This is a genomic window from Pantoea sp. E956-1 (assembly GCF_982223955.1).
The window spans coordinates 1025616-1256301 of the sequence record NZ_CEUYZP010000001.1 but is presented as its reverse complement, the minus strand read 5'-3'; the positions used below and the strand labels follow the sequence as shown (position 1 = coordinate 1256301).

Annotated in this window: 188 protein-coding genes, 2 tRNA genes and 2 pseudogenes (2 of these 192 only partly in view); 106 read left to right on the top strand and 86 right to left on the bottom strand. The window is 52.4% G+C overall.

The window, feature by feature from the left end; all coding sequences use genetic code 11:
• The 7 genes from AC0T7J_RS06000 to AC0T7J_RS05970 all read left to right on the top strand — a co-directional run.
• On the top strand, positions 1 to 63 hold the 3' portion of the coding sequence (locus tag AC0T7J_RS06000; RefSeq protein WP_473792807.1) for a hypothetical protein. 561 nt of this gene lie to the left of the window's left edge; only the last 63 of its 624 coding nucleotides appear in the window; the start codon falls outside the window, past its left edge; its stop codon occupies positions 61 to 63.
• A complete protein-coding gene (locus tag AC0T7J_RS05995) occupies positions 53 to 670 on the top strand; it encodes a uridine kinase family protein (protein ID WP_473792806.1) in 618 nt (205 codons plus the stop codon). The genes AC0T7J_RS06000 and AC0T7J_RS05995 overlap by 11 nt, the downstream gene beginning before the upstream one ends.
• The gene (locus AC0T7J_RS05990) at positions 664 to 1344 is read left to right on the top strand and encodes a hypothetical protein (RefSeq protein ID WP_473792805.1); all 681 of its coding nucleotides are present in this window, start codon (positions 664 to 666) and stop codon (positions 1342 to 1344) included. Before AC0T7J_RS05995 ends, AC0T7J_RS05990 begins: the two co-directional genes overlap by 7 nt.
• 14 nt (positions 1345 to 1358) lie before the next feature.
• Positions 1359 to 2453, top strand: coding sequence for a serine hydrolase domain-containing protein (locus tag AC0T7J_RS05985; protein ID WP_473792803.1), 1095 nt, complete (start codon positions 1359 to 1361; stop codon positions 2451 to 2453).
• A 6-nt stretch (positions 2454 to 2459) separates the two neighbouring features.
• A complete protein-coding gene (locus tag AC0T7J_RS05980; RefSeq protein ID WP_473792801.1) occupies positions 2460 to 3485 on the top strand; it encodes a formylglycine-generating enzyme family protein in 1026 nt (341 codons plus the stop codon).
• A gap of 1045 nt (positions 3486 to 4530) precedes the next feature.
• On the top strand, positions 4531 to 4974 hold the full coding sequence (locus AC0T7J_RS05975) for a hypothetical protein (protein WP_324700714.1): 444 nt from the start codon (positions 4531 to 4533) through the stop codon (positions 4972 to 4974).
• Complete coding sequence (locus AC0T7J_RS05970) at positions 4967 to 6265, top strand: DUF6575 domain-containing protein (protein ID WP_324700715.1); 1299 nt, start codon at positions 4967 to 4969, stop codon at positions 6263 to 6265. Before AC0T7J_RS05975 ends, AC0T7J_RS05970 begins: the two co-directional genes overlap by 8 nt.
• 70 nt (positions 6266 to 6335) lie before the next feature.
• On the opposite strand, the gene AC0T7J_RS05965 is transcribed toward AC0T7J_RS05970, so the two are convergent.
• The 3 genes from AC0T7J_RS05965 to AC0T7J_RS05955 form a co-directional block, all read right to left on the bottom strand.
• Positions 6336 to 6842: a hypothetical protein gene (locus tag AC0T7J_RS05965; RefSeq protein WP_324700716.1), complete on the bottom strand. Its 507-nt coding sequence runs from the start codon at positions 6840 to 6842 to the stop codon at positions 6336 to 6338.
• A 41-nt stretch (positions 6843 to 6883) separates the two neighbouring features.
• Entirely contained in the window at positions 6884 to 8050 is a 1167-nt protein-coding gene (locus AC0T7J_RS05960) for a restriction endonuclease (protein ID WP_473792799.1), read from the bottom strand.
• Between the two features lie 132 nt (positions 8051 to 8182).
• Complete coding sequence (locus AC0T7J_RS05955) at positions 8183 to 13705, bottom strand: DUF3320 domain-containing protein (RefSeq protein WP_473792797.1); 5523 nt, start codon at positions 13703 to 13705, stop codon at positions 8183 to 8185.
• Between the two features lie 359 nt (positions 13706 to 14064).
• Here AC0T7J_RS05955 and AC0T7J_RS05950 point away from each other — a divergent pair, with 359 nt between their 5' ends.
• Positions 14065 to 14898: a GIY-YIG nuclease family protein gene (locus AC0T7J_RS05950; RefSeq protein ID WP_473792795.1), complete on the top strand. Its 834-nt coding sequence runs from the start codon at positions 14065 to 14067 to the stop codon at positions 14896 to 14898.
• Positions 14899 to 15139: 241 nt separating this feature from the next.
• Here the strand turns inward: AC0T7J_RS05950 and AC0T7J_RS05945 are convergent, their stop codons facing one another.
• The gene (locus tag AC0T7J_RS05945) at positions 15140 to 15325 is read right to left on the bottom strand and encodes a hypothetical protein (RefSeq protein WP_473792793.1); all 186 of its coding nucleotides are present in this window, start codon (positions 15323 to 15325) and stop codon (positions 15140 to 15142) included.
• Between the two features lie 285 nt (positions 15326 to 15610).
• Between AC0T7J_RS05945 and AC0T7J_RS05940 the strand changes: the two genes are divergently transcribed.
• The gene (locus AC0T7J_RS05940; RefSeq protein WP_473792791.1) at positions 15611 to 16351 is read left to right on the top strand and encodes an LEM-3-like GIY-YIG domain-containing protein; all 741 of its coding nucleotides are present in this window, start codon (positions 15611 to 15613) and stop codon (positions 16349 to 16351) included.
• Positions 16352 to 16425: 74 nt separating this feature from the next.
• Positions 16426 to 17157 (top strand): hypothetical protein, encoded by a 732-nt coding sequence (locus AC0T7J_RS05935; RefSeq protein WP_473792789.1) that lies wholly within the window; start codon positions 16426 to 16428, stop codon positions 17155 to 17157.
• Between the two features lie 103 nt (positions 17158 to 17260).
• On the opposite strand, the gene AC0T7J_RS05930 is transcribed toward AC0T7J_RS05935, so the two are convergent.
• On the bottom strand, positions 17261 to 18679 hold the full coding sequence (locus AC0T7J_RS05930) for a sugar porter family MFS transporter (protein ID WP_473793191.1): 1419 nt from the start codon (positions 18677 to 18679) through the stop codon (positions 17261 to 17263).
• Between the two features lie 467 nt (positions 18680 to 19146).
• On the opposite strand from AC0T7J_RS05930, the gene AC0T7J_RS05925 reads away from it, so the two are divergent.
• Positions 19147 to 19548: a hypothetical protein gene (locus AC0T7J_RS05925; protein ID WP_473792787.1), complete on the top strand. Its 402-nt coding sequence runs from the start codon at positions 19147 to 19149 to the stop codon at positions 19546 to 19548.
• A gap of 418 nt (positions 19549 to 19966) precedes the next feature.
• Here the strand turns inward: AC0T7J_RS05925 and AC0T7J_RS05920 are convergent, their stop codons facing one another.
• The 3 genes from AC0T7J_RS05920 to AC0T7J_RS05910 all read right to left on the bottom strand — a co-directional run bounded on the left by AC0T7J_RS05920 (position 19967) and on the right by AC0T7J_RS05910 (position 22695).
• Complete coding sequence (locus AC0T7J_RS05920) at positions 19967 to 21220, bottom strand: tyrosine-type recombinase/integrase (RefSeq protein ID WP_473792785.1); 1254 nt, start codon at positions 21218 to 21220, stop codon at positions 19967 to 19969.
• 179 nt (positions 21221 to 21399) lie between these two features.
• Positions 21400 to 21474, bottom strand: a tRNA-Arg gene (locus AC0T7J_RS05915).
• A 285-nt stretch (positions 21475 to 21759) separates the two neighbouring features.
• On the bottom strand, positions 21760 to 22695 hold the full coding sequence (locus AC0T7J_RS05910) for a formate/nitrite transporter family protein (protein ID WP_473792783.1): 936 nt from the start codon (positions 22693 to 22695) through the stop codon (positions 21760 to 21762).
• A 242-nt stretch (positions 22696 to 22937) separates the two neighbouring features.
• Here AC0T7J_RS05910 and ccmA point away from each other — a divergent pair, with 242 nt between their 5' ends.
• The 10 genes from ccmA to mlaA all read left to right on the top strand — a co-directional run bounded on the left by ccmA (position 22938) and on the right by mlaA (position 30819).
• Positions 22938 to 23555 (top strand): cytochrome c biogenesis heme-transporting ATPase CcmA, encoded by a 618-nt coding sequence (gene ccmA, locus AC0T7J_RS05905; RefSeq protein ID WP_473792781.1) that lies wholly within the window; start codon positions 22938 to 22940, stop codon positions 23553 to 23555.
• The gene (ccmB, locus tag AC0T7J_RS05900; protein ID WP_010671428.1) at positions 23555 to 24214 is read left to right on the top strand and encodes a heme exporter protein CcmB; all 660 of its coding nucleotides are present in this window, start codon (positions 23555 to 23557) and stop codon (positions 24212 to 24214) included. Before ccmA ends, ccmB begins: the two co-directional genes overlap by 1 nt.
• 68 nt (positions 24215 to 24282) lie before the next feature.
• Entirely contained in the window at positions 24283 to 25023 is a 741-nt protein-coding gene (locus AC0T7J_RS05895) for a heme ABC transporter permease (protein WP_473792779.1), read from the top strand.
• The gene (gene ccmD, locus AC0T7J_RS05890; protein WP_010257916.1) at positions 25020 to 25253 is read left to right on the top strand and encodes a heme exporter protein CcmD; all 234 of its coding nucleotides are present in this window, start codon (positions 25020 to 25022) and stop codon (positions 25251 to 25253) included. Before AC0T7J_RS05895 ends, ccmD begins: the two co-directional genes overlap by 4 nt.
• Entirely contained in the window at positions 25250 to 25735 is a 486-nt protein-coding gene (ccmE, locus tag AC0T7J_RS05885) for a cytochrome c maturation protein CcmE (RefSeq protein WP_473792777.1), read from the top strand. Before ccmD ends, ccmE begins: the two co-directional genes overlap by 4 nt.
• Positions 25732 to 27690, top strand: a complete 1959-nt coding sequence (locus AC0T7J_RS05880) for a heme lyase CcmF/NrfE family subunit (protein WP_473792775.1) — start codon at positions 25732 to 25734, stop codon at positions 27688 to 27690. The genes ccmE and AC0T7J_RS05880 overlap by 4 nt, the downstream gene beginning before the upstream one ends.
• Positions 27687 to 28244 carry a DsbE family thiol:disulfide interchange protein gene (locus AC0T7J_RS05875; protein ID WP_010671431.1) on the top strand — a complete coding sequence of 186 codons (558 nt, stop codon included), beginning with the start codon at positions 27687 to 27689 and terminating at the stop codon, positions 28242 to 28244. Before AC0T7J_RS05880 ends, AC0T7J_RS05875 begins: the two co-directional genes overlap by 4 nt.
• Positions 28241 to 28693, top strand: a complete 453-nt coding sequence (locus AC0T7J_RS05870; protein ID WP_473792773.1) for a cytochrome c-type biogenesis protein — start codon at positions 28241 to 28243, stop codon at positions 28691 to 28693. Before AC0T7J_RS05875 ends, AC0T7J_RS05870 begins: the two co-directional genes overlap by 4 nt.
• The gene (ccmI, locus tag AC0T7J_RS05865; protein WP_473792771.1) at positions 28693 to 29904 is read left to right on the top strand and encodes a c-type cytochrome biogenesis protein CcmI; all 1212 of its coding nucleotides are present in this window, start codon (positions 28693 to 28695) and stop codon (positions 29902 to 29904) included. The genes AC0T7J_RS05870 and ccmI overlap by 1 nt, the downstream gene beginning before the upstream one ends.
• 150 nt (positions 29905 to 30054) lie before the next feature.
• On the top strand, positions 30055 to 30819 hold the full coding sequence (gene mlaA / locus AC0T7J_RS05860) for a phospholipid-binding lipoprotein MlaA (RefSeq protein WP_010257927.1): 765 nt from the start codon (positions 30055 to 30057) through the stop codon (positions 30817 to 30819).
• A 136-nt stretch (positions 30820 to 30955) separates the two neighbouring features.
• On the opposite strand, the gene fadL is transcribed toward mlaA, so the two are convergent.
• Positions 30956 to 32239 (bottom strand): long-chain fatty acid transporter FadL, encoded by a 1284-nt coding sequence (gene fadL, locus AC0T7J_RS05855; protein WP_473792769.1) that lies wholly within the window; start codon positions 32237 to 32239, stop codon positions 30956 to 30958.
• A 358-nt stretch (positions 32240 to 32597) separates the two neighbouring features.
• Between fadL and AC0T7J_RS05850 the strand changes: the two genes are divergently transcribed.
• The 4 genes from AC0T7J_RS05850 to sixA all read left to right on the top strand — a co-directional run bounded on the left by AC0T7J_RS05850 (position 32598) and on the right by sixA (position 37166).
• Complete coding sequence (locus AC0T7J_RS05850) at positions 32598 to 32894, top strand: YfcZ/YiiS family protein (protein ID WP_010671435.1); 297 nt, start codon at positions 32598 to 32600, stop codon at positions 32892 to 32894.
• A 158-nt stretch (positions 32895 to 33052) separates the two neighbouring features.
• Entirely contained in the window at positions 33053 to 34363 is a 1311-nt protein-coding gene (fadI, locus tag AC0T7J_RS05845) for an acetyl-CoA C-acyltransferase FadI (RefSeq protein WP_473792767.1), read from the top strand.
• Complete coding sequence (fadJ, locus tag AC0T7J_RS05840) at positions 34363 to 36459, top strand: fatty acid oxidation complex subunit alpha FadJ (protein WP_473792765.1); 2097 nt, start codon at positions 34363 to 34365, stop codon at positions 36457 to 36459. The genes fadI and fadJ overlap by 1 nt, the downstream gene beginning before the upstream one ends.
• A gap of 224 nt (positions 36460 to 36683) precedes the next feature.
• Positions 36684 to 37166 carry a phosphohistidine phosphatase SixA gene (sixA, locus tag AC0T7J_RS05835; RefSeq protein ID WP_010257941.1) on the top strand — a complete coding sequence of 161 codons (483 nt, stop codon included), beginning with the start codon at positions 36684 to 36686 and terminating at the stop codon, positions 37164 to 37166.
• 31 nt (positions 37167 to 37197) lie between these two features.
• Here sixA and smrB read toward each other — a convergent pair whose 3' ends face one another.
• Complete coding sequence (gene smrB / locus AC0T7J_RS05830; protein WP_031590577.1) at positions 37198 to 37746, bottom strand: endonuclease SmrB; 549 nt, start codon at positions 37744 to 37746, stop codon at positions 37198 to 37200.
• Positions 37747 to 37905: 159 nt separating this feature from the next.
• On the opposite strand from smrB, the gene prmB reads away from it, so the two are divergent.
• Genes prmB through AC0T7J_RS05800 form a run of 6 tightly spaced genes read left to right on the top strand, consistent with a single transcriptional unit; the run spans position 37906 to position 42492 of the window.
• Positions 37906 to 38838 (top strand): 50S ribosomal protein L3 N(5)-glutamine methyltransferase, encoded by a 933-nt coding sequence (gene prmB / locus AC0T7J_RS05825; RefSeq protein WP_039388414.1) that lies wholly within the window; start codon positions 37906 to 37908, stop codon positions 38836 to 38838.
• 45 nt (positions 38839 to 38883) lie between these two features.
• On the top strand, positions 38884 to 39969 hold the full coding sequence (aroC, locus tag AC0T7J_RS05820) for a chorismate synthase (RefSeq protein WP_473792762.1): 1086 nt from the start codon (positions 38884 to 38886) through the stop codon (positions 39967 to 39969).
• 4 nt (positions 39970 to 39973) lie between these two features.
• Positions 39974 to 40798, top strand: coding sequence for a penicillin-insensitive murein endopeptidase (gene mepA, locus AC0T7J_RS05815; protein ID WP_010257953.1), 825 nt, complete (start codon positions 39974 to 39976; stop codon positions 40796 to 40798).
• Positions 40799 to 40806: 8 nt separating this feature from the next.
• Positions 40807 to 41610, top strand: coding sequence for a sulfite exporter TauE/SafE family protein (locus tag AC0T7J_RS05810; protein ID WP_473792760.1), 804 nt, complete (start codon positions 40807 to 40809; stop codon positions 41608 to 41610).
• A gap of 19 nt (positions 41611 to 41629) precedes the next feature.
• On the top strand, positions 41630 to 42175 hold the full coding sequence (locus AC0T7J_RS05805; RefSeq protein ID WP_003854284.1) for an elongation factor P hydroxylase: 546 nt from the start codon (positions 41630 to 41632) through the stop codon (positions 42173 to 42175).
• Positions 42176 to 42207: 32 nt separating this feature from the next.
• Complete coding sequence (locus AC0T7J_RS05800) at positions 42208 to 42492, top strand: YfcL family protein (RefSeq protein ID WP_003854283.1); 285 nt, start codon at positions 42208 to 42210, stop codon at positions 42490 to 42492.
• 33 nt (positions 42493 to 42525) lie between these two features.
• Here AC0T7J_RS05800 and mnmC read toward each other — a convergent pair whose 3' ends face one another.
• Entirely contained in the window at positions 42526 to 44532 is a 2007-nt protein-coding gene (gene mnmC, locus AC0T7J_RS05795; RefSeq protein WP_473792758.1) for a bifunctional tRNA (5-methylaminomethyl-2-thiouridine)(34)-methyltransferase MnmC2/FAD-dependent 5-carboxymethylaminomethyl-2-thiouridine(34) oxidoreductase MnmC1, read from the bottom strand.
• 154 nt (positions 44533 to 44686) lie between these two features.
• Here mnmC and fabB point away from each other — a divergent pair, with 154 nt between their 5' ends.
• Positions 44687 to 45907, top strand: a complete 1221-nt coding sequence (gene fabB, locus AC0T7J_RS05790; RefSeq protein ID WP_010257968.1) for a beta-ketoacyl-ACP synthase I — start codon at positions 44687 to 44689, stop codon at positions 45905 to 45907.
• 289 nt (positions 45908 to 46196) lie between these two features.
• On the opposite strand, the gene pdxR is transcribed toward fabB, so the two are convergent.
• Positions 46197 to 47621: a MocR-like pyridoxine biosynthesis transcription factor PdxR gene (gene pdxR, locus AC0T7J_RS05785; RefSeq protein ID WP_473792756.1), complete on the bottom strand. Its 1425-nt coding sequence runs from the start codon at positions 47619 to 47621 to the stop codon at positions 46197 to 46199.
• A gap of 87 nt (positions 47622 to 47708) precedes the next feature.
• Between pdxR and AC0T7J_RS05780 the strand changes: the two genes are divergently transcribed.
• A complete protein-coding gene (locus AC0T7J_RS05780) occupies positions 47709 to 48152 on the top strand; it encodes a rhodanese-like domain-containing protein (protein ID WP_473792754.1) in 444 nt (147 codons plus the stop codon).
• Between the two features lies 1 nt (position 48153).
• Here AC0T7J_RS05780 and flk read toward each other — a convergent pair whose 3' ends face one another.
• The 4 genes from flk to AC0T7J_RS05760 form a co-directional block, all read right to left on the bottom strand.
• On the bottom strand, positions 48154 to 49203 hold the full coding sequence (gene flk / locus AC0T7J_RS05775; RefSeq protein ID WP_010671443.1) for a flagella biosynthesis regulator Flk: 1050 nt from the start codon (positions 49201 to 49203) through the stop codon (positions 48154 to 48156).
• A gap of 113 nt (positions 49204 to 49316) precedes the next feature.
• A complete protein-coding gene (locus AC0T7J_RS05770) occupies positions 49317 to 50822 on the bottom strand; it encodes a tripartite tricarboxylate transporter permease (protein WP_473792751.1) in 1506 nt (501 codons plus the stop codon).
• Positions 50823 to 50832: 10 nt separating this feature from the next.
• Positions 50833 to 51264 carry a tripartite tricarboxylate transporter TctB family protein gene (locus AC0T7J_RS05765; protein WP_473792749.1) on the bottom strand — a complete coding sequence of 144 codons (432 nt, stop codon included), beginning with the start codon at positions 51262 to 51264 and terminating at the stop codon, positions 50833 to 50835.
• 12 nt (positions 51265 to 51276) lie between these two features.
• Entirely contained in the window at positions 51277 to 52257 is a 981-nt protein-coding gene (locus tag AC0T7J_RS05760) for a Bug family tripartite tricarboxylate transporter substrate binding protein (protein ID WP_473792747.1), read from the bottom strand.
• Positions 52258 to 52377: 120 nt separating this feature from the next.
• Here AC0T7J_RS05760 and tctD point away from each other — a divergent pair, with 120 nt between their 5' ends.
• Together tctD and AC0T7J_RS05750 are read left to right on the top strand one after the other, a co-directional pair.
• Complete coding sequence (gene tctD, locus AC0T7J_RS05755; RefSeq protein ID WP_473792745.1) at positions 52378 to 53049, top strand: transcriptional regulator TctD; 672 nt, start codon at positions 52378 to 52380, stop codon at positions 53047 to 53049.
• Entirely contained in the window at positions 53040 to 54428 is a 1389-nt protein-coding gene (locus tag AC0T7J_RS05750) for a sensor histidine kinase (RefSeq protein ID WP_473792743.1), read from the top strand. The genes tctD and AC0T7J_RS05750 overlap by 10 nt, the downstream gene beginning before the upstream one ends.
• Here AC0T7J_RS05750 and AC0T7J_RS05745 read toward each other — a convergent pair.
• On the bottom strand, positions 54409 to 55308 hold the full coding sequence (locus AC0T7J_RS05745) for a DMT family transporter (protein WP_473792741.1): 900 nt from the start codon (positions 55306 to 55308) through the stop codon (positions 54409 to 54411). The genes AC0T7J_RS05750 and AC0T7J_RS05745 overlap by 20 nt on opposite strands.
• 107 nt (positions 55309 to 55415) lie before the next feature.
• On the opposite strand from AC0T7J_RS05745, the gene AC0T7J_RS05740 reads away from it, so the two are divergent.
• From AC0T7J_RS05740 to hisP, 15 genes are all read left to right on the top strand, one after another.
• Positions 55416 to 56195, top strand: coding sequence for an AraC family transcriptional regulator (locus AC0T7J_RS05740; RefSeq protein WP_473792739.1), 780 nt, complete (start codon positions 55416 to 55418; stop codon positions 56193 to 56195).
• Between the two features lie 55 nt (positions 56196 to 56250).
• Positions 56251 to 57384 carry a 4-phosphoerythronate dehydrogenase PdxB gene (gene pdxB / locus AC0T7J_RS05735; RefSeq protein WP_473792737.1) on the top strand — a complete coding sequence of 378 codons (1134 nt, stop codon included), beginning with the start codon at positions 56251 to 56253 and terminating at the stop codon, positions 57382 to 57384.
• A 302-nt stretch (positions 57385 to 57686) separates the two neighbouring features.
• Complete coding sequence (locus AC0T7J_RS05730) at positions 57687 to 58694, top strand: aspartate-semialdehyde dehydrogenase (protein ID WP_022625082.1); 1008 nt, start codon at positions 57687 to 57689, stop codon at positions 58692 to 58694.
• 2 nt (positions 58695 to 58696) lie between these two features.
• Positions 58697 to 59500, top strand: a complete 804-nt coding sequence (truA, locus tag AC0T7J_RS05725) for a tRNA pseudouridine(38-40) synthase TruA (protein WP_419138715.1) — start codon at positions 58697 to 58699, stop codon at positions 59498 to 59500.
• 29 nt (positions 59501 to 59529) lie between these two features.
• Positions 59530 to 60192, top strand: a complete 663-nt coding sequence (locus tag AC0T7J_RS05720; protein ID WP_473792734.1) for a DedA family protein — start codon at positions 59530 to 59532, stop codon at positions 60190 to 60192.
• A 144-nt stretch (positions 60193 to 60336) separates the two neighbouring features.
• On the top strand, positions 60337 to 61251 hold the full coding sequence (accD, locus tag AC0T7J_RS05715; RefSeq protein ID WP_008926479.1) for an acetyl-CoA carboxylase, carboxyltransferase subunit beta: 915 nt from the start codon (positions 60337 to 60339) through the stop codon (positions 61249 to 61251).
• Positions 61252 to 61345: 94 nt separating this feature from the next.
• Positions 61346 to 62614, top strand: a complete 1269-nt coding sequence (folC, locus tag AC0T7J_RS05710) for a bifunctional tetrahydrofolate synthase/dihydrofolate synthase (RefSeq protein WP_473792732.1) — start codon at positions 61346 to 61348, stop codon at positions 62612 to 62614.
• Entirely contained in the window at positions 62604 to 63386 is a 783-nt protein-coding gene (gene dedD, locus AC0T7J_RS05705) for a cell division protein DedD (RefSeq protein WP_473792730.1), read from the top strand. Before folC ends, dedD begins: the two co-directional genes overlap by 11 nt.
• A gap of 265 nt (positions 63387 to 63651) precedes the next feature.
• The gene (gene cvpA / locus AC0T7J_RS05700) at positions 63652 to 64137 is read left to right on the top strand and encodes a colicin V production protein (protein ID WP_003854265.1); all 486 of its coding nucleotides are present in this window, start codon (positions 63652 to 63654) and stop codon (positions 64135 to 64137) included.
• A gap of 37 nt (positions 64138 to 64174) precedes the next feature.
• The gene (gene purF, locus AC0T7J_RS05695; RefSeq protein WP_010258001.1) at positions 64175 to 65692 is read left to right on the top strand and encodes an amidophosphoribosyltransferase; all 1518 of its coding nucleotides are present in this window, start codon (positions 64175 to 64177) and stop codon (positions 65690 to 65692) included.
• Between the two features lie 112 nt (positions 65693 to 65804).
• On the top strand, positions 65805 to 66374 hold the full coding sequence (locus AC0T7J_RS05690) for a UbiX family flavin prenyltransferase (RefSeq protein WP_013358589.1): 570 nt from the start codon (positions 65805 to 65807) through the stop codon (positions 66372 to 66374).
• A gap of 259 nt (positions 66375 to 66633) precedes the next feature.
• Positions 66634 to 67416 carry a lysine/arginine/ornithine ABC transporter substrate-binding protein ArgT gene (gene argT / locus AC0T7J_RS05685; RefSeq protein ID WP_010258004.1) on the top strand — a complete coding sequence of 261 codons (783 nt, stop codon included), beginning with the start codon at positions 66634 to 66636 and terminating at the stop codon, positions 67414 to 67416.
• A gap of 179 nt (positions 67417 to 67595) precedes the next feature.
• Positions 67596 to 68285: a histidine ABC transporter permease HisQ gene (locus AC0T7J_RS05680; RefSeq protein WP_010258006.1), complete on the top strand. Its 690-nt coding sequence runs from the start codon at positions 67596 to 67598 to the stop codon at positions 68283 to 68285.
• On the top strand, positions 68278 to 68994 hold the full coding sequence (locus tag AC0T7J_RS05675) for an ABC transporter permease (protein ID WP_010258010.1): 717 nt from the start codon (positions 68278 to 68280) through the stop codon (positions 68992 to 68994). The genes AC0T7J_RS05680 and AC0T7J_RS05675 overlap by 8 nt, the downstream gene beginning before the upstream one ends.
• A gap of 8 nt (positions 68995 to 69002) precedes the next feature.
• On the top strand, positions 69003 to 69776 hold the full coding sequence (gene hisP, locus AC0T7J_RS05670; protein ID WP_064703765.1) for a histidine ABC transporter ATP-binding protein HisP: 774 nt from the start codon (positions 69003 to 69005) through the stop codon (positions 69774 to 69776).
• Between the two features lie 34 nt (positions 69777 to 69810).
• On the opposite strand, the gene AC0T7J_RS05665 is transcribed toward hisP, so the two are convergent.
• On the bottom strand, positions 69811 to 70710 hold the full coding sequence (locus AC0T7J_RS05665) for a TIGR01777 family oxidoreductase (protein WP_473792727.1): 900 nt from the start codon (positions 70708 to 70710) through the stop codon (positions 69811 to 69813).
• Positions 70711 to 70892: 182 nt separating this feature from the next.
• Between AC0T7J_RS05665 and yfcF the strand changes: the two genes are divergently transcribed.
• Positions 70893 to 71534 (top strand): glutathione transferase, encoded by a 642-nt coding sequence (yfcF, locus tag AC0T7J_RS05660; protein ID WP_010258032.1) that lies wholly within the window; start codon positions 70893 to 70895, stop codon positions 71532 to 71534.
• A 108-nt stretch (positions 71535 to 71642) separates the two neighbouring features.
• Positions 71643 to 72167 (top strand): NUDIX hydrolase YfcD, encoded by a 525-nt coding sequence (gene yfcD, locus AC0T7J_RS05655; protein WP_010258035.1) that lies wholly within the window; start codon positions 71643 to 71645, stop codon positions 72165 to 72167.
• Positions 72168 to 72276: 109 nt separating this feature from the next.
• On the opposite strand, the gene pta is transcribed toward yfcD, so the two are convergent.
• Both pta and ackA read right to left on the bottom strand, forming a co-directional pair.
• Positions 72277 to 74409, bottom strand: coding sequence for a phosphate acetyltransferase (gene pta / locus AC0T7J_RS05650; protein ID WP_473793189.1), 2133 nt, complete (start codon positions 74407 to 74409; stop codon positions 72277 to 72279).
• A gap of 85 nt (positions 74410 to 74494) precedes the next feature.
• Positions 74495 to 75697 (bottom strand): acetate kinase, encoded by a 1203-nt coding sequence (gene ackA / locus AC0T7J_RS05645; RefSeq protein ID WP_010258040.1) that lies wholly within the window; start codon positions 75695 to 75697, stop codon positions 74495 to 74497.
• A gap of 338 nt (positions 75698 to 76035) precedes the next feature.
• On the opposite strand from ackA, the gene yfbV reads away from it, so the two are divergent.
• The 3 genes from yfbV (at position 76036) to AC0T7J_RS05630 (ending at position 77801) form a co-directional block, all read left to right on the top strand.
• On the top strand, positions 76036 to 76488 hold the full coding sequence (gene yfbV, locus AC0T7J_RS05640; RefSeq protein ID WP_473792724.1) for a terminus macrodomain insulation protein YfbV: 453 nt from the start codon (positions 76036 to 76038) through the stop codon (positions 76486 to 76488).
• A gap of 145 nt (positions 76489 to 76633) precedes the next feature.
• On the top strand, positions 76634 to 77128 hold the full coding sequence (locus tag AC0T7J_RS05635) for a YfbU family protein (protein ID WP_061063005.1): 495 nt from the start codon (positions 76634 to 76636) through the stop codon (positions 77126 to 77128).
• A 13-nt stretch (positions 77129 to 77141) separates the two neighbouring features.
• Positions 77142 to 77801, top strand: coding sequence for a sugar phosphatase (locus tag AC0T7J_RS05630; protein WP_473792722.1), 660 nt, complete (start codon positions 77142 to 77144; stop codon positions 77799 to 77801).
• A 29-nt stretch (positions 77802 to 77830) separates the two neighbouring features.
• Here AC0T7J_RS05630 and yfbR read toward each other — a convergent pair whose 3' ends face one another.
• Complete coding sequence (yfbR, locus tag AC0T7J_RS05625; protein ID WP_010258048.1) at positions 77831 to 78430, bottom strand: 5'-deoxynucleotidase; 600 nt, start codon at positions 78428 to 78430, stop codon at positions 77831 to 77833.
• 75 nt (positions 78431 to 78505) lie between these two features.
• Positions 78506 to 79723 (bottom strand): pyridoxal phosphate-dependent aminotransferase, encoded by a 1218-nt coding sequence (locus tag AC0T7J_RS05620; protein WP_473792720.1) that lies wholly within the window; start codon positions 79721 to 79723, stop codon positions 78506 to 78508.
• A 962-nt stretch (positions 79724 to 80685) separates the two neighbouring features.
• Here AC0T7J_RS05620 and lrhA point away from each other — a divergent pair.
• From lrhA to AC0T7J_RS05545, 15 genes are all read left to right on the top strand, one after another.
• Positions 80686 to 81609 carry a transcriptional regulator LrhA gene (gene lrhA, locus AC0T7J_RS05615; protein ID WP_010258055.1) on the top strand — a complete coding sequence of 308 codons (924 nt, stop codon included), beginning with the start codon at positions 80686 to 80688 and terminating at the stop codon, positions 81607 to 81609.
• Positions 81610 to 82248: 639 nt separating this feature from the next.
• Complete coding sequence (locus AC0T7J_RS05610; protein ID WP_010258058.1) at positions 82249 to 82692, top strand: NADH-quinone oxidoreductase subunit A; 444 nt, start codon at positions 82249 to 82251, stop codon at positions 82690 to 82692.
• A gap of 15 nt (positions 82693 to 82707) precedes the next feature.
• A complete protein-coding gene (locus tag AC0T7J_RS05605) occupies positions 82708 to 83385 on the top strand; it encodes a NuoB/complex I 20 kDa subunit family protein (RefSeq protein ID WP_473792718.1) in 678 nt (225 codons plus the stop codon).
• Between the two features lie 113 nt (positions 83386 to 83498).
• Positions 83499 to 85298, top strand: a complete 1800-nt coding sequence (gene nuoC / locus AC0T7J_RS05600; RefSeq protein WP_187495768.1) for an NADH-quinone oxidoreductase subunit C/D — start codon at positions 83499 to 83501, stop codon at positions 85296 to 85298.
• A 2-nt stretch (positions 85299 to 85300) separates the two neighbouring features.
• Positions 85301 to 85816 carry an NADH-quinone oxidoreductase subunit NuoE gene (gene nuoE / locus AC0T7J_RS05595; protein WP_473792716.1) on the top strand — a complete coding sequence of 172 codons (516 nt, stop codon included), beginning with the start codon at positions 85301 to 85303 and terminating at the stop codon, positions 85814 to 85816.
• A gap of 2 nt (positions 85817 to 85818) precedes the next feature.
• Positions 85819 to 87159 (top strand): NADH-quinone oxidoreductase subunit NuoF, encoded by a 1341-nt coding sequence (gene nuoF, locus AC0T7J_RS05590; protein ID WP_473793187.1) that lies wholly within the window; start codon positions 85819 to 85821, stop codon positions 87157 to 87159.
• A 112-nt stretch (positions 87160 to 87271) separates the two neighbouring features.
• Entirely contained in the window at positions 87272 to 89995 is a 2724-nt protein-coding gene (gene nuoG, locus AC0T7J_RS05585; protein ID WP_473792715.1) for an NADH-quinone oxidoreductase subunit NuoG, read from the top strand.
• The gene (nuoH, locus tag AC0T7J_RS05580) at positions 89992 to 90969 is read left to right on the top strand and encodes an NADH-quinone oxidoreductase subunit NuoH (protein ID WP_003854240.1); all 978 of its coding nucleotides are present in this window, start codon (positions 89992 to 89994) and stop codon (positions 90967 to 90969) included. The genes nuoG and nuoH overlap by 4 nt, the downstream gene beginning before the upstream one ends.
• 11 nt (positions 90970 to 90980) lie before the next feature.
• Entirely contained in the window at positions 90981 to 91523 is a 543-nt protein-coding gene (gene nuoI / locus AC0T7J_RS05575) for an NADH-quinone oxidoreductase subunit NuoI (RefSeq protein ID WP_031590610.1), read from the top strand.
• A 10-nt stretch (positions 91524 to 91533) separates the two neighbouring features.
• Positions 91534 to 92085, top strand: coding sequence for an NADH-quinone oxidoreductase subunit J (nuoJ, locus tag AC0T7J_RS05570; protein ID WP_473792713.1), 552 nt, complete (start codon positions 91534 to 91536; stop codon positions 92083 to 92085).
• The gene (gene nuoK / locus AC0T7J_RS05565) at positions 92082 to 92384 is read left to right on the top strand and encodes an NADH-quinone oxidoreductase subunit NuoK (RefSeq protein ID WP_003854236.1); all 303 of its coding nucleotides are present in this window, start codon (positions 92082 to 92084) and stop codon (positions 92382 to 92384) included. Before nuoJ ends, nuoK begins: the two co-directional genes overlap by 4 nt.
• Positions 92381 to 94216 (top strand): NADH-quinone oxidoreductase subunit L, encoded by a 1836-nt coding sequence (gene nuoL / locus AC0T7J_RS05560; protein ID WP_473792712.1) that lies wholly within the window; start codon positions 92381 to 92383, stop codon positions 94214 to 94216. Before nuoK ends, nuoL begins: the two co-directional genes overlap by 4 nt.
• 210 nt (positions 94217 to 94426) lie before the next feature.
• Entirely contained in the window at positions 94427 to 95947 is a 1521-nt protein-coding gene (nuoM, locus tag AC0T7J_RS05555; protein WP_010258081.1) for an NADH-quinone oxidoreductase subunit M, read from the top strand.
• Positions 95948 to 95953: 6 nt separating this feature from the next.
• Complete coding sequence (gene nuoN, locus AC0T7J_RS05550; RefSeq protein ID WP_010258083.1) at positions 95954 to 97411, top strand: NADH-quinone oxidoreductase subunit NuoN; 1458 nt, start codon at positions 95954 to 95956, stop codon at positions 97409 to 97411.
• 123 nt (positions 97412 to 97534) lie between these two features.
• Positions 97535 to 97993, top strand: coding sequence for a GNAT family N-acetyltransferase (locus AC0T7J_RS05545; protein ID WP_473792709.1), 459 nt, complete (start codon positions 97535 to 97537; stop codon positions 97991 to 97993).
• 32 nt (positions 97994 to 98025) lie between these two features.
• Here the strand turns inward: AC0T7J_RS05545 and AC0T7J_RS05540 are convergent, their stop codons facing one another.
• Positions 98026 to 99684 (bottom strand): glucan biosynthesis protein D, encoded by a 1659-nt coding sequence (locus AC0T7J_RS05540; protein WP_473792707.1) that lies wholly within the window; start codon positions 99682 to 99684, stop codon positions 98026 to 98028.
• 335 nt (positions 99685 to 100019) lie between these two features.
• Between AC0T7J_RS05540 and elaB the strand changes: the two genes are divergently transcribed.
• Complete coding sequence (gene elaB / locus AC0T7J_RS05535; RefSeq protein ID WP_010258091.1) at positions 100020 to 100331, top strand: stress response protein ElaB; 312 nt, start codon at positions 100020 to 100022, stop codon at positions 100329 to 100331.
• A gap of 248 nt (positions 100332 to 100579) precedes the next feature.
• Positions 100580 to 101776 carry a nicotinamide mononucleotide deamidase-related protein YfaY gene (locus tag AC0T7J_RS05530; RefSeq protein WP_473792705.1) on the top strand — a complete coding sequence of 399 codons (1197 nt, stop codon included), beginning with the start codon at positions 100580 to 100582 and terminating at the stop codon, positions 101774 to 101776.
• A 335-nt stretch (positions 101777 to 102111) separates the two neighbouring features.
• Here the strand turns inward: AC0T7J_RS05530 and yfaE are convergent, their stop codons facing one another.
• The 5 genes from yfaE to ubiG all read right to left on the bottom strand — a co-directional run bounded on the left by yfaE (position 102112) and on the right by ubiG (position 109202).
• Positions 102112 to 102372: a class I ribonucleotide reductase maintenance protein YfaE gene (gene yfaE, locus AC0T7J_RS05525; RefSeq protein ID WP_010258095.1), complete on the bottom strand. Its 261-nt coding sequence runs from the start codon at positions 102370 to 102372 to the stop codon at positions 102112 to 102114.
• Positions 102373 to 102374: 2 nt separating this feature from the next.
• A complete protein-coding gene (gene nrdB / locus AC0T7J_RS05520; RefSeq protein ID WP_010258096.1) occupies positions 102375 to 103505 on the bottom strand; it encodes a class Ia ribonucleoside-diphosphate reductase subunit beta in 1131 nt (376 codons plus the stop codon).
• Between the two features lie 72 nt (positions 103506 to 103577).
• The gene (gene nrdA / locus AC0T7J_RS05515; protein WP_473792704.1) at positions 103578 to 105863 is read right to left on the bottom strand and encodes a class 1a ribonucleoside-diphosphate reductase subunit alpha; all 2286 of its coding nucleotides are present in this window, start codon (positions 105861 to 105863) and stop codon (positions 103578 to 103580) included.
• 537 nt (positions 105864 to 106400) lie between these two features.
• Positions 106401 to 107732, bottom strand: a complete 1332-nt coding sequence (locus AC0T7J_RS05510; protein ID WP_473792703.1) for a gluconate:H+ symporter — start codon at positions 107730 to 107732, stop codon at positions 106401 to 106403.
• A 744-nt stretch (positions 107733 to 108476) separates the two neighbouring features.
• Positions 108477 to 109202 (bottom strand): bifunctional 2-polyprenyl-6-hydroxyphenol methylase/3-demethylubiquinol 3-O-methyltransferase UbiG, encoded by a 726-nt coding sequence (ubiG, locus tag AC0T7J_RS05505; RefSeq protein ID WP_182500224.1) that lies wholly within the window; start codon positions 109200 to 109202, stop codon positions 108477 to 108479.
• A 177-nt stretch (positions 109203 to 109379) separates the two neighbouring features.
• Here ubiG and gyrA point away from each other — a divergent pair, with 177 nt between their 5' ends.
• Together gyrA and rcsC are read left to right on the top strand one after the other, a co-directional pair.
• Complete coding sequence (gyrA, locus tag AC0T7J_RS05500; RefSeq protein ID WP_473792701.1) at positions 109380 to 112052, top strand: DNA topoisomerase (ATP-hydrolyzing) subunit A; 2673 nt, start codon at positions 109380 to 109382, stop codon at positions 112050 to 112052.
• A gap of 568 nt (positions 112053 to 112620) precedes the next feature.
• Positions 112621 to 115473, top strand: a complete 2853-nt coding sequence (gene rcsC, locus AC0T7J_RS05495; protein ID WP_473792700.1) for a two-component system sensor histidine kinase RcsC — start codon at positions 112621 to 112623, stop codon at positions 115471 to 115473.
• Between the two features lie 53 nt (positions 115474 to 115526).
• Here rcsC and rcsB read toward each other — a convergent pair whose 3' ends face one another.
• The 3 genes from rcsB to AC0T7J_RS05480 are packed head-to-tail and all read right to left on the bottom strand — an operon-like array spanning position 115527 to position 120010.
• A complete protein-coding gene (rcsB, locus tag AC0T7J_RS05490; protein ID WP_003854204.1) occupies positions 115527 to 116177 on the bottom strand; it encodes a response regulator transcription factor RcsB in 651 nt (216 codons plus the stop codon).
• 1 nt (position 116178) lies between these two features.
• The gene (rcsD, locus tag AC0T7J_RS05485; protein WP_473792699.1) at positions 116179 to 118836 is read right to left on the bottom strand and encodes a phosphotransferase RcsD; all 2658 of its coding nucleotides are present in this window, start codon (positions 118834 to 118836) and stop codon (positions 116179 to 116181) included.
• 19 nt (positions 118837 to 118855) lie between these two features.
• Positions 118856 to 120010 carry an MFS transporter gene (locus AC0T7J_RS05480; protein ID WP_473792698.1) on the bottom strand — a complete coding sequence of 385 codons (1155 nt, stop codon included), beginning with the start codon at positions 120008 to 120010 and terminating at the stop codon, positions 118856 to 118858.
• A 738-nt stretch (positions 120011 to 120748) separates the two neighbouring features.
• Here AC0T7J_RS05480 and AC0T7J_RS05475 point away from each other — a divergent pair.
• The 6 genes from AC0T7J_RS05475 (at position 120749) to ompC (ending at position 147745) form a co-directional block, all read left to right on the top strand.
• Positions 120749 to 138754, top strand: coding sequence for an Ig-like domain-containing protein (locus AC0T7J_RS05475; protein WP_473792697.1), 18006 nt, complete (start codon positions 120749 to 120751; stop codon positions 138752 to 138754).
• Between the two features lie 347 nt (positions 138755 to 139101).
• On the top strand, positions 139102 to 141039 hold the full coding sequence (locus AC0T7J_RS05470) for an Ig-like domain-containing protein (protein WP_473792696.1): 1938 nt from the start codon (positions 139102 to 139104) through the stop codon (positions 141037 to 141039).
• 303 nt (positions 141040 to 141342) lie between these two features.
• The gene (locus AC0T7J_RS05465) at positions 141343 to 142698 is read left to right on the top strand and encodes a TolC family outer membrane protein (protein ID WP_473792694.1); all 1356 of its coding nucleotides are present in this window, start codon (positions 141343 to 141345) and stop codon (positions 142696 to 142698) included.
• 16 nt (positions 142699 to 142714) lie between these two features.
• Positions 142715 to 144862 (top strand): type I secretion system permease/ATPase, encoded by a 2148-nt coding sequence (locus tag AC0T7J_RS05460; protein ID WP_473792692.1) that lies wholly within the window; start codon positions 142715 to 142717, stop codon positions 144860 to 144862.
• A complete protein-coding gene (locus AC0T7J_RS05455; RefSeq protein WP_010248368.1) occupies positions 144859 to 146028 on the top strand; it encodes a beta-barrel domain-containing protein in 1170 nt (389 codons plus the stop codon). Before AC0T7J_RS05460 ends, AC0T7J_RS05455 begins: the two co-directional genes overlap by 4 nt.
• A gap of 598 nt (positions 146029 to 146626) precedes the next feature.
• Positions 146627 to 147745: a porin OmpC gene (gene ompC, locus AC0T7J_RS05450; RefSeq protein WP_010248366.1), complete on the top strand. Its 1119-nt coding sequence runs from the start codon at positions 146627 to 146629 to the stop codon at positions 147743 to 147745.
• A 17-nt stretch (positions 147746 to 147762) separates the two neighbouring features.
• Here the strand turns inward: ompC and AC0T7J_RS05445 are convergent, their stop codons facing one another.
• Positions 147763 to 147957: a hypothetical protein gene (locus tag AC0T7J_RS05445; RefSeq protein ID WP_010248364.1), complete on the bottom strand. Its 195-nt coding sequence runs from the start codon at positions 147955 to 147957 to the stop codon at positions 147763 to 147765.
• A gap of 149 nt (positions 147958 to 148106) precedes the next feature.
• Positions 148107 to 148217: a hypothetical protein gene (locus tag AC0T7J_RS05440; protein ID WP_010248361.1), complete on the bottom strand. Its 111-nt coding sequence runs from the start codon at positions 148215 to 148217 to the stop codon at positions 148107 to 148109.
• Between the two features lie 170 nt (positions 148218 to 148387).
• Between AC0T7J_RS05440 and apbE the strand changes: the two genes are divergently transcribed.
• The 3 genes from apbE (at position 148388) to AC0T7J_RS05425 (ending at position 151824) form a co-directional block, all read left to right on the top strand.
• Complete coding sequence (gene apbE / locus AC0T7J_RS05435) at positions 148388 to 149434, top strand: FAD:protein FMN transferase ApbE (protein WP_473792689.1); 1047 nt, start codon at positions 148388 to 148390, stop codon at positions 149432 to 149434.
• Positions 149434 to 150075 carry a DNA oxidative demethylase AlkB gene (gene alkB, locus AC0T7J_RS05430; protein ID WP_473792687.1) on the top strand — a complete coding sequence of 214 codons (642 nt, stop codon included), beginning with the start codon at positions 149434 to 149436 and terminating at the stop codon, positions 150073 to 150075. Before apbE ends, alkB begins: the two co-directional genes overlap by 1 nt.
• Before the next feature lie 96 nt (positions 150076 to 150171).
• Entirely contained in the window at positions 150172 to 151824 is a 1653-nt protein-coding gene (locus tag AC0T7J_RS05425; protein WP_473792686.1) for a multidrug ABC transporter permease/ATP-binding protein, read from the top strand.
• A 170-nt stretch (positions 151825 to 151994) separates the two neighbouring features.
• Here AC0T7J_RS05425 and AC0T7J_RS05420 read toward each other — a convergent pair whose 3' ends face one another.
• From AC0T7J_RS05420 to AC0T7J_RS05410, 3 genes are all read right to left on the bottom strand, one after another.
• Complete coding sequence (locus AC0T7J_RS05420; RefSeq protein ID WP_473792684.1) at positions 151995 to 152711, bottom strand: 4'-phosphopantetheinyl transferase family protein; 717 nt, start codon at positions 152709 to 152711, stop codon at positions 151995 to 151997.
• A 71-nt stretch (positions 152712 to 152782) separates the two neighbouring features.
• Positions 152783 to 152986 carry a hypothetical protein gene (locus AC0T7J_RS05415; protein WP_003854174.1) on the bottom strand — a complete coding sequence of 68 codons (204 nt, stop codon included), beginning with the start codon at positions 152984 to 152986 and terminating at the stop codon, positions 152783 to 152785.
• Between the two features lie 557 nt (positions 152987 to 153543).
• The gene (locus tag AC0T7J_RS05410; RefSeq protein WP_473792683.1) at positions 153544 to 154215 is read right to left on the bottom strand and encodes a hypothetical protein; all 672 of its coding nucleotides are present in this window, start codon (positions 154213 to 154215) and stop codon (positions 153544 to 153546) included.
• A gap of 216 nt (positions 154216 to 154431) precedes the next feature.
• On the opposite strand from AC0T7J_RS05410, the gene AC0T7J_RS05405 reads away from it, so the two are divergent.
• A protein-coding gene (locus AC0T7J_RS05405) for an IS3 family transposase (protein WP_473792682.1) occupies positions 154432 to 155600 on the top strand; the annotation gives its coding sequence in 2 pieces (ribosomal slippage) (positions 154432 to 154681 and positions 154681 to 155600; 1170 coding nt in all).
• Between the two features lie 332 nt (positions 155601 to 155932).
• Here the strand turns inward: AC0T7J_RS05405 and AC0T7J_RS05400 are convergent.
• From AC0T7J_RS05400 to AC0T7J_RS05390, 3 genes are all read right to left on the bottom strand, one after another.
• The gene (locus AC0T7J_RS05400) at positions 155933 to 157618 is read right to left on the bottom strand and encodes an ATP-binding protein (protein ID WP_473792680.1); all 1686 of its coding nucleotides are present in this window, start codon (positions 157616 to 157618) and stop codon (positions 155933 to 155935) included.
• A gap of 12 nt (positions 157619 to 157630) precedes the next feature.
• Positions 157631 to 158842, bottom strand: coding sequence for a DUF4297 family anti-phage-associated protein (locus tag AC0T7J_RS05395; protein WP_473792678.1), 1212 nt, complete (start codon positions 158840 to 158842; stop codon positions 157631 to 157633).
• Positions 158843 to 159003: 161 nt separating this feature from the next.
• Positions 159004 to 159486 carry an Hcp family type VI secretion system effector gene (locus tag AC0T7J_RS05390; RefSeq protein WP_473792676.1) on the bottom strand — a complete coding sequence of 161 codons (483 nt, stop codon included), beginning with the start codon at positions 159484 to 159486 and terminating at the stop codon, positions 159004 to 159006.
• Between the two features lie 82 nt (positions 159487 to 159568).
• On the opposite strand from AC0T7J_RS05390, the gene AC0T7J_RS05385 reads away from it, so the two are divergent.
• Complete coding sequence (locus AC0T7J_RS05385; protein WP_473792674.1) at positions 159569 to 160357, top strand: DUF4225 domain-containing protein; 789 nt, start codon at positions 159569 to 159571, stop codon at positions 160355 to 160357.
• 1 nt (position 160358) lies between these two features.
• Here the strand turns inward: AC0T7J_RS05385 and AC0T7J_RS05380 are convergent, their stop codons facing one another.
• The 7 genes from AC0T7J_RS05380 to AC0T7J_RS05350 all read right to left on the bottom strand — a co-directional run bounded on the left by AC0T7J_RS05380 (position 160359) and on the right by AC0T7J_RS05350 (position 167000).
• Complete coding sequence (locus AC0T7J_RS05380) at positions 160359 to 160673, bottom strand: hypothetical protein (protein ID WP_110957173.1); 315 nt, start codon at positions 160671 to 160673, stop codon at positions 160359 to 160361.
• Between the two features lie 289 nt (positions 160674 to 160962).
• Positions 160963 to 162072, bottom strand: a complete 1110-nt coding sequence (locus AC0T7J_RS05375; protein ID WP_473792673.1) for a DegT/DnrJ/EryC1/StrS family aminotransferase — start codon at positions 162070 to 162072, stop codon at positions 160963 to 160965.
• Positions 162065 to 162523, bottom strand: a complete 459-nt coding sequence (locus AC0T7J_RS05370; protein WP_473792671.1) for an NUDIX domain-containing protein — start codon at positions 162521 to 162523, stop codon at positions 162065 to 162067. The genes AC0T7J_RS05375 and AC0T7J_RS05370 overlap by 8 nt, the downstream gene beginning before the upstream one ends.
• Positions 162520 to 163371, bottom strand: coding sequence for a DMT family transporter (locus AC0T7J_RS05365; RefSeq protein WP_473792669.1), 852 nt, complete (start codon positions 163369 to 163371; stop codon positions 162520 to 162522). The genes AC0T7J_RS05370 and AC0T7J_RS05365 overlap by 4 nt, the downstream gene beginning before the upstream one ends.
• Before the next feature lie 3 nt (positions 163372 to 163374).
• Entirely contained in the window at positions 163375 to 164445 is a 1071-nt protein-coding gene (locus AC0T7J_RS05360) for a hypothetical protein (RefSeq protein ID WP_473792667.1), read from the bottom strand.
• A gap of 573 nt (positions 164446 to 165018) precedes the next feature.
• Complete coding sequence (locus AC0T7J_RS05355; protein ID WP_473792666.1) at positions 165019 to 166452, bottom strand: hypothetical protein; 1434 nt, start codon at positions 166450 to 166452, stop codon at positions 165019 to 165021.
• Positions 166453 to 166517: 65 nt separating this feature from the next.
• Entirely contained in the window at positions 166518 to 167000 is a 483-nt protein-coding gene (locus tag AC0T7J_RS05350; protein WP_473792664.1) for an Hcp family type VI secretion system effector, read from the bottom strand.
• 82 nt (positions 167001 to 167082) lie between these two features.
• Between AC0T7J_RS05350 and AC0T7J_RS05345 the strand changes: the two genes are divergently transcribed.
• Positions 167083 to 167874 (top strand): DUF4225 domain-containing protein, encoded by a 792-nt coding sequence (locus AC0T7J_RS05345; protein WP_473792663.1) that lies wholly within the window; start codon positions 167083 to 167085, stop codon positions 167872 to 167874.
• Here AC0T7J_RS05345 and AC0T7J_RS05340 read toward each other — a convergent pair.
• The 17 genes and pseudogenes from AC0T7J_RS05340 to AC0T7J_RS05260 all read right to left on the bottom strand — a co-directional run bounded on the left by AC0T7J_RS05340 (position 167862) and on the right by AC0T7J_RS05260 (position 184216).
• The gene (locus AC0T7J_RS05340; protein WP_148235575.1) at positions 167862 to 168188 is read right to left on the bottom strand and encodes a hypothetical protein; all 327 of its coding nucleotides are present in this window, start codon (positions 168186 to 168188) and stop codon (positions 167862 to 167864) included. The two genes, AC0T7J_RS05345 and AC0T7J_RS05340, sit on opposite strands and share 13 nt — an antisense overlap.
• Positions 168189 to 168381: 193 nt before the next feature.
• Positions 168382 to 168714 carry a hypothetical protein gene (locus AC0T7J_RS05335; RefSeq protein WP_473792661.1) on the bottom strand — a complete coding sequence of 111 codons (333 nt, stop codon included), beginning with the start codon at positions 168712 to 168714 and terminating at the stop codon, positions 168382 to 168384.
• A gap of 28 nt (positions 168715 to 168742) precedes the next feature.
• Positions 168743 to 169414 (bottom strand): DUF4755 domain-containing protein, encoded by a 672-nt coding sequence (locus AC0T7J_RS05330; protein WP_473792659.1) that lies wholly within the window; start codon positions 169412 to 169414, stop codon positions 168743 to 168745.
• A gap of 375 nt (positions 169415 to 169789) precedes the next feature.
• Positions 169790 to 170839 carry a relaxase/mobilization nuclease domain-containing protein gene (locus tag AC0T7J_RS05325; RefSeq protein ID WP_473792657.1) on the bottom strand — a complete coding sequence of 350 codons (1050 nt, stop codon included), beginning with the start codon at positions 170837 to 170839 and terminating at the stop codon, positions 169790 to 169792.
• The gene (locus AC0T7J_RS05320) at positions 170817 to 171203 is read right to left on the bottom strand and encodes a hypothetical protein (protein ID WP_473792655.1); all 387 of its coding nucleotides are present in this window, start codon (positions 171201 to 171203) and stop codon (positions 170817 to 170819) included. Before AC0T7J_RS05320 ends, AC0T7J_RS05325 begins: the two co-directional genes overlap by 23 nt.
• 185 nt (positions 171204 to 171388) lie before the next feature.
• Positions 171389 to 173518 carry an ATP-binding cassette domain-containing protein gene (locus tag AC0T7J_RS05315; protein WP_473792653.1) on the bottom strand — a complete coding sequence of 710 codons (2130 nt, stop codon included), beginning with the start codon at positions 173516 to 173518 and terminating at the stop codon, positions 171389 to 171391.
• 4 nt (positions 173519 to 173522) lie between these two features.
• Complete coding sequence (locus AC0T7J_RS05310; RefSeq protein ID WP_473792651.1) at positions 173523 to 174605, bottom strand: HesA/MoeB/ThiF family protein; 1083 nt, start codon at positions 174603 to 174605, stop codon at positions 173523 to 173525.
• Positions 174589 to 175725 carry a HesA/MoeB/ThiF family protein gene (locus tag AC0T7J_RS05305; protein ID WP_473792648.1) on the bottom strand — a complete coding sequence of 379 codons (1137 nt, stop codon included), beginning with the start codon at positions 175723 to 175725 and terminating at the stop codon, positions 174589 to 174591. Before AC0T7J_RS05305 ends, AC0T7J_RS05310 begins: the two co-directional genes overlap by 17 nt.
• 65 nt (positions 175726 to 175790) lie before the next feature.
• Complete coding sequence (locus AC0T7J_RS05300) at positions 175791 to 176006, bottom strand: hypothetical protein (RefSeq protein ID WP_071999622.1); 216 nt, start codon at positions 176004 to 176006, stop codon at positions 175791 to 175793.
• A gap of 1180 nt (positions 176007 to 177186) precedes the next feature.
• Positions 177187 to 177909: a hypothetical protein gene (locus AC0T7J_RS05295; protein ID WP_473792646.1), complete on the bottom strand. Its 723-nt coding sequence runs from the start codon at positions 177907 to 177909 to the stop codon at positions 177187 to 177189.
• A 142-nt stretch (positions 177910 to 178051) separates the two neighbouring features.
• Positions 178052 to 178385, bottom strand: a pseudogene (locus AC0T7J_RS05290) (hypothetical protein); the annotation flags it as partial.
• A gap of 94 nt (positions 178386 to 178479) precedes the next feature.
• Positions 178480 to 179190 (bottom strand): hypothetical protein, encoded by a 711-nt coding sequence (locus tag AC0T7J_RS05285; protein WP_473792644.1) that lies wholly within the window; start codon positions 179188 to 179190, stop codon positions 178480 to 178482.
• 119 nt (positions 179191 to 179309) lie between these two features.
• Positions 179310 to 180476, bottom strand: coding sequence for a restriction endonuclease (locus AC0T7J_RS05280; RefSeq protein ID WP_473792643.1), 1167 nt, complete (start codon positions 180474 to 180476; stop codon positions 179310 to 179312).
• 104 nt (positions 180477 to 180580) lie between these two features.
• Complete coding sequence (locus AC0T7J_RS05275; protein WP_473792642.1) at positions 180581 to 181846, bottom strand: integrase domain-containing protein; 1266 nt, start codon at positions 181844 to 181846, stop codon at positions 180581 to 180583.
• A gap of 215 nt (positions 181847 to 182061) precedes the next feature.
• Positions 182062 to 182138: transfer RNA gene (locus tag AC0T7J_RS05270), tRNA-Pro, on the bottom strand.
• Between the two features lie 73 nt (positions 182139 to 182211).
• Positions 182212 to 183966, bottom strand: a complete 1755-nt coding sequence (yejM, locus tag AC0T7J_RS05265) for an LPS biosynthesis-modulating metalloenzyme YejM (protein WP_473792640.1) — start codon at positions 183964 to 183966, stop codon at positions 182212 to 182214.
• Between the two features lie 22 nt (positions 183967 to 183988).
• Positions 183989 to 184216, bottom strand: a complete 228-nt coding sequence (locus AC0T7J_RS05260; protein WP_010248348.1) for a YejL family protein — start codon at positions 184214 to 184216, stop codon at positions 183989 to 183991.
• A gap of 158 nt (positions 184217 to 184374) precedes the next feature.
• Between AC0T7J_RS05260 and yejK the strand changes: the two genes are divergently transcribed.
• The gene (yejK, locus tag AC0T7J_RS05255) at positions 184375 to 185379 is read left to right on the top strand and encodes a nucleoid-associated protein YejK (protein ID WP_473792638.1); all 1005 of its coding nucleotides are present in this window, start codon (positions 184375 to 184377) and stop codon (positions 185377 to 185379) included.
• 119 nt (positions 185380 to 185498) lie between these two features.
• Here the strand turns inward: yejK and rplY are convergent, their stop codons facing one another.
• Together rplY and radD are read right to left on the bottom strand one after the other, a co-directional pair.
• On the bottom strand, positions 185499 to 185783 hold the full coding sequence (gene rplY, locus AC0T7J_RS05250) for a 50S ribosomal protein L25 (RefSeq protein WP_003854168.1): 285 nt from the start codon (positions 185781 to 185783) through the stop codon (positions 185499 to 185501).
• 176 nt (positions 185784 to 185959) lie between these two features.
• Complete coding sequence (gene radD / locus AC0T7J_RS05245; protein ID WP_010248344.1) at positions 185960 to 187714, bottom strand: DNA repair helicase RadD; 1755 nt, start codon at positions 187712 to 187714, stop codon at positions 185960 to 185962.
• A 155-nt stretch (positions 187715 to 187869) separates the two neighbouring features.
• Between radD and rsuA the strand changes: the two genes are divergently transcribed.
• The 3 genes from rsuA (at position 187870) to AC0T7J_RS05230 (ending at position 190447) form a co-directional block, all read left to right on the top strand.
• Positions 187870 to 188589 (top strand): 16S rRNA pseudouridine(516) synthase RsuA, encoded by a 720-nt coding sequence (gene rsuA / locus AC0T7J_RS05240; protein ID WP_473792635.1) that lies wholly within the window; start codon positions 187870 to 187872, stop codon positions 188587 to 188589.
• A 49-nt stretch (positions 188590 to 188638) separates the two neighbouring features.
• A complete protein-coding gene (locus AC0T7J_RS05235; protein WP_010248339.1) occupies positions 188639 to 189835 on the top strand; it encodes a Bcr/CflA family multidrug efflux MFS transporter in 1197 nt (398 codons plus the stop codon).
• Positions 189836 to 190126: 291 nt separating this feature from the next.
• On the top strand, positions 190127 to 190447 hold the full coding sequence (locus tag AC0T7J_RS05230) for a YejG family protein (protein WP_473792633.1): 321 nt from the start codon (positions 190127 to 190129) through the stop codon (positions 190445 to 190447).
• On the opposite strand, the gene yejF is transcribed toward AC0T7J_RS05230, so the two are convergent.
• The 9 genes from yejF to yeiP all read right to left on the bottom strand — a co-directional run bounded on the left by yejF (position 190434) and on the right by yeiP (position 201256).
• Entirely contained in the window at positions 190434 to 192038 is a 1605-nt protein-coding gene (gene yejF / locus AC0T7J_RS05225; RefSeq protein ID WP_473792631.1) for a microcin C ABC transporter ATP-binding protein YejF, read from the bottom strand. The two genes, AC0T7J_RS05230 and yejF, sit on opposite strands and share 14 nt — an antisense overlap.
• Positions 192039 to 193061: an ABC transporter permease gene (locus AC0T7J_RS05220; protein WP_473792630.1), complete on the bottom strand. Its 1023-nt coding sequence runs from the start codon at positions 193059 to 193061 to the stop codon at positions 192039 to 192041.
• Positions 193058 to 194152 carry a microcin C ABC transporter permease YejB gene (locus AC0T7J_RS05215; RefSeq protein WP_473792628.1) on the bottom strand — a complete coding sequence of 365 codons (1095 nt, stop codon included), beginning with the start codon at positions 194150 to 194152 and terminating at the stop codon, positions 193058 to 193060. Before AC0T7J_RS05215 ends, AC0T7J_RS05220 begins: the two co-directional genes overlap by 4 nt.
• An 11-nt stretch (positions 194153 to 194163) precedes the next feature.
• Positions 194164 to 195972: an extracellular solute-binding protein gene (locus AC0T7J_RS05210; RefSeq protein ID WP_473792626.1), complete on the bottom strand. Its 1809-nt coding sequence runs from the start codon at positions 195970 to 195972 to the stop codon at positions 194164 to 194166.
• Between the two features lie 43 nt (positions 195973 to 196015).
• Positions 196016 to 197578 carry a cyclic di-GMP phosphodiesterase gene (locus tag AC0T7J_RS05205; protein WP_473792624.1) on the bottom strand — a complete coding sequence of 521 codons (1563 nt, stop codon included), beginning with the start codon at positions 197576 to 197578 and terminating at the stop codon, positions 196016 to 196018.
• Positions 197579 to 197800: 222 nt separating this feature from the next.
• Positions 197801 to 198376, bottom strand: a complete 576-nt coding sequence (gene mepS, locus AC0T7J_RS05200; protein ID WP_031593348.1) for a bifunctional murein DD-endopeptidase/murein LD-carboxypeptidase — start codon at positions 198374 to 198376, stop codon at positions 197801 to 197803.
• A 511-nt stretch (positions 198377 to 198887) separates the two neighbouring features.
• Positions 198888 to 199595, bottom strand: coding sequence for a phosphatase PAP2 family protein (locus AC0T7J_RS05195; RefSeq protein ID WP_473792622.1), 708 nt, complete (start codon positions 199593 to 199595; stop codon positions 198888 to 198890).
• A 43-nt stretch (positions 199596 to 199638) separates the two neighbouring features.
• Positions 199639 to 200607 carry a CobW family GTP-binding protein gene (locus tag AC0T7J_RS05190; protein ID WP_473792620.1) on the bottom strand — a complete coding sequence of 323 codons (969 nt, stop codon included), beginning with the start codon at positions 200605 to 200607 and terminating at the stop codon, positions 199639 to 199641.
• Between the two features lie 76 nt (positions 200608 to 200683).
• The gene (gene yeiP / locus AC0T7J_RS05185; RefSeq protein WP_003854146.1) at positions 200684 to 201256 is read right to left on the bottom strand and encodes an elongation factor P-like protein YeiP; all 573 of its coding nucleotides are present in this window, start codon (positions 201254 to 201256) and stop codon (positions 200684 to 200686) included.
• Between the two features lie 344 nt (positions 201257 to 201600).
• Between yeiP and AC0T7J_RS05180 the strand changes: the two genes are divergently transcribed.
• On the top strand, positions 201601 to 201855 hold the full coding sequence (locus AC0T7J_RS05180) for a YkgJ family cysteine cluster protein (RefSeq protein ID WP_031292689.1): 255 nt from the start codon (positions 201601 to 201603) through the stop codon (positions 201853 to 201855).
• A gap of 38 nt (positions 201856 to 201893) precedes the next feature.
• On the opposite strand, the pseudogene AC0T7J_RS05175 reads toward AC0T7J_RS05180, so the two are convergent.
• Positions 201894 to 202124, bottom strand: a pseudogene (locus AC0T7J_RS05175) (PIN domain-containing protein); the annotation flags it as partial.
• A 318-nt stretch (positions 202125 to 202442) separates the two neighbouring features.
• Between AC0T7J_RS05175 and fruB the strand changes: the two are divergent.
• Genes fruB through fruA form a run of 3 tightly spaced genes read left to right on the top strand, consistent with a single transcriptional unit; the run spans position 202443 to position 206234 of the window.
• On the top strand, positions 202443 to 203573 hold the full coding sequence (fruB, locus tag AC0T7J_RS05170; RefSeq protein WP_033758445.1) for a fused PTS fructose transporter subunit IIA/HPr protein: 1131 nt from the start codon (positions 202443 to 202445) through the stop codon (positions 203571 to 203573).
• Entirely contained in the window at positions 203570 to 204508 is a 939-nt protein-coding gene (gene fruK, locus AC0T7J_RS05165; protein ID WP_090959394.1) for a 1-phosphofructokinase, read from the top strand. The genes fruB and fruK overlap by 4 nt, the downstream gene beginning before the upstream one ends.
• 16 nt (positions 204509 to 204524) lie before the next feature.
• Positions 204525 to 206234 carry a PTS fructose transporter subunit IIBC gene (gene fruA, locus AC0T7J_RS05160; protein ID WP_473792617.1) on the top strand — a complete coding sequence of 570 codons (1710 nt, stop codon included), beginning with the start codon at positions 204525 to 204527 and terminating at the stop codon, positions 206232 to 206234.
• A 60-nt stretch (positions 206235 to 206294) separates the two neighbouring features.
• Here the strand turns inward: fruA and nfo are convergent, their stop codons facing one another.
• Positions 206295 to 207140 (bottom strand): deoxyribonuclease IV, encoded by an 846-nt coding sequence (gene nfo, locus AC0T7J_RS05155; protein WP_473792616.1) that lies wholly within the window; start codon positions 207138 to 207140, stop codon positions 206295 to 206297.
• 51 nt (positions 207141 to 207191) lie between these two features.
• A complete protein-coding gene (locus AC0T7J_RS05150; protein WP_473792614.1) occupies positions 207192 to 208247 on the bottom strand; it encodes a YeiH family putative sulfate export transporter in 1056 nt (351 codons plus the stop codon).
• A gap of 106 nt (positions 208248 to 208353) precedes the next feature.
• On the opposite strand from AC0T7J_RS05150, the gene AC0T7J_RS05145 reads away from it, so the two are divergent.
• The 5 genes from AC0T7J_RS05145 to AC0T7J_RS05125 all read left to right on the top strand — a co-directional run bounded on the left by AC0T7J_RS05145 (position 208354) and on the right by AC0T7J_RS05125 (position 213260).
• Entirely contained in the window at positions 208354 to 208728 is a 375-nt protein-coding gene (locus AC0T7J_RS05145; RefSeq protein WP_473792612.1) for a YkvA family protein, read from the top strand.
• Between the two features lie 9 nt (positions 208729 to 208737).
• Complete coding sequence (yieE, locus tag AC0T7J_RS05140; RefSeq protein WP_473792610.1) at positions 208738 to 209604, top strand: DNA-binding transcriptional regulator YeiE; 867 nt, start codon at positions 208738 to 208740, stop codon at positions 209602 to 209604.
• Positions 209605 to 209721: 117 nt separating this feature from the next.
• Entirely contained in the window at positions 209722 to 211188 is a 1467-nt protein-coding gene (locus AC0T7J_RS05135; RefSeq protein WP_473792608.1) for an amino acid permease, read from the top strand.
• Positions 211189 to 211395: 207 nt separating this feature from the next.
• Positions 211396 to 212472, top strand: coding sequence for a FecCD family ABC transporter permease (locus tag AC0T7J_RS05130; protein ID WP_473792606.1), 1077 nt, complete (start codon positions 211396 to 211398; stop codon positions 212470 to 212472).
• On the top strand, positions 212472 to 213260 hold the full coding sequence (locus AC0T7J_RS05125; RefSeq protein WP_473793185.1) for an ABC transporter ATP-binding protein: 789 nt from the start codon (positions 212472 to 212474) through the stop codon (positions 213258 to 213260). The genes AC0T7J_RS05130 and AC0T7J_RS05125 overlap by 1 nt, the downstream gene beginning before the upstream one ends.
• A 150-nt stretch (positions 213261 to 213410) precedes the next feature.
• Here AC0T7J_RS05125 and fghA read toward each other — a convergent pair whose 3' ends face one another.
• The 3 genes from fghA to ptrR form a co-directional block, all read right to left on the bottom strand.
• Positions 213411 to 214253 (bottom strand): S-formylglutathione hydrolase, encoded by an 843-nt coding sequence (gene fghA / locus AC0T7J_RS05120; RefSeq protein ID WP_473792604.1) that lies wholly within the window; start codon positions 214251 to 214253, stop codon positions 213411 to 213413.
• Between the two features lie 12 nt (positions 214254 to 214265).
• Complete coding sequence (locus AC0T7J_RS05115; protein ID WP_010248270.1) at positions 214266 to 215390, bottom strand: S-(hydroxymethyl)glutathione dehydrogenase/class III alcohol dehydrogenase; 1125 nt, start codon at positions 215388 to 215390, stop codon at positions 214266 to 214268.
• A 100-nt stretch (positions 215391 to 215490) separates the two neighbouring features.
• Positions 215491 to 216402 (bottom strand): putrescine utilization regulator PtrR, encoded by a 912-nt coding sequence (ptrR, locus tag AC0T7J_RS05110; protein ID WP_473792602.1) that lies wholly within the window; start codon positions 216400 to 216402, stop codon positions 215491 to 215493.
• A 117-nt stretch (positions 216403 to 216519) separates the two neighbouring features.
• On the opposite strand from ptrR, the gene AC0T7J_RS05105 reads away from it, so the two are divergent.
• The 7 genes from AC0T7J_RS05105 (at position 216520) to mglC (ending at position 224763) form a co-directional block, all read left to right on the top strand.
• Positions 216520 to 217647, top strand: a complete 1128-nt coding sequence (locus AC0T7J_RS05105) for a YbfB/YjiJ family MFS transporter (protein WP_473792601.1) — start codon at positions 216520 to 216522, stop codon at positions 217645 to 217647.
• Positions 217648 to 217772: 125 nt separating this feature from the next.
• Positions 217773 to 218438, top strand: coding sequence for a GTP cyclohydrolase I FolE (gene folE, locus AC0T7J_RS05100; RefSeq protein ID WP_473792599.1), 666 nt, complete (start codon positions 217773 to 217775; stop codon positions 218436 to 218438).
• A gap of 50 nt (positions 218439 to 218488) precedes the next feature.
• Positions 218489 to 219649, top strand: a complete 1161-nt coding sequence (gene yeiB, locus AC0T7J_RS05095) for a DUF418 domain-containing protein YeiB (protein ID WP_473792597.1) — start codon at positions 218489 to 218491, stop codon at positions 219647 to 219649.
• A 147-nt stretch (positions 219650 to 219796) separates the two neighbouring features.
• On the top strand, positions 219797 to 220837 hold the full coding sequence (galS, locus tag AC0T7J_RS05090; RefSeq protein ID WP_473792595.1) for an HTH-type transcriptional regulator GalS: 1041 nt from the start codon (positions 219797 to 219799) through the stop codon (positions 220835 to 220837).
• Positions 220838 to 221148: 311 nt separating this feature from the next.
• On the top strand, positions 221149 to 222144 hold the full coding sequence (mglB, locus tag AC0T7J_RS05085) for a galactose/glucose ABC transporter substrate-binding protein MglB (protein WP_473792593.1): 996 nt from the start codon (positions 221149 to 221151) through the stop codon (positions 222142 to 222144).
• Between the two features lie 68 nt (positions 222145 to 222212).
• Positions 222213 to 223733 carry a galactose/methyl galactoside ABC transporter ATP-binding protein MglA gene (gene mglA, locus AC0T7J_RS05080; protein WP_473792591.1) on the top strand — a complete coding sequence of 507 codons (1521 nt, stop codon included), beginning with the start codon at positions 222213 to 222215 and terminating at the stop codon, positions 223731 to 223733.
• A gap of 19 nt (positions 223734 to 223752) precedes the next feature.
• Positions 223753 to 224763, top strand: coding sequence for a galactose/methyl galactoside ABC transporter permease MglC (mglC, locus tag AC0T7J_RS05075; protein ID WP_473792589.1), 1011 nt, complete (start codon positions 223753 to 223755; stop codon positions 224761 to 224763).
• A 654-nt stretch (positions 224764 to 225417) separates the two neighbouring features.
• Here mglC and sanA read toward each other — a convergent pair.
• The 6 genes from sanA to metG all read right to left on the bottom strand — a co-directional run.
• Positions 225418 to 226137 (bottom strand): outer membrane permeability protein SanA, encoded by a 720-nt coding sequence (gene sanA / locus AC0T7J_RS05070; protein ID WP_010248246.1) that lies wholly within the window; start codon positions 226135 to 226137, stop codon positions 225418 to 225420.
• A 135-nt stretch (positions 226138 to 226272) separates the two neighbouring features.
• Positions 226273 to 227970 (bottom strand): NAD-dependent malic enzyme, encoded by a 1698-nt coding sequence (locus AC0T7J_RS05065; RefSeq protein ID WP_473792587.1) that lies wholly within the window; start codon positions 227968 to 227970, stop codon positions 226273 to 226275.
• A gap of 269 nt (positions 227971 to 228239) precedes the next feature.
• Positions 228240 to 229130 (bottom strand): cytidine deaminase, encoded by an 891-nt coding sequence (gene cdd, locus AC0T7J_RS05060; RefSeq protein ID WP_473792586.1) that lies wholly within the window; start codon positions 229128 to 229130, stop codon positions 228240 to 228242.
• Between the two features lie 120 nt (positions 229131 to 229250).
• A complete protein-coding gene (locus tag AC0T7J_RS05055; protein ID WP_022625036.1) occupies positions 229251 to 229943 on the bottom strand; it encodes a CidB/LrgB family autolysis modulator in 693 nt (230 codons plus the stop codon).
• Complete coding sequence (locus AC0T7J_RS05050; protein WP_132500156.1) at positions 229936 to 230328, bottom strand: CidA/LrgA family protein; 393 nt, start codon at positions 230326 to 230328, stop codon at positions 229936 to 229938. The genes AC0T7J_RS05055 and AC0T7J_RS05050 overlap by 8 nt, the downstream gene beginning before the upstream one ends.
• A 233-nt stretch (positions 230329 to 230561) precedes the next feature.
• A protein-coding gene (gene metG / locus AC0T7J_RS05045) for a methionine--tRNA ligase (RefSeq protein ID WP_473792583.1) crosses the window boundary here: on the bottom strand, positions 230562 to 230686 show its 3' portion. 1909 nt of this gene lie beyond the right edge of the window; only the last 125 of its 2034 coding nucleotides appear in the window; its start codon lies beyond the right edge, outside the window; its stop codon occupies positions 230562 to 230564.

Below are 230686 nucleotides of genomic sequence, written 5' to 3'. Positions count from 1 at the left end.
AAGATTCAAGTCACTAAAATAATTGATGATTTAATCAAGGACTTAGGTGTTAATGATGTATAAATTGATAATTATTACTGGTCAGAGTGGGGCTGGAAAAACTGAACTAGCATTGAAATTTAAATCTTCTTTAGATGAATGGAGAATTGTAAGCCAAGATAACTTCTGTAATGATAGAAATAATTTATTAAATTCGAATGATTTTTTTTCATTAAATCATGAATTACCTAATATAATTAATCATGATAAAGCGTATCAAGCAATTATGATGCTTTTGAATGGATGTAGAGCTGATGTACCTAAATATATTCATAGGCTGCTAAGATCTGAGGGATTGACTAGTGTACCGGGCGGAAGCGTTTTATACGAAGGTTTACACGCTTTCTACGACAAAAGAATCAGGGACTTAAGTAGTTTAAATGTATTTTTAGACACTCCTTTTGAACTCGCATTAGAGCGTCGACTAAAAAGAGATCTCAATAATTCAATTGATAATGAATCAAAGATGATGAATTATATTAAAAATACAGTATATTCTAATTATTTAGAGTATGTGGAACCTCTCAAAATTCATGCTGATATCATCTTAGATGGTAGAATGACAGTTAATGAAACATGTGACTACCTAGTTAATTATTTCAATGATCATCAAGAGTTTTTAAAATGTTAGTAGCTATATCCGGCATAGATGGCTCAGGAAAAACCACTTTAGCTAATGCGATTGCCAATGAATTGAATTCTCGAGGTATAAATGCGTTATACTCCCGGCCTAAATATAAGGTTTGTAAGCAATTTGAACATAGTATTGGTTCTGTCTACGGCGACCCTACGTTATTTAGAAAGGAAGAAATTAATCAAAGCTATTTTCATGGTTTATTAATAGATTGGTTTGCGCATTATTCTGATTTTATTTGCAATATTAAAAATACTGTCGTAATAATGGATAGGTTCGTATTGGATTTACTGGCTCAAGGGATACATATAGGAGCTAATATTAATTCGGCCAATTGGCTATTAAAACTACTTCCAAAACCTCAGCTATCGTTCTTCCTAAATTATAGTTTTCAAGAATGTAGTCGGAGAATTATTTTGAGAGATGGAGGTAATAATAGGTTTTTCGAAACACCTAATGAACTCAAAAAACTAAGTACCATATATAATGAGCTCCTTTCAAAATTTGATGATTACAGGATTCTAAGTAACACACATACTCAAGATGATCTTTTTGTTATCGTTGAAGAAATTTCGGAAAATATAAAATTAACAGGTTTTAATAACGCTCATTTTCTGCCGAATACTGTTTGTGAATTATGTTCTAAATGCCATAGTTATCAGTATCCATGAAGGGAAAATTTTAGATGATCCTAAATAAAATAGATATAGTTGAAGTTTTTGAATCTCTTCACGAAAAAGGTGAGTGCTCGCAGCTTTCTATAATTAATGGAGATGAAGTTTTAGAAATTAACACACCTAATTTTGAAAGTGATTCATTAGTTAATGTTTACTCTTTAAGTAAAATGATGGTGAACCTCTGTTTGTATAAGTTACTGGCAGACTATCAGATATCTATTTTCACCCCATTAAATCAGTTGTGGCCATCTTTTGCAAAAAAAGGAAAAGATAATATATGCTTAAACCACATTTTATCACATAATTCAGGTATACCACATTTCAGTAATAAAATTGTTACTAAAGATCTTTATAAATGGGAAAGTATCATCGAGGTAATTGAAAATACTACGCCTCTACATTTACCAAGTGAGAATGTAGCATATCATGCCCGGAATTATGGATACATAATTGGTGAAATAATAAAGATTGTTTCTGGCGTCGATTTTAGCACTTACTTCCGAAATGAAATAGCAGTTAAGCTTGGTCTGGAATTTCACTTCGGTGTTTCTGAGGAAAAAGTGTTATCACGCGTAATCCCATTGTATCGTTCAAATAATGAGATTTCTTCTTCAGGATTGAGTCAACTTGATTCAATTAGCGAAAGTGTGGGGGAGTTGATTGATAAACGAAATATGGTTTATTCAGAGCAGGTTTTTATGAACCCTTATAATGACATTCTAAGTCCTAACGACGGCCAATGGCTTAAATCATGTATTCCATCTTCTGGTGGGGTTTCTAATGCTTTTAATATTAATAAAATTATGTTTTGGGCAATAAAGTATTTTAATGAGGTGTTCTCAAAAGTTAAGGTTCGCCAGCCACTAACTATGGATTTAGCTTTAGGATTTAATAATAGATGGTCTTTAGGGTTTGTGCAAAATAGCGGAGAATTTGGTATTTCTGCGAATAGGATTGGAATGAGAGCAATTGGTGGAGGCATTTATTTTTACGACTATGATTCCGACTTTCACTTTTGCTATACACCAGCTCGAATGATACCACAGGTTGGTCGTTTTCCCGCTCATGATCCTAGAGTTAAACCCTTATTAGACTTGTTATGAGGTTGTATGAAAACTGATTTTTCGAAACTTGAATGTTTTCTAAAAGATTTTAACAATAATCTTTCTCTTAATAAAGATATTAATTCTTCAACAGAACGAGAGGCGATGGGACTTCCGACTAAACTAGTTGATTTATATAGTGACTTGTTCAGTAAAATAGCAATCAATTTCAGAGGCTTTAATGAGAAGAGATTAATTGAAATTATAAAATCGAGTTCAAGTCATTATTGTGAAAGAATTGTTGCTTGTGATATAATGTCATTGCTACATTTAAATCGTATAGAAAAAATCCCTACTTTCAATAAGATTACGGGTGGTAAAACCACGATAGGAACTCCATCTTCTGAAGTTGATAAAATTTATAATAAATATAAGAGTATAGGTGTTAAGCGCAATTGGATAGAAAAAGAAATTCCATTACATAATACTTATGTTGAAGATTTCCATGCCGCAATTTTTCCAGTGACAAATAATCAGTATCGTTTTTTTTTACTTGATTCTAATTTTGATGAACTCCCTACATCATGGCGCTATGGCAGCTATCCATATCATCTGAGTGATCATCCTGTATATACCGTTTCCTTAAAAGCCGTTGATGCTTACTGTCGTTGGCTGAGTCAAAAAATAGGTCATGATGTCAGAATTCCTTCAGAGGTAGAATGGGAATATTTAGCAACTGGAGGCGCTTACAAACAATATACTTGGGGTAACGATTTTTCTCATTTTTATTCTAATACTAATGAGATTTTATTGCAAAATACCACCCCCGTTGGAGTTTTTCTTGAGAGTAAATCCAATTTTGGTATTTACGATTTAATAGGTAATGTAGAGGAATATGTTTCTAATGAGTATTTCCCTTATCCTGGTGGGGATTTCATTGAAGACGATCTTTACAAAAAACTTGGCAATTATAGAGTTGCTAAAGGTGGCGCTTTTAATCGTTTTTCTGACCTTGCAAGAATTCAGCGTAGACACGGAGCTTATCCGAGTTCTCTCTATGCGATTGGATTTAGAGTTTGTTTTTCATCCTGAAATCTTGCGCTTAAATATATGATTGGTGTTTTTAATAAAAAAAAGATGCTACTAAATAAAATTTTTTGGTTAGTTTCAATTTATAACTTATGCATTTCTTGTTAAGGATATTTTAGACATTCATTCTAGGACTATCCTTTTTAAACTGTAAGGCATAAAAAGCAAGGCTACTCAGCTTCGCTGAGTTAGCCCTTGCTTTTTATGTTGACTTTAATGAACAGTTGACAACCTTTACAAAATGGGTTTTATTAAAATTAAAAAAAGGTGTGAAATGATTAATGTGATAAAATTTTTCTTTAGGAATAAAACGATGTTAATACCATTGATGATTATTATTTATGGTATAGCTAAGTTGATAGCGTATGCTTTTCCTTTCTAAGGTTAACTATAAATATTGTATGTAGCTATGATGAAAACAACAGGTTATATGAATGAATTTTCGATTCGCTGTTCCATTCGTTAACAAAATAAATGACGTTAAGAATAAGAAGAATAATTAAAGCGCCGGTTAATAAAATTCTTATGGCATCGATATCGCCTAATTTCCTTGATATATAAAAATCATTAAACCAAGCGCGATAACAATAGAAAGATAATATTATAAGCAATGCTAATATTAACCAATGATCGAGGATGTAAATCTTAAAAACATAAAACAAAAAATTATCTTCTTTGTTAACTGCCACTATTTATCTCCTTAAAGTACGAGATGCAAGGTAAGTTTGAAACCTTCTAAGTTCTTGAGAGATTCATAAGATAGTCTACTACATTGTTAAGTTGTGTTAAAGTTTTTAGAGTAATCCAAATAACTGACTGATATTGCTGGTTATTTTTTCGATACTAATAAAGATAGTTAAAACATGAAGTTACATACGTGATGAACGATGCTTGACACTTAGTAAGTTACGTAGTGTTAGTTATAGATTGTAAAAAAAATGGATTATTAGTTTAAAACTTGGCAAAAATAGTGTAATTTTATCTATTTAATACCATTATAACTTCATTCTGCTAGTAGGTAGAAGACTTTGATAGGGAATCAATCACTATGCCTCGTAACCTAATCAATAACAATAGCAATAATCCTGGCTTAGGATATCCAAGTTATTTCCCTAGACATGTTCCGCCGTCAAAAGCAGTCGATGCAAACGGCACCTTCTTTAGAATTGTCAAGACTGATCCTCCTTCTTCTGAGTGCTTTAAAAATATGTATGAATCAGATTATGAAAGATTGAAGAAGTTTAAAGGGTTAGAGTTAAAGTGTTGTTATGGTGTTTCAGTATATCGGGATGAAGAACCAATAGTTAACGCTTTCGCTAAATTCCCAGAAGGTTCGGATTTTCAATATTTAGCTAAAGGTGAAGTTAAGCATACCGATGGCAAAATGTTGAAGACAGGAGAATCAAACCATAATCACTATACAGTATGGTTAGTAGAAGGTTGCGAGATATATAATCGTTTTAATTGCATCAGGAGCCTGATAGATGAGTAATATATTTCTTGAAGGTACTATTTTAGGGGATCTGCTCATGAAGAATATTTATGAGTACTTTGAAGGCCCCAAGTTTTTTTCTGTCACTAATGAAGTCGGAAGCGTTTTTCTCATTTACTGGATTGGTGATGAAGAAATATTTGATAAATGGTTAATAATTCCAGTTTCCCAAGAAAGGTTAGAAGATCTAGAACGTAAAAAAATTGATATAAATTCCGTTCTTTCGTTTCAGGAACAGAAAAAATACTATCAAGTAAATATATTTTATAATGAGAAATTAACACCTCAGTTTTCTGTTGAAGACTCATTAAAGATTCAAGAGAAAATAAAACTACCTAAACCTTCTCTTTTTATCAGTAGTGTAACACCTGTATTAAACACTGGGAAGCTAGGACGGTCTATAGAGTTTTCAACACACGAGATACATATTGAGAAAAGCTCAAAAGGAAGCAGACCATTAGTATTAAGCGGTGTGTCTAGAGTATTTGAATGTTTTAACGAATTATACAATTCTATATTAAATTACTCCAATACTAGCGATTTAATGACACCTGTTTCTGGAAGACCTGGATCCTTTGCATTATCTTTTCAAGCTGAAAAAATGGAACAGTTCGAACCACTATTCATTTCGTTAAATGAAGTTATAAATATTAAAGGAGACTTAGTTAATTTTTTAAGTGGAAAAGGAATTGATATTCAAGTTGTTAACGAACTATTTTTAAGCGTAGTTGATACAAGTACAGACTTTGAGTTAAAAAGCAAGTTCGATGAAAGATTGATCCTGAAAATTAGAAAAAGTGATGCTGATTTTTATGTAAGCTCATTATCTAGAGTAGCTACCCAATTAGTTAGTAGTATTCAGGTTCCTCAAGCTAACATAATTGAGAAAGTTTTTGAAGTAGTCGACCTGAAGTGGAACAATATAATTGTTTGTCCAGAGACAATTTCTCTTGAAGAACGTCATGTACTTTATTATATCCACGCAGCCAAGACATTAGGTTTTCTCAGTAATTCTGGTGCTATCACTGCGCTTGGTCAGCAAATTGCTATGGCAAAAAAAGATGAAAATAAACGGCTTAGAATTGCGGCAAGAGCTTTTGAGTCAAGTCATTGCGGCTGGGCTTGGGTTATGTGGAATAATGTCGATAATATCAAAGAAATCGATCCTGCTAGTGCAGAAAACTTCCTTATGGATAAATGTCATTCACTTAGTAAAAAGACAATAAAACGTCGTGCTTCAACATTACGTAAGTGGTGGGAGAAATTAGAAAACTATTACAGTCCTATTTAATTATGATGTATGTGTAGAGGGTCAGCTGTTTAAGATGCAGCTGACATCTATAATGAGTAACTAAGATATATTATTTCTGTGAGATATGGCTTGACATTTTTTGTAGTTTGGCAATAAAAATATCCCAATTATAAGAACAAATTGCGCCTAGTGAAATATAACCAATTTTTACCGTTGTTTCATCATGATTCCCTCCTGAGCCTCCATTTAATATAAGTAAACCACTATGTAAAAAACAAAATATTAATATTCCAATGATGATTGATAACATTGGTGTCATTAAATATCCCCATAAGTGATCAATATCTAGATTTTTCTTTACTCCAACATATCTGTGTAAAGATGTTATATTTAAGGTAAGTCCACCAAAAACAGAGCCAAATATTGTAAACAACATTAAACTAAAAAGAGGGTGAGAGTCTGCATAAGTTTCAAAATTATTTGGCAGGAATTTATAATCATCAATCCATGATTGAAAGAAAATCCATGTGAAATATAAGAAAAAAATTGATGTGTATAAAAAAATAAAAGCTGCTAATAAAAAACTGTTGGCATTACTATTTGTGATGTTTTTCATAAAGTCTCGATTTATTGGTTTTTTTAAAATTAAAGTTTGACTTATATAAAATCTTCAATTATTTTCTGATTGTAATCGTCTAAATAATTCTGCAGTTCGTTTCTATCAATTAAGCGAACCCCTGCTGATACTGCAAGTTCTTTTGCAGATTTCGTAAAGTATGAATTTGTAACCACCATTGCTTCGTCACATGAGTAAAAAGTTTTTGCAGAAATAGCTTGTTGTACTGCTGAGTTACCAACTGAGCCAGAATAGTTTTTTGCCTGTATAACAATGTTTTTATCGAAACGAGTGACGAATAAATCTGCACCCTGATCTTGGGTTCTCTTTGTTTCTTTAACATCATATCCGAGAGTCTGGAATATTTTGACTAAAAAGTCTTCAAATTCAAATCCATTCATCGAATCTACTGAGTACATATTAACATATTTATCGGGATTGAAGTGCTCAAGACGTGTAGCCAATCTTTCGACTAAAATATCAAAGTATATAGTTTCACAGATTGATATATATTGTCTAACATTATCAATCGTTATTAATGGTGTGCCTGGATTGTTTTGGGCATTCTCATTGAAATCTAATGCAGGGAAGGTTATTTTATTGTTCCAGGCAAAATATAGAAATAAAGATAGATCCGCTCTAAAGGTTGTTCCTGCTTCTTCAATCCATGATTTTAAAGATTCTGTGAATGTAGGTTTGATATGCCTTTTGATCTCATTCGCAAATCCACTATATAAAGCGTTGAATGATGTGGTAAGTAAAAGCTTGTCCAAAAGCATTGGCAGCTCTTCCAATTCATTAAAGCCCTTTCGAACAAGTACCTCACGAAACAATACAAAATCAGAATAAGTGCTTTTGTCTTCCGTTAAATCACTTTCTGACCGCTTATCATGTGAAAATTTTGTCGTGTAGATGAAATTGGTGAAGTAAGGATTCTTAAATGTTGCATATTTGTCTAGGACATTTTGCAGGAGACTATTGAGTTGAGATTGCTCTTTCTTTTTCCCGAACAGGTCTTTTATAACTCCTTTAGACTGATATTGAAATTCTGGATAAAAAGAAGGGTTAAGAGGTATCATTTCTTCCGAGGTTATGGGTGTGTATGTTTTTGTACCCCATGAATTTGTTGCCGTTGGAACTCCGCCAGAACACCATGGGCATATAATTTCGAAAGATGTCTTGCTGCATGAATAACATTGATAAATCATAAAGTGTTGTCCATTTTTTTAAAAAAGTAAGTCAAAGAGAGCTATTTATGAAGTGAGACACGAGAGTAATATTCTTGTGTCTCAAGTTTCTGCGCATTTAGCGGCCTTAGAGTGCAAACCATTAAATTAGTATCATATGATATAGTACATTGGTTCTTTAAAAACGATTTTATTATCACTTTCCATTTTTTGAATTATGGAAGTGATGATGCCTTTTAAAGTACCACTTGTAACTTTGAAGCCCATGGCCCTTGATACAGAATTGACCAACTCGTCTTGGGTAGCACCGAAGCTTTTATTGATAATCTCAATAATTCCTGCCTCCATTTCCTTATAGGATATGTTTTCCGACTTTCTTAAACCTGCTGATTTAACATTCGTTCTGTCTCTCAATGTGATGGAAAGACTATCGTTGTATAAAAAGTCATCTTCCAGGGAAAATGAAGAGTTTGAGGTTGTGATTTTTATTGCATCTTTAACAATGGCTTCAATACGAGCCCCTGCACGTTGTAGACCCCATGCTGACCTGACACGTGTAATCACTTCATTCACATGTATTGGGGCTTCCACAAGAACAATTTGCTCAACTACCTTGGCGAGCACGCCAACTGGGGTCTCATGAATTTGGAATCTTGTGTCAACGTCAGGAACCGCCTCAACATACGGCATGACTTCATTGAAACTGCCTTCAATTGCCTCTAGACCAATCTCTGTGACAGTCTCTCTTTCTACTGTCACTATCTCGACAGGTACAGCTCTTGACCGAGATAGAGAAGTTTCAGAACGATTCTCGAGCTCTTTCTTAGCCGCCTGAATAGCAGAGAGAGTTTTCTGTAGTTGCTCTTCGGGGCGCTGGAACCAATCTGTGCTCCAGATCCTGTGAATGATCCAACCGTGGTCCTCAAGCACTGCCTGACGTAGGCGATCTCTTTCTCTTGAGGAACGGGAAGAGTGGTAAGTCATACCATCGCATTCAATACCGATAAGGTAGCGGCCCGGCATATCAGGGTCAGCAATGGCTAAATCAATAAAGAAACCTGCAATGCCAACTTGAGGGTGGACCTGGAAGCCTTCTTTTTGCAGAGCATTTGCAACCTGTTCTTCGAAAACACTATCCATTGAACGGCCACTTTGTTCTGCAACTGACAAGCGTCCTGTTCTTGCATATTGCAGGAAAAGTTTAAAAGCGAAAACACCTCTACCCTTAGCCCTTTCAAGATCGATATCTTCGTCAGTGATTGAGGCATAAACTTCGCAACGCCTTTTGGCTCGACTGATGAGAACGTTCAGGCGTCTTTCACCACCCTCTGCTCCAAGAGGACCAAATCTCATTGCCATGTAGTTTTGTGGATTTCGGGCATATCCAACAGAAATGATAATGACGTCGCGTTCGTCACCCTGAATGTTTTCAAGGTTTTTAACAAAAAACGGTTCGCTTGGGTGCGCATAGAAAAAATCCTCGAACTCAGGATTCAGCCTGCGAAGCACTTCAACCTCATCCTGAATACGCTTTCTCTGGGTAACAGAAAAGGTAGCAACACCTAAAGATAAATGAGGGTGGCTTCTTGCATGTTCGAGAATTGCAGTTGCTACGCGTTTTGCTTCGTTTGCATTGCTTCCAGATTCGAATACGCCATCTTCAACTTTATGGAAACGTAGGCCCATACCTGCTTCTTGTGTATAGGGGCTGGGAACTATAAAAAGCTTGTTTTCATAAAACTGGCTATTCGACACAGCAATCAATGACTGGTGACGACTTCTGTAATGCCAGCGAAGCATTTTTTGAGGCAACCCTCTGGCAACAAAAAGTCCAAGTATGCTCTCAATGTCTGCCACTTGTGCTGACTCGTCGTCATCCTGCTCATCTGCTGAACCTGTCATTTTGGCGAAGAAAGAAGTTGGAGGTAACTGACGTTCGTCTCCGACAACGACCATCTGCTTACTTCGTGCAATTGCTCCTAATGCATCTACAGGTTGGATCTGACTGGCTTCATCCATTACCAGTAAATCAAACGACTGCTTACCTGGTACTAAAAACTGGGCAACTGACAGAGGGCTCATCATCATAACTGGCTTTAAGGCCTGAATAGCTGCACCAGCTTTTGTCATGAGCTGTCGAATCGCCATATGGCCACGTTTGCGTGCCATCTCACCCCGCAGTACACCCACAGGGCCTACGCCAACTTTAGAGGGAATTGCTCTATGGTGAGCTCTTACAACTTCAAAACTCGAAGCTTTAATTCTTCGCAGATCCATTTCAGCGAAGCTTGCTACTCTTCTTGAATGCAAATCACCATCAAAACGAGCCAGTTCTGGCTCATCTTCGACCATTAAAGACAGAATTGAGTCGAAATAAGTTCTGTCAAAAGTACCTAGTAAACGTTCGGAGGAAAGAACTCCACTACTCAAATCGGAGATTAATGGATAAATACCAAATTTTTTCGCCAGCTCTACACGGTTTTGCCAAGCAACCCATTTTGAAAGTTGTTCAGAATTATCTATCCAAAGAGTAATCTTGTCATAGACTAGATTAAATGGTATTTCATGAACATTTTCATTTTTGAAAATTGATTCATAGGAAGATTTAAGAGAAGTAATCACTGATGTGAGTTTGGCAAACTGCGCTTGAATAGACTCACTCAAACTTCTCGATTTATGAACTAAACCCTGTCTGTCATCTATTTTAGACGCTAAGATTCTTAAGTCGTCATTTGATTCAATCCAGGAATGAGATTGAAGTAACAGATCCCAGTCACTGTTTTCTTTCAACCATAATGGATACATGGTTGACTGAGCCAAATTATCGAAAGTATGAATGATATTCATTTTTTGCTGGGCGCTTGATAACAAACTCAACAATTCAATACGATCAGAAACAGAGGATTCATTTTTGACGAAAACATCTTTATACGCGGAGTCCATAGTGCTTAGCACATCAGACTTTACAAGGAGTGATTCCAGTGGAATGCTTTTAACGGAATAATAGTTATCAAAATACTCTTCTGGCGTAGCTCCCAATGAATCCCAAAGAATACGGCTTTCATCTAAAACTTCATGGGTGAGTTTTTTAAGCTGACTCACTTGATATGCTAAGGCGTCTTTGTTGGAGAGGCGACTTGCAATTATTCGGGCTTCAGAGTTAATACCACGTAAGGTACGCATCCATTCGACAAGTGATTTCAGCAATTCACTATCGCTATTCTCACCTCGCCAGTCTGAACCAAATGCAGACTGTCCGAACTCATTCAAATCAATGATGGATTTTCTCAACTTCTGTGCTTTTATCAACAGATCGAGGTACTCAACCTGCTGAGGGATCGTCAAACCTTTATCATTTATCAATGAAAGGGTAAGCTTTTTCGACTTTCGCCATTCGCTATTAAGGAATTTAAAAGCGCCAGTGTTGTTTTCAAGGCTATTCCGTGTGTTTTCTACATCTGTTTCCCATGCCTTTTCAACGAAGATAAGATTGATTTTTTGTTTATAAATACTAAGTTGTTTAATGTCTGCAACCAGACTTGCCGCTTTTTCAATACCACCTTCCCAGACAGTGGCGATGAATGCTTCTGGACTTACATTTGGAGCTTGAGTAATACTTTCTCCTAACTCAATAAGACTCTCAATCTCATTTAAATTAGAGAATCCTATTTTTGAACCCAACTCCTGTTGTAATCTTGAAGACTCTTTTAAGATCTTAGGTGTAAGTTTCTTCAGTTTATACGCAGCAGTAAAAGCATTTATATTAATATCTTTGGGTAGCTTTCGATAGCCTTCTGAAAGGCTGGCGACCTCAGTATTGAATTTATCTGCATGTAATTCTTTTTCAAGCTTGGTGTAAAGCTCTTTGAATGAGAATCCGGTTTCAATTAACGCTTTTGTCTCATCATTAGAAGTGGTCCATAACGGCGAGCTTAACGATTCAGGTGATAAATTAGGCGCTGAGTTGATTAATTCAGCTATTCGAATGAATTCCTGTAACTCTTTTAATGAGCCTATATGATAGACTTCATTTGTTAGTCTGGAAAGATTGATAGACTCTTCAATAGAATCTGAAAGTTCAGACTTTAGGTTCGTCAATGAAGCAGTGAGTCTTTCAACTTCACTGGGAAGTATTTCAGTTCTATCGATACCATTCCATGGGTGCGAATCAGGAATGCCAATATCACTTATCCTTTCAATTAATTCATCAATAAGTGCATGTCTTTTGGATAAATCGTCGTTACTCCAAGATTCATACCCGCTAAGCTTATAATCGTTAGGATCAAAACCTGATTGTCTGAGACGTACCAGTTGCGCCATAACCTTATATGGTGTTAACCCAGATGGCATGTACGTTTTATGAATTCTTGCGGGGTGATTGTTGAGGATATCTCTGCTTTCTGTGAGATTATTGACTAATGTATCTGGAAATTCTCCCCGAGGTGAACCAAGTTCCCAGACTCGCTTCAGTTCTTCAAGGAATGCTCTTTTGTTGGTTTTGTTGCTATGTAACTCCAAACAAGCATCTCCGACACCCGCCTGATCAAGTCTGCGCTTGACTACTTCAAGGGCCGCCATTTTTTCAGCTACAAACAATACTTTTTTACCGTCTGCGACAGCTGAAGCTATGATGTTTGCGATTGTCTGAGATTTACCAGTTCCTGGAGGACCCTGAATAACCAAGCTTTTACCATTACGTACTTCGTGAATGGCAAGAGTCTGTGAGCTATCACTGTCCAAAATATGAAGCATTTCTCTGGGGGGAATGACTGAGTCAATTACAATGTCGTCAGAGATTAACTCACCACCAGAGAAGCCTGTTTCTAAAAGACTCTTTATTGATTCCTGATCTGTGATTTTTGAATCTGAAGGCCAGTTATCAGGATCTAAATCAGTGTACATCATAAATTTAGCGTAAGAAAAAAGTCCTAAATTCACTTCATTGTCTAATACTTCCCAGCCTTCTTTCAATGAAATGGTTTTCTTGATTTCAGAAAAATAATCCGTTAAAGAAAACTCTTCATCAATATTTAGTGAGGGTAGAGTTATTTGGTGAACGCGGCTGAGGAATGTCTCAAGCGACAGGTTGCTAATGATGTCCTCATCCCTGACTTTAATTTTAAAGCGTTCTCCTGCTTTAGCTCGCATTAATTCTACTGGCAATAATAAAAGAGGAGCATAGCGTATGTTTGTTTTCTTATTAGGATCCACCCATTTAAGCGATCCTAGCGAAAGAAACAGGATGTTTACGCCTTGCTCTTCTTCAAGGGTTTTTGAATCATAATATAAATCTAATAACTTTTTTTGTAATGTCTTTGGCGTGAGCTTGGTCTGGAGTTTTGTATCATTGTGGTTGGTTTCGGAGTCATCTAAGAAAATAATATCTTCGGGCTCTGAGTCTGTCTCACTGTTCCCACTGTTCTCATCGCTTTCATCTGCTTTTTTATCTTCTCGACCATGAAGAAAAGTAAACGGCTTGCCTTCTTCAAAAAGCATCTTGAACAAAATGTCAGATCTTTCATTAACTACTTCCAAAAATTTTGTAGTCTTTGATTTTGGTATGTTAAGTAAACGATTTCTAGCTGTCAGATCGAGTAACTCTGCTCGCGACTTTTCAAGTTTCTGGCTGAGTGACAGATTGGAGTTTTTGTAAAGCGAGCCTTCAATTTCGTCCATTACGCATAACCTTGAATTGAAAATATATCAGTTAATCAGTGAGTTATGCTAATAGCTTTAAATCACTGCAATTTTTCTGTACATATTAGAATGTTTCAGCGTGAAAATTAAGAATTTTCTAATTAATCTTAATCTTATTTTATTTATCTATATAATTCAGTTAGTTGCATGACGGCACGGATTTTTCTTTCTAATTTTCAAGATTAACTATAAGTTAACATGATATTTTTGTATAAAAAATAGACTATTTTGGTTTGGTGCACCCTCAATTATTCTTTCCGTATGAAGTGGTCCGATAGTTTACGGTCGCGTGCAGTTGCGTTACTGAGATTTTGAAAAATTTGGCATGAGGAAACGAATTGAAGCTTTTTGATTATCTGATGATGACATTCCCAGATCTAACACCTGAATCTACGAAAGTCCATTTGGCACAAGTGAATGACTATAATGAGGATCCACTGATTAAATTTCGAGAAGAGACATTCGATGATTGGCAGTGCTGGCAGAAGAGACTTGAGTTCAATCGTAAATATGTTGTTTCACTAATCAGGATTGTAGGGTCTGAAACTTGGTTGTTTGCGGGCGCATTTCAACAAGTGGGCAATGCGGGAAAAAATGCCTATGCTAACCGGGAGGATATGTACTATCAGTACTATCTTAAAAAAATAGTTGAGACTGAAGAATATGCGGGACGTATGTATGTCACGTTTAAAAATCCTGCGAGAAGTTTTATCCGGGTTGGTGAAAGTATTCAAAACCAATTGTATGTAACTGCTATAACTCCAACGCGACTTAGTTTTGGAGAGTTTCCAGGTTACCGTAACATTATACTTGATTATAGCAGTATAGGGGCAATTCTTAGGCTTAATTTAAAATCTTGGCGAACCGCATTATCAATAGTTAAAGGAATTTATGTTTTAACTGATCAACTTGAAGGGAAGCTTTATGTTGGAAAGGCTGACGGCAGTGAAGGAATATGGGGACGATGGGAACATTATTTTGGTTCCGGGCATGGCGGTAATTTGGGGCTTAAGGAGGCTTTTGGTACAGGCGACGAAAGCCGTTTGCAACATATAACTTTTGCGATACTTGAAGTGATTGACAATAATGCCGAGGTGAATGAAATTAACCTCCGTGAAAAGCACTGGAAAACTATACTTCTCTCTAGAAAGTTTGGGTATAACAGAAATTAATCAATTGTTGAAGTTTAAAGATATCGTTAGGGTAAAATTAAGATGGCAGGTTCTGGTTTTAAAATTATTTAACAGTGATTTTTTCTGAAAACTTTTTAAAAGTTAGACTGCTTAAGTTTGTGAATGTCATTTTTAATAAAAATAAGTATGTTTGAAGGTTTTTTTGATCTATCTGAAAATTGCAGTAAGACCGCTATAGAAAATGCTTTAAGCGGTCTTTATTGATTATTTAAGGAGGTTGTTATTTATCTAACCCCTTAATATTATGAATTAAACTGGCGACATCACCATGTTTAGTATTTGCCGGTAGATTATCTTTGAGTAGTTTCCTGTTCACGGCTGTTTCTCTGTAGCCATGTTTACTGAGTAGGTCGTTGAGTTCGTATTCTTGAGAGGTATTAACATAGTCCCAATCTGACTTAGGCATTACTCTATCTCCATTTTTTTGTCTGTAAATGCACAGTAACTCTTGGCTAAAAAACAAACAAGAAGTGTTTTGTGTTTTGGTTAATTTTTTGATTCCGATCAAAAAGTTTAAGATAAGCATCGGTTCAATAAAAAAATATTTTTAAGGTTTTTAGCAAGATAAGTGGCGAAGTACAGTTTAACGGTGAAAATCTAAAATGTTGGACTCATATGCAGAATAATCGATTTTTTTAGTTTATTATGATTTCTACTAATAGATAGATATATGAAGTGCCGGGGAAAAAACTTGAATGATTTCATAAAGTATACTAAATCTTTGGATTTAGCTAAGTATTATGTTTATGCCTTTTATGACATAGATGATGGTTCAAAAAAACCCTTTTACATTGGGAAAGGGAGGTCTGGTCGTTGTCTTGATCACATAAAACGTCCTGATAGCTCTCAAAAATCTGAACGCATTAAAGAGCTACTTGCAAAAAATAAATTGGGTATTGATATTCTTCGTCATGGCATGGACGAGCCAACAGCGAAACTTGTAGAGGCAACTTGTATTGATCTCTTAGGTGTTGGAGAGTTAACAAACAAAGTACGTGGTAGCAGTTCAATGATGGGGCGTATTACTCTTAATGAGCTTCAACATTTGCTCCTAAATGAAGAGACTGAGGTTTTACCTGAGCATGCGGGACTCGCTTTTCTTCTCAACAGTACATATAAATCTGGTATGACTTCTCTGGAACTATATGAGGCTACACGTGGCATATGGGCTAACATTCCTAAAGATAAACAACTTAGATTTGCCTACGCAACATATGGCGGACTTATAATGGAAGTATACGAAATAGATTGTTGGATCAAAGCTGGTTCGCAACAGTATTTCACTCGCGATCTGAATATTGCTGATAATTCCAATCGTTTCGAATTCGTTGGACGTATTGCTTCTAAAGAAGTAAGGGATTTATATGTTGGGAAATTAATAAAAAAGCCGAGAAGCCATGGAAGTCCATTTGTTAGAGTTGGGTTAATATGATTTTTTTCTGGGCTCTAACGATATTCGTGAGTGATGCCACGAGTGTAAAATTAAAAAATATGAGTTAATAATTTATGATGTGCGATTTTTTATTTCATTTAAAAGTTTTTTTTATACACTTTCCATTTGAAGATGTTCTTGTTAATGCTATCGGTAGCTTTTTAGGTTGGGCTGCGCTTTTCTGGTTGGCAATAAGTAAACGTGGAGTCAGATTATTAAGACAAAAGTTCAATCGTCCAAGCTTAAGGATTGAACTGCGAAAAACTCCAGAAAATATTTTTTCGGGAATAGAGTTGGGTGCACCAGCACGATGGATTGAACAACAACTAGGGGCACCTACTAAGATAGGAAAAAAATGGTGGGGATATAGATTTTCTGACTCCATGGTATCGTTATGTTTTGATTCTAATGATTCAGTAGCTACTATCAGCGTAGCATTAATAAATAATAAAACAAATTTCAAATTTCCTGCTGAGCATTTTGATTGTCCTAATCTTGGTAAGTTAAGACTAAGCAATCTCTTAACCGTTCATGAACTCTCCCTTGAGTATAAGAGTTCCTATCGACACAGTGAACTACTAATAACTGGAAGGGAAGGGCCAAAAGGAGCCTGGCACTACATTGCTTTTGGTGCCTTATCGCCTCAAATCCCTGGTCCTCTTTTAGAGGTGGAGTTTACTTGGGATAGTGATCAAGATGTTCTCACCAGCCAACCTGTTAATACCAAAATTAATTGGGCTGCAATATCAAATACGTCTGAAATCGATACATTCCCTTGGGGTTTCGGAATAATATCTAAGTCATAGATTGTGAAATTTTTGAGGACCTATTCGATCAATGCACTGCAAGCAATAGTGCAATGCCAAAAAAGCCAGTCAATAGTGACTGGCTTTTATTAAAAAATGAAATTTATTGGCCTAAATCACGGAGCTTCTTACCAGACATCAGATTCTTTTCAATATGCTCAAGAGTGACCCCTTTGGTTTCAGGGATCAGAAGAAAAGTTATCACGATAAAGACCAGGTTGAAGCCGGTATACAGCCAGAATGTTCCTGCTGGCCCAATACTACCCAGAAGTGACAGGAAGGTTGCTCCGATAATCATGTTGGCAACCCAGTTTGTAGTTGTCGAACAGGTAATTCCGAAGTCCCGACATTTTAGAGGCTGAATCTCAGAACACAGTATCCAGACCACCGGAGCGGCGCTCATTGCATAGCCGCCTATGCACAACATTGTCATACCGACTGACACCCATGACAGACCAGTACTGATATCTCCCTGACCCGCTTTCATGAGACAGTAGCCCAAAACCATAGTGGCGAATGCCATTACACTAAATCCAATTTTAAGGATTGGCTTCCTTCCTGTTTTATCAACTGTGAAAACCGCAATGAAGGTAGCAAACATGAAGGTCAGGCCAACTACTATGGTTGCAACCATCTGCTCCTGTGTGCTCTTGAAACCGGCCATTTTGAAAATCTGAGGAGCGTAATACATGATGATGTTCATACCCGTGAACTGTTGCATGCCCTGAAGCAACATTCCAAGGTAGACGGCGCGTCTCACATTCCCGTTTTGCCTGAAAAGAGCAAACCCTCCCTGCTTCATACGAAGGCTTTCCCTTATCTCGTTAAGTTCCTGTCTGGCTTTCTCTGAGGTATCACGAAGCATTCGCAGAACTTCTTCGGCCTCAACGTGCAGACCCTTGGAAGCCAGCCAGCGGGGGCTGTTTGGCAGGAAAATGACCATGACGAAAAGTACCACCGCTGGTATAGCGAGAACACCCAGCATTGCCCGCCAGTTACCACTGTAACTGAACGCTGTATCCGACAGGAAAGCTAAGACAATACCAAAGGTGATCATGAGCTGGTAAAGACTAATCATTTTTCCACGAACATTCTCTGTTGCCATCTCTGACAGGTAGAGTGGGGCGGTATAAGAAGCAATACCAACGGCCAGTCCGAGCAGAACCCTGAATGTAAGCAGAACTTCAACACTTGTGGCAAAAGCCGATCCAAGGGAACCTACGATGAAGAGTATGGCTCCAGCCATAAGGCTGTACTTTCTTCCCAGCCGATGTGAAACCCAGCCGTTACAAATTGCTCCAATCGCGGCTCCCAGCATCATACTGCTGACAACCCATTCCTGTTCATGACTGGTTAACTGAAAGTGTTTTGTTATGAAAAGCAGGGCACCTGAGATAACCCCGATATCCAATCCGAACAGTAGCCCGGCTAGTGCAGCTGATATGGATACAAAGAGGTTCATTCTTCTGACTTTTGACTTATGGTCAATATCATACGTGACGGTCTGGTTTACATGAGACATCATTAAGCTCCGCTCATACAGCATGTAATAGTGCTTCAGCTTAAGCAGCGAATGCAGCCAGGATTAGAGCGCCTCTCTCTTAAGATATGGACTTTACAGCTAAATCTGTTGTTAATGTGATGAGGATCTCAAAGCTTATCCTCACCCTGATTAAAGCTAATTACGGTTAGATATTATTCAAAAGACTGTTCCAGTTATATGGAGAAAGTATCAGTTTTTTTTCCTCAATTTCACCATGCTTCATATCAGAATTCGAAAGGAAATGTTCCCTGATAAGCGGTGGCAGTTACATTGATTAAATGCCCCCCTCTAAAAATCTAGTTTTTAGATAGATTTAACCCTCATTGATTAATAATTAAAAAAACGCTTAACTAAATTAGTCGATTCTTATCTTTACATCGCAATTATGATGTTGACACACTTATGATTTGTGTTAAAAGAAGATAACAATTAAAAAGGAGAATCAAATGAAAGGTGAAAGTATATTAGGTGAGGAAGCTCTAGCTTTAAACGATGCTAAAGAATTCTTAGCTGAGGTTCATAGTAATTTACAAGCTTTTCTGGAGGATAGAAACATATTTGAAGATTATGAAATGTATCCATCTAAAGATGTTGTCTATATAATGTTTAGAGGTTTTTTTAATTCTAAAGAATGTTTAAAACTGTTAACTATTGTTCAAATTTTTGAATTGACCGATATTGCTGAATACCAAAGTTTAAACTGGTGGTTCTTATCTGGTTTGGTATTCGGTGCAGATGTGGATTTAGTGAAAGAAATTATTGATACAAAGATTGCTGAAGAGGAAAAGAGTAAAATTAGCCCACTCATTACTACTGGAGAAGATAAATATATTATAAAGAGAATCTGAAAACTAATCTGTATTGATATGATTTTAGAAGGGTGAATATTTAAAAGTTATTTTGAAGTAAGGGGCGTTATGATAAGTGTATTAAACTAGCTGGAGTAAATCATTCATGAATTTTTAACAAGAAATTCCTATTATCAAGATAAGAAAAAATGTTTATGTGGCACTGAATATGTGCATGAAAAATTTGAAGGCATTATGAACTATATCACTCATTTTTTGGTATTGACTCCTGCCTTAGTAACGTTGAAATGCGAAGGTACAAGCGAAATCGATTATGTTGAAACATCATTTTTATTTGCATAACCTTATGCTCACTCGTGGGGCGTTTATTTGAGTTAAGCATATTTTATTGCAATTTAAAAAATATAATAAAAAATATCATTGTATATGCATGGTAAAAATGACATCTAATTGACTTTTAAAGATTTTTTTTAGAAAAGCTATAAGGCGTCAACGTTCTCAGCTTACAGGCTTCCAGATAGTCAGCCCACCACTGCAGCATAAGTTTCCGTTCTTCTAAATGCTCGGCTTTATGGATGTATGCTGCCCTAACGCTGTTACGCTCTTGGTGGCTCATTTGTCTCTCTACGGCGTCTCTTGACCAAAGCCCGGATTCAATCAATGCACTGCAAGCCATAGTCCTGAAACCATGCCCACAAACTTCAGTTTGGGTATTGTATCCCATGGTTCTAAGGGCTTTGTTGACGGTGTTTTCACTGATCGGTTTGTCGTCATTACTAAATCCGATGAACATGAGGTCTTTGCCACCACTGATTGCATGTAGCTGTAACAACAATTTTTTAGCTTGTTTACTTAAAGGCACCAGATGAGGGCTTTTCATTTTTGCACCTCTTGCTGAATATCTAACCCCAGTGAGTGCTTCTCGCTCTGCGGGTATAGTCCATAGTGAGTTTTTGAAATCTACTTCTGACCAACGTGCAAATCTTAATTCACTCGAACGTACAAATGTCAGGAGTGTAAGCTGGGTCGCAATCTGTGTTATGCCTTTGCCTCTGTAAGCTTCAATGCGTTGCATGAGCTCTGGTAGCCGTTCTAAAGGAAGGGCAGGGCGGTGAATACTTTTTTTAGAAATTACAGCACCAGCGAGGTCATAGGCAGGATTTTGCTCAATCAATGCATTGTGGACAGCATATCTCATGATCGCAGTTATGCGTTGTTGAAGACGTGAAGCGAGTTCGAGGTGACCTGTTGCTTCAGCCCTTTTTAGTGGAATCAGTAAGTCACGGGTTTTGAGTTCTGTGATATTACGATTGCCAATAATAGGGAATAAATGACTTTCAAGACTGCTTAACACAGTAGTTCTGTGGTTTTCCGACCAGGTTCTGTTACTGGAATGCCAGTCTCGTGCAACCTTTTCAAATGTCAGCAGCCCTTTGATCTCGACCTTATCAGCTTTGCGTTTTTCACTTGGATCAACGCCATTTGCCACGAGTTGCCTGGCTTCGTCTCTTCTGCGCCGGGCTTCCGATAACGTGACCTCAGGATAAACACCGAGAGCAAGAATCTTTTGTTTGCTACCAAAGCGATACTGAAAACGCCAGTATTTGGAACCGTGTGGGGTAATCAAAAGATGCATACCATTACCGTCTGTCATTTTGACCGGCTTCACAGCAGCCTTAGCATTTCTTACCTTTAACTCAGTGAGCGGCATAGTAAAAATCCCCGGCTGATGGTATCTGCATTATCGAACCAAACATACCAACAATTGTACCAACATAACACTCTGGATTTTGTGAGCCCGCTGGAGACGCAGGTGGACTATAAAGATGAGTTAAGTGACTGAATGAAATGGGTAAAGTAGACTTTGAGATACGTTGAGAGACTGGCATTTGGTGTCCCCTGCAGGAATCGAACCTGCAACTAGCCCTTAGGAGGGGCTCGTTATATCCATTTAACTAAGAGGACAGCGGAGCGCAGTATAGCGCAAACAGGCCAGGAGATTCACTACGTCGCCGTCCGTTTGCTCATTCCGTCAGCAATCCCGGTATTCTGCGCGCGCTAACGTTACGTGCAGAAAGCGGAAACAGCTGTGCTGAAGTCCGGAATGTCATCCAGACTGAAGCGGCACCCCGACTCTAATATCTTCACAGCAGACACTTCAGGTAAACGTTTTTCAGACGCCCGCCTGGCAAATCGCCTTCAGCAAACAGACCAGAAAGGCAGACAGGGTATCCTGTCTGCCTTTGCCGTTTACTCAGCGCCTTCCTTCTCTTCACGCTGACGACGTTTCTCCTGCTTCTTCTTCTCAGCCTTCGCTTTAGCCACGGCCGCTTCACTCATGTCGTTGCGGATCTGCGCGTGGCTGATCAGGGCAAAAATCAGCGTGCCGCCGGTAATGTTGCCGAGCAGCGTCGGCAGGGCAAACGGCCAGAAGAATTCATGCCAGCTGATGCTGCCATTAAAGACCAGATAGAGTACTTCCACCGATCCCACCACGATATGCGCCAGATCACCCAGCGCAACCAGCCAGGTCATCATCACAATTACCAGCAGTTTGGCGCCGCCCGCCGAGGGGAACATCCAGACCATGGTGGCGATAATCCAGCCGGAGATCACCGCATTGGCAAACATCTCACCGGGCGTATTTTCCATCACCTTCATACTGATGTTGGTAAATGCCTGACGGGTAGCTTCGTCAAATATCGGCATCTCATTAAACGCCAGCGCACCCAGCGCCGTCCCGATCAGGTTACCCAGCAAGACGATGCCCCATAAACGTAATAGCAGAGCGCCATTACTCCAGGTCGGTTTGTGCATCACCGGCAGGACTGCCGTGACGGTATTTTCGGTAAACAGCTGCTGACGCGCCATGATGACGATAACGAAACCAAAGGTATAACCCAGGTTTTCAAGCAGGAACGCCCCTGGAACGCCATCCAGATGTACCTGAAATATCCCCTTCGCCATCAGCGAGGCGCCCATGGATAAGCCTGCCGCAATGGCTGACCAGAGCAGCGCCATACCATCGCGCTCCAGCTCCTTTTCCCCATCCTGGCGGATCTCTTCATGGATGGCGGCGGCGCGGGAGGGTAAAGCCTCCTCATCGACTTCGATGTCAGTGCCCTTATCCTTCTCTTCACTCTCTACGTCGTTAGGACCCTGTTCATTACCTGATGAAGGCTTCATATTTTCTCCTGGTGATAGTGCTGTCGCGTAATAAGCGTAGCCGTTTTTTATTTGCCGATAATGTAACGATCGATGCGAATAAGCGTAACAACGTTTTTCGGAACTGCATTTTTATTCAGACTGCGGGCGATACCGCACGAATAAACCCATAGCATCGAAACTGAGCGGTGGCTCACACTTCGGCCCACAGCAACATTGTGGTAATATCCCGGCCACTTTTAGCTGGTGCGATTCCCCCCTCGATGTTGGAAATCATTACACTCACTTGTGCATATGACGAACGTGCGCTGTTCCGGCAGCTCTCATTTCGCGTTTCTGCAGGCGACATTGTGCAGATTGAAGGCCCCAATGGTGCCGGTAAGACCTCACTCTTGCGCCTGCTGGCAGGCCTGAGCCGTCCTGAACAGGGTGAAATACGCTGGCAGCAGCAGCCAATCCTGCGGCAGCGCGAAGCCTGGCATCGGGCAATGCTCTATCTGGGCCATCATCCCGGTGTTAAAGGCGTGCTTACGCCGCTGGAAAACCTGCGTTTCTACCATCCTGATTGCAGTGATGTGCAGATCTTTGCTGCGCTGGAAAGTGTCGATCTCACGGGCGACGAAGAGGTGCCGGTTAGCCGGTTATCGGCGGGTCAGCAGCGTCGGGTAGCGCTGGCGCGGCTATGGCTCAGCCAGGCCCGCATATGGATTCTCGACGAGCCGCTGACCGCCATCGACAAAGTGGGTGTTAAAAAATTAATGGCGAAATTCGCCCGGCATGCCGATAACGGTGGCGCAGTGATCCTGACAACCCATCAGGATTTGCCCGCGGATGCTGCGCGGGTGCGTAAAATTCGCCTCGGCGACGGGGAGGCAGGCTGATGCTGTTTCGCCTCATCCAGCGTGAATTGCGCATCGCTTTTCGCGGCGGGGCGGATGTGGTCAATCCGCTCTGGTTTTTCCTGATTGTTATTACCCTGTTTCCGCTGGGCATCGGACCTGATCCGCAACAGCTGGCGCGCATTGCACCGGGCGTAGCCTGGGTTGCCGCGCTGCTGGCGTCGCTGCTGGCGCTGGAGCGGCTGTTTCGCGATGACTTCAGCGATGGTTCGCTGGAGCAACTGGTACTGCTACCGACGCCGCTCCCGGTAACGGTTATCGGCAAAGTAGTGGCGCACTGGCTGGTCACAGGCGTGCCGCTGATAATCCTGTCGCCGCTGGCCGCGCTGCTACTGTCACTGGATTTTAATGGCTGGCGGGCGATGGCCCTGACACTGCTGCTCGGCACGCCAACCCTGAGTTTTCTCGGTGCCATTGGTGTAGGTCTCACGGTGGGTTTACGGCGTGGGGGCGTACTGCTTAGCCTGCTGGTGCTGCCGCTGGCCATTCCGGTCTTGATCTTCGCCAGTGCGGCGATGGAGGCGGCCAGTCAGGGGTTGCCGATTAATGGCTATCTGGCGATTCTCGGCGCGATGCTGCTGGGCAGCGCCACGCTCTCCCCGTTTGCCACGGCGGCAGCGCTAAGAATTACTTTGCAATAACAGCCGTTGAAATAACCGCGCGTAAAAGACGCGGCAACACTCTTTTATCGTTAATGTGAGCATTTGATATGTGGAAAGCGTTACATCAGCTGGCCAGGCCCGAACGGCTCTATCAGTTTTCGGGGCGACTGGTGCCGTGGTTCGCCATCTCAGGGCTGGCGGCGTTGCTGCTGGGCTGGGCCTGGGGCTTTGGATTTGCTCCCGCTGACTATCAGCAGGGCGACAGTTTCCGCATCATGTACATTCATGTGCCCGCCGCGATGTGGTCGATGGGCATTTATGCCTCGATGGCCATCGCCGCCTTTATCGGCCTGGTGTGGCAGATGAAAATGGCCGATCTGGTTTCCGCCGCCATGGCACCGGTGGGCGCGGTCTTTACCTTTATTGCGCTGGTCACCGGATCCGCTTGGGGTAAGCCGATGTGGGGGACCTGGTGGATCTGGGATGCGCGCCTCACTTCGGAGTTGGTGCTGCTGTTCCTCTATATGGGCGTAATTGCGCTCTGGCACGCTTTTGATGACCGCCGCACCGCAGGGCGGGCCGCGGGTGTTCTCATTCTGGTCGGCGTAGTTAATCTGCCGATCATTCACTTCTCAGTGCAGTGGTGGAATACCCTGCATCAGGGTTCGTCGGGCATTCTCCAGCAGGCGATTGCGCCGGTGATGCGAACGCCGCTGCGCTGGGCAATCATCGGCTATCTGCTGGTGTTTATCACGCTGACCCTGATGCGGCTGCGCAACCTGATTCTGTTAACCGAACGTCATCGTCCCTGGGCGAGTGATGTGGCGAAGCGGGGAGAGCAGGCATGACACCCGCCTTTTCCTCCTGGCACGCCTTCTTTGAGATGGGAGGCTACGCCTTCTATGTCTGGCTGGCGGTTGCCTGCACGCTGATTCCGCTTGTCGGGCTGACGCTGCATACCCTGTTGCTGCGCCGCCGCCTGCTGGCTGAGATCCGCCAGCGCGACGCACGGGAACGCCGCATCCGGGCAGCGAAATCTAAAAAAGCCGCGGCTGAAGCGGCAGGAGAAACCTTGTGAATACCCGTCGACGCAACCGCCTCTATGCGGCAGTGGCGATTCTGCTCGGCCTCGGCCTGGCCACCGCGCTGGTGATGTATGCGCTGCGCTCAAACATCGATCTGTTCTATACCCCAGGTGAAATCCTCTACGGCAAAGGCGAGGCGCACGAAAAGCCCGAAGCGGGCCAGCGGCTGCGCGTCGGCGGCATAGTCATGCCCGGCAGTGTCCGGCGCGATCCGAATACGCTTGCCGTGTCGTTCAAACTTTATGATGCCCGCGGCGTGGTCAGCGTCAGTTTTGAAGGCATCCTGCCGGATCTGTTCCGTGAAGGGCAGGGCGTCGTCGCACAGGGTGTGCTGGCGGCGGGCAACCAGGTGATCGCCAAAGAAGTCCTGGCGAAACATGATGAGAAATATACGCCGCCGGAGATTGAAGACGCGATGAAGAGTAATCACACCGGCCCGCAGTCGCTGTATCAGGCGGGAAATAAATCATCATGATGCCCGAGATTGGTACTTTTCTGCTCTGCCTGGCGCTGGGGCTCTCCCTGCTGCTGAGCAGCTATCCGCTGTGGGGCGCAGTGTGCCAGGATGCCCGCCTGATGGCGATGGCACGTCCGCTGGCTTGCGGTCTGTTTATCTGCATCGCGGCGGCGTTTGCGCTGCTGGTCTGGGCCTTTATCAGCAACGATTTTACCGTTGCCTATGTCGTCACAAACTCCAACAGTCTGCTGCCGGTTTACTATCGTATCGCCGCCACCTGGGGCGCGCATGAAGGATCGCTGCTGCTGTGGGTGTTGCTGCTCAGCACCTGGACATTAGCGGTGGCAATATTCAGTCGCGGTATGCCGCAGGATGCGCTGGCACGCGTGCTGGCGGTCATGGGGATGATCAATCTCGGCTTCCTGCTGTTTATCCTGCTGACCTCGAATCCATTTGGCCGCACGCTGCCGGACTTTCCGATAGACGGACACGACCTGAATCCGATGCTGCAGGATATCGGCCTGATCTTCCATCCGCCGCTGCTCTATATGGGCTATGTCGGCTTTTCGGTGGCGTTTGCCTTTGCTATCGCCTCGCTGATGGCCGGACGGCTGGATACGGCCTGGGCGCGCTGGTCGCGTCCCTGGACCACGGCGGCCTGGGTCTTTCTGACGATTGGTATCGTCCTTGGCTCGGCCTGGGCCTATTACGAGCTGGGCTGGGGCGGCTGGTGGTTCTGGGACCCGGTTGAAAATGCGTCGTTTATGCCGTGGCTGGCAGGCACCGCTCTGATGCACTCGCTGGCGGTCACGGAAAAGCGAGGTACTTTTAAGGCCTGGACCGTGCTGCTGGCGATTACCGCGTTTTCGCTGAGCCTGCTGGGGACGTTCCTGGTGCGATCCGGGGTGCTGGTGTCGGTGCATTCCTTCGCCTCCGATCCGGCACGCGGGATGTTTATCCTCGCGTTTCTGGTGATTGTTATCGGCAGTTCGCTCCTGCTCTACGCGATTAAAGGCGGGCAGGTACGTGGCCGGGTGCAGAATGAAACCTGGTCGCGCGAATCGTTTTTGCTGGGTAATAACGTGCTGCTGATTGCCGCGATGCTGGTGGTTCTGCTCGGCACGCTGTTGCCGCTGGTGCACAAGCAACTGGGCCTGGGCAGCATTTCGGTCGGTGAGCCGTTCTTCAACACCATGTTCAGCTGGCTGATGGCGCCGTTTGCGCTGCTGATGGGGATCGGACCGCTGGTGCGCTGGCGTCGCGATGAGCCGCAGAAGCTGGCAAAACGGCTGGCGCTGGCGCTGATCGTGACCCTGGCCTGTTCTGTCATCATTCCCTGGTGGCTTCAGGATCGCATTGAGGCGATGACCGTGGTTGGCCTGCTGATGTCACTCTGGATTATTGTGCTGACGCTGCTGGAACTGCATGAACGCGCCACTCACCGCCATCCGTTCTTTGCCGGTTTACGTCACCTGTCGCGCAGTCACTGGGGCATGGTACTGGGCCATCTTGGTGTCGGTGTGACGGTGATTGGTATTGCATTCAGCACCCAGTACAGCGTGGAACGCGATGTGCGGATGAAGGCGGGTGATAGCATCGATATTCATCACTATCACTTTGTCTTCCGCGGCGTGCAGAATCTGCAGGGGCCTAACTACAGCGGCGGCATGGGCATCATCGATGTCACGCGCAACGGCAAACACGAAGCGACGCTGCAGGCAGAGAAACGCTTTTATACGGCCGCCCGCACCATGATGACCGAAGCGGCGATTGATGGGGGGTTCAGCCGCGATCTCTATGCGGCGCTGGGCGAAGAGCTGGAGGATGGCGGCTGGGCCGTGCGCATCTACTACAAACCCTTCGTTCGCTGGATCTGGTTCGGTGGCGCGCTGATGGCGCTGGGTGGGCTGTTCTGCCTGTTTGATCCCCGTTACCGTTCGCGCAAAAAAGCGGGAATTGAGGAGCGGACATGAACAAGAAAATCCTGTTTATTCCCCTGATGCTGTTTCTGTTGCTGGCGGCGGCGCTGCTGTGGCAGCTGACACGTAATGCCGATGGCGACGATCCGACCCGTCTCGAATCCGCTCTGATCGGCAAGCCGGTGCCGCTGTTCCGGCTGGAAGCACTCGATCAGCCAGGCAAAACCTACGACCAGCGCGTGCTGACAGATGGCAAACCGATATTGCTGAACGTCTGGGCGACCTGGTGTCCGACCTGTCGCGCCGAGCATCAGTATCTGAATACGCTGGCGGAGCAGGGCATTCGCGTCGTCGGGCTGAACTACAAAGACGATCGTCATAAGGCGGTTAACTGGCTGAATACGCTGGGCAATCCCTACGCGCTGAGCCTCTATGATGGCAACGGCATGCTGGGACTGGATCTCGGCGTCTATGGCGCGCCGGAAACCTTTCTGATCGACGGTAAAGGGATCATCCGTTATCGCCACGCGGGCGACCTCAATGCGCGCGTCTGGGATCAGGAAGTGAAACCCTTGTGGATGAAATACAGTGCGGAGGCGGGATCATGAGAACGCTGTTACTGCTCTGCGGCCTGCTGTTCAGCATCAACCTGTGGGCAAGCATCGACACGCTGCAATTTGACTCGGTGGTCCAGGAAGAACAATACCGCGACCTGACCGCTTCACTGCGCTGTCCGAAGTGCCAGAACAACAGCATCGCCGACTCTAACGCCATGATTGCCGCCGATATGCGGCTGAAAGTCTATCAGCTGATGAAGCAGGGCCAGAGTCGCCAGCAGATCATCGACTATATGGTGGCGCGTTACGGCAACTTCGTCAGCTATTCGCCACCGGTCACACCCTCAACCCTGGTTTTGTGGGCTGGTCCGGCGCTGTTTGCGCTGCTGGGTGGCGCGGTGATTATCCTGCGCAGCCGTCAGCGAAAAACCCGCAGTGAGCTGGATGAAGATGAGCAACAGCGTCTTAATGCGCTACTGAAGTCAGACAGGAAGCCGTAATGAGTGCATTTTGGATCACCCTTTTTCTGTTACTGCTGGCGGCCTGTACGCTGTTTATGGCGGCGGGCTGGCGGCAACGTCAGGCCAGCACAGGCGATCGCGATCGCCTTAATCAGCGCTTCTACCATCAGCGGATAGATGAGCTGGCACAGGATGAAGATCAGGGCGTCGTCGCTGAGCGTCCGCTGATGGAGCGGGAGTTACAGCAGACACTGCTGGCGGATATTCCACCGGCACAGACGATGACGTCACACAGCAGCAGTCGCTGGATTTTGCTGCCAGGGCTGATCGTGCTGATTGGGGTATCGCTGGGGACTTACCTGAAAACCGGTGGACTGGCACAGCTCACGGGCTGGAAGCAGGTGCAGCAGGCGTATCCTGAGCTGCGTGCCCGACTGATGGACCCTGGCGCTAAACCGCTGAGCATGGAGGAGCTGGCGCGTTTACAGCTCGGATTGCGTACCGCGTTGCAAACGGAACCGGATAATCTGGCCGACTGGACGATGCTGGGACGGCTCGGCATGGTGCTGAATAATGCCGATACGGCCAGCCAGGCATATGAGCATGCGCTACAGCTTGCGCCCAACGATCTGGCGCTAAAACAGGATTATGCCGAAGTCCTGACGCGATCTCCTGATCCGCAGGATAACCGTCAGGCGTCACTGCTGCTGCAGGCATTGCTAAAAGCGGATCCGCAAAACCTGCGTACGCTGAGCCTGCTGGCATTTAATGCTTACGGACAGCAGCAATATGATCAGGCTATCGACGCATGGCAGACCCTGCTGGGTCTGTTGCCGGCCGGTGATTCGCGACACGCGATGATCGCCCGCAGCATCGAAAAGGCCAGAAGTGCCGCCGGGCAACAGAGTCGTCAACTGGCGCTGACCGTGACGCTGGCACCGAAGGCAGAAAAAATGTTACCGCAGGACGGAGTGTTGTATATTTCGGTTTCTGACGGTGCTTCACCGGTGCCGGTGGCTGTTAAGCGGCTGCCGCTCAGCCACTTCCCGCTGTCGCTGACGCTGGATGACAGCAACGCCATGATGCCGGATCGCCTGCTTTCGGCGCAGCATCAGGTTGAGGTCCGGGTGCGAATCTCCCGCGACGGCAGTGCCAATCCCCGGCCGGGTGACTGGCTGGGTCTGAGCGCAGTGACGCCCTGGGATGGGCATCAGCCGATCGCGGTAGAGATTAATCAGCAGCTTCCCTGAACGCATCAACTGACCGCGTTCAGGATGATGCGTGCCATTGCCTGCTGCCTCTGGCACAAAGTCAGCTATGCTCATCGGGTAAGTCGATACGATACCGGGCTGTGACCTGAACGATGGGTAGACCTTTTTCATCCGCACAGGGAGATTGGAATGAATTATCGCCTGACCAGCCTGGCTGTCGCCAGCGTCCTTCTGGTAGGTTGTGCCAGTTCAAAGCCGGCGAATAGCGATCCTGCTCAGCGCAGCGATCCGTTCGAAGGCTTTAACCGCACGATGTTTAACTTTAACTACAACGTGCTGGATCCGTATGTATTGCGTCCGGTCGCTGTGGCCTGGCGTGATTATGTGCCGGTGCCGGCACGTACCGGCCTGAGCAATTTCCTCGGCAACCTGGAAGAACCTGCCAGCATGGTCAACGCCATCCTGATCGGTAACGGACGTGATGCAGGTATTCACTTCACCCGTTTCTTCCTGAACAGCGTGCTGGGACTGGGCGGCTTCATTGACGTTGCCGGTAAGGCGAACCCGGAACTGGCGCGTGAAGAGCCGCACCGTTTCGGTACCACGCTGGGTCACTATGGCGTCGGCTACGGGCCTTACGTTGAATTGCCTGCATACGGCAGCTTCACGGTGCGTCAGGATGGCGGCGACTACGTTGATACGCTTTATCCGATCCTTGGCTGGCTGACCTGGCCAATGTCGATTGGTAAATGGACGCTTGAAGGAATTGAGACCCGCGCGCAGCTGCTGGACTCTGATGCAATCCTGAAACAGCAGAGCGATCCGTACGCCTTTATCCGTAACGCTTACTTCCAGCGTCACGACTTCCTGGCGCGCGGCGGCAAGCTCAAGCCGGAAGATAATCCTAACGCAGCCGCGATTCAGGATGACCTGAAGGATATTGACGCCGAGTAATCGCCCGCGCTGCGCCGCCAGGGATGGCGGTTTATGCCTCTTTGGGCAGGGCGTATGCTCCCTGAGCCATTAAGCAATCCACGGCCACAAAAAAGGGCGACTCACCAGAGTCGCCCTTTTTGTTCGTACCAGCCAGTCAGAACTTATAGTTAAAGTTCGCGCCGTAGAGCCAGGCCTTGCCTTCAGAGGTAAAGGTATAAGGACCTTCTTTCACCGTGACTTTCTGTCCGTGCATATAAGAGATGCCTAAATCCACCGAGGCATCATCGTTAAAGGCGTAAGAAGTACCGGCACTCAGCCATAAACGATCCTGGTCCGGGATTGAGATAGAGCGCTTATCGGCCGGAACCGGGCTGTCATCAAATGCAATACCGGTACGGAACGTCCAGTTCTTGTCGTAGGAATAGGTTGTGCCCAGTGCAATACGGTAGGCGTCGTGGAAGCTTTCATCTTTATAGAACAGCGTCTGGCCGTTAGAGCCAGTGGCTTTCAGCTCCTGGAACTGGCTCCAGCTGGTGTACGCCATGCTGTAGTGAACTGCCCACTGCGGTGCCACTTTATGCCAGCCTGACACTTCCCACATCTCTGGCAGATTCAGCGTTAACGCGCCCGGAACGGTGGTGCCGTTGGTGCCAAAAGGTACGCCTGACACTTCCGGATTATTCACCGCATTCAGCCGGGATGAGAGATTACTTTTGTAATCGCCATCGAAATCAATTTTAACTTCTGAACGATAGGTAAAGCCGAAGCGGTTATTTTCATCCACTTCATACAGGATGCCGGCATTCCAGCCGTAGCCCCACTCATCGCCTTTCAGATGGGCAACCTGGGTATCAGCCGGAACCCCCAGCCTTGCGCCTGACTCACCGGCATAACGCTCAATTTTGGCTTTAGCGTAAACCGCATCAAAACCGATGCCTGCACTAAAATGTTCATTAAACCGATAAGCGGTGCTGAGATTTAAATTGCCGGTCATCAGGTCAGTTTTACCGCCGTAACCGCCAGCGGTGTAGCCATTATTAAATTCTGTTGCTAAGCCGTAGTTTGACGTTGCAGATGCGCCAATCCACCACTGATCGTTGATGGGCTGGACGTAATGAATATTAGGTACCCACTGATTAGGGGCAATATTATTGGCATCCAGGCTGCGGCCGCTGGGACTGCGACCACTGATATCCACATCCGGCGCAATATAAACCGCCCCGATTGAAAATTCCGGGCGATCCATTAACGCCATTGTCGCCGGGTTACGGCTGGCAGACGCCGCGGTATCACCCATTGCTCCTTCGCCTGAATATGCGCGACCTAAACCAATCGAAGAGAATTCATTTAACTGAAACCCAGCAGCGTAAACGTGGGAAGAAACAAGCGCCACTGCAGCCGCCACGGCTGACTTTGCAAACAGGTTTTTATGGTTCATGACCACAACCTCATGTGAATTATTATTTAACGCTATAACGTCGCGTAACAAAGGACGGCGGATTGTAGGGACTGATGTAAAGCGCACATATCAGACCAGTGCGGAGAGTATAGGTCCGACCTGTGTGCATGTTGCAATATTGTTTTTAAAATATTTCAGGTTTGATCGCTTAAAATTCGATCTGCATAACAAAAAGCCCCTGATCCTGGACAGCATACCCATTCCAGTTTGTTCTGGATCAATTTTTATTGTGATATTCGTCACTTAGCAACAGGTGCGTGGCGCATCTTTCAGCGAGCAGGTAAAATTTCGTCCATAAAATTGCTCAACCTATGCCATTGCTGGTCTGGAGAAAGAAATGACTGATGCCATTAAAAAATGCAGTGCGACCGAAACCGCAGCCTGTTGTTGTGTTGATGTCGGCACGGTAATGGATAACACCGATTGCACCGCCAGCTGGTCAGAATGGTTTGCTCAGCGTGCCGATGCGGAAGCGAAATTAGCGCAACTCACCGAACGTGCCCGCGAAGTTGAATCGGAACCCTGTCTGATTGAATCGCGCTTCAGCGAAGTGGATCAGGGAGTGCAGCTGGATATCGATTTCACCTTCAGCTGCCAGGCTGAAACCATGATTTTTCAGCTCGGTTTGCGTTAAGTATCATTACGCCGCGTCACTGCGGCGTTTTTCATTTTCGTGTTTCCCTTCGCACTTTTTCCCTTCCGATATTGGCGGCTCACCCGCTTGTGGTTAACACTGATCAGGTCAGACCTCTTCAGGCAATGATGCCACAGTCCCAGCCACAGGTGAGAACAATGAGCAAAGCGCAGCCGCTGCTGACGCGTGATGGTGAACGCATCGCAATAACCCACGGATTACGCACCCCTTTCTTACGCCAGGCGACCGGCTTCCATGGCATTCCCGCCATTGAGCTGGGACGCATGGTGGTCAACGAATTAATGGCGCGCAGTGAACTGCCGGCTGAGGTGATCGAGCAACTGGTCTTTGGGCAGGTGGTGCAGATGCCGGAAGCGCCGAATATTGCGCGTGAAATTGTTTTAAGCAGCGGGTTGAGTGTGGATACCGACGCCTACAGCGTCAGCCGTGCCTGCGCCACCAGCTTTCAGGCGGTAGCGAATGTGGCAGAAAGCCTGCTGGCGGGCACCATCTCTGCCGGTATCGCCGGAGGTGCAGACTCCTCGTCGGTGTTGCCGATTGGGGTCAGTAAAACGCTGGCCCGCGCGCTGGTGGATCTCAACAAAGCCCGCAGCGTCGGTCAAAAACTGCAAATCCTGCGGCGTCTGCGCCCGCGTGATCTGCTGCCGGTCCCGCCCGCCGTGGCGGAGTATTCGACCGGCCTGCGCATGGGCGACACCGCAGAGCAGATGGCTAAGAGTCACGGCATCACTCGCGAAGCACAGGATGCGCTGGCGCTGCGATCCCATCAGCATGCCGCCAGGGCCTGGCAATCCGGGGTACTGAATCAGGAAGTCATGGCTGCCTTTGTGCCACCGTGGAAAAGCGCCATCGATCAGGACAATAACGTGCGGATGAAAGCCAAAGCGGAGGATTACGCCCGGCTGCGTCCGGCATTTGATCGCCAGCACGGCAGCGTTACCGCAGCCAACAGCACGCCTCTCACCGACGGCGCGGCGGCAGTGATTCTGATGCGCGAGGGCCGCGCCCGCGAACTGGGCATCAGGCCGCTGGGCTATCTGCGCAGCTACGCCTTTACCGCCATTGGTGTGCAGCAGGATATGCTGCTGGGCCCGGCTTACGCTTCACCACTGGCACTGGATCGCGCCGGCATAACCCTTGCCGATCTGACGCTGATCGATATGCATGAAGCTTTTGCTGCCCAGACGCTGAGCAACCTGCACATGTTTCGCGACGAGCGCTTTGCTCGTGAGGTGCTGAATCGGCCACACGCGCTGGGCGACGTGAATGAAGAGCGCTTTAACGTGCTGGGCGGATCGATCGCCTATGGTCATCCTTTTGCCGCCACGGGCGCGCGCATGATCACCCAGACGCTGAATGAATTACGCCGTCGCGGTGGCGGATTAGGACTGGTCACGGCCTGTGCGGCAGGCGGCCTGGGTACGGCAATGGTTCTGGAGGCCGAATAATGGAGCAGAATGCGTTTCATCTGAAGATGCGACTGGATCACGTCGGCATCATTACAATCGATGTCCCTGGTGAGAAGATGAACACCCTGAAAGCGGAATTTGCCGGGCAGATCACCGCCATCATTGCGGAGGCGCGGCGCGATCCGCAACTGGCTGGCCTGGTGCTGATTTCCGGCAAAGCGGACAACTTCATCGCGGGCGCAGACATCAGCATGATTGACCGCTGTAAGAGCGCGCAGGAAGCCGAAGCGCTGGCAAAACAGGGCCAGGAAGTGATGGCTGCGCTTGACGCGCTGCCGTTCCCGGTGGTCGCGGCGATCCACGGCGCCTGCCTCGGCGGCGGACTGGAACTGGCCCTGGCCTGTGATGCCCGTATCTGCTCGCTGGATGATAAAACCCGCCTCGGTTTGCCGGAGGTGCAGCTCGGCTTACTGCCAGGCTCTGGCGGCACTCAGCGGCTGCCACGCTTAATCGGCGTGCAGCAGGCGCTGCCACTGATTCTGACCGGCAAAGCCCTGCGGGCGAAACAGGCTCGTAAGCTGGGCGTGGTCGATGACGCGGTGCCGCAGGCGATTCTGCTGGAGACCGCCATCGCCCGGGTGAAAAAGGGCAAGGTTAGCGGACGAATACTGCCGCTGCGTGACCGTCTGTTGCACGGACCTGTTGGCCGTCAGGCGCTGTTTGCACTGGCGACCCGACAGACCGCCGCCAAAACGCAGGGTAACTATCCGGCGGCAAAACGCATTATTGAGGTGGTGCGCATCGGGCTGGAGCAGGGCAGTCGGGCCGGGCATGAGGCTGAAGCACGCGCTTTTGGTGAGCTGGCGATGACGCCAGAATCTGTTGCGCTGCGCGGGATCTTTTTCGCGACTACGGCCATGAAAAAGGAGCGGGGCGGTGAAGCGGAACCCGGCACCGTTAAGCGTGTTGGTCTCCTCGGCGGCGGCCTGATGGGCGGCGGTATCGCCAGCGTCACCGCAATCAACGCCGGGTTGCCGGTACGCATTAAAGATATCAGCCTGGAAGGGGTTAACCATGCGCTGAAAACTAGCTGGGAACTGCTGAGCAAAAAAGTTAAACGACGCCAGCTCACTCCGGCACAGCGTCAGCAGCAGATGGCACGTATCACGGGCGGCATCGATTATCAGGGCTTCTCACAGCGCGACGTGGTGATTGAAGCCGTATTCGAAGATTTAGCCCTGAAGCAGCAGATGGTCAGCGAAGTAGAGGCACACTGTCAGCCCCACACGCTGTTTGCCTCAAATACCTCTTCGCTGCCGATTGAGGCGATCGCCGCCGGCGCCCAGCGTCCTGAGAACGTCATCGGGCTGCACTATTTCAGTCCGGTAGAGAAAATGCCGCTGGTGGAGGTGATTCCTCATCTGAATACCTCTACCGCGACGCTGGTGACGATTGTGGCGCTGGCGCGCAGCCAGGGTAAAACCCCGATTGTGGTGGCGGACAAGCCTGGCTTCTATGTTAACCGCATCCTGACGCCCTATATAAATGAAGCGATGCGCTGCCTGCTGGAGGGCGAACCGATTGACCATATTGATCGGGCGCTGGTGAAGTTTGGTTTCCCGGTCGGCCCGATTCAGTTGCTGGATGAGGTCGGTATCGACGTTGGCAGCAAAATCAGCCCCATCCTGCATCAGGCTTATGGTGAACGCTTTGCCGCACCAGCCGCTTTTGATGCGGTGCTGAAAGATGGCCGCAAGGGACGTAAAAACGGCAAGGGCTTTTATCGCTATGACCAGCCGCGCTGGCAGCGTAAAAAACCGGACGCCTCGCTGTATACGTTGCTGAACGTCTCACCGCAGATCAGGCAAAGTGACGCGCAGATTGCTGAACGCTGCGTGATGATGATGCTGAACGAAGCGGCCCGCTGTCTTGATGAGCAGGTGATTCGTTGCGCCCGCGATGGGGATATCGGTGCGGTGTTTGGCATCGGCTTCCCGCCTTTCTTAGGCGGCCCGTTCCACTACATGGACAAAGTGGGCGCGGCAGACGTGGTCAACAGATTAACCCGGCTTGCGCAGCAGCATGGCGAACGATTCACACCCTGTGAGGCGCTGATTCAGGCGGCTGCAAAATAGACGAAATTTTACATTTCTGCTGAAAATGGAATAACCAATCCGATTCAGCGGCTTAGAAAAGCGTCGCCAGAGTGTGCGGCGCAGCATGATTCTGAGAAGTGCTTATTTAATAAACAACCGGTTGACTATACTGAAGCCATTAGGGTAAAACACAGCGTTCATTCGCAGAGTGAAGAGTCAGGCGCTACGCGTCGGGCGATGTCGACAAACAACAGCGGTGCTTTATGCAAGTTTTTATCATGCGTCACGGCGATGCGGCTCTGGAAGCAGCCAGTGATTCAGTCAGGCCTTTAACCTTATGTGGCTGCAATGAATCACGTCAGATGGCCAACTGGCTTAACAGTCAGACGCCGGACATTGAGCGTGTCCTGGTGAGTCCCTATTTACGCGCGCAGCAAACGCTCGCGACCGTGCGTGAAGCCTTTCCCCTGCCGGAAAGCCAGGATGTTCTGCCGGAATTAACGCCGGGCGGCGATCCGGAGATGGTCGGGTGCTATCTGCAGGCCCTGGCGAATGAAGGCGTGAAATCGGCTCTGGTGATCTCACATTTACCGTTGGTGGGGTATTTAGTCTCTGAACTGTGCCCGCAGGAAGCACCGCCAATGTTTGCCACTTCCGCTATTGCCTGCGTGGAATTCGATCCCGCGGCGAGTGCCGGTAAACTGCTGTGGCAGGTCAGCCCCAAAAAGCTGGCGAAAGCAATCTGACGTCTGTGGGCCGATCATTCCGGCCCTTCTCTTATGGCAATTCAGGCGGTTGCCACTCCTCAATCTCAATCAATACCAGCAGCGCGGCGTCACCGCCGAACATTTTGGGTGCCTGATGAAAAGCCATCACCCACGGATGCTGGGCCAGCCACAGCGGCGTCTGCTGCTTCAGAATATGCTTTCCATGACCGGTCATGACGCTGGCGCAGAACAGATGTTCACGGCGGCAGGCGGCGATCAGTGCCCCCAGCTCCTGCTTGGCCTGCTGCTGCGTTAAGCCGTGCAGATCGAGGAAAATCTCTGGCGTATAGTCGCCGCGACGTAATTTTTTTAGCTCAAAATGGCTGACATCGGCGCGCACATACCGGGTGGCACCTTCCGTTGAGAGCAGCGGCTGAAACTCATCCGAAAAGTAATGACTGTTGTCCGCCTGCTCTGAAAGCAGACGCTTTACCGGGATCTGGCGGGTTTTAACCGGCGCTTTGTGGACAAACGTGTCCTGTTTTAACTGGCGCGTCCCCGTCATTAACTGGCGAAACAGCGCCTGGTCATCCGGGCTTAATGGTGTTTTTTTACTCATGGCAGGTCAGTCATTTCAGAAAAGGCTGTCACACAGCAGAGCCGATACCTTACCGTTAAGCGTCATTAAATGTCAGCTTTTTCACCTCGCTGCGCTGAATTCTCCCCGGCTTCATGGCACACTACTGGCCGATTTAGCAAAAGGCCTGCGGAGGGCTACGTGGACAAAATTTTCGTCGATGAGGCAGTGAACGAACTGCACACCATTCAGGACATGCTGCGCTGGGCGGTCAGCCGCTTTTCCGCTGCCGGAATCTGGTACGGACATGGCACAGACAATCCCTGGGACGAAGCCGTTCAACTGGTCCTGCCGTCACTCTGGCTGCCGCTGGATATTCCTGAAGATATGCGCAATGCGCGTCTGACCGCCAGCGAACGTCTTCTGATCGTCGAGCGCGTCATTCGTCGCGTCAACGAGCGCATTCCGGTCGCTTATCTGACCAATAAAGCCTGGTTCTGCGGCCACGAGTTCTTTGTTGATGAGCGCGTGCTGGTGCCGCGTTCACCGATTGGCGAACTGATTGAGAACCGCTTTGCCGGTCTGGTCAGCACACCACCCCATCATATTCTGGATATGTGTACCGGCAGCGGCTGTATCGCGATTGCCTGCGCCTATGCCTTCCCGGAAGCGGAAGTGGATGCGGTGGATATCTCCACCGGTGCGCTGGCGGTTGCCGAGCAGAACATTGAAGAACATGGCCTGATTCATCAGGTTACGCCGATTCGCGCTGACCTGTTCCGCGAATTGCCACCGCTGAAATATGATCTTATCGTCACCAATCCACCGTATGTTGATGCGGAAGATATGGATGATCTGCCGAACGAATATCGCCACGAACCAGAGCTGGGGCTGGCGGCAGGCAGCGACGGCCTGAAGCTGGTGCGTCGCATTCTGGCCTGTGCACCTGACTATCTCAGCGAGCAGGGCGTTCTGGTCTGCGAAGTGGGCAACAGCATGGTGCACATGATCGAGCAGTATCCCGATGTGCCCTTTACCTGGCTGGAGTTCGACAACGGCGGTGACGGCGTCTTTACGCTGACGCGCCAGCAGATTGTCGACGCACAACACCATTTCTCTTTTTACAAAGACTAAAAGTGGGGCGAAGCCTCGCCCGCCGAACCCTGAGAAGGAAACAGCATGGCCGGAAACAGCATCGGGCAATTTTTTCGAGTAACGACCTTTGGCGAGTCCCACGGGCTTGCGCTGGGCTGTATCGTTGACGGCGTGCCGCCAGGCATTCCGCTGACCGAAGCGGATATTCAGCATGACCTCGATCGCCGCCGTCCTGGCACATCGCGCTATACCACGCAGCGCCGCGAGCCGGATCAGGTGAAAATTTTGTCCGGTGTGTTTGAGGGTGTGACCACCGGCACCTCGATTGGCCTGCTGATTGAAAACACCGATCAGCGTTCGCAGGATTACGGCGCTATCAAAGATCTCTTCCGTCCGGGCCATGCTGATTACACCTACGAGCAGAAATATGGTCAGCGTGACTATCGTGGCGGTGGACGCTCGTCGGCGCGCGAAACCGCGATGCGCGTGGCAGCCGGTGCCATTGCCAAGAAATACCTGCAGATGAAACACGGTGTGGTGGTGCGTGGCTATCTGTCACAGATTGGTGACATCGCCTGTGAACTGAAAGACTGGAGCATCGTGGAAGAGAATCCGTTCTTCTGCCCGGATGCCGACAAGCTGGAGGCGCTGGATGAACTGATGCGCGGCCTGAAAAAAGAGGGCGACTCCATTGGCGCTAAAGTTACGGTCATGGCAGATAACGTGCCGCCAGGCCTGGGCGAGCCGGTCTTTGACCGACTGGATGCCGATCTGGCACATGCGCTGATGAGCATCAATGCCGTTAAAGGCGTTGAAATCGGTGACGGCTTTGCGGTGGTTAACCAGCGCGGCAGCCAGCACCGTGACGAGATCCGCCACGATGGTTTCCAGAGCAACCACGCCGGGGGCATTCTGGGCGGCATTAGCAGCGGCCAGACCATCAGCGCCAATCTGGCGATGAAACCGACCTCCAGCATCACCGTGCCGGGTAAAACCATTACCCGCGACGGCGAAGAAGTGGAGATGATCACTAAAGGCCGCCACGATCCCTGCGTCGGGATCCGCGCAGTGCCGATCGCCGAGGCGATGATGGCGATCGTCCTGATGGATCATCTGCTGCGCCAGCGGGCGCAGAACGGTGACGTTAACAGCTCCGTACCGCGCTGGTGATGCCATGAAGGCTCTTCTGCTTACTCTGAGTGCGCTGTTGATCAGCGCCTCCAGCCTGGCGGCGACGCCGTGGCAACGCATCCAGCAGCCGATCACCGGCGCACCGCAGTCAATCGGTGGCTTTGCCAACGGCTGTATTGTTGGCGCCGAGGCGCTGCCGCTGAATTCACCGCACTATCAGGTGATGCGTCAGGATCAGCGGCGCTACTTCGGTCATCCCGATCTGATTCAGTTTATTCAGCGGCTCAGTACGCAGGTGCATAACCTGCAACTGGGCAACGTGCTGATTGGCGACATGGGCATGGCAGCAGGCGGACGTTTCAGCAGCGGTCACGCCAGCCATCAGACCGGGCTGGATGTCGATATCTGGCTACAACTGCCGAAAACCCGCTGGAGCGCGCAGCAACTGCTGAAGCCGCAGCCGCTGGATCTGGTCGGGCCGGGTGACAAAAATGTGATTGCGCGTCACTGGCAGCCGGAAATTGATAGCCTGATTAAACTGGCCGCGAAAGATGATGATGTGACACGGATCTTCGTCAATCCGGCGATTAAAAAGCAGCTTTGTGCCGATGCAGGTAACGATCGTGACTGGCTGCGTAAAGTGCGCCCGTGGTTTGCTCACCGCGCGCATATGCATGTGCGCCTGCGCTGCCCGGCGGGCAGTATCGGCTGTGAAGATCAGCCTGCACCGCCTGCTGGCGATGGCTGTGGCGCAGAGTTGCAGAGCTGGTTCCTGCCGAAACAGCCTGGTTCGGGCGCGCCGGTGAAACGTGAGCCGCCGCCATTACCGCCTGCCTGTCAGGCCCTGCTGGATAAACATCTACTGTAAGGGATTCCATGGATTGGTTTGTGGTCAGCCCGCTGCTTGTCGGGCTACTGTTTTTAATCGCCATGCTTGCCGGTTTTATTGATTCAATCGCGGGTGGCGGGGGATTACTTACGGTACCTTCGCTGCTGGCGGCGGGCCTCTCTCCTGCACAGGCGCTGGCGACCAATAAACTGCAATCGGTGGGCGGCTCGTTTTCCGCCAGTCTCTACTTTGTCCGGCGTGGTGCGGTCAAGCTGAATGAACAGTGGCTGAACATCGCCATGACGCTGCTGGGTTCCGTGCTGGGCGCGATACTGATTCAGCGCCTGCAGGCGGATTTCCTGCGCCAGATGCTGCCGCTGTTTTTAATCGCTATCGGTCTGTGGTTCCTGCTGATGCCGCGCCTCGGCGAAGTGGATCAGGCGCGTCGCCTGCATGGTGTGGCCTATGCACTGGTCGGCGGCGGGGCGGTGGGATTCTATGACGGCTTTTTCGGGCCGGGCGCAGGATCTTTTTATGCGCTGGCTTTCGTCACGCTCTGCGGCTACAACCTTGCCAAAGCGACCGCCCATGCCAAGGTCCTCAATTTCACCTCGAACCTCGGCAGCCTGCTGTTCTTTATGTTCGGCGGCAAAGTGGTGTGGGGAACCGGCCTGATCATGATGCTCGGGGCTTTCTGCGGCGCGCGTCTGGGCGCACGACTGGTGCTGAGCCGCGGACAGAAGCTGATCCGCCCGATGGTGGTGATTGTGTCTGCCGTCATGAGCATTAAATTACTGTGGGACAGCCATGGCAGCGCCGTTATGACCTGGCTTGCCACGCTGCAATCGTAACCTGAAACCTGATACCGTCATGAACCCGACACATCATTATGAACAGCTGATCACGCTGTTTGATCGCTGTTTCAGCGATGAATTTCAGACCCGTCTAATTAAAGGCGATGATGAACCGATCTATCTTCCTGCTGATGCCGAATCGCCGTGGAATCGTGTGGTCTTTGCTCACGGCTTCTACGCCAGCGCCCTGCATGAGATCTCTCACTGGTGCATCGCCGGTGAAGCGCGCCGCAAACTGGTCGATTTTGGCTACTGGTACTGTCCGGATGGCCGCGATGCGCTTACCCAGAGTCAGTTTGAAGCGGTGGAAGTGAAGCCACAGGCGCTGGAATGGATGTTTTGTACGGCGGCAGGCTTTCCCTTCAACGTGAGTTGTGACAATCTCGACGGAGATTGTGAGCCGGATCGCATTGCGTTCCAGCGTAAAGTGCATGCTCAGGTCATGAGCTATCTGACGTCGGGCATTCCCGACCGTCCCGCGCGTTTTATTACCGCCCTGGCGGAATTTTATGGCAGGCCTTCATTAACCGCATCGCAGTTTCCCTGGCCGGACGATCTGTGATGCAGAAAGGCATTATTAAAAGAGGAATTGAGATGATCGCAGAATTTGAAGCGCGTATTCTGGCCCTGATTGACGACATGGTCGAGCATGCCAGTGACGATGAGCTGTTCGCCAGCGGTTATCTGCGCGGGCATCTGACACTGGCCGTCGCTGAAGTGGAGCAACTGGGCGAACATACGCCAGAAGCGCTGCAGATTCAGGTGAGCCGCAGTCTGCAAAATGCCATAGCTGCCGGAGAACTCTCGCCGCGCGATCAGGCATTAGTGGTCGGGATGTGGGATAACCTGTTTGTTCAGGCACGCCAGCTCTCCGCGTAATGGTGCAGGGCGGCATGCCGCCCTTAGCGTCCGCTAAACGGCTTTTCCCTTCAGTAATTTCCTTACCCAGTAACGATTCGGATTGAGTGCTGCCAGGGTACTGGCATCCAGAGGCTGAGGCTCGCCCGCCAGCTGAGCTGCCAGCACTTCGGCCGCCAGCGGCGCACTGCACAGGCCGCGCGATCCCAGCGCCCCAAACAGATACAAGCCCGCAAGATCGGGCGCGTCAGCGATATCGCCGCCTGCTGCCTGCTGTGCCGGCAAATCAGCATACTGCGCCAGCGTAGCAGCATAATCCGGCACGCCGCCCACCATCGGCAGGTGATCCCGGGTAGCGCAGCGCACCCCCATTCTTGCCTTTCCATCACTGACATCCACCGTTTCGGCCCAGCAGCTGTCAGGCAGGCAATGCAGCAGGCGGCTGCGGTTCTCCTGCTGATCCTCTTCCCGATACGCGGTTGCAGTATCGCCACGGTGATAGCTGGCCCCGATGCAGTGCGTACCAAACTGCGGGCTGACAGGCGTCAGATAGCCGTCGTAACAGAGCACCGTTTGCAGCGCGTTGAGGCCGGGCGTGGAGGGAACATGGCTTACCTGACCGGCCACCGGATAGGTCGGCAGTGGGGCGCTTTGCGCAAAGTCGGCAATCGCATGACCGTTTGCCAGTACGACGGTCGGATGACGCACCGCCGGACGATCGCTGAACGTCAGCGTCCAGTGATCCTCCTCCCGGGAAAGCGCGCTCACCCGGTGCAGCCACTGAATACGCAATCCCCGGGTCTCGCCATGCGCCAGCATCGCGGTGGTCAGCTCTGCCGGTGAGAGCCAGCCGCCTTGCGGATAGAAAATGCCGCCACAGCCATGTTCAACATTCGCCAGTTTCTCTGCCTCTGCCACATCAACACCACAGGCGATGGTTTCAGGCAGATCCATCGCCAGCATCTGATCGATCTTCTTACGGCTTTTCTCATCCCAGCCCAGCTGCAGCACCCCGCTCCAGTGATGCTCATAGGTGACGGTTAGTTGATCATAGAGCCGCCGGGCAAAGCTGAAGGCCGAGGGAAAAAAGGTGGCAAGCGCCGGGTCGTGCTGGTTGAGCAGCGGATAGAGTGCTCCCTGACGATTGCCGGACGCGCCCAGCGCGGGCGCCTCATCGGCGCAATAAAGCGTTACCCGCCAGCCGCGACGCAGCAGCGCCAGCGCCAGGGTGGCACTGGCGACGCCGCCGCCAATCAGGGCCACATCACGCTGCTCCGCAGCTTGACGATGATACCAGGGCTGTGCGGCGGGCAGCGGAGGCGCATCCTGCAACGGCCCGCATAGCATTTCGCGCTTCGGGCCAAATCCTTTGCGGCGGATGACCGCAAAGCCCGCCTGCTGCAGACCGCGCCGGACAATACCTGCAGCCGTAAAAGTCGCGAAGGTCCCCTGCGGCCGCGCCAGTTTTGCCATCATGCCGAACAGCTCCGGCGTCCACATATCCGGGTTCTTTGAGGGCGCGAATCCATCCAGGAACCAGGCATCAACCTGACGATTCAGGCTCTCATCCAGCTCACCCATCAGCAGGTTAATATCGCCCAGCCACAGGTCGAGCGTGATGCGGCCGCCATCAAACAGCAAACGCTGACAGCCGGGCAGGGCAGCGGGCCACTGCGCCTGCAGCGCCTCCGCCCAGGGGGCCAGTTCGGGCCAGTGCTGCTGCGCCGCGGTTAAATCTTCACGGGTTAACGGAAATTTCTCAAAGCTGATGAAATGCAGACGTTTTAAAGTGGCGTCGGGCTGTTCGCGCTGAAACGCATCGAACGCCTGCCACAGCGTCAGGAAATTAAGACCGGTACCAAAACCGCTCTCCGCCACGATCAGCAGATCGCGCGGATGCTCAGCGAAACGCTGGGGAAAACCGTTGCCGCCAAGGAAGACATAGCGTGTCTCTTCCAGACCGTTGTCATTAGAGAAATAGACATCGCCAAACGCTCGGGAAACAGGTGTACCCTGTTCATTCCAGTTTAGCTTTGCATGTTCAACCGGGGTCAATTTCACGGTAAAGGCTCGTTTTTCAGGCAGTGGCGCGATTCTAGCGACCCGCGTGACATGACGCAAATTTACAAAAGGAAATAGCTGATCGGACTTGTTCGGCGTACAAGTGTACGCTAGAGTGCATGCCAATTAAGAAGAAGTGGATGAGGAAGATTGAATGAAACGTGCTGTGATTACTGGCTTAGGGATCGTTTCCAGTATTGGTAATAACCAGCAGGAGGTGCTGTCATCTCTGCGTGAAGGACGCTCTGGCATCACCTTTTCTGAAGAGATGAAAGATTCCGGCATGCGTAGTCACGTCTGGGGTAACGTTAAATTAGATACCACCGGCCTCATCGATCGCAAAGTTGTGCGCTTTATGAGTGATGCGTCCATCTATGCTTATCTTTCCATGGAAGAAGCGATTAAAGATTCTGGCCTCAGCGCTGAAGCGTATCAGAGTAACCCACGTGTGGGTCTGATTGCGGGTTCAGGCGGCGGCTCCCCTCGTTTCCAGGTATTTGGTGCTGATGCAATGCGCAGCCCACGCGGCCTGAAAGCGGTTGGCCCTTATGTGGTCACCAAAGCGATGGCCTCTGGCGTCTCTGCCTGCCTCGCAACGCCATTCAAAATTCATGGCGTAAACTACTCGATTAGCTCCGCTTGTGCCACCTCTGCGCACTGTATCGGTAACGCCGTTGAGCAGATCCAGCTTGGCAAACAGGATATCGTTTTCGCAGGCGGCGGCGAAGAGCTGTGCTGGGAAATGGCCTGTGAGTTCGACGCCATGGGCGCACTCTCTACCCGTTATAACGACACGCCAGAAAAAGCGTCACGCACTTATGACAATGAGCGCGACGGCTTTGTTATCGCCGGTGGCGGTGGCATGGTCGTGGTTGAAGAGCTGGAGCATGCGCTGGCACGTGGTGCGCATATCTATGCCGAAATCGTCGGTTATGGTGCCACTTCAGACGGTGCAGACATGGTTGCTCCATCAGGTGAAGGCGCAGTGCGCTGCATGAAGATGGCGATGCACGGTGTCGATACACCTATCGACTATCTGAACAGCCACGGAACCTCTACCCCGGTGGGTGATGTGAAAGAGCTGGGTGCGATTCGTGAAGTGTTTGGCGATAACACGCCATACATCTCAGCAACGAAAGCGATGACCGGCCACTCTCTGGGTGCGGCTGGCGTGCAGGAAGCGATCTACTCGCTGCTGATGCTGGAGCATGGCTTTATCGCGCCAAGCATCAACATCACCTCGCTTGACGCGGCAGCAACCGGTATGAACATCGTCACTGAGCCGATGGAAAAAGAGCTGACTACCGTGATGTCTAACAGCTTTGGTTTTGGCGGCACCAACGCCACGCTGACCATGCGTAAATATCAGGCGTAATTATTACGTCAGCACTCTGAAGGGCCGGCTTGCCGGCCCTTTTGTTTTTTGTGAACATGCTTCGCTGCAACTCATGGTGTGCTCAGGGAACACGGGCAGATCGGAAAGACGCTAAAGCCAATCCCTGGCCGCTCGGCCCGCGCCGTCCATGGCGCGGGACGCTTTCCTCCTCTGCCCCTGTTCCCTGCGCGTTGTGCTACTGTGTGGCGGTAAGATACATCCTGAATGGGGTTGGTCAGTCGTCTGACGTTTTACAGCCCATCCGCTTTACCTCGTTAAAACCTCCGTTCTAGCCCTCCCGCTGCAGCAGCCGCAGCAATGTATCGCATCCTGCCACAATCTCGTCAGGCGTCAGTGCGGCAAAGCCCAGCATCCAGCCCTGCTGAGGCGAAGACCCGGCATAGAGCGGACTCAGACGCGGCAGCAGCAGACCCTGTTGAGCCGCCAGTGCGGTTAACCGTGCTTCATCCTGTTGCAGTCTGACAGTGACCTGTAACCCGCCGCCGCTGGCAATTGGCGTGAGCCACGGCGACAGTTGCTGAGCAATTAGCGTCAGCAGCAGATCGCGACGGCTGCGATAGAGCTGACGCATCAGCCGCAGATGGCTGGCGAAATGCCCCTGTTGCAGAAAGGCGGCGGTGACAGCCTGCGGCAGCAGGGCGCTGTGTCCATCCAGCACGCTGCGAGCCTGGCCTATGGGGGTAATCAGCGCGGGCGGGACCACCATCCAGGCCAGCCGCAGGGAGGGAAACAGCGACTTCGAAAAGGTGCCCAGCGTAATTACCCGCTGATGGCGATCCAGTCCCTGCAGCGCAGGGATAGGACGTTCGTCGTAGTGAAATTCGCTGTCATAATCGTCTTCGATCAGCCAGCACCGGTTGTACTGCGCCCAGTCCAGCCACGCCAGGCGTCGCGCCAGGCTCAGCGTCACGCCGCAAGGATAATGATGCGATGGCGTCAGATACATCAGCTTTGCACTGCCGCTGGCGGGGATGGCACCTTCGGCATCGACCCCAATCCCGCGCACCTGTGCGCCGGCAGCCAGAAAGGCGTTACGCGCACCAGGATAGCCCGGCTCCTCCATCCATACCTCATCACCGGGATCGACGAACATCATTGCCAGTAACTGCAGTGCCTGTTGTGAACTGGTCAGAATAATCACCTGTTCCGGCTGGCATACCACGCCCCGGGAAAGCGCCAGATAATCCGCGAGTGCGCTGCGTAACGGCAGGTAGCCGCAGGGATCGCCATATCCCATTGCAATGCTGCCCAGTGAACGCTGCACGCTGCTGCCGAGGCGTCGCCAGGTGTCGTGGGGAAAAGCGCGTAACTCCGGTGAACCGGCGGCGAACGCATGAGGAAAAGGGGGATCCTGACAGCCACCGGTTGCCAGTACCTGCTGGCCCCGCGCCGAGAAACGGACGGGCTGAGGCCGGGCAGGTAATGATGATGAGTGGGTGGGGATGATGATGGCAACAAAAGTACCGCGACCGGTCTCGCGTCGCAGATAGCCTTCACTCTCCAGCTGCCCGTAGGCCGCTTCCACCGTCACACGTGACAGATGCAGATCCTGCGCCAGCTGCCGACTGGACGGCAACTGCTGACCAGCATGCAGATGGTGCCGGTTGATCGCCAGTCGCAGGGTAGAGCAGAGCCGCTCTCGCACGCCACCGCTGGTCTGATGCTGGAAAAGTTGTAGTAACGGTGCAGACATATGGGTCTTATACCTGATGGAGAATGGGTATCAGTAAGCAGTCCACTTTGCCGTAAACTGCAGACTCACCACAACAGGAGAATCGCTATGTCATCGGTTTTACGCATTCCGGCCGCCACACCGCAGCTAAGCCTCGACTATTTGCAGGCAAAACTCGCTTTTTACACCGATGCCTGGGATCTGGCGGAAGATCTGGGGCGGCAAATCCCGGATATTGTGGTGATCGATGCTCGCGCGCCGGAGGCTTATCGCGCCGGGCATATTTGCGGCGCGATCAACTTTCCGCATCGCGAGATGGATGCCACTACGACGGCCCGGCTCGATCGCAGCAAAGTTTATGTCACGTATTGTGACGGCATTGGCTGTAACGGCTCGACGAAAGCGGCCTGGAAACTGGCCTCGCTGGGATTTCAGGTGAAGGAGTTGATTGGCGGGCTGGATTTCTGGAAACGTGACGGTCATCCGCTGACCTGGGGTGATGCTCCGGGTGAATGGCCAGTCGCCGCGCCCAAAGCATTCTGTGGCTGTTAACTCAGAGAACCAGCCAGAGTAAAAGGGTGATGACGACCAGTGCGACAAAGAAACCCAGCAGGGGGCGCTCTGCCAGAGGCTGAATCGCGGGCGGCAGTGACGCCACAAAGGGCGACCAGATCGGCTGCGGTTTAATCTCGCTGGCAGCCAGCGGCTGTTCGAGAAGTTTTTCTGCCCGGTCGGCGCGACGGCTGAACAGGAAGTTCAGCAGATCCTGGGTCTGCGTTACGGTAAGCACCGTCTGCGGCGTGGCCTGGAAACGCTGCTGGCTGTAGTCCTCCAGTTGCTGCCGCTCCTGCTGATCAAGCGGCTGTTTCAGGGAGGCTTCCAGCAATTGCAGCGTCGGTGCGCTGTGCTGACTCAGCGTCTGACGCACCTGCAGATACTGAGTCAGCAGCGGGAAGTGGCGCGACGGGATGGGATCACCGCTGGTCAGATTCACCAGTTTCAGCGCAGCCGTCCACAGCTTACCGGTGGATTCGCCAGTGGCAGCGGCCAGGCGTACCACCTGCTGATTCAGCGTATGGTGCTCGGCAGGCAGCAGCGTGCGATCGCTGACGCGAATCTGCTGCGGCTGAGGAATGGTCATCTGCCCGTTCTGCAGCATCGTCAGCACCTGGCGCAGCTGATCCTGGCTCAGCGCGCTCAGTACGGTCTGACCAAACTGCTGACGGATAAAATCGCTGACGGCCTGACGGTTATTGCCTTTCGGCAGCAGATCGGTGAGCTGGGTCATCAGCTGGCGTGTGGCATGCCCATTCTGCGTCTGCGTAAGGCGGCCATTAAGGTACTGTTCCGCTGCCGGAAAATGACGCGACTGCAACTCCGCTTCACTCTTTACGCCCACTTCATGGCGTACGCCCGCCCACAGTTCAGGCGCTTTAAGATTGCTGAGCGATGAGATACGCACGATCAGGCGCTCTAACGTCGTGCGCTGTGCTGGTGAGAGGGGCTGTTCACCGGCCACTGAACCGTGACGCGTTACGCCAGTTTGCGGATTGACAGATGAACGATCGCCGACCGGCACACCGGGGCCGCTGAGTGGTTGCATGGCGGATTCCTTGGGAAAACAGAACAGCGTGGGGTGCGCCGGAAAATGAATAGGCCATGATAGCAAAAGCCCCCGGGAAATCCCACGGGGGCGCACGCGTTTCGGCGGGAGATTTACTCTTCTGCCAGCTTCAGACGATGACGACGCCAGCGTTTCCAGATTGGCGGCACGACCAGCACGGCAATCGCCAGCACCAGCAGGACTTTGCAAATCAGGCTTTCCCACAGGATGACCATATTCCCGTTGCTGATCGACAGCGCACGACGCAGGTTCTGCTCCAGCATTTCACCCAGCACAAAGCCCAGAATCAATGGCGACATCGGAAAATCCATCTTACGCAGGATATAGCCGAAGATCCCCAGCCCGACCATCAGCAACAGATCGAAGGTGGTGCTGTGTACCGCGTAAACACCCACGGCCGAGATGGCGGCGATTGCCGGAACCAGGAACCAGAGTGGAATGGTCAGCATACGGGCGAAAACGTTGATCATCGGGATATTCATGATCAACAGCATCACGTTGCCGATTAACAGAGCGGCAATCAGACCCCAGACGATATCTGGCTGTTCAACAAACATCGCCGGTCCCGGCGTGATGTTATACAGCGTCAACGCGCCGACCATCACCGCAGTCGTGCCCGAGCCGGGGATCCCCAGCGTCAGCATCGGGATAAAGGAGCCGCAGGCCGAAGCGTTGTTTGCCGCTTCCGGCGCAGCCACACCGCGAATATCCCCTTTGCCAAACTGATCGCTGCCGCTGATCTTCTTCTCGGTCATATAGGCGATGGCGCTGGCAATGGTTGCACCGGCACCCGGCAGCACCCCAACGAAGAAACCAATGAAAGAGGAACGCAGCGTGGCGCCAGTCGCCATTGCCGCTTCTTTCATATTGAACATCATGCGTCCGCTGGCCCGAACCGCTTTCTGCCCGCCGCTGGTCGACTCCAGCATCAGCAGAATTTCGCTGACCGAGAACAGGCCAATCACCACGACCACAAACTGAATGCCGTCAGAAAGATGAACGCTGTCAAAGGTAAAGCGGTAGACGCCGGTATTGGCATCAACGCCCACCGTGGCCATTCCCAGCCCAATCAGTGCGGCGAGGAACGATTTCAGCGGATTGTGACTCATCATGCTGCCAAGGCAGGCGATAGCGAACACCATCAGGGCAAAATATTCCGCCGGACCAAAGGCCAGCGACCAGCTTGCCAGCAGCGGAGCGAACAGAATAATGCCGATAATGGCAATGGTAGAACCGATAAAGGAGCTGACCGCCGAAATCGACAGGGCGACGCCCGCCTTGCCCTGTTGCGCCATCGGATAGCCATCCAGCGCGGTCATGATCGCGCCGGCATCACCGGGTACGTTAAGCAGGATAGAGGAGATACGTCCGCCATATTCGCAACCGATATAGACCGTTGCCAGCAGAATCAGCGCCGATTCCGCTGGTAAGTGCAGCGCAAAGGCCAGCGGCATCAGAATCGCCACGCCATTAATCGGGCCAAGACCCGGCAGCAGGCCGACAATGGTGCCGATAAAGCAGCCAATCAGGGCAATGAGCAGGTTCTCTGGCGTCATGGCGACGGCAAAGCCCTGCATTAAAAAGGACCAGGTATCCATGATGCTCTCCTTAACTCAGCCAGCTGCCGACCGGAAGGGTCACTTCCAGCAGGCGATCAAAGGCATAAAACAGCGTACTGCCCATCACCAGCCCGGCCAGCGCCGCTGCCCACCAGCGCGCGCCAAACAGCAGACCGATGCCGAAAGTCAGCAGGGTGGTACAGATGGCAAAGCCCAGCGTTTCAAACAGCCAGCCATAGAGCATCATCATCAGCGCCAGCGCCACCAGTCGTTTCAGCGTGCTGCGTGAAGGCCAGTGAATGGTATCGGGTTTGCGAAACAGCATCAGCAGGGCACAGATCGCCATCAGGCCGAGGATCGCCATCGGGAAGGGCCGCGGCCCCACCGGTTCATAGCTGTATTCGCTCTGGATTTGCCAGGCCACTACCATGCCGCCAAGGCACAGCGCCAGCCACAGGCCTGCAAAAATACGATCGCTCATCATTCGCTCCTGTTATTTGGCCAGGCCAAATGATTTCGCCTGCTCACGGTAATCCGACACCTGCTTTTTCACGTAGCTGTCGAGCTCCTGGCCAAACATATTGAATTCGAACAGGCCACGCATATCACGCTGCTTTTTGAATTCCGGGGTATCCACCATTTTTTTGAACGCCTGCTCCCACCACTGGTAATCGGCGTCGCTGACTTTAGGGCCGAGGTAGTAACCGCGGATGACCGGCCAGACAATGTTGAAACCTTGCTCTTTGGCGGTAGGCACCTGCGCCAGCTGGCCCGGCAGGCGCTGATCGGACATCACCGCCAGTACCCGCATTTTGCCACTCTGCAGATGCGGCACCATTTCACTCATGTCGCCGGAGACCACCTGAATATGATTGCCTAGCAGTGCCGTCACCGGCTCGCCGCCGCCTTCAAAGGCGACATAGCGCATCTTGCGTGGATCGATCCCGGCTTCGCGCGCCAGAAGCGCGGTTTTCATCCAGTCCTGGCTGCCGATGGACGCTCCGGCTCCGACTACCACTTTGGTCGGATCCGCTTTCATCGCCGCCATCAGTTCGCCGAGGTTTTTCCACGGCGCATCGTCACGCACCGCCACCATGCCGTAATCCGTGCCCACCGCTGCCAGCCACTTCACATCGTCCACCGAGTAGCGGCCAAATTTGCCCTGCGACAGATTCAGCAGCGAGCCGCCCGAGAAGGCGACTACCGTGCCGGCTTCAGCCGGGCGCTGAGCAATAATTGCGTTGTAGGCCACCGCGCCGACGCCGCCGGGCATATAGGTGACGCGCATCGGTGTCTCAATCTGTTTGGTTTCCTGCAGCGAAACCTGCAACAACTTACAGGTGAGGTCAAAACCGCCACCCGGTTTGGCCGGTGCAATACATTCAGTACGGCCTGGACCGTCGGCGGCGGTTGCAGCAGGCACCATCAGTGCCAGCAGAGCGGTGGTCAGGGCGGTATGGATTATTTTTTTCATCGTAGGCTCCATTCATTCTTCCAGAGTGTGATTGCTGCCGAACTATTGGCGTTGCTGAATTGTTAAAACAATTACCTTTCATTTACCTTTCACTACCCGGATTTAATGACAGGATGTGATATGCGTCTCTTACTGGTGGAAGATACGGCTGACCTGGCGCGCTGGCTGCAGAAAGCGCTGACGCAAAAAGGCTTTGCCGTTGACTGGGTGGCAGAGGGTGTCGCCGCCGATCACGCCTTGCAGTGTGAAGCCTATGCGCTGGTGGTGCTGGACGTCTCACTGCCGCGCATCGACGGGCTGGAAGTGCTGACGCGGTTGCGGCGGCGCGGACAGAGCGTGCCCGTTTTGCTGCTGACGGCACGCAGTGCGCTGGACGATCGGGTTCGCGGCCTGAACCTCGGGGCGGATGACTACCTGACCAAACCTTTTGAACTGGATGAACTGGAAGCGCGGCTGCGGGCGCTGCTGCGGCGCAGCCAGAACCAGGCTGCGCAAACGCAGTCGCTGGGCCAGCTGGTGCTGGACGGCGAAGGCTATTTCATGCTGGGCGACCGGTCGCTGGCGCTGACGCCGCGTGAATCGAGCATTCTGACTACGCTGATGCAACGCCACGGCCGGCCGGTTTCCCGTCAGCATCTGTATGAACAGACGTTTAACCTGGCGGATGAGGCCAGCCCGGAGAGCATTGAGCTCTATGTCCATCGGGTACGGAAAAAACTGGCGGGCAGTGATGTCGCCATCGTGACGCTACGCGGACTCGGTTACAGCCTGGAAACGCTGCCGTGCGGTTGATCCATTCGCTGCGCGGCGAACTGCTCGCCTGGCTCGGCCTGCCGCTGCTGCTGCTGTGGGCGCTGTCGGTTTACACCCATTATCAAAGCGGGCTGGCGGCCGCTAATCAGGCGTACGATCGCTCGCTGCTGGCCTCGGCGCGCACCGTGGCAGAACGGCTGGTAGTGCGCCAGCATCATCTGGAGATCGATGTTCCCTGGGTGGTGCTGGACAGTTTCGAACGCAACATGAATGACCAGTTGTTTTATCAGGTGATCTCCCCACAGGGAAAGACGCTGTCCGGCTACGATGACCTGCCGCCGATTCCCCCCGCCAGTGAAATGTCGACCGCTTACCCGGCGCTGGTGCACTTTTATGACGGGCGTTATCACCAGCATCGCATTCGGGTAGCGGCACTGTGGCAACCGGTGAGCGAGGCGGGCGTTGACGGCATGGCGCTGGTACTGGTGGCGGAAACGGTCAATTCACGCCAGGAGTTTGCCCGCGGGCTGATGCGTACCGCGCTGATCAGCCAGAGCGGGCTGGTGCTGATGACGTTGCTGCTGGCCAGCCTGATGCTGCGTCGGGTGTTACGCCCGCTGCGGCGTCTGTCACGGATTGTATTACAGCGCGACGGCGGAGAATTAACGCCGTTGCCCTCGCTGCCGTGGTCTGAACTGCAACCACTGATCATCGCCTTTAACCGCTATCTGGAGCGTCTGCGCGGCCTGCTGGCGCGTCAGGATCGCTTCAGCGCAGACGCAGCACATCAGTTGCGCACACCGCTCACTATCCTCAAAACCCAGGTGAGCGTGGCGCTCAGCAGTGAACGCCCCGAGCAGTGGCAGGAGAGTCTTCATGGTATGCGTCATACACTGGATGAGACCATCTTACTCACCGATCGGCTGCTGCAGCTGGCGCGTATCAAGGCACGTCACGGTGAAGATAAGCCGATGATGCGGGTCGATCTGGCGGTCATCGTGCGTGAAGCCTGTCTCAGCCGTTACACGGCAGCGCGCACCCGGCAAATCGATCTTGGCTATGAGGGCGATGAGAGCAGTGAGGTGATCGGGGACAGCGTGCTGCTCGGCGAGCTGTGTGCCAACCTGCTGGACAACGCCATTAAATATACTCCGCATCACGGTATCGTTACCGCGCGGGTGGTGGCGGGAAAGCTGGAAATCGAGGACAACGGGCCAGGCATTTCCGGGGCAGAGCAGTTGAAGGCGTTACAGCCCTTTCAGCGGCTGGATAATGTCGGCGTGCAGCCGGGTGCCGGGATTGGGCTGGCGCTGGTACAGGATATCTGTGCCTGGCATGGTGCCCGTATGCAGCTGGATCGCAGCCCGCAACTGGGCGGGCTGCGCGTGACGATACGGTTTACAGCCGACGCAGGTTGACCGGTTTTGTTCGGGTGAGCGGTGTGCGCAGCCGCTGCGCCAGTATTACCCCGCTAAGCGTCAGACCGCCGCCAATCCAGTGGTAACTGTGTAGCTGCTCATGCAGGAAAATCACCGCGATCACCGCGGTAAAGACCGGGATCAGATTCATAAAGATACTGGTGGTGCTGGCACCCAGACGCTGTACGCCGTGGATCCACAGGAACGGCGCGATGATCGAAGCAAACAGACCGGCAAAGGCCACCAGCGGCAGGTTGTGCCGGTTAAGCGCCACCTCGGGAGCCAGCAGAAAACCAGGCAGCAGCAGCACGACACCGAATAATATCTGCACATACAGGCTTTGCCAGATCGGCAGCGGCAGCGCCCAGCGGCGTGTCAGCACGCCATACAACGCATAGGCGGCAGAGGCGGCCAGCATCAGCAGTTCACCTTTTCCCAGACCGTGATTCAGCAGCTGCATCACGTTGCCCTCACTGACCAGCCATACCAGACCGGTAAAGGAGATGATGCTGCCGAGCAGGATGCCGAGCGTCGGCGCAATCCGCAGGATTACCACGCTCAGCAGCACAGTGAGCAGCGGAATAAGGGCGCCGATAATGCCCATAAAGAGTGCGCTGACACTGTGTGCTGCGTAGTAGGCGAGACTCTGATAGAGCACCATGCCGAGCAGGCCAAGGATCGCCAGCCGCCAGAGGTGCGGTTTAATGACCTGACGCGTGCGCCAGACGCCGGGCAGCACAAAGGGCGTCAGCACCAGCAGCGCCAGTAACCAGCGGTAGAATGAGATCGCCGCCGGATCGATCGCATCCGCCGAGAGTTTGCTCACAATTGAGTTGATCGACCAGATTATTACCGCAAAGAGCGGGTACAGGAAAAACATGCTGACTCTCCACACGCCATAACACGCCATAATGAGGCGCAGTGTACGCTTGTCCGGATTTATTCAGATAGTTAATATCGGACAAAATTAGTTGTGGAGCGGACAGAATGACCCTGAAAGTGATCTACCAGCCGCCCCTGGACGCGCCGCAGTTGCGCTACTTTATGCGTTACGAACAGGCCAATGCCCGCACTGAATATCTGCCGCATGCGCATGCCTGGGGTCAGCTGATTATAGTGAAAAGCCACGTACTGGAGATGCAGGTCGAGGGGGAACGATTGCTGACGCCGGCCGATATTCCGGTCTGGATCCCTCCGGGCCAGCTTCACAGCAGCTATAACCATCGTCAGGCACAGTTCCGAACCTTTAATCTGGCGGCCCCGTTATGCGGCGATCTGCCGCAGCGCGCCTGCCTGATGCTGGTCGATCCGATAGCACACGCCATTATGGATGAGTTTGCTGAGCAGCAAATTGAGCAACCCGAAACGGAGGCGCAGTGGCGGCTGTGCGAGGTGCTGCGTGATCGCCTGCAGCTGGCGCAGGTTCAGGAGAGTTATCTGCCCACCTCTGACGATAAGTTTCTCGCGCCAGTGCTACATGCGCTGGAAGCGCATCCGGGCGATAACACCACGCTGGCGGGCTGGGCCGCGCGGGTCTTTACCACCGAACGGACGCTGGCGCGTCGCTGCCAGCAGCAGCTTCATATGACCTTTGGCGAGTGGCGGCAGCGGCTGCGGTTTCTGCGCGCCATTGTGCTGCTGGAGCAGGGGGAAAGCGTGCAGAGCATCGCCCATGAGCTGGGATACAGTTCAGCTTCGGCGCTGATTGTGATGTTCCAGCAACAGGCGGGAACCACGCCAGAACGCTACCGTGCACGGTTAGGCTAACGCGTCGCTTTGTGCCAGAATAATTGCCTGATATGTAACTGACAGGAAAGCCGTGGTGAAAATTCTGGTCGATGAAAATATGCCTTATGCCCGTGAGCTATTCAGCCGTACCGGCGACGTGGTCGCAGTGCCGGGGCGTCCGCTGCCAGTGGCTGAACTGGCCGATGCCGATGGCCTGATGGTGCGCTCAGTCACCCAGGTGAATGAGGCCCTGCTGGCAGGAAAGCCGGTGAAATTTGTCGGCACCGCCACGGCGGGCACCGATCATATCGACGAGAACTGGCTGCAGCAGGCGGGCATTGCGTTCTCTGCCGCACCCGGCTGTAACGCCATTGCGGTGGTGGAATATGTTTTCTCTGCGCTGCTGCTGCTGGCGGAACGCGATGGTTTCCAGCTGCGTGACCGCACTGTCGGTATTGTTGGCGTCGGTAACGTCGGTGGGCGACTGCAAAAGCGTCTTGAGGCCTGGGGCATTAAAACCCTGCTGTGCGATCCGCCGCGTGCCGATCGCGGTGACGAGGGCGACTTCCTGTCGCTGGAGGCGGTGACGGAGCAGGCTGATATTCTGACGTTCCATACGCCGCTGTTTAAAGACGGCCCGTATAAAAGCTGGCATCTGGCGGATGCGGCGCTGTTGATGGCGCTGAAGCCCAACACTATTTTGATCAATGCCTGTCGCGGCCCGGTGGTGGACAACAGCGCGCTGCTGGAGGTGCTGAAAATGCGGCACGATCTCAGCGTGGTGCTGGATGTCTGGGAGCCGGAGCCGGATCTCTCGCTGGCGCTGCTGGATAAGGTCGATATCGCCACCCCGCACATCGCGGGCTACACCCTGGAAGGCAAAGCGCGCGGCACCACTCAGGTATTTGAAGCCTGGTGCGACTTTATTGGTCAGCCGCAACAGGTGCCGCTCAGCACCTTACTGCCGGTGCCGGAATTCAGTGAAATTACCCTGAATGGCCCGCTGGATCAGCCAACGCTGAAACGCCTGGCGCATCTGGTGTATGATGTGCGCCGCGATGATGCCCCTCTGCGTAAAGTGGCGGCGAAACCCGGCGAGTTTGATCGCCTGCGCAAGCAGTATCAGGAGCGCCGCGAGTGGTCATCGCTGCAGGTGAACTGCGATGACGCCACAACCGCTGAGCTGCTGAACCAGCTGGGCTTTAACGCAATCATCTCCCCGGAATAGCGGGCGCTGCAGGTCAGGCGCCCTGGCGCGGTTTCCGCACTGAATTAATCAGTGAACGGAAGGTACGCGCTGCTGGCATGTCTGCATGACGGCGGGTTCTGGGGGGATATACCCAATGGATTTCGGGTTGCATTGAGGCGGCAAGAGAACGCATCCCGATGAGCTTACTCAGGTAAGTGATTCGGGTGAGTGAACGCAGCCAACAAAGATGCAACGTGAAAGACGACGGGGATAAATCTGAATCCCTGGGCGGTGAATATCACCGCCTTCTGTTTTTATGTCATTGTCTGGAGTAAACCAACATGTCTGACGGCTGGAATATTGCGCTACTTGGCGCGACAGGCGCAGTAGGGAACGCTGTACTGGAACTGCTGGCGGAACGCCAGTTCCCGGTTGGTGAATTATATTTGCTGGCCAGCGAAAACAGCGCGGGCGAAATCAAACGTTTCGAAGGCCGCTCGGTGCGGGTCGAAAATGCGGAGACGTTCGACTGGTCACAGGCGCAACTGGCCTTTTTCGTGGCGGGACGTGACGCCTCGGCGCGCTTTGCCGATGAAGCGGCCAATGCCGGTTGTCTGGTGATCGACAGCAGCGAGCTGTTTGCGCTGGAACCTGATGTGCCGTTGGTGGTGCCGGATGTGAATCCGCAGGTGCTGGCAGATTATCGCAATCGCAACATCATCAGCGTGGCGGACAACCTGGTGAGCCAGCTGCTGACCGCCATTAAACCACTGGTCGATGCGGCCGGATTGAGTCGTTTACAGGTGACTAACCTGATCTCGGTTTCCAGCTACGGCAAAGTGGCTGTTGATGCGCTGGCCGGGGAAAGTGCTCGCCTGCTGAACGGTATTCCGGCCGATGAACACCATTTTGGTCGTCAGCTGGCGTTTAACCTGATGCCACAACAGGCCGACGCAGAAGGCAGCGTGGAAAGTGAGCGTCGTCTGATTGATCAGGTGCGTAAGGTATTGCAGGACGAAGGCTTACCGATTGCGGTCAGCAGCGTACAGGCTCCGGTGTTCTACGGTAATGCGCAGATTGTGCATATCGAAAACCTGCGTCCGCTCTCTGCTGAAGAAGCGCGTGCCGAACTGGCGCTGGCGTCAGATATTCGTCTCAGCGAAGAGGATGAAGTGCCGACGCCGGTCACGGATGCCTCAGGTAACGGCGAACTGAGCATCGGCGCTGTGCGCAACGACTACGGTATCCCTGAGCTGCTGCAGTTCTGGTCAGTGGCGGACAACATTCGTTTTGGCGGCGCGCTGATGGCGGTGAAAACCGCTGAGAAACTGGTTCAGGAGTATCTGTAACCATGTCCGATGGTCAGACGCAAAAACTGGCGCTCGGCATCGAGTATGACGGCAGCCGTTACTACGGCTGGCAGCGTCAGAATGAAGTGCGCAGCGTGCAGGAAAAGGTAGAGCGCGCGCTGTCGAAAGTCGCCGATCATCCGGTCAGCATTTTTTGTGCTGGCCGCACCGATGCAGGCGTACACGGGACGGGGCAGGTGGTCCATTTCGAAACCACCTCGCAGCGGCCTGATGGGGCCTGGACGCTGGGCGTCAACGCCAATCTGCCGCCGGATATTGCGGTGCGCTGGGTGAAAGCGGTGCCGGATGAATTTCATGCTCGCTTCAGCGCCACGGCCCGACGCTATCGCTACCTGATTTACAACCAGCGTCTGCGTCCGGCGGTGCTGGCGCAGGGCGTGACGCACTTTTACCATCCACTGGATGCGGAGAAGATGCAGCGCGCCGGACAGTGTTTGTTAGGCGAGAATGATTTCACCTCATTCCGCGCGGTGCAGTGCCAGTCGCGTACACCGTGGCGCAACGTGATTCACCTCAACGTGACGCGTCAGGGTTCGTACGTGATTGTGGATATCAAAGCCAACGCCTTTGTGCATCACATGGTGCGCAATATCGTGGGCAGCCTGATGGAGATAGGCTGCGGCAATAAGCCGGAGTCATGGATGGCAACGCTGCTGGCGGCGAAGGATCGGACATTAGCCGCAGCCACAGCCCGGGCAGAAGGGTTGTATCTGGTGGCGGTGGATTACCCATCCCACTTTGCGTTACCACAGCCGTCGATGGGACCGTTGTTCCTCGCGGATTAATTCACTTTCAGGACTTAAAAGGGCGCGCCATGGAGTTTCTCCATTTTCTGGTTGATTTTATTCTGCACATTGATGTGCATCTTGCCGAACTGGTTGCACAGTACGGTGTCTGGATTTACGCTATTTTGTTCCTGATTTTGTTTTGCGAAACCGGTCTGGTGGTGACGCCCTTCCTGCCGGGTGACTCGTTGCTGTTTGTCGCGGGCGCACTGGCGGCGTTGCCGGGTAACGATCTTAATGTGCATGTGATGGTGGCATTATTAGTGGTGGCGGCGGTTCTGGGCGATGCAGTGAACTACACCATTGGCCGCCTGTTTGGCGAACGGTTGTTCAGTAACCCGAACTCGAAGATTTTCCGTCGCAGCCATCTGGATAAAACCCATGCGTTTTATGCCCGTCACGGCGGAAAAACCATTATCCTGGCGCGCTTTGTGCCGATCGTCCGTACGTTTGCGCCGTTTGTAGCGGGTATGGGCCATATGTCCTATCGCCACTTCGCGCTGTTCAATGTAACGGGTGCGCTGTTGTGGGTGCTGCTGTTCTCCTATGCCGGCTACCTGTTTGGCGATCTGCCTGTGGTGCAGGAAAACCTGAAGCTGCTGATTGTGGGCATTATCCTGGTCTCGATTCTGCCAGGTGTGATTGAAGTCTGGCGTCATCGCCGTCAGGCTAAGCAGCAGAAGCAGCCGTAAAGCTTCGCTCAGGGGTAAGACCAGATTTTTATCCACAGTCTGAACAGGTTGTGGTTTAATGAGCGACATTTACCGTCTGCTGAAGCGGTTTTCAGCAGTATCAAGACGACTGGACCAGGTCAGTTTTAAACAGAAAGGTCATCAATGAGCTGGATTGAACGCATTCTTAATAAAAGCACCGGAACGCCTGTGCGCAAAGCCAGTATCCCGGAAGGGGTCTGGACCAAGTGTGACAGCTGTGGTCAGGTTCTCTACCGCGCCGAGCTGGAGCGTAATCTTGAGGTCTGCCCGAAGTGTGACCATCACATGCGTATGCACGCCCGTGAGCGCCTCGGCAGTGTCCTCGATCAGGGCACGATGGTTGAGCTGGGCAGTGAACTTGAACCTAAAGATCTGCTCAAGTTCCGTGACTCCAAAAAGTATAAAGATCGTCTGGTAGCGGCCCAGAAAGACACCGGTGAGAAAGATGCGCTGGTGGTCATGAAAGGTCAGTTGCACAGCATGCCGGTAGTTGCGGCAGCCTTTGAATTTGCCTTTATGGGCGGTTCAATGGGCTCTGTAGTCGGTGCGCGCTTTGTGCGTGCGGTTGAGCAGGCGTTAGAAGATAACTGCCCGCTGATCTGCTTCTCCGCCAGCGGCGGGGCGCGTATGCAGGAAGCGCTGCAGTCGCTGATGCAGATGGCGAAAACCAGTGCGGCACTGGCCAAAATGCGGGAACGTGGTCTGCCTTACATTTCCGTGCTGACTGACCCGACCATGGGTGGCGTTTCGGCCAGTTTTGCGATGCTGGGTGACCTCAACATCGCGGAACCTAAAGCGCTGATCGGCTTTGCCGGCCCACGCGTGATTGAGCAGACCGTGCGTGAAAAACTGCCGCCGGGCTTCCAGCGCAGTGAGTTCCTGATTGAAAAGGGCGCGATTGATATGATCATTCGCCGTCCGGAAATGCGCTACAAACTGGCAAGCCTGCTGGCAAAAATGATGAACCTGCCGGCACCGCTGCATGACGGTGAACAGTCCGCTCCTGCGACGACTGAATCGGAAAGCAACGAGGCCTGACAGGAGATAGAGAGGCGCGGCCGCCGCGCCTCTTACCAATGCACCGTATACCGCAGCACCAGTCTGCCAGGTATAAATAAGCAAAACGGGACATATGGACAATCTTCACCTTCCCCAAGCCACGTCGCCTTTGGCCACGTGGCTTTATTATCTTGAGCACCTGCATACTCAGGCCATCGAACTGGGTCTGGACCGTATTCGTCAGGTTGCGCTTCGTCTTGACCTGCTGAAACCCGCTCCTTTTGTCTTTACCGTGGCCGGTACCAACGGTAAAGGCACCACCTGTCGCACCCTGGAAACACTGCTGATCGCTGCGGGCTATCGCGTTGGCGTGTACAGTTCACCGCATCTGGTGCGCTATACCGAGCGCGTTCGGGTTCAGGGAGAGGAGCTGAGTGAAGCACAGCACTGTGCCAGCTTTGCGGAGATTGAAGCCGGACGTGCCGATATTTCGCTGACCTATTTTGAATTTGGCACGCTCTCCGCGTTGAATCTGTTCCGCCAGGCGCAGCTGGATGTGGTGATCCTCGAAGTCGGCCTCGGCGGACGGCTGGATGCGACAAACATCGTGGATGCCGATGTCGCGGTGGTCACCAGCATTGCGCTCGATCACACCGACTGGCTTGGCCCGGATCGCGAAAGCATCGGGCGTGAGAAAGCCGGGGTGTTCCGGTCAGGGAAACCTGCGGTAGTGGGTGAACCGGATATGCCGCAGAGTATTGCCGTGGTCGCACAGGAAAAAGGTGCGCAGCTGTTGCAGCGCAACCGTGACTGGTCGTGGCATGCGCAGGCAGAAAGCTGGTCACTGCGTGATGCGACGGGTGAGCTGAACTATCTGCCGCTGCCACAGGTGCCGCTGCCTAACGCGGCGACCGCGCTGGTGGCGCTGCGGGTCTCAGGGCTTGAAGTCAGTGAGGCGCAGATTCGCGCCAGCCTGCCGCTGGCAATGCTGCCAGGCCGTTTTCAGACCCTCAGCGAATCACCACGCGTTATTCTGGATGTTGCCCATAACCCGCATGCGGCAGCCTATCTGGCGTCGCGGCTGGCGGCACTGCCGAAACGTGGCAAAGTGCATGCCGTGGTAGGCATGCTGCATGATAAAGATATCACCGGTACGCTGGCGGCGCTGGCCCCGGTGGTCGATGCCTGGTACTGCGCGCCCCTTGACGGACCGCGCGGGGCCAGTGCTGAGCAACTGCTGAACGCCCTGCCGCAGGGCGAGGCATTTAGTTCGGTTGCGCTCGCCTGGCAGCAGGCACGCCAGCGGGCAGCGCCACAGGACATTGTGCTGGTCTGTGGTTCATTCCACACTGTTGCACAGGTCATGGAATCGATTGAAACGGAGAAAGGACGTGGCAAGTAAGTTTCAGAACCGTTTAGTCGGCACCGTTATTCTGGTCGCCATTGGCGTGATTGTGCTGCCAGGGCTGCTGGATGGTCAGAAAAAGCATTACAAAGAGGAGTTCGCGGCCATTCCGCTGGTGCCAAAACCTGACGATCAGCAGGACAGCGAAATGGTGCCGCCGGTAACCCAGTCGCTGCCGGCACAGCCGCCGGAAGGTGCGGGCAATGCGGTCAGCAGCAGCAATGGCAATGGCAAAACCAACGTCACGGCGGAGCAGGGGCGGACTCAACCGGAAGACGAGAGCGATCCGGTAGTGGTTTCGCCGCCGCCGGTTCATCAGTCTGTGCCCGCACAGACGGTGACGAAGCCGAAGGTCGTTGAGCAGCAGAAACCGAAAGCGGCAGAGCAGCCTAAGCAGAAGCCGGTCGAACAGCCGAAGCCAAAAGCCGTCGTGCAGCCTAAACCTAAGCCGGTTGAACAGCCTAAAGTGGCCGAACAGCCGAAGCAGGAAGAGGCGCCAAAATCAGCAGAGACGACGGCACCGGCAGGACAGGCTTATGTAGTGCAGTTAGGTGCGCTGAAAAACGCCAGCAAAGTGAATGAGATTGTCGCGCAGCTGCGGCTGTCGGGCTACCGCGCCTTTACCGTGCCTTCAACGCCGGTACAGGGTCAGATCACCCGCATTTACGTTGGGCCGGATGCGTCGAAAACCAAAATGCAGAGTGCGGTTGGCGAGCTGAAAAGCATCTCCGGACTGGGCGGTGTCGTGAAGCCATACAGCGCCCGCTAAAACGGGCGATTGGCGCTGCCGATGGCAGTGACAGGCAGCATCTTTTGCCCCTCAGGCAGCGCGTTGGAAGCGCGCTGCCGCGCAAAATAATCACGATTATCAATGGCCTGTCCGGCTGAGAATCACACAGGCGATAGCGTTTTTTTTCATCGCCTTTTTTATGGATGCAGAAAAAGAAAACCGCTACGCAAACGTTTTCTTTTTCTGTTAGAATGCGCCCCGAACTGGATGCAGGGGTGCAATTGCACTGGCGCTGGAAGAGTTCATGATCTGGATTGATTACGTCATTATTGCGGTAGTTGGTTTTTCGGCTCTGGTCAGCCTGGTCCGTGGGTTTGTCCGGGAAGCCTTATCTCTTGTTACCTGGGGATGCGCGTTTTTTGTCGCCAGTCATTACTACGCCTACCTTGCAGTCTGGTTTACAGGTTTTGACGACGAACTGGTTCGTAACGGTATCGCCATCGGTGTGCTGTTTGTGGCGACCCTGATTGTGGGGGCCATTGTGAACTACGTTATCGGCACGCTGGTGGAAAAAACCGGCCTGTCGGGAACCGACCGGGTGTTGGGCGTCTGTTTCGGGGCGTTGCGTGGTGTGCTGATCGTAGCCGCTTTGCTGTTCTTCCTCGATACATTCACTGGCTTTTCCAAAAGTCCGGACTGGCAACAGTCTCAACTCATTCCCGAGTTCAGTTATATAATCAGGTGGTTTTTTGATTACCTGAAAAGCACGTCGAGTTTTTTACCCCGGTGATGTGACCGGGAGTGCGGCTTAATGAGGAAATGACAACATGTGCGGTATTGTCGGTATCACCGGTTTCATGCCGGTCAACCAGTCGATCTATGACGCGTTAACGGTGCTCCAGCACCGCGGGCAGGATGCCGCAGGCATTTGTACTATCGATGCGCTGAAATGTTTTCGCCTGCGAAAGGCAAACGGCCTGGTCAGCGACGTTTTCGAAGCACGCCACATGCAGCGTCTGCAGGGCAATATGGGGATCGGTCACGCACGTTATCCAACCGCGGGAAGCTCCAGTGCCTCTGAAGCGCAGCCATTCTATGTAAACTCCCCGTATGGCATCACCCTGGCGCACAACGGTAACCTGACCAACGCCCACGTGCTGCGTAAGCACCTGTTTGAAAAGGGCCGCCGTCACGTTAATACCACCTCAGATTCTGAAATCCTGCTGAACATCTTTGCGCAGGAATTAGATCGTTTTCAAAACGATCCGCTGACAGCCGACAACATCTTTGCTGCGGTTGCTGCCGTGCATCAGCAGGTGCGCGGTGCCTATGCGGTTGTGTCGATGATTATCGGCCACGGTATGGTCGCCTTCCGTGATCCTAACGGTATCCGTCCGCTGGTACTGGGCAAGCGCGTTATCGCTGATGGTCGCACCGAGTATATGGTCGCCTCCGAGAGCGTGGCGCTGGATACGCTGGGCTTTGAATTCATCCGTGACGTTGCACCGGGTGAAGCGGTTTATGTCACTGAAGCGGGCCAGCTGTCTACCCGCCAGTGCGCTGAAAATCCGAAAAGCAATCCGTGCCTGTTCGAGTATGTCTATTTTGCGCGTCCCGACTCCTTCCTCGACAAAATCTCGGTCTACAGTGCCCGTGTCCGCATGGGCACCAAGCTGGGTGAGAAAATTGCGCGCGAGTGGGAAGATCTCGATATCGACGTGGTGATTCCGATTCCTGAAACCTCCACCGATATCGCGCTGGAAATTGCACGTATTCTCGACAAACCCTATCGTCAGGGCTTTGTGAAGAACCGGTACGTTGGCCGTACTTTTATCATGCCGGGCCAGCAGTTACGTCGCAGCGCTGTGCGCCGCAAGCTCAACGCTAACCGCGCCGAATTCCGTGATAAAAATGTGCTGCTGGTGGATGACTCTATTGTTCGCGGTACCACCTCAGAGCAGATCATTGAGATGGCGCGTGAAGCGGGCGCAAAACGGGTTTATCTGGCGTCAGCGGCGCCGGAAATTCGTTTCCCGAACGTCTACGGTATCGATATGCCAAGCGCCACGGAACTGATTGCGCATGGCCGTGAAGTGGAAGAGATTCGCCAGCTGATTAAAGCCGATGCTCTGATCTTCCAGGATCTGGACGATCTGATCGAAGCGGTACGCGAAGAGAATCCGGACATTGCACAATTTGAGTGCTCAGTGTTCAACGGCATTTACGTGACGAAAGATGTCGATCAGCAATATCTGGAGTATCTTGAGTCGCTGCGTAATGATGATGCCAAAGCACTTCAGCGGCAGAACGAAGTCGAAAACCTCGAGCTGCACAACGAAGGCTGATATCTTCAGCAGGCGGGCAGCATAAAACAGGGCGGGAGCAATCCCGCCCTGTTTGTTTTCAGAAACCCGCAGGCCGCGTATGATGCCCCATTAGCTGACATAAGGTTGGAATATGAAACGACTCATCATTGGCATCTCTGGCGCAAGCGGGGTGATCTATGGCGTGCGCATGCTGCAGGTGTTGCAGCAGGTGGAAGAAGTAGAAACGCATCTGGTTATGAGTCAGGCGGCGCGTCAGACGCTGGGACTGGAGAGTGATTATTCGCTGCGTGACGTGCAGGCGCTGGCCGATGTGGTGCATGACGTGCGCGATATTGCAGCAAATATTTCGTCCGGCTCGTTTAAAACGCTGGGCATGGCGATTTTACCCTGCTCAATGAAAACGCTCTCTGGCATCGTCCACAGTTACAGTGACTCGTTGCTGACCCGTGCGGCTGACGTGGTGTTAAAAGAGCAGCGTAAGCTGGTATTGTGTGTGCGTGAAACCCCGCTGCATGTTGGCCACCTGCGAATGATGACCACTGCCGCAGAGCTGGGGGCCATTATCATGCCACCCGTGCCGGCATTTTATCATCGGCCTGAAACTATTGATCAGCTGATCGATCAGACCGTTAACCGGGTTATCGACCAGTTTGATATCGAATTACCGGAAGATCTCTTTATGCGCTGGCAGGGTGCATAAAGTTCCGCTGGCGCACTTATTTAGTGCATAAGCGCGCCTCGGATCACTCTTCGTGCATTTGACGCACCAAAAGTTAACAACGTCGCTTTTTCTCTTTTACTTCACTGCTATATTCCCCTCACAAACACAGCGTTTTCGCCTGTCTGACATCACGCTAACAGCGTGGTTAACTTGCAGAACTGGCATGAAACATGCAAATTACTTTGCGCAAACACATCACGAACCACATAACAAAAAGCACTTCACTTGAGGGTAATCTATGAAAAAGCGTGTTCTGGCTCTTTCCCTGATGCTGGGCTTATCCAGTGCTGCCAGCGTCTTCGCGGCGGTTCCGGGTTCAATCCGTATCGGCACAGATCCAACTTACCCACCGTTTGAGTCGAAAAACGCGCAAGGCAAGTTAGTGGGCTTCGATATCGACCTCGCTAACGAAATCTGTAAACGTATTCATACTCAATGTACCTATGTTGAGAGCGACTTTGATGCGCTGATCCCTTCACTGAAAGCGAAGAAAATTGATGCCATCATCTCCTCACTTTCCATCACCGCTAAACGTCAGGAAGAGATCGCCTTTTCAGAAAAACTCTACGCCGCTAACGCGCGTTTAGTCGCGCCGAAGGGATCGAAAATTGAGCCGACCATTGAGTCGCTGAAAGGCAAAAACATCGGTCTGCTGCAGGGCACCACGCAGGAAACTTACGCCAATCAGAACTGGCGGCCAAAAGGGGTGAACGTCACGCCTTATGCTAACCAGGATCTGGTCTATCAGGATCTGAATGCCGGTCGTATTGATGCTGCCTTCCAGGATGAAGTGCAGGCCAGCGAAGGATTCCTGAAGCAGCCGGTCGGTAAAAATTACGCCTTCGCCGGTCCGGCTGTGAAAGATGACAAGATTTTTGGCGTCGGTACCGGCATGGGACTGCGTAAAGATGACAGCGAACTGAAAGCCGCCATCGACAAAGCCTTTGCTGACATGCGTAAAGATGGCACCTACGACAAGATTGCGAAGAAATACTTCGATTTCAACGTGTACGGCGACTAACCATCCTGTCGCTTTACCCTCTGTATCCGTTTTGCCGGGTCTGAGCCGGTTCTGCCAGGTGCAGAATCGGATTCTTGTCCGCTGATGGCGGATGGCATCTGCAACAGAGAGGTAAAGCTAAACTGCCCGTCTCGCTTGCGGGCAGCGTTTCGTTTTCACCCCACGACAGGACCCTTTCGATGCTGTATGGCTATTCTGATGTAATTCTTCGGGGCACGCTGGTGACGCTGGAGCTGGCGCTCACTTCCGTCGTGCTGGCAGTGCTGCTGGGCCTGATTGGCGCAGGCGCGAAACTGTCGCGCAGCCGGCCACTGGCGATGATTTTTGAAGGCTACACCACGCTGATTCGTGGCGTGCCAGACCTCGTACTGATGCTGCTGATCTTCTACGGTCTGCAGATTGTCCTCAATCAGATAACCGATGCGCTGGGGATGGCGCAGTTTGATATCGACCCGATGGTCGCCGGTATCATCACGCTCGGCTTTATCTATGGTGCCTACTTCACCGAAACGTTCCGCGGTGCCTTTATGGCCGTGCCTCAGGGGCAGATTGAAGCAGCAACCGCGTTTGGCTTTACCGGCGCGCAGGTGTTCCGCCGCATTCTGTTTCCGGCCATGATGCGCTACGCGCTGCCAGGCATCGGCAACAACTGGCAGGTGATTCTGAAAGCCACCGCGCTGGTCTCGCTGCTGGGGCTGGAAGATGTGGTGAAGGCGACGCAGCTGGCAGGAAAAAGTACCTGGCAGCCGTTCTACTTCGCCATTGTAGCCGGTGTGATTTATCTGGTATTCACCACGCTATCAAACGGTGTGCTGTGGTGGCTCAACCGGCGCTATACGGTAGGTGTGAAGAGGGCGAGTTATGATTGATATTATTCAGGAATACTGGAAATCGCTGCTCTGGACTGACGGTTATCGTTTTACCGGTGTGGCTATCACCCTGTGGCTGCTGATCCTCTCGGTCACCATTGGTGGATGTCTGGCAATCCTGCTGGCGATAGCGCGGGTTTCCCCTAACCGGTTTATCAGCTTTCCGGTCTGGCTCTTCACCTATGTGTTTCGTGGCACGCCGCTCTATGTGCAGCTGCTGGTGTTCTACTCCGGCATGTACACGCTGGAGATTGTGAAAGGCACCGAACTGCTAAATGCATTTTTCCGCAGCGGTCTGAACTGTACGTTGCTCGCCTTCACCCTCAACACCTGCGCCTACACCACGGAAATTTTTGCCGGTGCGATTCGCTCGGTGCCACACGGTGAAATTGAGGCGGCACGGGCATACGGCTTCTCCACCTTTAAACTCTATCGCTGCATTATCCTGCCCTCGGCGCTGCGTACGGCACTGCCGGCCTACAGCAATGAAGTGATTCTGATGCTGCACTCCACGGCGCTGGCCTTCACCGCCACCGTACCGGATCTGCTGAAAATCGCGCGGGATATTAACTCGGCGACCTATCAGCCGTTTACCGCCTTTGGTCTGGCGGCTGTGTTGTACCTGATTATCTCTTACGTGTTGATCAGCCTGTTCCGCCTGGCGGAACGTCGCTGGCTGGCCCACGTGAAACCCTCTTCATCGCATTGAGTAGAACTATGGCTGACAATAAATTAAGCGTCACCGAATTGCATAAGCGTTACGGTGAACATGAAGTGCTGAAAGGGGTCTCGTTAACTGCTAAAGCGGGCGATGTGATCAGTATCATTGGATCGTCCGGCTCAGGGAAAAGTACCTTTTTACGCTGCATCAACTTCCTCGAAAAACCGAGTGAAGGCAGCATCATGGTGAATAACCAACAAATCACCTTAGTCCGTGACAAAGATGGTCAGCTCAAAGTGGCTGACAAAGAGCAGCTGCGCGCGTTACGTACCAGCCTGACCATGGTGTTCCAGCACTTTAATCTGTGGAGTCACATGACCGTGCTGGAAAACGTGATGGAAGCCCCGATTCAGGTGCTGGGGCTGACTAAAGCAGCAGCGCGTGAGCGTGCTATAAAATACCTCGATAAAGTCGGGATTGATGCGCGGGCGCAGGCAAAATATCCGGTTCACCTCTCCGGCGGTCAGCAGCAGCGTGTGTCGATTGCGCGCGCGCTGGCGATGGAGCCTGAGGTGCTGCTGTTTGACGAACCCACTTCAGCGCTTGATCCGGAGCTGGTCGGGGAAGTACTGCGTATCATGCAGAAGCTGGCGGAGGAGGGCAAAACCATGGTGGTCGTGACCCACGAGATGGAATTTGCCCGCCACGTCTCCAGCCATGTCATTTTCCTGCATCAGGGCAAAATCGAAGAGCAGGGGCCGCCTGCGGAGCTGTTCGGCAGCCCGAAAAGCCCGCGTTTACAGCAGTTCCTCAAGGGATCGCTGAAGTAATCCCGCGCCCGCGTCTCGCTGGCGCGGGCCAGGATTAATGCTTCACAACATCCTGCAGGGCTTCCTGCAAATCGTACCAGCGGAAGCCAAAGCCTGAGGCTTCCAGCCGCTTTGGCAGCACATGCTGTCCTCCCAGCACCAGTACCGACGATTCGCCCATCATCAGTTTAATGGCGCTGGCCGGCGTGCGCATAAAGGCCGGACGATGCATAACCCGGCCCAGGGTGGCGGCAAACTGCTCGTTACGCACCGCGTAGGGAGCGACCATATTGAACGGCCCCCGCAGATCGTCATGCTCCAGCAGCCAGATAATGGCGTTTAGCATGTCATCAATGTGAATCCACGGCATGTACTGTTTACCACTGCCAATCGGCCCGCCGATGCCGAGTTTAAAGGGCAGCTTCATTTTGCTGAGTGCGCCGCCCTCAGGCGCCAGCACCACGCCGGTTCGCAGCAGGCAGACGCGGGTGCGTTCGCTTTCAGCCGCGAGCGCCAGCTGCTCCCAACGGGCACAAAGCTGATGAGTAAACTCATCCTGACCCTGATCCTCTTCAGTCAGCACCAGATCGCCGGTATTGCCATAAAAGCCGGTTGCCGAACCTGAAATCAACACGGACGGTGGCGTGGCGCTGGCGTTGATCAGTGAGGCGATCTGCTCGGTTATCTGCCAGCGGCTTTCGCATAGCTGCTGTTTATGCGGCTCCGTCCAGCGTTTGTCGGCAATAGGTTCTCCCGCCAGATTAATCACCGCATCGATGGTATCCAGGTTCGACTGTTGCGCCAGCCCTGACCAGAGCGCGACCTCTTCGCCCAGTTTTTCACGCGCGCTGACCACGTCACGCGTCACCACGCTAATCTGATGCCCCAACTGTTGCAGGCGCGGAATCAGGTGACGGCCAATCAGTCCCGTACCACCGGTAATAAGAATATGCATGTTGCGGCTCCCTTGATGTTTTTGTTATTTGCACCTTTCAGCATAGAAGAGTCGAGCCACTCTATCGTGAGTCGCGTCGCGCTTTCTTATTCCGGAGGAAGAGATCGGATCAGCTCAGCGTTGCCTTCCCAAAAAAAAATCGGTAAACATGATGCAACCCGGACAGCCAATTGAGGTAACAGATGAATTATCCGTCCATCACCCTGTGGTCAGATTCATCATTTTTCAGTCCTTACGCCATGTCGGCCTATGTTGCTCTTACCGAAAAAGGGATCCCTTTCCAGCTGAAACGCGTCGATTTGTCGCAGAATCAGCAATACGCCGCGGCATACCGTGAGCTGTCGCTGACCTGCCGGGTACCGACCCTGCAGATTGATGCGTTCCTGTTAAGCGAATCTTCGGCGATTACCGAATATCTTGAAGAGCGTTTTCCGGCGCCCGAGTTTGAGCGGCTTTATCCCCGCGACCGCGAGAAGCGCGCCCGCGCCAGAGAGATTCAGGCATGGCTTCGCAGTGACTTCCTGTGGATCCGTCAGGAGCGTCCGACAGAGGTGTTGTTTGCCGGTGAACGCTTTGCGCCGCTGACTGCCTCAGCGCAGCAGGCGGTGGATAAACTCGTTATGGCCGTCGATCGCCTGCTGCCGGACGGGCAACAGAATCTGTTTGGTGAGTGGTCAATTGCGGATACCGACCTGGCGGTCATGCTTAACCGGCTGGTATTGCATGGCGATCCCTTGCCTGCACGTCTGCGGGATTATGCTGAGTTTCAGTGGCAGCGAGCCTCAGTACAGCTGTGGTTAGCAGAAAGTGGTAAAAATCGGTAACAGCCAGGGCTTGCTCAGGCTGGTGGAAGTGATTACCTTACGCCACATAAAAATAACGACGTGGCAAACTGCGTACCCAAGTGTACGCCAAACAGGAAAGGGTTACGGATGGTGGATCAAACTGCGGGTGACGGCATCGAGTGGGTCGATATCGTAAACGAAGAGAATGAAGTTGTTGCTCAGGCGACACGTGCGCAGATGCGCGCTGAGTGCCTGCGTCACCGCGCTACCTATATTGTGGTTCATGACGGTATGGGCAAGATTCTGGTGCAGCGTCGCACGGAGATAAAAGATTTTATGCCGGGCAAACTGGACGCAACCGCAGGCGGCGTGGTGCAGAGCGGTGAAGATATGCTGGAGTCTGCGCGACGTGAAGCGGAAGAGGAATTAGGCATTGCTGCGGTGCCGTTTGCTGAGCATGGCAAATTTTACTTCGAAGATCAGCACTGTCGCGTCTGGGGCGGACTGTTCAGTTGTGTGTCACACGGGCCATTCGCCATGCAGGAATCGGAAGTCGATGAGATTATCTGGATGACGCCCGATGAGATCACCGCACGTTGTGATGAGTTCACTGACGATTCGCTGAAAGCGCTCTCTCTGTGGATGAGCCGCAACGGCGATAACCGGGCCTGAAAACGGACGCTTTAACGTGTGTCAGTGATATGCGTTAAAGCCTCCGGCTCTGTTACCGGCGAAAAAAAGGCATGCCCTGGGGCATGCCTTTTTCGTTCTTACCTGACGCTTAGCCTTGTTCAGCCTGCTGAGACTGAATGGCGGTTAAGGCGATGGTATAGACGATGTCATCAACCAGCGCACCGCGCGACAGGTCGTTAACCGGCTTACGCATACCCTGCAGCATCGGCCCGATTGAGATCAGATCGGCTGAACGCTGTACCGCTTTATATGTGGTGTTACCGGTGTTCAGATCCGGGAAGATAAACACGGTGGCGCGACCGGCAACCTGTGAATCTGGCGCTTTCGACTTCGCCACATCTTCCATGATCGCGGCGTCATACTGCAGCGGACCATCGATGACCAGATCAGGACGTTTTTCCTGCGCGATACGTGTTGCTTCACGCACTTTTTCAACGTCGCTGCCTGCACCTGACGTGCCGGTCGAGTAGGAGATCATCGCAACACGTGGGTCGATACCAAAGGCTTTTGCAGAATCGGCTGACTGAATAGCGATCTCAGCCAGTTGCTCAGCGGTTGGATCCGGGTTAATCGCGCAGTCACCGTAAACCAGCACCTGCTCCGGCAGCAGCATAAAGAACACCGATGAAACCAGTGAGCTGTTAGGCGCAGTTTTGATCAGCTGCAGAGGCGGACGAATGGTATTGGCGGTGGTGTGAACCGCACCTGAAACCAGGCCATCCACTTCGCCGCTCTCCAGCATCATAGTGCCCAGCACCACGTTATCTTCCAGTTGTTCCTGAGCGACCACTTCGGTCATGCCTTTGCTTTTACGCAGCTCAACCAGACGCGGCACGTAGTTTTCACGCACCTGTTCCTGATCAACAATCTCAACCCCTTTGCCCAGTTCGACACCCTGGGCCGCAGCAACACGCTGAATCTCATCCGGGTTGCCTAACAGTACGCAGGTGGCGATACCGCGTTCAGCACAGATAGCGGCCGCTTTAACCGTACGCGGCTCATCACCCTCTGGCAGCACGACGCGTTTGCCCGCTTTACGTGCCAGCTCAGTCAACTGATAGCGGAAGGCCGGTGGCGACAGGCGACGGCTGCGCTCTGACGTGGCGGTCAGTGACTCAATCCAGTCAGCATTAATGTAGCTGGCAACATATTCCTGCACTTTCTCGATGCGCTGCGTATCGTCAGCGGGCACTTCAAGATTAAAGCTCTGCAGGCTCAGAGAGGTCTGCCAGGTATTGGTCTTCACCATAAACACCGGCAGGCCGGTCTGGAAGGCACGGTCGCAGAGACGCGCGATGCGATCGTCAATCTCGTAGTTACCGGTCAGCAGGATAGCGCCAATCTCAATGCCGTTCATGGCGGCCAGGCAGGCGGCGACCAGCACATCCGGGCGGTCTGCGGACGTCACCAGCAGTGAGCCTGGGCGGAAATGCTCCAGCATGTGCGGGATACTACGGGCGCAGAAGGTGACCGATTTAACCCGGCGGGTCTGAATCTCACCTTCGTTGATGATGCGCGCGTCCAGGTGGCGGCACATATCGATTGCGCGGGTGGCGATCAGATCAAAGCTCCACGGCACGCAGCCCAGTACCGGCAGCGGGCTGTCTGAGAACAGCTGCTTAGGATCGATATTGGCGATGCTGGCTTTTGACGAGTCATCAAAAATTTCTGACAGGTCAGGGCGGGTACGCCCCTGATCATCGACCGGCGCGTTGAGTTTATTGATGATCACGCCGGTGATATTTTTGTTCTTCTGACCGCCGAAGCTGCTCTGCGTCAGTTCAATGCGCTCTTTCAGCTGTGCCGGAGAGTCATTGCCCAGCGCCATCACGAAAACGATTTCCGCATTCAGGGTTTTCGCGATTTCATAGTTCAGCGCGTTGGCGAACTGGTGCTTACGGGTAGGGACCAGACCTTCAACCAGTACCACTTCAGCATTCTGCGTGTTGGCATGGTAACGGGAGATGATCTCTTCCATCAGCACATCCTGCTGATTCGATCCCAGCAGTGATTCAACACGTGACATCTGCAGCGGTTCAGCAGCAGGAATCGAGGAGTTCTTACGAATAATAGTGGTGGTTTGATCCGGCGTATCGCCGCCAGCACGCGGCTGAGCAATCGGCTTAAAGACGCTGAGTCGAACGCCTTTGCGCTCCATCGCGCGGATAACGCCGAGGCTGACGCTGGTCAGGCCGACGCTGGTGCCGGTCGGAATGAGCATAATTGTACGTGACACGTTTGAACCTCTCAGTAATGGCAGGGTGTCATAAACAACTCCGTCAGCCTGAGCTGACGGAGAGAAGTGTTTACGCAGTCAGACGCGCTGCGTCCTGGGCGATGACCAGCTCTTCGTTGGTCGGGATAACCAGCGCCGGGCGGGTGCCTTCTTTATTGATGTAACCAGACTTGCCGAAACGGGCCGCCAGGTTGCGATCGTGATCGACGTCAAAGCCCAGCAGCGCCAGTTTTTTCAGTGAGAGTTCACGAACCATCGCGGCGTTTTCACCGATGCCGCCAGTAAAGACCACGGCATCAAGGCGGCCATCCATCAGCGCGGTGTAGCTGCCGATATATTTCGCCAGGCGATGACAGAAGACATCCATTGCGCGCTTCGCATCTTCTTTGGTGGTGTAGTTATCTTCTACGTAGCGGCAGTCGCTGGTGACTTCGGTCAGGCCTAACAGGCCAGACTCTTTGGTCAGCAGTTTATTGATGGCATCAACGCTCATACCCAGCGTATCGTGCAGGAAGAAGATAATTGCCGGGTCGATGTCGCCACTGCGGGTACCCATCACCAGACCTTCCAGTGGGGTCAGGCCCATTGAGGTGTCCACACACTCGCCGTTGCGAATGGCAGAGACAGAGCCGCCGTTGCCGAGGTGGCAGGTAATAATGTTCAGTGATTCAAGCGGCTTGTTGAGCATTTTGGCCGCTTCGTGGGTCACATAGAAGTGGCTGGTGCCATGCGCGCCATAGCGACGAACGCCATGCTCTTTATACAATTTGTACGGCAGCGCATAGAGATAAGACTCTTCCGGCATTGTCTGATGGAAAGCGGTGTCAAATACCGCGACATTCTTATCTGACAGGTGAGGGAAGTTTTTCATCGCCTCATCAATACCGATCAGATGAGCCGGATTGTGTAGCGGTGCAAAAGAAGAGGCGTCTTTGATGCCCTGTACCACTTCCTCAGTAATGATGACTGACTGAGTCAGCTTCTCACCGCCATGAACGATACGATGGCCGATTGCAGCAATTTGTGCCGAAAGCTCAGGTTTTTGTGCCAGAATGGTTTTAACGATAAAGTTCAGCGCTTCACTATGCGCTGCGCCAGCACCCAGAGGCGCTTCCTGTTTTTCGCCTTCCAGTTTCCATTTAATGCGAGCTTCAGGAAGGTGGAAACATTCCGCCAGGCCAGACAGGAATTCTTCACCGCTGGCAGGATTGAGGATGGCAAACTTAAGGGAAGAGCTGCCACAGTTCAGAACCAGAACTAACTTACTCGACATGGAAGTACCTATTTTTTTTGAGAGTGGCTAAATAAAACGCAATCAGACTAACAGCGTAGCCCATGAAAGCTGGTAGATTAATGACAAACATCATGCGGTAGACAATATTCTGCATTCCCGCAAAAATTTTCGGTAATCTTACGCGAAAATTTGAAGATTGCCTTGTCAAACCTGGCTCAGGCCTCTTCCCAAAGGCGCATTCCGCTTCCGGAAAGGTGGTAAAACGGCGTCAGAATAGCTGGAGTGACCTGTAAAGACAAAAATAATTGAAGGATGTCACGTAAAGTTGTGTAGTTATAACTTTTTTTTAATTTTTACAGTATTAGTTGAGGTGAGCCATGGCGAATGAATCTGGCAGTACCAATTGGTTTCGGATGTTTCAGCGCGGCCAGCACTATATGAAGACCTGGCCCGCTGATAAGCGCCTGGCACCTGTGTTCCCGGAAAACCGTGTTTCATCGGCAACGCGCTTTGCCATTCGCTTTATGCCACCTTTGGCGATTTTTACGCTAACCTGGCAGATCGCGATGGGCGGTCAGTTAGGCCCGGCCGTGGCGACCGCGCTGTTTGCCTGTACCCTGCCGATGCAGGGATTATGGTGGCTGGGAAAGCGTTCAGTGACGCCGCTTCCGCCAACGCTGCTTAACTGGTTTCATGAAGTACGTGCCCGGCTGGAAGAAGCGGGGCAGGCGACAGCGCCAGTAGAAGGCAAGCCGACCTATCAGGCGCTGGCCGATCTGTTAAAGCGAGCGTTCAAACAACTCGATCGCACTTTCCTCGACGATCTCTGACCCATCCCAGGTTAGCGGTAAAATATTTACCGCTAACCTGCGGCTAAATCAAAGAATGGCGATACGGCGATTTCCGTGTCGCTAACGCTGTGCAATCATTTCTCCATTGTCGATTAACTGAGCGGTCTCTGACCGGGAGTGAATAATGGAAATGACCCATGCACAGCGTTTGATTCTCACCAACCAGTATAAAATGATGGCCATGCTTGAGCCGGAAAATGCGGAACGTTTTCGCCGTTACCAGACCATCATCGAGCGCGGCTATGCGCTGCAGATGCGTGAGCTGGACAAAGAGTTTGGCGAACTTAGCGAGGCGATCTGCCGGACGGTCATCGACATTATGGAAATGCATCACGCTCTCCACGTCTCCTGGTCGAACCTGAAAGATAAAGGTCAGCTTGAAGAACGCCGTCTTGCCTTTCTGGGCTTTGATGCGGCAACAGAAGCGCGCCTGCTGGGTTACGTCCGTTTCATGGTCAACACTGAAGGGCGTTATACCCACTTCGATTCCGGCACCCATGGTTTTAATGCGCAGACCCCGATGTGGGAAAAGTATCAACGGATGTTAGCTTTATGGCAGACTTGTCCGCGCCAGTACCATTTAAGTGCAAACGAAATTGCGCAAGTGATTAATGCCTGATGAGGAGGAGTGCGTGACCTACAGAGGTTTTCTATTTGATTTAGACGGCACGCTGGTGGATTCACTGCCAGCGGTTGAACGAGCCTGGAGCCAGTGGGGTGCCCGTCATGGCATCGCGGCTGATGAGATTCTGGATTTCATTCATGGCAAACAGGCGATTACCTCTCTGCGTCATTTCATGGCAGGCCAGTCGGAAGAGGCTATTCAGGCGGAGTTTGTCGCGCTGGAGCAGGCTGAGGCGGCGGACACCGACGGTGTGCAGGCGCTGCCAGGTGCTAACGCACTGTTAAACCGGCTGAATGAACTGCAGATTCCCTGGGCGATTGTCACTTCCGGTTCGGTGCCCGTCGCTCATGCACGTCATAAAGCCGCAGGATTACCGAAGCCCGCCGTGTTTATTACCGCTGAACAGGTGGCTAACGGCAAACCGGAGCCCGATCCCTACCTGCTTGGCGCGGAGAAGCTGGGATTAGCGGCGACATCGTGTGTGGTGGCAGAAGATGCCCCTGCCGGCATCTTATCCGGTCTGAATGCTGGCTGTGCGGTGATTGCCATCAATGCGCCGGCGGAGACACCCCGGCTGGATGAGGTGGCGCTGCAGCTCGAAACACTGGCGTCACTGGTGATAACCCGCGAGTCTGACGGCAGCTTTACCTTTCATCAGCAGGCTTAAGGGCTGGCCCGGCGGCCAGACCGCCGGGCTTAGAGTGGCGTATCCTGCGAGATTTCATCCAGTGACAGGCTGAAGCTCGGAATAAACACCTCAACGAAGTAATCCATCTCCGGCGAACGCCGAAGTGCCAGGGTCTTTTCCAGCCGCGCTTTGGCCAGTAAAAATTCGTTGTTCCCGGCAGACAACTCTTCAAGACATTTTACATATGCACAGAGCGCATCCGCCTGTTTCACAACCGCCTGCTCCTCTTCGCTGTGCAAATGCTCATCGATCAGCGGGCGATAGATCGCCTGAAACTCTTCAGGCAGCATCTCAATCAGCTTCTGCTGAGCAATCTTCTCGATTTTTTTATATTCGTGGGCGATCTGCGCATTGTAATACTTTACCGGGGTCGGTAAATCGCCGGTGAGCACTTCACTGGCATCGTGGTAAAGCGCCAGCATGGCGATGTGATCGGCATTAAGCGATCCGTTGAATTTAAGGTTTTTGATCACGGCCAGGGCATGCGCCACCATGGCGACCTGCAGACTGTGTTCGGAGACATTTTCGGTGCGCACATTGCGCATCAGCGGCCAGCGATTGATCAGCTTAAGACGGGAGAGATGAGCAAAGAAGTGGCTTTGTGTCATGAGCGTTCCTGTTGGCTGGCGGGGGAGAGACAGGTTCTGGCTCTCCCCAAATAGCGTCAGTATACGCGGGCCCGATTATTGACGATAGCCTTGCAGGAAGCGGCCAAATTTATTGATCGCCATCTCAAGATCATCCACACGAGGCAGCGTAACAATGCGCAGGTGATCGGGCCATGGCCAGTTAAAGGCACTGCCCTGAACCAGCAACACCTTCTCCTGTAACAGAAAATCCAGCACCATCTTCTGATCGTCGAAAATGTTGAATTTTTTGGCATCAATTTTCGGGAACATATAAAGCGCGCCCTGTGGCTTCACACAGCTGACGCCAGGGATATCGTTGATCAACTCCCAGGCGCGCTGCCGCTGCTCGTAGAGACGACCGCCCGGCATGATAAATTCGCTAATGCTCTGGTAGCCGCCCAGCGCCGTCTGAATCGCATGCTGCGCCGGTACGTTGGCACACAGGCGCATCGAGGCGAGCATTTCCAGTCCTTCTATATAGCCTTTAGCATGTTTCTTCGGCCCGTTCAGTACCATCCAGCCCTGACGGAAACCGGCCACGCGATAGGTTTTGGAGAGGCCATTAAAGGTGACAGTCAGCAGATCGGGTGCCAGCGCTGCGATGCAGTGATGCTGGGCATCGTCATAGAGGATCTTGTCGTAGATCTCATCGGCGAAAATAATCAGGTTATGCTGACGCGCAATTTCAACCACCTCTAACAGCAGCTCTTTGCTGTAGACCGCGCCAGTGGGGTTATTCGGGTTGATGATCACGATGCCGCGGGTACGAGGCGTTATCTTGCTGCGGATATCACCGAGGTCAGGGAACCAGCCTGCTGATTCGTCACAGAGATAGTGCACCGCTTTACCGCTGGAGAGGGAAACCGCAGCCGTCCATAACGGATAGTCGGGGGCCGGCACCAGCATTTCGTCACCGCTGTTCAGTAACGCCTGCATCGCCTGCACGATCAGTTCTGAAACACCGTTGCCAATGTAGATATCTTCTACCGTGACATCGCGCATGTCACGCGCCTGATAGTGCTGCATGATCGCTTTACGGGCGGAATAGAGACCCTTGGAGTCACAATAGCCCTGAGAGCTGGGAAGGTTACGAATAACATCGACCAGAATCTCATCCGGTGCTTCAAAACCAAACGGCGCCGGATTGCCGATGTTCAGCTTCAGAACTTTGTTACCTTCTTCTTCGAGGCGCTTAGCCTCTTTCAGTACCGGGCCACGGATGTCATAACAGACGTTATCGAGTTTTCCGGATTTATCAATTTGAAAAGTCATTGTTACCGCCTTAATGGGCAGAATCCTTTTGGCTGCCACAGAAATCGAACCAGCACAATGTACTCTCCTCACGGTCACAAAAGAAGGGTGCCGCCCCGTTTTGGCGGGTTCAACAACTTTTTGCAGAGTGGGCAGCGTAAAAAATATTTGTTGTCGATGAAAGTAGTTATTAAAACCATAAATTATGGTTAAAGCAGTATTTTAACTTGCCCAAAGCGCTGCTGAGCCAACATCTGGCTCTGACATTGTGAACGCTATCTGGAAGTTATCGAAATGGAACTTTTCTGTACTCCTGAAATATACACTTAGAGAAATAGTTAAAGGATATTTTATAAATGCTCATTTTATGGACGATTTTATCACGTGCGTAAAGATTTCGCCTTAACGCTGCTTAAGAGTGTCTTGTTTAAGGCCTTGTGATCGCCGGAAAAGTACCAAAAGAAGCGCTTCGTTTTGCATCCCGATCACAGGATAGTGAGCACCACTTAACACTTCTTCACTAAATTTCAGAACGTTGAAGGCTTAAAAAGTGATCAATAATGTGGCATAAGAGTCTGGAAATGCCTTTAGCACAAAATTTACAGCGCTTTTCACAAAATCATTTCCATTTTGAAGTCAAAAATGATTAAGTATAATTTATTATTTAGTGCACTTTGCCGCTTCGCCTTGATTGCCCGTAAAGTGCGCTTTCTATCCCGCACGATTCTTTCTGGTGGGAATAAGACAACTACGCAGCTTCCTGCATTTGCGCACCCAGCGCCATCGGTTCAGAAGTTGTATCTGTCTTGACGAGCACTGTGACCCTTTCAGGTGAGTCAACAGTGCAGGATCCACATAAACTTTTTTTTGTGTCAGTCTTCACACAGGACTGTCATTGAGCACCATTACTGCTTATCACTTTGATAAGCTTGTGATAACACCAGGGTAGTAGTTCGTAAAAATCTTATAAGTGAAGAAAAAACATGACTAATGCAAATCGTCCGATACTGAATCTCGACCTCGATCTGCTGAGAACCTTCGTTGCCGTTGCGGATTTGAATACCTTTGCAGCAGCCGCTGCAGCGGTCTGCAGAACCCAGTCAGCAGTCAGTCAGCAGATGCAGCGTCTGGAACAATTGGTAGGTAAAGAGCTGTTTGCCAGACATGGACGTAATAAGCTTCTGACAGAGCACGGTATCCAGCTTTTAGGCTATGCGAGAAAAATCCTTCGTTTTAACGACGAAGCCTGCACATCTCTGATGTACAGCAACATTCAGGGCGTGCTGACTATTGGTGCCTCTGATGACACCTCTGACACTATTCTGCCGTTCCTGCTAAACCGGGTGACCTCGGTTTATCCGAAACTGGCAATCGATGTGCGGGTTAAACGTAATCCGTTTATGATGGAGATGCTCAATCAGGGTGAAGTGGACCTGGTTGTGACGACCTCCAGCCCGGGCAATTTTACCTATCAGGTCCTGCGTACTTCACCAACTTTGTGGTACTGCGCAGCGGATTATATCTTCCAGCGTGGCGAAGCCATTCCATTGGTGTTGCTGGATGAACCAAGCCCTTATCGTGATATGGCCATCGATCATCTCAACGAAGCCGGTATTCCGTGGCGTATCTCTTATGTCGCTTCCACACTGGCTGCAGTGCGCGCTGCGGTGAAAGCGGGACTTGGCGTGACGGCACGTCCGGTTGAGATGATGAGCCCTGAACTGCGTGTTATGGGTGCGGCTGAAGGCCTGCCGGTGCTGCCGGATACGCAATATCTGCTGTGCCGTAATCCTGACAGCGATAATGAACTGGCGCTGGCTATCTTCAATGCCATGCAGTCCACCAATGATCCGTACAACCTGAGCAATAATCCCGACGGTTCACTGTTGCTGGATGACGAAGAGTAATTTCGCTAACGTGTTGTCCTCAATACTGGCGCGACTGCCTTAATGAACGCTTATAAATAAGCCTCTCTTTCCCTGAAAAGAACGAGAGGCTTTTTTATGTCTGACCCCCGCCTTATCTCCCTTACTGACTCATTTGCCTCTCCTTGTTCGCCTCAATAAATTTCACTGCTTATGAAAGTGAAACTTCCAGACCAAAAAACCGAACGATTTGTTCTGAATTGCCGGTTCATGTGGGGGAAATTAACGCAAAAAGGGCAAAAGTGTGTTCTGGATCAAAAAAATAGCCCTGGAAAGGGGAGGGAAAATCCAGTGATACCTGTCAAAATATGTTTGTTAAATGCACGATCCATGCATGTGAATACCCGCTACACTAAAATTAACCCTACAGACTGAAGCGATTTAGCTGGAAAGCGGGGCATCATTTGTTAATAATATGATGCAGGTGTGAAATAATGTTTGGATACTTTTGTCAAAGTTGACAAAAGGTTATAGAAAGGAGTAAAAAACCCCATAAAATAGCTGCTTATTACGTAATAACAGCGAAGTTTAAAAGGTTTTTATCCTTCCCTTGAATCGATGTGGTCAGTTTGCTGCGGGAAACGCGTGCAGGATGCCAGCGCCACTTTTGATGAGTAAGCAATGAGTATGTCAACTACCACCGAAATCATCGCTCAGCACTGGGCGTTTATCGTATTTATCGTTATTGCCTTTGGCCTGTGTGCTTTCATGCTGACCGGAGGATGGCTGCTAGGCGGCAGAGCACGCGCCCGCTACAAAGACACGCCATTCGAATCGGGCATTGAATCCGTTGGTGATACCCATATCCGCCTGTCGGCGAAATTTTATCTGGTTGCGATGTTTTTCGTCATCTTCGACGTCGAAGCCCTCTTTTTATACGCATGGGCGACTTCAATCCGTGAAAGCGGTTGGATCGGCTTTGTGGAAGCCGCAATTTTCATTTTGGTGCTCCTGGCGGGTCTGGTCTATCTGGTACGCATTGGCGCACTGGACTGGGCTCCAGCTCGCCGTCGCGTAGTGGTCAAAACCACTACGGTCAGCCACACCAATCCTCATAAGCAGTAAAAGAGAGGCAATAAGATGGACTATACGCTCACCCGCATAGACCCGAACGGTGGTGAGAACGACCGTTATCCTCTGCAAAAGCAGGAAATCGTCAGCGATCCGCTGGAGCAGCATGTTCATCGCAGCGTTTATATGGGCAAACTCGAAAATGCCCTGCATGACATGGTGAACTGGGGGCGTAAAAACTCCCTCTGGCCTTACAACTTTGGCCTGTCCTGTTGTTACGTTGAGATGACAACATCGTTCACCGCGGTCCACGACGTGGCACGTTTTGGTGCCGAAGTTATGCGCGCTTCGCCGCGTCAGGCCGATTTCATGGTTATTGCCGGTACGCCATTCACCAAAATGGCTCCGGTAATTCAGCGTTTGTACGATCAGATGCTGGAACCAAAATGGGTGATTTCCATGGGGGCCTGCGCCAACTCTGGCGGCATGTATGACATCTATTCCGTGGTGCAGGGTGTCGATAAATTCCTGCCGGTTGATGTCTATATTCCTGGCTGCCCACCACGTCCTGAAGCGTATATGCAGGCACTGCTGCTGTTGCAGGAGTCGATTGGCAAAGAGCGCCGTCCGCTCTCGTGGGTGGTTGGCGATCAGGGCGTTTATAGCGCCAACATGCCATCAGAGCGTGAAAGAAAACGCGGCGAGCGCATCGCAGTCACAAACCTGCGCAGCCCGGACGAAGTTTAAAACCGTATGGATGGAAAACAGCGCCTGCAGCAGAACATCACAATTTAATGCATGGCCCCATCCTGACGCCTTCATTTGAGTGCCTGAGACCAGGCCGGAATGGTGAGTAACGTATGACAGATTTGACCACGCAAGATCTCGCTCAGCCTTCATGGCAAACCCGTGATCACCTGGATGACCCGGTGATCGGCGAGTTGCGTAACCGTTTTGGGCCGGATGCCTTCACTGTTCAGCCAACCCGTACCGGTATTCCGGTGGTATGGGTGAAGCGTGAACAGATACTGGAAATTATCGAGTTCCTGCGTAAATTACCTAAGCCTTACGTCATGCTGTATGACCTGCATGGCGTGGATGAGCGTTTACGTACCCACCGTGCAGGCCTGCCTGCGGCGGATTTTTCCGTTTTCTACCACCTGCTGTCGATTGAACGCAACCGCGACATTATGCTCAAGGTGGCACTCTCTGAAAACGATATGCATCTGCCGACCATCACCCGTCTTTTCCCGAATGCCAACTGGTATGAGCGTGAAACCTGGGAGATGTTTGGTATCACCTTTGATGGTCACCCGCATCTGACGCGCATCATGATGCCGTCGACCTGGGAAGGCCATCCGCTGCGTAAAGATTACCCGGCGCGCGCCACCGAATTCGATCCGTTTACGCTGACCAAACAGAAAGAAGATCTGGAGATGGAAGCGCTGACCTTTAAGCCTGAAGACTGGGGGATGAAGCGCAGCACCACCAACGAAGACTTCATGTTTCTAAACCTCGGGCCTAACCACCCGTCGGCGCACGGTGCGTTCCGCATCATTCTGCAGCTGGATGGTGAAGAGATTGTCGACTGCGTGCCTGACATCGGGTATCACCATCGTGGTGCCGAAAAGATGGGCGAGCGTCAGTCGTGGCACAGCTACATTCCTTACACTGACCGCATCGAGTACCTCGGCGGCTGCGTAAATGAAATGCCGTACGTACTGGCGGTGGAAAAACTGGCCGGTATCGTGGTGCCCGATCGCGTTAATGTGATCCGCGTGATGCTCTCAGAGCTATTCCGCATTAACAGCCACCTGCTCTACATCTCCACTTTTATCCAGGACGTTGGTGCCATGACACCGGTGTTCTTTGCCTTTACCGATCGCCAGAAAATCTATGACGTGGTTGAAGCCATCACTGGTTTCCGTATGCACCCGGCGTGGTTCCGTATCGGTGGCGTTGCGCATGATCTGCCGCGAGGCTGGGAACGTCTGCTGCGTGACTTCCTCGACTGGATGCCAAAACGTCTTAAAGAGTATGACAAAGCGGCACTGCGCAACAGCGTACTGGTCGGTCGTTCCAAAGGCGTTGCCGCTTACAACATGGAAGAGGCGCTGGCGTGGGGCACCACCGGTGCCGGTCTGCGTGCCACCGGTCTTGACTTTGATGTGCGCAAATGGCGTCCATACTCTGGCTACGAAAACTTCGATTTCGAAATCCCGGTCGGCGACGGCATCAGCGATGCTTACAGCCGCGTCATGCTGAAAATGGAAGAGATGTGGCAGTCGCTGCGTATTCTTGAGCAGTGTCTCAACAATATGCCAGAGGGGCCGTTTAAAGCAGATCACCCGCTGACCACGCCGCCACCGAAAGAGCGCACGCTGCAGCACATTGAAACGCTGATCACGCACTTCCTGCAGGTATCGTGGGGCCCGGTGATGCCAGCTAATGAGTCGTTCCAGATGATTGAAGCGACGAAAGGGATCAACAGCTACTACCTGACCAGCGATGGCAGCACCATGAGCTACCGCACCCGCGTGCGTACGCCGAGCTTCCCGCATCTGCAGCAGATTCCTTCAGTAATCCGTGGCAGCCTGGTATCCGACCTGATCGTATATCTGGGTAGTATCGATTTTGTTATGTCAGACGTGGACCGCTAATTATGCACGATCAACACATTGCCATTAAAACGATCGACCCTAACGAGGTCTTCGTGCTGAGCGCGGAAGAGCATCACGCCATTGAGCACGAAAAACACCACTACGAAGATGCGCGTGCAGCCTCGATTGAAGCGCTGAAGATCGTGCAGAAACAGCGCGGATGGGTGCCGGACGGCGCCATCCATGCGATTGCCGAGGTACTGGGTATCCCGGCGAGTGATGTTGAAGGTGTGGCGACATTTTACAGCCAGATCTTCCGTCAGCCGGTTGGCCGTCATGTGATCCGTTACTGTGACAGCGTGGTCTGTCATATCACCGGTTATCAGGGCATCCAGTCAGCACTGGAACAGCAACTGAATATCAAACCGGGTCAGACCACTGCCGATGGCCGCTTCACACTGCTGCCAACCTGCTGTCTGGGTAACTGCGATAAGGGGCCAACGATGATGGTGGATGAAGACACGCATGTGCATCTGACGCCGGAAGGCATCCCTGGTTTGCTGGAGCAGTATCAATGACAATTAAACAGATCATTCGCACTGCAGAAACCCATCCGTTGACCTGGCGGATGCGTGATGACAAGCAACCTGTCTGGCTTGACGAATACCGCAGTAAAAACGGCTATGCCGGTGCGGAAAAAGCGCTGAAAAGCATGTCGCAGGATGAAATCGTCGCGGCAGTCAAAGATTCAGGCCTGAAAGGGCGCGGCGGTGCGGGCTTCTCCACCGGGCTGAAGTGGAGCCTGATGCCGAAAGATGAGTCGATGAACATCCGTTACCTGCTGTGTAACGCCGATGAGATGGAGCCGGGCACCTATAAAGACCGCCTGCTGATGGAGCAGATGCCTCACCAGCTGGTGGAAGGAATGCTGATCAGCGCCTTTGCGCTGAAGGCTTACCGTGGCTATATCTTCTTACGTGGTGAATACATTGAAGCCGCGGTGCATCTGCGTCGTGCGATTGCTGAAGCGACGGAAGCAGGCTATCTCGGTAAAAATATACTCGGTACCGGCTTCGACTTTGAGTTGATTGTCCACACCGGCGCAGGTCGTTATATCTGCGGCGAAGAGACGGCATTGATTAACTCACTGGAAGGCCGTCGTGCCAATCCGCGTTCGAAACCGCCATTCCCGGCGAGTGCGGGCGCGTGGGGCAAACCGACCTGCGTGAACAACGTGGAAACCCTCTCCAACGTTCCGGCGATTCTGGCCAACGGCGTGGAGTGGTACAAAAACATCTCTAAAAGCGACGATGCCGGTACCAAAATGATGGGCTTCTCCGGCCGGGTTAAAAATCCCGGCGTCTGGGAGCTGCCCTTTGGTATCACCGCACGTGAAATCCTTGAAGATTATGCGGGCGGTATGCGTGACGGACTGAAGTTCAAAGCCTGGCAGCCCGGCGGGGCAGGGACTGACTTCCTGACCGACCAGCACCTGGATCTGCCTATGGAATTTGCCAGCATCGGCAAAGCGGGCAGTCGTCTGGGTACGGCGCTGGCGATGGCGGTCGATCACGAGATCAACATGGTCTCGCTGGTGCGTAACCTGGAAGAGTTTTTTGCTCGTGAGTCGTGCGGCTGGTGTACACCGTGTCGCGATGGCCTGCCGTGGAGCGTAAAAATTCTGCGTGCGTTGGAGCAGAAGCAGGGTCAGCCAGGCGATATCGAAACTTTACTGCAACTCTGCCGTCAGCTTGGCCCGGGTAAAACCTTCTGTGCGCATGCGCCGGGTGCGGTTGAGCCACTGCAGAGTGCGATTAAATATTTCCGTGAAGAGTTTGAAGCTGGCATGGCACCGCAGGTGTTTGGTAATACCCGCGCCATTGGCGGGATCCAGCCAAACCTGCTGAAAGCGCGCTGGTAATTCGCCGAAGAACACGGAACAGGCCTGGTGCCGCCGCCCCGACAATGTCGTGCGTCGGGGCAAGAATATGATTAACGCTCGTCTCTGACGAGCCTTACGGAAGCATGTCACTATGGCTACAATTCATGTAGACGGTAAAGAGTATGATGTGAACGGAGCGGACAACCTGCTACAGGCATGTCTTTCTCTGGGCCTTGATATTCCTTACTTTTGCTGGCATCCGGCGCTGGGAAGCGTTGGGGCCTGCCGCCAGTGTGCGGTAAAGCAATTCCAGAATGCCGAAGATACCCGCGGCCGTCTTGTCATGTCCTGCATGACACCGGCCTCTGACGGCACATTCATCTCCATCGATGATGGCGAAGCGAAAGAGTTCCGCGAAAGCGTGGTGGAGTGGCTGATGACCAACCACCCGCACGACTGTCCGGTGTGTGAAGAGGGCGGTAACTGTCACCTGCAGGATATGACAGTGATGACCGGCCACAGCTTCCGCCGCTATCGTTTCACCAAACGTACCCACCGTAATCAGGATCTCGGCCCATTCATCTCCCACGAAATGAACCGCTGTATCGCCTGTTACCGCTGCGTGCGTTACTACAAAGATTATGCCGATGGCAAGGATCTGGGTGTCTACGGCGCACACGACAACGTCTACTTCGGTCGCCCGGAAGATGGCACGCTGGAGAGCGAATTCTCCGGTAACCTGGTTGAAATCTGCCCGACCGGCGTCTTCACCGATAAAACGCACTCCGAACGCTATAACCGTAAATGGGATATGCAGTTTGCGCCGAGCATCTGCCAGCAGTGCAGTGTGGGCTGTAACACCAGCCCGGGTGAGCGTTATGGTGAGTTACGCCGTATCGAAAACCGTTATAACGGCACCGTAAACCACTATTTCCTGTGTGACCGTGGCCGCTTTGGCTATGGCTACGTGAACCGCAAAGATCGCCCACGCCAGCCGATGCTGCTGCGCGGCAACGACTGGGTGACACTGAACGCAGAGCAGGCGGTCAATGCCGGTGCAGATTTGCTGCGTCAGGCGAAAAAAGTGATTGGTATCGGCTCGCCGCGCGCCAGCATTGAAAGTAACTTCGCGCTGCGTGAACTGGTCGGTGCAGAGAACTTCTCTACCGGCATGCCAGCGGGCGAGCAGGCCCGGCTTGAACTGATGCTGAAAATCCTGCGTGAGGGCGGTATCTATACGCCATCGCTGCGTGAAATTGAAAGCTACGATGCGGTGCTGGTGCTGGGCGAAGATCTGACCCAGGTTGGCGCACGCGTGGCGCTGTCAGTGCGTCAGGCTGTAAAAGGCAAAGCGCGCGATATGGCTGCCGCTCAGAAAGTGGCAGACTGGCAGATCGCCGCGATCCTGAACATCGGTCAGAATGCGAAACATCCGCTGTTTATCACCAACGTCGATGAAACCCGTCTGGATGATATCGCGGCATGGAGCTATCGCGCACCGGTTGAAGATCAGGCGCGTCTCGGTTTCGCTATCGCCAGTGCGCTGGATGAAACCGCCCCGGCGGTGACCGATTTCGACAGCAAACTGAACGGCAAGATGGATGTCATCGTGCAGGCGCTGGCCGGCGCGAAAAAACCGTTAATTATTTCCGGGACCCATTCCGGCAGCAGCGCGATGATCGAAGCGGCTGCCAACGTGGCCAAAGCGCTGAAAGCGCGCGGTGCCGACGTCGGGATTACGCTGCTGGCGGGACATGCTAACAGTGTGGGGCTTGGTCTGATGGGCGGCAATCCTCTGGAGAGCGCGCTGGAACAGCTGAGCAACGGTGAAGCCGATGCACTGGTGGTACTGGAAAATGACCTCTATCGCCACGCACCAAAAGCGCTGGTGGATGCGGCGCTGGCTCAGACCACTAACGTGATTGTGGTTGATCATCAGCGCACTGCGACGCTGGAGAAAGCGGGTCTGGTGTTATCAACCGCCAGCTTCGCCGAAAGTGATGGCACCTCGATCAACCACGAAGGCCGCGCACAACGCTTCTTCCAGGTTTACGATCCTTCTTACTATGACAACAACGTTGTGATGCTGGAGAGCTGGCGCTGGCTGCATTCGCTTCACAGCACGCTGGAAAGCCGTCACGTCGACTGGACGCAGCTGGACCACGTGATCGATGCGGTGGTGAGTGATCTGCCACAGCTGGCCGGAATCAAAGATGCGGCACCGGATGCCAGCTTCCGTATTCGCGGACAGAAACTGTCGCGTTCACCGCACCGTGCCAGTGGCCGTACCGCGGCGCGCGCCAATATCAGTGTGCACGAACCGCGTCAGCCGCAGGATCAGGACACCATGTTCGCCTTCTCAATGGAAGGGAACAACCAGCCAGGCGCACCGCGTTCGCAGATTCCGTTTGCCTGGGCTCCGGGCTGGAACTCACCGCAGGCGTGGAACAAGTTCCAGGTTGAAGTCGGCGGCAAACTGCGCAATGGCGATCCGGGTGTACGTCTGTTTGAAGCCAGCGCAGCCGATCTGCCCTGGTTCAGCAACGTTCCGGCGGCATTCGTCAGTGAAGCGCAGTGGCGCGTGGCCCCTCTCTACCAGCTGTTTGGCAGTGAAGAGATGTCACAGCGTTCACCGGTCTTCCAGCAGCGTATGGCACCGCCTGCACTGGTGATTAACCCGGAAGATGCAGCGAAGCTGGGCGTCAACAATGGCGCGGCGGTTGAGTTCATCTGTGCCGGTGAGACAGTGCGTCTGCCGGTCCGTTTCTCGGCGTCACTGCAGGCGGGACAGATTGGTCTGCCGCTGGGCATGCCGGGCGTTCCACCATTCCTGGCGAACGGTAAAATCGACACTCTGCAGGAGGCGGCGCAATGAGCTGGTTAACACCGGACGTTATCGACATTCTGCTGGCCATTGTTAAAGCCATCGTGATTCTGCTGGTGGTTGTGGCCTGCGGCGCGTTTATGAGCTTCGCCGAGCGTCGTCTGCTCGGCCTGTTCCAGAACCGTTACGGACCAAACCGCGTAGGCTGGGGCGGCTCGCTCCAGCTGGTAGCGGACATGATCAAAATGTTCTTTAAAGAGGACTGGGTCCCGCCGTTTACCGACCGCTTTATCTTTACCCTTGCGCCGGTTATCGCCTTTGTTTCACTGTTGCTGGCCTTTGCTATCGTGCCGGTTTCGCCAACCTGGATGGTGACAGACCTGAATATCGGTCTGCTGTTCTTCCTGATGATGGCGGGCCTTGCGGTCTACGCGGTGCTGTTTGCCGGCTGGTCGAGTAATAACAAATACTCGCTGCTGGGTGCGATGCGCGCCTCGGCGCAGACCCTGAGCTACGAAGTGTTCCTGGGGCTGTCGCTGATGGGTGTGGTGGCGCAGGCGGGCTCGTTCAACATGAACGATATCGTCAACAGCCAGACGCACCTGTGGAACATCATTCCGCAGTTCTTCGGTTTCGTGACCTTCTGTATTGCTGGCGTGGCGGTGTGTCACCGTCATCCATTTGACCAGCCAGAAGCGGAGCAGGAACTGGCGGACGGTTATCACATCGAATATGCCGGTATGAAGTTCGGCCTGTTCTTTGTCGGCGAATATGTGGCGATTACCACCGTTTCAGCGCTGATTGTGACGCTGTTCTTTGGTGGCTGGCACGGCCCATTCCTGCCGCCGTTCATCTGGTTCGCCCTGAAAACGGCGTTCTTTATGATGATGTTCATCCTGATTCGTGCTGCGCTTCCGCGTCCACGCTACGACCAGGTGCTGTCATTCGGCTGGAAAGTGTGTCTGCCGTTGACGCTGTTGAACCTGCTGGCGACTGCCGCAGTGATTCTCTACACAGCGCCGTAAGGGGTTAACAAATGACTTTGAAAGATATTGTCACAGGCTTTGGCACGACAGTTCGCAGTATCTGGCTGATCGGGCTGCACGCCTTCGCCAAACGTGAAACTCAGATGTATCCGGAAGAGCCGGTTTATCTGCCACCGCGCTATCGTGGCCGTATCGTGTTAACCCGCGATCCGGATGGTCAGGAGCGTTGCGTCGCCTGTAACCTGTGTGCGGTTGCCTGTCCGGTTGGCTGTATCTCGCTGCAGAAAGCTGAAACCAAAGATGGCCGCTGGTACCCGGAGTTCTTCCGTATCAACTTCTCACGCTGCATCTTCTGCGGCATGTGTGAGGAAGCCTGTCCGACCACGGCGATTCAGCTGACCCCCGATTTCGAACTGGGTGAGTTTAAGCGTCAGGATCTGGTGTATGAGAAGGACGATCTGCTGATTTCGGGGCCGGGTAAATATCCGGAGTACAACTTCTACCGCATGGCAGGTATGGCGATTGACGGTAAAGATAAGGGCGAAGCGGAAAACGAAGCGAAGCCTATCGACGTCAAAGGCTTATTACCTTAAGGAGCAAGGCATGGAATTTGCGTTTTATCTTTGCGGACTGGTGGCGGTGCTGACGACGTTGCGCGTCATTACCCACACTAATCCGGTACATGCGTTGCTGTACCTGATCGTTTCGCTGTTATCGATCGCGGGCGTCTTCTTTTCCATGGGTGCCTATTTTGCTGGTGCGCTGGAGATCATCGTCTACGCCGGTGCCATTATGGTGCTGTTCGTCTTCGTGGTCATGATGCTGAACTTAGGCAAACAGACCGAGAAGCAGGAGCGTGAGTGGCTCAGCCCGTCACTGTGGATTGGCCCGGGTATCGTCTCGTTGCTGCTGCTGGTCGTAATGGTCTATGCCATCCTGACCGCCAATGACCAGGGCATTAATGGCACCATCATCGACGCCAAAGCGGTCGGCATCAGTCTTTTTGGCCCTTACGTACTGGCGGTTGAACTGGCCTCAATGCTGCTGCTGGCGGGTCTGGTCGTGGCGTTCCATATCGGTCGTGAAGAGCGTCAGGGCGAAGTCCTGAGTAACCGTAATGCTGACGCCGCTCAGGTGAAAAAGGAGAACGCATGATCCCGTTACAACATGGATTGATTCTTGCTGCCGTGCTGTTTGTCCTTGGACTGACGTCGCTGGTAATACGCCGCAATCTGCTGTTTATGCTGATCGGCCTTGAAATCATGATCAACGCCGCCGCCTTAGCTCTGGTCGTTGCCGGAAGCTATTGGGGTCAGGCTGATGGACAGGTGATGTATATCCTGGCGATCAGCCTGGCGGCAGCGGAAGCCAGTATTGGTCTGGCACTGCTGCTTCAGCTCTATCGTCGTCGTCAGACGCTGAACATTGATACTGTGAGCGAGATGCGCGGATGAATCTTCTCTATTTAACTGTCTTGTTTCCGCTGATCGGCTTTCTGCTGTTAGCGTTTTCGCGCGGTCGCTGGTCAGAGAACCTGTCGGCCACGATTGGTATGGGATCCGTGGGTCTGGCGGCCCTGACGACGGCGATGGTCGGTTTTGACTTCTTCGCCAACGGCCAGCAAGCCTACACCCAGCCGCTCTGGACCTGGATGCATGTCGGCAACTTCGACATGAAGGTGAACCTGACGCTGGATGGCCTGTCGCTGACCATGCTGTCGGTTGTGACCGGTGTCGGCTTCTTCATTCATATGTTCGCCTCCTGGTATATGCGCGGAGAAGAGGGTTACTCCCGCTTCTTCGCCTATACCAACCTGTTTATCGCCAGCATGGTTGTTCTGGTGCTGGCCGATAACCTGATGCTGATGTATCTGGGCTGGGAAGGGGTAGGGCTCTGCTCTTATCTGCTGATCGGTTTCTACTACAGCAATCCGGAAAACGGCAAAGCGGCGATGAAAGCCTTCATCATCACCCGCGTAGGCGACGTCTTCCTGGCATTCGGCCTGTTCATTCTCTACAACGAGCTGGGCACGCTGAACTTCCGCGAGATGATGGAACTGGCACCTGCGCACTTTGCCGCAGATAACCATATGCTGCAGTGGGCAACGCTGATGCTGCTGGGTGGCGCGGTCGGTAAATCGGCCCAGCTGCCGTTACAGACCTGGCTGGCAGATGCGATGGCCGGTCCGACACCGGTTTCGGCATTGATCCACGCCGCGACCATGGTGACAGCAGGTGTCTACCTGATTGCCCGCAGCCACGGTCTCTTCCTGCTGACGCCGGAAGTGCTGCATCTGGTCGGAATCATCGGGGCGATTACCCTGGTGCTGGCAGGCTTTGCCGCGCTGGTGCAGACCGACATTAAACGTGTGCTCGCGTACTCCACCATGAGCCAGATTGGCTACATGTTCCTGGCGCTGGGTGTTCAGGCGTGGGATGCGGCGATTTTCCATCTGATGACGCACGCCTTCTTTAAAGCGTTGCTGTTCCTCTCCTCCGGTTCAGTGATTCTGGCCTGCCATCACGAGCAGAATATTTTCAAAATGGGTGGCCTGCGTAAGAGCATTCCGCTGGTCTACACCTGCTTCCTGGTGGGCGGCGCGGCGCTGGCGGCACTGCCGCTGATTACGGCGGGCTTCTACAGTAAAGATGAGATCCTGTTTGGCGCACTGGCTAACGGTCACATCAACCTGATGGTTGCAGGTCTGGTGGGGGCGTTCCTTACCTCTATCTATACCTTCCGCATGATCTTCATCGTGTTCCACGGCGAAGAGAAAATTCATGCGCACGCCGGTAAGGGTATTACCCATCATCTGCCGCTGATTGTGCTGCTGCTGCTCTCCACCTTTATTGGTGCGCTGATCACGCCGCCGCTGGCGGGCGTACTGCCAGCCAATGAGTTCGGTGAAGCGGGCAAAGTAGGACTGGAAATCACCTCGGGCGTTGTAGCAATCGTCGGCATTCTGATTGCTGCCGCGCTGTGGCTGGGCAAACGTGAGCTGGTTACCCGTATCGCAAACAGTGCACCAGGCCGTTTCTTCGGCACCTGGTGGTTTGCGGCCTGGGGCTTCGACTGGCTCTACGATAAAGTGTTCGTCAAACCTTATCTGGGTATTGCGTGGCTGCTGAAGCGCGACCCACTGAATGGCCTGATGAACCTGCCTGCGCTGCTGTCACGTATAGCCAACAAAGGTCTGGTCGTTAGTGAGAATGGCTACCTGCGCTGGTACGTTGCGTCGATGAGCCTGGGTGCCGTGCTGGTGCTGGCTCTGCTGCTGGTGATTTAAAGATTGATGAGCGGGGCAGGTTAGCTAATCTGCCCATTGAGAATGTCAAAAATTGTCCTGAGCAAGGGCGTTATCGTCGCGGCCAGTTTGGTTACCGCCAGCGCACAGCAACCGGAGCATACCGAGGTATGTGAGGATTGCGAGCACTGCCGGGAGCCAAAATGGCAAGTAAGATAGCCCGAACCAAGACAAAGAAAAGGGAAGTGTGCCGTGTTATTACCTTGGCTAATTATCATACCCTTCGTCGGTGGTCTGATCTGCTGGCTCACTGAGCGCCTCGGCGCAAAGGTGCCACGCTGGATCGCACTGATCACTATGGGGCTGACGTTGGCGCTTTCGCTGCAACTCTGGTTGCAGGGAGGCTATTCACTGACGCAGGCAGCGGGCATTCCGCAGTGGCAGTCAAGTTTCTCCGTTCCGTGGATCCCACGCTTCGGCATCAGCTTCCATTTAGCCATCGATGGCCTGTCGCTGCTGATGGTGGTGCTGACCGGCCTGCTGGGTCTGATGGCGGTGCTCTGTTCCTGGAATGAGATTTCAAAGTATCAGGGCTTCTTCCACCTGAACCTGATGTGGATCCTGGGCGGCGTGATCGGTGTGTTCCTCTCCATCGACCTGTTCCTGTTCTTCTTCTTCTGGGAAATGATGCTGGTGCCGATGTACTTCCTCATCGCGCTCTGGGGTCATAAAGCATCGGACGGCAAAACCCGTATTTCCGCCGCGACCAAATTCTTCATCTACACCCAGGCTTCAGGTCTGGTGATGCTGATTGCGATTCTGGGCCTGGTGTTTGTCCACTACAACGCCACTGGCGTCTGGACATTCAACTACGAACAGCTGCTGCAGACGCCAATGTCGAGCGGTGTTGAATATCTGCTGATGCTGGGCTTCTTTATCGCCTTTGCGGTGAAGATGCCGGTGGTACCGTTGCACGGCTGGCTGCCGGATGCGCACAGTCAGGCGCCAACTGCCGGTTCTGTCGACCTGGCGGGTATCCTGCTGAAAACGGCAGCTTACGGCTTGCTGCGTTTCAGCTTGCCGCTGTTCCCGAATGCGTCAGCCGAGTTTGCGCCGATTGCCATGTGGTTAGGCATCATCGGTATCTTCTACGGTGCCTGGATGGCCTTCTCGCAGACCGATATCAAACGTCTGATTGCTTACACCTCGATTTCGCACATGGGCTTTGTGCTGATTGCCATCTACACCGGCAGCCAGCTGGCGCTGCAGGGCGCGGTGATTCAGATGATTGCGCACGGTCTGTCCGCTGCAGCACTCTTCATTCTGTGTGGTCAGCTGTATGAGCGTCTGCATACCCGCGATATGCGTCAGATGGGTGGCCTGTGGTCGCGCATCAAATGGATTCCGGGTCTGTCGCTGTTCTTTGCTGTTGCCAACCTCGGTATGCCAGGCACCGGTAACTTCGTCGGCGAATTTATGATTCTGACCGGCAGCTTCCAGGTCGTGCCGATGATTATCATCATCGCGACCTTTGGTCTGGTGTTCGCCTCGATTTACTCGCTGGTGATGATGCAGCGCGCTTACTACGGCGAAGCGAAATCGAAAGATCCGCTGCCAGGCATGTCACCGCGTGAGTTCATGACCATCGGTGTTCTGGTGGTGCTGCTGGTGCTGCTGGGCGTCTATCCACAGCCGATTCTGGATACTTCGCACGCTGCCATGAGCAATATTCAGCAGTGGTTTACCGCTTCAATTTCAACTACAAGGCCGTAATTCGCCATGACAATAACTCCTCACCAATTGATTGCGTTGCTACCGCTGTTAATCGTCGGATTGACGGTGGTGGTTGTGATGCTGTCCATTGCCTGGCGACGCAACCACTTCGTTAACGCCACGCTAACGGTAGTTGGCCTGAACCTGGCGCTGCTCTCTCTATACTTTGTCGGTCAGGTCGGCGCGATGGATGTCACGCCGCTGCTGCGCGTCGATGGCTATTCGATGTTCTATACCGCGCTGGTCATGCTGGCGAGTCTGGCGACCTGCACCTTTGCTTATCCATGGCTGGCCGGCTTCCCGGACAACAAAGATGAGTTCTACCTGCTGGTGCTGATTGCGGCACTCGGTGGCATCGTGCTGGCCAGTGCTAATCATCTGGCCTCGCTGTTCATCGGTATTGAACTGCTGTCGCTGCCGCTGTTTGGTCTGATTGGCTACGCCTTCCGCCAGAAACGTTCGCTTGAAGCCGCGCTGAAGTACACCATTCTTTCGGCGGCGGCCTCGTCGTTCCTGCTGTTTGGTATTGCGCTGATTTACGCCGACTCCGGTAACCTGAGTTTTGTGGCGTTGGGCCAGAGCCTGACTGACAGCATGATCCACGAGCCACTGCTGCTGGTGGGTCTGGGTATGATGATCATCGGTCTGGGCTTTAAGCTCTCACTGGTTCCGTTCCACCTCTGGACCCCCGATGTTTATCAGGGTGCACCTGCGCCGGTTTCAACCTTCCTGGCTACCGCCAGCAAGATTGCTATCTTCGGTGTCATCATGCGTCTGTTTATGTATGCGCCGGTGACCGACAGCGAAGCGGTGCGCACAGTGCTGGCTATGATCGCCTTTGTGTCGATTCTGTTCGGTAACCTGATGGCGATTTCGCAGAGCAACATCAAGCGTCTGCTGGGTTACTCCTCTATCGCCCACCTCGGTTATCTGCTGGTGGCGCTGATTGCGGTAAAAGATCATCAGCTGTCGCTGGAAACCTCGGGTGTTTACCTGGCCGGTTATCTGTTCAGCAGCCTGGGTGCCTTTGGTGTGGTGAGTCTGATGTCCAGCCCGTATCGTGGCCCGGATGCTGACTCGCTCTACTCCTATCGCGGCCTGTTCTGGCATCGTCCGATCCTGTCAGCGGTAATGACGGTGATGATGCTGTCACTGGCCGGTATCCCGATGACGCTGGGCTTTATCGGTAAATTCTACGTTATCGCTTCAGGCGTCAGTGCGCACCTGTGGTGGCTGACCGGTGCTGTAGTCGCGGGTAGTGCGATTGGCCTCTACTACTATCTGCGCGTGACGGTGAGTCTCTACCTCAGCCCGCCGGAACTGCATACCCGTGATACCCCCGCTAACTGGGCATTTACGGCCGGTGGTGTGGTGGTACTGATCTCTGCCATTCTGGTGCTGCTGTTAGGGGTTTACCCGCAGCCGCTAATCAGACTGGTGCAGATGGCTCAGCCGCTGATGTAAGCGCGTTGCTGCGACTGACGAATCAGGCCTCCGGGCCTGATTTTTTTTGCCTGCAAGAGGATGTCACCAGCAGGTGCTGGCGACACCGCGCTGATGTAGAGTGTGTGGTTTAAAGGAGAAACCATGGACATTAACTGGCAGGATAAACATCATAGCGAACTGACGCCCTCACAGCTCTATGCACTGCTGGCGTTGCGCAGTGCCGTGTTTGTGGTGGAACAGCAGTGCGCTTACCTTGATGTGGATGGCAAAGATTTGCAGGCGGAAAACCGGCATCTGCTGGGAATGGCGGATGACCAGCTGGTGGCCTATGCGCGATTGCTCTCCCCGGCGGATGAGACCAGCCCGGTGAAAATCGGCCGGGTGATTGTTTCAGATCGGGTTCGTGGCGCGCGGCTGGGGAATCGTCTGATGGAGCAGGCGATCAGCAGTTGTCAGCAGCACTGGCCGGGCCGCGATCTGTTTCTCTCCGCGCAGGCGCATCTGGAAAGTTTCTATGGGCAGCATGGCTTTGTCGCGGTGGGGGAGAACTACCTGGAAGATGGGATCCCTCACGTCGATATGCTGAAGAACGCGCCATAAAAAAGGCGAGACCTGAGCCTCGCCTGTTTACATTAACCCACCGTCATCTGGCGGTCATCGACATATTTACGTTGATCCGGCGCAGGCGGGAAATATTGATAGAGCCAGGTTTCGCTCAGCGTCTCATCCTTGCTACGCAGGAACAGACGCATCTCTACCGGCTGGGTGGAGTCGCTGTTCGGATACCAGTCAAACAGGATGCGATAGCCCTTAAGCGGATCGACATACAGAATCTCAACCTGCTTCACGCTACCGGATGAAACGGTAATCACCGGCTCAATACCTTTCGGCGCAGCAGCCTGCAGATCACCACCGATAAAATCGATGGCGAAGCGGCGGCACCAGGTTTCCGGGAAGTGTTCGCCAGGCGCCCAGCCTTCCGGGAAGCCACCAATACCGGTACGGGTTGCATCCACGCGCGCCAGACCGCTACGCACCGGCGGCAGACCACTCCAGTAAAGCTTGTAGGAGAAGCTCAGCTCGCTGCCCGCTTTGACCGGCTCAGCCGGTTGCCAGAAGCAGACTACGTTATCCAGCGTTTCTCCCGTAGTCGGGATCTCCATCAGGTTGATCGCGCCTTTACCCCACTTGCCGACCGGCTCAACCCACAGGCTCGGACGTTTGTCATACCAGCCAATCACATCCTGATAATCTTTGAAGTCGTGATTAAGCTGCAGCAGGCCAAATCCACGCGGATTCTCATCTTCATAGGCGTTGAACTGCAGACGCTGAGGATTATTCAGCGGGCGGGCAATCCATTCGCCTTTACCGGTCCACATCGCCAGGCGATCGGAGTCATGGATCTGCGGATGGTAAGTGTTGCACATACGGCGTTCGTTGGTGCCACAGCTGAACATACTGGTCATTGGCGAGATGCCAATCTGACGGATCTCTTTACGGGCAAACAGGTGGTTTTCCACCTCCATCACCACACGTTTCTCTTCGCAATGGATGATGAATTTGTAAGCGCCGGTGAGGCTGGCGCCATCCAGCAGGGCATAGCAGGTAAAGGTGGTATCTTCCGCTTTTGGCGTTTCAAACCAGAAGGCGGTGAAATCGGGAAACTCCTCCTGGCCATTGCTGAAGGTGTTGATCGCTACGCCACGCGCCGAGAGGCCGTACTGGAAAGTATCGTCAACCGCACGGAAGTAGCTTGCGCCGAGGAAGGAGACGATGTCGCGACGGGCCAGTTCCGGTTTTTTAAAGGCGCGGAAACCGGCGAAGCCGAGGTCAGTTTTGCCCTCCAGCTGCTTCGTATCGACTTTGGCATCGTTGTAGTTGAACAATTCGGGACGGAAGTGAATTTCACGCGCTTCGCGACTCTCGCCGTCAACAGAGAACATGCGGATGCGCCGCTTGAAGCCCATACCGACATGGAAGAACTGAACGTCCAGTTGACGGTCGGGCAGGTTGTTCCAGAGTGAGTGGTTAGCGTCATACTGAATTTCGTTGTACGCCTGCGGGGTCAGTGTGGCCAGCGTCTCCGGCAGCGCGCCCGGTGCTCCGCCCCAGGGTTTTTTCGCCAGCGCAGCCGCGTTTTTCTTCAATACGTCGAAATCGAAGCGTACGGCGGTTCCGTCAGCAATGCCATCTTCTGCCCATGCGGATTGCGCAAACAGCGTTGACAGGCCGGTCATGCCGCTGACGGCGGAGAAGGCCATTGACGCTTTCATAAACATTCTTCGATTCATGCCAGAGATTATTCCTTAGCTGTTCGAGGGTGTCGTGACTGTCGTGCAAAATGCACTTTCATGGCCCGATAATCACAGGCAACAGAGGGGTACGACAGTAGGGTTACTGGAAAATTCAGTCACGACAAAATTTATCAGATTAATCAAAGAAGCGAAGCGAAATTCCGCGGTTGCCGGTGCGTCTTACACTTCTTTGCGTAGCGAAACGGCGCACAGCCTGCACTGAGCAACTTTAACAGATGAAAAATCAGGTGATTCCTGGAGCAGGAAATCAGCAGAGCGCCAGATTATGACTATAGTTAATGAACTGCTTTGCAATTCACACGGAGGAAACGATGGTAAATCAGACAAATCAATTCGAAACGGGCCTCGATGACGATATTGCGTTACTGACTGAAACGCTGGAAGAAGTCCTTAAGGCATCAGGTGATCCGGCCGATCAGAAGTACATTGAGCTTAAAAGCAAAGCCGAACAGGCGCTGAACGATGTGAAATCCCGTGTCAGCCAGGCGTCCGATAGCTACTACTATCGCGCTAAACAAGCGGCTTACCGTGCAGACGACTATGTACACGAAAAACCGTGGCAGGGTGTCGGTATCGGTGCAACAGCCGGTCTGGTACTCGGTCTGCTGCTGGCGCGTCGTTAATCGCGATTCGCTGACGCTGCTGTTGTAAACAATTGCAGTCACTAAACGGCGGGGCTAACCCGCCGTTTTTGTTGTTTTCTCAACGCTCTGAACATGCCCGCCTCAGCCATTCAACCCTGCTTCACCCTCGCTTTCGTTTATCCTCAACGTGCTGCCTTAGTCACCAGGGTCACAATCGCGGGTGATGCCGATTGTTTTTCGCGGGTGGACTTCATACAGTTTAGTAAACGTGAAAAGGAGAACTCAACGTGATTAGAGTAGAGATGCTGTCAACCGGGGATGAGGTGCTGCATGGCCAAATCGTCGATACCAACGCCGCCTGGCTGGCGGATATTCTGTTCCAGCAGGGTTTACCCATGACAAGCCGTACCACGGTAGGGGATTCCCTCGAATCGCTAATCGCCACGCTACAGGCGCGCAGCCATGAGGCAGATGTGCTGATAGTCAACGGCGGTCTGGGGCCGACCAGTGACGATCTCAGTGCGCTGGCAGCAGCACGGGCCTGTGGCGTTGAACTCAGGATGCAGCAGGAGTGGCTGGAACAGATGGAAGCCTGGTTCGCCAGTCGCGGACGCGTGATGGCGGCCAGTAATCGCAAGCAGGCGGAAATCCCGGCCAACGCGGAACTGATTGATAACCCGGTCGGCACTGCCTGTGGTTTTGCCCTGCAACTCAATCGCTGCTGGATGTTCTTCACGCCTGGTGTGCCGTCTGAATTTAAAGTGATGGTGGAGCAGCAGATCATTCCCCGTCTGAAAGCGAAATTTTCGCCGCCCGAGCCACCGATTTGTCTGCGGCTGACTACCTTCGGTCGTGGTGAAAGCGATATTGCCGCCGAACTGGAGCCGCTGGCGCTGCCGGAAGGCGTGGTTATGGGATATCGCTCGTCCATGCCGATTATCGAGATCAAGCTCACCGGCCCGGCCAGTCAGCGGGTGGCGATGGAGCAGGTGTGGCAGCAGGTGCGCCTGCAACTGGCGGAGTGCACCATTTTCGAAGGTACCGAAGGCTTACCGGCGCTGCTGGCACGTGAGCTGGAGCAGCGCGGTGAGCAGCTGGCAGTCAGTGAGCAATACACCGCCGGACTGCTCTACTGGCAGTTGGCTGGCGCCAGCGTGCCGCTGCGTGGCGCTGACATCCTGCCATCCGGGCAGGAGACGCTGGAGCAGCAGGTGACCCGCACCCGCGAACTTGCTGCACAGCAGCAGGCCGCGCTGGCGCTCTCTGTAGGCAGCCTGGAGCAGGAAGAGATTTCGGTGGCGCTGCATACGCCGGATGGCAGCTTTGGTCAGCGCGTGAAGTTCAGTACCGGTCGCCATAATCTGGAGACGCGGCAGAAGGTGGTGGCGATGATGGCGATGAACATGCTGCGCCGCTGGTTACACGGCAGCGAAGTGAGCACCGGTCACGGCTGGATTGACGTGGTCGAAACTGTCAGACAGTAATGTTAGTGAAAACGAAACGGGCGCCTGAGGCGCCCGTTTTATATGTGACTGCGAATTAACCCCATACAGCGTCATTCTCGCAGCAATAAATTAGCTCAAAGCGCAGGGAACAAGGGCAGAGGAGGAAAGCGTCCCGCGCCTGGGACAAAAACGCCGGGAGCGTTTTTGAACAACGCAACGCGTTGGCCCGGCTACGGGCGCACCTCAGGGATGAGGTGCGTAATCGCGCGGGCCGAGCTGTCAGGGATGACGCTTTTTGCGTCTTTCCGATCTGATCGTGTTCCCTAAGCTGACTCGATCTCACAGCAAATCAAGCCAGACTTATTCCACCTCAGTTATAACTCAAGCTCAATCTCGCCTTTGGCTTTGCAGCAGCAGGGCAGGATCTCATCCTGCTGCACAAAGGCCAGCGGCCGCTGTGGGTAATGCACTTCGCCTTTCAGCAGCCGCATCCGGCAGGAGCCGCAGTAACCTTCGCGGCACTGAAACTCCACGCAGAGATTGTTGGCTTCCAGCAGCGTCAGCAGATTGGTATGTTCGTCTGTGCATTCCAGCCGGGTGCCGGAACTGCGCAGAATAACAACGTCGCGGCTCATCATTAAAGCTGGAAGTCGTCGAAGTCGTTAGCGCCCACTTCAGAATCGATCTGACCCACCAGATAGGAGCTCACTTCCACTTCCTGCGGCGCAACCTGAACGTTGTCAGAGACCAGCCAGGAGTTAATCCATGGGATTGGGTTTGAGCGCGTCTGGAACGGCAAATCAAGGCCAACAGCCTGCATACGGATATTGGTGATGTACTCAATGTACTGGCAGAGTATATCTTTGTTCAGGCCGATCATTGAGCCGCCGCTGAACAGATATTCTGCCCACTCTTTCTCCTGCAGCGCTGCTTTCTTAAACAGCTCGAAGCACTCTTCACGGCACTCTGCCGCAATCTCTTTCATCTCCGGATCGTCTTCACCGCTGCGCAGCAGGTTCAGCATGTGCTGAGTGCCGGTCAGGTGCAGCGCTTCATCGCGGGCAATCAGCTTGATGATTTTGGCATTGCCTTCCATCAGCTCGCGCTCAGCGAACGCAAATGAACAGGCGAAGCTGACATAGAAACGAATCGCTTCCAGCGCATTGACGCTCATCAGACAGATATAGAGCTGCTTCTTCAGGGCGCGCAGGCTGACGACAACCGGTTTGCCATTGACCTGATGCGTGCCTTCACCCAGCTGATGCCAGTAGTTGGTCATCTCAATCAGATCGTCGTAATAGCGTGAGATATCCTGAGCACGCGCCAGAATCTGCTCATTGGTGACGATATCGTCAAACACCACCGCCGGATCGTTAACGATGTTACGGATGATGTGGGTGTAAGAACGGGAGTGAATCGTCTCTGAGAACGCCCAGGTTTCAATCCAGGTTTCCAGTTCAGGAATCGAAATCAGCGGCAGCAGCGCGACGTTCGGGCTGCGGCCCTGAATCGAATCCAGCAGCGTCTGATATTTCAGGTTGCTGATAAAGATATGTTTTTCGTGGTCCGGCAGCGCCTGGTAATCGATGCGATCGCGGGAAACGTCGACCTCTTCCGGACGCCAGAAGAAGGAGAGCTGCTTTTCGATCAGCTTTTCAAAGATGTCATATTTTTGCTGGTCGAAGCGCGCCACGTTTACGGACTGACCGAAAAACATCGGCTCTTTCAGCTGATCATTTTTGTTCTGTGAGAAAGTGGAGTAAGCCATAAAAGTTGTCCAAAAGTAGACGAAGCCAGGCCTCGTGAAATGAATGAGGCGGGAGATTCTCCCGCCTGACCATTAGATCTTACAGGCGCCGCTCTCGCAGCCATCATCCTGGATGGAAGGTGCCAGGTCATCCTGCGCATCTTCAGCACCGTCACGGGTGTTTTGATAGTAGAGCGTTTTCACGCCGAACTTATACGCCGTCAGCAGATCTTTCAGCAGCTGTTTCATCGGCACTTTACCGTTGGTGAAGCGCGACGGATCGTAGTTGGTGTTGGACGAAATCGCCTGGTCGATGAATTTCTGCATCAGACCCACCAGTTGCAGGTAGCCGTCGTTGTTCGGCATTTCCCACAGCAGCTCATACTGATCTTTCAGACGCTCATACTCCGGCACGACCTGACGCAGGATGCCATCTTTCGACGCTTTGATACTGATGTGGCCGCGTGGAGGCTCAATGCCGTTGGTGGCATTGGAGATCTGCGACGAGGTTTCAGACGGCATCAGCGCGGACAGGGTCGAGTTGCGCAGGCCGTGCGTTTTAATCTCTTCACGCAGGCTTTCCCAGTCGAGATGCAGCGGTTCATTACTGATCGCGTCCAGATCTTTCTTGTAGGTGTCGATCGGCAGAATGCCCTGCGCATAGGTGGTTTCATTGAACCACGGGCAGGCACCTTGCTCTTTCGCCAGCGCGTTTGAGGCTTTCAGCAGGTAATACTGAATGGCTTCAAAGGTTTTGTGTGTCAGGCCATTGGCGCTGCCATCGGAGTAGCGCACACCATGCTTCGCCAGATAGTAGGCGTAGTTAATGACGCCAATACCCAGGGTACGACGACCCATCGCGCCACGCTGGGCTGCCGGAATCGGGTAATCCTGATAGTCGAGCAGCGCATCAAGCGCACGTACTGCCAGGGTAGCCAGCTCTTCCAGATCGTCGAGGCTTTCGATGGCGCCGAGGTTGAACGCAGAGAGCGTACACAGGGCAATCTCACCGTTTTCGTCGTTCACATCTTCCAGCGGTTTGGTCGGCAGGGCGATTTCCAGGCAGAGGTTAGACTGGCGAACCGGCGCGATGCTCGGGTCAAACGGGCTGTGAGTGTTGCAGTGGTCGACGTTCTGAATGTAGATACGGCCAGTAGAGGCGCGTTCCTGCATCATCAGTGAGAAGAGATCGACCGCTTTGACACGCTGCTTACGGATGCTCTGATCCTGCTCATATTTGGTGTAGAGGCGTTCAAACTCATCCTGATCGGCAAAGAATGCGTCATACAGGCCAGGCACGTCAGACGGACTGAACAGAGTGATATCTTCGCCTTTCAGCAGGCGCTGATACATCAGCTTGTTGAGCTGTACGCCATAGTCCATGTGACGCACGCGGTTACCTTCAACACCACGGTTGTTCTTCAGCACCAGCAGGCTTTCGATTTCCAGATGCCACATCGGGTAGAACAGCGTGGCTGCGCCGCCACGAACGCCGCCCTGAGAACAGGATTTCACTGCGGTCTGGAAATGCTTGTAGAACGGGATACAGCCGGTATGGAACGCTTCACCGCCGCGAATCGGGCTGCCCAGCGCACGGATACGACCGGCGTTGATACCGATGCCGGCACGCTGAGAGACATATTTCACAATCGCGCTGGAGGTGGCGTTGATGGAGTCCAGGCTGTCGCCGCACTCAATCAGCACACAGGAGCTGAACTGACGCGTCGGGGTGCGTACGCCAGACATGATTGGTGTCGGCAGGGAGATTTTAAACGTCGAGATCGCATCATAGAAACGCTTGATGTAATCCATACGCGTGTCGCGCGGGTAGCCCGAGAAGAGGCAGGCGGCGACCAGAATGTAGAGGAACTGCGCGCTTTCGTAGATTTCACCCGAAACGCGGTTCTGCACCAGATATTTGCCTTCCAGCTGCTTCACAGCGGCATAGGAGAAGTTCATGTCACGCCAGTGGTCGAGGAACTCGTCCATCTGCGCAAACTCTTCCTGGCTGTAATCTTCCAGCAGGTGACGATCATATTTGCCCATGCCGACCATCTTAACGACCTGGTCATAGAGCTTCGGTGGCTCAAACTGACCATACGCTTTTTTGCGCAGGTGGAAAATTGCCAGGCGGGCAGCCAGGTACTGATAGTCAGGGGCATCGCGGGAGATGAGGTCTGCTGCGGCCTTAATAATGGTCTCATGAATGTCAGAGGTTCTGATGCCATCATAGAACTGAATGTGGGAACGCAGCTCAACCTGTGAAACTGAGACGTTGTTCAGCCCTTCAGCTGCCCAGTCCAGCACACGGTGAATTTTGTCGAGATCAATGCGCTCCTGGCGGCCATCGCGTTTAGTAACGAGCAGACTCTGGTTCATGTCGCGTATTTACCTTTGCGTGAGTATCCAAAAATTAAAAGAAATCCCGGTTTATACACAGCCTATTCATTGTGAATAATATGTGGATAAACACTACATCTAGGGGGTGATGAGAAAAGTCATAACTACATGGGGGCATATTTTAGTATTTTACGGCCGCTTAACAAGAGCAAAAAATGATGGCTGGAGGGGTTGTAATTCTTGCGAAATTTTTTAGCCCACGCCTTGTAAGGCCTGGCATCATGTCAACCAGATCACACTTTTTTTTCTTATTATGATCGGGCGCGTGTTTCTTATTCAATCCTCAGGATTCAGCAGGAAAAGGGATGAAAAATGGCTAAAAGCCGCTAGCGGGTTGCTGCGAGCGGGTCAGGCCATTGCCGCTGCTTCTGATGGCTCACCGCCAGAAACGCGTAACTCTCTGGCACATAACGGAATGCCTCCGTGTGCGCTCTCCTGCAGCAATCTCTCTTTGGCACGGAAGGGAGTAAAGTGAATTGCCTCTGACGTGAATCCTGTACGGCAGAGGCGGAAAAACTAAATAAGCTGGTTAATCAGGATGACCATGCCCAGACCCACGACCGAGTTGATCAACTCCAGCAGCCCCCAGGTTTTGAAGGTGTCTTTCATGGAGATACCAAAGGTCTCTTTGAACAGTAAAAAGCCACCGTCATACATCAGCGTGATGGTGTTGCTGCCGCAAGCTACGGCAAGCACCATCAGCGCCGGATTAAGATGAAAGGCTTCGATCATCGGGGCCACGATGCCCGCTGAGGTAATGGCGGCTACCGCGCCCTGGCCGGTAAGAATGCGGATCACTGCCGTGATTAACCAGGCAATGATAAAAGGTGAGAAGGGCACATGACTCATGAGCTGGACAATGCTGTCACCCACATCAGAATCGATGATCACCTGTTTAAGGATACCGCCGGCGCTGATGACAAACAGCACATTGGAAATTTGCGAAATCGAGTGGGTGACGTGCTCTGTTATGCCTTCGGAAGTCATCCCCCGTTTAACCCCCAGAAACCACATCGCAGCCAGCGTGGCGAACAGCATGCTGACCTCCGCGCTGCCCAGCAGTTTAAAGACGCGTGTCAGCTCAGCGCCATCACCGGCCAGGGGTTTGACCACTGACGCCATAATCATCAGCACTGCCGGGATCAGCGGGATCAGAATACTGATTCTGAAAGAAGGAAGATCTTCAGGTGCCAGCTCTTTTATCGGTTTGATCATTGAATTAAGCGGAATACGGCTGATTCCCGGCAGGAAACGAGGCAGTAAAACGCCCGCGCAAAACAGGGCAGGGATAATCACCACGACGCCGTAAAGATAGACCTGAACGATATCCGCGTTAAATGCGCTGATGAGGGCAACCGGCCCCGGCTGTGGCGGAAACAGGCTGTGTCCCATGGTGGCGCCGGCCACCGTCGGGATGACCAGCTTCATGTAAGGGATATCCGCTTTTTTAGCTATGTTCATCACCAGCGGCATGGCAATCAGAAAGGCGACCTCGTAGAACATCGCAATACCGAATATGACGCCGATAAACATCAGCCCGGTCGAGAGGAAGCGAGTGCCACAATGGCGGATGACCGTATCCGCTATCTGCTGGCTTGCACCCGATTCGGTCATGAACTTGCCAATAATCGCGCCAAATATGATGATCAGCGCAAGGTGACCCATGATGCTGCCGATCCCCATCTGGACTACGCCGACAATTTTATCTGACGGAATGCCCACCATGATGGCAACAAACATGCCCGCAATCAGCAGAGAGAAGACGTTGTGGAATTTATATTTCATATTGAGTACGACTAATATCGCGATACCTGCCAGTACCCAAAAAAGCGATAAAAAGGGCGTCATGATTATCCTTAACAGTGATGAAGTTAATCTTATCCAGGCATAAACGACTGCCCGTTATTATTCTGGCTGGTAACTTATTCAGCACCGTTTGCCCTGTTCAGAATTAAAATCGCTGTTTGTCTGGCCGGAGGCTTTCGCCTTAATCGCCATTTATAGCGCTCACTGTAGCGACGTTTACAGATTGATTGCCGGGCTATACAGGCTTCAGCCCTCTTTATCTAAGGCTTAAAAAGCAATGTCACTGAGTATCAGGCGATGCTACCATTCTAGTATATTGAGTTGCGGCTGGAAGTTTTTTGAAGCGTGTCACAGTGTGTTAAAACCATCACTTCAGAGCGATATGAGCGCATTGACAGGACAAGTTCTTTACCTGATGAATAATTAAATCTGGGGCTTTATCAACGTGATTTTTATTTTTTTATTTTTAATATCAATAAGTTTTAAAGGGCAGGGTTGAGTCAGTAATCCGGTTTAATGAATTTAAGCCAATCGGCTATTAAGGCCTGATTTTAATTATTCTCATGCACTGAACGTGGTTTTATTCAGTTTTGGTGAAGGTGTTATTTTAATGTGCCAGGGAAGATTATCAGGCAGGGATGGGCTATGAAAAGCGCGCCTCTATTTAGCGTGATTCGTAACTGAATACTGTAATGGTTACTGTTAATGCGCGGACAGTTTTATTTGAACTGTTAATGCAAGTCAGACTTCAATATTACCCGCCTGCTTTCAGGCGGGTAATATCACTCAGACAGCGCGGTGGGTATGCACCATATAATTCACGTCAGTACCGGGAGCCAGTTTGAAGCGGTTGGTCACCGGGTTGTAGTGCAGGCCAATGATGTGGCGTTCACGCAGGGCCGTTTCATCGACCCAGCCCAGCAGTTCGGAAGGACGGATAAATTTCTTCACGTCGTGGGTGCCGCGCGGCAGCATGCGCAACACATATTCCGCGCCAAATATCGCCAGCAGCCAGGCTTTTGGATTGCGGTTCAGCGTAGAGAAAAAGACTTCGCCGCCGGGTTTGACCAGCTTCGCACAGGCGTGAATCACTGAGCGCGGATCCGGCACGTGTTCCAGCATCTCCATGCAGGTCACCACATCATATTTTCCGGCGTGCTGCTCCGCATGCTCTTCTACGGTCTGCTGCACGTAGTCCAGCGTCACGCCGCTCTCCAGAGCATGCAGGCGCGCCACGGCCAGCGGTTCCGCGCCCATGTCCAGACCCGTGACCACGGCACCTTCGCGCGCCATGCTTTCGGCTAAGATGCCGCCGCCGCATCCGACGTCGAGCACGGTTTTACCGAACAGACCGTTGCTGTGCTGCGCGATATAGCCCAGGCGCAGCGGGTTAATGCGGTGCAACGGTTTAAATTCACCCTCCAGATCCCACCAGCGCGAGGCAACGGCCTCAAACTTGGCAATTTCCTGCGCATCGACGTTCTGCTGATGATTCTGCGGTTGTGCATTCATTGAATCGTAACTCCTGACAAAATGTGTCCACAGTATAAACGCTTAACCGCGGATGGCACACCTTTCAGGCGCAAGGAAAAGCGGGTGAAATCGGTGGTTAACGTTCACCAGAGCATTGCAGTGTGATATACTTTCGCACCTTTAAAATCCGGGATTAAGTAGAGGGATAGCGGCTCCATGAGCGACCTTGCGAGAGAAATTACACCGGTCAATATCGAAGAAGAATTAAAAAATTCTTACCTCGGTTACGCCATGTCGGTCATCGTTGGCCGAGCTTTACCCGATGTGCGTGATGGCCTGAAGCCGGTTCATCGCCGCGTACTTTTTGCGATGAGCGTACTGGGTAACGACTGGAACAAACCCTATAAAAAATCTGCCCGCGTCGTCGGTGACGTTATCGGTAAATATCACCCGCATGGTGATTCCGCCGTTTACGACACCATTGTACGTATGGCCCAGCCTTTCTCCCTGCGTTACATGCTGGTGGACGGACAAGGCAACTTCGGTTCCATCGACGGCGATTCTGCCGCGGCGATGCGTTATACCGAAATTCGCATGTCGAAAATCGCCCACGACCTGCTAGCTGACCTGGAAAAAGAGACCGTCGATTTCGTACCGAACTACGACGGCACTGAGCAGATCCCTGAAGTTCTGCCGACCAAAATTCCTAACCTGCTGGTGAACGGCTCTTCCGGTATCGCCGTGGGTATGGCAACCAACATTCCGCCGCATAACCTGCGTGAAGTGATTAACGGCTGCCTGGCTTATATTGAAAATGAAGACATCAGCATTGAAGAGCTGATGGAGCACATTCCGGGGCCTGATTTCCCGACCGCCGCTATTATCAATGGTCGCCGTGGCATCGAAGAAGCGTACCGCACCGGACGCGGTAAAATTTATATTCGTGCGCGTGGCGAAGTGGAAGCTGATGCTAAAACGGGCCGCGAGACCATCATCATTCATGAGCTGCCGTATCAGGTTAACAAGGCACGCCTGATTGAGAAGATTGCGGAGCTGGTGAAAGAGAAGCGTGTCGAAGGCATCAGCGCACTGCGCGATGAGTCTGATAAAGACGGCATGCGTATCGTGATTGAGATCAAGCGCGATGCGGTCGGCGAAGTCGTGCTGAATAATCTCTATTCACTGACTCAGTTGCAGACCTCGTTTGGTATCAACATGGTCGCCCTGCATCAGGGTCAGCCGAAGATCATGGCGCTGAAGGAAATTCTGGACGCCTTTGTTCGCCATCGTCGTGAAGTCGTAACGCGTCGTACTATCTTTGAACTGCGTAAAGCGCGCGATCGTGCGCATATCCTGGAAGGTCTGGCGATTGCGCTGGCGAATATCGATCCTATTATCGAGCTGATTCGTCGTGCACCAAACCCGGCAGAAGCGAAAGCGGGTCTGATTGCGCAGGCGTGGGATCTCGGTAACGTGTCAGCGATGCTGGAACGTGCTGGTGATGACGCCGCCCGTCCGGAGTGGCTGGATCCACAGTACGGTATCCGTGATGGTCAATACTATCTGACCGAGCAGCAGGCTCAGGCGATTCTGGATCTGCGTCTGCAGAAACTGACCGGCCTTGAGCACGAGAAGCTGCTGGATGAGTATAAATCACTGCTGGAGCAGATCGCTGAGTTGCTGCGCATTCTGTCAAACGCAGACCGTCTGATGGAAGTGATCCGCGAAGAGCTGGAGCTGATGCGTGATCAGTTTGGTGATGAGCGTCGCACAGAGATTACCGCCAACACGGCTGACATTAATATCGAAGACCTGATCAATCAGGAAGATGTTGTGGTGACATTGTCGCATCAGGGCTATGTGAAGTATCAGCCGCTGACCGACTATGAAGCGCAGCGTCGTGGTGGTAAGGGCAAGTCAGCCGCACGTATCAAAGAAGAGGACTTCATTGATCGTCTGCTGGTCGCCAATACGCATGACACGATTCTTTGCTTCTCAAGCCGTGGCCGTCTCTACTGGATGAAGGTTTATCAGTTGCCGGAAGCAAGCCGTGGCGCACGTGGACGTCCAATCGTCAACCTGCTGCCGCTGGAAGCCAACGAACGTATTACGGCGATTCTGCCGGTACGTGAGTATACCGAAGGCTTTAATATCTTTATGGCGACCGCGCTCGGTACCGTGAAGAAGACCGCCCTGAAAGAGTTCAGCCGCCCACGCAGCGCGGGCATTATTGCCGTGAATCTGCGTGACGACGATGAGCTGATCGGTGTGGCGCTGACCAACGGTAATGATGAAGCGATGCTGTTCTCAGCGGCCGGTAAAGTGGTGCGCTTTGCAGAAACCGCAGTCCGCGCGATGGGTCGTACCGCCTCTGGCGTACGCGGCATCAGGCTGGCTGAAGGCGATCGCGTTGTGTCATTGATTGTGCCGCGTGAAGAGGGTGCAATTATGACCGTGACGCAGAATGGTTACGGCAAGCGTACTGCCAACAGCGAATACCCGACCAAGTCGCGTGCGACTCAGGGTGTTATTTCAATCAAAGTGACCGAACGTAATGGTCCGGTGATTGGCGCCGTTCAGGTCGTTGATGGCGATCAGATTATGATGATCACCGATGCCGGTACGCTGGTGCGTACCCGCGTTTCAGAAGTCAGCGTCGTGGGGCGTAATACCCAGGGTGTGATTCTGATTCGTACCGCAGAGGATGAGAACGTCGTGGGTCTGCAGCGTGTTGCCGAGCCGGTTGAAGAAGAAGAGCTGGATTCAATCGACGGTAGCGTGGCGGAAGGCGAGGAAGATATCGCGCCGGAAGCAGAGCTCGACGATGAAGAGATTGCGCCGGAAGCGGATGCAGAAGACGAAGACGACGCGGCTGAAGACGAAGAGTAATTTGTCTGGCATGAGCTGAGGGTCGTTGCAGAAACGGCAGGTCAGGGGAAACCCGGCCTGCCGTTTTTTTATGTGTCTGGTTGGGATTTGGGTGTCGCTTTGAGGGGATGAGCGTGTTGTTTCAGGTGTGAGAGGCGGGTCGGGAAAGTGGCTGGCTGGTGACTGGTGACTGGTGGCTGGTGGCTGGTGGCTGGCGGCTGATGGCTGTGAGTCGGGAGCCGCCGAAAGGCCTGCTGTGCCCGATCGCAAAGGATTCCCGCATCCGTGCGGATCGGCCACGCCATCCCTGGCGTGGACGCTTTGCTCTTCGGGCACAGCAGGCCTTTCTTGTTGGGATTTGGATGTCGCTTTGAGGGGATGGGCGTGGTGTTTGAGGTGTAGAGGCAGGCCTTTCTTATTGGAATGGTGGAACCGCTTTGAGCAGATGCAGATGTTGCTTTGGCTGTCTTAAAAGATTCCCAAACCGCCCGCTAAGCCTGCGGCTGGCTGGCTTTTTACGCCCGATAAAGCTAGTGTATGGGCATTAAAAATCAATGATGCGACTAACCTTGCCAACTGCGAGTCACCTTTGAAATATCCTGTCTCTTTCCGCACTACGCTTCGCATCTCGCGCTATCTTTTCCGCGCGCTGGCGCTGCTAATCTGGACGCTGGGCGCCGTACTTACTGCGTTTTACATTATCAGCGTGCTGCACAATAAAGAGACGCAGGTTCGGCAGGAGTTTGCCAGTAACTACGGCACGATACAGTGGTATGTGCGCCATTCGGCGGACATGATGCGTGAGTTAAAATATATCACCGAGAACCGCTTAACCAATGCCAGCAGCGGTCTGGATGTGCTGACTGGCATGATGCCAGGCAAAACATCCCAGCCCCAGTTTACGCCGCTGTTTTCGGATGGCGACTGTACCTCGATGAGCAATACCTGGCGCAACTCGCTCGATTCACTCAGTTACTACATCAATTACTGGAAAAGTAACTTCGCCTCATCGTATGAGCTGAATCGGGTGTTCTTTATCGGTGGCGAGAGCCAGTGTCTGGCCGACTTCACGATTGGCAGCAGCAATGCTGACCGGGAACGCAGCCTGAAATCGCTGCGTGAGAATGTGCTGCGCTATCGCAATAGCAGCGAAGAGGATCGCCGCAATCCGATGTACTGGATTAACAGTAGTGCTCAGCCAGGCGTCGGAACCTTCTTTATGGTGGTGCCCGTCTACGTTGCTAATAAGTTACAGGCGCTGCTGGGCGTCGAACAGAATATCCGGCTGGATGAGTTTATTCAGCCGGGTAGCCTGCCGGTTATCGCCTCCATAACCGATGAAAATTATCGTCCACTGCTAAATTCGCGGCGCGGCGGGCTGGGCTTCTCGCTCGACAGTCTGCCCGATGATAAAACCTGGTTCGGATACCTGAATGGTTATCGTCAGCTGGTCCTGAAAAAGCCGCTGCCGCCCTCCGATCTTAACGTGGTGTGGTCGATATCTACCGATGTGATGGTGGATCAGCTCAAGCTGATGATCATTAATGCGCTGCTGCTCAATATTTTCAGCGGAGTTATTCTGTTTACCCTCGCCTGGCTGTTTGAGCGCCGGATGTTCCTGCCGGCGGAGGAGAATGCGCACCGGCTGGAAGAACATGAGCAGTTTAACCGTAAGATTGTCGCCTCTGCACCGGTCGGGATCTGTATTTTGCGCACCAGCGACGGCACCAATATTCTGAGTAACGAGCTGGCGCACAATTATCTGACGTTGCTGACGCAGGAAGATCGCCTGCGATTGAATGAGATTATTGGCGGGCAGCAGGTCAACTTTGTCGATGTACTCACCGGCAGCAATACCAACCTGCAAATCAGCTTTGTGCATTCGCGCTATCGTAATGAAAATGTGGCGATTTGCGTGCTGGTGGATGTCTCGGCGCGTGTGCGGATGGAGCAATCTCTGCAGGAGATGGCCCACGCGGCAGAGCAGGCGAGCCAGTCAAAATCGATGTTCCTTGCCACGGTCAGTCACGAACTGCGCACGCCGCTGTATGGCATTATCGGTAATCTCGATCTGCTGCAGACCAAAGAGCTGCCCAGCGGTATCGACTCGCTGGTGACGGCGATGAACAACTCTTCCAGCCTGCTGCTGAAAATCATCAGCGATATTCTCGACTTCTCAAAAATCGAATCAGAGCAGCTGAAAATTGAGCCGCGTCCGTTTGCTCCACGTGAAATCGTGACCCACATCGTCGGCAACTATCTGTCGCTGGTGGTGAAAAAGCGGCTTACGCTCTACTGCTTTATCGAACATGACGTTCCGCAGGTTCTTGACGGTGATCCGCTCCGCCTGCAGCAGGTGATCTCGAACCTGCTGAATAACGCGATTAAATTCACGCACACGGGCTGTATTATCCTCCACGCTTACGTTGCGCAGGGTTATCTGGCATTCCGCGTCCGTGATACTGGCGTCGGCATTCCGGCGAAAGAACTGCCACGCCTGTTTGATCCCTTCTTCCAGGTAGGAAATGGGGTGCAGCGCAATTTCCAGGGAACGGGGCTGGGGCTGGCGATCTGTGAAAAGCTGATCAATATGATGGACGGCGACATTGAGGTCGATTCAGAGCCAGGTATGGGCAGCCAGTTTATCGTGCGCATTCCGATCTACAAAGGCCAGAAGCCGTCACTGATGCTGCTGGAAGATTTACAGGATAAGAGAATCTGGCTGGCGATGCGTAATGAGTATCTCGCGGAATTTATCACGCGTCAGATTCAGCAGCAGGGTATTCAGGTCGCGGAATATAACGGTAAGCCTGGCCATGACGATGTGGTGATGACCGATTACGAACTGGAGATAGATGTCCCGCTGCGCGCGCTGGTCACTTTTGATGGATCGCATGTGGATATGCCGCGTGAACGTCAGCCCGGCCGCTGGATCCACTCTACCGCCACGCTGCACGAGGTTCCGGCACTGCTGGCGCGCATCTATCGGATCGCACTGGGCCACGACGCCGCAGATGCGCTGTTGCTGGCCGCGCCGGTAGAAGAGAAAGTGCATAACGATGACATTATGGTGTTGATTGTCGATGACCATCCGATTAACCGTATGCTGCTGTCAGAACAGCTCGGCACGCTGGGCTATCAGGTGAAAACTGCGCAGGATGGCGTTGATGCGCTTAACGTACTGAGTCGTAATGAGATCGACATTGTGCTCACGGACGTGAACATGCCGAACATGGATGGATATCGCCTGACGCAGCGACTGCGTCAGCTGGGTCATCTCTTCCCGGTCGTTGGCGTGACGGCGAATGCACTGGCAGAAGAAAAGCAGCGTTGTATGGATGCGGGCATGGATAACTGCCTGTCGAAACCGGTGACGTTAGATGTGCTGAAAGTGACGCTGGCAATCTATGCTGAGCGGGTGCGTAAAACGCGGAGGGGATAGGGCAGGAGAGGGCAGAGGCGAGGCGGTGCAGGCTGCACCGCCTCAGAAGTAACTTAGTCTCTTTCGACCTGACTCTGGCTGACAGACGACAGGTAGTTGAGCAGTGCGATATCATTATCCACGCCCAGTTTCATCATCGCTGATTTCTTCTGGCTACTGATGGTTTTGATACTGCGGTTCAGCTTCTTGGCGATTTCAGTCACCAGGAAACCTTCTGCAAACAGACGGAGCACTTCGCTCTCTTTCGGTGACAGGCGCTTGTCGCCATAACCACCCGCGCTGATCTTCTCCAGCAGTTTCGCAACGCTTTCCGGCGTATATTTCTTGCCTTTCTGCAGTGCAGCCAGCGCTTTTGGTAAATCGGTAGGCGCGCCCTGTTTCAGGACAATCCCTTCGATATCGAGATCAAGCACGGAACTCAGAATCGCCGGGTTATTGTTCATGGTCAGAACAATAATCGAGAGATCCGGATAGTGGCGCTTAATATATTTAATCAGCGTAATACCATCGCCATACTTCTCACCTGGCATAGAGAGGTCGGTGATCAGGACGTTGGCGTCAAGCTTGGACAGATTATTGATCAGTGCTGTTGAGTCTTCGAACTCACCTACAACGTTGACCCATTCAATTTGTTCCAGAGACTTTCGGATACCGAAAAGGACAATTGGATGGTCATCGGCAATAATTACGTTTAAGTTATTCATCTTATTGGTTACCTTGCTGCAGCAGTTGATTGACGTAAGCGTCAATATCACTGGTGGTATTTGTAATGTTTGAATCGTCACACGCTTTAATGTGGTGTTCTAACTCTTCACAAAGCTGTTTGCCGGGAGTCAGATTGAGCATGGCAAACACGCCCTTTAGGCGATGCGCTGTCTGAGCAAGCGAGGCGTAGTCCTTTTCCGCCGACTCAGTATACAGTCTCTTCACATCAACCGGTACTGTCTCCGTAAACAGCTGGAAATAGCCGCCGCTCATCAATGGCGTGGCCGCGTCGTCTTCCATGTCGTTATCCATCACATCATGTGACAGTTGCTTCTCTATCAGTGCCAGCAATGCATCCAGCAGCGCATTACTGAGATTGAAATTGACCCGATACTGCTGGTCGTTCAGTGCATGGTGCCCCAGTTCATCTTCCGCCAGCAGCAGTGCCCAGCCGCTAAGCTTCGAGGGATCGTCGGTCACCAGCACATCGTGATCCTGACCGGAAATGCGTTCGTCCGGTGTCAGACAACGCGCTCCCCAGTTTTCCAGATGGCGGCAGACAATTTTATGCACGTCCTCCACGGTGATCTCCACCAGCGCGGTAACGCCATCCAGAATTTTTTCCTCTTCTTCTTCGCGCTTCTGCTCCAGCACCAGCGGCAACTGCATGTTGTAGCGCGTGCCGATATCCGCTTTTGCCACGATATCGAGGCTGCCGCCCATCTGCTTGCAGAGCTGCTTACAGAGGAAGAACGCCATGCCAGAAGCCTGTCCGTAGCGATCCTGACTGGTATCGCCCAGGAACGGGAAGTCGACATTAGCCAGTTCATCCACCGTCAGGCCCGCACCGGTATCTACCAGTTCGATAATCAATCTATCGGCCTGCTTGTCCGCAGCCTTAACTTCCAGGGTAATTTTACCCCAGCGGGTGGTGGTCAGGGCATAGTGCATCAGCGTGATCAGCACTTTGCGCAGGGCGCGACGGTCGCCAAATCGCGTCTCATCATTAGCCAGGTGATTATTCACCACCAGCGACAGCCCTTTGCGGCGCATCAGCGGCAGGCTTTCCAGCGCGATCTCATCCAGCAGTTCCTGCAGGTTAAAGACGGTCGCATCGGGTGACCAGTCGTGCGCCTCAAGCCGGTTCAGCAGCACGATATCATCCACCAGCCGCGCTAGCCCCTGACTCTCATCGAGCAGGTCCAGCACGGTCTCATCGGCATCACGCTGACTGAGCTGAACCAGCTGCGTCACCATCTTCTCCAGTGGCTGATTCAGCGCATGGCCCAGATTGTGCAGCAGTTGCTGTCGCATCTGATGGTTGCGATCCAGCACCTGTTGCGCTTTTTGTAGCTTCTTATTCACCAGCAGCTCGCGATCCTGGTCACGCATCATAAACAGCTGCGTATGCGGCGACAGCACGCTGCGGGCGTGGCGAATCTCATATACTTCGTTATTGATGGTGGCCTGCAACACGCCCTGATGCTGGTCGGACATGTTAATGATCTTCTGCAGATTGAGGTGAGGCAAAAGATGTTCAGCAATCTTATTGCTCAGCAGAGTACGGTTGCTGGCAAAGTCATACACCAGCAGACCGACCGGCAGACTGGCCACAATCTCTTCATTCAATACCCGCAGCGAATCGAGTTCCGCGCTCTGGTTCTCGCTGGGACGCAGCGACTGCTGGCGCAGCAGCACGATACCCGCCAGTGAGAGCAGGAACAGCAGCAGATTAATCAGCAGTGGCCACAGCAGATTGTGCAGCGTGTCGATAATCAGACGGCTAACCGGCACCTGATAGACCAGCTGCAGCGAGGTGCTGGGCAGGGTAGCCGTAATCTCGACATTGGGATTAACCAGTGAAATGCGGGTATTTTCCACCTCCTGCTGTTCACTGCTGCTGGCAGGCATTGTGCTGTCCTGACGCAGCTGGAAGTTTTCCAGCGGCATGTTCTGCGGAACAATATCGTTAACCGGCAGATCAAAGGCGACCACCGTGGCCAGATGGCCTGGCTGGTTGAAGGTGGTACGCAGCGTGAAATAGTGATCGTTCTGGAAAGCGAGGTGGCGCAGCGGTGAGAAACTCTCACGCTCATCCAGCGCATTCGCCTGCTGTAACATCTCAGCACGACGTCCATCAACCATTGAACTGATGGCGCTCTCTTTATAACGCGTCGCCATATCTTTCAGCGGCAGGGTCGAGATCATAATCAGGCTATTGTCCTGACCATTTAAAAAGTACATCGACCAGGTGGGATTTTCCGCACCCCACAGCGTGTCGAGATAGTTCGACATCCGCATGGTCATGTCCAGCGTACTGCTGTCATGTGAGCCGAAAATCAGCGCTTCCGTTTTACGCCGGGTTTTTTCCAGGTAATAGACATCAGGACGCAGTCGCGTCTCCTGCAGGTTACTGCCGGGTGTTGCACCTGCCGCACTGGTGGAGAGATTTTCATAGATCTGCCAGGTGGCAAAGCGATAGGCATCGATACGCTTCTGCACGTCACGTGCCAGATCGTCCATGGCATAGCGTTTGGCGGTCAGCCAGGCATTGACCGAGTTATGCACCATAAAGCCCAGCGCCAGCAGGAGCACCAGATTGAAAACCACAAAAAAGCGGGTGACATTGCCGGAGGTCAGTGGAAACTTATACAACATAGCGTGTCAGGTACCTGAATTATCGCGCAACTTTTCGCGCACTGGCGGCTACCGCTAACAGCAACAGGGCGATCACTAAAAATGCGCCGCTGAGGCTGATCCATTGCGAAATGAATCCGATTAAAGCCGGACCTGAGAGAATACCCGCATATCCCAGCGTTGTCATGGCAGAAATCGCCAGGTTCGCAGGCATATCCTGTTGATTCCCGGCAGCATTGAACAACATCGGCACCGTGTTAGACAAACCAAAGCCGACCAGCAGGAAAGCGAGCAGGGCGATCTCCGGCCACGGCAGCCAGACGGCCAGACTCATGCCCGCGGCGGCGGTCAGCGCGCCGGTCAGCATCACCGGGTAGCGACCAAAACGCTGGATGATCTTATCGCCGCTAAAACGGCCCAGCGTCATAGCTATGGAAAAGACCGCATAGCCCAGCCCGGCCCAGGCGGGTGACATATCCGGGTTCTGCAGCAGCAACAGCGCGCCCCAGTCCAGCACGGCCCCTTCCGCCAGGAACAGGATAAAGCAGAGCAGGCCAAGAAACGCGACCCAGCCACGGGGGATTACCAGCCAGGGTTGATCGGGCTGATGCAGGCGTTCATTCATTAATACTGGCAGACGCCACAGCAACAGCATCACCATCACTGCCATCACCACCAGTATGGCGGCCAGAGGGGTAAAAGACTGGCTCAGCAACAGGCTGACCGTGCCCGCACCCAGAATCCCGCCAAGACTGAAGAAACCATGGAAGCCGGACATCATCGGTTTATCCGCCGCCTGCTCAACCTGAACCGCCTGATAATTCATCGCCACATCCAGCATGCCCAGCCCGGCGCCAAACAGCATCAGCGCTGCCGCCATGACCAGATGAGAATCAGCCGTGGCCAGCAGCGGCATCATCATCAGTACTAACAGGGTAGAGAAGCACATCACCCGACGGCAGCCAAATCGCGCCACCAGTGTGCCGGTCACCGGCATCGCGGCCAGCGAACCAATACCCAGACAGAGCAGTAACGCGCCCAGGGATGCGCCGCTGAGCTGCAGACGATCGCGCGCAAACGGCACCAGCGGAGCCCAGGCTGACATCCCTAAGCCATTGATCAAAAAGATGGTGCGCGTGCCCCAGTTCAGGCGGCTCTGATGTTTGTTTTGTTGTGCAGCGTCCAGTGCGGTCATAGGTCAGATTCATCAATGGTAAAGCGGAAAAGTGTAGCACTGGCCGAGAGTCAGTGGCCGTTGCGCCTCTGATAAGGAAGGGGGCAGCAACATGGCATAAATGACAAAACCGGGAGTTTACCGACTTTTGTCGCACTGCGAATTTTTTCCAGAACTTTCCTGGCATGACCGCCGCCTCGCAGAATGACTTAACTCAAATTTCACTGGCGGTTTTCAACGACTTGCTGCTGAAAAACCGGATCAGGACCACGCATAAATGATGGCTGAATCGCTTAATGAACAAATTTTTTTTAGCGCCCTAATGTTCCGGTAGTGGTGGTTATTTAACCTTTCCGCATCATTTTTGGAAATAGTCAGCAATAAATTGACATGTAAAAACAAAGGCAAAGCGGGTTTTATGATAGCCATACTTCAAGCATGGCTTATGTAATGAAGATTGAATCATAATGAAATCTGTACATTGAAATTGTTTTTTAACACGGCTACGCTAAACGTTAATCTGTCAGAAACGTTACATTCTGCGTGAGTCTGTACAATTAAAACTAACAATAATAGCGTCATTCTTCACTCTGATTAGGGGCGTGTGACCAGCTTTGGCTTTGCCGTTTCGACATACACCAGGTTAAGACATCTTCTGATCTTCAGAAGGTGAAATTATGTGTGAATGCTGTAAGCATAAAATAATTTTATGTTTATGGATTCAGTATATTAGCCAATCTGGTGGAGTAGAGGTTACAAATGGCAGAACTCACGCAAGCCCGTGTAGACATTATCTCGCGCGAAAACGGCACACTCATCTCGCAGTCCGTCGGCGGTTCGTCACAATCCATTAACCTCACAGAGCCCAGCGTCGTGCGCATCAGCGGCACCCGCGCCATGGTGACCCAGTATGAGCGCCAGGGTAACGATCTGGTGCTGCATATGCGTGACGGCAGCACTGTCCGCTATCAGAAATTCTTCCTCGACGACGCCGACGGCCAGCACAGCGAACTGGTGTTCGATGATGGCGTCAATCCACCGGAACACGCACTCTTCCCGCAGACTGCAGAAGGCGCTGAACTCGCTTCCACGTCGGTTACGCCAACCTATGAATCACTCGACAGCGTAGAGCCGCTGCTGCTGGCAGATAACGCCAACACCTCCATGGGTGTGATAACGGCGGGCGGTCTGGGTGTGCTCGGCTTAGCCGGCCTGGCCGTTGGCGTCGGCGGTGGTGGTGGTGGTGGCGGTGGGGGTAACGATGGCGGCAATGACGGTGGCACCGATCCCGGAACACCGGTCACACCGGGGACGCCTGCCATCACGCTCAATGCGTTCGCTGGCGATGATGTCCTGGATAACGCAGAAAAAAGCAGCGATCAGGTATTGAGCGGCACCACCAGCAATGTCGAAGCGGGTCAGATTGTCACTGTCACGCTGGGCGGCCAGACCTACAACGCCACCGTCGGTGCTGACGGCGGCTGGAGCGTCACGATCCCTGCTGCTGCGCTGGCGGGGCTCGCCGCAGGCACCACGTCCATCGACGTCAGCGTCACTAACGCGGCGGGCACGACGACCACCGGCAGCCTGCCCCTTACTGTCGCGGCCGCCGATCCCGGCACACCGGCTGCGCCGTCCATTAGCCTGAACCCGTTTGCGGGTGATAACCTGCTGGATAACAGCGAAAAAACCACGCCACAAACGTTTTCCGGCAGCACCAGCAATGTCGAAGCGGGCCAGCAGGTCAGCGTGACAGTGGGCGGACAGAGCTATAACGCCACTGTGGGGGCGGATGGCAGCTGGAGCGTCTCAATTCCGGCCGCCGCACTCTCGGCGCTGGCTGCAGGCAGCAGCACCATTTCGGTCAGTGTGACCAGCGCCGCGGGCACGGCGGCTTCCGCCAGCCTGGGTATCCAGGTGCAGGCACCTGACACCACCCCTGGCGTGCCAGCCCTGACGATCGCCCCGTTTACCGGCGACGACGTGCTGAGCAACGCAGAAAAAACCAGCGATCAGATTCTTAGCGGCAGCACCACCAACGTTGAAGCCGGGCAGATCGTCACGGTTACACTGGGCGGCCAGAGCTACAGCGGCAGCGTGGCAGGCGACGGTAGCTGGAGCATTACCGTGCCTGCTGATGCGCTGACCGCGCTGGCATCCGGCACCACCACGGTGACTGCCACCGTTGCTGACCAGGCAGGAACCGCCGCCAGCGGTAGCCTGACCGTAAACGTAGAGCCGCCACTGACTCAGCCGGGTACGCCTGTTATCACCATCGATCAGTTTGCCGGTGATGACATTCTCAGCAATGCCGAGAAAAGCAGCGATCAGGTTCTTAGCGGCACCACCACCAATGTGGAAGCGGGCCAGCTTGTCACTATCACGCTGGGCGATCAGACCTACAGCGCAGTAGTGGATGCGCAGGGCAACTGGAACTTCACGCTCTCGCCTGCGGCACTGAATGCGCTGGCAGCCGGTTCGGTGGCGATTTCCGCGGTCGTCACCAGCCAGGCTGGCATTGAAGCCAGTGAAAATCGCGCGATCAGCATCGATACGCCGGTCGTTCCGGGCCCGCCATCCGTCACGCTGGATGATTTTGCCGGGGACAACGTGTTGAGTAACGTGGAGAAAGCCACCGATCAGACACTCACCGGCAGCACCAGCAATGTTGAACCCGGTCAGCTCGTAACCGTCACCCTGGGCGGCCAGACTTACAGCGGCAGCGTTGATGCGCAGGGCAACTGGAGCGTTACTTTGCCATCGGCGGCTCTGAGCGCCCTGGCTGCAGGTGAAACGACGCTGACGGTTTCAGTCAGCAATGTGGCCGGAGATAACGTAACCGGCACGCTGCCCATCACCGTGGAAGCCCCTGTCACACTGCCGGGCGAACCCACAGTCACCATTGGTCAGTTTGCCGGGGATGACATCCTCAGCAACGATGAAAAAGGGACGGCCCAGACGCTCTCCGGCTCCACCACCAACATCGACGCGGGCCAGACGATCACCGTCACCTTTGGAGGCCAGACTTACCTCGGCATCGTCGATGGCAGTGGTAACTGGAGTGTAATTGTTCCGGCAGCCGCGCTGGGTAATCTGCCAGCGGGAGCCAATGCCATCAGCGTCACCGTCAACAATGCCGATGGCGTGAGCACGACCGAAATCCGCGATATTGCGGTTGAGACGCCAGTAACGGAACCGGGCGTGCCGGCTCTGACCCTGAATGATTTCGCCGGCGACAACCTTCTGAGCAACGACGAAAAAACGGTCGATCAGCTTGTCAGCGGTAGCACCAGTGATATCGAAACCGGCCAGATCGTGACGGTCATCCTGGGCGGTCAGACCTACAGTGCCAGCGTGCAGGGTGATGGCAGCTGGAGCGTCGCCGTGCCGTCAGGCGCGCTGAACACGCTGGCAGCAGGCACCACCACACTGACCGTCTCGGTCAGTAATGCGGCGGGCGACACAGTCACTGCAACGCAGCCAGTCACTGTCGAAGCTCCGGCAACGCAGCCGGGTGAAGCCACCGTAATCATCGACGCCTTTGCCGGTGATGACATCCTCAGCAACAGCGAGAAAGCCAGTGATCAGCTGCTGAGCGGCACCACCACCAACATCGGTGAAGGCCAGCAGGTCACTGTCACTCTGAACGGAGAGACTTTTACCGCCACGGTCGGCGCGGATGGCCGCTGGAGTGTGTCGATTCCTGCCAGTTCGCTGGCGGCGCTGACCGCCGGTAGCGCCGCCCTGAATGTGACAGTGACAGATCAGTTCGGCGCGCAGGTCACTGAAACGCGTGATTTCCTGGTGGAGTCCTCGGGCACCGGGCCAGGCATCCCGACGCTAACCCTCAATGCCTTTGCTGACGACAACATCCTGAGCAACGATGAGAAGCTGGACGCGCAGGCGGTTTCCGGGACCACCACCAACGTCGAGGCGGGCCAGATTGTCACGGTGACGCTCGGCGGCCAGAGCTACAGCGGAACGGTTGGCGCCGACGGCAGCTGGAACATTGCGATTCCGGCCGATGCACTCGGTGCGCTGGCAGCAGGTTCTGCCTCGCTGGTGGTCGCGGTCAGCAATGCGGCAGGCACCACCGTCAGCGAGACCCTGCCGATCACGGTAGAGCCGCCGATTACCGAGCCGGGCCAGCCCACTATCACGCTCGATCAGTTCGCCGTGGATGACGTGCTGAGCAACGATGAGAAAACCAGCGATCAGCTATTGAGCGGCAGCTCAACCAATGTCGAGGCGGGTCAGGTCGTGACCGTCACGCTGGGCGACCAGACCTATAGCGCCACGGTCGGCGCGGATGGCAGCTGGAGCCTGAGCGTCCCGGCCAGCGCGCTGGCGGCACTGACGGCGGGCAACGCGACTATCGCGGCCACAGTCACCAGTCAGGCGGGCGTAACAGTCAGCGAAGATCGGGTGATTGCGGTGGAAGCGCCAGCGGAACCGGGTACGCCGACAGTGACGATCGCCCTGTTTGCCGGTGACGATCTGCTGGATAACAGCGAAAAAGCGCTGGACCAGACGCTGTCCGGCAGCACCAGCAACGTGGAGCCGGGCCAGACGGTCACCCTTACCCTGGGCGGCCAAACTTACAATGCGCTGGTCAACGCGGATGGCAGCTGGAGCACGCAGATCCCCTCTGCGGCGCTCAGCGCACTGGCGGCGGGCAGCAGCACCATCGCGGTCAGCGTCACAACGGCGGCAGGCGCCTCAGCCACCGACACCCGCGATATTAACGTCGCCCCGGCGGCAGGCGAACCTGGCGTGGTCTCCATTAGTGAACCTGTCAGCCTTGATGGTTTCCTGAACCAGCAGGAGCTGAGCAGCGATCTGATCATCAGCGGCTCTGCGGTGGGCGTTAACCCGGGCCAGGCGGTGCAGGTTAACTTTAACGGCAGTAATTACAGCGCGGTGGTGAACAGCAATGGCTTCTGGAGCGTCACCGTTCCGGCAGGCGATCTCACCACTATCACCGACGGCGTAAAACTGATTTCAGTCACCACCACCGACGCCACCGGCGCACTGCTGACCGACTCAGCGCAGCTGAATGTGGTCGCGACCACATTGCCACAGGTCAGCCTGGAGCAGAGCGCGATCAGCGATGGCCTTCTCAACCAGGTTGATGCGGGCAGCGATCTGCTGATCGGCGGCAGCACCGGCAAAGCCGTGCCGGGCCAGCAGGTTGAACTGGAACTTAACGGTAAAACCTACAGCACCACGGTCAATACAGACGGCAACTGGAGCCTGGCGCTGCCGGCCGCCGACCTCGCCTTACTGCCGCAGGGCGCTAACAGCCTGATCATTACCGCGATTGATGAAGCGGGCAACCGCGTGGACGAGACGCTCAACTTCAGCGTCGACACGTTGCCACCGAATCTGATTGTGGCAGAGGTCGCAGGCGGCGATGGCATTCTCAACAGCAGCGACGTGGCTGCCGGTCTGCCGGTCAGCGGTTCAGGTGCGTTGCCGGGCGAAGTGGTGTCTGTCTCGCTGAACAACGGGATTTACAGCGCCACCGTAGATGGGCAGGGCAACTGGACGGTGGATCTGCCGCCAGCGGCGCTGCAGGCCCTGTCAGATGGCAGCAGCTATACGCTGGTGGTTACGCTGACCGATGCCAGCGGTAACATCACCACGCAGACGCAGCCCCTGACGGTCAGCACGCAGCCTCCGGTTGCGACCGTTACCGCACCGGGCGGTGATGGCGTCCTGACCAACAACGAACTGACTGTGCCGCTGCAAATCAGCGGAACCGGCACCCCGGGCGACAGCGTGACGGTGGAGTTAAATGGCAAGTCCTACACCGCCATTGTTGACGAAAACAGTAGCTGGAGTGCATCCGTCCCGGTGGCCGATCTCGGCACGCTGACCAATCAGATCTATCCGGTGACCGTCACCGTGACCGATCCGGCCGGTAACATCAGCACTGAGAATACGGAACTGCGGGTGGCTACCGCAGTGCCCGCTCTGACGCTCAACGATCTCAGCGATGATGGCGTGATCAACGTCAGCGACGCGCAGCAGCCGCTGATCGTCAGCGGAACCGGAGACGAAGGCGACACCATCCGCGTCACGCTGAATAACGTGGCCTACAGCGCCGTGGTGGCGCAGGGTGGCAGCTGGAGTGTCACCGTTCCGGCATCCGACCTGGCAAATGTGCCCAACGGTACCCAACCGGTATCGGTAGTGGCGACAGACGCCGATGGCAATACCACGCCAGCCAGCAGTTCACTGATTTTCGCCACCACACCGCCGCTGCTGGAAGTCTCCACGCCGGGCAGTGATGGTTATATCAATATCGCTGAACACACGCAGGATCTCACACTCGACGGACGCGGGGGGGCTCAGGGCGACACCGTCACGGTGAGTTTCAATGGCGAGACCTACACCGCCATCGTGGACACCGATGGCGCGTGGAGTGTTACGGTGCCCGCCGCGATTATCAGCCAGCTGGGCGACGCGATCTATCCGGTTGATGTGGTGCTCAGCGATGCTTATGGCAACAGCAGCACCGTACCGGCCAGCGTCACTGTGCTGGCGGCAACGTCGCCGGCGCTGACGATGAATCCCGTGACCGGTGATAATCAGGTCGACAGTGCTGAACAGCTCACCGACATTCTGGTCACCGGTAACGTCACCGGCGTACCGGCGGGTCAGCCGGTATTACTGACCATCAATGGCCAGTCTTACGATGGCGTAGTACAGGCGAACGGTAGCTGGAGTGTGTCGCTGCCAGCCGGATCGCTGGGCGGCGCAGGCGATAAAACCTTCACCGTGGCGATTACCGATGTGGCCGGTAACCCGGCGCTGCCTGCGGAAGGGCAGTTCAGCGTGGTGACTTCACCTGTACCGTCGCTGTCGATTGCCCCAGTCAGTGACGACAATGCGCTGAATGCTCTGGAGGCGCAGAGCGATCTTATCCTCAGCGGCGGTTCAGCGAACCTGCCGGCGAACAGCCCGATCAGCGTGACGCTGGTGACTGGCGGCACCGTCTACAGCACAACGACCGATGAAACCGGTGCGTGGACCCTGACCGTGCCGGCTGCCGACCTGGCGACGCTGCCGCAGGGCACGACCACCGTTACCGTCTCTTCGGGTGATGTGCAGAACAGCCTGCCGTTGCTGGTGGCGACCGCGCCGCTGGCAGATCCGCAAATCAACACGCCATTCACTGACAACATACTCAATACCGATGAAGCCAGCGCGGCGCAGACGCTGACCGGCACAGTCCTGCCAGGCCAGGCCGTCAGCGTGACCCTGGGCGGTATCAGCTATCCGGCCACTGTAGACGCGAATGGTGAATGGAGCGTGACGATACCCGCAGACAGGCTGCAGGCACTTGCGCAGGGCAGCAATCCGATTTCCGTGACGGTGAGTGATGAAGCGGGTAACAGCACCAGCATCAGCGAGCCGCTGACTGTTGATACCGGCATACCGGTGCTGACCGTTAACCCGATTGCCACCGATGGTGTGATCAATGCGGCCGAAGCCGCCACCGATCTGACCCTCAGCGGCACCGTTACGCCGGGCAGCAGCGTCAGCCTTGCGCTGAATGGCCAGACCTATGACGCAGTGGTTGCCGCCGATGGCAGCTGGACCGCCACCGTGCCTGCTGCGAATCTGCAACAGTTGCCAGATGGCCGTTACGATCTCAACGTGACCGTCACCACCGTCAGCGGCAACGTCGCCACTACGCCATTCCCGGTTACCGTGGATACCACGGCACCAGACTTCAGCATTGATAATCCGGCGGGTGATGGCGTGCTGAATATCGCTGAGCAGGCCGCAGGGTTCAGCTTCAGCGGCGCAGGCAGTGAAGGCGACCGCGTCAGTGTGACGCTGAATGGCGTGACCTACACCGGCACCGTTGATGGTGACGGAAACTGGGCGCTGGCTGTTCCGCCAGCGGCGCTTGCCGGTCTGACCAATGGCAGCAGCTATCCGGTGGTGGTCACCGTCACCGACGCGGCCGGTAACAGCAGCAGCCAGGACAGTGCCCTGACGGTTGCCACCACGCCGCCTCCGCTGGTCGTCGCGCCGGTCAGCGGTGATAACGCGCTGAACGTCGGAGAAGTGGCAGAGCCGCTGGTGGTGAGTGGCAGTGGTCAGAATGGCGACGTGGTCACGGTCCAGCTCAATGACCAGCTCTACAGCACCACCGTTGGCGTTAACGGCCAGTGGACGCTGCAAATCGCCCCTGAAGCGCTGGCGGTACTGCCTCCTGGCAGTAATCGGGTGACGGTGACGGAAACCAGTGCTAACGGGAATCAGAGCAGCCAGGTGGTTGATCTGAATGTGGCAACCGCGCCGGACGTGCAGCCTGTTCTGACCATTGACAGCAGCACCTTCGCCGGTGACGGCATCGTCACGGCAGCGGAGCAGCTGCAGCCGATAACGGTGCGCGGCAGCAGCACGAATGTCGAACCGGGCCAGCAGGTGATCATCTCCCTGAATGGCCTCGAATACAGCGGTGTGGTCGAGGCCAGCGGCAACTGGAGCATTATTCTGCCTGCGGGCGCCCTGGCTGAGCTGGGAGAAGGCAACCAGACGCTGAACGTCAGCGTGATCAACGCCGTGGGTAACACCGCCAGCAGCCCGCTTGACTTCAGTGTGGACAACACCCTGCCGTCGATCGCGCTGGCACCTGTCAGCGACGACAACTACCTCAATGCACAGGAATTGGGGGGCGCCGTCGTAGTCAGCGGCAGCACCAGCGGTCTGCCTGACGGCAGCATTGTCACCGTGCTGGCCAACGGCACCACGGTCAGCACCACCGTGACGGCAGATGGAAGCTGGAGCCTGACCTTACCGGCAGGCACCTTTACCGGAACGGCAGACGGCCCGCAGATCATCACCGCCACCGCCAGCGACGCTAACGGACAGCCGCTGGCGACCAGCGACGCTACCCTCACGGTGGTAGCCAGCGCATTGCCGGTGGCGACCCCGGGCGTGGCCTTTGATGATGGCATTCTGAGCGGCGAGGAAGCCGCCGCTGGTGGCACGATCACCGGTAATACGGGCGTGACCGGCGACGGTCAGACCGTCGTCGTGACGCTGGGCGGTAACAACTACAGCGGCACGGTCGATGCCGCAGGCAACTGGCAGGTCGCGGTTCCGGCCGATGTCTTGTCTGCGCTGCCGCAGGGCAATAGTGGCTACACCGTGCTCGTCAGTGATGTGGCGGGCAACAGCAGCCAGGCGGATGGCAACCTGGTGGTGGATACACTGCCTCCGGTGCTGAACTTCATTACGCCATCCGATGGCATCATTAACGCCGCTGAAAGTCAGCAGCCGCTGACGCTGACCGGCAGCAGCGAAGCTAACGCCCTGATTGTGGCCAGCTTCAACGGCACCACCCTGAGCACCACCGCTGACGTCAACGGCGTCTGGTCGCTGGAACTGCCCGCCACGGTTTACACCGGGCTGGGCAACGGCAGCTATCCGCTGACCGTGACCGCCAGCGATGCGGCCGGAAATGCCACCACCACCAGCCGCGACCTGGCGCTGAAAGTGGAGCCAGGCACACTGCCGACCCTGACGCTGGATGCCTTTGCCGGTAACAATGTGGTCGATGGCGCGGAGCGCCTCACCGATCAACGTCTCTCCGGCACCACCACCAACGTTGAAGCGGGGCAGCTGATCACACTCACCCTTGAAGGTACAGTTTACAGCGCCGCCGTGCAGGCGAGCGGGGCATGGAGCCTGATCGTGCCAGCCGGTGCGCTGGCCGCGATTAATGATGGCAGCGCCAGTTTTACCGTGGCGGTCAGCGATGTGGCGGGCAACACCTCCACCAGCAATCTCACCTTTGACGTCAACAGCAACGCCTCTGGCCTGGCGATGGATGCCATCAGCGAAGACAACTACCTGAATGCGCAGGAGCTGGGTCAGGCCCTGGTCGTCACCGGCACCTCAGTGAATGTGACAGAGGGCAGCACGGTCACGTTGCTGTTTAACAACATCAGCTACAGCGCGCAGGTCTCGGCCAGCGGCCGCTGGACAGTGATCGTTCCGGCTGAGGCACTGACGGCGCTCGCCGACGGGCCTTACGCCCTGACGGTCACCGCAACGGACAGCGGCGGGGCGACCCTCAGCAGCGAGGCAGCGCTCAGCGTGCTGGCGACGCTGCCAGCACCGCAGATCGTCTCGGCCTTTGGCGATGGCCTGCTCAACAGCAGCGAGATCACCTCGGCACAAACCCTGAGCGGCACCACCGGCATAACCGGTGACGGCCAGACGGTGAGCGTGCTGCTGAATGGCGAAACCTACAATGGCACCGTCGACGGCAACGGCAACTGGCTGGTCAGCGTGCCCGCCACGGCGCTGGTCGGCCTGCCGGAAGATCGCCTGAGCTATACCGTCACCGTCCAGGATGCGGCGGGTAACACCGGCAGCAGCCTGGGTAGCGTGACGGTGGATCTGACGCCACCGACCCTGACACTGAATACGGTTGCGGGCGATAACAGTATCAATATTGCCGAAAGCACCGCGCCGATTGTTCTCACCGGCAATAGCAATGCCGAAGCCGGACAGCAGGTCACCCTTACCCTGAACAACCAGACCTGGAGCACCACGGTTGACCAGAACGGCGAGTGGAATCTGACGCTGCCTGCGGGTTCGCTGGCCGGTATTCCGGCCGGGGCGTACATTCTGACCGTGACGGTCAGCGATGCGGCGGGTAACCCGGTAACCGAAACCCGTGAAATCACCGTGGCGACGGCGTCGCTGGCCGTCAGCATAGACACCCCGTTTGGCGATGGTTATCTGAACCTGGCGGAACAGGGGGTCGGTCAGACGCTGAGCGGCAGCACCGGGTTAGCGGGCAACGGCCAGACCGTCAGCGTGACGCTGGGCGGGAATGATTATTCCGCTACGGTGGATGCGCAGGGTAACTGGACGCTGACCTTAACAGCGGATCAGGTGCAGTCGCTGGGCGAGGGAGTCACGACGCTGGTGGTCAATGCCAGCGATGCCGCAGGTAACAGTGGTTCGCTGACCCGCGCCGTCACGGTCGATCTCACGCCGCCTGTGCTGAGCGTCAACCCCATCGGCGGTGACAACATCATCAATTCGGTGGAGGTGCTGGAGGCGCTCGCCATCAGCGGCACGGCGACGGAAGCGGATGCCGGACAGACAGTCACCGTCAGCTTCCAGAACGTCGATTACACCACCCAGGTGCTCTCTGATGGCACCTGGCAGGTGACACTGCCCGCCAGCATCGTGCAGGGGCTGGCAGACGGCAGCTACACCGTTGCTGTCTCGATGACCGATGTTGCGGGCAACCCGGCCACGGCCACTCAGACCCTGACACGTGATGCTGACAATCTGAACCTGCCGACCCTGACCATCGGGACCATCAGTGATGATAACTTCCTTAACCAGGCGGAGTCGTTGCAGGATCTGAGCATCGGCGGCACCAGTAACAATCTGGCGGAAGGCCAGCTGGTGACGGTGACGCTGAATAACATTCAGTACAGCGGCACGGTGGCAGCCGATGGCCGCTGGACGGTAACCGTTCCGGCCGCCGATCTGGGTAATCTGCCGGATGGCGATCAGCTGCTGGTCGTGGTCTCAGCGGATACGTCTGGCAATCCGGCCAGCGCCAGCACCAGCCTGGTCGTGCTGGCCAGCGCGCAGGCTCAGCCGACGCTGACCATGAACGTGGTAGCGGGCGATGATGTGATCAATGCCACCGAGGCCACAGCGGATGTCGCGGTCAGCGGCAGCAGCAACCTGCTGGCAGCGGGTACGCTGGTGACGGTGTCGTTTAACGGCACTGGCTACAGCACCACGATCGATGCTGACGGCAACTGGACGGTGAATGTGCCGTCAACGGCGTTTACCTCAGTGGATACGGGCAGCACGCAAACCTTTACCGTGACCGCCACTGATGTTGCAGGCAATCCGGCGAGCGCCACGCAGGAGGTCAGTTTCAATACCACACCGCCAGTGCTGACGAATATCACGGTTGACGCGGGTGATACCCTTAATCTGGCAGAGTCGCTGCAGGATCTCACTATCAGCGGCAGCACCTCTGACGCATTGCCGGTAACAGTGACGCTGAATAACGTCAGCTATACCACCACGGCAGATGAAAACGGTAACTGGTCACTTACCATTCCGACCACTGACCTGCAGCAGCTGGCTGACGGCCCCAATGCGATCACCGTTTCGGTCACCGATGCGGCGGGCAATACCATCACCGATAGCACCACATCACTGGACGTAGCGGTTAATACCCTGCCAGCGCTGACCCTGAATACGCCGTTTGGCGATGCGCTGGTCAGTGCGGCAGATGCTGAAGGGGCGTTAACGCTGAGTGGTGACAGTACCAATCTGCCGGAAGGCAGCGTGGTGAATATCTCTGTAGGCGGGCAGAACTTCAGCACCACCACCGATGCCAGCGGCAACTGGACGCTGAACCTGGCACCGGGCGCGCTGACAGGCCTGGCCGATGGACTGACACAGGTGGTGGTCAGCGCCGTGGATGGTGCCGGTAATCCGGCGCAGGTTACCACAGGTGTTGAGATCCTGCAGACTGCGCCTGTTTCAGCCGCCTTCGACACGACATTGTTCGGCGATAACATCATTAATATCAGCGAAGCAGGCTCCGCTCAGCTGGTGACCGGCACCTCCACCGTCTTGCCGGGCCAGACCCTGATCGTCACGGTGGGCAATGATAATATCCCACTGTCGGTGACGGTCGATGCCAATGGCAACTGGACTGCCAGCCTGCCCCCAGAGTACATCGCCAACCTGGGAACCGGTGAACACACGCTGACCCTGATCACCACCGATCGGGCCGGTAACAGCATAGAAACGACCAAAACGTTCGTCGCTGCGATTACGCCAATTGCTGATCCAACGCTGGATACGCCTTTTATTGATGGCCGTATCAATGCCGAAGAGGCCGCCGCAGGCGGATCCCTGACCGGTGCGGTGAACATTAATAACGCCGCGTCGGTCACGGTGACCGTTAATGGCACCCTCTATTCTGCGACGCTGACTGAGGGTGGTTCGCGCTGGTCACTGGATCTGCCGGCTGATGTATTGCAGTCACTGCCGGATGGCAACCTGCCTGTCAGCGTGACGGTTACCGACGCGAACGGCAACATCGGCAGCACCAGCGGCACGATACTGGTCGCCGTTAACGCGCGGCCGGATGTCACGCTGAATCTGCCGTTTGGAGACGGTGCGCTGAACGCAGCAGAGGCGGCCGGTGAACAGATCCTCAGTGGCACCACCGGCATTACCGGTGCCGGACAGACGGTTACGGTGCTGATCTCCGGCTTTAACAACGGTCAGCCGCTGGCAGCCACGGTTCAGACCGATGGCAGCTGGTCACTGGCCCTGTCGCCGGCGCAGTTAGCCACTTTCACCAGCGGCACCCACACCATTACCGTGACGGCGACCGATATCGCGGGTAACAGCGACGCGACGGCGCAGAGCGTGGTGACAGAGGTGGCGCTGCCCGTGCCGACCTTCAACCCAGGCGCATTTGGCGGCGACAACCTGCTGAACATCAGTGAAGCCGCTGCAGGGGTGACCCTGACCGGCACCACCGGCAGTGTCGGGGCGAACCAGGCGGTCAGCATTACCGTGGATGTCAACGGCAGCCTCTATTCTGGCACCGTGGCGAGCAACGGTAACTGGACTGTTAACATTCCTGCCAACGCCCTGAGTTCACTGGGTGACGGTGCGCAATCGCTGACGGTTAACGTCGTGGATGCGGCGGGCAACAGCGCGTCGGCGCAACTGCCGTTCACCGCGGATCTCAGCGCGCCGCAGCCTGCGGTCAATCCGGAATTCCTCGGCAGTTATGTGAATGGCGGCGATGTTACCGCGGGCGTGACGCTGAGCGGAACCACCGGTGAGGCGGGCGCGAATCAGACTGTGCAGCTTACGCTTGGCGGCACAACCTATTCTGCGACAGTGGATGCCAATGGGAACTGGACGGTGCCACTGACAACGGTGGAGCTTTCACAGCTGCCGGATGCCACCTATCCGGTTACCGTGACGGCAACCGATGCGGCGGGCAACAGCACCACCATTAATAGCTCGCTGGTGTTCGACACCACACCACCGGTGCTTAGCTTCACAGCCTTTACCGGTGACAATGCGCTGAACTACGCCGAGAGCATTCAGCCGCAGAGTCTCAGCGGCGCCGCGACTGGCGCAGAGACGGGCGACGTGGTTACGGTCTCGCTGAATAACACGACCCTCGGCACAGCCGTGGTTGACGGTAACGGCAACTGGAGTGTGACGCTGACGCCAGAACAGATGGCCACCTTTACACCATCAACAACGCTGACGCTGACAGTGACCGATCTGGCTGGCAATATCGCAACCGTACCGGTCGCGCTGACCGTGGATCTGACGCCACCGCCAGGGCCGCGGGTCACGCTGGGCACAGTCTCGGGCGACAACATTATCAGCACCCAGGATGTAGCGGGTGGTGTGGTAGTGAGTGGCACTTCCGCTAACCTCGGTGCGGGTGGGGTAGTGACGGTGTCGATCGGTGATCAGGAGTACGCGACTACGCTGGATGGGGCGGGCAACTGGTCAACGGCGGCATTGCCGGTCAGCGCCTTTGGCAATGCGGACGGCAGCGTCGCCATCACGGTGGATGCTACCGGCGGCACTAGCCCTGTAACCACCAGCGGTAACGTGCTGATCGACCTTACGCCACCGGCACTGACTCTCAATCCGTTTACCGGTGATAACCAGATCAATGGCAATGAAAGTGCCACCAGCCAGAGCATCAGCGGCACCGCCGATCTCAGCGAAGCAGGCCGCACGGTGGTGGTGACCTTCAATAATCAGACCTACAACGCCGTGGTACAGAGCAACGGCACCTGGTCCACAACCGTTCCTGCCAGCGCGATGCAGGCGCTTCCCGATGGCAGCTCGCCGGTGATCTCCGCGCAACTGGCGGATGTGGCCGGTAACGTGACGACGACTACCCAGACGGTGACGGTGGATACCGCCGCGCCGCTGGTCCAGGTCGACGCGTTCCTCGGCGACAACGTGATCAACGCCGCTGACCTGGTGCTAAGCCAGGTGCTGACCGGCAACGCGCAGGGAGCCGAAGGCCAGACCATCGGTCTCTATCTGGGCGATGCCGCGCCGATCGCCACCGCGACGGTGGGTGCTGACGGACGCTGGAGCATCGATCTCGCGCCGGATGTCCTGGCGAGCCTCACTGAAGGCGCGCTGGTGTTTGGCGTGCGGGTCAATGATGTAGCCGGGAACCAGACCGACGCCACGCTGACGGTCAACAAAGTGGTCAACAGTGCGCTGACGCTGGTGGTCGATTCGGTGTTCGGCGACGGCACGCTCAGCGCACTGGATACCACGGTGGCACAGACCATTTCCGGGGTTGCGACCTCGGCGGGTGTGGGTGCCACGGTATCGGTGGTGCTGGGCGGCACAACGCTCTCTGCGTCAGTGGGCCAGGAGGGTAAATGGGCCATCGTGGTGCCGCCTTCGGTGCTGGGCCTGTTAAGCGATGGCAATCTTGCGCTTGACGTCACCCTGACCGATGCCGCGGGCAACACCCGCACCGTCGGTGAAACCGTCACGGCGATTGTCGATGCGGTGCCGGTGGTTGGTGCGCTCACCGGGCTGTTTGGCGGTGATAACCTGCTGAACATTGCGGAAGCCGCTGCCGGACAGCTGGTCAGTGGCGTGATAGAAAATGCGGCAGTGGGTTCCCAGGTAACGGTCACCTTTGGCAGCAAGAGTTACAGCACGACGGTGCAGGCGGGTGGAGTGTGGAGCGTTAGCCTGCCGGGCAGCGATCTGACCTCTCTGCTGGATGGCAATCTGACGCTGGGCGTCAGCGTCAGAGACGTGGCGGGTAACGTCGCCTCCAGCAGCGCATCCATCGGCATCTTTACTCAGACGCCATCTATCTCGCTGACCTCACTGTTTGGTGATGGGGTGCTGAACCTGGCCGATATCGCCACCGGACAGGTGATCAGCGGGGTGGTGAACAACGTTGCGCAGGGCAGTGTGGTGACGCTCTCGGTTGGCAACAGCCAGGTGACCGCCACCGTGGGTGCGGGCGGGGCGTTCAGTGCCACGGTGACACCAGATATTCTGGGCACGCTGGCGCAGGGCAACCTGACGGTGGACGCGTCGGTAACGGATGCGGCGGGCAATACCGCCAGCACCAGCGCCGGTATCCGGGTCGATACGCTGCTGCCGACCATCACCGTGAATCCGCTGTTTGGCGACGGTCTGCTGAACGTGGCGGATGCGCTGGTCACCCAGGTGATCGGTGGGGTGATTGGCGGCGCGGAAGCGGGATCGCGCGTGGTGGTGTCGGTAGGTTCACAGCAGTTGGTGACGGCGACCGATGCCAATGGCAACTTTAACGTCTCGCTGACGCCAGCGCTGTTGCAGGGGATTGCAGATGGCAATCTGACCGTGGGCATCAGCGTCACCGACAGCGCGGGTAACACCAGCAGCATCACGGCCGGGGCACTGGTCGGTATTCACAACCTGCCGAAAGTCACCCTCAATCCGCTGTTTGGCGACGGCGTGCTGAACCTGGCGGAGTCACTGGTCACTCAGACCATCAGTGGTACCGTCTCCGGGCTGGCTGCGGGCAGCAGCGTCAGGCTGGCGATTGGCAACACCACCGTCAACGCGCAGGTCAACGCGGATGGCAGTTTCTCAACCGCCGTCTCGCCAGCGATTTTGTCAACGCTGCTGAACGGTAACTTCACCGTCAGCGCGGCCGTTACCGATCCGGTCGGTAACGTCAGCAGCACCAGCGCGGGCGTGTCACTGGGACTGTTCCAGCCGACGCTGTCGGTGAATACGGTGTTTGGCGATGGCGTGCTGAGCGCCGCGGATCTGGCCTCTAACCAGACCCTGAGCGGGACGTCCAGCCTCTCAGCCGGTTCAACCGTCAGCGCCACGCTGAATGGCCTGACCTACACCACCAAAGTGGTCAGCGGCGGCAACTGGAGTATTACCGTCCCGAAAGCGGATCTTGTTGCTATCACTGACGGCAGTAAAACCGTCACGGTCACCGGCACCGATGCCTATGGAAACGTGGCAAACAGCAGCGGAACGCTGAGCGTCATCAGTCAGTCGACGCCGGTGGTCGCCATTACCTCGCTGTTTGGTGACAGTGCGCTGAGTGCGGCAGATGTCAAAACGGCGCAGACTATCAGCGGTACCGCCAGCAACGCCGAGGGATCGGTCGTGCGCGTCACGCTGGGTGGTCAGACTTACAGCACGACGGTAAGCAGCAACGGCAACTGGAGCCTCTCTGTGCCGGCGGCTAACCTTGCTGCCATTACTGACGGCCTGCAGACCGTCACCGCCAGCGTTACCAACGGTGCGGGCAGCATTGGCAACACCTCGGCGTCGCTGGGTGTGGTCAGTCACACCACGCCGACGCTCAGCGTCAACAGCTTCTTTGGCGGCGATGGCTACCTCAACATTGCGGAAGCCAATAGTGCTGAAACCATCAGAGGGACCAGCACCAACGCGGCGGGCGGCACGGTGACGGTGAACGTGGCGGGCAATATCTTTACCACCACCATTGGTGCGAATGGCGCCTGGAGCATCAGCGTGCCGTCAGCGACGCTGAAAGGGATCGCTGATGGCAGCCATCCACTGACCGTCACGGTGGCGGACATTGGCGGCAACACCGCAACCAGTACCAGCAGCTTTACCGCGCTGTCGCACAATCAGCCGCTGGTCGGAGTCGATCCGGTGCTGAGCATCGTCGGTTCCTTACTGGCGGGTCTGGTGGTGCAGGGGGGATCGCTGAATGCCGCACAGGGCTCGAAAGTGAGCGTTACGCTGCTGCTCTCCAACGGCAACAACGGCCCGACGCTGAACACCACGACCGATGCGCTGGGGCGTTACGCGGTTAACTTCTCGCCTTCACTGCTGTCGGTGGGTGGCCTGCTGCTGTCGCTGGGAACGCGGGCGAAAGTCTCGATTACCGACGCGGCCGGTAACAGCTATTCCACCACCAATACCCTGTTACTGGGTTCGCTGCTGCCGGTCACGCTGGCGGCAAACGAATCGGTTGCGCTGTTCTCGGTGGCGGATGACAGCGCCACTGTCGCCAGCGCGGAGACGCAGCATAACAGCAGCACCAGCAGCGACGAGAGCAGTGCCCATGTGGCGGTGGCGTCCACGCTGATTACTGAAGCGGATACCGTGACGCCAGTCGGCAGCAGTGAAAACGCGGCGGCAAATGACGCCGCAATTGCAGCGGCACCGGCAGAGGAGGCGGGTTACACCATCGGCGGCGTCGTGATTACGCTGGCCGATGGCAGCACCATTGAGGGGGCTACAGTGACCGGCAGCAGCGGGGCGGATATCGTGACGGTCAGTGACCTTGACTTTACCCATATTGATGGCGGCGCAGGCACCGATACCCTGGTGCTGAACGGGGAGTATCTCAGTCTGGATCTCACCGCGCTGGGCCTGAAGGTCGAACACATTGAGGTGCTCGATTTGGGTAAAACCGGCACCAACTCCGTGAAGCTCGATCTCAATGAAGCACTCAATATCACGGATAAACAGAGTGACGATTTGCTGATCAAAGGCGCAGATGGCAGCCAGGTGACACTGGCTAACAGCAACGGCGGAATCTGGGAAGTGACCGGCGAGCGTACCGTTGAGGGCAGAGTGTTTGAGATCTACCACAACTCGGCGCTGACCAGTGATAACACCCTGGGCGATGTGCTGGTGCAGCAGAACCTGCAGGTCCATGTTGTGTAGTGACTGAAAGGTCAGTTCAGAAGATGAATAGAGCGGGTGCGAAAGCACCCGCTTTTTTTGTTTTAGTCACGTGATAATTCTATTTTCCAGATTATCGCCACTATTCATTAGCAGAATGAAAGATTAGGGTAGGCGCAACAAACGGCGTCACGCCGTAAAATCAGCATTCTGGCTCTATTTGTCGCTTTTATTAGCGTCCTGTTTATCAATCCTTGTTACCTGCGGGTAACCGGTTCCGACCAGCGGAAACGGGCAGCTTCAGCTGTCCCACTATCATGTCGTCAGGCTTAACGATCGGTTTATCCGATGGTTTTTGTCTGCGTTTCTGTTCTGAACTGAGGTTACCTATGACATCACGCGATACGCTTCGTACCATCCGGCTCGAATCCATTTTCCAGACGGCAGTCAGCGACTTTGCCGTTGCCGATAGTGCTGTGCCCGCCATTGCGCCAGCCGCCACGCAAAGTCTGAGCCTTCCCTTCGCCACGCCGGGTCAGAGCCTGCCTGACACCCTGCTCTCCACGGCCTCACTGCATAGCAGCCCGCTCAACGACAACACTCTGGCTACGGTGAAGAGTTCACCGCCCGCCGCGCTGCGGCCCTATGAAGCGATCGCCAGTGATGGTGTGATCGCCGGCTGGGAAGCGGAAAAACCGGTGCATCTGCGCGGCCGTGCGGAAGGAGAAGCGGGTTCCACCGTCACGCTGACCTTCAACGATCAAAGCTGGCACAGCACCGTTAATCAGTGGGGCTACTGGAATGCTTCTATGCCGGCCGACGCGCTGAAAGGCGTACCGGATGGCAATCACACGCTCACGCTGACCATTACCGATAAAGCAGGGCAAAGCACGGCAACGACCGTTGATTTTGGCCTCTATGTCGACCGCACGATCAAACCTACCCTGAGCGTGGACAAGGTCAGTGGCGATAACGCGGTGAGTATTGCTGAGAGCATTTATGGCGTTGAGATCAGCGGCAGCGCAACGCACTTGCCGGTGGGGTCGAAGCTGACACTGACGCTGGGGACGCAAACCACCACCGCCAGCATGGGAAACGACGGTAAGTGGTATGGCACATTTAATGAAAGCGATATGCAGGCGCTGAAAGACGGGGTCTACAGCCTGAAAGTCACGGCAACCGATCCCAATGGAAACAGCGCCACCGAATATCACGATCTGACGCTGATCACCCATCTGAGTAGCCTGCCAAAAATTACCTTCGACAAGGTCACTGCGGACGATGTGATAAACCTGGCAGAAAGCCAGCAGGATCTGCTACTGAGCGGCACGCTCTCCACCGTGATGCCGGGCCATCGGCTGGTGATCAACGGTGCCAATCAGAAAGATTATGCCACCACGATAGCCGAAGATGGACACTGGCAGGTGGTGATCCCGGCAGCGGATGTGCACGCTTTTATCAACGTTGGGGAAATCCGCGCCTGGTCGATCGACGGGGCCAACAACTACACCAACGTCACGCATGAGCTGAATATCCACACCGGTTTTATTCCGATCTACACTGAAATGGATATCGGCGGTGACATGACGCTTAACTATCAGGAGGCGCAGCACGATCTGAGCTTCTACGTTGAAGGCGCCAACACCCTGGAGATCAACGGTAAAACCTACCAGCCCGATGCCAAAGGTATGGTAACACTGACCTCCAGCGAGCTGCTGGCACTGCCGGATGGCCCGGTCGCCGCCACCTTTCACCGCTGGGATGAATATGGCAACAGCGACACCCAGACCAGTGATCAACTGTTTACCGTAGCCGTGCATCAGCGACCGACGCTGACCCTGGACACGGCTTTTGGTGATAACAAAATTGATGCTGCCGATGTCAACAGCTGGCATCTGATACAGGGCAGCTCCAGTCATCTGCAACCGGGCAGCCTTGTCGAATTAACGCTGGGCGATCAGCACTACAGCGCCAGTGTCAAAGCCGATGGCGGCTGGGCGCTGACCATTCTGGCCGGGCAACTGGCACCGCTGGACGATGGTGAGTACCAGATGACAGTCAGCGGCAAAGACAGCGCCGGTAATCTGGCCAGTGCCAGCCAGACGGTGCAGGTGGCATCACATACGGACAGTGCCACCCCGCTGGAGGGGCACACAGTGGATCAACTGCTGGAGACGGTCAGCCTGACACAGCAGGCCGAAACCGCGCACGTGGCGCAGGCATCCACTGCCGCCGCTACACCGCAGGAAAGCCATCTGTTCTCTGATAGTCCTTATACGCTTGCCGATCACCTGCTGCAGCATCCTGCAGCACATCCCCTGGTCTGACGCTGACACATTAGTAAACGTACTGCCTTCCGGACAGGTCTGTTAAGTCTGTCTGGATTGGCGTGGATACATTTAGTGTTTTTTTTTGTCCTCTCAGGAGAAATATTAACGATTTCATCTGTTTTTAGCAGGAATAAGCCCGGGATATGTTCTAATAATGTTAAAGGTCGTTTAGCGTCTCGCTTGCGAACCATAAATAAAATAATGCAATAAATGCGTCAGACGCTGAGTGGCACCCCTTTTTGCTCGCTTTGTTCACCAGGAAAAACACCATGATGATAAGAACCCCTGTTGGTATGGATAATGAACAAAGCGCGATTAACTTTTTTGTTGTGCGCCCTGAGTGGCGTTGCAGTACACGCGGCCTTTGCCGCCCCGTTACCTAAAGCCGAATTTAACTGGCGCGCCGCGCCCACCGAAGAGCAGATTGCCAGCTTAACGCTGCGCGACGCCATTCTTCGGGCCTTCGCCCGCAATCCGAAAATCTCGGAAGCGGCGGCACAGATCCACATCGGTGAGGGGGATCTTGATGCCGCCCGCAGTGCCTGGTATCCGCAGATCTCACTGCAGGGCGCCGCGGGACGCTCGCATCAGACTGACTCTGCCGGGAGCCTCAACAATAACGGCTCCGGTGGCATCACGCTCAGCCAGCTGCTCTACGACTTTGGTCGTACCGGCAGCGCCATCGATGAGCAGCACGCGCTGTCGGATGCTTATCGTTACAGCCTGTTCGACTCGATGACCACCGTGGCGGAAGATACGCTGCAGGCCTACCTCGAAGTCAAACGTTACCAGGCGCTGGCAGAAACGGCGCACACCAATATCGCCTCGCTGAAGCGCGTGCGGGATATCGCGAAGCTGCGCGCCGATGCCGGCCTTAATTCCCAGTCCGACGTGCTGCAGGCGGAAACCCGCATCGCCGCGATGCAGGCCACGCTGGAGCAATATCGCGCCCAGCACCGTTCCGCCACCGCGCAGCTGACCGTACTGACCGGCGTAGTTCCCGCCACGCTGCCAGAACTGCCACAGGCGCTGCTTAAACAGCAGATCACCCTCGACAAAATCGCCTATGAAAGCAGCGCGGCGGTGCGCAGCGCGCAGTCGAAACAGGAAGCCGCCCGGGAACGGGTGCGCCAGGCGGAGTCCGGACACTGGCCGACGATTAAAGTACAGGCGGGCCGGACACGCTATGAAAACGATCGTCAATCTTACTGGGATGATGAAGTGCAGTTGCAGGTGGAAGCGCCGCTGTACCAGGGCGGCCTGGTGAATGCGAAAACCCAGTCAGCGGAGGGCGATCGTGAAGCGGCGCAGGCCGCTATTCAGCAGGCCAAGCTCGCCATCAATCAAAACGCCTCTACCGCCTATGCCGACATGATTGGCGCGCAGCAGCGGCAGGCTGCCGGGGAAGTGCAGCTGGCCAGCGCCGACCATACCCGTCATGTCTACGCCGATGAATATCGCCTGAGTAAGCGCAGCCTGAACGATCTGCTTAGCGTGGAACAGGATGTGTTTCAGGCTGACAGCTCACGCATCACCGCGCTTTACGATGGCTGGGACGCCACCGTCCGTTATGCCGCCGCGGTAGACAATCTGCTCGATATCATGGGTATCGATCGCCAGCAAAGCAGCGGCGATCTCCTTCCTTCGCTGCAATAGCGATAAGGCATTAATAATGAGTACATCAACCCTGAATACCGATAACTGGATTGCCGCCATGCTGCGCGTGGCCGCGCGATTCGGTAAACCTGCCGATGGCAAAACCCTGCGTCAGCAGATGCGCTGGTTTGAACATCTGCCGGTGTCACAGCAGCTGGAACGGCTCTCCGGCCTGCTGGGACTGCATCTGACCATGGTGCCGCAAAACAAACTGCGCTGGCGTCAGGAGATCACCCCGGTGGTGCTGGTGCTGGAAAATGCCAGCGTGGCGGTGCTGGAGAGCATCGATTCAGACAACAGCGCGCGTTACTGGCTCAGTGAGGGCGGCGATGTGGTACGTGAAACCGCCCTGGCAGAACTGCTGGCACGCGCCCAGGGCGATGTCGGCGTGATTGGCGTAGCGGCGCGTGGTCGTGATGCGCGCATCGACGAATTCGTTCAGCCTTATGAGCCACACTGGTTCTGGAAAAATTTTCGCGGTATGGGCCGCCGTATCACGGAAATTTCGCTGGCCTCGGTGATCAGTAATGTGCTGGCACTGGCCGGTATTCTCTTTTCGATGCAGGTCTACGATCGGGTTATTCCGGCCCAGTCGCAGTCCACACTGTGGGTACTGTTTGTCGGCGTGCTGATCGCTGCGGCCATTGAGTATCTGATCCGGCTGATGCGGACCCAGGTGTCAGACCTCATGGGCAAACGCATCGACCTGAAAGTCTCGGCCATGCTGTTTGCCCGGGCGATGAGCATACGTAATGAGGCGCGTCCGAAATCGACCGGCTCGTTTATCTCGCAGCTGCGTGAAATCGACCAGGTGCGTGAGCTGCTCACCTCGACCACGGTAGGCGCAGCGGCCGATCTGCCATTTGTCATCCTGTTCCTGTTTATCATGTCGTTTGTTGGCGGCTGGCTGGTGCTAATTCCGCTGGCGGCGATCCCGCTGATCGTCATTCCCGGTCTGCTGGTGCAGATCCCGATGGCGCGGCTGGCCAAAGAGGGGCTGCGGGAAGGAGCGCTGCGCAATGCGGTGCTGGTGGAGACCATTGAAGGGATTGAGGATATTAAGGCGCTGCAGGCGGAACCCTATTTTCAGCGTCAGTGGGAGCAGACGCACGAAGTCAGCGCCTCAATCAGTAATCAGCAGCGGTTGTGGGGGGCGCGTCTCACCGGCTGGGCCGCGACTGTGCAGCAGCTCACCTATGCGGGCATGCTGGTATTTGGTGTCTATCTGGTGCTCGATTCGCAAATCACCACCGGTACGCTGGTTGCCTGCAGCCTGCTCTCATCACGTACCATCGCCCCGCTGATGCAGTTGACCATGGTCTTCTCGCGCTGGCAGCACGCCAAAATGGCGATGAAAGGGCTGGATGAGTTACTGAAAAAGCCGCTTGATCAGCCTGAAGCGACCACGCTGGCACACTGCCCGACGCTCACCGGCCAGTACGATCTGCGCAATGTGCATTACAGCTATGACGAAGAGAATGAGAAGAATGTGCTCAACGTTCAGCAACTGCAGATTAAGCCCGGCGAGAAGATTGCCATTCTGGGCAAAGTCGGGGCAGGGAAATCGACGCTGCTGAAGATCCTCGCCGGTCAGGCGCAGGCCAGTCAGGGCAAAGTGATTGTCGATGGCGTCGATATTGAGCGTATCGATCCCACCGATTTACGTCGTCAGCTCGGCTGGCTGTCGCACGACTCCCGCCTCTTTTTTGGCACGCTGCGGCAGAATCTGATGCTGGGCAATCCCCATGCCAGCGAACAGGAGATGCTGCAGGCGCTGCGCATCAGCGGCGCACTGTCGCTGGTGCAACAGGATGCCGCCAGTCTGGATCGCATTATTAACGAAGGCGGACGCGGACTTTCGGGCGGTCAGCGTCAGATGGTGATGCTGAGCCGCTTGATCCTGCGTCAGCCGCAGGTGGTGTTGCTGGATGAACCCACCGCGGCGATGGATGAACAGCTGGAGGAGCATGTGATCCGTCAGCTACAGGGCTGGATTAGCGGCCGGACGCTGGTGCTGGTGACGCACCGTCCGGCGCTGTTGAAGATGGTCGATCGTATTGTGGTGATGGATAACGGCCGGATTGTGGCCGATGGCCCGCGCGACGAGATCCTGCGCCGCGCGACGACACCCGCGCCATCGACTGGTAAAGGAGAGACCGCATGAGTCTGGTTATTGTTGATAAAGATCTTGCCCGTCATGAACGCCGGACATCGGCGATTATCTGGCTCTGCACCGCCGCGCTGGCGATATTTCTCATCTGGGCACACTTTGCCATTCTGGATGAGGTCACGGTCGGCACCGGTAAAGTCACCCCTTCCAGCCGCGCGCAGGTGATCGACAGCCTGGATGGCGGCATCGTCAAGCAGCTTAACGTGCATGAGGGCGACATTGTCGAAAAAGGGCAGGTGCTGGCGACCCTCGATCCGACGCGCTTCCAGTCGAACTTCGGCGAGGCGCAGGCCAAAGTGCGCACGCTGCGCGCCTCGTCCGAGCGGCTGGAGGCTGAACTGTCGGGCACGCCGCTGACATTCAGCGCCGAAACGCTGAAGGAGCCGAACCTGGTGACACGCGAACGGCAGCTCTACGAGTCGCGACGCCGTAATCTCACCGAAACCATCAGTAATCTGCAGCAGTCGCTGCGGCTGGTGCAGGATGAACTGCGGCTGACGGAACCGCTGGTTGCCAAAGGCGCGGCAGGGCAGGTTGAGGTGATTCGTCTGCGTCGTCAGGTCAGCGATCTGCGCGGCAAAATCGATGAGGCGCGCAATGACTATCTGGTGCGCGCCCACGAAGAGCAGGTGAAAAACAATGCCGAACTGGATGCGCAACTGCAGGTTGCCGCAGGCAAAGAGGATCAGCTGACGCGTGCCACACTCTATTCGCCGGTGCGCGGCATCGTTAAAGATATTCAGGTCACCACGGTCGGTGGCGTACTGGAGCCTGGCGGCAAACTGATGGAAATCGTCCCGCTGGAGGATCAACTGCTGATTGAGACGCGCATCAATCCTCGCGATATCGCCTATATCCGGCCCGGTCTGGCGGCTACTGTGAAAGTGACCGCTTACGACTCCTCCATCTATGGTGATCTGCACGGCGAAGTTGAAACGGTCTCGCCAGATACCCTGCAGGATGAGGTAAAACGTGATCAATATTACTATCGTGTTTATGTCCGAACCCAGAAAGCCGAGCTGACTAACCGCGCCGGACGGAAATTCCCGATTGTGCCTGGTATGGTGGCCAATGTAGAGATTAAAACCGGTCAGAAATCGGTCATGGATTATCTGATTAAGCCCCTGAATAAAGTCAAAGAATCGATGCGCGAGCGCTGAAAATCCGCACCAGCTAAAATATCTGCCTGCTTAATTACGGTGATAAATTAACATGGCGGATATTTGGGCTATCAGGGCGCAAAGCGTGCGTATTTTAACAATATGTGCGGAGACGGGCTGTAGTTAATTTAACCCGCTCAAGAAAGTTTACGAAGATATAACGGAACGGCAGACAGCAGGCAAAAAAATGCCGGACAAATTGTCCGGCGGGAAATAATAAGTTGTACATCTCATTCGGGGAGAATGAAGGTAATAATGGAATAAATGATGATAGCGGGGTCTATTCTATTACCAGACGTCGTAGAAGTTTTATCATTCAGTGCTTAGGAATGCTCTTATGTAACCTGTTGATAACAATGCCTCCAAAATGGGTTTATCTATTTGTGCGCCATTTTTTATCGATCTGTGCTGGTTATTAGTTCCCCGCAATTTACATTATGAAATAACTGTTTCGATGTATGAAACAGTTTTGGAAATTTAGTAGCATTTTCCTGGTGGATTATTACCCGTTATAAAACAACAATGGCCTGCCGGCTGAATTTTTAATCATTCAGTTAGCAGTGGCAAATAATAAAGGCACATAACAGAGGGTAATAAAATGAAACGTCGCGTTCTCTCCCTGATGATCCCTGCATTGCTGGTTGCAGCAGGATCAGCAAACGCAGCTGAAATCTACAACAAAGACGGCAACAAATTAGATCTGTTTGGTAAAGTTGACGGTCTGCACTACTTCTCTGATAACGATGGTTCTGATGGCGATCAGTCTTACGTTCGCTTCGGCTTTAAGGGCGAAACCGAAATCAGCAATGAGCTGACCGGTTACGGCCAGTGGGAATACCAGGCGGCGCTGAACAACGCCGAGTCTGAAGGTACGGCTGACAGCTACACCCGTGTGGGTTTTGCCGGTGTGAAATTTGGTGATGCAGGTTCGTTCGACTACGGTCGTAACTACGGCGTAGCCTACGATATCGGCGCATGGACCGACGTGCTGCCAGAGTTCGGCGGCGATACCTACGGCGCAGATAACTTTATGTATCAGCGCGGTAACGGCATGGCGACCTACCGTAACAATAACTTCTTCGGTCTGGTGGATGGCTGGAACTTTGCAGTCCAGTATCAGGGCAAGAATGGCAACAGCACAGAGTCTCCGAATGGCCGTGACGTACTGGGTCAGAATGGCGACGGCTGGGGTCTGAGCACAACTTACGATCTGGGTTCAGGCTTCGGCATTGGTGCGGCTGCTTTCCAGTCTGACCGTACCAACGACCAGAACAGCGCAACATCCGGCATCCTCGGGAGTGGCGATAAAGCGGAAGTCTATACTGGCGGTCTGAAATATGACGCGAACAATGTCTATCTGGCGGCTATGTACTCACGCTCGTACAATGCGACCCGCTTCGGCGACAGCACCAACGACTCTTCAGCTTATGGCTATGCGGATAAAGCGGACAACTGGGAACTGGTTGCGCAGTATCAGTTCGACTTTGGCCTGCGTCCATCCCTGGCGTACGTCACCTCACGCGGCACCGATGTTCAGAACTGGGGTAAACAGAATCTGAAAAAATATATCGATGTTGGCGCGACCTACTACTTCAACAAAAACATGTCCACCTACGTTGATTACCAGATCAACCTGCTGGACGACAACGCTTTCACCGACGCAGCCGGTATCAATACCGACGACGTGGTGGCACTGGGTCTGGTTTACCAGTTCTGAGTTGTACGGGAGCGCAGTTACCGCTGCGCTCCTGCGTCACCTTTCGGGCTGAGCGCTTCAGCCTTTCGCCACTTCGTGGCTTCCGGCGCGGTTGTCACTGATGACACCACGCTGCCGAATCGCGCGCCTTCAAATGCCACGCCTGCCAGGGTGAAGGCTGAAAAGCTCAGCCAGTGATGCCATGCTGACTGCCACTTCTGTGAATTTTTCATTCTGCACCTCTCAGATATAAACACTGTTTCAACAGTGCAGAATTCATGCCAGCTTTACCGCTCTCACAGCCACAGACCTCGCGCGCACTTTGGTACACTTGCCGCGCGCGTCAGGGCGATCTTGCCCCAATCAGGTGCAGTTAAGCCTGTTACTGGCGCGGGCGTGAGGGTGTCATGTGACGATGACGACGCTGGTGCAAAACTTTATAGCTACTGAAGATAAACAGCCCCAGGGCAATGACGAGAATCAGATAGATCATCTGCCGCTCCTTACTTTGATTAACGTTAGTCGCCTGATAAAAGGCGGATACAGGTAGATGACCGGTGAATACTGATAGGTTTCAGAGAAATATTCAACTCTCTTTAAACGTCTTTACCCGAAGTTTATGCTTTGTAGCAGAGCTGAATAAAGTGTTACAAGTGAGGAAAGATGCGTTCTCAGATTAATCTGCTGTTTATAGCGATGTTAACGTTAATGTTAACGGCCTGTGATAAGCCAGCGACCACATCCGCGCTGGTGCTGGAAGGAAAAACCATGGGAACCGTCTGGCGGGTGAGCCTGGCCGGTGTAGAGAGTGAGCGCAGAGCGGAACTGCAACAGCGTATTCAGCAGCAGCTGGACGCAGACGATGCGGAACTCTCTACCTGGAAGCCAGACTCCGCCTTATCGCGCTTCAACCAAAGCCGTGACCTGTCACCGCAGCCAGTGAGTGAAAACATGGCAGATATTGTCACCACCTCACTGCGGATTGGCCGTAAAACCGGCGGGGCGATGGATATTACCGTTGGGCCACTGGTCAACTTATGGGGCTTTGGCCCGACGAAACAGCCCGGCCATACGCCGGATGCGGCACAAATCGCCGCTGCCCGGGCGCAGACCGGATTGCAGCATCTGCGGGTGGTGCAGGGCGCAGACGGACAGTGGCTGCAGAAAGATCTGCCGGGTCTCTATGTCGATCTCTCGACGGTGGGCGAGGGCTTTGCCACCGATCATCTGGCGCGACTGATGGAGCAGCTTGGCATCAATAACTATCTGGTGTCAGTGGGCGGCGCCGTACTGAGCCGTGGCCTTAATGCGCAGCAGCAGCCGTGGCGGGTAGCGATTCAGAAACCGACCGATCGTGAGAATGCGGTTCAGGCGCGCGTTAGTCTGCAGGGACACGGCATCAGCACCTCCGGCAGCTATCGCAACTATTATGAACTGGACGGCAAACGCATTTCTCATGTGATCGATCCCGTTACCGGACGGCCAATTGAGCATAAACTGGTTTCCGCCACGGTGATCGCCACCACGGCGCTGGAAGCCGATGGCTGGGATACCGGACTGATGGTACTTGGCACAGAAAAAGCCCAGGCGCTGGCGATCGAACAGCATCTGGCGGTCTATCTGATCAGCAAGCAGGGCGATAAATTTGTCAGCTGGATGTCGCCGCAGTTCGCTGCTTTCCTGATCCCCGCTGAATCCGGAGAACCCTGATGTTAGATCTGTTTAGTGAAGAGCAACCCTGGCAGGAGACGCTGGCTGAGGGCGCGGTGATCCTGCGGCGTCGCGCACGTGAGGATGCAGAGGCGCTTTATCAGCAAATAATGGCCATTGCGGAGCAGAATCCGTTTGCCCATCGCATTACGCCCGGCGGCCATCGCATGTCGGTGGCGATGACTAACTGTGGCGATTTTGGCTGGTCGGTGGATTCACGCGGCTACCAGTATCAGCAGCAGGACAACCTGAACGGGCGCAAATGGCCGGCTATGCCGCCGCTGTTTCGTACTCTGGCGCAGCAGGCGGCGTCTGAGGCGGGATTCCCTGGCTTTAATCCGGATGCCTGCCTGCTTAATCGCTATGAGCCGGGCGCGAAGCTGACGCTGCATCAGGATAAAGATGAGAAAGATCTGCGTCAGCCTATCGTTTCGGTGTCGCTGGGTTTACCGGCGGTTTTTCAGTTTGGCGGCTTCGAACGGGGCGACACGACTCAGCGTGTGCTGCTGGAACATGGCGACATTGTGGTGTGGGGCGGGCCGTCGCGCCTGCGTTACCACGGCATCCTGCCACTTAAGGCAGGCGTTCATCCGCTGGCAGGTGCCTGGCGTTATAACCTGACGTTTCGACGCGCTTTCTGACCCACCACGCCGGTTACGGCGTGGTGCGAATAACTATTGCTATCATTTTGCATCCCATTACACTGCAGGCTGTTTTTTGACTGCTGGATTGCCTGCATGACGTTGCTAAGCGTTGTTTTTCGCCAGTTCCGCTGGCCTTTTATCGGGGTGATTGCGCTCACGTTGTTAAGCGCCGTGCTGGGTATCGGCATGATTGCCTTTATCAATCGCGAAATGATTGTCGCCATTAACACCTCATTTGCGGTACTGCCGCAGTTTCTGTTGCTGCTGGTGGTGCTGATGGCGGTGACGCTGGCCTCGCAGCTGGCGCTGACCATGCTTGGCCATCAGTTTGTCTGGCGACTGCGCGGCGAATTTATCAAGCGTATCCTCGATACCCGTATTGAACGCATCGAGCAACTCGGTAGTGCGCAACTGCTGGCGGGACTGACCAGCGACGTGCGGGCCATTACTCTGGCCTTTGTGCGCCTGCCGGAGCTCTTTCAGGGCGTTATTATTACGCTTGGCTCAGCGATCTATCTCGCATGGCTGTCGCCTAAAATGCTGCTGGTAACCAGTGTCTGGCTGGGTGTCACGCTGGTTGGTGGCTGGCTGCTGGTCTCGCGGGTTTACCAGCACATGGCAAAGCTGCGAGAAATCGAAGATAACCTCTATCGTGATTATCAGACGGTGATTGAAGGGCGCAAAGAGCTACAGCTTAACCGCTCACGCGCTCAGCAGGTTTACGACACGGTTTATCAGGAAGATGCCCGCGCCTGGCGACACCACATTGTGCGCGCCGATACATACCATCTCAGTGCGGTCAACTGGTCGAATATCATGACGCTAGGCGCTATCGGTATGGTCTTTTTTATGGCCAACAGCCTGGGCTGGGCCAATACCGCCGTCGCCGCCACCTTTTCCCTGACGCTGCTGTTTTTACGCACGCCGCTGCTCTCCGCGGTGGGCGCGTTACCGACTTTGCTCAGCGCCCAGGTCGCATTCCGTAAGCTCAACGCCTTTGACCTCGCTCCTTATCAGCCAGGATTCCACGCCGCCTCCACGTCCTCAGACTGGCAAACGCTGGAGTTGCGCGACGTCTCTTTTCACTATGGTGATAACGGCTTCCAGGTCGGGCCGGTTAACCTGACGCTGCGCCGGGGCGAACTGGTCTTTCTGATTGGCGGCAACGGCAGCGGGAAATCGACGCTGGCGATGCTGCTGACCGGGCTGTATCAGCCTCAGTCCGGCACGCTGCTGCTGGATGGCAAGCCGATAACGGCGGATGAGCTTAACGTGTGGCGCAGTCAGTTCTCGGCGGTCTTTACCGACTTACATCTGTTTGACCGATTAATCGGGCGGGAAGGCGTTGCGGCCAGTCCGGCGCTGGTTCAGCTCTGGCTTGAGAGGCTGAAGATGCAGGATAAGCTGAAGATTGAAGGCAATAAAGTGCTGAACCTGCAGCTTTCTAAAGGACAGAGTAAGCGACTGGCGCTACTGCTGGCAGTTGCAGAAGAGCGCGATGTGCTGCTACTGGATGAGTGGGCGGCGGATCAGGATCCTCACTTCCGACGTATCTTCTATCGCGAGTTACTGCCATGGCTGCAGCAGGCGGGTAAAACGGTGTTTGCTATCAGCCATGACGATCACTACTTCATTCATGCCGATCGGCTGCTGGAGATGCGTGAAGGCCAGTTAACAGAGCTGACCGGTAATGAGCGCGATCTTGCCACGCTCGACTCGGTGAAACGCACCGACACCGGACTTTAACGGCAGCTGGCAAAGCTTAGCAAAAAAGCGTACTGGCGTGCTTCGCCTGAACCAGGCTACGTTAGCGATCAGCAGAAACGCCGGTTTCTGCCATTCTGAATCTTTTCTTTCGTCTGTGTTACCCCCGGCTAAACCGCATTGTTTTAACGCGTATTGTTTAGCCGGTTTTTTTAAAGCCGATGTGTGATTAGCGTCATTACCTGCGTATCCCGCCACATAAAGCTCGCCTCCAGTAACGTCCCCATCGAAAAATGCCTGCTGAAGTCCTGAGTCAGCCGCAACGTCGCGCGCTGCTGCACGAAATCTACCGACACCAGTTCCGCATCCGGAAAGTCCATCGGCTGAAGCAGTTGCGGCCACATTGCTTTATAAACGCTCTCTTTAAGTGAGAAGAGCAGGGTAGCGGCAGCGCGGAAAGAGACGGGCAGCGTCCGTAACAGGTGCTGTTCCTGCTCGTTCATCAGCAACTCAGCCGTTTCATGCGCTGTCGTCTCCGACATGAACTGCTCGACATCCACCCCAACAGCGCAGGGCTGACGGGTTGCCGCTACCACAACGATGCCTGCACTGTGCGACAGTGACGCCTGAATGCCAGCGGGCCAGCAGGGGGATCGATCGGCTGCATTGGTCAGAATGAAATCAGCAATACCCAGTTCTGCCATCACTGACCGTACCAGCAGACGGCTGGCGAGGTATTCAGCACGCCGTTTACTGACAGCCTGCTGCAGTCGGGCAGGCAGCGGAATATCCCATTCGACAGCCAGCTCATCATGATACTTTTGCGGATCGAAGTGACCCACCGCCAGCAAAGGATCGCGGCGGTTAAGGTGTCGGGAAAGGATAAAGCCGCCTGCAACAGGCGGCAACGGCAGGTCGGGATAGCGCATGCGGGACCATCATCAAAACCAAAAAGGCATTAAATCAGGCGCGATGGATCAGGGCAAGCAGCCTGCCGGAATCAGTCGTTGGGAGGAATGGCAAAACTCTTCAGAGAAACAACGAAATGGTGGTGACCCCTGCTGATGCGTGCACCTCGGTCGCACCAGTGGCTTGCCAGACGAAAGAAGTCGTCGCTGCCAATGTCATACGCCAGTTCCACTTTGCTAATGCCTGAGTGCAGCAACGCTTCTGCATCTTTCAGGCTTTTCGCTTTGATCGCCATAAAAATTATCCGTCAATTTCTGGGGATTTCAGGGTAGGCATTTTCTGTGACATTTTTGTTTCAGTTTGATGAATAAGCGCAGCCGGTAGCCGGTTTTGTGAAGCAGATCAGATTATTATGCAGCTGTTAACCTGCTGATTGTAAGAGGAATGTTAACTGCCACACGGGATTATTCTGAATGTTAAACGGAGGGGTAAGCTGACATAGAAAGGCCGCGTCAGACGCGGCCCCGTGGGTTACTTCTGGTCTGGCGGGGAAGGTTGCTTATCGCCTGACTCGGGTGCTTCTGTTGGATCGTCTTTTTCAATATATGTCATGAACTCTCCTCTTGTTACCCACACGCAGTTAAGTATAGAACGGATTGCGGGGTGCGCGAGGAAAGTTAACGTTTGATGACAGAAACGAAAAAAGCAGCCTTCAGGGCTGCTTTTCAGGGAATTTGGTCGGCACGAGAGGATTTGAAAAGTTAAACTAACATTATGCATTTAAAGGTATTTAAAACTGATATATAAGTTAAATATGCCTATGCATATGCCTAAAACATGTGCTTATGAAATTTACTTACTTTTCCATTGTCGTCGTAAGAGGGCTATGAAATCTTCGACATATAAAAGCTTATCTAAGGTAAATGCCTGTCTTCCAACATGAGCAGGGTTCAAGAAGACCGGAGCTTTATCTTGTCCCATTGAGAATGATGAATACATAGTATTGGGACTAGCCAGGTACTCAGCCTGAGTTTTCCATGAGGCTGAGGAGAAACCTGATATGCTTAGTGCAGGCACGAGATGAGTTAATCGTTGTGTAGGATCGATGTCAGAGTAGATCCATAAAGCATAATCTAAAGCTTTTGAGAGCTGCTCAGTTACCTGTTCTTCGATGATGGCGGGAAGGCCTCCTGAAGGTGAAGACAAAGGTAATGAGATCAGTAGATCGCCATTAGAATGTAGCTTTACAAGATTCTTAAGATCCCGGTTTAGCGTCTGACATATACACAGCGCTCCATTTTCAAGCGATACATTTGTGCCAAATTGCTTGTCGAAGATAGCATGCCTGCCGAAAAGAGCTTCTTTTGATAACTTATCCTCGAGCTCTTTAGAGTCCATTTGAGCAGGACGGATAATGGTTGAATCAGGGCCGGCAGCAATTGAGATATCCAGATTGATTGCGCTTTGTGAAAAAGTTTGGTTACTGCGCGGCAGATTCTCAACTGCTCTAGTTTTAAGGCCCACAGGATCAAGAGGTGCTACTGCACGGGCAAGTACAAGGTCATGAATTGCTTTAAGAGCTTTAGCTTTTAGATCTTCAGCTGAAGAAAATTCCCCTCTAAAAAGGCCTTTTTCCCAAGTACTTACTTCCTTTATCAGTTTATCCTGTGAAGTGGTTTACTGAATTTGGCCACCTGAACAGAGGTGATATGCTCACCTCAGAACAATACAGGTGCACCAATGAAACGAAGAAATTTTAGTCCTGAATTCAAACGCGAATCCGCTCAGCTGGTTGTCGATCAAAACTACACCGTCTCTGATGCCGCTAAGGCTATGGATGTCGGTCTTTCCACGATGACAAAATGGGTCAAGCAACTGCGTGAAGAGCGTCAGGGCAAAACACCAAAAGCCTCTCCGATAACACCAGAACAAATCGAAATACGTGAGCTAAAGAAAAAGCTACAACGTATTGAAATGGAAAACGAAATATTAAAAAAGGCTACCGCGCTCTTGATGTCAGACTCCCTGAACAGTTCTCGTTAATCGGGAAACTCAGGGCGCGTTATCCAGTGGCCTCTCTCTGCCACGTGTTCGGGGTTCATCGTAGCAGCTACAAATACTGGCAAAACCGTCCTGAAAAACCAGACGGCATGCGGGCTGTATTACGAAGCCAGGTGCTGGAGCTGCATAACATCAGCCACGGTTCAGCCGGAGCAAGGAGTATCGCGACAATGGCAACCCAGAGAGGCCACCAGATGGGACGCTGGCTTGCTGGCAGACTCATGAAAGAGCTGGGGCTGGTCAGCTGCCAGCAACCCACTCACCGCTATAAACGTGGTGGCCATGAACACGTTGCTATCCCTAATCACCTTGAGCGGCAGTTCGCAGTGACAGAGCCGAATCAGGTGTGGTGTGGCGACGTGACGTATATCTGGACAGGCAAACGCTGGGCGTATCTCGCCGTTGTTCTCGATCTGTTTGCGAGAAAGCCAGTGGGCTGGGCAATGTCGTTCTCACCAGACAGCAGACTCACCATGAAAGCGCTGGAAATGGCATGGGAAACGCGCGGCAAGCCAGCCGGAGTGATGTTCCACAGCGATCAGGGCAGTCATTATACGAGCAGGCAGTACCGGCAGTTGCTGTGGCGATACCGGATCAAGCAGAGTATGAGCCGGCGTGGAAACTGCTGGGATAATAGCCCAATGGAACGCTTCTTCCGGAGCCTGAAGAATGAGTGGGTACCAGTGACGGGTTACATAAACTTCAGCGATGCAGCTCACGCAATAACGGACTATATCGTTGGATATTACAGCACGCTCAGGCCACATGAATATAACGGTGGCTTACCCCCAAACGAATCGGAAAAACGATACTGGAAAAACTCTAACGCGGTGGCCAGTTTTTGTTGACCACTTCACTCGCTGATCGTTTTACGATCATATCTATGCTATCAAACGCTCTTAAATCGAGTTCCCCAAGAATCATTCAGCACCTCGGCTATGAACATGAAATCACGTTTTTCTTTCGCTTTATGATTCATTACGTCATTGATAATGAAGAGGAAGCCGAGGGTGTCTATCTTGAAGAGCGTGTGAAATATGAGAAAGCTATACTATTGGACCAAGTAATAGCTACTAGGAGGAAGAAGGGAACACGAATCTAATCTATATTGAGGAAAACTAAGTAAATGATTAAATAAAAACCTAGCTTTCCTGTTTTTCGTCATAGGGTGCAATGAAAACTATTTGTACCACTCGCTCTTAATATTTTTTATATCTAAGTCTTTCCATTCTTCTTTCCATAGCTGCCAGTAAGGTATGTCGTTTGAAGATGGAGCATGGATACATTGTTCAATTTGTACGATGGATGGTAGTATAATAGATTCACCTACAAGTAAGGCTTCACCTTGACGAAAAGAAGTCATTTTATCAATTAATGAACCGAGAGAATCAGGTAATAATTTTTTTACATAACCTTGGTCAGATGGATTTGTAAGACGCATAGCTATGAAATTGCTACATTGAGAAAAAATAGTTTCAGAAATCTCAGATGGTCGTTGACTTGCCAATAAAAGTGTGACGCCATATTTACGACCTTCTTTTGCAATTCGTTCGATAGCGATTTTAGATGAACGATATTTAGAAAGTTCACTATTAGGAACATACTTATGAGCTTCTTCATAAACTAGAAGAATTGGAATGTCATTATTAATCTTTTCATTTGGTTTTTTTAAGCATCGTATACGTTTATAAATATATCCATATTCAAATACGAGTCGAGATATTAGTGAGACTGTGATACTTAAAACTTCGAATGGCACACCACTAAGGTCTATTATAGTAACGTTGGATTTTTTTTTAGAACTGTAGCCTAACAAACTTTCGAGGGTTTCTTCGAACGTTATACCCTTTGACTTTTCACCTAAGAAAAAGCTAAGCCGGTTATCGTTTAACTTATTTTCTAGCCGGTTAACAAAATTGGTCAGCTTGCCATGCAGGCTACCTTGTGTGAATTTAGGCTGACCGGCCTTTTCTTTATTGCTTTGGGCATACACTTCACCCGTGTCGACCATTTCTTCATTCTTTGCAATAGTGTATTTAAGCACTTCTTGAATATCAAATACAATAGGTGTATCTAAATGAATGTTTTTTCGCTCAGCTTCTGAACCATTAAATTTAGCCAGGCGATCCTTTATTATGGCTTCTTTAAATATATTTCTTTGATTGTGATCGTTAGCTTCTGTATCAAGAAAAAATTCGTCCAATTCTTCACTGTTCAACATCCAATATGGCAAAGTCAAATTTGTAATATCAATGAGATTCGCTTCCGGAAAAGCGGACTTATATTCAGAATGAATATCGAAAATGATAACATGAGAGTTATTCAAAGAGAATTTCTCGTCCTTTTCATTGACCGCTTTTTGAATAATAGTTGCTAATGTATGTGATTTACCCGAACCAGTCGAGCCGACAACAGCAATATGCTTATTGAAAAATTTATCTCCATTAACAGGAACCGGAACGCTCAGGTTTGAAGATAAAGTAGAGAAAAGAAAAGCTGCCTCTCTGGGGACCGAGTCTTCATAAATTTTTTTGATATCGTCAATGCTTGCTGGAAACACATTCTTTGGTGGTATTGCAAGAGAATCTCCACCACGTTCGAATTTTCCATCTCTTAATATACCCAATGGGAAAGCCTCGATGATGTGATCCCGCTTACCATCTATGTTGACTGCTATTTGAAAGTTCTCAATAATAGCGATGAGGATTGCATTTTCATTATCAGCTATCTTAACATAAGAACCCACTTTTAGAGTTTCCTCTGCCAGTTTGAAATTCTCTAAATCGTCAACAACTATTCGTACTTTATCAGGGAATACAGCAATAACTTGAGCGTTAATTTTATCATCTTGCTGAGTGTGTTTCATTTTTCACCTTCATTAAATTATTGAATTAATATCTGAGGTTTTTTTTAATTGAATTTTAATATGCTGAACTGAAGGATTGTTGTAATCGAAGTAATAATCATTAATGTGGAATTGATAAATTCGTCTTGTCTTGTTAATATTCCCTATAACTTGTTGTAAATTATCAAGAGTGTTGATGAGTTTTAACTTTATTCCATTTCCATATGTGGCACTTGAAATCATAGATTGAATGCTAAACTGTGCACCATTGAAGTCATGGCCATCTATGATTTTGAAATTTTCTATTGCCAATTCTCCCTTGAGTGAAACTAACTCATCATGAGCTAAACCATGTATATAAACATAAGGACAAAATGGATTGGGCTCACGCCTGGATAATTTTGACCATTTCCGTGAGATTTCAAACAAAATGTTTTTTATTTCATATCGCATGTAGGATGAGTTTTCAATTTCAATCAAAAAGAATCGTTCAAACGGAGAGATATTAAGTTCTGTGAAGTACTCTTTACGTAATCTTGAAAAGTGAGCTTCCATTCCTTTCTTTTGTATAAACCATTCATTGAATAAAATGCTTGATGTGTTTATTTTTTCGAGAAAGTCTTTTTTAGTTATCAAGCGTTTTTCTTTAATTTCTTGAATGGCAAGAGAACGTATAATGGATAAAGCATTATTATAAAAGAAATACTCTGCTGTGAATTTTGTTGTTTCAAACTGATTTTGAAGGGATTCAATGACATTTTGAAACTGTACATCAAACGCTTCGGCATTAATATTAATTGTCAGTCGTCTTAAAAATTCTGAAAGATCGGAGTCTGACAGTTTTAAATCTTTATGATGATAATATTTTACATCTTTAAGTGTGTAAGTTAAAAAGTTCTTTTTGAGAAATTCAATATCAATTTCAAGGTTTAGTTTTTCATGTCCTGAAAGATAATACCCATAAATTGAGTATAAAACTTTCGGCTTTGAACCCAATAAAGTTTCTTTAAAGTGAGATAACATATGCTTTATAGCATCTTTAATAATCGAGTGGTTGTATTCTGTTTTTGCATAATATTTACATTGAGTTGCAGTTATATCGTCAGCAGTGTGGATGTCGATATCCTCGACACACTCAACTTCAATAGCATGGTCTAAAGACTCAAGTTTTAAAATACTTAATATAGTAAGATCAAATTGATAAAAATAACCTCTTATCGTATTCACTGCACTTCTATCAGTCATAAAATATCCTTAATTAACAGATAATGTGTTTAAATCAGCTAACCGACTCCAGATTTAAAGGTTTATGAATAACATAAATACCGCATTTTATAATTTTAATATTCCTATGCTGCGTTTTAGCTATAGATAACAAATTTTTTAAAATATCTAACGAAATGAAATTATAATTCTCTATTTGATTTAATGTCCCAACCAGACTGTGTTTCTGCACCTTTTCCGCCGGTTGAAGATTGTTCCCAATACTGTGTTTTAACTTTTGAGGCTTGGAATTGATATGAAACCCCAATTAGGTCACGGCTTGTAGTGCCATTGAAAATCACATTAGTGATAAGTACGTCTTCAAGAGTAATGCGGCAATATTCGATTTGGCTCCCTCCGGCCTTGCATATCGAAAGCTCTACCTTACCAATATGCTTGCCATTTGATACATAGCGCATTACTGCTGGGGTTGCTTTGTCTATCAGGGCCTGAACAGAGAGATCGCGGTACTGAACTTTTCCAGCACCACCTCCGCCTCCAACTGACATGTTCCCTGGCTGGTTCGCGCCCCATGTGAAAGATTCAATAGCAATCCAGCCTTTATGGTTACTGTCCTGTGATTCACCTGTAATACCATCAATTTTTAAGAAGAGATCTGTACTCATAGCTGGTCCTTTTGCTTTCCCTGTGATGGGTAATCTGATTAAATAAACTTAACGATACGTATAATGACATAAAGGCACAGCCATGGACTACTGGAAACCAGACCGATTCAAGGATTACTTTCTGACTATGGCTCATGCTGAGGCAAATCAGCTACTTAGTACTGCAAATCACCTCTCCTTGATTCACCTGTCTGATGGTTACAACAGGATTCAGTTTCAGGATGAAGTGAAGATTTTCGTTAATGCACAAATGGATACTATCCGTTCAGGTGCCTCAGATGAAGAATGCCAGCAATGTATACAAAATCTGAAAGAAGAACATCGTAATCTCATGAGACAAGATCAGCTTCTTAGGACAGGTCAGGCGGCATTACATGCTTCAGTACAATTCATTCAGCAAAGTGATATCTGGGGATATGTTATCAATGGTGTAGGGGTAGTACTAAGTGGGCTACAGGTGGTGGCTGGGTTTGGAGTCATGGCGGCTTCAGCTGCAACCGGGAATATTATAGGTGTTGGATTTGGTGCAATGCTCACACTACATGGCGTGAATGGCGTTCAGGAGGGCGTGATGAATGTTATTACTGGAAAAAACGACGCCCAGGGTTTCTTGAAAGACGGTTACATCGGAGCAGCGAAATTTTTAGGGTTCGATCAAAAGACAGGTGAAATTGCTTACAGCAGTATGGATCTTGCTCTCTCTGCGTACGGCATGTTCAGGCTGATAAGAAAACCTGAAGCATTTCGTCTTTTTTACTACATTAACTCCGATTTTGTTCGGGGTGTCAAAGATATGAGCCGTTTTGAATTAGGCGTAGAAATATATAATGACTATTCGGCTCTGAAATCAATATACGATAATAAAAAATAAATCACTTTTTTCTTGTGTAACGGAATGATTTGTAGCCTAACTTCATCGGCGTGAAAATGTAGAAAATTGGAGCTATGATTAGCATTGTTATTGAGTATGAGGTAATAGCGAGGCTATCCTTGTACATAATCGTGTAAATCCAGACAATAGCGAGAATGACTACCAGGAACATTGAAGCAGTAAAACGAATGCTGAGCTCTTTAAGTAACGCCGGGTATGTCGTTCCACTTTTTTCGGCTTGCATTCTTAAAGCAGCAATATCTTTCGCATTGAAACCGTTTTCAGCAAGATTTTTTTCAATTTCAAAAGTATTCATATCGTCACCATAGCTGTAAGTTCAGACCGATCATAACTCATGTGGGCTAGAGGTTGCCAGAAAAAATGATATTGCATTTCAATAAGATGGCTCTAAATGGTAAGGGTGAGTGAGCGAAACACAAAACAGAAGTTATAACCACGTAAGCCAGGAAGAGAAAGTTCGGGAGTCAGTTAAGCATGGTGTGCAGAATATTGGCATTGAACCAGAAATGTTTGGTTGGCATTTACATAGATTGCTCATTGCCAGGTTAGTCTCCAATGAAGAATTCTATCCTGGCAGAAAAATGTCAGCCTTTTATCAAACTGGATATCAATCGTGAGCCTTCTGCGATATCTGCTAATTTTATATTATCATGTACAGGGAGTATAAGCAGACTACGAATAAATTTCATCGCTTTAGACAGTTTATCATTTCCAGGATGATACTCTGCGAAAACCGGGTAGCAGGTGATTGGTTTCAGTTCATAGCGATAAGGATCTGTAAGTAGACCACGGTCAGCTAATTCAGCCGCAAAGCGCAGCCCGTCAGTATTATCATTGAACTGCATAGCACATGCATAGGGCGCTACTTTACCGTTCTCTGCAACTGGCAAAGATTTAAGCTGGGGAAGCAAAGAGAGTGAATCGAGCCATGATGAGCATAGTGCCTCACGGGACGATAGGTAATTATCCAGCCCCGTCAGCGAATGCAGACCCGCGATAGCCTGATAACCTGACAGTTTATAGTTCACACCGAACTGATTGCCATATCCATTCCCGTCAAAGCCCAGGCGTATAAAGGCGCGAAGACGCTCAGCAAGATCCGTATCATTTGTTGATACGAAACCGCCTTCTCCTGTTGAGAGCAGCTTATATTCATGGGTACTAAAGCAACCTACACGGCCCTTCAGACCTTCCTGACCGTAAGGAGTAGAGGCTCCGAAAGACTGTGCTGCATCCTCTAGCAACGGGACATCGAAACGTCTGGAGAGTAAAAGCATAGTTTCTGACGTACCTGGATTACCCCACATACCACAGGCAATGATGGCTGCCAGTCCATTATTAAGTTCGGATTCCAGTTGTTCGGGATCAAGGCAGAAGGAGTCGCCATCTGTGTCAATCACAACAGGCGTAGCGGCAAGCTGAAGGACTGGTAATACGGTCATGACCGCACAGACTGCTGGTACAGCGACACGGCTACCTTTACCCACGCCAAGAGCTACCAGCCCTGCGTGGATTGCTGCTGTACCTGAGGAGACGGCGATGACATGTTTAACATTAAGCCTGGCTTCCAGTTTTAGCTCGTAGTCTCTTACAGCAGCTGCGGTACCTGAGTAGTCCCGATAGTTCATAAGGCTGTTCTGGTATGCTTCCGCCATGCGCCCAGAAATGAATTTAGGCCCTGTCGACTTAATCATTATTATTGCCCCAGCCCCATTCAAGATAATTTTCAACCACATTTTCTGACAATGAATGAAACACGGGGGTTATGTAATCCACTAGTTCAATGCAGGCGTTGGCAGGTGAAATGAACTCCAGCGCACTGCATTTGTAGGGTTCAGTATTTACAGGCTGACCCTGCCAGTTCGTTGCCTCCATAAATACGTCTATGATTCGGCGGTCAGCCGTGCGTCTATGCATAATAGTGCGGAAAATCCAATCTGATTGCTCCAGATCCAGTCCTGTCTCTTCTTTCAGCTCACGACTCGCAGCGCATGTCAGGGACTCACCTTCATCAACGTGCCCGGCAGGGAAAGACCACTTGCCATCTGCATATCCTGTATTAGAGCGCTGAAGCATAAGTACTTTATCGCCGTCGCGGACGATACAATAAATGGCCAGGTAGGGGCGTTCACGTTCAATTTTCATTTCACTCTCCTGTTGATAGTTTGTGTCAATCCCATCGCAATAATCGAAACGATGACGAGCAGTTCTCCAGTCAGCTTGAACTGGCCAAACTGATAGCCGTAAAACGGTAGTGAAATCAGCGTAACAACCACGGGCGATAGCGCACGTAAAGCAGTGGCGACATGAAAGTCGACAGATCCAGCTGTTTTGATATATGAAAACATCGAATAAAAAATGAATGCTGCACTCAATACGCTGCAGGTCGTTCCCTGAACATCCAGGCCGTTAAATATCTTCTGAACCTGACCAGCACCAAGGAAAATCGCCAGTGCAAACAGGAACAGTCCGTTTATGCCAAGTGGCACGCAGGGGTGTATATCCTGAGTCTTCTTTTTAAGCACCGCATAGTTGAGCGCGAAAAGCAGGGATGAGAGCAGGGTTAAAATAACCGCCTGTAAGGTAACTGTACCCTCTTTGTCTGGCAGCGATGATAGAGCTACACCTGTAATACAGGTAACAAGCACAAGTACCTTAGCTTTAGTCAGTTTTTCCCGGAACCACAGAACAGATATGATCATGCCAAAGATTATGTAGCTGCGAGCGATGAAAGAGTGCGTACTGGGTGTCAGTTTCTCCAGACCCATGTAGAAACACCAGGTACCTAGCGTGTTAAGAACGGCAGAGGCTATTCCGTTTCGTGTTGTCAGATACCTGACCATGTCAGACATTCGAGCGTGAATCAGCGCCAGCAACATAAAAGTGACTGCATAAATCAAGAGGAAGGCGTTTTCACTGATCCAGCCGAAACTGAACTTAGCCAGTAAAATGGAAATAGCATTCAGAAATACAGACAGAAATTGATAAAACATGATTCACCACAGATAGTTTTTAATGATTCCAGCGATTCTGCTGATGATTATTTTCTTCTTATGCAGGGAAGAGGGAGATCTGCCTCGCGCAAGGTCATGGCGGACCTGAAGGGACCAGTCGTGCATGTCGCGCAGATAATCCGTTGCATAATGAATCGGCGAATATCTGACACGGGAACCTGTTCGGGTGTTAAACCGATGAATTTCACGAGCAATGAAGGCAATTTCATTGTCAATAGACTCAACGCCGTTCATGGCAAGACGTTGACGTTGAGAGAACGTTTCCTCCATGATCGTTGGAACGGATGCGTGTATGCCTCTACGTTGGCTTGGATTGAAAGCGGTAAAACTATTCTCCATTTTTATAGTGGGACCCAGTTGGGTCAGACCGCTAAACATCTGATAATGTGAGGGTGTGAAAATTTCCTGATAGATATCTGCCGGTGCCGTGAGCGTTCCCAGCTTTCCAAAATAAATGATTTCTGATGGCTGAAATTGCTCGCAGAGAAAGCGGGCAATACTGCCCGAAAGCCTACCCCAGAAGCTAAACTTGCAGCCCAGGAAAATTACATTGTTCTGGGCTTTCCAGCATGCATAGAAGTCATTCTCTTCAAAAGAAAAAACCTGATCTTTCATATACTCAATGAGTAAATCACAGCTACCAATCACAACCTGAGCGCCCGGTTTAATATCAAGCGTGTTAAGCCCAGTGAGCGCGGGGTATCGGCGGTCATTAAGCAGATCATAATCAATTGTCATTAAATCCTGTGGGTGTGATATGCGAGCTTTCAGGTAATGCAAAACCAGTGATGAAAAATGCCGAATGTAGTCATAGCCAGATGGGATGCGAAGGACGACAGATTCCTTATGTTCCTCGTCAATGTGCGTGTGCCATGTTGGCCTAAAGCTATTAACTACTCTGCGAGTATGACGGTAACTGAAATCGATCAGATCTGGTGAAAAGTCTGTACCGGCATGGTTTTCAACACGAATGGGTATTCGATTTGCTGCGACGTGTTCCAGCAAATCTGCTGGCAGTTTTTGCTCTACGTATTGTTCGAGGCTGTGGGACATGGTGTGCTCAAGTGAGTAAGACACCGGGATAATCTTTAATGATATTTTTCCTGTCCGCATTTCAATCAATAAATTCCATTTACTTATCATTTTGTGGTGTGGAAGTATTCAGTAGAAATGTTGCATTATTATGTCAATATCATTAATAAAAAATGACGAGGGTTATGTTTAAAATTCAAGTCTTACACAGTTGTGCAATAGGGTGATTTCCTTAAAATATGCAGTAAAAAAGCTGATTAACTGAGTTATGATTACGATCATTTCTATGCTTTCAAACGCTCTAAAATCGAATTCTCCAAGAATCATTCAGTACCTTGGCTATGAGCACGAGATCACTTTTTTCTTTCGCTTTTTGATCCACTATGCAATCGACAATGAAGAGGAAGCCGAGGGAGTGTATCGTGAGGAGCGGGTTAAGTATGAGAAAGCGATACTTTTTAAGCCAAATAGTAGCCATGAAGAATAAACGCAAGGGAAAACGCATCTAAAATACTTGGCTGATTAAAAATTAAAATTTTTGAAAATGAACTTTAAAGCCAAATTTATTTGAAAATTTGGCTTTGTTTTATCACGTTACGACCAATTTATGTATTGTGAAGATAAATTTTTAAACTCACTATCTAAAACACTTTTTCCATTATGAACTATTCTACCTATTAAATAATCCAGACACTCAATTATTCTTTCATTTACAACACTTTGTTTAACAATTTCCAAGGCTTTTTTTGCTTCGAGTCTACATATACTAATTTCCAATTTCCTTTGCAGTTCGTAATGGGTCAGAATGGCCATTGCATGAGGAGCATATTTATCTCCTAATTTTGAGAGTATGTTGTCGTAGTAATCCTTCCCCCTTGGTGATACGCCATTACAATATGTGACCCCTCGGCCTATCCTACACATAAATATTACTTTGATAAGTTTCAAGGCATTGTTGGGTAGAATGTCATTTTGCTCTTGTATATACGACGCCAATGAATCAGCAACTGGCGCTTCATTATGGAAATTATCCCAACCGTCGTGTTTTTCAAGAAGTTGGTCCAATAAGTTATCAATAATAATAGTTTTTTCATTTTGCGAACGGAAGGGATTACCATTAACAACTTGGAAAAACTGTGCGCCTAATTCATACTTCTCTTGGTACAGATTGGTGTTATATCCTTCTAACGTAATACCAAGCTTATATTTTGGCTCATCGATGCAGTTTTGCCATAGAGCAGGTGCAATAATTGAAATATTTTTTCTTACCTGAGGATCGGTTTGTGGTGATACATAAATTCCAAATGTGGTACGAAGTATACTTGCAACATGATGACTGGGGAGTTCTGAAATTTTTGTTTCGATATTTTGTTGAGTGCTCGAATCTATAGGTAATGTATAGGATTTTAAATTAGTAATAAATGCCTGTACCTGTAGGGCTGCTTCAGTTGGACGGTCGTTTAAGACATCCTGAATACATGTTTGAAGCCAACCTAATAGTTCAAAAGCATTTATAGTGTAATTGGTCGGGTGAGAAATACCAATGTCGTTTCTCATATCTAAAATATGCTTCAATTTTTTATAAGTTGTATCAGATATTAGTTCTAGTTTGCGACAAGTATCCAATAACACAGCGTCCTTTAAAGAAGCAAGGTCATCTTCATTTTTATAAAATTCTCGATTTTTGTTCCCACCTACTGCTGAATCAAAGAAAATTTCAATGCCATATGCTATCGCCTTTTTCCTGAGATCGATAACAACCTCATTCCAGATTGCGTTTAAAGAATAATCAAAAAGGCCAAAACCTGCACCTACGACAAACTTTGATAAATAACGAGCGTCTCTTTTAATCTCTGCAGGCAACGAGTGAATGTAGTTTGGCAGGTTCTGGCCTATAATGGCACGTTCAGATTGCTCTGCTATTATGTTATCTGAAGGAAGTCCAATCTGTTGTAAAAAATCCACAACTCGCTGTGCTTGTGGATCAATGAGTTCAGTGTGGATATTTTGCGGCAATATTCCGGTCATAATTGTTCCTTTTACAAAGAATTACTTTTAGAAGAAATGATTACTACCACTATTAAAAGTAAACTCTAAGCTTCTTTATTCGCTTTAATATCCCACGCAGATTGACTCTCCGCACCTTTACCACCACTTGCTGACTGTTCCCAATACTGTGTTTTAACTTTTGAGGCTTGGAATTGATATGAAACCCCAATTAGGTCACGGCTTGTAGTGCCATTGAAAATCACATTAGTGATAAGTACGTCTTCAAGAGTAATGCGGCAATATTCGATTTGGCTCCCTCCGGCCTTGCATATCGAAAGCTCTACCTTACCAATATGCTTGCCATTTGATACATAGCGCATTACTGCTGGGGTTGCTTTGTCTATCAGGGCCTGAACAGAGAGATCGCGGTACTGAACTTTTCCAGCACCACCTCCGCCTCCAACTGACATGTTCCCTGGCTGGTTCGCGCCCCATGTGAAAGATTCAATAGCAATCCAGCCCTTATGGTTACTGTCCGGTGATTCACCTGTAATTCCATCAATTTTTAAGAAGAGATCTGTACTCATAGCTGGTCCTTTTGCTTTCCCTGTGATGGGTAATCTGATTAAATAAACTTAACGATACGTATAATGACATAAAGGTACAGTCATGGACTACTGGAAACCAGACCGATTAAAGGATTACTTTCTGACTATGGCTCATGCTGAGGCAAATCAGCTGCTTAGCAATGCTAATCACCTTTCTCACATCTATCTTAAAGACGGATTTAATAGGTTACAGTTCCAGGATAACGTTAAAGCTTTCGTTAACGCTCAGCTTAACGTTATCCGTTCTGGCTCCACTGATGATCAATGCCAAGAATCCATCCAAAACCTCAAAAAGGAAAATGAGTATCTTACGATTCAGGACAGAATGCTTAGAGCAGGAACAGCTGCCGTTCATGCTTCGGTGCAGTTGGTCAAGAATGGAGATTTTTGGGGCTATGTGATTAATGGCGTTGGGGTAGTGCTGAGCGGTATGCAGGTAATAGCCGGTGTATCAGTGATCGGTGCTTCCCTTGCGTCAGGGACAATCATAGGTTCTGCCTTTGGGGGAATGTTGGTTCTGCATGGACTCAACGGCTTTCAGGAGTCTGTTGAGAACCTGGTGTATGGCAAAACTGATAGTGTTGGGTTACTCAAACAGGGTTATGTAGCAACAGCTGAGTTTTTGGGGTTCGATCAGAGGGTTGGGCAGTTAGCATACAGTTCAATGGACCTGGCACTGTCTCTCTATGGCATCGTGCGTCTGGTACAAAAACCTGAGGCCTGGCGGCTCTACTATTTTCTTAATACCGACTACGTTCGCGGGATTAAGGAAATGAGCAGAAAAGAGCTATTCATTGAAGTCTATAATGACGCTTCAGCCATAAAGTCAATCTCTGACACTTACAAAGAGTGACCATGCTTTTTCATGAATCTGTAGGCTTTAAATGCAGGTTTCAAAGGTACGAATATATATAAAATAACGAAACCTGCTACAAGCGTGATCGAATACGAAACAAGGTTTTCTTGTGTACCACTGCGAATAGTATAAATGAGTCCTGCGAGAAGGATTGCTATTAATATCATTGCAACTATGAATCTTTTCTTTAACTGTGAAAGGAGCCAGGGATAAGGATAACCGTCTTTCTCAGCATGCTGACGTATCACAGAGACTTCTTTTGGCGTAAACCCCTCTTTTACAAGCATTTCTTCGATTTGCATTTTGTTCATAATAAGCGTCATTCATTTGTCTTAAGATAGTCTGATTGTAACTCAATACCTAAGCCCTATACAAACCGGAAAGACCTTTGAAAGGCTTCTGGTTTTTTATTTTTTTGAATGGTTCCCTGGTGCTAACACTTGCGCATAAAATATGTGCTTTGAAATTTCGTTGGAAAATGAGCTTGTTAATTATTGGATTCAATTAAGGTGATACTTTCCAGTTACCTTCATTTTTCGTGAATTTGAATTCAGCTACGGTTTGTTTCTCGCCCATCATTGGTAGTGTTATATCAGTATCCACTTTGCAAAGATATGTCCCTTTTGCCTCAGACTCTTTACAGGAAACCTTCTCAGCTTTGTTCAGAGTCGTGAGCATGTCTTTGCTGTTTTCACCGAACCGCTGTCTGGCTTGCTGGTTTGTGTGCTCAATGTTTTCCTGTATAGCTTTCTGGATTTCGGAAGAGGAGGGTTCGCTGTCGCAACCAGTGAGCAAAACTGACAAAGACAGGACTACAACTGTTGAAATTTTATTCATTTCTTAATCCCTTATTTGATATTGATAATTATTGTGTTGCTGTGGTTTTGTTGAGTGTCTGATCAAAAATTTCACACCACTGTTTTAATTGCATTTCCGTATCACGGATCCCGCGTTCATGGTGAAACCGGCCTTTACGGGGGTGAAATTTGATCTGCCATTCCGGGCATTCAATGTCTCTCACCTGGATAAAGAACCCTGAGTTTTCGAAATTTTTAAGGCGGGTAAGGTTGTTTTGACCTTTAGCTCCTGCCATACCGACTAAATCAAAAGCTACGATTTCACCTCCAACGGCTAAATGATATCGCCAGCCTTTGACGTCACTAAACCTGTAAGCTTTCTTGCGCTTACCTGCTTCGAGAGTTAGCAACTTCCGATTCGTATCAATGGTCATTTTGCTGTCCTGGAACTCATGGATCCACAGACCGTTGTCATTGACGTTCAGCAGGTCGATAGTCGACGCGTTTGCTCTTTTATGTGTGTATGACACATATGCCGTAAGGAGTAAGAAGAAGGCAGGTAATGTCCACATGAACAGGAACCCTGCAGTGTCTTTGGGATTTGAATCAGTCAGAATCCAGAAAATCACTACCACAACAATCCAGAATCTAATCGAACGAAAGAACGAAGGTTTACGTACTTTCTGACCGCTCAAAGCCGCTGTGTCCATTTTATGCACCTTTAATTTAAAGTCGCTCATAACTAGCTGATTGGTAACTGCTTTTACGACGCATTTTTGAACGAGTTCAAAACTTAAGCAAATCACTTGTACCGATCGATGATCCCTTTTTGATAGGTATTGACTATCATATATGATTTATCGATCTGTAAAAGCGATCAATTATTTGTTCAAATAAGGACTTAGGCTTGAAAATTGTGTTGAGGCAGGCGGTTATCGAAAGGGCACTGCTATGCGTTCAGTCAGTATTTCGCTGCTGACTAGTGGCTCAGATAACTCAGGCTCAGCTGAGAGGACTTTATGAATTGTCGAAAATGAGGACTTTTGGTGGAGAAACGTCTTACCTGCCTTTTTGAGCAGGTCTGTGAAAGCGGCCAGGTAAGGGATACACAAGAGCTACTCCAATACCCTTGTCATGAAGAAGTCAGCGCTTCTGTTTTGCTCGCTTGGCATACGCGTCATGTCGAGCAATGTCTGCACTTCAGTTGTCTCTGGCGCTTCAACTCTATGTTCATACACAGGAGGAGGCGTAAGTTCGGATTCTAAAGCAGCTGGTAATGGCAGTGTAATAGCTACCTTAGTAACTTCTATATCTGAATCACTCGTCTCATTACCTCCCATAGCTGAAGCTTTCAAAGCAAAGAGCAGAGGATTGTCACGTTCGGGTTCGTAGCTAAGCTTCTCTTGCAGTGTTGCCCACGAATGCCCTTTACCGAGTTGCGAAGCTTTGAAAGCTATACCTGAGTATTCGAAGGAGAAACCATTCATACGGCCCGTGGAGGAAATGTTTGGTAAGGGCGTTATGTCGTGCTCGCGAAGTGCTTCAATGAAGCGAGGAATATCATTGGCAGTTACAAGAAGCTCATCGATAGTGTTCTGCAGGAACGTCTTGGGCGTTGGCTGACCTTCGCGCTTCTCTTTCTGTTCCTCGTTACGAGACAGCTTCTTGCGCATTCTGTTAGGGGAAGAGCTATGCGAAGGAGAGGGGCCTTTAGTTCTTGTCAGGCAATGGTCTTTTTCAAGTTCATGGATTAGACGTGTACTGATCAAGTTTTCATTCCTTCCCAGATAAAGCTTTCCTCCAATGATATCTACTCTACTGGCAATGATATGAATGTGCTGGCCGGCCTCATCGTCATGCATGACATAGCAACGGAGGTGCGTGTCATTGAACCCCATGCGATTCATATAATCTTCAGCAAATGACACCCATTGCTTTGTCGTGAGTGATTCACCGTGGGGTAGACGAAGTGAGTTATGCCATACAGGTTTCAGTATGTCTGTACGAAGTGAAGCAGAAGCGCAGAACTCAGCGATCAACTCAGCTGCTGAAGCGCTCAGCATGTTCCCCCCTATGACCACCGGGTCAGTTTTATGGTGAGTTCCAGGTTTCAACGCGTATAGAACAACTCCAGCGAAGCTCTTACCTCTTCTGATCTTCTGCATGCCCTTCATGGGAATGACTACTCCAAAGATCGGTTGTGAGGAGGCGCGAGCGAAGCTCACTGATTTGCCGCTTTACGGCGAACAGTTCGGTTTTAGTAAGCGGGTTGCATGATTGTTTAGCATTCAGGTGGTTTAGGATCTCGTTAAGCCTGTGATTAATCTCACCGAACATTTTCCATGCCGCTCTGTTGATCTCAGGAACGACAGGAGGTTGGGTCTTTAAAAGGCACATGCGAAGCCACTCGCCCTTAGCGTGTTGCTTACGCTCTTGATCCAAAATATTTAGCTCTGAGTTATTTAGTCTGACGCTGATGCAATGAATACGTAGATTTTCTGCAAGGGGAGGGCGGTATATTTTATTCACAGGAACTCCTTTCCTATATATAAGCATATTCCTTATGCCTAAATCATTTATATCCGATAGCTAAATTATGTCAACAGTTAGGGTTTGACTTACCTTTTACAATCGAAGAGCAGAAAAAGCAAGGCTACTCAGCTTCGCTGAGTAGCCTTGCTTTCTAAATGATTTACTTAATATAATCAGGCACTTCATTCTAAAAAATTTTGTGATAAAATCTTCCCGCCTAATATGCCAGCGGAGGGGCCAATTTTGATCTCGTAATCAGCGAGGTCAATAATTTCTTGTCTATGCTCAATAATAATAACTGAATTAAATAATGGGGTTTTTTTATAAATGTATTCAGCAACTTTGCTTGCAGTTTCCGGATCTAATCCAGCTACAGGCTCATCTATAATAAGTATTTTTTTTGTTTCTTTTTGTCTGGACAGATGCTCGCAAAGTTTTATCCTACGTAATTCACCACCAGATAATGTTTGAGTTTTGCGATTTAATTTCAAGTGTCCTAAGCCTAGAGAAACCATGGTTTCAATGTTTTTATGAAACGGTATGTCGGACTTTTCCAATAAGGAATCTAACTCTTTTATTTCTTTATTGTAAAAATCAACAATATTCAAACCGTTTACTTTTAATTCAACACCTTCGCTTTTTTTATCAAACAAACTGCCTTCACAAGTTGGGCAAGTCAAATAAATGTCTTTATCATATCCTCTTTCATACCTGATGATCCCTGTGCCATCGCAGGATTTACAACCAGCTTCTTTTGAAAGTAAAAAGTTTTTTGGTTCCAAATTTGTCTCTTTGGAGTAATATTCAGCTATAAGAGTATTTATTTTTATCGTAGACGCTAAAACAGAACGTCCGCTGAAGTTTGAGGTCTTCTGTGAAACATAAATAGCATTTTCATTTTCTTCTATCACTTTTGCAATAGATGATTTTCCAGAACCAGATGGGCCAGTTAGGACAGTTAAGCAACCTCTAGGGATTTTAAATTCCTGGTTAATGACATTATTTCTAGTTATTTCCTTAAATTCAATAAAATCATTTGTTTTGCGCCTCTGCAAGTCCATTTTAATTGGTGAAATGTCTTCACACGGACAAATGTACCCACCTTTATCACCTGCTTCGATTCCTATATGTATTTTGTAATCTGCATTATCAATGAAATACGATGAATGTTCGATTAAAATAATGGTGTTATTTAAAGAAAGTTTAATTATTTCTTCATATATTTTTGGGAAGTCTTCCCTATTTATTTGAGCCGATATTTCATCTATGACTAATAAGATGCCAGATATGTTTGAAATGAGTAATCGACTAAATCTAAGCTTTTGTAATTCGCCGCCTGATAAACTAGGAATTGAACGTGAAAAATTAAGGTACCCTAAGTCCATTTCACAGATTGATTGAAGGATCTTTTTGATTTCATCAGTTTCAGGAATGCTAGATATTCTCTCTAAGATGTCTGAAAAAGAGAGCGTCAGAAACTCCAGCATATCAAATCCTAGAACACGGATATTATTTTTACTATAATAGTTAAGATTAACTCTTGATCCGTGACATTCTGTACAGGTATTTTTTATAGTTGAATTTACGAGTGATTTTTGGCCTACTAACCTTTGAGCAAAGATCATCACACCTTCATAATATGCTCGTCTTTGTCTTGTTGAACCTTTATATTTAAATTTAAAAGCTAATCTGGATTCCGATACACCATAGAGAATTTTTCTCTTTACAGTTTCAGAAAGATTCTTGTAAGGGATTGATATGTTGATATTTTCAAGTTGGCAATAAGATAGTAACAAATTATGATATAAACCTGAAAAAGTCCCTGTCCTCCAAATAGAAAAGGGTTTTTCTTCAATACTTAGATTTTCATTAATAATTGCATTTGAATTAATAGAGGATATTTCACCTAGGCCTTTGCAAACAGGGCACTCATTATCAGGCTTGTTAATTTTTAGGAATTTAAAGCTTGGGATATGCTTACTGTTTTTCTTTGCAAGAAACGATAATGTTTGCGGAATGTTCAAATATGAATACAAAGTAGATCTAGGGTTGTTATTATTATTCGATTGCGCAATGGCTATTGCCGGTATAATACCTGAGTAACTTTCTATTTCGTATTCATGATTTTCTCCATAACCATTTTCTAATGCGTCAAATTCATCACTACATAGTTTATATAGGCTAGAAAATGCGAGTGAACTTTTTCCAGCTCCTGACCGACCATAAATTGCTGTTATTTTGTTTTTATATATTTCAATATCTATATTTTTTAAATTATGTGTAGAAACGCCATTAAGTCGGATACTATTCATTAGATCACTCTCCGCACCATTCACATTTAGGATTTCTAGTTATATCCATAATCTGCATACTAAAATCTACTGAATTGAATTCTATCCTTTTGTTCGTTTGCTGTAACATATCATATCTGTTGATAAGAATCTTGAATGCATCTAGAGAAGCCAAGCTTGCTGCTATTCCAGATAGAGGTGAGAAAGAACCAAGCTTGCGATTATTTCTATTTAAAGCTTTTACGTTTTTCAAATCATCGTCGTTAATTGAATTTAAAGCTGTTTTAAAACAATCGAAGCAAGCACTTTGGAATGGAATTATAGTCTGGCCAATTAATGTAAGGTGCAAATTATAACCACCACCAACAATATGCGGGATATTATGATGCATGGCATATTTAGCGATAATTCTACTTGTTGCATCAACACTTGGCTCATCAGAACAGTTTATTATCAAATCTATGTTATTTGGTAATTGAGTTACTTCAAAAAAATCGGAAGTTAAAAACTTCGAAATAATAATGGTATTAATGTCTGGATTAATACCTTTCAATTCTTTTTTTAAAACCGTGGCTTTATCTAAACCAACATAATTTTCAAAGTAATATTGCCTATGAAGGTTGCTCAAGTCAACGATGTCACTATCAACCAATATTAAATTACTTACATGATTTTTAGCTAAATAAGCAGAAATGATACTACCTACGGCACCTAATCCAATGATCATTACTGTCGAATTTTTTAGCCTCTCTACTGCTTTAACAACGTCACTTGTAGAATGGAAGTAATCCTCTAGTAAATTAATTAGGCGGTAATCATTTTCCAAAAGTTCGATAGGGTAAGCCATGTCTTGTTGAATGAGAATAAACTGTTCTTTCAAATAGGAAGCTAATTTATTCAATTGTTTTACATCAATAAACCCATGCTTTTCTGAAACTGTTTGAATGGATGTCTTACCATCAAACTGATTTAAAAGATTAACAATGTCAGGGAAATTAATTTTTAATGAAAGATTTTCACGAGTATTTGATTTAAAGAAATCTATGCCAGATTCATGAGATATTATCCCAATGCTTTCTCTTAATCTTAGCTTATCTATTACACACATTACAATCACCTTGCTTTGATAATATAAAGCTTGTTAGGTCACCGCTATTTGGAAGATATTCATAACGGATGGTTGAATAATTATATTGAGAGTCTTCCGACAAGAAGTGAATTATTTTGAAAGTGCTTAAAAATGCTGAGTACCCACTCATCGAAGCTATGCCGCCAGGACCACCGATGACATAATCCGTAAGTATATTATTTTTATTGTTAAAGTCGCTCACTAAAGGTTCAATATTATCGGTCTTGCTATATATTGGTTTCCAGTCACTTAATGCATTACTGAATGTCTTTTGAATGCAATCTATACAGGGGGTATTGGGAGGATAGACTAACTCTCCAGAACTCATCAGGTGAGCATCAAATCCGCCCGAAACGTATAAAGCAATATTTTTCTTTTGAAGAAATCGTCCTAACTTTACTGATGTGTGACCTATATAAGGTTCATCGCAACCATTAATTACAAGATTAACGTCCTGATCAATCCATTTAGATAAATTGGAATTAGGTAAAAGTTTTTCATGGTAAAATTCTATTGTAATTCTTGAGTCTATTTTCTTTAAATAATTAGCTAAGACTTCAGCTTTATTTTTACCTATATCTGAGACTCTTGAAAAAATATGCCTGCTTAAATTAGACTTTTTGAAATTTTTAAAGTCAACAAGAATGAAGTTTAGGATGCCAGCTCTTGCTAAGTTTTCTGCTATATTCCCCGTAACGGCTCCGCAACCTATTATTGCGACTTTTTTCGACCCTAATATTTCTTGTGTTTCATGCCCTTTTCTGTCTAATATCATATCATCAAGGTAGGCAATTTGCCGAGCATACCGAGACTTTGAATCAACGTTTTCATTGTCTTCAGTAATCAAATGTTGACCTAAAAGAAATTCAATTAGATTTTTAGCTGAATATTGTTCGAATGCCCCTAACATAGTTAGTATTTCTCGGACTGATTTTCTTCCATCTAACAAAGCTAAAAATTCAGCAATTATTTTCGATGTGACGATTTCTACTTTTTCACGAGTAGTCATTCTATGAAAAGTAATTTTAACTTTTTCATCTTTCAGTTCAGTAACGTATACATCCACTGTGTGTTGTAAATAAAATTTTTTATTTAACATAATGTATCAATTTAAGTGTGATTAAAAGTTCAGCCCATTTATGACTGCAAAATGGGCTGGAGTGATTAGTATTGTAATACACCTGCATTCATTTGTAAGTATTGATCCCAAGCATCCATTCCAGATTCAGTTTCCGACCCGTTTTCAATACCCCGACAATTTTTTGCTGTGCAGTATGTTGAACAGCAAGTACTAGTACCGTTAGTCTTACAACCCGCACTGTTTTGAGCTATAACATTTTTTTTTATTACTTCAAAGGTAAGATCTAAAAGCTGGCTCATTTTGAATATCCTTCAATGAATATTAAAGTGTAAAAGAAAATATAGAATAAACTCAACGCTAATCTTGGTCAACTATATTTATCTAAGTAATCATGATTGCAAAGGATTGTTCATAGGTTATTGTCATGAGATTACAGGGAATTTATCAAAAGATTATTTGATAAATATTATATGGTAGTAATTTATAGCCAGTAAACTATATAATAGAGTGCGATATTTTCCCTGTGTGCTTATGTATGGTGTTCTCTAAGGACGGCACGAACAGCAATAAAACATATCTGTAAACATTTAGACCACCAATAAAATTCATGAATTTTTAGCTGTAATTCTCTTCCATGAAATAAAAATTGATATTAACTATAACTTATTGCATTGAAAAATATACGGCAATTCATTGACTCAAAATGTCCGGAATCTCTCAGGTTATAGTTGTTAAAAATAGCTTCAAAGAAATAAAGAAGCCTGACTCATGTATGTTTCAAATGCGTTTAGGTTGAAATCTACAGGGTATTTAAATGGCGTCTGATAAGATATAACTATTAATTTGATGTAATGACGGAGGTGCTTTTAATATTTACGGGGTAGTAGAAGGTCTGCCGATTTTACCTTTAATATTTCCTTGGTATTGGGTTGGCTAACCAAGTTTTTTATTAACGTGTCAAAATTTTCGTTTTATAGGGGAATTTTTACGGTTTGGCATGATTTTATTTAAAGTGTATAATGGTCACCAATAAAGGAGAGCGTGTTTTTATGTAATGAAGGGTTTGAATAATGATTTTTAAAGCATTGCAGTCCCCATTTTGCTTTGTTTTTTGTGACTATAAATACAATTGCACTATTTTCTTATTTTTTGTTGACAGTTTTAAATTTGATGCTATCTATTAATCAATCATTTTATTAAATGATTGATTATCAATAAAGCTTAGGCGCTCTTCTACAGGAGGATTTATGAAAATTTTTTGTATTTTTATTAAAAGTGAATTTTATAGATTGATTTTTTTATTGTTTATCTCTCTTTTTTTGTTTCGGGTCTTGCTGGATATAATAAAAGTGTATCTGTTATCAGTATAATTGCATCTTGTTTACTTGCTGCTACAGTTATGCTTTTTCCTTTTTTTATAATTTATTGCTTCGTTCCACTTTACCAAAAGTTTGAAGAAATTGTTTTTTTTAAAATGTATTAAATTTTCCAAGTCATGAAGGTACGTACCTTTCTTTGAAGTCTAAGGTATTTAGTTTTCATATTTCTGAGAAAAGTTTTTCTTTTTTTAGGTGCTGAAAATTGTGATAAGTAAATTTTTCTTGCTTTAAATGTTTCATCAGCAGAGATGAAGAATTTGATGCTTGCAAAAAAAGCAAAGAAAACTAAAAAAAATATTAATATGCCATTAATAAAAGGGCTGTGTATAGTTGAGGCTGGGTTTTCGGTGGCAACATTAAATTTTATTACTGCAAGACAAGCCGTAACTGTACCGCTAAAAAAAGATACTGTATCAGCGATTTTTTTTAGATAATCCTTCAGTTCAATATAACTCATTGCATATGTCATAAATCCAAATACTACAGGAAAAATCAACATAACAACTATACTAAGATCTGAAAAATAAAAAGAAAGTAAGCTCAAAGCACAAAAAATAATAAAAGGAGTAAATATTCTCCATAAAATTGAATTCATTAACTTTTTCTTAAAATCATTTTTTTGACCTAGAATAACTTCGCTACCCTCTTTCAATACTAATTTATATGCCTTTTTACTGTTAAGTAATGGCAATACTAGAATTGTATAAGGTCTTCCATAGATAGTTTCTTCTTTGATGATAATTTTATTAGTATTAATGTTGACTGCATTTTTCCCGAAAAAACAAATTCCCTTGTTTTTCAATGAGTTGCTGGCATTTGCCACATTATACTCCTTTTAGCGATTCCCTTTAAACATTAACTTTACTCATGAAAATAGGAAAATTCAAAGCTTTTTTGAAGAAGGGGAGGAAAAAGTATTGTAACTATGCTTAATTTTTGGATTTTAAGAAAAATATCTATTAATTTTAATACGTTACATTTCTAACAATGTTACTACATGATTTGTGAAGGGGATTTAATTCAATAACCTCTTTAAACTTTTGAGATTGCACATAATCACTCCACCACTGCATAAGTGCATCTCGTTGTGAGATACTCTGCGCGAGTATACGCAGGTACAATTTCGTCTTTCTTGGAGTGAGCAAGTGCTGCTTCGAGAACTTCAATTCTAAACTTGCCGGATTCTTCTGCGGCTGTCCTCGCTATTGAGCGCATACCGTGGGCTACAAGCTCACCTCCGAATCCCATTCGAATGATAGCGGCATTGGAATTGGCTGTTTGTTCATGCAAATTATTGAGAGTTTGTTAAAGTTATCTTAGATACTCTCCTACTATTAAATTTTAATTGAGGCTTAAAGATATAATAATTCATTATTCAGACCGATGTATTTTTTTAGGAGAACTCTTTTTTTCGCTGTTTTGCCAGTGCTAGAATGTTTTTTAAGTATTCAAAATGGTTGATGATATTTTTCATTACAATGGCTCCAAGGGAAATGCCAAGAAGAAAAAACAAACCTAATATCGAAATTATATTGGCAACGTCAGTGTCGAATAATCCTTTAAATAAAATACTGCCTATTTTTTCAAATCCACCTAGAGATTGTACAGCAGAGTATGATAATCCTAAAATAGATATAATGGCAGTTTTAGTACCAAAGAAACCTGATATACGTGCTTTAAATCGTTCAATTTTAAGATTTAACCAATATGTTGCATATTCCAACTCGGGAATAGAATAGTGATCGAGTTGTTCAACATTCTTCTCATCGTGATTGATTTCTATTTGAAAGTCGTTTAATACTTCCTTTCGCATATTAAAGAAGAATTTCATATCAGCGACTATAGGTGTTGATAAGCATATAATTCCAAAGATATGATTCATTATAAGTAGCAATAAAGCGTAAATTTCTACGCTCTTTTTATCAATATTAAAAGTTAAGCATAGAATAATTAGTGCCCCCAACAGCAGAAGACATAGAAAGCATCCAAGCAAAGAGTAGTTTTGTATTTTTATTGAGGTTTTTTTCTTGGATTTTATCAACGCAAATGGAGTGTGTGATTCCATTTTACTAAGAATGCTAACTATCTGATTAACTCTATTCATTTTGTTCTCGTACGTCTAAATTTAAATGTTATTGATCTAGTCAATCTATTTTCGTGATTTAAATCAGAACACAATACACAATTAACAGTAGCGACTTTTTAATATTTGAAGATTTAAAATCATTTAAATTCTTCTATTATTTTTTGATTGTAGTCTTCTAAGTATTTTTGTAATTCATTTCTGTCAATCAAACGTACTTTTGCTGATTCAGCAAGTTCTTTAGCCGAATTAGTGAAATATGAATTTGTAATAACCATTGCTTCGTCACATGAGTAAAATGCTTTAGCGGAGATAGCTTGTTGTACTGCTGAATTACCAACTGAGCCAGAGTAGTTTTTTGCCTGGATAACAATATTTTTGTCAAAGCGAGTGACAAATAGATCTGCACCTTGATCTTGGGTTCTCTTGGTTTCTTTAACATCATACCCAAGAGTCTGGAAAATTTTGACTAAGAAGTCTTCAAATTCAAAACCATTCATTGAGTCCACTGAGTACATATTAACATATTTCTCGGGATTGAAGTGCTCAAGGCGTGTAGCCAATCTTTCGACTAAAATGTCAAAGTATATAGTTTCACAGATTGATATATATTTTCTAACATTATCAATCGATATTGATGGTGTGCCTGGAGTGTTTTGAGCATTTTCATTGAAATCTAATGCAGGGAAGGTTATTTTATTTTTCCAGACAAAATATAGAAATAAAGATAGATCCGCTCTAAAGGTTGTTCCTGCTTCTTCAATCCATGATTTTAAAGATTCTGTGAGTGTAGGTTTGATATGCCTTTTGATCTCATTCGAAAATCCACTATATAAAGCGTTGAATGATGTGGTAAGTAAAAGCTTGTCCAAAAGCATTGGCAGCTCTTCTAACTCATCAAAGCCCTTCCGAACAAGTACTTCGCGAAACAAAACAAAATCAGAGTAGGTACTTTTATCTTCAGTCAGATTATTCTCTGACCGCTTATCATGTGAAAATTTTGTCGTGTAGATGAAATTGGTGAAGTAAGGATCCTTAAATGTTGCATATTTATCTAGGACATTTTGCAGGAGACTATTGAGTTGGGATTGCTCTTTCTTTTTTCCGAATAAGTCTTTTATGATTCCTTTTGACTGATATTGAAACTCTGGATAAAAAGAGGGATTAAGAGGAATCATTTGTTCTGAGGTGATAGGGGGAGGCGTTTTTGTGCCCCATGAATTCGTTGCAGTTGGTACTCCGCCAGAACACCAGGGACAAATAATTTCGAAAGATGTCTTGCTGCATGAGTAACACTGATAAATCATTAGGCTATTTCCTTTTGAAATTATTAGGCTTAGTCACGGTCTTTGGATCTTAAGGTTTAGTTGCTACTCTTTTAGTTGAGTATAATAGTAGATGCAAATACTTTTCATACTTTCACATCATGGTAATGATTTACTGAATCATTTTCCAATCCTGATGAAAAGCTATAGTTGCCACTTGCTGATTGTTCAACATGCCTACCCCACCAAGCCATCATATCTCTTCGTTGTTCGAGATACTGAGAACGGTTATAAGCTCTCCTGACCTCATTGGTATCAATGTGAGCCAGTGCTGCTTCAATGACGTCAGGTTGAAATCCCTTCTCGTTGAGAACAGTTGAGGCTATGGATCTCATACCATGCGCAACAAGGATATCTTTGAAGCCCATACGTTTCAGCGCCATGTTTGCCGTCTGACTGTTCATTGGTTCCAGGGGATTGCGGTAACCGGGAAAAACGTGTGGTCTATGCTGGCTGATTGGCTTCATAACTTCTAGCACAGCAAGTGCCTGTTCAGACAGCGGTACAATATGCATACGTTTCATTTTCATGCGCCCGGCAGGAATGTGCCATTCCTTTGTCTCGAAGTTGATCTCATCCCAGCGTGTCATCGCCGCTTCTGCCGGTCGTGTCATTGTAAGGAGCTGCCATTCGATGAGACAGCGCGTCTGTTTGCCAATACTCGCAAAGGCGAGATTCTTCATAAGCAGAGGTAGCTGTTCAGGTAAGAGGGCGGGGCGGTGTTTTACTTTTGGCTTATGGAATGTCTTACCGATTTTTGCCGCTGGGTTTGAAGTCACTAAGCCAGAGTTCAAAGCGTAATCCATAACCTCATTAATACGCTGACTCAACCTTTTAACAGTTTCGAGTCTGCCTGCCGCATGAGTTGGGCTAAGGGATCCAATGAACTGTTGGGCTGTAATGCTGGAAATGGGCATAGAGCCAATGTGTGGGAACACATATTTACTCATTGAGCGCCAGATATCGTTAAGAGTATGGGTTGTTAATCCGGCTGCCTCTTTGGTTTTAAACCACTCAGCTGCAACTTTTTCAAACGTACTTTCACTCACACTCTTCTGATGGAGTTGCTCTGCTTTTTTGTGCTCTTGAGGGTCGACATCTTTGCTGAGAAGAGCGCGGGCTGATTCACGATTCTGGCGGGCTTCAGAAAGCGAAACGGAAGGGTATGAACCAAAGCTGATCATGGCCCGTTTACGAGTGAAGGGTTTGTAATAACGAAACCGCCAGAGTTTAGAGCCTCCGGGAGTTACCTGCAGTTCCAGACCATCCCCGTCATAAAGAACCAATGCTCGTCCAGCAGCTTTGGCGTTCTTCACTTCGGTATTGTTTAAGGGCTTGGTCTGTCTTGCCATGGGCAGTCTCCATTCTGTTCCTCGGAAGGCTTAGGCATATCAAAAGGCAGTCCTAAAAACGTATGCCCATGAGTATGCCTAAATCAGGTGGATTCCACTGTATCAATCAGGATTTCACTAGACAACAGTTTAAACAGTAGGTTTGAACAACCTACTGTTTAAACTGTTTTTTATGGTTCTCTCTGGACTTCACCAGACAAAACGTTGGGAGAATTTGGTCGGCACGAGAGGATTTGAACCTCCGACCCCGGACACCCCATGACCGTGCGCTACCAGGCTGCGCTACGTGCCGAACACTGGAGGATTAGTCTACTGGTTATCACCATTAATGCAAGATACCTGCAGACTATTTGCCTGATTATTAATCAGTTAGCGATAAAGCGCTTCTCTTCAGTTAATACCTGCAACAGCAGTGCCAGTTCTGGCTTGTGATCTTTCAGAGCGTTGCCCTGCGCATCATAAGCGCGATAGCTGCCGTTGTTGTTGAGCACCAGCGTCACCTGCGGCGTGGTAATCACCAGCTTATTCTCTTCACTGCTGACCACCCAGTCATGGCGACGGCGTGCAGCAAACAGATCCTCACCCTGAGAGTAGTTCACCGGATTGGTTTGCACATGCAGCAGTCGCTGCATCAGCGTCGCCATCACATCCTGATGATCAGAAAGGCGATCAATGGACTGCGCGGGCGTATCAGGCCAGTGAATCACTAACGGCACCTGCAACGTCTGGCGGTTTCCGGCGCTGTCAGAATTACCTTCCAGGGCCAGTCCACGCTGCGCCGTAATCACCACCACCGTATTTTTCAGTAAATCACGCGCCTGCAGGCTGTTGAGCACCGCGTGGATCTGCTCATCAACCGCCGGGGCCTGACGCAGATAGCTGCGCTGACGCGCTTTGGCACTGTCGCCGGTGACGTCCGGGCCGTTCAGGGCAATCCATGAGAACCACGGCGCCTGTGAACCTTCCTGTTTCGCCAGCCAGTTCTGCCATTGCGCCACAGTGCTGGCGTTGGGCTGGCTTGTGGTTGCAGGCAGTGAATAATCAGTCAGCAACGCCTGGCGGTAGAGCGGCGGATTAAAGCCTTCCGAGGAGAAGAGGCCAAACTGATAACCCTGAGTACTTAACGCGCCCAGCAGGGCCGACGGCGTTCGGGACGCCAGAATACCGTTCATGTAGCTGGATGATATCCCATAGAACAGGCCAAACAACCCTTTCTCCGGCGTATCACCCGCGCTGTAATGCTGGGTAAAACGCACGTTCTCGCTGGCGAACTGATTAAGCTGCGGCAGCGCTTTGGCCAGCGTGGCGTTGTTCAGACCATCAACCGTCAGCACCAGCAGGTTGTTGCGTGTGCCGGCATCACGGAATGTAATCTCGCTCAGCGGATACTCTACTGCCACTGCTTCCGGGTCGCCCTGCTGAATCAGCCGACGCTGATACTCCTGCGCATCCAGCAGACCATGACGCTCAAGGAAGCGGCGGGCGGTCATCGGGTAGGAGAGCGGCAGGTTGGCACGCTGCATGGTAATCGGACGATAGAAATTGGCATCGGCCCAGATATACATCAGGTGGCTGGCAAAGAAGGCACTGATAAACAGGGCGGCAACAGGCTTACCAAACGAACGGCGATTCAGGCTGCGAAGCTTTTGCCAGCTCCAGGTCGCAAACAGCATCTCAACCAGGAAAATCAGCGGCACGCTGATAAACATCAGCTGCCAGTCGCGCGCCATCTCGCTCTGATCAGGGTTAATGACCAGCTCCCACACCACCGGATTCAGGTGCAGGTGGAAGCGGCTGAACACCGCACTGTCGACCATCACCAGCGTCAGCCCGGCGGTAGCGACCACTGCGGACAACACCCGCATCAGCCGTTGCGACATCACCACAAAGGTCAGCGGGAAGATAATCAGCAGATAGGCGGCAAAAACGACAAAACTGAAGTGGCCAACCCAGCTGGTATAGGCGTAGATGCGCCCCGCCAGCGAAGAAGGCCAGTCGGCGACCAACAGGTAGCGACTGCCTAAAATCAGCGCGAATAAGATGTTAAACAGAGCAAACCAGTGACCCCAACTGATCATCTGGGAAACTTTTTCGCGGTAGCGCTGCCGGTTGGTTACCATATTATGAAGTCAAATCAGCCAATTAATGGGCGTTATCGTCACGCACAGACGCCTGAAGGGCATCGGCGAAGGATCGTGCCAGTGAACGACGTTGCGCCGGAGCGACATCGCTGTTAATTAAGTTGGTCACCATATTTCCCAGAACCATCAGGGAGAGATCGGTGGGGGCTTTATCCTTGTGCAGGATTTGGGCCATTTCCGCGAGGAGTTGTTCCACGCGTTCGTCACTGTAACGGGATGATTGTGCCATATCGTCGTCTAAGCTCATTTCAAAAGGCGATATATTACCGGAACAGCGCACTTTTTACCGCAATTTTATCGAAAGCAGCACGTTCGCTATACGCATGGAGTTGAAAGCCGATGCTGGCGGTGTTTGAATACGCGCCTGTGCTAAAAGGAGAGTCTACCATGAGTCTGGATATCGACCAGATTGCCCTGCATCAGTTAATTAAACGCGATGAAAACCAGCTTGAACTGGCGCTGCGCGATTCGCTGCTGCCTGCCACCAACACGGTCAACGCGATGGTGGAGGAGTTACACCGGGTTTATAGCGCAAAAAGCAAAGCCTATGGCCTGTTCAATGCAGAGAGTGAACTGGCAGAAGCGCTGCGTAATTGTCGTAAGGGCAACGATGATTTTCTCGCTTTTAGCCGTGCCGCGACCGGTCGTCTGCGCGATGAGCTTGCAAAATACCCCTTCGCTGAAGGCGGTGTGGTGCTGTTTATTCACTACCGCTATCTGGCGGTGGAATACCTGCTGATTGCGGTGCTGAACAGCCAGTCCAGCATGCGCGTCAACGAGCAGATGGATATCAGCAGCACCCACTATCTCGACATCAATCATGCCGATATCGTGGCACGCATCGATTTAACCGAGTGGGAAACTAATCAGGAATCGACCCGTTATCTGACTTTCCTGCGTGGCCGCGTCGGACGTAAAGTGGCTGATTTCTTTATGGACTTCCTGGGTGCCGAAGTGGGATTAGACACCAAGGCGCAGAACCGCGGTCTGTTGCAGGCGGTAGATGATTACTGCAACGAATCGGAACTGGATAAGCAGGAGCGGCAGAACTATCGCCAGCAGGTCTACAGCTACTGCAACGAGCAGCTGCAGGCGGGCGAGGAGATTGCGCTGGAAGAGTTGTCGAGCGAACTGCCACCGCTGGGTGAAAAAACGTTCCAGGCCTTTACCCAGGAGCAGGGGTATGAGCTGGAAGAGAGCTTCCCGGCGGATCGCAGTACCCTGCGCCAGCTGACGAAGTTTGCCGGAAGCGGCGGGGGACTAACCCTGAACTTCGATGCGATGTTACTGGGCGAACGCATTTTCTGGGATCCGGCAACGGACACCCTGACGATTAAGGGCACACCACCCAATCTGCGCGATCAGCTGCAGCGCCGTACCAGCAGCAAATAAAAAAGCCGGGCTTAGCCCGGCTTTCATTCACTGAACGTGGCGGTCATTTTCACCTGGTCGCGCCAAAAGAAAAGGGCCGGTTTCGCAACCGGCCCTTCTGCTTTCAACGAAGTTCGCGATTAAGCGCGAACGAAGTCGATGTGAAACAGTTTTGGCTTGAACGGGTGACGCTGAACAGCCTGAACTTTCACTTTAGTTTCTTTACCGTCAACTGACAGGGTCAGCACTTCGTCGTAGAAACCTGGCTTAGATTGCAGGTTCATTACGGAGTCGTGATCCAGGTCGATGGCAACAGCCGCTTCAGAACCACCATAGATGATGGCCGGGAAACGGTTTGCTGTACGCAGGCGGCGGCTCGCACCCTTACCCTGCTCTTTACGTTCTACTGCATTGATAGTGAGCATTAATATCTCTCTTTATTTAATTCCTGCTACAGGCGACCCAGTAACAGGCTGGTTATTCAATACCGCTGATGCACATGCAAAAGCGGGCGGCAGTATAGCCGTTATGCCAGGTGGTAGCAAACGATATACCCGCCAGCCGGGTTCGGCATCCGGTTAGCCGGGCCCGTTAGCACTCTCTAGCGCAGCTCATTGGCGCGGCGATAGCGCCCCTGATAATCGAACATTTTTTCGCGGATCTGCCAGAACTGACCTTTGGCCCGCGCCACCACAAAGTCCGGATGACGCAGCAGCGGCTGCAGCGCCAGCACGTCAGCGGCGCTCTGCCAGCCCAGCGGCACGCCGGGCGCGCGCTGATGCGGGCGCATAAAGAGCTGTTCAAACGCTTTGCGCTGGGCCGGTGTCTGCAGACGAAACCGTTCGCTGACGCTGGTGCCTTCCTCGTCATAATAGGTTGCCTTGAGCCATTCACCTTTGGCATCACGGCCCTGTTCCAGCGTCATGCCGCCACAGCGCAGCACCAGCGCATCTTTAAGCTTCAGCGCCGCTTTGAGCATATCGTCAGGATCGACCAGAATTTTGTCGCACTGGTGACAGCGCCGGGCGGCAATATCATTCTCTGCGCCGCAGTCGGGGCAGCTTTTAAAGCGGAAGCGAAAGTCACACTGTTCGCGCTCGCCCTCATCATCTTCCAGCACGCCCTGACAGCGTCGGCCAAAATGCTCGATAACCATGCCATCTTCGGTCGCCTTGCCCCAGAAGGTGTTGGCGAACCCGCAGGCGGGACAAAAAACCTGTACCGGCTGATTGTCACTGGCCCCTTTGGGCGCGCCGACTTCGGGCGTAAAGAGATCGTGCGGATTACCGGCATAATCCAGGATCAGACAGTCGGTTTTGCCGGGCGAGAGCCGCAGACCGCGTCCGACGATTTGCTGATAGAGGCTGACCGACTCGGTCGGGCGCAGAATCGCAATCAGGTCAACGTGCGGCGCATCAAACCCGGTGGTCAGTACCGCCACGTTCACCAGGAATTTTAGCTGCTGCGCTTTAAAGGCCAGAATCAGGGCATCGCGCTCTCTGGCAGGCGTTTCGGCTGACACCAGCGCGCTGTTAGCGGGCAGCAGCCGCAAAATTTCATGCGCATGCTCCACCGTTGAGGCAAAAATCATCACCCCCAGCCGATCTTCAGCAAACTCCACGATCTGACGGATAATATGGGGCGTCACGCGCTGCTGCTGTTTCAGTTCACGATTAAGATCGGCTTCGCTGAACAAGCCGCTGCTTTGTGCCGTCAGGCGGCTGAAGTCATACTGCACCACCGGCATATCCAGTCGCTCCGGCGGCACCAGAAACTGATGCTTAATCATGTAGCGCAGCGGCAATTCATAGATACAGTCGCGAAACAGCGATTTTTCATCGCCACGCACCATGCCGTGATAGTGGAACTGATAAATCCAGCCTTTACCCAGCCGGAAAGGCGTGGCGGTCAGGCCCAGTAAACGCAGTTGCGGATTATGCTGACGCAGATGATTGAAGATCTGCTGATACTGACTCTCTTTATCATCACCGATACGGTGGCACTCATCGACAATCACCAGTGAAAAGGCGCTGTCGAACTGGTCGAGGTTACGCGCCACTGACTGCACGCTGCCAAACACCACTTTGCGTTGACTCTCTTTACGCTGCAGTCCGGCGGCAAAGATATCCGCCTCCAGCCCGTAAGCCTGATATTTACTGTGGTTCTGCGCCACCAGCTCTTTGACGTGCGCCAGCACCAGCACCCGGCCACGCGCCAGCCGTGCCAGCTCGGCAATGACCAGGCTCTTTCCGGCACCGGTCGGCAGCACAATGACTGCAGGCTGTTGATGACGACGGAAATGCGCCACGGTGGCATTCACCGCATCCTGTTGATAGGGACGTAAGGTAAAAGACATGATGCTCACTTTTGCAAAACTGGGGGTAATTATGCCATGAAAGTGCGGTAAACGCGCTGTCAGGCTGGCGCGGATCACGTTATACTTCCCGCACATTTTCAACGGTTAACCAGGCCGTTTCAGATTCCCTCCGCAGTAACAGGCAAAACGAATTCATGCGACTCGACAAATTCATCTCTCAGCAACTGGAAATCAGCCGCGCCATCGCCCATCGCGAGATCCGTGGCCAGCGTGTCACCGTTAACGGGGAAATCGTACGCGATACCGCGTTTAAACTGCTGCCCGATCACGAAGTCGTCTATGACGGCAACGTACTGCAGATGCAGACCGGTCCACGCTACTTTATGCTGAACAAACCGCAGGGTTACGTCTGCTCAACCGACGATCCCGATCATCCCACCATCATCTATTTCATTGAAGAACCGATGTCATTCAAACTGCACGCGGCGGGGCGTCTTGATATCGACACCACCGGACTGGTGCTGCTGACAGATGATGGCCAGTGGTCACACCGTATTACCTCGCCACGTCATCACTGCGAGAAAACCTATCGTGTCACCCTGGAATCGCCGGTCAGTGACGACACCGCCGCACAATTTACGGCGGGCGTGCAACTGCACAACGAGAAGAGCCTGACTAAACCGGCTCAGCTGGAGGTGATCACCCCGACAGACGTGCGGCTGACACTGAGCGAAGGGCGTTATCACCAGGTCAAAAGGATGTTTGCGGCAGTCGGCAATCGGGTCATTGAGCTGCATCGCGAACGTATCGGTGACATCGTGCTGGACGGCGATCTGGAACCGGGCGAATACCGCGCGCTGACAGACGAAGAGATCGCCAGCATCGGTGTACCAAAAGAGCTGCAGACAAAATAACCGGGCGGGCCAGGCGGCCCGTACCAGACTTATTCGTGCAGGAGAAAGTGTGCGTAAGGAAAAGAACTCGCCAACAGGACTGGTTGTCATCCTCGGTCTGTTAGCCATGCTGATGCCGTTGTCGATCGACATGTATCTGCCCGCCATGCCGCAGATTGCACGCGAATTTGGCGTTTCAGCCGGTAGCGTGCAGATGTCGCTCAACCTCTACATTCTTGGCTTCGCGATTGGCCAGCTCATCTATGGGCCGCTGGCAGACAGCTATGGGCGTAAGCCGGTGATTGCGCTCGGCACCCTGATCTTTGCCTGCGCCGCCGCGGCCTGTGCGCTGTCGCAAACCATCGATCAGCTGATTACGATGCGCTTTCTGCATGGCCTGTCGGCTGCCGCAGCCAGTGTGGTGATCAACGCGTTAATGCGTGACAGTTACTCGAAAGAGGACTTCTCCCGCATGATGTCCTTTGTGATGCTGATTACCACCATTGCGCCGCTTCTGGCACCGATCATCGGCGGCTGGCTGCTGGTGCTGTGGAGCTGGCACGCCATCTTCTGGGCGCTCGCGGGCGCGGCGTTAGTCACGACCGTGCTGGTGACCACGCAGATCCGTGAAACCCTGAAGCCGGAGCAGCGACAGCGGTTTCATCTGCGTACTACGCTCGGCAATTTCGTAACGCTGTTTCGCCACAAACGCGCGTTCAGCTACATGCTGTCGAGCGGGTTCTCCTTTGCCGGGCTGTTTACCTTTCTCAATGCCGGTCCCTTTGTTTACATCGAACTGAATCACGTTTCACCGCAAAACTTTGGCTACTACTTTGGCCTCAATGTGGTGTTTCTGTTTGTACTGACGCTGATTAACAGCCGCGCCGTGCGCCGCTTTGGCCCGGTGGCGATGTTCCGGATGGGCCTGCTGATACAGTTCTGTATGGGGATCTGGCTGCTGCTGGTCAGCGCCTTCAGCCTCGGCTTTTTGCCGCTGGTGATGGGGATCGCGATGTTTATCGGTTGCGTATCGATGGTCTCATCGAATGCGATGGCGGTGATTCTGGATGAGTTTCCGCATATGGCGGGGACGGCATCGTCGCTGGCGGGCACCCTGCGTTTTGGCGTCGGGGCGTTTGTCGGCGCGCTGCTGTCGCTGGTGAGTTTCAACAGCGCCTGGCCAATGGTCGGCACGATTGCACTGTGCGCGACAATCTCTCTGCTGCTCTTTTTCTACGCTTCACGTCCCCGCACTGCGTCCCGATAATCGGGCGCAGTGGTTTCCCTCTGCAATGACCTGCCGTCTTGCACGCCGCCTGATTTTGTTTCGATATTGTGAAAATCTTTAGTTAAAAAAGTAATCAAAATGGAGCTAAAATGATTGTTAACGGCGTGTGAACGCGGTACATATAGGCTGAAGTGCGATGTAAGTCGCAAAAATGCGCTTCTGCAATCCACACGGCGGGCCTTAAAACCCTGTCCGGACTCAGCGGTTATCAACCGCTTTCAGCTGGGCTGCTCTGTGTTGCGACATACACTCATCCGGGGAGAGTAAACTATGCTGCAACTTTCGATTGTGCATCGTCTGCCACAGCGTTTTCGCTGGGCCAGCGATCACCACAGTGCTATCGAATCCGATGACACAACGCTGGACGAGCAGGATTTCGTTGCGCTGCGATTGATCAGCCATGACGGCATTCCGGCGTGGGAGATCCTCCAGCAGCTTAAAGAGGTCCTGGCGGATATTCAGGTCGATTGCAAAGTAGCCGAGTGCGAAGGACAGCCCTGTCTGTTCATTCAGCGTCGTGACGAAAGCGCCACCAACTGCTGCCTGAAAAATCAGGGCGTAGCGATTGCCGAAACCTTTATCGCAGGTTGAGTTGCGCCGACTGCAGTAACTCGCGGGTATATTCTGCCACGGGTGAAGTAAATAACCTTTCACACTCTCCCTGTTCCACCACGTCTCCCTGACGCAGCACAATAAGCTGGTGACACAGGGCGCGCACCACATCCAGATCGTGACTGATAAACAGATAACTGAGCTGCCGCTGCTGCTGTAAGCGACGTAACAGCGTCAGAATCTGCTTCTGTACCGTGCGATCCAGCGATGAGGTCGGTTCATCCAGCACCAGCAACTCTGGTTCCAGAATCACTGCCCGCGCAATGGCAATACGCTGTCGCTGACCGCCAGAAAATTCGGCCGGATAACGATGGCGACTTTCCGCTTCCAGCCCCACCTCCGCCATCACCGTGATAACACGCTGCTCCTGTTGCGCACGGCTAAGTTCGGGCTGATGTACCGCAAGCCCTTCCGCAATGATCTGCTGCACTGTCATACGCGGATTCAGTGAAGAGTTGGGATCCTGAAACACCACCTGAATGCGCTGACGCAGCGGCAATAACTGACCACGTGACAGCTGATGCAGCGGCTGGCCGTCAAACCAGACTTCGCCGCGCGAGGCAATCAGCCGCAGCAGCGCCAGCCCGGTGGTGCTTTTACCGGAGCCAGACTCGCCGACCAGCCCCAGACTTTCGCCGCGCCGCAGGCTAAAACTCAGCCCGGAAAGCACCTGTTTTTCACGAGCCTGCCGCCGGAACAGCCCGTGTCGCAGCGGAAAACTGACCTGAAGATTATCGACCCGAAGAATGACCGGCGCGTCTGCAGGCAGCGGCACCGCTTTTCCTTCTGGCTCAGCGGCCAGCAACTGCTGGCTGTATGGATGTTGCGGGTGATTCAGCAGGGTCTGGCAGCGGTTCTGTTCGACGATGTGACCCTTGCGCATCACGCTGACGTTATCCGCCAGCTGACGCACGATATTCAGGTTATGGGTGATAAACAGCATGCCCATATTCAGCTCTCGCTGCAGTTCGCGCAGCAGCGTCAGGATCTGCGCCTGCACCGTCACATCCAGCGCGGTGGTCGGCTCATCGGCAATCAGCAACTGAGGCTCGGTCAGCAGCGCCATGGCGATCATCACCCGCTGACGTTCCCCGCCCGAAAGCTGGTGGGGGAAATCATTGAGCCGGGCGGCGGGCTGTCGTATTCCGACCCGATCAAGCACGCTGAGAATTTCACCGCGTGCCGCCGGACGACGCAAACCGCGATGCAGCGACAGCACTTCATACAGCTGCTTCTCTACGGTGTGCAGCGGATTAAGCGATACCATCGGCTCCTGAAAAATCATCGCAATCTGGTTACCGCGGATCCCGCGCAGACGCTGCTCGCGCGCGCGCAGCAGATCTTCACCGTTAAACAGAATCTCGCCGCGGGGATAAACCACCGCAGCCTCATGCAGCAGTCGCATCACCGATAGTGCTGTGACGCTCTTGCCGGAACCCGACTCGCCCACCAGCGCCAGCGTTTCGCCCGCGTCGATGCGCAGTGACACGTCATTGACCACCTGGCGAGGCGTCTCGCCCTGACGAAAGGCGACCGAGAGATGATTGATGGCAAGCAATGGCGTGTTCATTCAGGCTCCTTTGCCCGGATCAAAAGCGTCGCGTACCGCTTCGCCAATAAAAATCAGCAGCGAAAGCAGGATCGCCAGGGTGAAAAAGCCCGCCAGGCCTAACCAGGGAGCCTGCAGGTTATTTTTGCCCTGTAGCAGTAACTCGCCCAGCGAGGGCGAACCCAGCGGCAGGCCAAAGCCGAGAAAGTCGAGAGAGGTCAGCGTGGTAATCGATCCGCACAGAATAAACGGCAGAAAGGTCAGGGTGGCGACCATGGCGTTAGGCAGCATGTGTCGCAGCATAATCCGGCCGTCGCTGACCCCCAGCGCCTGCGCCGCACGGATGTAATCAAAGTTTCGGATACGCAGAAACTCGGCCCGGACCACGCTGACCAGGCTCATCCAGCCGAACGCCACGGTGACCAGCAGCAGCCACCAGAAACCCGGCTGGATCACGCTGGAGAGGAGAATCAGCAGAAACAGCGCAGGCATGCCGGACCAGACTTCAATCAGCCGCTGCCCAATCAGGTCAATTTTGCCGCCGAAATAACCCTGCAGCGCGCCGACCACAATTCCGATGACGCTGGAGAAGAGTGTCAGCATCAGTCCGAACAGCAGAGAAATGCGCGTGCCATAGAGCAGGCGGGCCATCACGTCGCCGCCGTTAGCATCCGTGCCGAGCCAGTTCTGCGCAGAGGGCGGAGAGGGGAAGGGCACCTCGGTGGCAAAGTTGATGGTGCTGTCGCTGAAACGAATCGGTGCCCATATGGCCCAGCCATTCTGCTCAATGCGCTGCTGCAGCCAGGGATCCTGGTAATCCGCCGCTGTTGCCAGTGCGCCACCATAGTCGGTTTCGCTGTAGTCAAACAGCAGTGGCACTGTCCAGCGCTGCTGGTAGTGGACCAGCAGTGGCTTGTCATTGGCAATCAGTTCGGCACCCATCGACAGCAGAAAGATGATCAGAAAGATCCACAGCGACCAGTAGCCGCGCCGGTTATGACGAAAGCGCTGCCAGCGCTGTTGATTCAGCGGAGAGAGTGTCATGAGCGGCTCCCGAAATCGATGCGCGGATCGACCAGCGTATAGGTGAGATCACTGAGAATATTCATCAGCAAGCCTATCAGCGTAAAAATATAGAGCGTGCCAAACATCACCGGATAGTCACGTTGCAGAGTCGCATCATAGCCGAGCAGCCCGAGTCCGTTGAGCGAGAACATAACCTCGATCAGCACCGAGCTGGTAAAGAACATGCTGATAAAGGTGGCGGGGAAGCTGGCGATCACCAGCAGCATCGCATTGCGAAACACATGGTGATAGAGAATACGGCGCTCCGGCACTCCTTTGGCGCGCGCAGTCACCACATAGAGCTTGCGGATCTCATCCAGAAACGCGTTTTTCGTCAGCATGGTCAGCGTGGCGAAGCCGCCGATCACCGTCGCCAGCACCGGCAGAGCGATATGCCAGAAGTAGTCCAGCACTTTGCCATACCAGGGCAGTGTGTCGTGATGCGCAGAGGTGAGCCCGCGCAGCGGAAACCAGTCCAGATAGCTGCCACCGGCAAACAGCACGATCAGCATGATGCCGAACAGAAAAGCCGGGATGGAGTAGCCAATAATAATAAAAGCACTGCTCCAGACATCAAAGGCGCTGCCATTACGCACCGCTTTGCGGATCCCCAGTGGAATCGACACCAGGTAGATGATCAGTGTGCTCCATAATCCCAGACTGATTGAAACCGGCAGGCTCTCTTTAATCAGCCCGATCACCGAGGCGCTGCGAAACAGGCTGTCGCCAAAATCCAGTCGCAGATAATTCCACAGCATCTCGCCATAACGCTGCCAGAGAGGTTTATCGAAACCGTAACGCTGTTTAATCTCAGCAATCACTTCGGGATCCAGCCCGCGAGCGCCCCGGTACTGATTATCGGCAGGATTGAGATGACTGACGCTGGCGCGTGAACCGGCGCTGTCTGCGCCGCTGCCGGGCAGACCGGTTGTCTGACCAAACTGAATGTTAGCCAGCGCCTGATCGACCGGTCCGCCGGGCGCGATTTGCACGATAAAAAAGTTCAGCGTGATGATCGCCCATAACGTCGGGATGATCAGCAGCAGTCTGCGCAGAAAGTAAGCGGCCAACAGTGGTCTCCTTAGCGTTTGCTGGCCGGCAGGCGTCCGGCTTTGTTTGTGTCGTACCACCAGTTTTCCAGTCCGACGCTGTAGGCGGGTTTGCGGGCAGGGTGAGAAAACTTATCCCAGTACGCCAGCCGCTGCTCTGCGTTGTACCACATCGGGATCATATACGCATTCCACAGCAGCACCCGGTCCAGCGCCTGGGCCAGCGGCCGCAGCGCGGCGGCATCACCCTGATGCGCCACAATCTGTTTGACGAAATGATCGACTACAGGCTCTTTGACCCGCGCGGTATTCCACGACGAGGCGATAAAGTCAGACTGCCAGAGGATCTGCAGACTGGAGGTCGGGATCGGCATCGCCCCATAGACCGTGGCAATCATGTCATAGTCGCCTTCGCGCAAGCGCCGCAGATACTGCGAATTGTCGATCTGCCGCAGGTTCAGCGTAATGCCAAGCCGGGAAAGGTTGTGCTGGAACGGTAACGCCCAGTCGGTATTGGTGCCACCGCGCAGCAGGAGTTCTATTTTAAACGGCTGGCCGGTTTTATCATTGACCAGACGGCGATTTTTAATCTGCCAGCCCGCCTGTTTCAGCAGGTCAGACGCTTTTAACAGGCTGGCGCGGTCATAGCCGCTGCCGTCGGTTTTGTGTGGCTGATAAGGCTGGCTGAACAGCTCAGGCGGCAGTTGCGCATGCCAGGGTTCAAGCAGCGCCAGTTGCTGTGCATCCGGCACGCCGCTGGCGGCATATTCGGTGTTCTGAAAATAGCTGCTGGCGCGGTGCCAGGCACCGTAATAGAGCGCCTTGTTCATCCACTCGAAATCGAACATCAGTGACAGCGCCTGACGCACGCGGCGATCCTGGAACAGTGGTTTTTCATTGTTGAATGCCAGCCAGCGGGTATCGATAGCGGCATTGTTGGGCGTGGTCTCTTTGACGATGCTGCCATCGTCAAAATTGCGGCCGCGATACTGGGTAGCCCATTTCTTTGCCGATGTCTCTTCACGCAGATCGTAAGCACCCGCCTTGAAGGCTTCAAATGCTACATTGTCATCCAGATAGTAGTCATAACGCATTCGATCAAAATTAAACCGTCCGCGATTGACCGGCAGATCGGCGGCCCAGTAATCTTTCACCCGGGTGAACTCAATAAACTGTCCCAGCTTCCAGCGGGTGATGCGATAGGGTCCGCTCGACAAGGGTGGCTCGCTTAACGGCTCATTAAACTTCTTATCGCGCCAGAAGGACTCTGCGATAACCGGCAGCGTCAGTAAGCCAAGCAGCAGATCTTTATCCGGCTTCTGTGCGTCAATGCGCACGGTGAGATCGTTCAGTGCTTTAACGGTCACGCCGCGGTAGGCGACGCGAAATTGAGGCACGCCCTCGGTCATGAATTTCTGAAAGGTGAACGCCGCGTCGCGGGCGGTTATTGGTGCGCCATTCTGAAAACGGGCGCGGGGATTAAGGCGGATCTCAATCCACGTAAAATCGCTGGCGTAGCGTGCTGATTCGGCAATCAGCGGATAATAACTACCAGGTTCATCGTCTGAGCTGGTGTAAAGACCGTCATAAAGCGTACCGGTGTTAATGCCCGGATTACCGCGTGAAGCGTAGCGATTGAAATTGTCGTAAGTGCCCACCACCGCCATGGTAATACTGCCGCCTTTGGGAGCACGGGGATCGGCGTAGTCGTAATGGCTGAAGCCGGGTGGATATTTCGCTTCACCGGCCTGGGTGAACGCGTAGCTGTGCTGGACAGAGGCCGCCAGCAGCGGGGTGCTGAGCAGGCCGCACAGCAGCAGAAATCCGGAACGAAACAGCATGCACTCTCCTGTCAGATGTCTGGCGCGATGAGGCCAGGTAGTGTCAGGCGTTATGACGCCGGAAATAGTCTATCAGCGTTTCCGGTCGCAGCGGACGGCTAAAGATGTAACCCTGCAGATGGGTCACACCGCGATTAATCAGCCAGGCAGCCTGCTCGCCGGTTTCTACCCCTTCGGCGACACTTTTCAGGTTCAGCTTCTTCGCCAGCTGCAGCACGGTATCGAGCACCGGCGAGGCCAGGCTATCCGTACCGATGCTCTGAACAAAGCCGCGATCGATTTTCAGATAATCAAAGTCATAACGTTCCAGATAGATCAGCGCGCTGTGACCGGTACCGAAATCATCAATGGCGATATGGATCTGCTGCTGATGCAGCCAGTCAAACAGTTCTCCGACATTTTCGTCGCACACCATGGCTCGCTCGGTGATCTCAAACACGTAAGTAAAATGGTCCGCAGGCATGGTATCAAGCCAGCGCAGCACATCCTGACGGAAACCGCTGTCAGCCAGATGCAGGGGCGAAATGTTGAGGCTGAGGCAGGCATGACGGGGAATGGTATGACACAGCAGATGGGCATCACGGGAAACCAGCTGAAACAGATGTCGGGTCAGGGGAATGATCAGGTTCTGCGACTCGGCATAGTGAATAAAAACATCGGGCGGGATCGGGCCTTTCGTCGGGTGGGTCCAGCGCAGTAACGCTTCCATCCCATACGGCTGACCATCATGGGAGGTGACCAGCGGCTGATATTCAACATGAAATTCACCGCGCTTCATGCCCCGAATCAGCTCTTTACCAGGGCGCTGATAAACCGACAACAGCAGCCAGCAAGTGCCTGAAACCAGCAGCGACAGTAGCAGGCCGCTCAGCAGGATATTCTGATAATCGCTGAACGCCAGCGTGGAACCGTACAACACAAACTGCAGCGGATAGCCTGTCAGCGCCTGCCGGTGCAGCGGCGTCGGCAGGTTTTTATTCTGCATGACGACGGACTGCCAGCTGGTTAAGGCACTGCGTTGTGCTACCAGTGCCATACCGGTAATTTCCGGATGCCCGGACGCCAGCAGCTGATAGGGTGCCAGGGTAATATTCAGCGTCGCGAAAACGCCTGATTGCAGGCTGCCGGGATTTTTGATCCACAACGCCAGCGCCGGTTTATTGGGCTGCAACGGCGTGCCCGGCATCAGCTGCAGATCGATATCACGTGAAATATCACTCAGGGGCGCAATCACATTGAGCGGCAGATTAAAACTGCCGGTGGCCGAGGAGCAAAAGGCATTACCGTCGTTAACCAGCAGGATGGCGCGAAGATTTCCGGCAAAGGCGGCGCGTGAGGTGAGTTCACGATTAATGATATTGCAGGGAGTGTGGGTAAACGGAAGCAGGGGACTGAGAGTACTGTTAATCAGACTGGAGAGCGTTTGCTGTAATGCCGTGCGGCTGTTCTCCAGCAGTTGCTGATGCTGTCGTTCGCGCGTCTGCCAGGTCTGGTGAAGCGAGAGTGCAGCAAATAACAGAAAGAATAAGCCGCCAGCCATCGCACTACTCCATGCGATACGGCGAGGATAGGTGGCATGGCGCCGTAGCGCCCCCGACAGTGGCATGAGGAGCTTCCCCTAATCAAATTATTATTATGGTATTGCACACGACGGCTTCGGTTTAAGCGACCGAGAATATAACGAGACGGCGGAAGATGTCTTGCTATTAATCTGAATCAGAATGCTTTTATTTTATATAACTGTTGATAAAAATGATTAAAGGCGAAAAAAAACGCTGCATAAGCAGCGTTTCATGTTCTCTGGCTGAGAGAATATCGAAAGTGGTTATCAGGTCGGGTTACGACTTAATACACGGCGCCCTTCACGGTAACGCTTTTTCCAGTAGTCATCATTCAGACTGGAGATCATCACGCCACTGCTGGTCGAGGCATGAACGAAGTTATCGTTGCCAAGATAAATACCAACGTGACGGCCAGTAGAGCCTGCACGGAACATCACCAGATCGCCAGGACGCAGTTTACTGCGGGTAATCTCTTTACCGGTGTCCTGCTGCTGCGAGGTAGAACGCGGTAATTCTAAGCCAAACTGATCGCGGAAGGTGCGTTGTACAAAGGCGGAACAATCGATCCCGCGTTTGGTATCGCCACCGAGGCGATAGCGCACACCTTTCCAGACGGCGTATTGTTCCATGATGCGCGACTTAACGTCGACATTACGCACCATTTCTTCAAACTCATCCTGAGACGCCTGAAGTAAAAAACCATTGTGGTTGTTAACTTCATGATTCTCGTTATTCGCGTTTTGACTGCTATGGGTACTGCTACAAGCTGAGAGGAGTGCTGCCAGCGCCACTGCGGGCACGATCCGCAAGATATATCTCAGTATTGGTTGAGACTTGACCATTATTCGGGTTTTCCTTCGATTTCCTTACGACAAGATTGTCGCCAGCCAGATGACAAAACAGGGAGATTAATAAGCGAAACAGACTAAGACAAATCCTTAATTACTAAAATGTGTTAATGGACACATTTTAACGGTAAAAAATCCGAATTTCTTGCCGCTGTTGCCTCACTGCGACTGAGGTTAACTGATTAGAGACGCCGTGGCGAGTGCTTTTAATCAATTTCATATAGGTTTTTTTGATGTGAATCAAACCGTAACACACTGACTACTTTAGCTACAATTGTGGTCAAATGATGGTGAGAACAGGCCATGAAAGGGGTTCTAATTCAGGGCATAGCTTCTGTTTTTAGAGTTTTCTTTATTGACAGAGAACGTTGGTGGCTATTTAACCTGCCAGCAGAGCCATAACCTTTTCTTTTCGCAAATTTAATTAGCAGGCTAATAGTGGTGGGGCGTTTTTTATAAGCGCGGGCGGTTAAGATCAGGGCGATTAACCGACCGCACTTAACATTTACGTCACGGGCTTATATTTACCCGGCAATTTGCGATAAAACCAGTTAACCAGCACGTCACTGGCCGGTGTTAATAACCACCAGCTCAGACCGACTAATACCACCGACAATGAACCGACGGTAATATCGGTAAACCAGTGCGCACCGGCCATGATGCGTGGCAGTGAAAATATAACTACAATAGCCATGGCAATTAAAAAGCGGCTGAAACCAAAATAACGCCAGATAAAGCAGGCGAAAATGATCAGCATCATCCCGTGGTCGCCGGGGAAGCTATCTTTCGAGGCATCTTTTGCGGGAATACCGGTCAATTCACTGACGCGATGCACATTTTCGAAGAACAGGGTCGGACTGGAGTGTTTAACCGGCAACAAATGGCCCAGTTGATTGAGAATGACCGCAGTAAGCAGCATGGTAATGCCGATTGCCAGCATCCGACGCTGTGCCTGTGGCGTTTCGCGCCGCCAGATCGACAGGTAAAGCAGACCCATTGCCAGCAATGACACCGCATCAAAACCACGGTAATTCGTGATAGCGACGATCAGCGCGAACAGCGGATGGCTCACCATCTGGCTATTGAAGCCAAAGAAAATAGATTTATCGACGCCAAACCAGAAGCCATGTTCCGGCGGCAGATACCATGACAGAAATAGCACCACGCCCAGTGCATTAAGCAGCAGGATAGTAATAAGGCGAGTCACGCGCATAGTTAAACTCATTCTAAAAAAATAACCGCCGACAATACCTCTGTTAGCGTAAACGGCACTTCAACAATGCCGATTGTAGTCGATTCCAGTCAGCCTGTTGAGAATGAATGAGCTCAATGCGGCTATCGGGTGGCGGTGAGGGGCGTGTTTCACTCTGCAGCTCTTTTGCCTGGCGATTAATACGCAGGGTGCCTTCTGTCGAGCGCATCACCCCTTTAACCCGATCTACCGGTGCCTGCCGTACCCATTCCAGCAGCGCGCCGCTGTCGAACAGCGTATCACCATCAAAAAGCCAGCCGCAGGCACTGTAACCCTGGCCGTGGTTCAGTGCCCGGCGCCAGCGCGCCTCGCCGTCCAGTCGCAATGCCGCCAGACCGCTGGTGGGGCCCGACGAATGATGATGATGTGGCACGGGAAGCTCGCGGGGTTGCCAGGGCGTATCGAGCAGGGAAAGGGGGATCTGACCAAATTCTGTCTCAATCAGAGGACGCGGAGGCTGCATCTGCTGCTGCCAGTCAGCCAGGCGCTGACGATCCGCCTGATCCCAGCAATCGCGCTTATTAGCGATAATAAGGTCGGCGGCAGTCAGCTGATCGCGGAAGTTTTCATTGGTAACGATACGAGGATCGGCCAGTTGACGCGCATCCAGCAGCGTCAGGGTCGCATTCAGTTGCAGCCACGATTGATAGACGGGCGCCCTCAACATCTGCAACACCTCACGAGGGTGGCCCAGGCCGGTTGGCTCGATCAGCAGACGATCGGGCTTATTCTTCAGCAGCATATTGAGCCCGACCTGCATCGGCAGGCCATTAACGCAGCACAGGCAGCCGCCGGGGATCTCTTTCACCGTGGCACCGCGATCGGTCAGGAGGGCACCGTCGATCCCGATCTCGCCAAATTCATTGACCAGCACCGCCCACTTTTCCCCGGAGGGTCTGGCTGCCAGCAGATGGCAGAGCAGGGTAGTTTTGCCGCTACCCAAAAAACCGGTAATCAGATTAACGCGCGTCATGGGACAGACTCCTGCCAGGTAATAGCGTGACAATGTAATAATATAACATTATCACGGTCGGCATCAGGCTGCTGATTTAGTCTGCACGACCCATATAGCGTCGTTCAGCGATATGGATGCGGATGCGATCACCGTTGCTGAGGTATTCCGGTACCTGAATCGAGAGGCCTGTACTCATCCCGGCGGGTTTGGTGCGGGCGCTGGCAGAAGCTCCTTTAATGCCTGGCGAAGTATCCACGATCTCCATATCCACGGTTTGTGGCAGTTCCAGCGCCAGCACCTGACCTTCCATCGTCAGCACGTGAATGCCAGGGATGCCGCCTTCGGGGATAAACAGCAGCTCTTCTTCAATCTGCTCCTGTTTAAAGGAGTAGGGGGTGTAATCCTCATCATCCATGAAGATATATTCGTCACCATCTATATAAGAGAAGGTCACGCTGCGACGACTGAGCGAAATCGCATCAATAATTTCGTCGCCTTTAAAGCGCTCTTCGACTTTTAAACCGGTGCGGACATCGGTAAAGCGCATTTTATACAGAGTGGCGGCACCGCGTGCGCTGGGGCTCTGGACATCAATATCTTTAACCAGCAGCAGTTTACCGTTGTGTGTGACGGCCATCCCTTTTTTGATTTCATTGGCTTTTGGCATTGCTGTTCTCGCTATCTTGAGAGTGAAGTGCGCGCAACGTTACTCGCGCCGGTGAAAACAGGCAATATGGCGGATGCGAAATTTTGTGTCAGGCCGCGGCTTTCATGGCAATTGCCGCCCCGGGCTGCTATCGTCGCCGCGACTTTCTCTGCCGGAGCACAGCAGGCAATGCCGTAGCCAATGCGGTGCCTGTTGCACAGCACCCTCTGTCTCCTCACCGATTCCTGGCCTGTCCGACGGTGAAGAGTTAAAAGCAGAAAGTTAAGAGGTAAGCCCTGTGGTGTCTATCCCTCTGAGGTTCTGTTACTGTCTGCTGGATTGTGAAGGTTGTGTGAGAGGTGTTAATGCAGTGTCGTATTGATTGTGGTGCCTGTTGCATCGCGCCCTCAATCTCCAGCCCCATCCCCGGAATGCCGCAGGGTAAACCTGCGAATGTCCGATGCATTCAGTTATCGGATGAAAATTTGTGCATGATTTTCGGTTCAGATTTAAGGCCGAAAGTCTGCGGAAGTCTGCAACCTTCCGTTGATATGTGTCTTACAGACCGTACCTCAGCCATGACCTACCTGATTGAGCTTGAAGCCAGCACACGTGCCTGAGAACCCTCCACCGCTTAAATTCAATCCAGCGTCAGCGGTTAGCGGACCCACTCTTCCAGCTGCAATCCGGTCACCCGTTCAAACTCGCGTGTGTTATTGGTCACCAGAATAGCCCTGGCCGCAATGGCATGCCCGGCAATCGCGGTGTCATTGGAACCCATGGGCGTTCCGGCAGCAGCCAGCGCCGCTTTGATTTCAGTGGTTGCATCTGCCGCTGCGCGAGCCTATGAAAGCACAGCATCGGGACGTGCGCAGAATGCATCCACCAATGGCAACCGTATCTGCTGTAACCCGAAGCGGATACCGCGCCCTGAGGCGCTGACGCTGCTGAAGTTTTTCGGTCCACTCATTCTCACTTTACAGCAGCAGCGTCAGCCTGTTCGTCCGTTAATCCGCTAAACCTGCCCGAAATGTGCGTAACGTCAAAAATCTGCTACGCCGTTTGCGCATTTTCTTGCCTGGTGAAAGCGGCTGTACCACAATCCCTGAAACGTTTCAGCGGTGACTGCGCCACCTGTTTTCCACAGCATGGCGTAAAAACTTTCCCACTGGCTGAAACGATTCAATCTCAGCAAGCGAGGAGAATTATGTTCCAGCTCGAATTGCAGGCCATCCATACCGGAGCCAGCGCCCAGAATAAAGAAGAGGCCATTCGTCAGGTTGCTGCCGCGTTAACCGCGGCGGGCAATGTGACTGAAGGGTACGTCAACGGGATGCTGGCGCGCGAACAGCAGACCTCAACCTTTCTTGGCAACGGCATCGCAATCCCTCATGGCACCACCGATACCCGCGATCTGGTGCTGAAAACCGGCGTTCAGGTATTCCAGTTTCCGCAGGGCATCGCCTGGGGTGACGATCAGACCGCCTATGTCGCCATCGGGATTGCCGCTAAGTCAGATGAACATCTGGCACTGCTACGTCAGCTGACCCATGTGCTGAGCGATGACACCATTGCAGAACAGCTAAAAACCGCCTCTGCTGAAGATCTTCGTGCGTTGCTGATGGGCGAGAAACAAGCCGCTGAATTCAGCTTCGACACCTCATTAATCACACTCAACGTGGCTGCCAGCGATCTGATCACCCTCCAGGCGATGAACGCCGGTCGGCTGCAGTCCGCTGGTGTGGTGGATGCCAGCTACGTCGCAGACGTGGTTTCAACGACTCCACTGAATCTGGGTCAGGGCATCTGGCTCAGCGACAGCAGCCTCGGCAACCTGCGCAGCGGCGTGGCTATCAGCCGCGCTGAACATGCCTTCGACCATCAGGGTGAATCGGCTGCGATGTTAATCAGCGTTTCGGCGACCGATGAACGTCCGCTGGAAGTGCTGGGTTACCTCAGCGCCTTGTTGCAGCAGGGCAAAGCGGATCGTCTGCTGAAAGCGGATGCTGCAGGCGTTTACGCACTGCTCACCAGCGAAGTCGATGAGCAGGCTGATGTGCTGACTGCTGAATTTACCATTCGCAACGAACATGGCCTGCATGCCCGTCCGGGCACGGCGCTGGTCAGCGTGATCAAGCAGTTTAACAGCGACATCACCGTGACCAATCTCGACGGCAGCGGTAAACCCGCTAATGGCCGCAGCCTGATGAAAGTGGTTGCGCTGGGCGTGAAGAAAGGCCATCGCCTGCGCTTCACCGCCAGCGGTGAAGATGCACAGCAGGCGCTGAACGCGATTGAAGAAGCGATCACCAGTGGTCTGGGTGAGGGGGCATCATGAGCAGACGCGTCGCCACCATTACGCTGAACCCGGCGTATGACCTGGTGGGATATACCCCTGAAATTGAACGTGGCGAAGTCAACCTGGTGAAAACCACCGGGCTGCATGCTGCGGGCAAGGGCATCAACGTCGCTAAGGTCCTGAAAGATCTGGGTATCGATGTCACCGTCGGTGGTTTCCTGGGTAAAGAGAATCAGGACGGCTTCCAGCAGCTGTTCAGCGAGCTGGGCATTGCCAACCGTTTCCAGGTCGTGCCAGGCCGTACCCGTATCAACGTCAAACTGACTGAACAGACCGGTGATGTCACCGATCTGAACTTCTCTGGTTTTCAGGTAACCGCGCAGGACTGGGATCGTTTTACGACCGATTCTCTGACCTGGCTGGGCCAGTTCGATATGGTCTGCGTGAGCGGTAGCCTGCCAGAAGGCGTTGACCATGATGCCTTTACCCGCTGGATGACCGAGCTGCGCACCCACTGCCCATGCATCATCTTTGACAGCAGCCGCGAGGCGCTGGTGGCAGGACTGAAAGCCGCGCCGTGGCTGGTTAAACCAAACCGCCGTGAACTGGAAATCTGGGCCGGTCGCAAACTGCCCACTCTGCAGGATGTGATTGGTGCTGCGCACGAACTGCGTGAGCAGGGCATCGCCCATGTGGTGATTTCGCTGGGCGCAGAAGGCGCTCTGTGGGTCAACGCCTCTGGCGAATGGATCGCTAAACCGCCGGTGTGTGAAGTGGTCAGCACCGTGGGTGCAGGCGACTCAATGGTTGGCGGCCTGATTTATGGGCTGCTGATGCGTGAATCCAGCGAACACACGCTGCGTCTTGCGACTGCCGTGGCGGCGATGGCCGTCAGCCAGAGCAATGTTGGCGTTTCCGATCGTACTCAGTTGGCCGCAATGATGGCGCGCGTCGACTTACAACCCGTTAACTGACAGCAGGAGAGCGATAATGAAAACGCTGCTGATAAAAGACCCTACACTGGGCCTGGCTTCCGCATATATGGCGCAACAACGTCTGGCGGCTGCTGCCGCTGCTGCGGGCCTGACGCTGACTGATAATCCTGCCGACGCTGAACTGGTGATTGTGCTGGGTAAAAACGTGCCGGACGATGCGGCGCTTAATGGCAAAGCGGTCTGGCTGGGCGATACCCAGCTGGCAGTTCGTGAGCCGGAAACCTTCCTGAACCGTGCGAAAGCAGAAGCGAAAACCTGGCAGGCTCCGGCTGCGGTAGCAACACCTGCAGGCGCACCTGCTGCACCGGCTCAGGCTGGCGCGCAGAAACGCGTCGTCGCGGTGACCGCCTGTCCGACCGGCGTGGCGCATACCTTCATGGCTGCCGAGGCGATTCAGGCTGAAGCGACCCGTCGCGGCTGGTGGGTGAAAGTTGAAACCCGTGGTTCAGTGGGTGCCGGTAACGCGATCACCCCGGAAGAAGTGGCTGCCGCCGATCTGGTGATCGTCGCAGCTGATATCGAAGTCGATCTGGCGAAATTTGCCGGTAAGCCGATGTACCGTACCTCAACCGGTCTGGCGCTGAAGAAAACTGCGCAGGAGCTGGATAAAGCAGTCGCAGAAGCGAAGCCGTACAAAGCGGCGGCTGGCGGACAGAGCAACAGCAGTGAAGAAGAGAAGAAAGGCGGAGCAGGGGCTTACCGTCACCTGCTGACCGGTGTTTCTTACATGCTGCCGATGGTGGTCGCGGGTGGTCTGAGCATCGCGCTGTCGTTTGCTTTTGGTATCACGGCGTTTAAAGAGCAGGGCACGCTGGCTGCGGCGCTGATGCAAATTGGTGGTGGCAGCGCCTTTGCCCTGATGGTGCCGGTGCTGGCGGGCTTTATCGCCTTCTCCATCGCTGACCGTCCGGGTCTGACGCCGGGTCTGATTGGCGGTATGATCGCTACCAGCATCAACGCAGGTTTCTTAGGCGGTATTATCGCGGGCTTTATTGCCGGTTATGCGGCGAAGCTGATCAGCGGCAAAGTAAAACTGCCGCAGAGTATGGAAGCGCTGAAACCGATACTGATTATCCCGCTGTTCGCCAGTCTGATCACTGGTCTGCTGATGATCTACGTAGTGGGTAAACCGGTTGCTGGCATCATGAACGGCCTGACGCACTGGCTGGCCAATATGGGTACGGCGAATGCGGTCCTGCTGGGCGCGATTCTGGGCGGCATGATGTGTACCGATATGGGCGGCCCGGTAAACAAAGTGGCTTACGCGTTTGGCGTCGGCTTACTGAGTTCGCAGACCTATGCGCCAATGGCAGCCATCATGGCAGCCGGTATGGTGCCACCGCTGGCGATGGGTCTGGCAACACTGGTTGCCCGTCGTAAATTTAATAAAGGTCAGCAGGAAGGCGGTAAAGCGGCACTGGTTCTGGGTCTCTGCTTTATCTCTGAAGGCGCAATCCCGTTCGCTGCCCGTGACCCGATGCGCGTCCTGCCTTGCTGTATCGTTGGCGGTGCAACCACCGGCGCGATCTCCATGGCGGTTGGCGCAAAACTGATGGCACCGCACGGTGGACTGTTTGTGCTGCTGATCCCTGGCGCAATTACCCCGGTTGTCGGCTATCTGATGGCGATCATCATCGGCACCGCGATTGCGGGTCTGAGCTATGCGGTACTGAAACGTCCGGAAGAGCAGCTGGCGAAAGCCTGATGTGCAGAAGTGCATAATCTGCTGAAGTGAAAATAACAGGGAGCCAGCTGGCTCCCTTTTCTATCCCTGCTGTTCGGCTTTCAGCCAGGCAATCTCATCTTTCCAGATATCGGGATTAATGGTTTCCAGAATCAACGGGATGCCATCGAACCGCGGATCTTTCATCAGCCAGCTAAACGCTGTTTTGCCGATATTGCCTTCACCCAGGCTGTGATGACGGTCGACGCGACTGTCAAACGCACTTTTAGCATCGTTAAGGTGCATGCCGCGCAGATAGTTAAAGCCGACAATGCGCTCAAACTCAGCAAAGGTCGCTTCGCAATCCGCTTCGGTACGCAGATCATAGCCGCCGGCAAAGGCATGGCAGGTATCAATACAGACGCCGACGCGCGACTTATCTTCGACATGCTCAATAATGGTGGCGAGATGCTCAAAGCGGAAACCCAGATTACTGCCCTGACCGGCGGTATTCTCAATAACGGCGGTGACGTTCTGGCTCTGGTCGAGGGCGATGTTGATCGACTCCGCAATCCGCTTCAGACAGGCCTCCTCATCAATCTGATGCAGATGGCTGCCCGGATGGAAGTTCAGCAAAGTCAGGCCGAGCTGGTCAGCACGTCGCAGTTCATCAATAAAAGCTGCGCGGGATTTCTCCAGCGCCTCTTCAACCGGATGGCCCAGGTTAATCAGGAAACTGTCGTGCGGCAGGATTTGCTGCGGACTGAATTTGTACGTCTCGCAGGCGGCGCGAAAAGCATCAATCACCTCAGTGGAGAGCGGAGCGGCCTTCCACTGACGTTGATTTTTAGTAAAGAGGGCAAAGGCGGTGGCTTCTATTTCATGGGCGCGGATCACTGCCTGATCCACGCCACCTGCCGCACTCACGTGTGCGCCGATATATTTCATGCCTTTCTCCTGGGGCTATGCTCGGATGAGACGGCATGATACCCGATGCCGCTAGCCCATGAAATGTTGCACCAGCAGATTGATTGCACCGCCGCCCGCGATTAACCAGCCAAATACCAGCGCACCCAGCAGCAGCGGTTTAACGCCCGCGTCACGCAACGCCCCAAAACGGGTGGTCAATCCCAGCGCCGCCATCGCCATCGCCAGCAGCAGACCCGCCACTTGATTCAGCGTGGTTACGACCGCGCCAGGCAGCAGTTGCAGCGAGTTAAACAGCGCGACGGCAATAAACAGCAGGGCAAACCACGGAAACGTCACCGCCTGACGCGCGTTGTTCCCTTGAGGTTTACCGCGTATCACGGCACTCAGGCAGAGCAGAAAGGGGGCCAGCATCATTACCCGCAGCATTTTGGCAATCACCGCGCTGTTCTCAGCTTCCGGGCTGATACTGTGTCCGGCGGCCACCACCTGCGCCACTTCATGGATGGTTGAGCCGGTGAAAACCCCGAACTGCGCCGCACTCAGCCCCGGGAACAGCTCATGTGCCAGCGGCCACAGCAGCGGATAGATAAAGATCGCCAGCGTGCCGAACAGCACCACGGTCGCGATAGCCACCGCGACTTTTGACGGCGCGGCTTTCACCACCGGCTCGGTCGCCAGTACAGCCGCCGCACCGCAGATACTGCTGCCCGCGCCAATCAGCCAGACGGTGTCGCGATCCAGCTTCAGCAGCCGCATGCCCAGCAGGCAGGTTATCAGGAAGGTGCTGGTCAGGGTCAGCGCATCAATCAGGATGCCGCTGAAACCGACGTCAGCGATTTGTTGTAAAGTGATGCGAAAGCCAAACAGGATGATCCCCAGCCGCAGCAGCTTCTGTTTAGCCAGCAGTACGCCGTTGTCGCAGCGTGACGCCAGCGGCGAATAGATACTGTTGCCGACCAGGATGCCCAGCATAATCGCAAGGGTCAGTGAACCCAGCCCCAGGGCGGCAATCACCGGTTGCTGCGCCAGCCAGCTGGCTGCCCCGGCAATCACGGCGGTCAGCAGCAGACCCGGGATCCAGAGCGGAACGGGATGATGCGATTTAGCGATGCTCAGTTCAGTCATGATGGTCACTCCTCCTGGTTGAGACCCGATCATGGCGTCTGCTGGCATAAAAGTGAAATTGATAATATATTTATAATTAACCAGAATAAACGATAAGGCAGCAATCATGATAGTTTCGCGTCTGCGCCGCTGGGCGACGCTGATCAAAAGAGATGTGTTTGTGCTGTGGTTCGCCTTCCGCGATCCCCGCACACCCTGGTGGAATAAGCTGGGGATGCTGGGGCTGGTTGCCTATGGCATCAGCCCGATCGATCTCATTCCGGATGTGATCCCGTTTGTCGGTCTGCTGGATGACGCGGTGATTATCCCGACGGGCGTCATGGTGCTGCTGCGTTTACTGCCGCGAGAGGTGCGCATCAGCAGCAGCGAGCGGGCGCAGTCTCAACGTTCGCGCGGCAAAAAGATTGCAGGCTGGCTGGTGGCGATAGGGCTGATCTGGCTGGCGTTAATCATTTACCTGGTCAGGCATTCACTGAGTTAAGAGGCGACGATGCACATTACGCTGCGGCAAATCGAAGTATTTACCGAAGTACTTAAGAGCGGTTCAACGACTCAGGCTTCGCAACTGCTGGCGCTGTCGCAGTCGGCGGTGAGTGCAGCGCTGTCCGATCTGGAGAGTCAGATCGGCGTGCAACTGTTTGACCGGGTCGGTAAACGACTGGTGCTGAATGAGCATGGCCGGCTGCTCTATCCGCGTGCGGTGGGGCTGCTGGAGCAGGCGGGCGAGATCGAGCAGCTGTTTAAAGAGGATAACGGTGCGATCCGCATCTTCGCCAGCAGCACTATCGGTAACTATTTGTTGCCAGGCATGATGGCCGCTTATCGTCGCGATTTTCCCCGCCTGCCGCTGGAGTTGAGTGTCGGCAACAGTCAGGATGTGATTCAGGCGGTTTCCGATTTCCGCGTTGATGTCGGATTGATTGAAGGGCCATGTCATATGACCGAGCTGGTCAGTGAACCCTGGCTGGATGATGAGCTGGTGGTGTTTGCCGCGCCAGACGCGGCGATTCTGCAACAGCCGGTGACGCTGCAAACCCTGGCTGACGCCCCGTGGATCCTGCGCGAACGCGGCTCCGGCACCCGTGAAATTGTCGATTATCTGCTGCTGTCGCATCTGCCGAGTTTTCAGCTGGGCATGGAACTGGGCAATTCCGAGGCGATTAAACATGCGGTGCGGCACGGCATGGGCATCAGCTGTCTTTCGCGCCGGGTGATTGCCGATCTGCTGGAGGCGGGCACGCTGGTTGAACTGACGATTCCGCTGCCGCGTCTTATCCGCACGCTCTATCGCATCCACCACCGGCAGAAGCATATTTCCAAAGCACTGACGCGGTTTTTTTCCTATTGTCGCGAGTAATTACTAATAATTCCGGCGCGATCATGAAGTTAACTAATAACAGGTTGGCATTCGCTATACAGAGGCGATCTGGCTGCTACAATCGCGCCTCATTTTTACCCAGCGTAGCGTTAACACATGCATAATGACTCAAATACAACACAACAACCTGCATTACGACGTGCGTTAAAAGCCCGTCACCTGACGATGATCGCCATCGGCGGCTCCATTGGTACCGGCCTGTTTGTCGCCTCTGGTGCCACCATCGCTCAGGCTGGCCCCGGCGGAGCACTGCTCTCCTATATCCTCATCGGCCTGATGGTCTACTTCCTGATGACCAGCCTCGGCGAACTGGCTGCGTTCATGCCGGTATCGGGTTCCTTCGCCACTTACGGCGCAAAATATGTCGAAGAGGGCTTTGGTTTCGCACTCGGCTGGAACTACTGGTACAACTGGGCGGTGACCATCGCGGTTGACCTGGTAGCGTCCCAGCTGGTGATGAACTACTGGTTCCCCGACACGCCTGGCTGGATCTGGAGCGCGCTGTTCCTGGGGCTGATGTTCCTGCTCAACTACATTTCGGTCAAAGGCTTTGGCGAGGCGGAATACTGGTTCTCGCTGATTAAAGTGGCCACCGTGATTATCTTTATCATCATTGGCGTGCTGATGATCACCGGCATTATGCGCGGTGCTGAGCATGCGGGCTGGCAGAACTGGCAGGTGGGCGACGCGCCGTTTGCGGGCGGCTTTGCGGCCATGATTGGGGTGGCGATGATTGTGGGATTCTCCTTCCAGGGCACCGAGCTGATCGGTATCGCGGCGGGCGAATCTGAAGATCCGGCGAAAAATATTCCGCGCGCTGTGCGGCAGATTTTCTGGCGTATCCTGCTGTTCTATGTGTTCGCTATCCTGATTATCAGCCTGATCCTGCCATATACCGATCCGCAGTTGCTGCACAATGATATCGACGATATCAGCGTCAGTCCGTTTACGCTGGTGTTCCAGAACGCCGGTCTGCTCTCTGCCGCCGCCGTCATGAATGCGGTGATCCTGACGGCTGTGCTGTCAGCGGGTAACTCCGGGATGTATGCGTCAACGCGTATGCTTTATAACCTGGCCAGCGAAGGTAAAGCGCCACGGATTTTCGCGAAGCTCTCTAAAGGCGGCGTTCCACGTAATGCCCTTTGGGCCACCACCGTGGTGGCTGGGCTGTGCTTCCTGACCTCAAAATTTGGTAATCAGGAAGTCTATCTGTGGCTGCTGAATACCTCAGGCATGACCGGGTTTATCGCCTGGCTGGGTATTGCCATCAGTCACTATCGCTTCCGTCGGGGCTATGTCGCCCAGAGACGTGACCTGAACGATCTGCCTTACCGTTCCGGCTTCTTCCCGCTGGGTCCGATTTTCGCTTTTGTGCTCTGCCTGATCATCACGCTGGGTCAGAACTACCAGGCATTCCTCAACGACAGCATCGACTGGTACGGCGTGGCGGCAACCTACATCGGCATTCCGCTGTTCCTGATTATCTGGTTCGGCTACAAGCTGACGCGCGGCAGCCGTTTTGTGAAGTACAGCGAGATGGAGTTTCCGGTTCACAAAGATTAGCCCTGCGTCATCGCCCGCACAAAACCCGCCAGAGATGGCGGGTTTTGCGTCTTTGCGAAAGGCGCAGGCTCCTGTGCCATTCTCCCGCCTGCAACACCGTTTCTTACTGTTTTTTCACGTCTCGCTTATGTTCACGAATTGATAATTATTATCACCTGCACTATTGTGGCTGCGTTTTCTGACGTGATAGCCACACAGGGTTCAAACATGACTACCGAAACTTCGCTGCTGGCGGGGGAAGAGACGCTTCACCACACCATGCAGAACTATCATCAGGTGTTGCGCCGCCGCTTAATCTGGATTGGCGTGCTGCTGCTGGCGATACTCGCCTCACTGATCCTCGACTTCACGCTGGGTCCGGCGGGACTCTCACTTGGAACGCTGTGGAATACGCTGCTCAGCCCCGAGAGCGTTGATGCCGGCACGCGCGTCATTGTCTGGGACATTCGTCTGCCCTATGCGCTGATGGCGCTGGTGGTCGGGCTGTCGCTGGGTCTGGCGGGCGCAGAAATGCAGACCATCCTGAATAACCCGCTGGCCAGTCCGTTTACCCTCGGTGTCTCATCGGCGGCGGCGTTTGGTGCCGCGCTGGCCATCATCCTCGGCGTGGGTATTCCCGGCATTCCCGATCAGTGGTTAATTTCTGCCAACGCCTTTGTCTTTGCCCTGTTTGCCGCGCTGATGCTGGATGCCGTAACCCGCTGGACTCAGGTCTCTTCGGCGGGCGTGGTGCTGTTCGGTATCGCGCTGGTCTTCACCTTTAACGCTCTGGTATCCATGATGCAGTTCATCGCCAGCGAAGATACCCTGCAGGGCCTGGTGTTCTGGACCATGGGCAGCCTGGCGCGTGCCTCCTGGGAGAAGCTGGGCGTGCTGACCGTGGCGCTGGCCATTCTGGTGCCGTTTTCAATGATGAGCAGCTGGAAACTGACGGCGCTGCGTCTGGGCGAAGACCGCGCGGTGAGCTTTGGCATAGACGTGCGTCGTCTGCGTCTGACGACCTTACTGCGCATCAGTATTCTCTCGGCGCTGGCTGTGGCTTTTGTCGGCCCGATCGGCTTCATCGGCCTGGTCGCACCTCATATCGCCCGCATGATGTTTGGTGAAGATCACCGTTTCTATCTGCCTGCCAGTGCGCTGGTCGGCGCGCTGGTGCTGTCGCTGGCGTCGGTCGCCTCGAAAAATCTGCTCCCCGGTGTGATCATCCCGGTTGGCATTGTCACCTCACTGATTGGCGTGCCGTTCTTCCTGAGTATTATTCTGCGTCATCGGGGGACGATATGATGGAACAGGGTCTGACCTTACGCGGCTTCAGTGCCGGTTACCCAAAACAAAAAGTGATTGAAAATCTCAACGTGGCGCCGTTGCCGCGCGGTGAAATCACTGTGCTGCTGGGGCCGAATGGCTGTGGTAAATCGACGCTGCTGCGGGCACTGGCCGGGCTGAACAAAGGCCGGGGCGAGATGTGGCTCAACGGTGAAGATCTCATGACCCAGCCGTTTGCCCGGCGTGCGAAAAATGTGGTTTATCTGCCACAGTCGCTGCCTGCGGGCGTGCATCTGCATGTGCTGGAGTCGATCATCGTGGCGCAGCGTGCCTCCGGTGGCCTGCACAGCGCCAGCAGCGAAGCGGAAATCATGCATCTGCTGGAGCAACTGGGCATTGCCCATCTGGCGATGCGTTACCTCGATCAGCTCTCCGGTGGACAGAAGCAGCTGGTCGGGCTGGCGCAGTCACTGATCCGTCGCCCGGCACTGCTGCTGCTGGATGAACCGCTGAGCGCGCTCGACCTGAATTACCAGTTCCACGTCATGGATCTGGTACGACGCGAAACCGCCCAGCGTAACATTGTGACGGTAGTGGTGGTGCATGACATCAACATCGCGCTGCGTCATGCTCAACATGCTCTGATGCTGAAGCAGGGCACTCTGGTGGCAGAAGGGCAGCCGGATAAGGTGATTACGCCCGCCACCCTGGCAAAGGTGTATGGCGTCGATGGCCGTATCGAACACTGCTCGCGCGGTATTCCGCAGGTGATGATCGACGGGCTGACTGGCCCGGCGCTGGTCTGATATTAAGTATCATTCCGGCGGGGCGCTGCGCATCACTGTTCTGGGACAGGGGTTTTACAGGGCAGGCTGGCAGAACGCTGGCTTTGTGACCACGTTCTTGCCAGCACAGCATGCATAAAAGTTCAGGGCCGCGATTGCGGCCCTGATGGTTTACGCCAGCAGATGCTGCGCATGGAAGCGCAGGTGATCTTCCACAAAGCTGGCTATAAAGAAGTAACTATGGTCATAACCCGGCTGAATGCGCAGCGTCAGCGGGAAGCCCACCTCATTCGCGACGTCTTCTAACCGCTCAGGTTGCAGCTGATCGGCCAGGAACTGGTCGCTGTCGCCCTGATCGATCAGCATCGGCAGCCGATGCGACACCTCCGCCATCAGCTGGCAGCTGTCATATTCCCGCCATGCCGCACGATCATCGCCCAGATAGGCCTTAAACGCTTTCTGGCCCCAGGGTACCTGCATCGGATTCACAATTGGTGCAAAGGCGGAAGCCGAGGCAAAGCGGTTACCCAGACGCAGCGCCAGCATCAGCGCGCCGTGTCCGCCCATGGAGTGACCCATAATCGACTGACGTTCACTGACCTTGAAGTTATCCGCAATCAGGGCGGGTAACTCACTGCTCAGATAATCGAACATACGGAAATGGCTGGCCCAGGGCTGTTGAGTGGCATTGAGATAAAAGCCCGCGCCCTGACCCAGATCGTATCCCTCATCATTCGCAACGCCTTCGCCGCGCGGGCTGGTGTCCGGCATAATCAGCACCAGACCCAGTTCCGCCGCAACCCGTTGTGCGCCGGCTTTGGTAGTGAAGTTCTCATCGTTGCAGGTCAGCCCGGCCAGAAACCAGACCACCGGCGGCGGCGCATCACCGTGCGGGGTGGGCAGATAGATGCTGAAGGTCATCGGGCAGTTCAGCAGCAAAGACTGATGACGCCAGCGCTGCTGCCAGCCGCCAAAAATACGGTGTTCTTCCAGTAGCTCCAGAGTGGATGCCATAACGCCTCCTGATTACTTGTTAAAATGCACGACCGAGCGAATCGATTTTCCTTCGTGCATCAAATCAAAGGCGTCGTTGATCTCTTCCAGCGGCATGGTATGGGTGATGAAGTCGTTCAGCGCAAATTTACCGTCGAGGTAATCCTGCACAATACCCGGCAGCTGTGAACGGCCTTTGACGCCGCCAAACGCGGAACCGCGCCAGACGCGACCGGTAACCAGCTGGAACGGACGGGTGGAGATCTCTTCACCGGCACCGGCGACGCCGATAATCACGGACTCGCCCCAGCCTTTGTGGCAGCACTCGAGCGCGGAACGCATCACGTTGACGTTACCAATGCATTCAAACGAGAAATCCACGCCGCCGTCGGTCAGCTCGACAATCACATCCTGAATCGGCTTGTCGTAATCTTTCGGGTTAATCAGATCGGTGGCACCCAGTTTGCGTGCCAGATCGAATTTGCTGGTGTTGAGATCGATAGCAATGATGCGGCCCGCCTTCGCCATTTTCGCGCCGATGACCGCAGAAAGGCCAATGCCGCCGAGACCGAAGATCGCCACGGTGTCGCCTTCTTTCACTTTGGCGGTGTTCATCACCGCGCCCATGCCAGTGGTGACGCCACAGCCCAGCAGACACACTTCTTCCAGCGGCGCTTCTTTACTGATTTTCGCCAGCGAGATCTCCGGGATTACCGTGTACTCCGAGAAGGTCGAGGTGCCCATATAGTGGAAAATCGGTTTGCCATCTTTAAAGAAGCGGGTGGTGCCATCCGGCATCAAACCTTTGCCCTGGGTGGTGCGGATCGCCTGGCAGAGGTTGGTTTTGCCCGAAAGACAATATTTACATTTGCCACACTCCGGCGTGTAGAGCGGAATCACGTGGTCACCCACTTCAACGCTGGTCACGCCTTCGCCTACGGCTTCGACGATGCCGCCGCCTTCATGGCCAAGAATCGCCGGGAAAACGCCTTCCGGGTCGGTGCCGGACAGGGTGTAGGCGTCGGTATGACAAACGCCGGTCGCGACGATACGTACCAGCACTTCACCTTTCTGCGGTGGCATTAAATCGACTTCTTCGATTTTCAGCGGTTCGCCAGCAGCCCAGGCAACAGCGGCACGGGTTTTGATCATATTCATGCAATCCCTCTTCCAGTCAGATTGTGACGCGCAGTGGCGCCGGGTGGTCGTGATGATTCAGAACCTGGTGGGTCAGGCTCTTAAACATAGCGGGGAACGTTTATTCCGCCGCCTGTAACGGGTAAATCAGCTCATCGTTGAGCGGACGATCGTCAAATTGTTCAATAATCAGGTATTTCAGTGCTTCAACATTCGGGGTAAAGGCGTCGCGTCGCCACATCAGCCAGGTGGCGGTGTCGCGATAAGCCGCGGGTAAGGTATGCGCCTGCACCCGTGACCGATCCGCCATCTGCTTCAGCACCGAGGCCGGGATCATCGCCACGCCTGCACCGCCGGCCACGCAGGCCAGCATGGCGTGATAAGACTGAATCTCCATCACATTATCGGGCGCGGTCTGGCTGTCGCGATACCAGCTCTCCAGCTTCACCCGGTAAGAGCAACTGTTGCGAAAGGCAAACAGCGTATCGTCCTGCACGTCGCGCGCGGTGCTGATAGGCGCGTGATCCAGCCCGGTGATCAGAATCATCTCTTCGCGAAAGGCGATGCAGCCATTCAGATCGTCATGGGACACCGGGCCATCCACCAGTGCGGCGGCCAGGGTGCCTTCGCGGACCCGATCGATGATTTCGCCCGAGGTGCCAGTAATCAGCGACAGCGCCACTTTAGGAAAGCGCTGGTGATAGGCGGCGAGCAGGCCGGGCAGGCGGGTCGCTGCGGTACTCTCCATGGAGCCCAGCGCAAAGTTGCCCGCCGGTTCGCCGGTGCGGGTCATGCTCATCGCTTCTTCACTTAATGCCAGAATACGCTGCGCATAATTCAGAAAATTATGGCCCATCGGCGACAGGCGAATGCGCTGCTTCTCACGAATAAACAGATCCACACCCAATTCTTCTTCCAGCTGACGCAGCCGCGTGGTGAGATTAGAGGGGACGCGATGCAGTTGTTCTGCTGCGCGCGCCAGAGAACCCGTTTCGGCGACGGAACAGAACATACGCAGCTGAACTAAATCCATATCTTCTCTTTCCGTAAACAAGTTGGTTAATATTATTCACTTTCTGTGAGTTTAATCATCCTGCATGCTGTTAGCAAGTCAGAAGAGATCTCAGGGCAGAACAACAGGAGTTCAGCAATGGCGTTACGCGTCGCGCTCAGCGCGTTTTTAACCTTATTTGTCGCGATGGGCATTGGCCGGTTTGCCTTTACGCCGCAGGTGCCACTGATGATTCAGGCACACCAACTGACACTCACCAGTGCCAGCCTGGTCGCGGCGCTCAACTATCTTGGCTATCTGTGTGGCTCATTTGATGCCATGCGCGCGCACCGGCGGGTTGAGCTGCGATTGCAGGCGGGCGTATGGGGCCCGGTGATCCTGACCCTGCTCTCAGCATTGGCCAGCGGACCGTGGCTGCACGGCGCAATCCGCTTTCTGATTGGCTGGGCCAGCGGCTGGGCGATGGTACTGGTGGCGGCCTGGAGCAATGAACAACTGCATCGCCATGGCCGGGCAGGCCTGTCAGCGGCTGTTTTCGCCGGGCCAGGCTGCGGCATTTTTGTCAGCGGTCTGCTGGGCGTGGCGCTGCACACATTGCAGGTATCAGCCGGTCTGGCCTGGGCCGCTTACGGTACGCTGGCGCTACTGCTGATTGCGCTGATTACCCGTAATCTGCCGCGACGGGGCGAACTGCACCGCCCGGATCAGGCACCCGAGCCGCTGGTGCTGGATCGCAACCTTAAACGTCTGGTGCTGAGTTACAGTCTGGCGGGCTTTGGTTATATTCTGCCCGCCACCTTTCTGTCGCAGATGGCCGCGACGCGGTTTCCTGATGGCATCTTTGCGCAGTTTGTCTGGCCGATTTTTGGCGGTGCGGCGATGATCGGCATCCTGCTGGGGATCCTCACGCGTCGCTGGGGGCACAGCCACGTCCGCCTGGCGCTGGTGCTGTGGGCGCAGGCCCTGGGCGTATTTGCCGCTGCGCTGCTGCCAGGCTTTAGCGGCCTGCTGGCCGGTGCGTTGCTGGTGGGGGGCGGTTTCCTCAGCGTGGTGCAGTTGTCGCTGCTCTGCGCCCGTGAACTGGCACCCAATCATCTGCGCTACATGGCGGGTCTGCTGACCACCGGTTATGCTATCGGGCAACTGGTCGGCCCGCTGCTCTCTTTTCTCTCCACCGCCCTGTTACATCGGCTGGAGCCTGCCCTGTGGGTTGCCGGAGTTAGCCTGGTCTGGGCCGGCCTGCTGGTGTGGCGGCGAACCAGGTGAAAAGCTTTCATCACCAATCTGATTGATTGCTGGATTCCCCGCAAAGAAAGTTTCACAATACGCGCCTGATTACAGGGCCCGCAGGCAAAAGCTTGTGGGCGCAACACCAGCCGGAGAAGAGTACGATGAGCACCTTAAGTCAGGAAGCTGCCCTGGTTCACGAAGCGCTGCTGGCGCGTGGACTGGAAACGCCGTTACGTGCACCGACGCGCGATATAGATGACAACACGCGTAAAAGTCTGATTGCCGTGCACATGACCGAGATTATGCAGCTGCTGAATCTGGATCTTGAAGATGACAGCCTGATGGAAACGCCGCATCGCATCGCCAAAATGTATGTGGATGAAGTTTTTTCCGGTCTCGACTACGCCAACTTCCCGAAAATCACCGTCATTGAGAACAAAATGAAGGTTGATGAGATGGTGACCGTGCGTGACATCACCCTGACCAGCACCTGTGAACATCACTTTGTGATCATCGATGGCAAAGCCACTGTCGCCTATATTCCCAAAGAAAAAGTGATTGGCCTGTCGAAAATCAACCGTATCGTGCAGTTCTTTGCCCAGCGCCCGCAGGTGCAGGAGCGTCTGACGCAGCAGGTTCTGGTTGCACTGCAGACGCTGCTGGGCACCAACAATGTGGCTGTTTCTATTGATGCGGTGCATTACTGTGTCAAAGCGCGTGGCGTAAAAGATGCCACCAGCGCCACCACGACGACCTCTCTGGGTGGCCTGTTCAAGTCCAGCCAGAATACCCGCCAGGAATTTTTGCGCGCGGTGCGCCATAGTTGAGTCTACGGCGGGCGCATAATGTTGCCCGCTTCATCAATGCAGGGTGCCGCATGCAACGCTATCACGCGCTGGATTTCATTCGTGGATGTGCCATTCTCGGCATTCTGCTGCTCAATATTGTCGGCTTTGGCCTGCCTTCTGCCGCCTACCTCAATCCGGCCTGGCAGGGCAGCGTCAGCCTCTCCGATGTCTGGACATGGGCGCTCTCTGACGGCTTTGCTCAACTCAAATTCCTCACCCTGTTTGCACTGCTGTTTGGCGCAGGTCTGCAAATGCAGCTGCCGCGGGGCAGCCGCTGGCTGACTGCCCGGCTCTCACTGCTGGTGCTGATCGGTTTTCTGCACGGCGTCTTTCTCTGGGAGGGCGATATCCTGCTGGATTACGGCATCATCGGGCTGGTGGTCTGGCGGGTGGTGCGCGATGTCCCTTCTACCCGCAGCCTGATGAATACCGGCATTCTGCTCTATCTGGTGGGCTGCGGTGTACTGCTGGTGTTTGGGTCGATCTCCGAGCCTGAACCGACCCGATCCTGGCTGCCAGGTGCTGCCGATCTGCAATATGAACAGTACTGGAAACTGACTGGCGGCTGGGAAGCAATACAGAACCGGCTGGACCATCTCTCGTCAGGGCTGATGGCGCTGGCAGCGCAGTATGGCTGGCAGCTGGCGGGCCTGATGATGATCGGTGCCGCACTGCTGCGCAGCGGCTGGCTGACCGGGGAATTTCCTCTCCGCCACTACCGTCAGGCGGCGGCGCTGTTGCTGACGATGGGATTCTCCCTTGCGGTGGCCGGTGTAGCAGCGCAATGGCTGTTACATTGGGAATTCCGCTGGACCGCTTTTTATCTGCAAGCCCCGCGCGATCTCGCCAGCCCGCTGATTAGCCTGGGCTATGCCGCGCTCTGCCTGGCCTACTGGCCGCAGATAGCGCGCTGGCGTATCAGCTATGCTATCCAGTGCGTGGGACGCATGGCGCTGACCAACTATTTGCTGCAATCGCTGATCTGCACCACGCTGTTCTATCGCTTCGGCTTCTATATGCATTTTACCCGGCTGGAACTGGTGCTGATGGTGCCTGCTGTCTGGCTCATCAATATCCTGTTTTCACTCATCTGGTTACATTTCTTCGCACAGGGTCCGCTGGAGTGGCTGTGGCGGCGACTCACGCTGATCTCAGCCGGTAAATCGCGCATCACTGACAACGCCAGATAATGACCGCCATCACAAAGGTTACAGAATTGTATGTAACCGTTTTCATTGATGTGACGCAATTCACGCTGTACGCCTCCTGCCCCTGACAAAATAGCGCCGGTGTTCAACCCGGCGTGATGCCTTATTTTTCCTTTGTGGAACTGCTGCATGATAACAATTCGTGATGTTGCCCGTCAGGCTGGCGTGTCGGTGGCGACCGTGTCGCGCGTCCTCAATCAGAGCAGCGCCGTCACCTCTGACACCCGCGACGCCGTGTTACAGGCGGTGGACGCGCTGGGCTATCGCCCCAACGCCAATGCGCAGGCGCTGGCGACGCAGGTCAGTGACACCATTGGCGTGGTGGTGATGGATGTTTCGGATCCCTTCTTCGGTGCACTGGTTAAAGCGGTAGATACCGTGGCGCAGCGCGTGCACAAACATGTATTAATCAGCAACTCCTGGCATCAGGAAGAGAAAGAGCGTCATGCCATTGAAGTGCTGATTCGTCAGCGTTGCAGCGCCCTGGTAGTGCACGCGAAAACGCTGCCTGACGCTGAGCTGGCGGATTTTATGCGGCATGTTCCGGGCATGGTGGTGATTAACCGCATCGTACCCGGGTTTGAACACCGCAGTGTCAGTCTGGATAACGTCACGGGTGCATTAATGGCCTCAAGAACCCTGTTACAACAGGGACATAGCCGCATTGGCTATCTCTGTTCCAGTCATCCGATTGAGGATGTCGCGCAGCGCCGTGAAGGGTGGATACAGGCGATGGCAGAGCAGGGCATACGGCCGCAGGAGAGCTGGATAGCCAGCGCAGAGCCCGATATGCAGGGCGGTGAAGCGGCGATGGTGGAACTGCTGGGGCGCAATCTCAACCTCAGTGCGGTGTTTGCCTATAACGACGGCATGGCGGCGGGCGCACTTACTGCGCTGAAAGACAACGGCATTCAGGTGCCACAGCATTTTTCTGTCATTGGCTTTGATGATATCCCCATCTCCCGTTACACCGATCCACAGTTAACCACAGTACGCTATCCCATTGTATCAATGGCAAAAATCGCCACTGAACTGGCTCTGCAGGGCGCAGCCGGACTGCTGGATGACACGGCAACGCACATCTTTATGCCCACGCTGGTGCGGCGTCATTCGGTGGCGCAGCGGCAAAATGTGGAGTCCGTCACTAATTCAGGTGATTCAGGCATGTAACCGTTTTCAATCTGTGATTACATTCACAGTTAATTAACATTGCTCTCACTATGATGGCAGCGTCTTACCGGACTGAAACATTATGTAACGCCAGTGTAACGGCATCAGTTGTGGTCTCAGTAGCCGGTTAAAGGGTTTATACCCTCTTCATGGAAGCATTCAGGCACAGGGAAGTCAGGTTTTAGACGGTGTTCGATGGCTTAACATCCTCATTACGTTAACCGACGCGCCGATCTGTTTTACCGATTGCTCTCCCGCCTCTGTGGCGCGGTAGCGCTAAAAAGACCCTGCATAATAAAACCGGAGATACCATGAATAAGAAGGTTTTCACGCTTACAGCACTGGTTGCCAGCATGATGTTTGGTGCAACCGCTCACGCAGCTGACACCCGTATCGGCGTGACCATTTACAAATATGATGACAACTTCATGTCAATGGTGCGCAAAGACATCGAGAAAGAAGCGAAAGCAATCGGTGGCGTGCAGTTGCTGATGAATGACTCACAGAACGACCAGTCCAAACAGAACGATCAGGTTGACGTGCTGATGGCGAAAGGCGTGAAAGCGCTGGCGATTAACCTGGTAGATCCGGCAGCGGCTGCCGTCATCGTCGACAAAGCACGTGCCGACGACGTGCCAGTGGTCTTCTTCAACAAAGAACCTAACGCCAAAGTGCTGGCCGGTTATGACAAAGCTTACTATGTTGGTACCGACTCGAAAGAGTCCGGCATCATTCAGGGTCAGCTGATTGAGAAGCACTGGAAAGCCACACCAGCGTGGGATCTGAATAAAGATGGTCAGATTCAGTTCGTGCTGCTGAAAGGCGAGCCGGGCCATCCTGATGCAGAAGCCCGTACCAAATATGTGATCGACACCCTGAACAAAGATGGTCTGAAAACCCAGCAGTTAGCGATGGATACGGCAATGTGGGATACCGCGCAGGCCAAAGATAAGATGGATGCGTGGCTGTCAGGCCCGAACGCCAAAAAAATCGAAGTCGTCATTGCCAACAACGATGCGATGGCGATGGGCGCCGTTGAAGCGCTGAAAGCGCACAACATGACCTCAATTCCTGTCTTTGGTGTCGATGCCCTGCCTGAAGCGCTGGCACTGGTGAAATCGGGTGCGCTGGCCGGTACCGTGCTCAATGATGCGGAAAACCAGGCGAAAGCAACGCTGGATATTGCCAACAACCTGGCGAACGGCAAAGCAGCAACCGACGGAACAAACTTCAAAATGGTCGATAAGATCGTCCGCGTTCCTTACGTGCCGGTTGATAAAGAAAATCTGTCTCAGTTCGTGAAATAAGATCGATTACGGGCGCGACCGCTGTCGCGCCTTTTTTATGTCACCACCGTTTTTTAGCCAGGTAAAATATGGCCAGTGATAATACGACCGCGCAGCGAGAATATTTGCTGGAAATGACGGATGTCTCAAAATCATTTCCCGGCGTTAAAGCGTTAGATAATGTGAATTTAAAAGTGCGGCCTCACTCTGTTCATGCATTAATGGGCGAGAACGGTGCCGGGAAATCCACCTTATTAAAATGCCTGTTTGGTATTTATAAAAAAGATACCGGCAGTATCCTGTTTCAGGGTAAAGAGATCGACTATAAAAGCTCCAAAGAGGCGCTGGAAAATGGCGTTTCGATGGTGCATCAGGAATTAAACCTGGTCCTGCAACGTACCGTGATGGACAACATGTGGCTTGGACGTTATCCACGCAAAGGCTTCTTTGTCGATCAGGATAAAATGTACCGGGATACCAAAGCGATTTTTGACGAGCTGGATATTGATATCGATCCGCGCGACAAAGTTGCCAATCTTTCTGTATCGCAGATGCAGATGATTGAAATTGCCAAAGCGTTTTCCTACGACGCGAAAATTGTGATTATGGATGAGCCGACCTCCTCGTTAACCGAGAAAGAGGTTAATCACCTGTTCACGATTATTCGTAAGCTGAAAGATCGCGGTTGTGGTATTGTTTATATTTCGCACAAAATGGAAGAGATTTTCCAGCTGTGCGATGAGATCACTATTCTGCGTGATGGTCAGTGGATCACCTCTCAGCCGCTGGAAGGGCTGGATATGGATAAGATCATCTCCATGATGGTCGGCCGTTCACTGAACCAGCGTTTCCCTGACCGTACCAACGTGCCAGGCGAGACGATTCTTGAGGTGCGTCATCTGACGTCACTGCGTCAGCCATCGATTCGTGACATCTCATTTGATTTGCGTAAAGGGGAGATACTCGGCATTGCCGGGCTGGTGGGCGCCAAACGTACCGATATCGTCGAAACGCTGTTTGGCATTCGCGAAAAATCGGGCGGCACCATTAAACTGCATGGCAAACCGATTAATAATCACAGCGCTAATGAAGCCATTAATCACGGTTTTGCGCTGGTGACTGAAGAGCGTCGCTCAACCGGTATTTATGCTTATCTGGATATTGGCTTTAACTCGCTTATTTCCAATATCAAAAAATATAAAAACAGTATGGGACTGCTGGATAATAAACGCATGAAGAGTGATACCCAATGGGTGATCGATTCAATGCGCGTAAAAACGCCAGGCCACCATACTCAGATTGGTTCGCTTTCGGGCGGTAACCAGCAAAAAGTGATTATTGGCCGCTGGTTATTGACCCAGCCTGAAATCCTGATGCTTGATGAACCCACACGGGGTATTGATGTTGGCGCGAAATTCGAAATTTACCAGCTGATTGCTGAGCTGGCGAAAAGAGAAAAGGGCATCATTATTATCTCATCCGAAATGCCGGAGCTGTTAGGCATTACCGATCGTATTCTGGTAATGAGTAATGGTCTGGTAGCAGGCATAGTTGATACCAAAACGACCACGCAGAACGAAATATTGCGTTTAGCGTCATTACACCTTTAATGAAGTAAGGGCTGTTAACATGAAAGCGACTACAAAAAAGAATGCGCTAACCTGGTTAAAAGAGGGCGGCATTTATGTCGTTCTGCTGGTATTGCTGGCTATTATTATTTTCCAGGATCCCTCATTTTTAAGTTTAATGAACCTGAGTAACATTCTGACCCAATCTTCGGTGCGCATTATCATTGCACTGGGTGTGGCGGGTCTGATTGTGACGCAGGGTACTGACCTGTCAGCCGGACGTCAGGTCGGTCTGGCGGCGGTGGTAGCCGCAACGCTGCTGCAGGCGATGGATAACGCGAACAAAGTCTTCCCGATGCTGGATACGGTGCCGATTCCACTGGTTATCCTGACCGTGTGCATCATCGGCGGCGTGATTGGTCTGGTCAACGGTGTGATCATTGCTTACCTCAAGGTAACGCCATTTATCACCACGCTGGGCACCATGATCATCGTTTACGGTATCAACTCACTCTATTACGACTTTGTTGGCGCATCACCGATTGCCGGTTTTGATGCAGGGTTCTCGAAGTTTGCTCAGGGCTTCTTACGCTTTGGTGATTTCAAACTCTCGTTCATCACTTTCTATGCGGTGATTGCCATTATTTTCGTCTGGGTGCTGTGGAACAAAACCCGCTTCGGCAAAAACATTTTTGCTATCGGTGGTAACCCGGAAGCGGCAAAAGTGTCAGGCGTGAACGTGCCAATGAACCTGATCATGATCTATGCCCTGTCAGGTGTTTTCTACGCCTTTGGCGGGATGCTGGAAGCGGGTCGTATCGGTTCTGCCACCAACAACCTCGGCTTTATGTATGAGCTGGATGCGATTGCGGCCTGTGTGGTTGGCGGTGTCTCCTTCGCCGGTGGTGTCGGTAGCGTGGCGGGCGTCGTAACCGGTGTGTTGATCTTCACCGTCATCAACTACGGTCTGACCTATATTGGCGTTAACCCTTACTGGCAGTACATCATTAAAGGCGGCATCATTATCTTCGCCGTGGCGCTGGATTCCCTGAAATATTCACGTAAGAAGTAAGTCTTCTTCAGTGTTCATAAAGCGACCTTCGGGTCGCTTTTTTATTATGTAAAAAAGGGATTGTCGCTGGAGTGCAGGCATTGTTGCTGTGAGATCGAGTCTGCGAAGGGAACACGGTCAGATCGGAAAGAAGCTAAGGCCAGTCCAGTAAATGCTCAGCACGTGTTATTTCTCCGCAGAACGCTTTTTATAGGGGAGAGTGCTGGGGTCGTTGCTGTGAGATCGAGTCTGCGAAGGGAACACGGTCAGATCGGAAAGACGCAAAAGCCGTCATCCATGACATGCTCGGCCCACGCCATCCCTGGCGTGGGACGCTTTCCTCTTCTGACCGTGTTCCCTGCGCGTTGAGCTGATTTATTGCTGTTGAATTCACCCTAATTCAGACTGATAAGCAGTCAGCTTTAAAATCGCTGCGGAATGGTCTTCTGTCAGACGGCGACAAAAGCTAAAGCGATGGGAGCATACGCCTGTAGCAAAGCGTTGGCCCTTTTACGGGCGCACCTCAGGGATGAGGTGCGTAATCGCCTGCGCTGAGCCCCGCCAGTGATGGCGTCTTTTCCGTCTTTACGGAAGGCGTATGCTCCCTGAGCCCTGCACGTCACTGCCAGACCTCAGCACAGCAGTAACCAGCATAAAGAAGCCGCAGTGTGTGAGCTATTTACGCAGCTTCTGTTCCAGCTCCAGCAGCTGCTCCGGCGTCACCGCCGGGTAACTCTGCGCATCTTCAGGGACATCGCGTACGGCAGGGATTGGCACCAGTGGGCCCAGGAAGCGCGGTTCGCGCTTAAGCAGGAAGAGATCCACCAGCGCGCCCAGCCGGGCACCTACCTCACGGAAGCGGACGCTAAGCATGTTTTTCGGTGAGGGCACCGCATAACACTGTGCCTGAATACCCAGCTGTAAGGCGATAAACAGCGCGCGCTCACAATGAAAACGCTGCGTGATAATAATGAAGTCGTTGGTATCAAAGACTTTGCGGGTGCGCACAATCGAATCCAGCGTGCGGAAGCCAGCATAATCCAGCACGATATCAGCCGGATCGACACCGGCTTTGATGAGATCGCGGCGCATGGTCATTGGCTCATTGTAGCTTTGCAGCGCGTTATCTCCGCTTAACAGCAGATAATTCACCTTGCCGCTGTTGTAAGCATTTAGCGCGCCCTGCATACGATAGAGGTAATATTGATTGATGACGCCGGTGCGATAATATTTCGCCGTACCCAGTACTACACCGACCTGACGATGTGGCAAAGAGGCGACATTTTCGTAGATAAAGGGCGCAGTTTTCCAGCTGATCCAGCGATCAAGGCCGAGCGCCGTCGCCATCATCAGTAAGATGATGAAAAGCAGACCAATGAAAACGCGTTTCAGCATGCGCCTGGAGACTCGATGTCAGAATAGTGAGATGGGACAAGGCTACTTGAGCTGTCACTGCGAAGCAAGTTACTGCCGGCTGGCTGTGCGCTTTTTGAACACTGCCGGATCGGATACGATCCGGCAGTCTGAAGATTAAATCGAGGTACGACGATAATGACGGTACTGCGGCAGCCAGAAGTTGTTGGCAATAGCCTGTGACAACACATCTTCAGAGGTCACCACGGCGACACCCGCCAGCTGAGCAGCTTTACCCACTTCCATCGCGATGATTTTCGAGACACCCTGGATATCTTTAATCTCTGGCAGTACCGGGCCTTCACCTTCATTCACCAGCGGAGAGCAGTCAGCGAGCGCACGGCTGGCGGTCATCAGCATGGTATCGGTAACGCGGCTGGCACCCGAAGCAATCACACCCAGACCAATGCCCGGGAAGATGTAGGAGTTGTTGCACTGCGCAATCGGATAGGTTTTACCGTTCCAGCTCACCGGCGAGAACGGACTGCCGGTTGCAACCAGCGCGGCACCGTCAGTCCAGGCGATGATATCGGCTGGCGTCGCTTCCACGCGTGATGTCGGGTTTGACAGCGGCATTACGATAGGGCGCTTACAGTGCTTGTGCATCTCACGGATAATCTCTTCGGTGAACAGGCCTGGCTGACCAGAGACACCAATCAGAATATCGGGCTGCGCATTGCGCACCACGTCCAGCAGCGAGATGGCATCATTGGTGACATCCCACTGCTGCAGGTTTTCGCTCTTCTGCACCAGCTTGCTCTGGAAATCGAGCAGGTTAGGCAGCTTGTCAGTGAGCAGACCAAAGCGATCCACCATCATTACCCGGCCACGCGCTTCCTCGTCACTCAGACCTTCGGATTTCATCTGCGCGATGATCTGTTCAGCGATACCACACCCCGCGGAACCCGCCCCCAGGAACACCACTTTCTGTTCGCACAGGCGGCTACCGGCCGCGCGGCTGGCGGCAATCAGCGTCCCTACGGTCACAGCGGCGGTGCCCTGAATATCATCGTTAAAGCAGCAGACTTCATCGCGATAGCGGTTCAGCAGCGGCATAGCATTCTTCTGGGCGAAATCTTCAAACTGCAACAGTACTTTCGGCCAGCGGCGTTTAACGGCCTGAATAAAATCGTTCACGAACGCATCATACTCTTCGCCAGTGATGCGCGGATGACGCCAGCCCATATAGAGCGGATCGTTCAGCAACTGCTGGTTGTTGGTCCCGACATCCAGCACTACCGGCAGGGTGTAAGCCGGACTGATGCCGCCACAGGCGGTATAGAGTGAAAGCTTACCAATCGGGATACCCATACCACCGATCCCCTGATCGCCGAGGCCCAGAATACGCTCGCCATCGGTCACCACAATCACCTTCACATTCTGCTTGGTGGCGTTTTGCAGCATATCTTCGATATGGTCGCGGTTAGGGTAGGAGATGAAGACGCCACGCGCACGACGGTAGATTTCAGAGAAGTGTTCGCAGGCTGCGCCGACGGTCGGGGTGTAGATGATAGGCATCATCTCTTCGAGATGGTTATCCAGCAGGCGGTAGAACAGCGTTTCGTTGGTGTCCTGGATGTTACGCAGGTAGACATGCTTATCGTTATTGTTTTTGAAGTCCTGGAACTGACGCCAGGCACGCTGCGCCTGCTCTTCAATTGATTCCACTGCTTCTGGCAGCAGACCGTTGAGGTTGAATTCGTTACGTTCTTCGATGCTAAAGGCGCTGCCTTTGTTCAGCAGGGGAAATTCCAGCAAAATCGGGCCAGCATAAGGGATATACAGCGGGCGTTTACTTTCGTAGTCGAGTTCCATGCGGTAATGCTCCGGTTGCAGTGTTGTCTGGCGTCACGCCGGAAAGGTAGCGCCAGTTTTCTTACCCGTTATCGCTCAGACTGCAGGCCTGGCAGCGGCAGGGTAACCGCTGCAGAAACATTCACGACCGTGCTGCTATCCTGCAACCTGAATTATTCAGAGTAATTTGTGATGACGTGAATTCTGGCGCCAGATCCTATGAAATTTCCCGCAGAAGTACAGCGTTTGTTCATAAAAGCTCACAAAACTGTGGCCTCTCTGACAGCGGGTTATGCTTTGTACAGCGTCACCCGCAGCAGCTCACTGCAGCCAAATGTCTCAAGCGTCGCCTGTGTGGCGGCGAACTGGCTTAACGTGGCATTTTCCACTTCCGCTAATACCGCTTTTTTTATCTGACGAACATCACCACCCTGCATGTTCAGCAGGACCAGCGCAGCCTGAAGAGGCGGGAAGCTTGGGTTAAACGCGGCGTTTTCCGCATAGCGCCCGGTGACAATCGCGCCGGTTGCGGTCAGCAGCGCAACACCGGCGTGTGACTGGCTGTAAGGCGCGTGGCTGGCATTGGCGGCGGCAACCGCAGCCTGCACCAGTTCATCGCCTTCGGCGATATAGCCGTGATCCACGCGGTCCATCAGGAAGGTCGTGATGTCCAGATCGCGCGGTCCAAAAGCATCCGGCAGATAATCGGCCAGCGTGCTGATCGCGCGTTGTGGCAGGCTGATGCGAATGTTCGTGCCGCTGTTCAGCTCGTTCATAAACTGACGGCAGTGACCGCACGGCGTGTAGTTAACGGTGATCGTCTCAAGCTGACTTTCCCCACGCAGCCACGCATGGGTAATGGCGCTCTGCTCAGCGTGAACGGTCTGCTGCAACGGCGTACCGGTAAATTCCATGTTGGCCCCGAAGTACCAGTTGCCGCTGACGCCACGGGCGATAGCCCCGACGTTAAAATGCGACACGGTAGCAACGGCACAGGCCGCCGCCAGAGGCAGCAGCGCCAGCGCCAGGGCATCGGCATCCATCTGTGTCTGATGCTGCAGTGAGGCAACCTGGTCGGCGCTCAGCACCGCATGGAAGTCAGGATCGTTCAGTAGGGGTGCAAGTGCAGTTTGCAGCGTTGACGGCAATGCCTCAAAAGCGGACAGGAAACGGGATTGCATGTGAGCCTCATTTAATTCAGCAGGACGATGTGCCAGTCACCGGTTTATATGTGATCCACATCGCTCTGACAATGTAACCTGTGTTGCATGTTTCAACTTTGCGAGATCTCTCGCAAACTTTCAGCCAAACCAGTGCAGCAGCAGCGGAAAAATAAATGGCGCCAGCAAGGAGGTGATGATGCCGCAGATCACCAGCGCCAGTGAGCTGAATGCTCCTTCCTGATAATCGAGTTCAGCAGCGCGCGCCGTGCCGAGCGCGTGCGACGCGTTACCTATCGCCAGTCCGCGTGCCGCTTTAGATTTCACGCCAAGCAAATTCAGTACGGTATGCCCGAACACCGCACCCAGTACCCCGGCAATCAGCACGCAGATGGCGCTGATGGCGGGAATGCCGTGCAGCGAACCGGAGACGGCCATCGCAATGGGCGTGGTAACGGATTTAGGAATGATGGTAGCGGCGATTTCGGGCGTGGCGCCCATCCACAGGGCAATGGCGGTGCCAGAAGTCATGGCGGTCACACTGCCAATAAAGCAGACGCCAATAATCGATTTCCAGCGGGCACGGATCTGATGCATCTGCTCATACAGCGGCAGTGCCAGCGCGACCACTGCCGGTTGGAGCAGCTGATTAAGAATCTGACTGCCCGCGAAATAGCGCGAATAGGGCAGCTGCAGCAGCAGCAGAATCGGGATAATTATCGCCATCGCTACCAGCAGCGGATTGAGCAGCGAGATTTTCAGCCGTATCGCCAGCTTGCGCGCCAGGAAAAATGCCGCCAGCGTCAGTGGCAGTGACCACCATATTTCACTCATCGCCTGACTCCCCGGCCGGACGACGGCTGTGAAGCTGGTGGGCGCTGACGCCGACAATCGAGAGGACCAGAAAGGTACTGACGACGCAGGAGATCACGATAGGGCCAAACTGCGCAGTCAGAATATCGGTGTAGCTCATTACCCCGACGCTGATCGGCACAAACAGCAGCGCCATATAGCGAATCAGCAGATGGCAGCCCGGTTTGACCCAACTGACCGGCAGGATCTGCGACGCGAGCAGGGCAAACAGAATTAACATCCCCAGGATGCTGCCGGGCAGTTTGATGGGCAGCAGCGAGGCGATGCCGATTCCGGTGTATAAGCAGAGATAAATGATGATAAAGGCGCGAAGATAGCGCCCGCAGACAGACAGCACGGTGAGCATGGCAGGCTCCTGTTTTCACTGAGCTTCATCATACTCATTAACCGCTTAGCGTGCTAGCGATCACATTTATGCAGCGGTGTGACAGTAGCAGATACAGATTTTCAGAGGCGGGAGTGGAATGGAAGCGGTGCACATTCAGAGCGAGGAGTGATAACCCTTCGCGCCCGTGATGAGGCACGAAGGGTTTGAGAACGGCACTGCGCTAAGCGGTTAAAGCCGCAGAATGCAGAGTGTTACTTAACAGGCATTCCTGGCACAGCACCGCTGTCGACGGACAGCACAAACAGATCTTTGCCGCCAGGACCCGCTGACAGCACCATGCCTTCAGAGATGCCAAAGCGCATTTTACGCGGCGCGA

Coding starts and splice junctions, on each gene's coding strand:
- cdd (WP_473792586.1), bottom strand. CDS start 229,130: ATGCAATCCCGTTTCCTGTCCGCTTTTGAGGCATTGCCGTCAACGCTG.
- nfo (WP_473792616.1), bottom strand. CDS start 207,140: ATGAAATATATCGGCGCACACGTGAGTGCGGCAGGTGGCGTGGATCAG.
- truA (WP_419138715.1), top strand. CDS start 58,697: ATGTCCGATGGTCAGACGCAAAAACTGGCGCTCGGCATCGAGTATGAC.
- AC0T7J_RS05065 (WP_473792587.1), bottom strand. CDS start 227,970: ATGGAACTCGACTACGAAAGTAAACGCCCGCTGTATATCCCTTATGCT.
- AC0T7J_RS05105 (WP_473792601.1), top strand. CDS start 216,520: ATGGCGTTACGCGTCGCGCTCAGCGCGTTTTTAACCTTATTTGTCGCG.
- AC0T7J_RS05130 (WP_473792606.1), top strand. CDS start 211,396: ATGACTACCGAAACTTCGCTGCTGGCGGGGGAAGAGACGCTTCACCAC.
- yeiP (WP_003854146.1), bottom strand. CDS start 201,256: ATGCCAAAAGCCAATGAAATCAAAAAAGGGATGGCCGTCACACACAAC.
- AC0T7J_RS05210 (WP_473792626.1), bottom strand. CDS start 195,972: ATGCTGTTTCGTTCCGGATTTCTGCTGCTGTGCGGCCTGCTCAGCACC.
- fabB (WP_010257968.1), top strand. CDS start 44,687: ATGAAACGTGCTGTGATTACTGGCTTAGGGATCGTTTCCAGTATTGGT.
- AC0T7J_RS05445 (WP_010248364.1), bottom strand. CDS start 147,957: ATGAAAAATTCACAGAAGTGGCAGTCAGCATGGCATCACTGGCTGAGC.
- folE (WP_473792599.1), top strand. CDS start 217,773: ATGAGCACCTTAAGTCAGGAAGCTGCCCTGGTTCACGAAGCGCTGCTG.
- AC0T7J_RS05350 (WP_473792664.1), bottom strand. CDS start 167,000: ATGAGTACAGATCTCTTCTTAAAAATTGATGGAATTACAGGTGAATCA.
- fruA (WP_473792617.1), top strand. CDS start 204,525: ATGAAAACGCTGCTGATAAAAGACCCTACACTGGGCCTGGCTTCCGCA.
- nuoJ (WP_473792713.1), top strand. CDS start 91,534: ATGGAATTTGCGTTTTATCTTTGCGGACTGGTGGCGGTGCTGACGACG.
- gyrA (WP_473792701.1), top strand. CDS start 109,380: ATGAGCGACCTTGCGAGAGAAATTACACCGGTCAATATCGAAGAAGAA.
- AC0T7J_RS05540 (WP_473792707.1), bottom strand. CDS start 99,684: ATGAATCGAAGAATGTTTATGAAAGCGTCAATGGCCTTCTCCGCCGTC.
- galS (WP_473792595.1), top strand. CDS start 219,797: ATGATAACAATTCGTGATGTTGCCCGTCAGGCTGGCGTGTCGGTGGCG.
- yfcF (WP_010258032.1), top strand. CDS start 70,893: ATGAATTATCCGTCCATCACCCTGTGGTCAGATTCATCATTTTTCAGT.
- AC0T7J_RS05765 (WP_473792749.1), bottom strand. CDS start 51,264: ATGAGCGATCGTATTTTTGCAGGCCTGTGGCTGGCGCTGTGCCTTGGC.
- fruB (WP_033758445.1), top strand. CDS start 202,443: ATGTTCCAGCTCGAATTGCAGGCCATCCATACCGGAGCCAGCGCCCAG.
- AC0T7J_RS05330 (WP_473792659.1), bottom strand. CDS start 169,414: ATGAGCGACTTTAAATTAAAGGTGCATAAAATGGACACAGCGGCTTTG.
- AC0T7J_RS05995 (WP_473792806.1), top strand. CDS start 53: ATGATGTATAAATTGATAATTATTACTGGTCAGAGTGGGGCTGGAAAA.
- mglB (WP_473792593.1), top strand. CDS start 221,149: ATGAATAAGAAGGTTTTCACGCTTACAGCACTGGTTGCCAGCATGATG.
- AC0T7J_RS05455 (WP_010248368.1), top strand. CDS start 144,859: ATGAGTCTGGTTATTGTTGATAAAGATCTTGCCCGTCATGAACGCCGG.
- AC0T7J_RS05805 (WP_003854284.1), top strand. CDS start 41,630: ATGAACCCGACACATCATTATGAACAGCTGATCACGCTGTTTGATCGC.
- AC0T7J_RS05880 (WP_473792775.1), top strand. CDS start 25,732: ATGATGCCCGAGATTGGTACTTTTCTGCTCTGCCTGGCGCTGGGGCTC.
- elaB (WP_010258091.1), top strand. CDS start 100,020: ATGGTAAATCAGACAAATCAATTCGAAACGGGCCTCGATGACGATATT.
- AC0T7J_RS05055 (WP_022625036.1), bottom strand. CDS start 229,943: ATGAGTGAAATATGGTGGTCACTGCCACTGACGCTGGCGGCATTTTTC.
- mepA (WP_010257953.1), top strand. CDS start 39,974: ATGAAGGCTCTTCTGCTTACTCTGAGTGCGCTGTTGATCAGCGCCTCC.
- AC0T7J_RS05400 (WP_473792680.1), bottom strand. CDS start 157,618: ATGAAACACACTCAGCAAGATGATAAAATTAACGCTCAAGTTATTGCT.
- AC0T7J_RS05415 (WP_003854174.1), bottom strand. CDS start 152,986: ATGGCGATCAAAGCGAAAAGCCTGAAAGATGCAGAAGCGTTGCTGCAC.
- AC0T7J_RS05975 (WP_324700714.1), top strand. CDS start 4,531: ATGCCTCGTAACCTAATCAATAACAATAGCAATAATCCTGGCTTAGGA.
- AC0T7J_RS05810 (WP_473792760.1), top strand. CDS start 40,807: ATGGATTGGTTTGTGGTCAGCCCGCTGCTTGTCGGGCTACTGTTTTTA.
- AC0T7J_RS05260 (WP_010248348.1), bottom strand. CDS start 184,216: ATGGCACAATCATCCCGTTACAGTGACGAACGCGTGGAACAACTCCTC.
- nrdA (WP_473792704.1), bottom strand. CDS start 105,863: ATGAACCAGAGTCTGCTCGTTACTAAACGCGATGGCCGCCAGGAGCGC.
- AC0T7J_RS05305 (WP_473792648.1), bottom strand. CDS start 175,725: ATGTTAAATAAAAAATTTTATTTACAACACACAGTGGATGTATACGTT.
- yfaE (WP_010258095.1), bottom strand. CDS start 102,372: ATGAGCCGCGACGTTGTTATTCTGCGCAGTTCCGGCACCCGGCTGGAA.
- AC0T7J_RS05355 (WP_473792666.1), bottom strand. CDS start 166,452: ATGACCGGAATATTGCCGCAAAATATCCACACTGAACTCATTGATCCA.
- AC0T7J_RS05470 (WP_473792696.1), top strand. CDS start 139,102: ATGACATCACGCGATACGCTTCGTACCATCCGGCTCGAATCCATTTTC.
- rcsB (WP_003854204.1), bottom strand. CDS start 116,177: ATGAATAACTTAAACGTAATTATTGCCGATGACCATCCAATTGTCCTT.
- tctD (WP_473792745.1), top strand. CDS start 52,378: ATGCGTCTCTTACTGGTGGAAGATACGGCTGACCTGGCGCGCTGGCTG.
- AC0T7J_RS05190 (WP_473792620.1), bottom strand. CDS start 200,607: ATGACGCGCGTTAATCTGATTACCGGTTTTTTGGGTAGCGGCAAAACT.
- AC0T7J_RS05325 (WP_473792657.1), bottom strand. CDS start 170,839: ATGCAGAAGATCAGAAGAGGTAAGAGCTTCGCTGGAGTTGTTCTATAC.
- AC0T7J_RS05545 (WP_473792709.1), top strand. CDS start 97,535: ATGGACATTAACTGGCAGGATAAACATCATAGCGAACTGACGCCCTCA.
- AC0T7J_RS05730 (WP_022625082.1), top strand. CDS start 57,687: ATGTCTGACGGCTGGAATATTGCGCTACTTGGCGCGACAGGCGCAGTA.
- AC0T7J_RS05365 (WP_473792669.1), bottom strand. CDS start 163,371: ATGTTTTATCAATTTCTGTCTGTATTTCTGAATGCTATTTCCATTTTA.
- nuoL (WP_473792712.1), top strand. CDS start 92,381: ATGAATCTTCTCTATTTAACTGTCTTGTTTCCGCTGATCGGCTTTCTG.
- AC0T7J_RS05135 (WP_473792608.1), top strand. CDS start 209,722: ATGCATAATGACTCAAATACAACACAACAACCTGCATTACGACGTGCG.
- AC0T7J_RS05780 (WP_473792754.1), top strand. CDS start 47,709: ATGTCATCGGTTTTACGCATTCCGGCCGCCACACCGCAGCTAAGCCTC.
- flk (WP_010671443.1), bottom strand. CDS start 49,203: ATGCAACCACTCAGCGGCCCCGGTGTGCCGGTCGGCGATCGTTCATCT.
- AC0T7J_RS05220 (WP_473792630.1), bottom strand. CDS start 193,061: ATGACACTCTCTCCGCTGAATCAACAGCGCTGGCAGCGCTTTCGTCAT.
- AC0T7J_RS05610 (WP_010258058.1), top strand. CDS start 82,249: ATGAGTATGTCAACTACCACCGAAATCATCGCTCAGCACTGGGCGTTT.
- rsuA (WP_473792635.1), top strand. CDS start 187,870: ATGCGACTCGACAAATTCATCTCTCAGCAACTGGAAATCAGCCGCGCC.
- yejM (WP_473792640.1), bottom strand. CDS start 183,966: ATGGTAACCAACCGGCAGCGCTACCGCGAAAAAGTTTCCCAGATGATC.
- AC0T7J_RS05800 (WP_003854283.1), top strand. CDS start 42,208: ATGATCGCAGAATTTGAAGCGCGTATTCTGGCCCTGATTGACGACATG.
- AC0T7J_RS05205 (WP_473792624.1), bottom strand. CDS start 197,578: ATGCCACTGTCGGGGGCGCTACGGCGCCATGCCACCTATCCTCGCCGT.
- AC0T7J_RS05620 (WP_473792720.1), bottom strand. CDS start 79,723: ATGACTTTTCAAATTGATAAATCCGGAAAACTCGATAACGTCTGTTAT.
- AC0T7J_RS05050 (WP_132500156.1), bottom strand. CDS start 230,328: ATGCTCACCGTGCTGTCTGTCTGCGGGCGCTATCTTCGCGCCTTTATC.
- fadI (WP_473792767.1), top strand. CDS start 33,053: ATGAGCAAAGCGCAGCCGCTGCTGACGCGTGATGGTGAACGCATCGCA.
- nuoC (WP_187495768.1), top strand. CDS start 83,499: ATGACAGATTTGACCACGCAAGATCTCGCTCAGCCTTCATGGCAAACC.
- rcsD (WP_473792699.1), bottom strand. CDS start 118,836: ATGTTGTATAAGTTTCCACTGACCTCCGGCAATGTCACCCGCTTTTTT.
- AC0T7J_RS05910 (WP_473792783.1), bottom strand. CDS start 22,695: ATGAAGCCTTCATCAGGTAATGAACAGGGTCCTAACGACGTAGAGAGT.
- AC0T7J_RS05960 (WP_473792799.1), bottom strand. CDS start 8,050: ATGATTTATCAATGTTATTCATGCAGCAAGACATCTTTCGAAATTATA.
- AC0T7J_RS05465 (WP_473792694.1), top strand. CDS start 141,343: ATGAACAAAGCGCGATTAACTTTTTTGTTGTGCGCCCTGAGTGGCGTT.
- AC0T7J_RS05665 (WP_473792727.1), bottom strand. CDS start 70,710: ATGCATATTCTTATTACCGGTGGTACGGGACTGATTGGCCGTCACCTG.
- accD (WP_008926479.1), top strand. CDS start 60,337: ATGAGCTGGATTGAACGCATTCTTAATAAAAGCACCGGAACGCCTGTG.
- AC0T7J_RS05440 (WP_010248361.1), bottom strand. CDS start 148,217: ATGATCTATCTGATTCTCGTCATTGCCCTGGGGCTGTTTATCTTCAGT.
- folC (WP_473792732.1), top strand. CDS start 61,346: ATGGACAATCTTCACCTTCCCCAAGCCACGTCGCCTTTGGCCACGTGG.
- nuoN (WP_010258083.1), top strand. CDS start 95,954: ATGACAATAACTCCTCACCAATTGATTGCGTTGCTACCGCTGTTAATC.
- pdxR (WP_473792756.1), bottom strand. CDS start 47,621: ATGTCTGCACCGTTACTACAACTTTTCCAGCATCAGACCAGCGGTGGC.
- AC0T7J_RS05395 (WP_473792678.1), bottom strand. CDS start 158,842: ATGACTGATAGAAGTGCAGTGAATACGATAAGAGGTTATTTTTATCAA.
- ccmA (WP_473792781.1), top strand. CDS start 22,938: ATGTTGGAAATCATTACACTCACTTGTGCATATGACGAACGTGCGCTG.
- AC0T7J_RS05510 (WP_473792703.1), bottom strand. CDS start 107,732: ATGACGCCCTTTTTATCGCTTTTTTGGGTACTGGCAGGTATCGCGATA.
- AC0T7J_RS05990 (WP_473792805.1), top strand. CDS start 664: ATGTTAGTAGCTATATCCGGCATAGATGGCTCAGGAAAAACCACTTTA.
- AC0T7J_RS05460 (WP_473792692.1), top strand. CDS start 142,715: ATGAGTACATCAACCCTGAATACCGATAACTGGATTGCCGCCATGCTG.
- AC0T7J_RS05370 (WP_473792671.1), bottom strand. CDS start 162,523: ATGAAAATTGAACGTGAACGCCCCTACCTGGCCATTTATTGTATCGTC.
- AC0T7J_RS05920 (WP_473792785.1), bottom strand. CDS start 21,220: ATGCCGCTCACTGAGTTAAAGGTAAGAAATGCTAAGGCTGCTGTGAAG.
- AC0T7J_RS05925 (WP_473792787.1), top strand. CDS start 19,147: ATGAAAGGTGAAAGTATATTAGGTGAGGAAGCTCTAGCTTTAAACGAT.
- AC0T7J_RS05280 (WP_473792643.1), bottom strand. CDS start 180,476: ATGATTTATCAGTGTTACTCATGCAGCAAGACATCTTTCGAAATTATT.
- sanA (WP_010248246.1), bottom strand. CDS start 226,137: ATGCTGAAACGCGTTTTCATTGGTCTGCTTTTCATCATCTTACTGATG.
- aroC (WP_473792762.1), top strand. CDS start 38,884: ATGGCCGGAAACAGCATCGGGCAATTTTTTCGAGTAACGACCTTTGGC.
- AC0T7J_RS05965 (WP_324700716.1), bottom strand. CDS start 6,842: ATGAAAAACATCACAAATAGTAATGCCAACAGTTTTTTATTAGCAGCT.
- AC0T7J_RS05680 (WP_010258006.1), top strand. CDS start 67,596: ATGCTGTATGGCTATTCTGATGTAATTCTTCGGGGCACGCTGGTGACG.
- AC0T7J_RS05380 (WP_110957173.1), bottom strand. CDS start 160,673: ATGAATACTTTTGAAATTGAAAAAAATCTTGCTGAAAACGGTTTCAAT.
- AC0T7J_RS05945 (WP_473792793.1), bottom strand. CDS start 15,325: ATGCCTAAGTCAGATTGGGACTATGTTAATACCTCTCAAGAATACGAA.
- ptrR (WP_473792602.1), bottom strand. CDS start 216,402: ATGGATTTAGTTCAGCTGCGTATGTTCTGTTCCGTCGCCGAAACGGGT.
- AC0T7J_RS05150 (WP_473792614.1), bottom strand. CDS start 208,247: ATGACTGAACTGAGCATCGCTAAATCGCATCATCCCGTTCCGCTCTGG.
- nuoE (WP_473792716.1), top strand. CDS start 85,301: ATGCACGATCAACACATTGCCATTAAAACGATCGACCCTAACGAGGTC.
- fadL (WP_473792769.1), bottom strand. CDS start 32,239: ATGAACCATAAAAACCTGTTTGCAAAGTCAGCCGTGGCGGCTGCAGTG.
- sixA (WP_010257941.1), top strand. CDS start 36,684: ATGCAAGTTTTTATCATGCGTCACGGCGATGCGGCTCTGGAAGCAGCC.
- ackA (WP_010258040.1), bottom strand. CDS start 75,697: ATGTCGAGTAAGTTAGTTCTGGTTCTGAACTGTGGCAGCTCTTCCCTT.
- AC0T7J_RS05980 (WP_473792801.1), top strand. CDS start 2,460: ATGAAAACTGATTTTTCGAAACTTGAATGTTTTCTAAAAGATTTTAAC.
- AC0T7J_RS05125 (WP_473793185.1), top strand. CDS start 212,472: ATGGAACAGGGTCTGACCTTACGCGGCTTCAGTGCCGGTTACCCAAAA.
- AC0T7J_RS05690 (WP_013358589.1), top strand. CDS start 65,805: ATGAAACGACTCATCATTGGCATCTCTGGCGCAAGCGGGGTGATCTAT.
- cvpA (WP_003854265.1), top strand. CDS start 63,652: ATGATCTGGATTGATTACGTCATTATTGCGGTAGTTGGTTTTTCGGCT.
- AC0T7J_RS05745 (WP_473792741.1), bottom strand. CDS start 55,308: ATGTTTTTCCTGTACCCGCTCTTTGCGGTAATAATCTGGTCGATCAAC.
- apbE (WP_473792689.1), top strand. CDS start 148,388: ATGCGTTCTCAGATTAATCTGCTGTTTATAGCGATGTTAACGTTAATG.
- AC0T7J_RS05275 (WP_473792642.1), bottom strand. CDS start 181,846: ATGGCAAGACAGACCAAGCCCTTAAACAATACCGAAGTGAAGAACGCC.
- AC0T7J_RS05375 (WP_473792673.1), bottom strand. CDS start 162,072: ATGATTAAGTCGACAGGGCCTAAATTCATTTCTGGGCGCATGGCGGAA.
- AC0T7J_RS05180 (WP_031292689.1), top strand. CDS start 201,601: ATGCAGTGTCGTATTGATTGTGGTGCCTGTTGCATCGCGCCCTCAATC.
- AC0T7J_RS05895 (WP_473792779.1), top strand. CDS start 24,283: ATGTGGAAAGCGTTACATCAGCTGGCCAGGCCCGAACGGCTCTATCAG.
- ubiG (WP_182500224.1), bottom strand. CDS start 109,202: ATGAATGCACAACCGCAGAATCATCAGCAGAACGTCGATGCGCAGGAA.
- yejK (WP_473792638.1), top strand. CDS start 184,375: ATGAGTCTGGATATCGACCAGATTGCCCTGCATCAGTTAATTAAACGC.
- alkB (WP_473792687.1), top strand. CDS start 149,434: ATGTTAGATCTGTTTAGTGAAGAGCAACCCTGGCAGGAGACGCTGGCT.
- fadJ (WP_473792765.1), top strand. CDS start 34,363: ATGGAGCAGAATGCGTTTCATCTGAAGATGCGACTGGATCACGTCGGC.
- yeiB (WP_473792597.1), top strand. CDS start 218,489: ATGCAACGCTATCACGCGCTGGATTTCATTCGTGGATGTGCCATTCTC.
- hisP (WP_064703765.1), top strand. CDS start 69,003: ATGGCTGACAATAAATTAAGCGTCACCGAATTGCATAAGCGTTACGGT.
- AC0T7J_RS05310 (WP_473792651.1), bottom strand. CDS start 174,605: ATGTGTGTAATAGATAAGCTAAGATTAAGAGAAAGCATTGGGATAATA.
- AC0T7J_RS05360 (WP_473792667.1), bottom strand. CDS start 164,445: ATGTCCCACAGCCTCGAACAATACGTAGAGCAAAAACTGCCAGCAGAT.
- AC0T7J_RS05675 (WP_010258010.1), top strand. CDS start 68,278: ATGATTGATATTATTCAGGAATACTGGAAATCGCTGCTCTGGACTGAC.
- AC0T7J_RS05335 (WP_473792661.1), bottom strand. CDS start 168,714: ATGAATAAAATTTCAACAGTTGTAGTCCTGTCTTTGTCAGTTTTGCTC.
- nuoI (WP_031590610.1), top strand. CDS start 90,981: ATGACTTTGAAAGATATTGTCACAGGCTTTGGCACGACAGTTCGCAGT.
- AC0T7J_RS05345 (WP_473792663.1), top strand. CDS start 167,083: ATGGACTACTGGAAACCAGACCGATTAAAGGATTACTTTCTGACTATG.
- nuoH (WP_003854240.1), top strand. CDS start 89,992: ATGAGCTGGTTAACACCGGACGTTATCGACATTCTGCTGGCCATTGTT.
- smrB (WP_031590577.1), bottom strand. CDS start 37,746: ATGAGTAAAAAAACACCATTAAGCCCGGATGACCAGGCGCTGTTTCGC.
- AC0T7J_RS05390 (WP_473792676.1), bottom strand. CDS start 159,486: ATGAGTACAGATCTCTTCTTAAAAATTGATGGTATTACAGGTGAATCA.
- ompC (WP_010248366.1), top strand. CDS start 146,627: ATGAAACGTCGCGTTCTCTCCCTGATGATCCCTGCATTGCTGGTTGCA.
- AC0T7J_RS05300 (WP_071999622.1), bottom strand. CDS start 176,006: ATGAGCCAGCTTTTAGATCTTACCTTTGAAGTAATAAAAAAAAATGTT.
- fruK (WP_090959394.1), top strand. CDS start 203,570: ATGAGCAGACGCGTCGCCACCATTACGCTGAACCCGGCGTATGACCTG.
- yfbR (WP_010258048.1), bottom strand. CDS start 78,430: ATGACACAAAGCCACTTCTTTGCTCATCTCTCCCGTCTTAAGCTGATC.
- pta (WP_473793189.1), bottom strand. CDS start 74,409: ATGCTCATTCCGACCGGCACCAGCGTCGGCCTGACCAGCGTCAGCCTC.
- yfbV (WP_473792724.1), top strand. CDS start 76,036: ATGGCGAATGAATCTGGCAGTACCAATTGGTTTCGGATGTTTCAGCGC.
- AC0T7J_RS05115 (WP_010248270.1), bottom strand. CDS start 215,390: ATGAATATGATCAAAACCCGTGCCGCTGTTGCCTGGGCTGCTGGCGAA.
- AC0T7J_RS05480 (WP_473792698.1), bottom strand. CDS start 120,010: ATGACCGCACTGGACGCTGCACAACAAAACAAACATCAGAGCCGCCTG.
- AC0T7J_RS05340 (WP_148235575.1), bottom strand. CDS start 168,188: ATGAACAAAATGCAAATCGAAGAAATGCTTGTAAAAGAGGGGTTTACG.
- mepS (WP_031593348.1), bottom strand. CDS start 198,376: ATGGTCAAGTCTCAACCAATACTGAGATATATCTTGCGGATCGTGCCC.
- yfcD (WP_010258035.1), top strand. CDS start 71,643: ATGGTGGATCAAACTGCGGGTGACGGCATCGAGTGGGTCGATATCGTA.
- yieE (WP_473792610.1), top strand. CDS start 208,738: ATGCACATTACGCTGCGGCAAATCGAAGTATTTACCGAAGTACTTAAG.
- AC0T7J_RS05315 (WP_473792653.1), bottom strand. CDS start 173,518: ATGAATAGTATCCGACTTAATGGCGTTTCTACACATAATTTAAAAAAT.
- AC0T7J_RS05425 (WP_473792686.1), top strand. CDS start 150,172: ATGACGTTGCTAAGCGTTGTTTTTCGCCAGTTCCGCTGGCCTTTTATC.
- AC0T7J_RS05970 (WP_324700715.1), top strand. CDS start 4,967: ATGAGTAATATATTTCTTGAAGGTACTATTTTAGGGGATCTGCTCATG.
- AC0T7J_RS05930 (WP_473793191.1), bottom strand. CDS start 18,679: ATGTCTCATGTAAACCAGACCGTCACGTATGATATTGACCATAAGTCA.
- AC0T7J_RS05875 (WP_010671431.1), top strand. CDS start 27,687: ATGAACAAGAAAATCCTGTTTATTCCCCTGATGCTGTTTCTGTTGCTG.
- AC0T7J_RS05475 (WP_473792697.1), top strand. CDS start 120,749: ATGGCAGAACTCACGCAAGCCCGTGTAGACATTATCTCGCGCGAAAAC.
- yejF (WP_473792631.1), bottom strand. CDS start 192,038: ATGAACACGCCATTGCTTGCCATCAATCATCTCTCGGTCGCCTTTCGT.
- rplY (WP_003854168.1), bottom strand. CDS start 185,783: ATGCTCACTATCAATGCAGTAGAACGTAAAGAGCAGGGTAAGGGTGCG.
- ccmD (WP_010257916.1), top strand. CDS start 25,020: ATGACACCCGCCTTTTCCTCCTGGCACGCCTTCTTTGAGATGGGAGGC.
- AC0T7J_RS05635 (WP_061063005.1), top strand. CDS start 76,634: ATGGAAATGACCCATGCACAGCGTTTGATTCTCACCAACCAGTATAAA.
- AC0T7J_RS05770 (WP_473792751.1), bottom strand. CDS start 50,822: ATGGATACCTGGTCCTTTTTAATGCAGGGCTTTGCCGTCGCCATGACG.
- argT (WP_010258004.1), top strand. CDS start 66,634: ATGAAAAAGCGTGTTCTGGCTCTTTCCCTGATGCTGGGCTTATCCAGT.
- AC0T7J_RS05195 (WP_473792622.1), bottom strand. CDS start 199,595: ATGCGCGTGACTCGCCTTATTACTATCCTGCTGCTTAATGCACTGGGC.
- nrdB (WP_010258096.1), bottom strand. CDS start 103,505: ATGGCTTACTCCACTTTCTCACAGAACAAAAATGATCAGCTGAAAGAG.
- fghA (WP_473792604.1), bottom strand. CDS start 214,253: ATGGCATCCACTCTGGAGCTACTGGAAGAACACCGTATTTTTGGCGGC.
- AC0T7J_RS05935 (WP_473792789.1), top strand. CDS start 16,426: ATGATGTGCGATTTTTTATTTCATTTAAAAGTTTTTTTTATACACTTT.
- AC0T7J_RS05955 (WP_473792797.1), bottom strand. CDS start 13,705: ATGGACGAAATTGAAGGCTCGCTTTACAAAAACTCCAATCTGTCACTC.
- AC0T7J_RS05605 (WP_473792718.1), top strand. CDS start 82,708: ATGGACTATACGCTCACCCGCATAGACCCGAACGGTGGTGAGAACGAC.
- AC0T7J_RS05870 (WP_473792773.1), top strand. CDS start 28,241: ATGAGAACGCTGTTACTGCTCTGCGGCCTGCTGTTCAGCATCAACCTG.
- mlaA (WP_010257927.1), top strand. CDS start 30,055: ATGAATTATCGCCTGACCAGCCTGGCTGTCGCCAGCGTCCTTCTGGTA.
- AC0T7J_RS05740 (WP_473792739.1), top strand. CDS start 55,416: ATGACCCTGAAAGTGATCTACCAGCCGCCCCTGGACGCGCCGCAGTTG.
- ccmI (WP_473792771.1), top strand. CDS start 28,693: ATGAGTGCATTTTGGATCACCCTTTTTCTGTTACTGCTGGCGGCCTGT.
- mglA (WP_473792591.1), top strand. CDS start 222,213: ATGGCCAGTGATAATACGACCGCGCAGCGAGAATATTTGCTGGAAATG.
- mglC (WP_473792589.1), top strand. CDS start 223,753: ATGAAAGCGACTACAAAAAAGAATGCGCTAACCTGGTTAAAAGAGGGC.
- nuoK (WP_003854236.1), top strand. CDS start 92,082: ATGATCCCGTTACAACATGGATTGATTCTTGCTGCCGTGCTGTTTGTC.
- lrhA (WP_010258055.1), top strand. CDS start 80,686: ATGACTAATGCAAATCGTCCGATACTGAATCTCGACCTCGATCTGCTG.
- ccmB (WP_010671428.1), top strand. CDS start 23,555: ATGCTGTTTCGCCTCATCCAGCGTGAATTGCGCATCGCTTTTCGCGGC.
- AC0T7J_RS05230 (WP_473792633.1), top strand. CDS start 190,127: ATGCTGCAACTTTCGATTGTGCATCGTCTGCCACAGCGTTTTCGCTGG.
- purF (WP_010258001.1), top strand. CDS start 64,175: ATGTGCGGTATTGTCGGTATCACCGGTTTCATGCCGGTCAACCAGTCG.
- AC0T7J_RS05985 (WP_473792803.1), top strand. CDS start 1,359: ATGATCCTAAATAAAATAGATATAGTTGAAGTTTTTGAATCTCTTCAC.
- AC0T7J_RS05760 (WP_473792747.1), bottom strand. CDS start 52,257: ATGAAAAAAATAATCCATACCGCCCTGACCACCGCTCTGCTGGCACTG.
- nuoG (WP_473792715.1), top strand. CDS start 87,272: ATGGCTACAATTCATGTAGACGGTAAAGAGTATGATGTGAACGGAGCG.
- AC0T7J_RS05145 (WP_473792612.1), top strand. CDS start 208,354: ATGATAGTTTCGCGTCTGCGCCGCTGGGCGACGCTGATCAAAAGAGAT.
- AC0T7J_RS05850 (WP_010671435.1), top strand. CDS start 32,598: ATGACTGATGCCATTAAAAAATGCAGTGCGACCGAAACCGCAGCCTGT.
- AC0T7J_RS05720 (WP_473792734.1), top strand. CDS start 59,530: ATGGAGTTTCTCCATTTTCTGGTTGATTTTATTCTGCACATTGATGTG.
- radD (WP_010248344.1), bottom strand. CDS start 187,714: ATGTCTTTTACCTTACGTCCCTATCAACAGGATGCGGTGAATGCCACC.
- AC0T7J_RS05420 (WP_473792684.1), bottom strand. CDS start 152,711: ATGCGCTATCCCGACCTGCCGTTGCCGCCTGTTGCAGGCGGCTTTATC.
- AC0T7J_RS05285 (WP_473792644.1), bottom strand. CDS start 179,190: ATGAATAGAGTTAATCAGATAGTTAGCATTCTTAGTAAAATGGAATCA.
- AC0T7J_RS05385 (WP_473792674.1), top strand. CDS start 159,569: ATGGACTACTGGAAACCAGACCGATTCAAGGATTACTTTCTGACTATG.